This is a genomic window from Streptomyces pluripotens (assembly GCF_000802245.2).
GTDB lineage: Bacteria > Actinomycetota > Actinomycetes > Streptomycetales > Streptomycetaceae > Streptomyces > Streptomyces pluripotens.
In genome coordinates this window covers 3,334,157-3,564,175 of the sequence record NZ_CP021080.1, presented here as the reverse complement: position 1 = coordinate 3,564,175, position 230,019 = coordinate 3,334,157, and the positions used below count along the sequence as shown (strand labels likewise).

The 230,019-nt window shown below is 69.6% G+C and carries 205 protein-coding genes, 4 tRNA genes and 2 pseudogenes (2 of these 211 only partly in view); 114 read left to right on the top strand and 97 right to left on the bottom strand.

What is annotated here, in order from left to right:
- Together LK06_RS15995 and rpsF are read right to left on the bottom strand one after the other, a co-directional pair.
- Nucleotides 1–524 carry the 5' portion of a single-stranded DNA-binding protein gene (locus tag LK06_RS15995; protein WP_039655607.1) on the bottom strand. It extends 49 nt beyond the left edge of the window, so only the first 524 of its 573 coding nucleotides appear in the window; its start codon is at nt 522–524; its stop codon lies beyond the left edge, outside the window.
- A 75-nt stretch (nt 525–599) separates the two neighbouring features.
- Nucleotides 600–890, bottom strand: coding sequence for a 30S ribosomal protein S6 (rpsF, locus tag LK06_RS15990; protein WP_004985983.1), 291 nt, complete (start codon nt 888–890; stop codon nt 600–602).
- Nucleotides 891–1,173: 283 nt separating this feature from the next.
- Here rpsF and LK06_RS15985 point away from each other — a divergent pair, with 283 nt between their 5' ends.
- From LK06_RS15985 to LK06_RS15975, 3 genes are all read left to right on the top strand, one after another.
- Nucleotides 1,174–1,485 carry a hypothetical protein gene (locus LK06_RS15985; protein WP_039655604.1) on the top strand — a complete coding sequence of 104 codons (312 nt, stop codon included), beginning with the start codon at nt 1,174–1,176 and terminating at the stop codon, nt 1,483–1,485.
- Nucleotides 1,486–1,666: 181 nt separating this feature from the next.
- Nucleotides 1,667–2,788, top strand: a complete 1,122-nt coding sequence (femX, locus tag LK06_RS15980; protein WP_039655602.1) for a peptidoglycan bridge formation glycyltransferase FemX — start codon at nt 1,667–1,669, stop codon at nt 2,786–2,788.
- Nucleotides 2,789–2,871: 83 nt separating this feature from the next.
- Nucleotides 2,872–3,903, top strand: a complete 1,032-nt coding sequence (locus LK06_RS15975) for an alanine racemase (protein ID WP_039655601.1) — start codon at nt 2,872–2,874, stop codon at nt 3,901–3,903.
- Between the two features lie 115 nt (nt 3,904–4,018).
- Here the strand turns inward: LK06_RS15975 and LK06_RS15970 are convergent, their stop codons facing one another.
- Together LK06_RS15970 and LK06_RS15965 are read right to left on the bottom strand one after the other, a co-directional pair.
- On the bottom strand, nt 4,019–5,554 hold the full coding sequence (locus tag LK06_RS15970) for a glycosyltransferase family 87 protein (RefSeq protein WP_174673882.1): 1,536 nt from the start codon (nt 5,552–5,554) through the stop codon (nt 4,019–4,021).
- Between the two features lie 124 nt (nt 5,555–5,678).
- Nucleotides 5,679–8,357: a transglycosylase domain-containing protein gene (locus LK06_RS15965; protein ID WP_078858774.1), complete on the bottom strand. Its 2,679-nt coding sequence runs from the start codon at nt 8,355–8,357 to the stop codon at nt 5,679–5,681.
- A gap of 393 nt (nt 8,358–8,750) precedes the next feature.
- Here LK06_RS15965 and LK06_RS15960 point away from each other — a divergent pair, with 393 nt between their 5' ends.
- The 3 genes from LK06_RS15960 to LK06_RS15950 all read left to right on the top strand — a co-directional run bounded on the left by LK06_RS15960 (nt 8,751) and on the right by LK06_RS15950 (nt 11,925).
- Complete coding sequence (locus LK06_RS15960) at nt 8,751–9,434, top strand: PadR family transcriptional regulator (protein ID WP_039655599.1); 684 nt, start codon at nt 8,751–8,753, stop codon at nt 9,432–9,434.
- Between the two features lie 43 nt (nt 9,435–9,477).
- A complete protein-coding gene (locus tag LK06_RS15955) occupies nt 9,478–10,560 on the top strand; it encodes an inositol-3-phosphate synthase (RefSeq protein ID WP_039655597.1) in 1,083 nt (360 codons plus the stop codon).
- A gap of 102 nt (nt 10,561–10,662) precedes the next feature.
- Nucleotides 10,663–11,925 (top strand): MFS transporter, encoded by a 1,263-nt coding sequence (locus LK06_RS15950; RefSeq protein WP_039655595.1) that lies wholly within the window; start codon nt 10,663–10,665, stop codon nt 11,923–11,925.
- Between the two features lie 110 nt (nt 11,926–12,035).
- On the opposite strand, the gene LK06_RS15945 is transcribed toward LK06_RS15950, so the two are convergent.
- On the bottom strand, nt 12,036–13,478 hold the full coding sequence (locus tag LK06_RS15945) for a CCA tRNA nucleotidyltransferase (RefSeq protein WP_039655593.1): 1,443 nt from the start codon (nt 13,476–13,478) through the stop codon (nt 12,036–12,038).
- Between the two features lie 274 nt (nt 13,479–13,752).
- Between LK06_RS15945 and LK06_RS15940 the strand changes: the two genes are divergently transcribed.
- The 7 genes from LK06_RS15940 (at nt 13,753) to trxA (ending at nt 23,546) form a co-directional block, all read left to right on the top strand.
- Entirely contained in the window at nt 13,753–16,125 is a 2,373-nt protein-coding gene (locus LK06_RS15940; protein WP_039655592.1) for a DUF6049 family protein, read from the top strand.
- 45 nt (nt 16,126–16,170) lie between these two features.
- On the top strand, nt 16,171–18,528 hold the full coding sequence (gene murJ, locus LK06_RS15935; protein ID WP_039655590.1) for a murein biosynthesis integral membrane protein MurJ: 2,358 nt from the start codon (nt 16,171–16,173) through the stop codon (nt 18,526–18,528).
- 118 nt (nt 18,529–18,646) lie between these two features.
- Nucleotides 18,647–20,368 carry a protein kinase family protein gene (locus LK06_RS15930; protein ID WP_039655588.1) on the top strand — a complete coding sequence of 574 codons (1,722 nt, stop codon included), beginning with the start codon at nt 18,647–18,649 and terminating at the stop codon, nt 20,366–20,368.
- Nucleotides 20,369–20,394: 26 nt separating this feature from the next.
- Nucleotides 20,395–21,120: an RNA polymerase sigma factor SigM gene (gene sigM, locus LK06_RS15925; RefSeq protein WP_078858723.1), complete on the top strand. Its 726-nt coding sequence runs from the start codon at nt 20,395–20,397 to the stop codon at nt 21,118–21,120.
- A complete protein-coding gene (locus LK06_RS15920; RefSeq protein WP_078858724.1) occupies nt 21,117–22,040 on the top strand; it encodes an anti-sigma factor family protein in 924 nt (307 codons plus the stop codon). The genes sigM and LK06_RS15920 overlap by 4 nt, the downstream gene beginning before the upstream one ends.
- Nucleotides 22,041–22,193: 153 nt before the next feature.
- Entirely contained in the window at nt 22,194–23,165 is a 972-nt protein-coding gene (trxB, locus tag LK06_RS15915) for a thioredoxin-disulfide reductase (RefSeq protein ID WP_039655586.1), read from the top strand.
- Nucleotides 23,166–23,213: 48 nt separating this feature from the next.
- On the top strand, nt 23,214–23,546 hold the full coding sequence (gene trxA / locus LK06_RS15910) for a thioredoxin (RefSeq protein ID WP_039655585.1): 333 nt from the start codon (nt 23,214–23,216) through the stop codon (nt 23,544–23,546).
- Nucleotides 23,547–23,654: 108 nt separating this feature from the next.
- Here the strand turns inward: trxA and LK06_RS15905 are convergent, their stop codons facing one another.
- The 9 genes from LK06_RS15905 to rpmH all read right to left on the bottom strand — a co-directional run bounded on the left by LK06_RS15905 (nt 23,655) and on the right by rpmH (nt 30,630).
- The gene (locus LK06_RS15905; RefSeq protein WP_039655583.1) at nt 23,655–24,272 is read right to left on the bottom strand and encodes a GNAT family N-acetyltransferase; all 618 of its coding nucleotides are present in this window, start codon (nt 24,270–24,272) and stop codon (nt 23,655–23,657) included.
- A 323-nt stretch (nt 24,273–24,595) separates the two neighbouring features.
- Nucleotides 24,596–25,693, bottom strand: a complete 1,098-nt coding sequence (locus tag LK06_RS15900; RefSeq protein WP_043408663.1) for a ParB/RepB/Spo0J family partition protein — start codon at nt 25,691–25,693, stop codon at nt 24,596–24,598.
- Complete coding sequence (locus LK06_RS15895; protein WP_078858726.1) at nt 25,690–26,763, bottom strand: ParA family protein; 1,074 nt, start codon at nt 26,761–26,763, stop codon at nt 25,690–25,692. The genes LK06_RS15900 and LK06_RS15895 overlap by 4 nt, the downstream gene beginning before the upstream one ends.
- Nucleotides 26,764–27,105: 342 nt before the next feature.
- Nucleotides 27,106–27,822 (bottom strand): 16S rRNA (guanine(527)-N(7))-methyltransferase RsmG, encoded by a 717-nt coding sequence (gene rsmG / locus LK06_RS15890; protein ID WP_039655578.1) that lies wholly within the window; start codon nt 27,820–27,822, stop codon nt 27,106–27,108.
- A 118-nt stretch (nt 27,823–27,940) separates the two neighbouring features.
- A complete protein-coding gene (locus LK06_RS15885) occupies nt 27,941–28,453 on the bottom strand; it encodes a Jag family protein (RefSeq protein ID WP_039655577.1) in 513 nt (170 codons plus the stop codon).
- 15 nt (nt 28,454–28,468) lie between these two features.
- Nucleotides 28,469–29,734 (bottom strand): membrane protein insertase YidC, encoded by a 1,266-nt coding sequence (gene yidC, locus LK06_RS15880; RefSeq protein WP_043408658.1) that lies wholly within the window; start codon nt 29,732–29,734, stop codon nt 28,469–28,471.
- 3 nt (nt 29,735–29,737) lie between these two features.
- A complete protein-coding gene (yidD, locus tag LK06_RS15875; RefSeq protein ID WP_039655574.1) occupies nt 29,738–30,103 on the bottom strand; it encodes a membrane protein insertion efficiency factor YidD in 366 nt (121 codons plus the stop codon).
- Nucleotides 30,100–30,471 (bottom strand): ribonuclease P protein component, encoded by a 372-nt coding sequence (gene rnpA, locus LK06_RS15870; protein ID WP_071659201.1) that lies wholly within the window; start codon nt 30,469–30,471, stop codon nt 30,100–30,102. Before rnpA ends, yidD begins: the two co-directional genes overlap by 4 nt.
- 21 nt (nt 30,472–30,492) lie before the next feature.
- Complete coding sequence (gene rpmH, locus LK06_RS15865) at nt 30,493–30,630, bottom strand: 50S ribosomal protein L34 (RefSeq protein WP_003956500.1); 138 nt, start codon at nt 30,628–30,630, stop codon at nt 30,493–30,495.
- Between the two features lie 418 nt (nt 30,631–31,048).
- Here rpmH and dnaA point away from each other — a divergent pair, with 418 nt between their 5' ends.
- The 9 genes from dnaA to LK06_RS15815 all read left to right on the top strand — a co-directional run bounded on the left by dnaA (nt 31,049) and on the right by LK06_RS15815 (nt 44,087).
- Nucleotides 31,049–32,956 carry a chromosomal replication initiator protein DnaA gene (gene dnaA, locus LK06_RS15860; protein ID WP_078858725.1) on the top strand — a complete coding sequence of 636 codons (1,908 nt, stop codon included), beginning with the start codon at nt 31,049–31,051 and terminating at the stop codon, nt 32,954–32,956.
- Between the two features lie 1,067 nt (nt 32,957–34,023).
- Nucleotides 34,024–35,154, top strand: coding sequence for a DNA polymerase III subunit beta (gene dnaN / locus LK06_RS15850; RefSeq protein ID WP_039655567.1), 1,131 nt, complete (start codon nt 34,024–34,026; stop codon nt 35,152–35,154).
- A gap of 223 nt (nt 35,155–35,377) precedes the next feature.
- Nucleotides 35,378–36,256, top strand: coding sequence for a phosphogluconate dehydrogenase (NAD(+)-dependent, decarboxylating) (gene gnd / locus LK06_RS15845; RefSeq protein ID WP_071659204.1), 879 nt, complete (start codon nt 35,378–35,380; stop codon nt 36,254–36,256).
- A gap of 113 nt (nt 36,257–36,369) precedes the next feature.
- Nucleotides 36,370–37,491, top strand: coding sequence for a DNA replication/repair protein RecF (gene recF / locus LK06_RS15840; RefSeq protein WP_039653694.1), 1,122 nt, complete (start codon nt 36,370–36,372; stop codon nt 37,489–37,491).
- A gap of 47 nt (nt 37,492–37,538) precedes the next feature.
- Complete coding sequence (locus tag LK06_RS15835) at nt 37,539–38,069, top strand: DciA family protein (RefSeq protein WP_174673990.1); 531 nt, start codon at nt 37,539–37,541, stop codon at nt 38,067–38,069.
- 374 nt (nt 38,070–38,443) lie between these two features.
- Complete coding sequence (gene gyrB, locus LK06_RS15830) at nt 38,444–40,513, top strand: DNA topoisomerase (ATP-hydrolyzing) subunit B (protein ID WP_039653690.1); 2,070 nt, start codon at nt 38,444–38,446, stop codon at nt 40,511–40,513.
- 42 nt (nt 40,514–40,555) lie between these two features.
- The gene (gene gyrA, locus LK06_RS15825) at nt 40,556–43,150 is read left to right on the top strand and encodes a DNA gyrase subunit A (protein ID WP_039653689.1); all 2,595 of its coding nucleotides are present in this window, start codon (nt 40,556–40,558) and stop codon (nt 43,148–43,150) included.
- 18 nt (nt 43,151–43,168) lie between these two features.
- The gene (locus LK06_RS15820; protein ID WP_039653688.1) at nt 43,169–43,897 is read left to right on the top strand and encodes a DUF3566 domain-containing protein; all 729 of its coding nucleotides are present in this window, start codon (nt 43,169–43,171) and stop codon (nt 43,895–43,897) included.
- A gap of 113 nt (nt 43,898–44,010) precedes the next feature.
- Nucleotides 44,011–44,087 (top strand) — tRNA-Ile (locus LK06_RS15815).
- 68 nt (nt 44,088–44,155) lie between these two features.
- Here LK06_RS15815 and LK06_RS15810 read toward each other — a convergent pair.
- The 13 genes from LK06_RS15810 to LK06_RS15755 all read right to left on the bottom strand — a co-directional run bounded on the left by LK06_RS15810 (nt 44,156) and on the right by LK06_RS15755 (nt 50,984).
- Entirely contained in the window at nt 44,156–45,313 is a 1,158-nt protein-coding gene (locus tag LK06_RS15810) for a tyrosine-type recombinase/integrase (protein WP_043432296.1), read from the bottom strand.
- Nucleotides 45,313–45,501 carry a helix-turn-helix domain-containing protein gene (locus LK06_RS15805; protein ID WP_043432299.1) on the bottom strand — a complete coding sequence of 63 codons (189 nt, stop codon included), beginning with the start codon at nt 45,499–45,501 and terminating at the stop codon, nt 45,313–45,315. The genes LK06_RS15810 and LK06_RS15805 overlap by 1 nt, the downstream gene beginning before the upstream one ends.
- Nucleotides 45,498–46,889 (bottom strand): replication initiator protein RepSA, encoded by a 1,392-nt coding sequence (gene repSA, locus LK06_RS15800; RefSeq protein ID WP_043432302.1) that lies wholly within the window; start codon nt 46,887–46,889, stop codon nt 45,498–45,500. The genes LK06_RS15805 and repSA overlap by 4 nt, the downstream gene beginning before the upstream one ends.
- A complete protein-coding gene (locus LK06_RS33750; RefSeq protein WP_167747943.1) occupies nt 46,886–47,056 on the bottom strand; it encodes a hypothetical protein in 171 nt (56 codons plus the stop codon). Before LK06_RS33750 ends, repSA begins: the two co-directional genes overlap by 4 nt.
- A gap of 5 nt (nt 47,057–47,061) precedes the next feature.
- Complete coding sequence (locus LK06_RS15795; RefSeq protein ID WP_043433429.1) at nt 47,062–47,244, bottom strand: hypothetical protein; 183 nt, start codon at nt 47,242–47,244, stop codon at nt 47,062–47,064.
- A gap of 91 nt (nt 47,245–47,335) precedes the next feature.
- Nucleotides 47,336–47,647, bottom strand: coding sequence for a hypothetical protein (locus tag LK06_RS15790; protein ID WP_043433430.1), 312 nt, complete (start codon nt 47,645–47,647; stop codon nt 47,336–47,338).
- Nucleotides 47,648–47,661: 14 nt separating this feature from the next.
- Nucleotides 47,662–47,817, bottom strand: a complete 156-nt coding sequence (locus tag LK06_RS15785; protein ID WP_086083352.1) for a hypothetical protein — start codon at nt 47,815–47,817, stop codon at nt 47,662–47,664.
- 14 nt (nt 47,818–47,831) lie between these two features.
- Complete coding sequence (locus tag LK06_RS15780) at nt 47,832–48,020, bottom strand: mobile element transfer protein (RefSeq protein ID WP_030067617.1); 189 nt, start codon at nt 48,018–48,020, stop codon at nt 47,832–47,834.
- Nucleotides 48,021–48,040: 20 nt separating this feature from the next.
- Complete coding sequence (locus LK06_RS15775; protein ID WP_043433432.1) at nt 48,041–48,706, bottom strand: DUF2637 domain-containing protein; 666 nt, start codon at nt 48,704–48,706, stop codon at nt 48,041–48,043.
- A gap of 77 nt (nt 48,707–48,783) precedes the next feature.
- Nucleotides 48,784–48,975 carry a hypothetical protein gene (locus LK06_RS15770; RefSeq protein ID WP_043433434.1) on the bottom strand — a complete coding sequence of 64 codons (192 nt, stop codon included), beginning with the start codon at nt 48,973–48,975 and terminating at the stop codon, nt 48,784–48,786.
- Complete coding sequence (locus LK06_RS15765) at nt 48,972–49,229, bottom strand: hypothetical protein (RefSeq protein ID WP_043433435.1); 258 nt, start codon at nt 49,227–49,229, stop codon at nt 48,972–48,974. The genes LK06_RS15770 and LK06_RS15765 overlap by 4 nt, the downstream gene beginning before the upstream one ends.
- An 82-nt stretch (nt 49,230–49,311) precedes the next feature.
- Nucleotides 49,312–50,652 (bottom strand): FtsK/SpoIIIE domain-containing protein, encoded by a 1,341-nt coding sequence (locus LK06_RS15760; protein WP_043433438.1) that lies wholly within the window; start codon nt 50,650–50,652, stop codon nt 49,312–49,314.
- Between the two features lie 2 nt (nt 50,653–50,654).
- The gene (locus tag LK06_RS15755) at nt 50,655–50,984 is read right to left on the bottom strand and encodes an SCO3933 family regulatory protein (protein WP_043433451.1); all 330 of its coding nucleotides are present in this window, start codon (nt 50,982–50,984) and stop codon (nt 50,655–50,657) included.
- A 189-nt stretch (nt 50,985–51,173) separates the two neighbouring features.
- Here LK06_RS15755 and LK06_RS15750 point away from each other — a divergent pair, with 189 nt between their 5' ends.
- Nucleotides 51,174–51,932 (top strand): GntR family transcriptional regulator, encoded by a 759-nt coding sequence (locus tag LK06_RS15750; protein ID WP_043433439.1) that lies wholly within the window; start codon nt 51,174–51,176, stop codon nt 51,930–51,932.
- Here the strand turns inward: LK06_RS15750 and LK06_RS15745 are convergent, their stop codons facing one another.
- Nucleotides 51,933–52,541 (bottom strand): nuclease-related domain-containing protein, encoded by a 609-nt coding sequence (locus tag LK06_RS15745; protein WP_043433441.1) that lies wholly within the window; start codon nt 52,539–52,541, stop codon nt 51,933–51,935.
- Nucleotides 52,542–53,142: 601 nt separating this feature from the next.
- Between LK06_RS15745 and LK06_RS15740 the strand changes: the two genes are divergently transcribed.
- The 3 genes from LK06_RS15740 (at nt 53,143) to LK06_RS34880 (ending at nt 54,737) form a co-directional block, all read left to right on the top strand.
- Nucleotides 53,143–53,213: transfer RNA gene (locus LK06_RS15740), tRNA-Ala, on the top strand.
- A gap of 60 nt (nt 53,214–53,273) precedes the next feature.
- Nucleotides 53,274–53,651 (top strand): NrdR family transcriptional regulator, encoded by a 378-nt coding sequence (locus tag LK06_RS35265; RefSeq protein WP_411572774.1) that lies wholly within the window; start codon nt 53,274–53,276, stop codon nt 53,649–53,651.
- A gap of 378 nt (nt 53,652–54,029) precedes the next feature.
- Nucleotides 54,030–54,737, top strand: coding sequence for a group II intron maturase-specific domain-containing protein (locus tag LK06_RS34880; protein ID WP_324618355.1), 708 nt, complete (start codon nt 54,030–54,032; stop codon nt 54,735–54,737).
- A 370-nt stretch (nt 54,738–55,107) separates the two neighbouring features.
- Here the strand turns inward: LK06_RS34880 and LK06_RS15730 are convergent, their stop codons facing one another.
- Both LK06_RS15730 and LK06_RS15725 read right to left on the bottom strand, forming a co-directional pair.
- Complete coding sequence (locus tag LK06_RS15730; RefSeq protein ID WP_043433443.1) at nt 55,108–59,358, bottom strand: WD40 repeat domain-containing protein; 4,251 nt, start codon at nt 59,356–59,358, stop codon at nt 55,108–55,110.
- A 509-nt stretch (nt 59,359–59,867) separates the two neighbouring features.
- Nucleotides 59,868–60,377 carry a hypothetical protein gene (locus LK06_RS15725; RefSeq protein ID WP_159025132.1) on the bottom strand — a complete coding sequence of 170 codons (510 nt, stop codon included), beginning with the start codon at nt 60,375–60,377 and terminating at the stop codon, nt 59,868–59,870.
- 204 nt (nt 60,378–60,581) lie between these two features.
- On the opposite strand from LK06_RS15725, the gene LK06_RS15720 reads away from it, so the two are divergent.
- Both LK06_RS15720 and LK06_RS15715 read left to right on the top strand, forming a co-directional pair.
- A complete protein-coding gene (locus LK06_RS15720) occupies nt 60,582–61,091 on the top strand; it encodes a hypothetical protein (protein ID WP_039653684.1) in 510 nt (169 codons plus the stop codon).
- A 135-nt stretch (nt 61,092–61,226) separates the two neighbouring features.
- Entirely contained in the window at nt 61,227–61,415 is a 189-nt protein-coding gene (locus LK06_RS15715) for a ferredoxin (protein WP_039653682.1), read from the top strand.
- Nucleotides 61,416–61,477: 62 nt separating this feature from the next.
- On the opposite strand, the gene LK06_RS15710 is transcribed toward LK06_RS15715, so the two are convergent.
- Entirely contained in the window at nt 61,478–62,272 is a 795-nt protein-coding gene (locus tag LK06_RS15710) for a glycosyltransferase family 2 protein (protein ID WP_174673881.1), read from the bottom strand.
- Nucleotides 62,273–62,702: 430 nt separating this feature from the next.
- Entirely contained in the window at nt 62,703–63,047 is a 345-nt protein-coding gene (locus LK06_RS15705) for a DUF6344 domain-containing protein (protein ID WP_039653681.1), read from the bottom strand.
- Between the two features lie 347 nt (nt 63,048–63,394).
- Here LK06_RS15705 and LK06_RS34060 point away from each other — a divergent pair, with 347 nt between their 5' ends.
- Nucleotides 63,395–63,523: a DLW-39 family protein gene (locus LK06_RS34060; RefSeq protein ID WP_003999697.1), complete on the top strand. Its 129-nt coding sequence runs from the start codon at nt 63,395–63,397 to the stop codon at nt 63,521–63,523.
- 346 nt (nt 63,524–63,869) lie between these two features.
- On the top strand, nt 63,870–65,156 hold the full coding sequence (locus tag LK06_RS15695) for a hypothetical protein (protein ID WP_086083336.1): 1,287 nt from the start codon (nt 63,870–63,872) through the stop codon (nt 65,154–65,156).
- On the opposite strand, the gene LK06_RS15690 is transcribed toward LK06_RS15695, so the two are convergent.
- Complete coding sequence (locus tag LK06_RS15690) at nt 65,120–66,742, bottom strand: serine/threonine-protein kinase (RefSeq protein WP_043404737.1); 1,623 nt, start codon at nt 66,740–66,742, stop codon at nt 65,120–65,122. The genes LK06_RS15695 and LK06_RS15690 overlap by 37 nt on opposite strands.
- Nucleotides 66,743–66,972: 230 nt before the next feature.
- Nucleotides 66,973–67,521, bottom strand: a complete 549-nt coding sequence (locus LK06_RS15685) for a helix-turn-helix domain-containing protein (protein ID WP_039653674.1) — start codon at nt 67,519–67,521, stop codon at nt 66,973–66,975.
- Between the two features lie 184 nt (nt 67,522–67,705).
- On the opposite strand from LK06_RS15685, the gene LK06_RS15680 reads away from it, so the two are divergent.
- The 7 genes from LK06_RS15680 (at nt 67,706) to pssA (ending at nt 73,642) form a co-directional block, all read left to right on the top strand.
- A tRNA-Ala gene (locus LK06_RS15680) sits at nt 67,706–67,778 on the top strand.
- Nucleotides 67,779–68,031: 253 nt separating this feature from the next.
- Nucleotides 68,032–69,531 (top strand): AAA family ATPase, encoded by a 1,500-nt coding sequence (locus LK06_RS15675; protein ID WP_411572785.1) that lies wholly within the window; start codon nt 68,032–68,034, stop codon nt 69,529–69,531.
- A 414-nt stretch (nt 69,532–69,945) separates the two neighbouring features.
- Nucleotides 69,946–70,230, top strand: a complete 285-nt coding sequence (locus tag LK06_RS15670; protein WP_039653670.1) for a hypothetical protein — start codon at nt 69,946–69,948, stop codon at nt 70,228–70,230.
- Nucleotides 70,212–70,625 carry a DNA-binding protein gene (locus LK06_RS15665; RefSeq protein ID WP_043433446.1) on the top strand — a complete coding sequence of 138 codons (414 nt, stop codon included), beginning with the start codon at nt 70,212–70,214 and terminating at the stop codon, nt 70,623–70,625. The genes LK06_RS15670 and LK06_RS15665 overlap by 19 nt, the downstream gene beginning before the upstream one ends.
- Nucleotides 70,626–71,248: 623 nt before the next feature.
- A complete protein-coding gene (locus LK06_RS15655) occupies nt 71,249–71,788 on the top strand; it encodes an MFS transporter (RefSeq protein WP_063891034.1) in 540 nt (179 codons plus the stop codon).
- An 89-nt stretch (nt 71,789–71,877) separates the two neighbouring features.
- On the top strand, nt 71,878–72,738 hold the full coding sequence (locus LK06_RS35260; RefSeq protein WP_086083694.1) for an MFS transporter: 861 nt from the start codon (nt 71,878–71,880) through the stop codon (nt 72,736–72,738).
- A 79-nt stretch (nt 72,739–72,817) separates the two neighbouring features.
- A complete protein-coding gene (gene pssA, locus LK06_RS15645) occupies nt 72,818–73,642 on the top strand; it encodes a CDP-diacylglycerol--serine O-phosphatidyltransferase (protein ID WP_039653666.1) in 825 nt (274 codons plus the stop codon).
- Between the two features lie 461 nt (nt 73,643–74,103).
- Here the strand turns inward: pssA and LK06_RS15640 are convergent, their stop codons facing one another.
- The gene (locus LK06_RS15640; protein ID WP_039653664.1) at nt 74,104–74,805 is read right to left on the bottom strand and encodes a DUF5324 family protein; all 702 of its coding nucleotides are present in this window, start codon (nt 74,803–74,805) and stop codon (nt 74,104–74,106) included.
- Nucleotides 74,806–75,075: 270 nt separating this feature from the next.
- Here LK06_RS15640 and LK06_RS15635 point away from each other — a divergent pair, with 270 nt between their 5' ends.
- A complete protein-coding gene (locus tag LK06_RS15635; RefSeq protein ID WP_039653662.1) occupies nt 75,076–75,606 on the top strand; it encodes a peptidylprolyl isomerase in 531 nt (176 codons plus the stop codon).
- 141 nt (nt 75,607–75,747) lie between these two features.
- Nucleotides 75,748–76,638 (top strand): rhomboid family intramembrane serine protease, encoded by an 891-nt coding sequence (locus LK06_RS15630; RefSeq protein WP_039653660.1) that lies wholly within the window; start codon nt 75,748–75,750, stop codon nt 76,636–76,638.
- A gap of 283 nt (nt 76,639–76,921) precedes the next feature.
- On the opposite strand, the gene crgA is transcribed toward LK06_RS15630, so the two are convergent.
- Nucleotides 76,922–77,176 carry a cell division protein CrgA gene (crgA, locus tag LK06_RS15625; RefSeq protein ID WP_039653658.1) on the bottom strand — a complete coding sequence of 85 codons (255 nt, stop codon included), beginning with the start codon at nt 77,174–77,176 and terminating at the stop codon, nt 76,922–76,924.
- A 163-nt stretch (nt 77,177–77,339) separates the two neighbouring features.
- Here crgA and LK06_RS15620 point away from each other — a divergent pair, with 163 nt between their 5' ends.
- The 6 genes from LK06_RS15620 to LK06_RS15595 all read left to right on the top strand — a co-directional run bounded on the left by LK06_RS15620 (nt 77,340) and on the right by LK06_RS15595 (nt 81,747).
- Nucleotides 77,340–78,125, top strand: a complete 786-nt coding sequence (locus tag LK06_RS15620; protein WP_063891047.1) for a DUF881 domain-containing protein — start codon at nt 77,340–77,342, stop codon at nt 78,123–78,125.
- Nucleotides 78,126–78,155: 30 nt separating this feature from the next.
- Nucleotides 78,156–78,845 (top strand): class E sortase, encoded by a 690-nt coding sequence (locus tag LK06_RS15615; protein WP_039653656.1) that lies wholly within the window; start codon nt 78,156–78,158, stop codon nt 78,843–78,845.
- A gap of 63 nt (nt 78,846–78,908) precedes the next feature.
- Nucleotides 78,909–79,070 carry a hypothetical protein gene (locus tag LK06_RS15610; protein ID WP_039653655.1) on the top strand — a complete coding sequence of 54 codons (162 nt, stop codon included), beginning with the start codon at nt 78,909–78,911 and terminating at the stop codon, nt 79,068–79,070.
- Nucleotides 79,067–79,705, top strand: a complete 639-nt coding sequence (locus LK06_RS15605; RefSeq protein WP_039653653.1) for an aminodeoxychorismate/anthranilate synthase component II — start codon at nt 79,067–79,069, stop codon at nt 79,703–79,705. The genes LK06_RS15610 and LK06_RS15605 overlap by 4 nt, the downstream gene beginning before the upstream one ends.
- On the top strand, nt 79,702–80,931 hold the full coding sequence (locus LK06_RS15600) for a class E sortase (protein WP_071659206.1): 1,230 nt from the start codon (nt 79,702–79,704) through the stop codon (nt 80,929–80,931). Before LK06_RS15605 ends, LK06_RS15600 begins: the two co-directional genes overlap by 4 nt.
- Before the next feature lie 63 nt (nt 80,932–80,994).
- Nucleotides 80,995–81,747 (top strand): class E sortase, encoded by a 753-nt coding sequence (locus LK06_RS15595; protein WP_039653649.1) that lies wholly within the window; start codon nt 80,995–80,997, stop codon nt 81,745–81,747.
- 60 nt (nt 81,748–81,807) lie between these two features.
- Here LK06_RS15595 and pknB read toward each other — a convergent pair whose 3' ends face one another.
- From pknB to LK06_RS15560, 6 genes are all read right to left on the bottom strand, one after another.
- The gene (pknB, locus tag LK06_RS15590; protein WP_039653648.1) at nt 81,808–83,808 is read right to left on the bottom strand and encodes a Stk1 family PASTA domain-containing Ser/Thr kinase; all 2,001 of its coding nucleotides are present in this window, start codon (nt 83,806–83,808) and stop codon (nt 81,808–81,810) included.
- A gap of 215 nt (nt 83,809–84,023) precedes the next feature.
- Complete coding sequence (locus LK06_RS15580) at nt 84,024–85,499, bottom strand: peptidoglycan D,D-transpeptidase FtsI family protein (protein ID WP_039653645.1); 1,476 nt, start codon at nt 85,497–85,499, stop codon at nt 84,024–84,026.
- Nucleotides 85,496–86,944 carry an FtsW/RodA/SpoVE family cell cycle protein gene (locus LK06_RS15575; protein ID WP_039653643.1) on the bottom strand — a complete coding sequence of 483 codons (1,449 nt, stop codon included), beginning with the start codon at nt 86,942–86,944 and terminating at the stop codon, nt 85,496–85,498. Before LK06_RS15575 ends, LK06_RS15580 begins: the two co-directional genes overlap by 4 nt.
- Before the next feature lie 27 nt (nt 86,945–86,971).
- Nucleotides 86,972–88,522 carry a Stp1/IreP family PP2C-type Ser/Thr phosphatase gene (locus LK06_RS15570; RefSeq protein ID WP_174673989.1) on the bottom strand — a complete coding sequence of 517 codons (1,551 nt, stop codon included), beginning with the start codon at nt 88,520–88,522 and terminating at the stop codon, nt 86,972–86,974.
- A gap of 132 nt (nt 88,523–88,654) precedes the next feature.
- The gene (locus LK06_RS15565) at nt 88,655–89,185 is read right to left on the bottom strand and encodes an FHA domain-containing protein FhaB/FipA (protein ID WP_043434420.1); all 531 of its coding nucleotides are present in this window, start codon (nt 89,183–89,185) and stop codon (nt 88,655–88,657) included.
- 10 nt (nt 89,186–89,195) lie between these two features.
- Complete coding sequence (locus LK06_RS15560) at nt 89,196–90,035, bottom strand: FHA domain-containing protein (RefSeq protein WP_039653640.1); 840 nt, start codon at nt 90,033–90,035, stop codon at nt 89,196–89,198.
- A 488-nt stretch (nt 90,036–90,523) separates the two neighbouring features.
- Between LK06_RS15560 and LK06_RS15555 the strand changes: the two genes are divergently transcribed.
- A tRNA-Leu gene (locus LK06_RS15555) sits at nt 90,524–90,610 on the top strand.
- A gap of 1,152 nt (nt 90,611–91,762) precedes the next feature.
- Nucleotides 91,763–92,095: a helix-turn-helix domain-containing protein gene (locus LK06_RS15550; RefSeq protein ID WP_071659207.1), complete on the top strand. Its 333-nt coding sequence runs from the start codon at nt 91,763–91,765 to the stop codon at nt 92,093–92,095.
- A gap of 66 nt (nt 92,096–92,161) precedes the next feature.
- On the opposite strand, the gene LK06_RS15545 is transcribed toward LK06_RS15550, so the two are convergent.
- From LK06_RS15545 to LK06_RS15535, 3 genes are all read right to left on the bottom strand, one after another.
- On the bottom strand, nt 92,162–92,959 hold the full coding sequence (locus LK06_RS15545) for a hypothetical protein (protein ID WP_052318982.1): 798 nt from the start codon (nt 92,957–92,959) through the stop codon (nt 92,162–92,164).
- 437 nt (nt 92,960–93,396) lie between these two features.
- Nucleotides 93,397–94,134 (bottom strand): flavodoxin family protein, encoded by a 738-nt coding sequence (locus LK06_RS15540; RefSeq protein ID WP_043434423.1) that lies wholly within the window; start codon nt 94,132–94,134, stop codon nt 93,397–93,399.
- 541 nt (nt 94,135–94,675) lie between these two features.
- The gene (locus LK06_RS15535) at nt 94,676–96,577 is read right to left on the bottom strand and encodes a potassium channel family protein (RefSeq protein WP_043434426.1); all 1,902 of its coding nucleotides are present in this window, start codon (nt 96,575–96,577) and stop codon (nt 94,676–94,678) included.
- 635 nt (nt 96,578–97,212) lie between these two features.
- On the opposite strand from LK06_RS15535, the gene LK06_RS15530 reads away from it, so the two are divergent.
- The 3 genes from LK06_RS15530 to LK06_RS15520 all read left to right on the top strand — a co-directional run bounded on the left by LK06_RS15530 (nt 97,213) and on the right by LK06_RS15520 (nt 99,903).
- Nucleotides 97,213–98,580, top strand: a complete 1,368-nt coding sequence (locus LK06_RS15530; RefSeq protein ID WP_078858971.1) for a DUF2252 domain-containing protein — start codon at nt 97,213–97,215, stop codon at nt 98,578–98,580.
- Nucleotides 98,581–98,711: 131 nt separating this feature from the next.
- A complete protein-coding gene (locus LK06_RS15525) occupies nt 98,712–99,524 on the top strand; it encodes a hypothetical protein (protein ID WP_043404757.1) in 813 nt (270 codons plus the stop codon).
- A gap of 49 nt (nt 99,525–99,573) precedes the next feature.
- On the top strand, nt 99,574–99,903 hold the full coding sequence (locus tag LK06_RS15520) for a rhodanese-like domain-containing protein (RefSeq protein WP_039653629.1): 330 nt from the start codon (nt 99,574–99,576) through the stop codon (nt 99,901–99,903).
- A gap of 154 nt (nt 99,904–100,057) precedes the next feature.
- On the opposite strand, the gene LK06_RS15515 is transcribed toward LK06_RS15520, so the two are convergent.
- From LK06_RS15515 to paaA, 6 genes are all read right to left on the bottom strand, one after another.
- Nucleotides 100,058–101,200 (bottom strand): acyl-CoA dehydrogenase family protein, encoded by a 1,143-nt coding sequence (locus tag LK06_RS15515; protein WP_043434432.1) that lies wholly within the window; start codon nt 101,198–101,200, stop codon nt 100,058–100,060.
- Between the two features lie 98 nt (nt 101,201–101,298).
- Nucleotides 101,299–102,363 carry a 1,2-phenylacetyl-CoA epoxidase subunit PaaE gene (paaE, locus tag LK06_RS15510; protein WP_039653626.1) on the bottom strand — a complete coding sequence of 355 codons (1,065 nt, stop codon included), beginning with the start codon at nt 102,361–102,363 and terminating at the stop codon, nt 101,299–101,301.
- Entirely contained in the window at nt 102,363–102,899 is a 537-nt protein-coding gene (paaD, locus tag LK06_RS15505; protein ID WP_039653625.1) for a 1,2-phenylacetyl-CoA epoxidase subunit PaaD, read from the bottom strand. Before paaD ends, paaE begins: the two co-directional genes overlap by 1 nt.
- Nucleotides 102,893–103,612: a 1,2-phenylacetyl-CoA epoxidase subunit PaaC gene (gene paaC / locus LK06_RS15500; RefSeq protein ID WP_039653624.1), complete on the bottom strand. Its 720-nt coding sequence runs from the start codon at nt 103,610–103,612 to the stop codon at nt 102,893–102,895. The genes paaD and paaC overlap by 7 nt, the downstream gene beginning before the upstream one ends.
- Entirely contained in the window at nt 103,609–103,896 is a 288-nt protein-coding gene (paaB, locus tag LK06_RS15495; protein ID WP_039653623.1) for a 1,2-phenylacetyl-CoA epoxidase subunit PaaB, read from the bottom strand. The genes paaC and paaB overlap by 4 nt, the downstream gene beginning before the upstream one ends.
- Entirely contained in the window at nt 103,893–104,909 is a 1,017-nt protein-coding gene (gene paaA / locus LK06_RS15490; RefSeq protein ID WP_039653622.1) for a 1,2-phenylacetyl-CoA epoxidase subunit PaaA, read from the bottom strand. The genes paaB and paaA overlap by 4 nt, the downstream gene beginning before the upstream one ends.
- A gap of 400 nt (nt 104,910–105,309) precedes the next feature.
- Between paaA and LK06_RS15485 the strand changes: the two genes are divergently transcribed.
- The 3 genes from LK06_RS15485 to LK06_RS15475 are packed head-to-tail and all read left to right on the top strand — an operon-like array spanning nt 105,310 to nt 108,220.
- Nucleotides 105,310–106,266 carry a DUF5819 family protein gene (locus LK06_RS15485; RefSeq protein WP_039653621.1) on the top strand — a complete coding sequence of 319 codons (957 nt, stop codon included), beginning with the start codon at nt 105,310–105,312 and terminating at the stop codon, nt 106,264–106,266.
- Complete coding sequence (locus LK06_RS15480) at nt 106,263–107,471, top strand: HTTM domain-containing protein (RefSeq protein WP_043434435.1); 1,209 nt, start codon at nt 106,263–106,265, stop codon at nt 107,469–107,471. The genes LK06_RS15485 and LK06_RS15480 overlap by 4 nt, the downstream gene beginning before the upstream one ends.
- On the top strand, nt 107,468–108,220 hold the full coding sequence (locus LK06_RS15475; RefSeq protein WP_039653618.1) for a TrmH family RNA methyltransferase: 753 nt from the start codon (nt 107,468–107,470) through the stop codon (nt 108,218–108,220). Before LK06_RS15480 ends, LK06_RS15475 begins: the two co-directional genes overlap by 4 nt.
- 63 nt (nt 108,221–108,283) lie before the next feature.
- Here the strand turns inward: LK06_RS15475 and paaN are convergent, their stop codons facing one another.
- Nucleotides 108,284–109,975: a phenylacetic acid degradation protein PaaN gene (gene paaN / locus LK06_RS15470; RefSeq protein ID WP_039653616.1), complete on the bottom strand. Its 1,692-nt coding sequence runs from the start codon at nt 109,973–109,975 to the stop codon at nt 108,284–108,286.
- 160 nt (nt 109,976–110,135) lie between these two features.
- Between paaN and LK06_RS15465 the strand changes: the two genes are divergently transcribed.
- Together LK06_RS15465 and LK06_RS15460 are read left to right on the top strand one after the other, a co-directional pair.
- A complete protein-coding gene (locus LK06_RS15465) occupies nt 110,136–111,650 on the top strand; it encodes a 3-hydroxyacyl-CoA dehydrogenase (RefSeq protein WP_039653614.1) in 1,515 nt (504 codons plus the stop codon).
- A complete protein-coding gene (locus LK06_RS15460) occupies nt 111,647–112,234 on the top strand; it encodes a TetR/AcrR family transcriptional regulator (protein ID WP_039653613.1) in 588 nt (195 codons plus the stop codon). Before LK06_RS15465 ends, LK06_RS15460 begins: the two co-directional genes overlap by 4 nt.
- A 70-nt stretch (nt 112,235–112,304) precedes the next feature.
- Here LK06_RS15460 and LK06_RS15455 read toward each other — a convergent pair whose 3' ends face one another.
- Nucleotides 112,305–112,802 (bottom strand): Lrp/AsnC family transcriptional regulator, encoded by a 498-nt coding sequence (locus LK06_RS15455; RefSeq protein WP_234367416.1) that lies wholly within the window; start codon nt 112,800–112,802, stop codon nt 112,305–112,307.
- Between the two features lie 175 nt (nt 112,803–112,977).
- On the opposite strand from LK06_RS15455, the gene pdhA (LK06_RS15450) reads away from it, so the two are divergent.
- The 7 genes from pdhA (LK06_RS15450) to LK06_RS15420 all read left to right on the top strand — a co-directional run bounded on the left by pdhA (LK06_RS15450) (nt 112,978) and on the right by LK06_RS15420 (nt 121,110).
- Entirely contained in the window at nt 112,978–114,141 is a 1,164-nt protein-coding gene (gene pdhA, locus LK06_RS15450; protein ID WP_039653610.1) for a pyruvate dehydrogenase (acetyl-transferring) E1 component subunit alpha, read from the top strand.
- Nucleotides 114,138–115,142, top strand: coding sequence for an alpha-ketoacid dehydrogenase subunit beta (locus LK06_RS15445; RefSeq protein ID WP_039653608.1), 1,005 nt, complete (start codon nt 114,138–114,140; stop codon nt 115,140–115,142). Before pdhA (LK06_RS15450) ends, LK06_RS15445 begins: the two co-directional genes overlap by 4 nt.
- Nucleotides 115,142–116,488 (top strand): dihydrolipoamide acetyltransferase family protein, encoded by a 1,347-nt coding sequence (locus LK06_RS15440; RefSeq protein WP_043434437.1) that lies wholly within the window; start codon nt 115,142–115,144, stop codon nt 116,486–116,488. Before LK06_RS15445 ends, LK06_RS15440 begins: the two co-directional genes overlap by 1 nt.
- Before the next feature lie 148 nt (nt 116,489–116,636).
- Nucleotides 116,637–117,557 carry an NTP transferase domain-containing protein gene (locus tag LK06_RS15435; RefSeq protein ID WP_039653606.1) on the top strand — a complete coding sequence of 307 codons (921 nt, stop codon included), beginning with the start codon at nt 116,637–116,639 and terminating at the stop codon, nt 117,555–117,557.
- Nucleotides 117,554–118,945 carry a molybdopterin molybdotransferase MoeA gene (locus tag LK06_RS15430; RefSeq protein WP_039653605.1) on the top strand — a complete coding sequence of 464 codons (1,392 nt, stop codon included), beginning with the start codon at nt 117,554–117,556 and terminating at the stop codon, nt 118,943–118,945. The genes LK06_RS15435 and LK06_RS15430 overlap by 4 nt, the downstream gene beginning before the upstream one ends.
- On the top strand, nt 118,942–120,039 hold the full coding sequence (locus tag LK06_RS15425) for a potassium channel family protein (RefSeq protein WP_039653604.1): 1,098 nt from the start codon (nt 118,942–118,944) through the stop codon (nt 120,037–120,039). Before LK06_RS15430 ends, LK06_RS15425 begins: the two co-directional genes overlap by 4 nt.
- A gap of 90 nt (nt 120,040–120,129) precedes the next feature.
- Nucleotides 120,130–121,110, top strand: a complete 981-nt coding sequence (locus LK06_RS15420; protein ID WP_039653603.1) for an NAD(P)H-quinone oxidoreductase — start codon at nt 120,130–120,132, stop codon at nt 121,108–121,110.
- Between the two features lie 14 nt (nt 121,111–121,124).
- Here LK06_RS15420 and LK06_RS15415 read toward each other — a convergent pair whose 3' ends face one another.
- Complete coding sequence (locus LK06_RS15415; protein WP_043434441.1) at nt 121,125–121,973, bottom strand: hypothetical protein; 849 nt, start codon at nt 121,971–121,973, stop codon at nt 121,125–121,127.
- Nucleotides 121,974–122,145: 172 nt separating this feature from the next.
- Here LK06_RS15415 and LK06_RS15410 point away from each other — a divergent pair, with 172 nt between their 5' ends.
- A complete protein-coding gene (locus LK06_RS15410) occupies nt 122,146–122,688 on the top strand; it encodes a bacterial proteasome activator family protein (protein ID WP_039653601.1) in 543 nt (180 codons plus the stop codon).
- Nucleotides 122,689–122,891: 203 nt separating this feature from the next.
- Here the strand turns inward: LK06_RS15410 and LK06_RS15405 are convergent, their stop codons facing one another.
- Nucleotides 122,892–124,538, bottom strand: a complete 1,647-nt coding sequence (locus LK06_RS15405) for a Stk1 family PASTA domain-containing Ser/Thr kinase (RefSeq protein WP_043434443.1) — start codon at nt 124,536–124,538, stop codon at nt 122,892–122,894.
- Between the two features lie 342 nt (nt 124,539–124,880).
- Here LK06_RS15405 and LK06_RS15400 point away from each other — a divergent pair, with 342 nt between their 5' ends.
- A complete protein-coding gene (locus tag LK06_RS15400; protein WP_039653598.1) occupies nt 124,881–126,491 on the top strand; it encodes a protein kinase domain-containing protein in 1,611 nt (536 codons plus the stop codon).
- Between the two features lie 46 nt (nt 126,492–126,537).
- Here the strand turns inward: LK06_RS15400 and LK06_RS15395 are convergent, their stop codons facing one another.
- Together LK06_RS15395 and LK06_RS15390 are read right to left on the bottom strand one after the other, a co-directional pair.
- The gene (locus LK06_RS15395; protein ID WP_411572773.1) at nt 126,538–127,581 is read right to left on the bottom strand and encodes a phosphotransferase; all 1,044 of its coding nucleotides are present in this window, start codon (nt 127,579–127,581) and stop codon (nt 126,538–126,540) included.
- Nucleotides 127,582–127,742: 161 nt separating this feature from the next.
- Nucleotides 127,743–127,961 carry a response regulator transcription factor gene (locus LK06_RS15390; protein WP_052269972.1) on the bottom strand — a complete coding sequence of 73 codons (219 nt, stop codon included), beginning with the start codon at nt 127,959–127,961 and terminating at the stop codon, nt 127,743–127,745.
- Between the two features lie 604 nt (nt 127,962–128,565).
- Between LK06_RS15390 and pdhA (LK06_RS15385) the strand changes: the two genes are divergently transcribed.
- From pdhA (LK06_RS15385) to LK06_RS15375, 3 genes are read left to right on the top strand one after another with little or no spacing between them, the layout of a single operon-like run.
- Nucleotides 128,566–129,807 carry a pyruvate dehydrogenase (acetyl-transferring) E1 component subunit alpha gene (pdhA, locus tag LK06_RS15385; RefSeq protein ID WP_039653596.1) on the top strand — a complete coding sequence of 414 codons (1,242 nt, stop codon included), beginning with the start codon at nt 128,566–128,568 and terminating at the stop codon, nt 129,805–129,807.
- Nucleotide 129,808: 1 nt separating this feature from the next.
- Nucleotides 129,809–130,786 carry an alpha-ketoacid dehydrogenase subunit beta gene (locus tag LK06_RS15380; protein ID WP_039653595.1) on the top strand — a complete coding sequence of 326 codons (978 nt, stop codon included), beginning with the start codon at nt 129,809–129,811 and terminating at the stop codon, nt 130,784–130,786.
- A 10-nt stretch (nt 130,787–130,796) separates the two neighbouring features.
- Nucleotides 130,797–132,185: a dihydrolipoamide acetyltransferase family protein gene (locus LK06_RS15375; protein ID WP_043434445.1), complete on the top strand. Its 1,389-nt coding sequence runs from the start codon at nt 130,797–130,799 to the stop codon at nt 132,183–132,185.
- Between the two features lie 163 nt (nt 132,186–132,348).
- On the opposite strand, the pseudogene LK06_RS15370 reads toward LK06_RS15375, so the two are convergent.
- Together LK06_RS15370 and LK06_RS15365 are read right to left on the bottom strand one after the other, a co-directional pair.
- Nucleotides 132,349–132,870 (bottom strand): annotated as a pseudogene (locus LK06_RS15370) (hypothetical protein); the annotation flags it as partial.
- A gap of 325 nt (nt 132,871–133,195) precedes the next feature.
- Complete coding sequence (locus tag LK06_RS15365; protein WP_039653590.1) at nt 133,196–134,098, bottom strand: D-alanyl-D-alanine carboxypeptidase family protein; 903 nt, start codon at nt 134,096–134,098, stop codon at nt 133,196–133,198.
- Between the two features lie 189 nt (nt 134,099–134,287).
- Between LK06_RS15365 and LK06_RS15360 the strand changes: the two genes are divergently transcribed.
- Entirely contained in the window at nt 134,288–134,962 is a 675-nt protein-coding gene (locus tag LK06_RS15360) for a GntR family transcriptional regulator (RefSeq protein ID WP_039653589.1), read from the top strand.
- Nucleotides 134,959–136,299 carry an MFS transporter gene (locus LK06_RS15355; protein ID WP_039653588.1) on the top strand — a complete coding sequence of 447 codons (1,341 nt, stop codon included), beginning with the start codon at nt 134,959–134,961 and terminating at the stop codon, nt 136,297–136,299. Before LK06_RS15360 ends, LK06_RS15355 begins: the two co-directional genes overlap by 4 nt.
- Before the next feature lie 673 nt (nt 136,300–136,972).
- On the opposite strand, the gene LK06_RS15345 is transcribed toward LK06_RS15355, so the two are convergent.
- A complete protein-coding gene (locus LK06_RS15345; RefSeq protein ID WP_039653738.1) occupies nt 136,973–137,797 on the bottom strand; it encodes a maleylpyruvate isomerase family mycothiol-dependent enzyme in 825 nt (274 codons plus the stop codon).
- 219 nt (nt 137,798–138,016) lie between these two features.
- On the opposite strand from LK06_RS15345, the gene LK06_RS15340 reads away from it, so the two are divergent.
- Nucleotides 138,017–138,832, top strand: a complete 816-nt coding sequence (locus tag LK06_RS15340; protein ID WP_039653586.1) for a carbon-nitrogen family hydrolase — start codon at nt 138,017–138,019, stop codon at nt 138,830–138,832.
- Between the two features lie 121 nt (nt 138,833–138,953).
- On the opposite strand, the gene LK06_RS15335 is transcribed toward LK06_RS15340, so the two are convergent.
- The 3 genes from LK06_RS15335 to LK06_RS15325 form a co-directional block, all read right to left on the bottom strand.
- Nucleotides 138,954–139,448 (bottom strand): LURP-one-related/scramblase family protein, encoded by a 495-nt coding sequence (locus LK06_RS15335; RefSeq protein WP_039653585.1) that lies wholly within the window; start codon nt 139,446–139,448, stop codon nt 138,954–138,956.
- A gap of 290 nt (nt 139,449–139,738) precedes the next feature.
- Complete coding sequence (locus LK06_RS15330) at nt 139,739–141,058, bottom strand: M18 family aminopeptidase (protein WP_043434450.1); 1,320 nt, start codon at nt 141,056–141,058, stop codon at nt 139,739–139,741.
- An 81-nt stretch (nt 141,059–141,139) separates the two neighbouring features.
- A complete protein-coding gene (locus LK06_RS15325; protein ID WP_039653582.1) occupies nt 141,140–142,966 on the bottom strand; it encodes an acyl-CoA dehydrogenase in 1,827 nt (608 codons plus the stop codon).
- A gap of 534 nt (nt 142,967–143,500) precedes the next feature.
- On the opposite strand from LK06_RS15325, the gene LK06_RS15320 reads away from it, so the two are divergent.
- From LK06_RS15320 to LK06_RS15310, 3 genes are all read left to right on the top strand, one after another.
- Nucleotides 143,501–143,986 (top strand): SseB family protein, encoded by a 486-nt coding sequence (locus tag LK06_RS15320; protein WP_039653581.1) that lies wholly within the window; start codon nt 143,501–143,503, stop codon nt 143,984–143,986.
- Nucleotides 143,987–144,103: 117 nt separating this feature from the next.
- On the top strand, nt 144,104–145,081 hold the full coding sequence (locus tag LK06_RS15315; RefSeq protein ID WP_039653580.1) for a pirin family protein: 978 nt from the start codon (nt 144,104–144,106) through the stop codon (nt 145,079–145,081).
- A gap of 179 nt (nt 145,082–145,260) precedes the next feature.
- Nucleotides 145,261–146,400, top strand: coding sequence for an AI-2E family transporter (locus tag LK06_RS15310; RefSeq protein WP_043434453.1), 1,140 nt, complete (start codon nt 145,261–145,263; stop codon nt 146,398–146,400).
- Here the strand turns inward: LK06_RS15310 and LK06_RS15305 are convergent.
- Nucleotides 146,361–148,493, bottom strand: a pseudogene (locus tag LK06_RS15305) (ATP-binding SpoIIE family protein phosphatase); the annotation flags it as partial. The gene LK06_RS15310 and the pseudogene LK06_RS15305 sit on opposite strands and share 40 nt — an antisense overlap.
- A 175-nt stretch (nt 148,494–148,668) precedes the next feature.
- Here LK06_RS15305 and aspS point away from each other — a divergent pair.
- Complete coding sequence (gene aspS / locus LK06_RS15300; RefSeq protein WP_039653578.1) at nt 148,669–150,432, top strand: aspartate--tRNA ligase; 1,764 nt, start codon at nt 148,669–148,671, stop codon at nt 150,430–150,432.
- Nucleotides 150,433–150,535: 103 nt separating this feature from the next.
- Here the strand turns inward: aspS and LK06_RS15295 are convergent, their stop codons facing one another.
- The 6 genes from LK06_RS15295 to LK06_RS15270 all read right to left on the bottom strand — a co-directional run bounded on the left by LK06_RS15295 (nt 150,536) and on the right by LK06_RS15270 (nt 158,925).
- Complete coding sequence (locus tag LK06_RS15295) at nt 150,536–151,255, bottom strand: nucleotidyl transferase AbiEii/AbiGii toxin family protein (RefSeq protein ID WP_039653577.1); 720 nt, start codon at nt 151,253–151,255, stop codon at nt 150,536–150,538.
- 338 nt (nt 151,256–151,593) lie between these two features.
- On the bottom strand, nt 151,594–153,210 hold the full coding sequence (gene metG, locus LK06_RS15290; RefSeq protein ID WP_043404694.1) for a methionine--tRNA ligase: 1,617 nt from the start codon (nt 153,208–153,210) through the stop codon (nt 151,594–151,596).
- 88 nt (nt 153,211–153,298) lie between these two features.
- Entirely contained in the window at nt 153,299–155,002 is a 1,704-nt protein-coding gene (locus tag LK06_RS15285) for a VWA domain-containing protein (protein ID WP_043434457.1), read from the bottom strand.
- A 101-nt stretch (nt 155,003–155,103) separates the two neighbouring features.
- Complete coding sequence (locus LK06_RS15280; RefSeq protein ID WP_039653574.1) at nt 155,104–157,044, bottom strand: FUSC family protein; 1,941 nt, start codon at nt 157,042–157,044, stop codon at nt 155,104–155,106.
- 104 nt (nt 157,045–157,148) lie between these two features.
- Nucleotides 157,149–158,057: an endonuclease/exonuclease/phosphatase family protein gene (locus tag LK06_RS15275; protein WP_078858973.1), complete on the bottom strand. Its 909-nt coding sequence runs from the start codon at nt 158,055–158,057 to the stop codon at nt 157,149–157,151.
- Between the two features lie 64 nt (nt 158,058–158,121).
- On the bottom strand, nt 158,122–158,925 hold the full coding sequence (locus tag LK06_RS15270; protein ID WP_039653571.1) for an alpha/beta fold hydrolase: 804 nt from the start codon (nt 158,923–158,925) through the stop codon (nt 158,122–158,124).
- 108 nt (nt 158,926–159,033) lie between these two features.
- Between LK06_RS15270 and LK06_RS15265 the strand changes: the two genes are divergently transcribed.
- Nucleotides 159,034–160,383: an aminotransferase-like domain-containing protein gene (locus LK06_RS15265; RefSeq protein ID WP_039653570.1), complete on the top strand. Its 1,350-nt coding sequence runs from the start codon at nt 159,034–159,036 to the stop codon at nt 160,381–160,383.
- Here LK06_RS15265 and LK06_RS15260 read toward each other — a convergent pair.
- Both LK06_RS15260 and LK06_RS15255 read right to left on the bottom strand, forming a co-directional pair.
- Nucleotides 160,283–161,212: a hypothetical protein gene (locus tag LK06_RS15260; RefSeq protein ID WP_039653568.1), complete on the bottom strand. Its 930-nt coding sequence runs from the start codon at nt 161,210–161,212 to the stop codon at nt 160,283–160,285. The genes LK06_RS15265 and LK06_RS15260 overlap by 101 nt on opposite strands.
- Nucleotides 161,213–161,583: 371 nt before the next feature.
- On the bottom strand, nt 161,584–162,024 hold the full coding sequence (locus tag LK06_RS15255) for a hypothetical protein (RefSeq protein ID WP_039653567.1): 441 nt from the start codon (nt 162,022–162,024) through the stop codon (nt 161,584–161,586).
- A 158-nt stretch (nt 162,025–162,182) separates the two neighbouring features.
- Between LK06_RS15255 and LK06_RS15250 the strand changes: the two genes are divergently transcribed.
- Together LK06_RS15250 and LK06_RS15245 are read left to right on the top strand one after the other, a co-directional pair.
- Entirely contained in the window at nt 162,183–163,337 is a 1,155-nt protein-coding gene (locus LK06_RS15250; RefSeq protein ID WP_052318984.1) for a PP2C family protein-serine/threonine phosphatase, read from the top strand.
- A gap of 143 nt (nt 163,338–163,480) precedes the next feature.
- Nucleotides 163,481–164,563, top strand: a complete 1,083-nt coding sequence (locus LK06_RS15245; RefSeq protein ID WP_039653564.1) for a hypothetical protein — start codon at nt 163,481–163,483, stop codon at nt 164,561–164,563.
- Between the two features lie 3 nt (nt 164,564–164,566).
- On the opposite strand, the gene LK06_RS33200 is transcribed toward LK06_RS15245, so the two are convergent.
- From LK06_RS33200 to LK06_RS15235, 3 genes are all read right to left on the bottom strand, one after another.
- Complete coding sequence (locus LK06_RS33200) at nt 164,567–164,704, bottom strand: hypothetical protein (protein WP_159025131.1); 138 nt, start codon at nt 164,702–164,704, stop codon at nt 164,567–164,569.
- Between the two features lie 132 nt (nt 164,705–164,836).
- Nucleotides 164,837–166,078, bottom strand: a complete 1,242-nt coding sequence (locus tag LK06_RS15240; protein WP_039653732.1) for an amidohydrolase — start codon at nt 166,076–166,078, stop codon at nt 164,837–164,839.
- 116 nt (nt 166,079–166,194) lie between these two features.
- Nucleotides 166,195–166,410 carry a hypothetical protein gene (locus LK06_RS15235; protein WP_052269970.1) on the bottom strand — a complete coding sequence of 72 codons (216 nt, stop codon included), beginning with the start codon at nt 166,408–166,410 and terminating at the stop codon, nt 166,195–166,197.
- 112 nt (nt 166,411–166,522) lie between these two features.
- Between LK06_RS15235 and LK06_RS15230 the strand changes: the two genes are divergently transcribed.
- The gene (locus LK06_RS15230) at nt 166,523–167,866 is read left to right on the top strand and encodes a helix-turn-helix domain-containing protein (RefSeq protein ID WP_039653562.1); all 1,344 of its coding nucleotides are present in this window, start codon (nt 166,523–166,525) and stop codon (nt 167,864–167,866) included.
- A 307-nt stretch (nt 167,867–168,173) separates the two neighbouring features.
- Nucleotides 168,174–168,749 (top strand): carboxymuconolactone decarboxylase family protein, encoded by a 576-nt coding sequence (locus tag LK06_RS15225; RefSeq protein ID WP_043434465.1) that lies wholly within the window; start codon nt 168,174–168,176, stop codon nt 168,747–168,749.
- Between the two features lie 323 nt (nt 168,750–169,072).
- On the opposite strand, the gene LK06_RS15220 is transcribed toward LK06_RS15225, so the two are convergent.
- Entirely contained in the window at nt 169,073–169,855 is a 783-nt protein-coding gene (locus LK06_RS15220; protein ID WP_039653559.1) for a hypothetical protein, read from the bottom strand.
- Nucleotides 169,856–170,283: 428 nt separating this feature from the next.
- On the opposite strand from LK06_RS15220, the gene thrS reads away from it, so the two are divergent.
- The 7 genes from thrS to LK06_RS15185 all read left to right on the top strand — a co-directional run bounded on the left by thrS (nt 170,284) and on the right by LK06_RS15185 (nt 178,097).
- Nucleotides 170,284–171,546 carry a threonine--tRNA ligase gene (gene thrS, locus LK06_RS15215; RefSeq protein WP_043434468.1) on the top strand — a complete coding sequence of 421 codons (1,263 nt, stop codon included), beginning with the start codon at nt 170,284–170,286 and terminating at the stop codon, nt 171,544–171,546.
- Nucleotides 171,547–171,626: 80 nt separating this feature from the next.
- Nucleotides 171,627–172,595: a nucleoside hydrolase gene (locus LK06_RS15210; RefSeq protein ID WP_039653556.1), complete on the top strand. Its 969-nt coding sequence runs from the start codon at nt 171,627–171,629 to the stop codon at nt 172,593–172,595.
- A gap of 197 nt (nt 172,596–172,792) precedes the next feature.
- Nucleotides 172,793–174,439: a glycoside hydrolase family 13 protein gene (locus tag LK06_RS15205; RefSeq protein WP_043404682.1), complete on the top strand. Its 1,647-nt coding sequence runs from the start codon at nt 172,793–172,795 to the stop codon at nt 174,437–174,439.
- A 207-nt stretch (nt 174,440–174,646) separates the two neighbouring features.
- Complete coding sequence (locus LK06_RS15200; RefSeq protein WP_039653552.1) at nt 174,647–175,327, top strand: DUF6445 family protein; 681 nt, start codon at nt 174,647–174,649, stop codon at nt 175,325–175,327.
- A gap of 217 nt (nt 175,328–175,544) precedes the next feature.
- Entirely contained in the window at nt 175,545–176,267 is a 723-nt protein-coding gene (locus LK06_RS15195) for a DUF4328 domain-containing protein (RefSeq protein WP_411572772.1), read from the top strand.
- A 127-nt stretch (nt 176,268–176,394) separates the two neighbouring features.
- Nucleotides 176,395–177,060, top strand: coding sequence for an SDR family NAD(P)-dependent oxidoreductase (locus LK06_RS15190; protein ID WP_174673880.1), 666 nt, complete (start codon nt 176,395–176,397; stop codon nt 177,058–177,060).
- Nucleotides 177,061–177,143: 83 nt separating this feature from the next.
- Nucleotides 177,144–178,097, top strand: a complete 954-nt coding sequence (locus tag LK06_RS15185; RefSeq protein WP_039653549.1) for an MIP/aquaporin family protein — start codon at nt 177,144–177,146, stop codon at nt 178,095–178,097.
- Nucleotides 178,098–178,191: 94 nt separating this feature from the next.
- Here LK06_RS15185 and LK06_RS15180 read toward each other — a convergent pair whose 3' ends face one another.
- From LK06_RS15180 to LK06_RS15175, 3 genes are all read right to left on the bottom strand, one after another.
- Nucleotides 178,192–178,539, bottom strand: coding sequence for a transcriptional regulator (locus LK06_RS15180; protein ID WP_043404679.1), 348 nt, complete (start codon nt 178,537–178,539; stop codon nt 178,192–178,194).
- The gene (locus LK06_RS33195) at nt 178,536–178,673 is read right to left on the bottom strand and encodes a hypothetical protein (RefSeq protein ID WP_159025130.1); all 138 of its coding nucleotides are present in this window, start codon (nt 178,671–178,673) and stop codon (nt 178,536–178,538) included. Before LK06_RS33195 ends, LK06_RS15180 begins: the two co-directional genes overlap by 4 nt.
- 167 nt (nt 178,674–178,840) lie before the next feature.
- A complete protein-coding gene (locus LK06_RS15175; protein WP_039653546.1) occupies nt 178,841–179,902 on the bottom strand; it encodes a PucR family transcriptional regulator in 1,062 nt (353 codons plus the stop codon).
- A gap of 234 nt (nt 179,903–180,136) precedes the next feature.
- Between LK06_RS15175 and LK06_RS15170 the strand changes: the two genes are divergently transcribed.
- From LK06_RS15170 to LK06_RS15145, 5 genes are all read left to right on the top strand, one after another.
- Nucleotides 180,137–182,173, top strand: a complete 2,037-nt coding sequence (locus LK06_RS15170; protein WP_039653544.1) for an SPFH domain-containing protein — start codon at nt 180,137–180,139, stop codon at nt 182,171–182,173.
- Between the two features lie 279 nt (nt 182,174–182,452).
- A complete protein-coding gene (locus LK06_RS15165) occupies nt 182,453–187,363 on the top strand; it encodes a DNA repair ATPase (protein ID WP_052318983.1) in 4,911 nt (1,636 codons plus the stop codon).
- Nucleotides 187,364–187,672: 309 nt separating this feature from the next.
- Complete coding sequence (locus LK06_RS15155; RefSeq protein ID WP_039653541.1) at nt 187,673–188,176, top strand: CBS domain-containing protein; 504 nt, start codon at nt 187,673–187,675, stop codon at nt 188,174–188,176.
- A 325-nt stretch (nt 188,177–188,501) separates the two neighbouring features.
- Complete coding sequence (locus LK06_RS15150) at nt 188,502–189,764, top strand: cation:proton antiporter (RefSeq protein ID WP_043434471.1); 1,263 nt, start codon at nt 188,502–188,504, stop codon at nt 189,762–189,764.
- On the top strand, nt 189,761–191,059 hold the full coding sequence (locus LK06_RS15145; RefSeq protein ID WP_039653537.1) for an ArsB/NhaD family transporter: 1,299 nt from the start codon (nt 189,761–189,763) through the stop codon (nt 191,057–191,059). Before LK06_RS15150 ends, LK06_RS15145 begins: the two co-directional genes overlap by 4 nt.
- 42 nt (nt 191,060–191,101) lie before the next feature.
- On the opposite strand, the gene LK06_RS15140 is transcribed toward LK06_RS15145, so the two are convergent.
- A complete protein-coding gene (locus tag LK06_RS15140; RefSeq protein WP_043434474.1) occupies nt 191,102–191,584 on the bottom strand; it encodes a hypothetical protein in 483 nt (160 codons plus the stop codon).
- A gap of 405 nt (nt 191,585–191,989) precedes the next feature.
- Between LK06_RS15140 and LK06_RS15135 the strand changes: the two genes are divergently transcribed.
- The 3 genes from LK06_RS15135 to LK06_RS15125 all read left to right on the top strand — a co-directional run bounded on the left by LK06_RS15135 (nt 191,990) and on the right by LK06_RS15125 (nt 194,594).
- Nucleotides 191,990–193,078, top strand: a complete 1,089-nt coding sequence (locus tag LK06_RS15135) for a PP2C family protein-serine/threonine phosphatase (RefSeq protein WP_039653533.1) — start codon at nt 191,990–191,992, stop codon at nt 193,076–193,078.
- Nucleotides 193,079–193,112: 34 nt separating this feature from the next.
- Nucleotides 193,113–193,649, top strand: coding sequence for a MarR family winged helix-turn-helix transcriptional regulator (locus LK06_RS15130; protein WP_043434477.1), 537 nt, complete (start codon nt 193,113–193,115; stop codon nt 193,647–193,649).
- A 249-nt stretch (nt 193,650–193,898) separates the two neighbouring features.
- Nucleotides 193,899–194,594, top strand: a complete 696-nt coding sequence (locus tag LK06_RS15125) for a hypothetical protein (protein WP_052269982.1) — start codon at nt 193,899–193,901, stop codon at nt 194,592–194,594.
- Nucleotides 194,595–194,717: 123 nt separating this feature from the next.
- Here LK06_RS15125 and LK06_RS15120 read toward each other — a convergent pair whose 3' ends face one another.
- Both LK06_RS15120 and LK06_RS15115 read right to left on the bottom strand, forming a co-directional pair.
- Complete coding sequence (locus LK06_RS15120) at nt 194,718–195,398, bottom strand: hypothetical protein (protein WP_043432683.1); 681 nt, start codon at nt 195,396–195,398, stop codon at nt 194,718–194,720.
- The gene (locus tag LK06_RS15115) at nt 195,388–195,906 is read right to left on the bottom strand and encodes a SigE family RNA polymerase sigma factor (protein ID WP_039653529.1); all 519 of its coding nucleotides are present in this window, start codon (nt 195,904–195,906) and stop codon (nt 195,388–195,390) included. The genes LK06_RS15120 and LK06_RS15115 overlap by 11 nt, the downstream gene beginning before the upstream one ends.
- 227 nt (nt 195,907–196,133) lie before the next feature.
- Between LK06_RS15115 and LK06_RS15110 the strand changes: the two genes are divergently transcribed.
- A complete protein-coding gene (locus tag LK06_RS15110; RefSeq protein WP_063837882.1) occupies nt 196,134–197,144 on the top strand; it encodes a L,D-transpeptidase in 1,011 nt (336 codons plus the stop codon).
- Between the two features lie 27 nt (nt 197,145–197,171).
- On the opposite strand, the gene LK06_RS15105 is transcribed toward LK06_RS15110, so the two are convergent.
- The 8 genes from LK06_RS15105 to LK06_RS15075 form a co-directional block, all read right to left on the bottom strand.
- The gene (locus tag LK06_RS15105) at nt 197,172–198,569 is read right to left on the bottom strand and encodes an FAD-binding oxidoreductase (protein WP_039653527.1); all 1,398 of its coding nucleotides are present in this window, start codon (nt 198,567–198,569) and stop codon (nt 197,172–197,174) included.
- Between the two features lie 276 nt (nt 198,570–198,845).
- The gene (locus LK06_RS15100) at nt 198,846–199,703 is read right to left on the bottom strand and encodes a hypothetical protein (RefSeq protein WP_052269968.1); all 858 of its coding nucleotides are present in this window, start codon (nt 199,701–199,703) and stop codon (nt 198,846–198,848) included.
- Nucleotides 199,690–200,349, bottom strand: a complete 660-nt coding sequence (locus tag LK06_RS15095; protein WP_039653525.1) for an ABC transporter ATP-binding protein — start codon at nt 200,347–200,349, stop codon at nt 199,690–199,692. The genes LK06_RS15100 and LK06_RS15095 overlap by 14 nt, the downstream gene beginning before the upstream one ends.
- An 11-nt stretch (nt 200,350–200,360) precedes the next feature.
- Nucleotides 200,361–201,005, bottom strand: a complete 645-nt coding sequence (locus LK06_RS15090; protein WP_039653723.1) for a TetR/AcrR family transcriptional regulator — start codon at nt 201,003–201,005, stop codon at nt 200,361–200,363.
- Between the two features lie 22 nt (nt 201,006–201,027).
- The gene (locus LK06_RS33190) at nt 201,028–201,198 is read right to left on the bottom strand and encodes a hypothetical protein (protein ID WP_159025303.1); all 171 of its coding nucleotides are present in this window, start codon (nt 201,196–201,198) and stop codon (nt 201,028–201,030) included.
- Nucleotides 201,199–201,543: 345 nt separating this feature from the next.
- Entirely contained in the window at nt 201,544–202,185 is a 642-nt protein-coding gene (locus LK06_RS15085) for a hypothetical protein (RefSeq protein ID WP_039653523.1), read from the bottom strand.
- A gap of 159 nt (nt 202,186–202,344) precedes the next feature.
- Nucleotides 202,345–202,950: a hypothetical protein gene (locus LK06_RS15080; protein ID WP_039653521.1), complete on the bottom strand. Its 606-nt coding sequence runs from the start codon at nt 202,948–202,950 to the stop codon at nt 202,345–202,347.
- Nucleotides 202,943–203,494 carry a SigE family RNA polymerase sigma factor gene (locus LK06_RS15075; protein WP_039653520.1) on the bottom strand — a complete coding sequence of 184 codons (552 nt, stop codon included), beginning with the start codon at nt 203,492–203,494 and terminating at the stop codon, nt 202,943–202,945. Before LK06_RS15075 ends, LK06_RS15080 begins: the two co-directional genes overlap by 8 nt.
- A gap of 237 nt (nt 203,495–203,731) precedes the next feature.
- On the opposite strand from LK06_RS15075, the gene LK06_RS33185 reads away from it, so the two are divergent.
- The 4 genes from LK06_RS33185 (at nt 203,732) to putP (ending at nt 210,473) form a co-directional block, all read left to right on the top strand.
- Nucleotides 203,732–204,397 (top strand): hypothetical protein, encoded by a 666-nt coding sequence (locus LK06_RS33185; RefSeq protein WP_159025302.1) that lies wholly within the window; start codon nt 203,732–203,734, stop codon nt 204,395–204,397.
- 203 nt (nt 204,398–204,600) lie between these two features.
- Nucleotides 204,601–205,770 (top strand): ThiF family adenylyltransferase, encoded by a 1,170-nt coding sequence (locus tag LK06_RS15060; protein ID WP_234367415.1) that lies wholly within the window; start codon nt 204,601–204,603, stop codon nt 205,768–205,770.
- Nucleotides 205,767–206,369 carry a GNAT family N-acetyltransferase gene (locus tag LK06_RS15055; protein WP_039653515.1) on the top strand — a complete coding sequence of 201 codons (603 nt, stop codon included), beginning with the start codon at nt 205,767–205,769 and terminating at the stop codon, nt 206,367–206,369. Before LK06_RS15060 ends, LK06_RS15055 begins: the two co-directional genes overlap by 4 nt.
- A 525-nt stretch (nt 206,370–206,894) precedes the next feature.
- Complete coding sequence (putP, locus tag LK06_RS15050; protein ID WP_039653721.1) at nt 206,895–210,473, top strand: sodium/proline symporter PutP; 3,579 nt, start codon at nt 206,895–206,897, stop codon at nt 210,471–210,473.
- A gap of 34 nt (nt 210,474–210,507) precedes the next feature.
- On the opposite strand, the gene LK06_RS15045 is transcribed toward putP, so the two are convergent.
- Nucleotides 210,508–211,128 (bottom strand): TetR/AcrR family transcriptional regulator, encoded by a 621-nt coding sequence (locus LK06_RS15045; RefSeq protein ID WP_039653514.1) that lies wholly within the window; start codon nt 211,126–211,128, stop codon nt 210,508–210,510.
- 548 nt (nt 211,129–211,676) lie between these two features.
- Here LK06_RS15045 and LK06_RS15040 point away from each other — a divergent pair.
- Genes LK06_RS15040 through LK06_RS15015 form a run of 6 tightly spaced genes read left to right on the top strand, consistent with a single transcriptional unit; the run spans nt 211,677 to nt 218,969 of the window.
- Nucleotides 211,677–212,159 carry an NADH-quinone oxidoreductase subunit B family protein gene (locus tag LK06_RS15040; protein WP_039653513.1) on the top strand — a complete coding sequence of 161 codons (483 nt, stop codon included), beginning with the start codon at nt 211,677–211,679 and terminating at the stop codon, nt 212,157–212,159.
- Complete coding sequence (locus tag LK06_RS15035) at nt 212,156–214,225, top strand: proton-conducting transporter transmembrane domain-containing protein (protein WP_039653512.1); 2,070 nt, start codon at nt 212,156–212,158, stop codon at nt 214,223–214,225. Before LK06_RS15040 ends, LK06_RS15035 begins: the two co-directional genes overlap by 4 nt.
- Nucleotides 214,226–214,235: 10 nt before the next feature.
- Nucleotides 214,236–215,192, top strand: a complete 957-nt coding sequence (locus tag LK06_RS15030; protein ID WP_039653510.1) for a respiratory chain complex I subunit 1 family protein — start codon at nt 214,236–214,238, stop codon at nt 215,190–215,192.
- Entirely contained in the window at nt 215,189–215,869 is a 681-nt protein-coding gene (locus LK06_RS15025) for a hypothetical protein (protein WP_039653508.1), read from the top strand. Before LK06_RS15030 ends, LK06_RS15025 begins: the two co-directional genes overlap by 4 nt.
- Entirely contained in the window at nt 215,869–217,443 is a 1,575-nt protein-coding gene (locus LK06_RS15020) for a proton-conducting transporter transmembrane domain-containing protein (RefSeq protein ID WP_039653506.1), read from the top strand. The genes LK06_RS15025 and LK06_RS15020 overlap by 1 nt, the downstream gene beginning before the upstream one ends.
- Nucleotides 217,443–218,969 (top strand): hydrogenase large subunit, encoded by a 1,527-nt coding sequence (locus LK06_RS15015; protein WP_039653505.1) that lies wholly within the window; start codon nt 217,443–217,445, stop codon nt 218,967–218,969. The genes LK06_RS15020 and LK06_RS15015 overlap by 1 nt, the downstream gene beginning before the upstream one ends.
- A 223-nt stretch (nt 218,970–219,192) precedes the next feature.
- Here LK06_RS15015 and LK06_RS15010 read toward each other — a convergent pair whose 3' ends face one another.
- From LK06_RS15010 to LK06_RS14990, 5 genes are all read right to left on the bottom strand, one after another.
- Complete coding sequence (locus LK06_RS15010; RefSeq protein WP_043432680.1) at nt 219,193–219,627, bottom strand: pyridoxamine 5'-phosphate oxidase family protein; 435 nt, start codon at nt 219,625–219,627, stop codon at nt 219,193–219,195.
- Nucleotides 219,617–220,120, bottom strand: coding sequence for a hypothetical protein (locus tag LK06_RS15005; RefSeq protein ID WP_039653501.1), 504 nt, complete (start codon nt 220,118–220,120; stop codon nt 219,617–219,619). Before LK06_RS15005 ends, LK06_RS15010 begins: the two co-directional genes overlap by 11 nt.
- A 382-nt stretch (nt 220,121–220,502) precedes the next feature.
- Nucleotides 220,503–220,979 carry an ATP-binding protein gene (locus LK06_RS15000; protein ID WP_078858742.1) on the bottom strand — a complete coding sequence of 159 codons (477 nt, stop codon included), beginning with the start codon at nt 220,977–220,979 and terminating at the stop codon, nt 220,503–220,505.
- Nucleotides 220,979–221,317, bottom strand: a complete 339-nt coding sequence (locus LK06_RS14995) for an ArsR/SmtB family transcription factor (protein WP_039653718.1) — start codon at nt 221,315–221,317, stop codon at nt 220,979–220,981. The genes LK06_RS15000 and LK06_RS14995 overlap by 1 nt, the downstream gene beginning before the upstream one ends.
- A gap of 5 nt (nt 221,318–221,322) precedes the next feature.
- A complete protein-coding gene (locus LK06_RS14990) occupies nt 221,323–221,514 on the bottom strand; it encodes a hypothetical protein (RefSeq protein ID WP_039653500.1) in 192 nt (63 codons plus the stop codon).
- Nucleotides 221,515–221,926: 412 nt separating this feature from the next.
- Here LK06_RS14990 and LK06_RS14985 point away from each other — a divergent pair, with 412 nt between their 5' ends.
- Entirely contained in the window at nt 221,927–222,214 is a 288-nt protein-coding gene (locus LK06_RS14985; protein ID WP_043432678.1) for a DUF427 domain-containing protein, read from the top strand.
- Here LK06_RS14985 and LK06_RS14980 read toward each other — a convergent pair.
- Nucleotides 222,165–222,902 carry a CDP-alcohol phosphatidyltransferase family protein gene (locus LK06_RS14980; protein WP_234367414.1) on the bottom strand — a complete coding sequence of 246 codons (738 nt, stop codon included), beginning with the start codon at nt 222,900–222,902 and terminating at the stop codon, nt 222,165–222,167. The genes LK06_RS14985 and LK06_RS14980 overlap by 50 nt on opposite strands.
- 170 nt (nt 222,903–223,072) lie before the next feature.
- On the opposite strand from LK06_RS14980, the gene LK06_RS14975 reads away from it, so the two are divergent.
- The 8 genes from LK06_RS14975 to LK06_RS14940 all read left to right on the top strand — a co-directional run.
- Nucleotides 223,073–223,648, top strand: a complete 576-nt coding sequence (locus LK06_RS14975) for a hypothetical protein (protein ID WP_039653497.1) — start codon at nt 223,073–223,075, stop codon at nt 223,646–223,648.
- A 109-nt stretch (nt 223,649–223,757) separates the two neighbouring features.
- A complete protein-coding gene (locus LK06_RS14970; protein ID WP_043434265.1) occupies nt 223,758–224,243 on the top strand; it encodes a MauE/DoxX family redox-associated membrane protein in 486 nt (161 codons plus the stop codon).
- Complete coding sequence (locus LK06_RS14965) at nt 224,240–225,838, top strand: radical SAM protein (RefSeq protein ID WP_078858949.1); 1,599 nt, start codon at nt 224,240–224,242, stop codon at nt 225,836–225,838. Before LK06_RS14970 ends, LK06_RS14965 begins: the two co-directional genes overlap by 4 nt.
- The gene (locus tag LK06_RS14960) at nt 225,835–226,647 is read left to right on the top strand and encodes a class I SAM-dependent methyltransferase (RefSeq protein ID WP_039653495.1); all 813 of its coding nucleotides are present in this window, start codon (nt 225,835–225,837) and stop codon (nt 226,645–226,647) included. Before LK06_RS14965 ends, LK06_RS14960 begins: the two co-directional genes overlap by 4 nt.
- 90 nt (nt 226,648–226,737) lie before the next feature.
- Entirely contained in the window at nt 226,738–227,220 is a 483-nt protein-coding gene (locus LK06_RS14955) for a hypothetical protein (RefSeq protein WP_039653712.1), read from the top strand.
- Nucleotides 227,217–228,131 carry a Crp/Fnr family transcriptional regulator gene (locus LK06_RS14950; protein WP_174673879.1) on the top strand — a complete coding sequence of 305 codons (915 nt, stop codon included), beginning with the start codon at nt 227,217–227,219 and terminating at the stop codon, nt 228,129–228,131. The genes LK06_RS14955 and LK06_RS14950 overlap by 4 nt, the downstream gene beginning before the upstream one ends.
- Before the next feature lie 160 nt (nt 228,132–228,291).
- On the top strand, nt 228,292–229,236 hold the full coding sequence (sigJ, locus tag LK06_RS14945; protein ID WP_039653493.1) for an RNA polymerase sigma factor SigJ: 945 nt from the start codon (nt 228,292–228,294) through the stop codon (nt 229,234–229,236).
- Nucleotides 229,237–229,329: 93 nt separating this feature from the next.
- Nucleotides 229,330–230,019 carry the 5' portion of an NAD(P)/FAD-dependent oxidoreductase gene (locus LK06_RS14940; protein ID WP_043434251.1) on the top strand. The gene runs 519 nt beyond the window's last position, so the window shows 690 of its 1,209 coding nt (coding positions 1–690); its start codon is at nt 229,330–229,332; the stop codon falls past the right edge of the window.

The window sequence follows — 230,019 nt, the reverse complement described above, 5'->3', positions numbered from 1 at the left end:
CCCCAGCCACCGCCCTGGTTGCCGCCGGCAGGGGTGCCGGAAGCCCACGGATCGTCAGCGGGAGCACCGCCTTGGCCACCGCCCTGAGGGCCGCTGGGGCCTCCGCCCCAGCCGCCGCCCTGGCCGCCGCCGTAACCACCCTGGCCACCGCGAGCGCCACCGGAGGTCTTGGTGACCTTGGCCGTGGCGTTGCGCAGGCTGGCGCCGACTTCCTCGACGTCCAGTTCGTAGACCGTGCGCTTGACGCCCTCACGGTCCTCGTAGGACCGCTGCTTCAGTCGGCCCTGCACGATGACGCGCATGCCTCGCTGGAGCGATTCAGCGACGTTCTCCGCCGCCTGACGCCAGACCGAGCAGGTCAGGAAGAGGCTCTCGCCGTCCTTCCACTCGTTCGTCTGGCGGTCGAAGGTGCGAGGAGTGGACGCGACGCGGAACTTCGCGACCGCCGCACCGGACGGGGTGAAGCGCAGCTCGGGGTCGTCGACAAGATTGCCGATGACCGTGATGACGGTCTCGCCTGCCATGGGGGAACCTCTCGGCGGGTTTGCTGCTGGCTGCTTGCTGCTACTCGAATCCCGAGATCAGCTGAGCGGGAAGGCTCAGTGGGTCTCGGGGCGGAGGACCTTGGTCCGAAGGACCGACTCGTTCAGGTTCATCTGGCGGTCGAGCTCCTTCACGACCGCAGGCTCGGCCTGCAGGTCGATGACCGAGTAGATGCCCTCGGGCTTCTTCTTGATCTCGTACGAGAGACGACGACGGCCCCAGGTGTCGACCTTCTCAACCTTGCCGCCGCCATCGCGAACGACGGACAGGAAGTTCTCGATCAGCGGGGAGACAGCACGCTCTTCGAGATCGGGGTCGAGGATGACCATCACCTCGTAGTGACGCATGTGGAACCCACCTCCTTTGGACTCAGCGGCCACGGTCGTTCCGTGGCAGGAGGGTTGTGATGCGTACGCAACGGTATCGGCCGCCACTGACAATCTCGGGGTTCCGCCGGGGACCCCGCAGTGTGACCGCAGCCCTGTCGGGCAGGTCTGAACAGACACCGGTGCAGACGGTACAGAGTACCCGCACACCGCTTGCGGTTGAAATCCGGCGGTGGGAGCCGTCAATCTGTACACATCGGGTGTGTACGGCGCTACGATGCGCCGCCTTCCGCAGGAGGTGCCCATGGCACAGGCATTGCGACCCAACACCGCCGGTTCTCTCTTCGCCACGGATGGCAAGCCCCATCCGCTTCAGGACACCCTGGTGGTGGTCACGCTCGTACTCGGCGTGACGGCCTTCATCACCGGCTTTTTCGACGGCCTTCACCTGCTGGCGTCCTGGGCCGGCCTGGTGGGGATCCTGACCGGGGCGTACGGGCAGTGGATCTCGGAGACCACACGTGAGCGCTTCGGCCTGATCCTCGGGCTCGGCGCATCAGGTGTCGGTTTCTTCCTCGGCATGGCGAACGGCGGGCTGTTCGGCGGGCTGTTCTAGCCGCCCGCCTCTCCCCGCTCGTCGGGCACCTCTCGCCGCCCGCTCCTTCGCCCCGGACAGCACGTCGACCGGGGCGAAGGAGCGGCACGCCCGGTCAGCGCGCTCACACGGCGCAGTAGGCTTCGGCGCTAGAGCCGGAGCCCCTGTACCCATGGGGACACACCAGCCCGAGGAGCCCCGAATGAGCCTGACCCTGAGGACTATTAGTCGCGAGCAGCATCTGGCCTACCTCCAGAGCCTGCCGGCGGCGAGCCACATGCAGGTGCCGGCCTGGGCCGACGTGAAGGCAGAGTGGCGCTCAGAGAGCCTCGGCTGGTTCGACGAGCGCACGGGCGAAATGGTCGGCGCGGGTCTGGTCCTCTACCGTCAATTGCCCAAGATCAAGCGCTACCTCGCCTATCTCCCCGAGGGTCCGGTGATCAACTGGTTCGCGCCGAACCTGGACGACTGGATCCAGCCGATGCTGGCTCATCTGAAGCAACAGGGCGCCTTCTCGGTGAAGATGGGCCCGCCGGTGATCATCCGACGCTGGAACGCCGAGACCATCAAGAAGGGCATCCAGGACCCGGACGTCAAGCGTCTACGCGACATGGAGGCCGACTTCATTGAGCCGCGCGCCTTCGAGGTGGCCGACAAGCTGCGCCGCATGGGCTGGCAGCAGGGCGAGGACGGCGGCGCCGGCTTCGGCGACGTGCAGCCCCGGTATGTGTTCCAGGTACCGCTGGCCAACCGCTCCCTCGAAGAAGTGCACAAGAACTTCAACCAACTCTGGCGCCGCAACATCAAGAAGGCCGAGAAGGCCGGCGTCGAGGTTGTCCAGGGTGGTTACCAGGACCTGCCTGAGTGGCAGCGGCTGTACGAGATCACGGCGGTACGCGACCACTTCCGGCCCCGCCCGCTGTCCTATTTCCAGCGCATGTGGACGGCCCTCAACACCGAGGACCCCAACCGCATGCGCCTGTACTTCGCCCGGCACAACGGCGTAAACCTTTCAGCGGCGACGATGCTGATCGTCGGCGGCCACGTGTGGTACTCCTACGGCGCCTCCGACAACATCGGCCGCGAGGTCCGGCCCTCCAACGCGATGCAATGGCGGATGCTGTGCGACGCCTACGCGCTCGGCGCCACGGTCTACGACCTGCGCGGCATCTCCGACTCGCTCGACGAGACGGACCACCTGTTCGGCCTCATTCAGTTCAAGGTCGGCACGGGCGGGCAGGCCGCCGAGTACCTCGGCGAGTGGGACTTCCCGCTGAACAAGCTGCTCCACAAAGCGCTCGACATGTACATGTCGCGCCGCTGAACCGCGGGCGTTTGATTCCATAGCCTTCATAGCTTTCGCACCTCTAGTACACCGCAGCCACGAGAAAGGTTCCGGGTCCGGCCATGGCGCTCACGCTCTACGTCGACACCGCGCGCTGGCGGGCGCACCACAAGCACGTGCAGGAGCAATTCCCGGGTCTAGTCCCGGTCTGCAAGGGCAACGGCTACGGCTTCGGACACGAAAGGCTGGCCGAGGAGGCCACGCGGCTCGGTGCGGACCTACTCGCCGTCGGCACGACCTACGAGGCCGCGCGCATCAAGGACTGGTTCGGCGGGGACCTTCTGGTACTGACGCCGTACCGGCGCGGTGAGGAGCCCGTGCCACTGCCCGACCGGGTGGTGCGTTCGGTGTCGTCGATCGACGGCGTGTACGGTCTCGTCGGCGCCCGTGTCGTCATCGAGGTGATGTCCTCGATGAAACGGCACGGCGTCAGCGAGCAGGACCTGCCGCAGCTGCACCAGGCGATAGAGAACGTCCGGCTGGAGGGCTTCGCCATCCATCTGCCGCTGGACCGCACTGACGGATCGGACGCCGTCGAAGAGGTCATCGGCTGGATGGACCGGCTGCGCGCAGCCAGGCTGCCGCTGCACACGATGTTCGTCAGCCACCTCAAGGCTGACGAACTCGCCCGGCTCCAGCAACAGTTCCCGCAGACCCGGTTCCGCGCTCGTATCGGCACACGGCTATGGCTGGGGGACCACGAGGCCACCGAGTACCGCGGCACGGTCCTGGACGTCACGCGCGTGGCCAGAGGTGACCGGTTCGGCTATCGGCAGCAGAAGGCGGCCTCGGACGGCTACCTGGTGGTGGTGGCAGGCGGCACGTCACACGGGGTGGGTCTGGAGGCCCCGAAGGCTCTGCACGGCGTCATGCCGCGCGCCAAGGGTGTCGCCCGGGCCGGCCTCGCCACGGTCAACCGGAATCTTTCGCCGTTCGTCTGGGGCGGCAAGCAGCGCTGGTTCGCCGAGCCACCGCACATGCAGGTGTCGATCCTTTTCGTCCCTTCGGACGCCCCGGAGCCGAAGGTCGGTGACGAACTGGTGGCCCATCTGCGGCACACGACAACACAGTTTGACCGGCTCGTGGACTACTAGGACAGCCAGCCGTACCGGAAAGAGCCCGGCCGGAATAGCCGTATCGGGCGGGCAACGGGCCGTACACGAATCGCTCGTGTACGGCCTCCCTCATGAGGGCCCGAGAGCCGCTCCCTCAGAGCGAACTCTCCTCGTGGGGCAACGGTGCGGACGTACCCCAGCCCACCTGGGGCCTGTCGGCATGGGCCGCGTGCCGTGGTGGGTGGGCCGCCGCGCCGAGCACGAAGACGTCCTGGGCTCCGTCGAGCACCCCTCCCGAGGGGTCGTCGTCGCCGGATCGCCGCACAACGTCCCGCTCCGGCATGAGGATGTCCCGCACGACGACGGCGCACAGGTAAAGCGTGCCCAGCAGGTGCAGCACGATCGCCAGGTGATAGCCGTGCGTCGGCAGACCTTTGTGAGCGTCTCCACTGGTCGTGTAGGCGAGGTACATCCAGATGCCGAGGAAATACGCCACCTCGCACGCCTGCCAGATCAGGAAGTCCCTCCACTTGGGCCGGGCGAGGACAGCCAGCGGCACCAGCCACAGGACGTACTGCGGGGAATAGACCTTGTTGGTGACAATGAACGCCGCCACCATCAGAAAGGCCAGTTGGGCGAAGCGCGGTCGGCGTGGAGCAGTGAACGTCAGCGCGCCGATACCGAGGAAGCACACCACCATCAGCGCCGAGGCAGCGATGTTCACGAAGTCGGTAGTGGGCGGGTTACTGGAGTTCTGCGCCCAGATCAGCCAGAACGACCCGAAGTCGACACCGCGCTCCTTGCTGAAGGTGTAGAACTTGGCCCACCCCTCGCGGATGTGGAAACCCGTCGCGTCGTGATTGATCATCACTGGCAGGTTGACCACCAGCCAGGCGCCCACTGCCCCGCCCACGGCCTGGAAGAACTGCCGCCATTGAGCGGCCCTCCAGCACAGCACGAGTAGCGGGCCCAGCAGCAGAACGGGATAGAGCTTGGCTGCCGTGGCCAGTCCGAGCAGGACACCGAAGGCGAGGGCCCGGCCCCGTGACCACATGAGCATCGCGGCAGCGGTGAAAGCGACGGCGAAGAGGTCCCAGTTGATGGTCGCCGTCAACGCGAAGGCGGGCGCCAGGGCGACAAGCAGGCCGTCCCAGGGACGGCGTCCATGGGTCCGGGCCACGCATACGGCAATGACAGCCGCGCACACCATCAGCAACCCGGCGTTGACGAACCAGTACCACTGCTCCTGGTGCTGGATGGTGCCGCTGTGCGGGGTCAGCCAGGATGCCACCTCCATGAATACACCGGTCAGTACCGGATATTCGAGGTAGTCCATGTCGCCAGGAAGTTTGTCGAAGTACGGCACGAGGTGGTCGGCGAACCCGCGGCCTTGGTAGAGGTGCGGGATGTCCGAGTAGCAGGCGTGCGTGTACTGGCTACTCGCTCCGAAGAACCAGGCGCTCTGGTAGCACGGCGCCTTCTGGACCAGGCCGAGGGCGAACATAGCGATGGCCACGAGCACAACGACCCGTACAGGAGTCCACCAGGAAGTCCCGAAGAGGGCACGCCGCCCGATGGGACCGCCGATCAGTTCGCTGCCAGCCGCGGCGACCTCGTCCTCTCTGGTGGGCTGCACCGGTTCGGCCTCGGGCTTGGGCATGCTCGCGGGCGTCATCTCTGCACTGGGCATGGGCCACATCCTGCCGTACCTGCCTTGGAAAGAGCCGAGGGCCGCCGCACCTCGTCGGTGCGGCGGCCCATGTTTCACGTGAAACACCCTCAGTGGGCGATATGGATGTCAACCAGTTCGACGGCTAACCGGTCGGTCCGGAGAGGATGCCTCCTCCATTGCCGTTTCCTCGGGTGGTGCTTGCCGTGGTCGTGTCGGTGCCAGTGGGCGTCGGACTGGCATCTCCGGTTGCACCACCAGCGCCCACACCACCAAGGCCACCGCCGCCATTGCCATTGCTGTTTCCGTTGCCGTTGCAGTTGCTGCCCCAGCCCCACTGACAGGTCTGGCTCGGCGTTGGGGAGGGGGTGATGACCGTCTCGCTGGGAGTCGGACTCGGCGTTTCGCTCGGCGTTTCGCTCGGCGTGATGCTTACGGTCGGAGTCGGAGAGGGCGCACCCGGCTCGTCTTGGGCCTCTCCGATGTCGGTGGCCTCGGGGAATCCGGGATCGGACTTGCCCTTCAGCGCGACCTTCATGTAGTCGGTCCACACCAGCGTCGGGATGTCACCACCGTGGATGGAGTCCACGCCGGCTGTGCCGTACATGGAGATCAGCCCGCTCTTCTTGGGGTTCTCCCTGAACATCGTGACCGCGGTGGAAAGCTGCTGGGTGTATCCCACGAACCAGGCCGACTTGTTCTTGTCCGTAGTACCGGTCTTGCCAGCCGCTGTACGGCCAATGGCCTTGGCGTTCTGGGCCGTACCGTTCTGGATGACGTTCTCCAGGACGTCTGTGACGTTGTTCGCCACATTGGCGGGCATCACCCGATTCGGCTTCGGCTTGGCAAAACCGGGCAGATTCTCCCCTCCGTGCGTGACAGAGGTCACCGAGTAAGGGTCGGTGTGCCTGCCTTGCGCAGCGAATGTCGCATAGGCATCGGCCATGCGGATCGCGCTAGGAGTCGAGGTGCCAATGGCGAACGACGGATCAGGGTATTTCGGCATGCTCTGGTCCAGGATGCCGGCGGACTTGGCGACGTTACGCACCTTCGACAGCCCCACATCCACACTGAGCTGGACGAACGGGGAGTTGATCGACTGCTCCATCGCCTTGCGTAGGGTGATGTAACCCCAGGCCTTGGGGCCCTCGTTCTTCTGGCGGAAGACGGTGTTGTCCTTGTTCAGGTAATAGCTGCCGTCCGGTTTCTTGATCTTGATCAGGTCGTCACCGTTGTACTTGCTCATCGGCGACAGACCCACGCCGTCGGACCAGTAGGTGCCGTACTCCATGGCCGCCGCGAGGTCGAACGGCTTCCATGTCGAACCAACCGGGACGCCCGAGGTATTGGCATTGTTGCTGAAGTAGCCGTGCTCGTACCCTGCGCCGCCGTAGATCGCGACGATCGCGCCGTCATTGGGTACCACTGACGCCGCGCCGAACTGGACGTACTTGTCCTTCGGCTTCTTCGGATCGATACGTGCCTTCTCGATCTTCTTTACGGCCGCGTTGAGCGCGTCGACCTTGTCCTTCTGGAAGGTGGTGTAGACCTGGTAGCCACCCTGGTCGAACTGCGCCTCCGTGATGTTGGAGTGGCTCAGGACGTACTTCTTGGCTGTGTCGACCAGGTAACTGATCTGGCCAGTCATCCCCTTCGTCGCCTTGCGGCCCTGTGGCATGGGGTATTTCTTGATGGCCTTCTGGTACTCGGCGTCGGTGAGATGCTTGTCCTTGTGCATCTCACCGAGGATCCAGGCCCAGCGATCATGGGAGCGCTGGTAGTTGGCCTGCCGGGTTGCCGACCTGTCGAGGTCCACGGCTCCTGCAGGGTCATAGTACGTAGGCCCCTTGAGTAGCGCCGCGAGCACGGCGCACTCGCTCGGTTTGAGGTCGACCGCGTTCTTGCCGTAGTAGGTCTGCGCCGCCGCCTGGATACCGTACGCACCGCGGCCGAAGTAAGAGGTGTTCAGGTAACCCTGAAGGATCTGGTCCTTCTTGAGCTTCGTGCCCACCTTTATGGAGATGAACAACTCCTTGAACTTGCGGGTGATGGTCTGGTCCTGACTCAGGTACGTGTTCTTCACGTACTGCTGGGTGATCGTCGACCCACCCTGTGTCTGACCACCTCGTGCCATATTGAGCACCGCTCGCGCAATGCCCATGGGATCAATGCCGGAATCCTGGTAGAAGGACTTGTTCTCAGCAGAGATCACCGCGTACCGCATGGCCGGGGGAATCTGATCGATGTTGACGTTCTGCCGGTTGACGCCCGTGCCCGTCGCCACCATCCGCGTGTGGTCGGCCCAGTAGTAGACGTTGTTCTGGGACTTGGCGGCGAGGTTCTCATCAGGGATCTGCACCATGGCGAAGCCGACACCGACCAGCGCCACCATACTGCCGACGAAGCCGATGAACAGGCCGGTAACGAGCTTCCACGAGGGCGTCCAGCGGCGCCAGCCGTACTTGCCGGACCGGGGATAGTCAATGAACCGCTTCTTGGCCGGCTCCTGCCCCGCCCGGGCCCGGGTGGCCCGCCCGGGCCCGGGTGGCCCGCCCGGGCCTCCACGCCGGCCACCCTGGCCGGCGTTGTCAGCGGCTCGACGCCGGCCACTCCTCTGCGCGGTCCGGCGGGCATCTGCCCGACCGGTGTAAGGACGCTCTTCACCACCCGAGCCACCGGAGTCCGACCCATAGGAGTCGGCAGGAGACCCAGTGGCGCCTCGCGGTGCCGCCCGGCGACCGGAGGACGAGCCGGACTGGCCGCGTCGGGCCGCGGCACGTCCGCCTCCCTGCGGCTGCGGCGGTTTGCGACGGTGCTCGCTCATCGAACGATTACTCCTCGGGCAGGCGCACCCGTGCGCCTGGAACGGCGGCTGGTTTCCGGTCCCCCCGAAGTACGGATGTGGTCGGTTCCGCATTCACCCGTACTGCACCGGGAACAACGACGCCCTCAGACATCGCTTGGTTCCCGGTGATGTGCATGGCGCACAGACTACGCACCGCCGAAACCCGCCGGTCCCCGAAGGTCACCCCAAAACAGGCAAGCTGCCTCCTACAAACCAGTGATGTGATCCCGTTCACCACGCTCCCTCTTGTCGCTTGCGCAAGGCCGTTCTATCGTGCTGATGTATCGAGTCGATACATCAGCACGACATAAGGACGCTGAGAGGCGCTACGAGACCTGCGGGACCAGCCTGCGGGACCGAGAGGAGGCGATCATGAGCCGGCGCTCCGGCATCCTTGAGTTCGCCGTGCTCGGTCTACTGCGTGAGTCCCCCATGCACGGTTACGAACTGCGCAAACGACTCAATACGTCACTGGGGGTGTTCCGCGCCTTCAGCTACGGAACCCTGTACCCCTGCCTCAAGACGCTGGTCGCCAACGGCTGGTTGATCGAGGAACCAGGCAGCACCCAGGAGGAAGCCCTCGCCGCTCCTCTCGCGGGCCGCCGCGCCAAGATCGTCTACCGATTGACGGCGGAAGGTAAGGAGCACTTCGAGGAGCTGCTCTCGCAGACCGGCCCCGACGCATATGAGGACGAGCACTTCGCCGCGCGGTTCGCCTTTTTCGGACAGACGTCGCGCGATGTGCGCATGCGCGTCCTGGAAGGCCGGCGCAGCCGCCTGGAGGAGCGCCTGGAGAAGATGGGCGCCTCCCTGGCACGTACCCGGGAGCGCCTCGACGATTACACGCTTGAGCTCCAGCGCCACGGTATGGAATCCGTGGAGCGCGAAGTGCGCTGGCTGAACGAGCTCATTGAGAGCGAGCGGGCCGGGCGGTACCTGAGGGGTTCCGCGTCCGGGGGGTCCGCTCAGCATGACACCACCACTGGATCGACGGGCGGCCTGCCCCGTGCCGGGGAGCACTCCGGCACGGATACGCCCGGCGACACCGCCACGTGAGACCCGCTCAGGGCCTCACTCGTACACACAGGGAGCAACCGGAATGGGTTCGGTTCGCGTAGCCATCGTCGGCGTGGGCAACTGCGCCGCGTCGCTGGTACAGGGAGTCGAGTACTACAAGGACGCCGACCCGGCGTCGAAGGTCCCCGGCCTGATGCACGTGCAGTTCGGTGACTACCACGTGCGCGACATCGAGTTCGTCGCCGCGTTCGACGTCGACGCCAAGAAGGTCGGCCTGGACCTCGCGGACGCCATCGGCGCCTCCGAGAACAACACCATCAAGATCTGCGACGTGCCCAACACCGGTGTCACCGTCCAGCGCGGCCACACCCTCGACGGCCTCGGCAAGTACTACCGTGCCACCATCGAGGAGTCCGAGGCCGAGCCGGTCGACGTCGTCCAGGTCCTGAAGGACAAGAAGGTCGACGTCCTGGTCTGTTACCTCCCCGTGGGCTCCGAGGACGCGGCGAAGTTCTACGCGCAGTGCGCCATCGAAGCCAAGGTCGCCTTCGTCAACGCCCTTCCGGTGTTCATCGCCGGCACCAAGGAATGGGCGGACAAGTTCACCGAGGCCGGTGTGCCGATCGTCGGTGACGACATCAAGTCCCAGGTCGGCGCCACCATCACGCACCGTGTCATGGCGAAGCTCTTCGAGGACCGGGGTGTCATCCTCGACCGCACGATGCAGCTGAACGTCGGCGGCAACATGGACTTCAAGAACATGCTTGAGCGTGAGCGCCTGGAGTCCAAGAAGATCTCCAAGACGCAGGCCGTCACCTCCCAGATCCCTGACCGGGACCTCGGCGAGAAGAATGTCCACATCGGCCCGTCCGACTACGTGGCCTGGCTGGACGACCGCAAGTGGGCCTATGTCCGCCTTGAGGGCCGTGCCTTCGGTGATGTCCCGCTGAACCTTGAGTACAAGCTTGAGGTCTGGGACTCCCCGAACTCCGCGGGCGTCATCATCGACGCGGTGCGCGCCGCGAAGATCGCCAAGGACCGCGGTATCGGCGGCCCGATCCTCTCCGCATCCTCGTACTTCATGAAGTCCCCGCCGGTCCAGTACTTCGACGACGAGGCCCGCGAGAACGTGGAGAAGTTCATCCGCGGCGAGGTCGAGCGCTGAGCTGCTGAGCCGCGCCGCCCGCACGAGACGCTCCTGCCAGGGCTGTGAAGGTCCCCGGGTTTCTTGGCCCGGGGACCTTCCGCATGTGTGAGGCTGTGCCACATGCCCGTCGTCCGTGACCTGCGCGTCCTACTGCGCCTGCGGTACTTCCGGCGTCTGCTGTACATCCGTCTCCTGTCTCAGGGTGCCGACGGCGTCTACCAGGTCGCACTCGCCGCTTACGTTGTCTTCTCCCCGGAGAAGCAGACATCGGCCACCGCGATTGCATCCGCTATGGCGGTCTTGCTGCTGCCGTACTCACTGGTCGGCCCCTTTGCAGGCGTCCTGCTGGACCGCTGGCAGCGCAGACAGGTTTTCGTGTACGGCAATCTGCTGCGCGCCCTATTGGCCGCGGTCACCGCCGTCCTGATGATCAGCAACGTCCCGGACTGGCTCTTCTATGTCTCCGCCCTGTGTGTCACAGCCGTGAACCGGTTCGTTCTCGCAGGGCTGTCCGCCGCGCTGCCCCGCGTGGTCGACACCGGACGTCTGGTGATGGCCAACTCTTTGTCCCCGACGGCCGGCACTCTTGCCGCGACTGCCGGCGGCGGCCTCGCCTTCGCCGTACGGCTCGCGACGTCGAGCTCCAATGCCACGGTGGTGCTGCTGGGCGCCCTCCTCTATCTGTGCGCAAGCCTCACGTCGCTGAGCATGGCGCCCACTCTCCTTGGCCCCGACCGGCAACCATTGCGGCCGCATCTGAGGGCTGTGCTCGCCGGCACGACACGTGATCTGGCCGCGGCCATGCGGCACCTGGGGATGCCCACACGCAGAGAAGCGGCTTGGGCGCTCGCCGTGATGACGCTGATGCGCTTCTGCTACGGCGCGCTTCTGGTGCTGCTCCTCATGCTGTGTCGGTACGCCCTCTCCGGCACCCCTGAGGAGGGACTGAGACTGCTGGGGTTGGCCGTGGCGCTGTCGGGCGCGGGATTCTTCACAGCGGCCGTGGTGACGCCCTGGGCAGCGGGACGCCTCGGCCCCGGCCGCTGGATCATGGTGTGCTCCGGTACCGCAGCGGTACTGGTCCCCGCCCTTGGCCTCCCATTCGCCACTGAGCCGCTCCTGATCGCAGCCTTCATCCTTGGCCTGACCACTCAGGGAGCCAAGATCGCCACTGACTCGATCGTGCAGGCATCCGTCGATGACAGCTACCGCGGCCGGATCTTCTCCGTGTACGACGTGCTCTTCAATATGGCATTCGTCGGCGCGGCAGGAGTGGCAGCCCTGATGCTTCCAGCGGACGGTCGCTCGTCGGTCCTGGTGGGGCTGGTCGCCCTGGTCTACGGCGGGGCTGCTGTGGCCCTGGCTGACTTCGAACGACGATGAGACCAGCGGTGCGACAAAGCTAGGGGTGGTGTTTCACGTGAAACACCACCCCTGCACACCGACGGCCAACGTGGGTGTTTCACGTGAAACGCCGCTCACCCAGGCTCAGCTCAAACCTGCCCGGCCCACCATTCCTTCAGGGCCGCCACCGCAACGTCGTGCCCCATCGGTCCGTTCTCCAGACGCAACTCCAGCATGTGCTTGTACGCCTTGCCGACGACCGGCCCGGGGCCGACACCAAGGATTTCCATGATCTGGTTGCCGTCGAGGTCAGGGCGGATCGCATCCAGCTCCTCCTGTTCCTGGAGCTGGGCGATGCGCTCCTCCAGACCGTCGTAGGCCCGGGACAGTGCGGCCGCCTTGCGCTTGTTCCGGGTCGTGCAGTCAGAACGCGTCAACTTATGCAGGCGATCCAGCAACGGGCCCGCGTCACGGACATAGCGGCGGACAGCCGAGTCCGTCCACTCACCGGTGCCGTATCCATGGAAACGCAGATGGAGTTCAACGAGCCGCGAGACGTCCTTCACGAGTTCGTTGGAGTACTTCAGGGCGATCATGCGCTTCTTGGTCATCTTGGCGCCGACCACCTCATGGTGGTGAAAGGAAACCCGGCCGTCCTTCTCGAAGCGGCGCGTGCGCGGCTTGCCAATGTCATGCAGCAGCGCTGCCAACCGGAGGGCGAGGTCGGGACCCCCCTGCTCCAGAGCAATCGCTTGTTCGAGGACGATCAGCGTGTGCTCGTACACATCCTTGTGCCGGTGGTGCTCGTCGCTCTCCAGACGCAGCGCCGGCAACTCCGGCAGTACGTGGTCGGCAAGCCCGGTATCGACGAGCAGAGTCAGTCCCTTACGCGGGCGTGCAGAGAGGACCAACTTGTTCAGCTCTTCCCGGACCCGCTCCGCCGAGACGATCTCGATGCGCGCCGCCATCTCCGTCATAGCGGCGACGACCTCGGTAGCAACGACGAAATCCAGCTGGGCTGCGAACCGTGCGGCCCGCATCATCCGGAGAGGGTCGTCCGAGAACGACTCCTCAGGCGTGCCCGGCGTACGCAGCAGACACGCCGTGAGGTCTTCCAGACCCCCGTGGGGATCGATGAACTCCTTCTCTGGGAGCGCCACGGCCATCGCATTGACCGTGAAGTCTCGACGTACCAAGTCCTCCTCGATGGAATCGCCGTAGGCCACCTCGGGCTTACGGGAGGTCCGGTCGTACGCCTCCGACCGGTAGGTGGTGATCTCGATCTGGTAACCGTCCTTCTGTGCGCCGACGGTACCGAAGGCGATTCCCACTTCCCAGACGGCGTCCGCCCATGGCCGAACAATCTTCAGCACGTCATCGGGACGAGCGTCCGTAGTGAAGTCCAGGTCATTGCCGAGCCGGCCAAGCAGCGCGTCACGCACCGACCCGCCAACCAGGGCGAGTGAGAACCCGGCCTCCTGGAATCGGCGAGCGAGATCGTCGGCAACGGGGGCCACCCGCAGCAGCTCGGTGACCGCGCGCTGCTGCGCCTGGCTGAGGGCAGAGGGAGTGTCTTCGTTGGGGTTCGGCACAACAGAAGAGGGTACGTGCCCCAGGCTCCGTGGAGCGCTCCAGCCCGGAACCCCGTCCCCCTCGCTGAAGCGCCACAGGCAGTTCCCGGCGTACAGCGGCCACCGCTGCCCTTGTGGCACTCGGCTACTCTCCGCTCGATAGCTGGATATAGACGAGATCACCGCTGTGCTTCGATCTTGTGGAGGAGACCACGGCACTTCCCCTCAGCGCGCATCGTTACCATGCGTGGACGCACATTCCGACGACCACTGACGACGAGGGACGGGCGAGCGCGTGGCCGAGGCGGCTGACTTCCAGGGGACCAGTGCCTCACTTGCCCGCCGCTGGCTGCGGCGCACCGGCGCATTGCTCGCTGGTGCACCCCTGCTGGCCGCTCTGCTCCAGCTGCCCCTCGCAGCGCCGGCGCAGGCCGTCTCCTCGGGTACCGTATCCGTCTCCCTGGACTCGTTCAGCCCCAGCGTCCCCACGGACGGCGACACACTCACGGTCTCCGGGACGGTGACCAACAATGGCAAGCGTGCCGTCACCAGTGCCCACGTAGGCCTGAGGGTAGGACCCCTGCTGAACACCCGCGCGGCCATCAGCGCCACCGCCCGCCACTCCACCGATCTTCAGTATGCTGCTGGCTCCGAGGTCGGCGGCAAGTACGAGCAGAAGTTCGCCACGCTGTCTCCGGGCGTCGCTGAGCACTTCAGTATCTCCGTCCCCGTGGACAAGCTCGACCTCGGCAATGACGGCGTCTACGAGTTCGACGTCACGCTGTCCGGTCAGACCTCCGCAGAGCACTGGCAGCAGCTACTCGGCGTCCGGCGGACCTTTCTGCCGTGGCAGCCGTCCGAGGCGGACACCAGGACGAAGACAACGTTCCTGTGGCCCCTGCTGTCCACTGTCCACATGACCGCCAAGACGGGCGCCGGTGAGCTGCAGACACCGGTGTTCCTCAACGACGACCTCGCCAAGGAGCTCGCGCCCGGCGGACGGCTGGCCGAGATGGTGGACCTGGGTAAGAGCCTGGACATCACTTGGGTGATCGATCCGGACCTGCTGGCCTCGGTGGATGCGATGGCGGCCGGTAACTACCGGATCCAGGGCGAGGGAAGTGGCACCACTGCCGGCTCCCGTGCTCATCAGGCGATCGCCAAGCAGTGGCTGGCGAACCTGCAGGCGGCGGTGACCGGCAAGGAGGTCGTCGCGTTGCCCTTTGCTGATCCGGACCTGGCCTCTCTCGCCCACAACGGCACCAACGTCACCGGCTCGCTGAGCCACCTCAAGGACGCCACTGACGTCGCCGCCACCACCGTCAAGACCGTGCTCCACGTCACACCGAGCACAGACTTCGCCTGGCCTGTCGACGGCGCAGTAGATCCATCGATCATGAAGGTCGCCACCTCGGCCGGGGCCGACCGGGTGATCGCCCGCAGCGACAGCCTGCGGGAGAGCTCCAGGCTTCCCTATACGCCTTCCGCGGCCCGCCCGGTCGGCGCTGGCACCACGGCGGTGGTCTCCGACGCCGAGCTGTCCACCGCCTTCGAGGGCGACCTGACGAGGGCGAACTCGACCACGCTCGCCATTCAGCAGTTCCTGGCCCAGAGCCTTGAACTGAACGCTCAGACGGACAAGCAGCGCAGCATCGTAGTGGCCCCGCAGCGCATGCCCACCGCGAGCCAGGCACAGGCCATGGCAGCCGCGCTCAGGGCGCTCCAGGGCAACACCTGGTCCCAGCCCCAGGACCTCACGGCAGCGGCCAAGGACAAGCCCGATCCCAACGCCACCACGCGCATCCCGTCGAGGTCTGTCTATCCGTCCTCGCTAGGCCGGCAAGAGCTACCGAAGGCGGGTTTCGAGCAGATCGCACGCACCCAGGACAAGCTGGGCAACTTCCAGGTGATCCTCTCCGACCCGTCTCGCGTGGTCACACCGTTCGGGCGGGCCATAAACCGTGAGATGTCCACATCGTGGCGCGGGCGGAGCGACAAGGCGGATGGCTACCGGGACGGTGTGGAGGCTTGGCTCGACGACCTCGCCGACCAGGTGAAGCTGATCGACAAGTCGGAGACCAAACTCTCCGGCCGCAGCGCCACCATCCCCGTGACCGTCCAGAACAATCTCGTCCAGCCCGTCGGCCACCTGGTCCTCCGTCTCACATCGACCATGCCGACCCGTCTGAAGATCGGTGGCAAGGCCTATTACGGACAGCCTGTGGAGGTCGCTGGCGGGCACAGCCAGTCAGTAAAGTTCACCACCTCGGCCAACGCCAATGGCCGCGTCACGGTGATCGCACAGCTGTATACGGAGGACGGCCAGATGTACGGCTCCCCGGTCAGTTTCGATGTGAAGGTCACCGAGGTCACACCCACGGTCATGCTGGTCATCGGCGGCGGCGTACTCCTGCTGGTCCTCGCCGGCTTCCGGATGTACACCCAGCGCAAGCGGGCGGCCGCCCGCCAAGCCGAGGAGGGCGGCGCCGGCACCATGACGGAGGACACCGAGGAACCCGGGAACCCTGGCAGCTCCGCAGACCGTCTCACCGGCAAGTCCGGCTCTGCCTCCGAGGCAGACGACCCGGAGCAGCCGAGTGACCCTGCGCCGGACACCGCACCGGAAAGCGCCGACCCGTCCGAATCGGGTGAGAGAGTGGACCGTTGAGCGATGTCGTGGCCGGTGGGCCCGGGACGATGAGGTGGGGTAAGCATGAACGCGCCGTACGACGGTGATCGCGGCCAGGGCGCGGCCGGCTCGGGCTACCCCGAGACGCCGCCCGAGCCCGGCCAGGTGCCGCCGCAGCACGCGGGGGACATGTACCTCCAGGACGCCTACGAACAGGATCCCTACCGGGCGCACGACCTGGCGGCCCAGGACCCGGTCGCCGAGGCGCTCTACGACCGCGCCGCGCACCCGCCGCCCCTCGGCGGCCACGACCAGCAGCCGCTGTACGCGCAGCCGGCCCAGTCGCCGTACGCTCCCGACCCGCGTGTGTGGGCACAGACTCCGGCACCGGAGCCGGAGGGCGGGAACCGGTACCTGCCCTACGGCGACGATCCGCGAACGACCCAGTTCGTGGGGGTGGACGACCTGATGGCGCACTCCGGCGAGGAGTACCACGAGCCGGACGCGTTCGCACACCTCTTCAAGGACCAGCAGCAGAGCGGCGGGCCCGTGTCCATGGAGCCCAGGGCCGTCCCGGGACCGACCGCTGCACCGGGCACCGGGCCAGGAGGGGCGACACAGGCAAGCGCGGAACAGTATCCGCCGCAGTTCGGGCAGGGGCCGCAGCAGGGCAACCCGTATGCCGCGGCGGCCTACCCGGCCGCTCCCTCTACTGCCGGTAACCCGGTGCCTGCCCCGACCGGTGCCGCGGAGTCGGCCGGACCGGCCGGCTCCGCCGATCCCGCGGCCCCTGCCGCGCCCGCGAAGAAGCCCGGCAAGGCTGCGGGCCTGCTCAAATCCAGTGCCGTCATGGCGGCGGGCACGATGATCTCCCGCCTCACCGGGTTCGTCCGCTCCGCGCTGATCGCGGCGTCCCTGGGCCTCTACGTCCTCGCCGACTCCTTCCAGGTGGCCTATCAGCTGCCGACGATGATCTACATCCTGACCGTAGGTGGCGGACTCAACTCCGTCTTCGTGCCGCAACTGGTGCGGTCCATGAAGGAGGACGAAGACGGCGGGGAGGCCTTCGCCAACCGTCTCCTCACCCTCGTCATGGTGGCACTGGCCGCGCTCACCGGCCTCGCCATGTTCGCGGCGCCCCTCCTGGTGCGACTGCTGTCCACCCCCATCGCCAACAATCCGGCGGCGAACGAGGTGGCGGTTACTTTCACCCGCTACTTCCTGCCCTCGATCTTCTTCATGGGCATCCATGTGGTGATGGGCCAGATCCTCAACGCCCGCGGGAAGTTCGGCCCGATGATGTGGACTCCGGTCCTGAACAACATCGTCATCATCGTGACGCTCAGCATGTTCATCTGGGTCTACGGCACCGCCGCCCACTCACACATGTCCGTCACCAGCATCCCGCCGGAGGGTCAGCGGCTGCTCGGTATCGGTGTACTGCTCGGCCTGGTCGTCCAGGCGCTGGCGATGATCCCCTACCTGAAGGAGACGGGCTTCCGGATCCGGCTGCGCTTCGACTGGAGGGGGCACGGCCTGGGCAAGGCCGCGATGCTCGCCAAGTGGACGGTCCTGTTCGTCCTCGCCAACCAGGCCGGCGCCATGGTCGTGACCCAGCTGTCGACCGCCGCCGGCAAGGACTCCGGCATCAAGGGCACCGGTTTCGCCGCCTATGCGAACGCCCAGCTGATCTGGGGCCTGCCCCAGGCCATCATCACGGTGTCCCTGATGGCGGCGCTGCTGCCGCGCATCTCGCGCTCGGCCGCCGAGGGCGACGGCGGTGCCGTCCGCGACGACATCTCCCAGGGCCTGCGCACCACGGCGGTCGCCATCGTGCCCATTGCCTTCGGCTTCCTCGCCCTCGGCATCCCGATGTGCACGCTGATCTTCGGCTCCGCCGGCACCAGCGCGGCCACCAACATGGGCTTCATGCTGATGGCCTTCGGCCTCGGCCTGATCCCCTACTCCGTGCAGTACGTCGTCCTGCGTGCCTTCTACGCCTACGAGGACACCCGCACCCCCTTCTACAACACCGTCATCGTGGCTGCGGTCAACGCAGGCGCCTCCGCACTCTGCTACTTCCTGTTGCCACCCCGGTGGGCCGTTGCCGGTATGGCCACCGCTTACGGACTCGCCTACGCCATCGGTGTGGGCGTCGCCTGGAAGCGGCTGCGCAAGCGGTTGGGCGGCGACCTGGACGGAGCCAGGGTGCTGCGGACCTACGCTCGTCTGGGCATCGCCTCGGTACCGGCGGTTCTGCTCAGCGGCGCGGCCTGTTACGGCATCGGGCACACCCTCGGCCAGGGCGCCATCGGCTCCTTCGCCGCGCTCCTAGCCGGCGGAGCCGTGCTGCTCGGCGTCTTCTACATCGCCGCCCGCCGTATGCGCATCGAGGAACTCAACTCCCTCGTGGGAATGGTTCGCGGGCGACTGGGACGCTGAGGCGGGGGTAAGCGCACAACCATCGTCCGCTGCTGTGTGTCGTGCATAGCGGCGGACTGTGGGCACAATTGGTTTCGGCGTCGAACAGCGTGCAACGGATGGGGAGGCAGGGACGACGGTGGCGGAACGAAGCACAGCTGCCGTCGACGTGGCAGACAACAGCGGTGAGCAGCCGCTGACCGCCAAGGCGGACCAGTCCACGGCCGACGGGGTGGCCAAGAACCCAGAGCGGGACACGGACAGCGATGAGACGCAGGGGAGCGGCGCAATCGAAGGTCCCGGAAAGCAGGCCTCGCCTCCCGAACTGCACAGCGGTCACAAGCTCGCCAGACGCTACCGGCTGGAGGAGTGCGTCACCCGTCTGGACGGATTCAGTAGTTGGCGTGCGGTCGACGAGAAACTCCGGCGTGCCGTCGGCGTCCATGTACTGCCCGCGGACCACGCACGAGCTCGTTCCGTACTGGCCGCCGCCCGCTCCTCCGCGCTGCTCGGCGATCCGCGCTTCGTGCAGGTCCTCGATGCGGTCGAGGAGAACGACCTCGTCTACGTCGTGCACGAGTGGCTGCCCGATGCCACAGAGCTGACCACGCTTCTCACGGCCGGCCCGCTGGAACCGCACGAAACCTACCAGATGGTCAGTCACATCGCCTCCGCCATGGCCGCCGCGCACCGCGAAGGCCTCGCCCATCTGCGACTCAACCCGAACGCCGTCCTGCGCACCTCCACCGGCCAGTGGCGCATCCGCGGCCTCGCCGTGAACGCCGCGCTGCGCGGCATCGGCTGCGCCGCCCCGCAGCGCACCGACACCGAGGCCATCGGCGCTCTGCTGTACGCGGCACTGACCCAACGCTGGCCGTACGAGAACGACGCCTATGGCCTGTCCGGCCTCCCCAAACACATCGGCCTCATCCCCCCGGACCAGGTGCGTGCCGGAGTCCACCGCGGCCTGTCCGAGCTGACCATGCGCGCTCTCGCCAACGACGGGGCCACCGCATCGCGCCATGAGGCTGCGTGCACCACGCCGGAGGAACTGGTGGAGGCCATCGGCGAGATGCCGCGCATCCGCCCGCCCGAGCCGGCGTTCACGGCCCCGCCGGAATACCAGCGCACGACCTACCAGCAGGGCACCTACGGCCGCCCGGCACCGCACCCCGGCGCCGCCCAGCCGATCGCAGCCCCGCCGCCCCCGCTGCAGAGCCGCACCGGAAAGGCCCTGAAGTGGGCGGTGTCAGCGCTCCTCATCGCCGCCCTCGGCCTGGGCAGCTGGCAATTGGCGGACGCGTTGATGGATCAGGGAGGCAAGCCCGAGGACACCAACAAGAGTCAGCAGACGGGCGCCAACGACAAGAATCCCGCGAAGCCGAAGCCGACTCCGATAAAGATCCAGAACAGTCAGGAATTCGTCGCCAAGGGGGACCCCCAGCACCCCAACGACGTACGGAAAACCTACGACGGTGACGCATCCACGTACTGGAGGACCAAGAGCTTCAACGACGGCCCTTCGATCGCCCCGCTCAAGCCGGGTGTCGGCATCGTCTACGATCTCGGCTCAGCCAGGAAGCTCAGCACTGCCACCATCGATCTCCGGTACCCGGGCGACCACACGACCGTCGAGCTGTACGCGGCCGATTCGCTGACCCCGCCGTCGCTGGGCTCAATGCATCAGATCGGCAAGGTCACGACGACGGGCACCACCGCTACCGTGAATGTCACCAAGTCGGTCAAGACCCAGTACGTATTGGTCTGGCTGACAGCGGTGCCGAAGTCAGGGTATGACGCCGCCCTGTACGCCGGGGCCGGATACAAGCAGGCCATCAGCGAAGTGAAGTTCACGGGCTGACATCTCACCCGGAGCGGAGGGGGCAGATGGCGAAGGGCGCCGGATACGACGGGGTGAGCGACAAGGATCTACTCGCCCGCCATGTAGAAGGCCATCCCGATGCCTTCGGCGAGATCGTGCGACGGCATCGGGATCGGCTCTGGGCGGTCGCGCTGCGGACCCTGGGGGACCGTGAGGAAGCCGCCGACGCGGTGCAGGACGCTCTGGTATCGGCTTATCGGGCGGCTCACACCTTCCGTGGACAATCAGCCGTCACGACGTGGCTGCACCGGATCACGGTGAACGCCTGTCTGGACCGTGCCCGTAAGACGGCCTCACGGAAGACCGCGCCCGTCGACGACACCGAACGACTCGAGCAGTTGCTTGAACCGCACGAGTCTGCGTCGGCGCCGGCCGAGCGGAACGATGTGCACCGGCAGCTCCTCGAAGCGCTCGCCACGCTTCCGCATGATCAGCGTGCGGCACTGATCCTGGTGGACATGCAGGGATACCCGGTCGCGGAAGCCGCTCGCATCCTGGATGCACCAGCGGGAACGGTGAAGAGCCGCTGCTCCCGGGGCAGAGCCAGGCTTCTGCCCCTACTCACCCATCTACGGCCCCATGGAGTCGGGGGCGGAAAAGAGTCCGCCCCCGGACGGAACCAGGTACACGGGACATCCGTCCCACCGGCAACGAGGCCTCCCAGCAGAAGTTCCGAGGACACCGGACCAAGCGATTCAGCCGTAGTGAAGGGCGGAGGTGGGCGAGCGTGACTTCCTTGACAGACACGGCCGGGCACCCGGACGTCGCGGAGATCTCTGACCTCACCGAAGGCCTCCTCCCTCCCGAACGCAGCTCGGATGTGCGGCGCCACCTGGACACGTGCGAGCTGTGTGCGGATGTACATGCCTCGCTGGAGGAGATCCGAGGGCTGCTGGGGTCAGTACCGGGCGCGGAGCGCATGCCAGCCGATGTGGCCGGTCGCATCGACGCTGCCCTCGCCGCGGAGGCACTGCTCAACGCTGCCGCGGCAGATATGCAGATCTCCGGTTCGCCCGAATCACGCCATGAAGACGACAAGCGGCATGTTTCACGTGAAACAGCGGCACCGTCCGTCCGCCCAGCCGGACGGACGCAAGTGGCGACGGGGCCGGGACGCAAGGGCCGCGAGCGAGGCCGGCGCCGACGGCGTGTCATTCTCGGGGCCATCCTCACGGTAGCCGTCCTCGGGACAGGCTCAGTGATACTGCAGTCACTTGCTGGCCAGTCCTCCCGCACCACCGCCCATGAACAGCCAAGCTCCTCGGTCGGTCCTTTCTCCGGAGACAGCCTTCAGAGCCAGGTGGAGGGGCTACTCACCACCCAGAAGAGCCCCCAGCGAGGAACGGACAGCGGGCGATCGCACATGGGTGTCCAGTCGGAGCAGAGCGATCCAGGTCCGACCGAGAAGGCGAACACTCTGATCCAGACCGCCGCCGTTCCCGACTGTGTTCGGCAGGCCGTCCATCGAAGTGACACCGTCTTGGGTGCCAAGACGGGGACCTACAACGGGAAGGCCGCCTATCTGGTCGTGGTGCCCGACACCAAGGACAGCGCCCGGGTCACGGCCTACGTGGTCGATGCGACCTGCGTCCGCCAGCAGCCCGGCTCGACCGGCAAGGTGCTCCTGCAGCAGTCCTTCGCTCGCCCCTGAGCCTGCCGAAGCACTCCGAGGGTTCCGCTGCAGCATGCGTGTGCCCGGACACACCGGGAATGTGCGCCCCGTAGGATCCGTTGGGTGGGGTGAGAGTTCCGGAAGGTGCTCTCACCGGTCGAATGACGCAGACCAGAGACGAGGAATCTAGCCGTGAGCGACGTCCGTAACGTGATCATCATCGGCTCCGGGCCCGCAGGGTACACGGCGGCGCTCTACACCGCGCGCGCGTCGCTGAAGCCCCTGGTGTTCGAGGGTGCAGTCACTGCTGGTGGCGCGCTGATGAACACCACCGAGGTGGAGAACTTCCCGGGCTTCCGCGACGGCATCATGGGACCTGACCTCATGGACAACATGCGCGCCCAGGCCGAACGCTTCGGCGCCGAACTGGTTCCGGACGACATCGTCTCCGTCGACCTGGGCGGCGAGATCAAGACCGTTACCGACAGCGCGGGCACGATCCACCGTGCGAAGGCCGTCATCGTCACCACCGGGTCCCAGCACCGCAAGCTCGGCCTGCCGAACGAGGACGCGCTCTCTGGCCGCGGGGTTTCCTGGTGCGCCACCTGTGACGGGTTCTTCTTCAAGGACCAGGACATCGCCGTGATCGGCGGCGGGGACACCGCAATGGAGGAGGCCACCTTCCTCTCGCGGTTCGCCAAGTCGGTGACGATCGTCCACCGCCGGGATACTCTGCGCGCCTCCAAGGCCATGCAGGAGCGTGCCTTCAACGACCCGAAGATCAAGTTCGTCTGGGACAGCGAGGTTGCTGAGGTTCAGGGCGATCAGAAGCTCTCTGGCCTGAAACTCCGCAACGTCAAGACCAGTGAGCTGTCCGATCTGCCCGTGACCGGCCTGTTCATCGCAATCGGCCACGACCCGCGCACCGAACTGTTCAAGGGGCAGCTGGACCTGGACGAGGAGGGCTACCTCAAGGTCGCCTCTCCGTCCACCCGCACCAATGTGAACGGTGTCTTTGCGGCCGGAGATGTGGTCGACCACACCTACCGCCAGGCGATCACTGCGGCTGGTACCGGATGCTCCGCTGCTCTGGACGCCGAGCGCTTCCTCGCCGCCCGTGCTGACGAGGGCAAGGCGGAGCCCGAGAAGTCCGCCGCCCTCTGACCTACCTCTTCCCTCGCCTCACCACCCGATCTAGGTAAGGAGCCCGCCGTGGCTGGCCCCCTGAAAAGTGTGACCGATGATTCCTTCGAACAGGACGTTCTCAAGAACGACAAGCCCGTCCTGGTGGACTTCTGGGCTGCCTGGTGCGGTCCCTGCCGCCAAATCGCCCCGTCCCTGGAGGCGATCGCCGCTGAGCACGGCGACAAGCTTGAGATCGTCAAGCTCAACATTGACGAAAATCCGGGTACGGCAGCCAAGTACGGCGTCATGTCCATCCCAACCCTGAACGTGTACCAGGGTGGTGAAGTCGCCAAGACCATCGTCGGAGCCAAGCCGAAGGCCGCGCTCATCCGCGAACTCGAAGAGTTCATCGCCGGGTGACGTTTCACGTGAAACACGAATGGGCCAATCCCTCAAGGTTGGCCCATTCACTTATACCGCTTCATTGATCGCCGCTTCGCCGGCCGGGCCGCCGTCACTGACCAAGCTCTACAGCGGTCGCAGTGCCGGCTCCTTGTGAACCGCCCCGAGGAGCCGATCGAGCGCCATTTCCACGTCTTCCCTCCAGGAAACCGTGGATCGCAGCTCAAGCCTCAGTCGGGGATGTGACGGATGCTGCCGGACCGTCTTGAAACCCACTGCCAGAAGATGGTCGGCTGGCAGCAGACAGGCTGATGCCCTCCAATGAACATCGCCGAAAGCCTCCATCGCCCTGAAGCCCCGGCGCAGCAGATCCTTGGCAACCGTTTGGACGAGAACTCGCCCCAGCCCTCGTCCCTGGTACCCGGGCATGATGAAGGCCGTCATGAGTTGCACGGCGTCGGGAGAAACCGGGCTGGTAGGAAAGGCCGTCGAGCGCGGGACATAGGCGGGCGGAGCGTAGAGCGCAAACCCCACCGGCACGTCGTCGACATACACCACGCGTCCGCACGACCCCCAGTCCAGCAGGACAGCGGAGATCCAGGCCTCTTTCTCCACCGCGGAGGTGCCCGCCTTTACCGCCGCTTCGCCGCTGACGGGATCCAGCTCCCAGAAGACGCACGAGCGGCAGCGCTCGGGAAGGTCCTGAAGGTTGTCCAGCGTGAGCGGCACGAGCCGACGCCCCATGAAGGCTGTTCCTCGCTTCCTTCACCCGCCGCATCGCGAGCGGCTGTCAGTGCGCTCCATTCCCTGAGTAGGCTGCCGACGAATCCGCCGACCGCTCCCAGGCCCAGGCCCGCCTTCACCAGTCCCGTGCGGCTCATCGATCGCATGGCCCCCGTCTCCCCACTCAGAAACGCAAATGCTGTCCGGTGGATGCGCCATACCCGTTCCGCATCGTATCCACGATGCGATGTGCTCGATAGCGCCTCAACGCAAAGAGCGGGCCGTGTCCGCTGTACACCAGGCACGGCCCGCTCCTGCGCGAAGTCATAGGGAACGGAAAGGGATCAGTCGTCCTTCTCCTCGGTGTCTTCGTCCCGCAGGCTCTTCACCAGAGCCAGCCTCTCGCCAGGAGCAAGCGCGTTCAGGATGCGCTCAAGGTCCTCCGGAGAGGCGAACTCAACGGTAATCTTCCCCTTCTTCTGTCCCAGCTCGACCTTCACTCGCGTCTCGAAGCGGTCTGAGAGCCGGGTGGCTAGCTCACTCAGTGCTGGGGAGGGAACCGAACCGGCCCGGGGGCCCTTGGACCGCGAGGCCCTCTGGGGCCGTGAGCCCATCAGTGTCACGATCTCTTCCACGGTCCGCACCGACAGCCCCTCCGCCACGATGCGATGTGCCAGCTTGTCCTGCTCTTCCGAGTCTTCTACGGACAGCAGCGCTCGGGCATGGCCGGCTGAGAGAACCCCAGCGGCCACCCGCTTCTGAACGCCCGGCGAAAGCTTGAGCAGGCGCAAGGTGTTGGAAACCTGCGGACGAGAACGCCCGATCCTGTCGGCCAGCTGGTCGTGCGTACAGTCGAAGTCCTTCAGCAGCTGGTCGTACGCAGCGGCTTCTTCGATCGGGTTCAGTTGCGCGCGATGCAGGTTCTCCAGCAGCGCGTCCAGGAGGAGCTTCTCGTCGTCGGTCGCCCGGACGATGGCCGGAATGACCTCCAGGCCTGCCTCGCGACAGGCTCGCCAGCGCCGCTCACCCATGATCAACTCGTAGTGGGCGGATCCCAGCTGCCGCACAACAACGGGCTGTAGAAGACCGACTTCCTTGATGGAGGTCACCAGCTCGTGAAGCGCGTCCTCGTCGAAGACCTCGCGGGGCTGTCGCGGATTCGGCGTGATGGCTTCGAGGGGAATCTCGGCGAAGTGGGCACCCACCGGGGGCGTGGGCACCCCCACGACCGGGCTTGCCACACTGCCGTCTGTTTCACGTGAAACAGACGGCAGTGTGGCAACTTTCGCCGCGGCCACCCCTCGGTCGGTCGTCAGCACCGGAGCGGCTGCGGAGGAGCTGGCTCCCCCGCCCAGTGCCGCTGGAGCCGGAGTCTTCTCGGCCGGGGCAGCGGGGATCAGTGCACCAAGGCCTCGGCCCAGCCCCCTTCGTCGCTCGCTCATTGGATCCCCTCCACCATCCTCGCGTCGTTCTCGGTGCCCAGGTGGGCTTGGCTCGCGTCGTAGTTGACGCCGATGCCCTTCAGCGCGATTTCTCGTGCTGCCTCAAGATACGAGAGAGCGCCGCTCGATCCAGGATCGTACGTCAGCACCGTCTGCCCGTAACTCGGTGCCTCGGAGATGCGTACCGAGCGGGGAATGCTCGTCCGCAACACCTCATCACCGAAGTGGGTGCGCACCTCTTCCGCGACTTGGGACGCAAGACGTGTCCGGCCGTCGTACATGGTGAGCAAGATGGTCGACACATGCAGCGTGGGGTTGAGGTGTCCCCGCACCAGGTCGACGTTACGCAACAGCTGGCCCAAGCCCTCCAGCGCGTAGTACTCACACTGGATCGGGATGAGAACCTCTTGCCCCGCGACCAATGCGTTGACCGTCAGCAGGCCGAGTGAGGGCGGGCAGTCGATGAGGATGTAATCCAACGGCTGCTCATACGCCTGGATCGCACGCTGCAGCCGGCTTTCCCGGGCCACCAGGGACACCAGCTCGATCTCTGCACCGGCGAGATCAATGGTGGCGGGAGCACAGAAGAGACCCTCAACATCGGGTACGGGCTGAACAACATCGGCGAGAGGCTTGCTCTCCACCAGCACGTCATAGATCGAGGGAACTTCGGCATGATGGTCGATCCCCAGGGCTGTGGAGGCATTGCCCTGAGGGTCGAGGTCGATCACCAGAACGCGGCCACCGTGCAGAGCTAGCGAAGCGGCAAGGTTGACGGTCGTCGTCGTCTTGCCCACACCGCCCTTCTGATTGGCGACCACGATGACTCGGGTCTGTTCCGGCCGTGGCAAAACTTCGCCGGCGCGACCGACGGCCCCCACCGCCAGTTGGGCCGCACGACCGATGGAGGTGTCGTCCATTGGGGGCGGTGTTTCACGTGAAACATCCACCCCCATCGACTCGGTACGGGGACCGGGGACCGGATCGGTCATCGGTCCCGCGATGTTAGCGTCGGACCGCAAGGATTCACTCTCCTCGACTTCAGGCTCACGATGAACAGAGCCTCCCATGTCTTCGGGGTTGTGAACCAGTGAGGCCTGGCCTTCTGTGGAGAAATCCACCTCTGTGGACAACTCCGTACCTCTGGGGGGAGACGGAGTGTCCGGATATACGGAACCCTCCCCGAGCGAACCGAGAGGCTTACGGTCGCGAGGTTCGGCCGCAGCGCGCCCGCGACTGATGATGCCGTGCAACAGTGAGCGACGTTTCACGTGAAACACGATGCACAGCGGTGGCGACCGACTCTTCGCGACACTCCGTCTTAGGGGGGTTTAGCACCTAGTGTGGAGTATGTCTCGCTGTCAGGACGGATCAGTACGGAGCTGGGTACGCCAGAGGAGCTCCGGAGCCATTCAACGACGCCTGCGCGCACGACCTGTCCGGGCTGCCTTCGCCCGCTTCGCGGCGAACCGCACACCGCCCGGGCTCTCCCCGACCTCAACCCGAACGACGGTGGACAACGGATCCACCACTCCCTCGCCCACATGCAGGATGGAGGTCTCCACCGCGCCGAGCCTACTGAGCGCGGTGGCCGCGGCCTTTAGTTCCTCCTCCGCGGTGTCACCCTTGAGAGCGAGCATCTCGCCGTACGGACGCAGCAGCGGAATCCCCCACGTGGCCAACCGGTCCAACGGGGCCACCGCACGAGCGGTCACCACATGGACCGGCGGCAATTTGCCCAGAACCTCCTCCGCCCGGCCACGCACCACGGTGACATGGTCCAGGCCCAGCAGCTCGACGACCTCCGTGAGGAAGTTAGTGCGTCGCAGCAGGGGCTCCAACAAGGTGATGTTCAGGTCTTCCCGGACCAGGGCCAGAGGAATGCCCGGCAGTCCGGCCCCGGAGCCGACGTCGCAGACCGTCACTCCCTCGGGGACCGCCTCAGAGAGCACCGCACAGTTCAGCAGATGCCGCTCCCACAGGCGGGGGACCTCGCGCGGGCCGATCAGACCACGCTGCACGCCCGCCTCAGCGAGCAGTTCCGCGTAGCGGACCGCATCGGCGAAGCGATCGCCAAACACTACCCGCGCCTGTTCGGGCGCAGGGGGAAGCTCCGCTGCCTCCGTCACGGGGACCGTCCTTCCGTACAGCGCCGGCGTTTCACACGCCGACCACCAGAACTACCAGGCTGACAAAGTTCGGCCCCGCCTGCTCAACAGACGGGGCCGGTGGAACGTGTGAAGCCGATCAGGCGGGAAGCACAACGACGAAACGCTGCGGCTCTTCGCCCTCGGACTCACTGCGCAGTCCCGCGGTCTTGACCGCATCGTGCACGACCTTGCGCTCGAACGGCGTCATCGGCTTGAGCTTCACGGGCTCCCCGCTGCTCTTCGCCTCGGCTGCGGCCTTGGCCCCCAGTTCGGACAACTCCGACCGCTTCTTGGCCCGGTACCCCGCGATGTCCAGCATCAGCCGGCTACGATCCCCGGTCTCCCGGTGCACAGCCAGGCGCGTCAGTTCCTGCAGCGCCTCCAGCACCTCGCCGTCCCGGCCGACCAGCTTCTGCAGGTCACGGCCACCGGTATCGCTGATGATGGACACAGAAGCACGGTCAGCCTCGACATCCATGTCGATGTCGCCGTCGAGGTCGGCGATGTCCAGCAGACCCTCCAGATAGTCCGCCGCGATCTCGCCCTCCTGCTCCAGGCGGGTGAGGGTGTCTGCGCCCTCGGCAGCAGCGGAGGTGGTGCCTTCCGTCACGGGATGGGCTCCTTCTTACTTCTTGGACGGGGACTTGGGCCTCTGCGGTCCACCCTTGCGCTGGCCGGACTGGGCCTTGCTGCGGGTGCCGGAGCCCGGCTTCTGGGGCTGCTTGGCGGCAGCGGGCTTGGCGGCATGCGGTGCGTCGGACTTCTCCAGCGAAGGGGAGTCGTCGGCCTGCCGGGGCGCACCGGACTGGCGCTGGGCCTTGCTCTGACGCTTGGGCTGCTGGCGCCGGACGGCGGTGGCTTCCGTGGTCACGCCGTCCTCGGTCTGCACCGCGGCCGGTGCAGTGCTCTTCACCACACTGCCGTCGGCCTGGGCAGCGAGGCCCACCTTGTTCAGGGAGTTGACGAACTTGCGCTCGAACTCATTGCGGTCGCGGCCCTTGGCGACGATCGCCTTGATGATGGTCTTCTCACTCCGCCGACGCACCTTGCCGTGGTGCTCCACGTGCTTGGTCAGACGCTCAAGGTAGGCGGCCTGGGCCTTGGAGCCCGGGGTCGGGTTGTTGTGGATGACGTACATCTGCTGGCCCATGGTCCATACGTTGGTGGTCAGCCAGTAGATGAGGACACCGACGGGGAAGCGGATGCCGAAGAAGGCGAACATGATCGGGAAGACGTACATCAGCATCTTCTGCTGCTGCATGAACGGGGTCTTCACCGAGGTGTCGACGTTCTTCGTCATCAGCTGGCGCTGGGTGTAGAACTGCGACGCCGACATCAGAACGATCATGATGGCGGTGACGACCCGGACGTCGGTCAGCGAAGCGCCGAGCTTCTCGACCGTGCTGGCGCTGTCCAGGAACTTCGCGGCCAGTGGAGCACCGAAGATGTGCGCCTTCTGCGCACTCTGCAGCAGGCTCTCGTTGATGACGCCGATGGTCTGGCCCGAGGCGATGCCGTTGAGCACGTGGTACAGGGCGAAGAAGAACGGGGACTGCGCCAGGATGGGAAGGCACGAGGAGAGCGGGTTGGTACCCGACTCCTTGTACAGCTTCATCATCTCTTCGGACTGACGCTGCTTGTCGTTCTTGTAGCGCTCCTGGATCTTCTTCATCTCGGGCTGGAGCGTCTGCATAGCCCGGGTCGCCTTGATCTGCTTCACGAAGAGCGGGATCAGGCAGATGCGGATCAGGATCACCAGGGACACGATGGACAGGCCCCAGGCCCACCCGGTGTCGGGGCCGAAGATGGCGCCGTACACGGTGTGGAACTGGACGATGACCCATGAAACGGGTGTCGTGATGAAGCTGAAGAGGCTGGCAATCGTGTCCACTAATCATGCTCCTTGGACATGGGACGAGGTCTCTGCGGCCGGGCTCGGAGGAAGCTCGGAAGGAGGCTTCGCTTCGGTGGCCGGTTCGGCGGCGGAGGGCCCGCCCTTGCGTGCGCGCCAAGCGTTGCGCAGCATTTCGTGCCACCGCGGACGCTTGCGCGGCGGAACATGATCCACACCACCGAGCGACCACGGATTGCACCGGAGGATGCGCCAGGCGGTGAGTGCCGTTCCCTTGATCGCACCGTGCCGGTCAATGGCCGTGTAGCCGTAGTGGGAACACGACGGGTAGTACTTGCACACCGGCCCGAGCAGTGGACTGATCGTCCACTGATACAGCTTGATCAGAGCCAGCAGTGGGTACTTCATCGCGCGCCCCCTCCCAGTAGCCGCTTGAGAGCGGCGTCCAGGTCTTGGGCCAGCTGTGCGTGGTCCGCGTCGCCCGATCCGGGCAGCGCTCGTACGACTACCAGGCTACCGGGAGGAAACAGGGCGACTCGGTCACGCATCAGATGACGCAGTCTGCGCTTCACTTTGTTGCGTACCACCGCACCACCCACGGCCTTGCTCACGACGAAACCCGCACGCGTCGGGGGAGCGCTCTCCCCAGGCGCGTGCGGGTCCGTGGAACCGCTGCGAAGGTGGACGACGAGAGTCGGACGGCCTGCCCGACGACCTCGTCGTACCGCGGTCGCGAAGTCCTCGCGCCGCCTCAGCCGGTGCTCGGTGGGCAGCACGACGTCATGACCTGATCGGGATCAGGCGGACAGACGGGCGCGACCCTTGCTACGGCGGGACGCGAGAATCGCGCGGCCGGCACGGGTGCGCATACGCAGCCGGAAGCCGTGGGTCTTCGCGCGACGACGGTTGTTCGGCTGGAAGGTGCGCTTGCTCACTCGGGGGCTCCAGAAGAAATCGGTAGTGGCGGGGTGCCGTCCTGGCTGTCACCGTGCGCCCACGAGTAGCTCTCGTCACGCCCGAGTGCACCGCTTCCCGATCACCTGAAGTGACCTGTGCCCATCGGAGGCAGGCGGCAGCAGCCATCGACAACTCGACCTGGTCACGGTACGCGGGGCTACGCCATCCGGTCAAACCGGAGGTCATGGAGAGACACTATCCACAGGCTGGGGACAACAACTTGAACCGTACCCGCCGCGCTGACTACCGTGGCTGAACTCCCATTCGTTCTTTTGTCCCCCGCCCCGGCGGGTTTGCCCCGCCGGGGACCCGATGTGCCCCCGGCGCATCCCCTGACGTACCCCCCGACCCGTTCCGCGATCACGCGTTCGTGGGACCTGTGAGAGAGCGTGCCCTGTGGCTGACGTACCTGCCGATCTTGCCGCAGTGTGGCCACGCGTGCTGGAGCAGCTACTCGGGGAAGGCCGTGGACAGGGTGTGGAGGCCAAGGACGAGCACTGGATCCGGCGCTGCCAGCCGCTCGCACTGGTGGCGGACACCGCCCTGCTCGCCGTGCCGAACGAGTTCGCGAAGGGTGTGCTGGAGGGCCGTCTCGCCCCGGTTGTCAGCGAGACCCTGAGCCGTGAGTGCGGCCGCCCCATCCGCATCGCGATCACCGTGGACGACTCGGCGGGCGAGCCGTCCACGCCCACCACCCAGCAGTCGGCCACGCCCCGCTACGAGGAGCCGGAGCTGCCCTCCGGGCCGTACGAGGGCTACGGCCGGCACCGAGGCGCGGACCAGCTCCCCACCGCCCGGCCCGCGTACCCGGCCGAGTACCAGCGCCCCGAACCCGGTGCCTGGCCACGCCCCCAGCGGGACGAGTACGGCTGGCAGCAGCCGCGGCTGGGCTTCCCGGAGCGGGACCCCTACGCCTCACCGTCCTCCCAGGCCCCCTACGGTTCGGGACCGGACTCCTACGGCTCGCCGTCCCCTGACTACCGCCCGCAGGGCATGGACCGGCCCTCGTACGAACCGCAGCGGGGCGAGTACGACGGCCCGCGCGCGGACTACGAGCCGTCCCGCCCGGACTACGACGCCGGGCGCCCCGAGTACGACCCCTCCCGTACCGACTACGACCAGCGCGACGCCGTCCGCCGTGAGCTGCCCGAACAGCCGGCAGGCGGCGGCTCGGCGCGCCGTGGAGGGCCCGGTCGCCCAGACGCATCCGTGTCGGGTGCCCCGGCTTCGGTTGCCGCGCAGCCGTCCCCGTCGAGCGGTCCCGGTGAGCCGACGGCGCGGCTGAACCCGAAGTACCTGTTCGACACGTTCGTCATCGGCGCCTCCAACCGCTTCGCGCACGCGGCTGCGGTCGCCGTCGCCGAGGCACCTGCGAAGGCGTACAACCCCCTCTTCATCTACGGCGAATCAGGACTCGGCAAGACGCATCTGCTGCACGCCATCGGGCACTACGCACGCAGCCTCTACCCGGGTACGCGGGTGCGCTATGTCAGCTCGGAGGAGTTCACCAACGAGTTCATCAACTCCATCCGCGACGGCAAGGGCGACAGCTTCCGCAAGCGCTACCGGGAGATGGACATCCTGCTCGTCGACGACATCCAGTTCCTCGCGGACAAGGAGTCGACGCAGGAAGAGTTCTTCCACACCTTCAACACGCTCCACAACGCCAACAAGCAGATCGTGCTGTCCAGTGACCGGCCGCCCAAGCAACTGGTCACGCTCGAGGACCGGCTGCGGAACCGCTTCGAGTGGGGGCTGATCACCGATGTCCAGCCGCCCGAGCTGGAGACCCGCATCGCGATCCTCCGCAAGAAGGCTGTCCAGGAGCAGCTGAACGCGCCCCCGGAGGTACTGGAGTTCATCGCCTCACGCATCTCGCGGAACATTCGTGAGTTGGAGGGCGCGCTGATCCGGGTCACGGCGTTCGCCTCGCTCAACCGGCAGCCGGTGGACCTGGGCCTGACCGAGATCGTCCTCAAGGACCTGATCCCCGGCGGGGAGGACGCCGCGCCGGAGATCACGGCCACGGCAATCATGGCGGCCACCGCGGACTACTTCGGGCTGACGGTGGAAGACCTCTGCGGCACCTCACGCGGGCGCGCACTGGTCACCGCCCGGCAGATCGCCATGTACCTGTGCCGTGAGCTGACCGATCTATCCCTGCCGAAGATCGGCGCACAGTTCGGCGGACGGGACCACACGACCGTCATGCACGCCGACCGGAAGATCCGCGCGCTGATGGCCGAGCGGCGCTCCATCTACAACCAGGTCACCGAGCTGACGAACCGCATCAAGAACGGCTGAGCAAGCCGCACGACAGCGCAGGGGGCGCCCCGGGGACCACATCCCGAGGCGCCCTCCGTCGGTTCCTGCGGGCTTCATGTCCCCCAGCGGCCCGCACAGGCCTCAAGCGACCCTCAGGGCGGGTCCCGGGACTGGTCCTACAGGTGTTGCACCTGGTCCGCGCACGTCCAGGGTGCCGACGGGTGCCAGGTGCATAGCAGGCGTCGACGGGCTTCACCGGTCCCCGGAAACGCGCCCGGACGACGCCCACAGTCCGGTGGAAGAGGGCCGGCACGCGTTCTGGGACGTTCCTCACCCGCCATCGGGTGTTCGATTACCTGTCTGGTTACGGCCACTCTCCACAGATTCGGTGACTTTCTTCCGTCCACATCCTGGGGACTACCAAGTTGTCCCGAACTGCGTCCACAAGGAGTCGGGTCGTACTACGTTCATGCAGGTCAGCTGCCTGTGGAAACGTGGACAAAGGATCTCCACAGCCTGTGGACAAAGAAGAGATCCACAGGCTGTGTACAAAGTTGTCCACTGGCTACCCACAGGTTCAAGGCGGTTGTCCCCAGCGATCGCCAGCTTCTCCACACGACTGTCCACTGTTCGGCAACGCGACGCCCCCGCTCACTGCGTCGAGTGAAAGGCGTCACACAAAGATGCCAGGTTGGGGTGTGGGAAACCTGGGTAAACCTGGGGACGCAGCTGGGGAGAACTGCCCTCAGCCTGTGGGCGAGGTGTGCAGAACTTTCTGTTCTCCACAGAGAGCCCCGGTTGTCCACTGCTTCCACCCACAGGGCCAGTGGACAAAATATCTGCGCTGAGCTGGGAAAACGTAGTTATCCACGGTATCCACAGGCCCTACTACTACTCCCAACTAGAGAAGGCTCGGCAATCGTTTTGAAGCGGGGCCTGTGCACAACTCGCGGTCTCGCCCTCGACTGCCCCTCGGAGCGACTTGACCCCGACCGGCATCTACTGTCAGTGCCGTGCGTCAGACTGGTCCCCGGTGTCCTTCCCCTCGCAACGGGCGGTGACACCGAGTCGGAGGACTCAGTAGCAACAGCAGGAGGCGGCTTACGGTGAAGATCCGGGTGGAACGCGACGTACTCGCGGAGGCAGTGGCCTGGGCGGCACGCAGCCTCCCGGCCCGTCCGCCGGCGCCTGTCCTCGCCGGCCTGCTGCTGAAGGCCGAGGACGGCCAGCTGAGTCTGTCGAGCTTCGACTACGAGGTCTCCGCACGCGTGAGCCTCGAGGCGGAGGTCGAGGAAGAGGGCACCGTCCTCGTCTCCGGTCGCCTGCTCGCCGACATCTCCCGCGCTCTCCCCAACCGCCCGGTGGAGATTTCCACAGACGGTGTACGGGCGACTGTGGTCTGCGGCTCCTCCCGGTTCACCCTCCACACCCTGCCCGTGGAGGAGTACCCCGCGCTGCCGCAGATGCCGAATGCGACCGGTACCGTCCCCGGCGAGGTCTTCGCCGCCGCCGCGTCCCAGGTGGCCATCGCCGCCGGCCGCGACGACACGCTTCCGGTGCTCACTGGTGTGCGCATCGAGATCGAGGGCGACACGGTCACCCTGGCGTCCACCGACCGCTACCGGTTCGCGGTCCGCGAGTTCCTGTGGAAGCCGGAGAACCCGGAGGCCTCCGCGGTCGCCCTGGTCCCGGCCAAGACGCTGCTGGACACGGCCAAGGCCCTCGGCGCCGGGGACAGCGTCACACTGGCACTGTCCGGTTCCGGTGCGGGGGAGGGCCTCATCGGTTTCGAGGGCGCGGGCCGTCGTACGACCACGCGTCTGCTCGAAGGCGACCTGCCCAAGTACCGCACCCTGTTCCCGACCGAGTTCAACTCCATCGCGGTGATCGAGACCGCGCCCTTCGTGGAGGCCGTCAAGCGTGTGGCGCTGGTGGCCGAACGGAACACGCCGGTGCGACTGAGCTTCGAACAGGGTGTGCTGATCCTGGAGGCCGGTTCCAGCGATGATGCACAGGCTGTGGAAAGAGTTGACGCGCAGCTGGAGGGCGACGACATCTCGATCGCCTTCAACCCCACCTTCCTGCTGGACGGGCTGAGTGCGATCGACTCCCCGGTCGCTCAGCTGTCGTTCACGACGTCCACGAAGCCGGCATTGCTCAGCGGCAAGCCCGCGGTGGACGCGGAGGCCGATGAGGCATACAAGTACCTGATCATGCCGGTGCGGTTGAGCGGCTGACCATCGTCCGCTCCACCGGGCACCCGCAAGGGCACCCGGTGAAGCGGAGGGTACTGCGGTCGGGCGAGGTGGGCGCAGTTGTGTGGGCGCGGGTGAAAGCCGCAGGTAGGCCCCCGTACGGATGAGCGCATGTGCCCACAGCTGTGCGTGAGCGTCCGGGTTTAGGCTCGGCTCGGCACGAAGGTGCCTCTCACGCCACACAGCGACCTAAGGAACACAACTGATGGAGCTCGGTCTCGTCGGCCTCGGCAAGATGGGCGGCAACATGCGCGAGCGGATCCGCCGCGCAGGCCACACCGTCATCGGATACGACCGCAACGCGGACCTCGCGGATGCCCACAGCCTGGAAGAACTTGTGGGCAAGCTCAGCGGCCCGCGTGTGGTCTGGGTGATGGTCCCGGCCGGCGAGCCCACTCAGTCGACCATCGATCAGCTGGCCGAACTGCTGGAGCCAGGCGATGTGGTCGTGGACGGTGGGAACTCCCGCTGGACCGACGACGAGAAGCACGCCGGGCAGTTGGCGGCCAAGGGCATAGGTTTCGTCGACTGCGGTGTCTCCGGGGGCGTGTGGGGCCTGGAGAACGGGTACGCGCTGATGTACGGCGGCCACACGGAGCACGTGGCCCGGGTGCAGCCGGTCTTCGACGCGCTCAAGCCGGAGGGCGACTTCGGCTCGGTGCACGCCGGCAAGGTCGGCGCCGGCCACTTCGCCAAGATGGTCCACAACGGCATCGAGTACGCGATGATGCAGGCCTACGCCGAGGGCTGGGAGCTGCTGGAGAAGGTCGACTCGGTGGAGAACGTCCGGGAGGTGTTCCGTTCCTGGCAGGAGGGCACCGTCATCCGTTCCTGGCTGCTGGACCTGGCGGTCAACGCCCTGGACGAGGACCAGCACCTGGAAGGCCTGCGCGGTTACGCCGAGGACTCCGGTGAGGGACGCTGGACCGTGGAGGCCGCGATCGACAACGCGGTGCCGCTGCCCGCGATCACCGCGTCCCTGTTCGCCCGGTTCGCCTCCCGGCAGGAGGACTCGCCGCAGATGAAGATGATCGCCGCGCTGCGCAACCAGTTCGGCGGCCACGCCGTCGAGAAGAAGGCTTAGCCGCATGGCCGGGAGGAAGGCCCGGCCATGCGGGCCTTCCTCCCGGAACGTCCACCGGATCGCCTCCGTGATCCACCATCCGTCACCACTCTGAGGGAAGTCGGCGAACGACCATGCACGTCACGCATCTTTCGCTGGCCGACTTCCGTTCGTACCCGCGGGCCGAGGTTCCGCTCGACCCGGGCGTCACCGCATTCGTCGGCCCCAACGGCCAGGGCAAGACGAACCTGGTCGAGGCGGTCGGCTACCTGGCGACCCTCGGCAGCCACCGGGTCGCCTCCGACGCCCCGCTGGTCCGCACGGGCGCCGAACGCGCGGTCATCCGGGCGCAGGTCCGCCAGGGCGAGCGGCAGCAGTTGGTCGAGCTGGAGGTGAACCCAGGCAAGGCCAACCGCGCCCGTATCAACCGTTCCTCGCAGGTCAGGCCGAGGGACGTGCTGGGGATCGTGCGGACCGTGCTGTTCGCGCCGGAGGATCTCGCCCTGGTGAAGGGCGATCCCGGGGAGCGGCGGCGCTTCCTGGACGAGTTGATCACCGCGCGCTCCCCGCGGATGGCCGGAGTGCGCTCCGACTACGAGCGGGTGCTCAAGCAGCGCAACACCCTCCTCAAGACGGCCGCGCTTGCGCGCAGGCACGGTGGCCGGTCCATGGATCTGTCCACCCTCGATGTGTGGGACCAGCACCTCGCGCGCGCGGGTGCCGAGCTGCTCGCCCAGCGGCTCGATCTCATCGCCGTGCTGCGGCCACTGGCCGACAAGGCGTACGAGCAGCTGGCCCCCGGAGGCGGACCGGTCGCGCTGGAGTACAAGCCGTCCGCGCCCGGAGAGGCGCATGCGCGCGAGGAGCTCTACACCCAGCTGATGACGGCGTTGACCGAGGTGCGCAAGCAGGAGATCGAGCGGGGAGTGACCCTCGTGGGTCCCCATCGGGACGATCTTCTGCTCAAGCTCGGGCAACTGCCCGCCAAGGGGTACGCCTCGCACGGTGAGTCCTGGTCCTATGCGCTCTCCCTGCGGCTGGCTTCCTACGATCTGCTGCGCGCCGAGGGCAACGAGCCGGTGCTGATCCTGGACGACGTCTTCGCCGAGTTGGACGCCCGTCGTCGTGAACGGCTGGCCGAGCTGGTCGCGCCCGGTGAGCAGGTGTTGGTCACCGCTGCGGTGGACGACGACGTCCCGCAGGTGCTGGCCGGTGCCCGCTACGCAGTGGCCGACGGGACGGTGGAGCGCGTATGAGCACCGAGAAGCCAGCCCCCAGGAGCCCCGACAACCCCAACAGCACCATGAATCCCAGAAACCCGGAGCGGCGGAACGAGCCCTCTGGTGTGGACCTCGCGCGCGTGGCGTTGCGCGCCGCCAAGGAGCAGGCACGTGCGCGCGGTGATGTGGCGCGGCAGAAGAAGCAGGCCCGGCGGGGCGGCGGCCTGCGCTCCGGCGCACGCGCCGACGGCCGTGACCCGATGGCGCTGGGATCGGCGATCAACCGGCTGATCACCGAGCGGGGCTGGGAGACGCCTGCGGCGGTGGGCGGAGTGATGGGCCGCTGGCCGCAGATCGTCGGCGAGGACCTGGCGAAGCACTGCGTGCCGCAGCGGTACGACGAGGACGAGCGCGTGCTGACCGTGCAGTGCGATTCGACGGCCTGGGCGACGCAGTTGCGCGTGCTGGCCCCCGCGTTGGTGGCCCGGCTCAACGAGGATCTGGGGCACGGCAGCGTGCGGGTGATCAAGGTGCTCAACCCGGGCGGTCCGGCCCGCCGCTACGGGCCGCTGCGGGCGCCGGGGAGCTCCGGCCCGGGTGATACGTACGGGTGACGTACCTCACGCCGCGGGGGGCGTTCCGCGGTGCCGTCGCGCCTTCGTACACGAGTGCGGGCCGCTGTTGAGTCGACGCCGGGTCGTGATCTGACCCGTCAGTAGCGAAGGGTTGACGGCTGGAAGCGCTGAGTGCCTCCGTGAGCCGCTTGGAGCCCCCATCCGTATATCGGGACCCGGCCAAGACCGGTTGAGGGCGGCACATGGGGACTCAGGGACCGGCAAACCCCCATCGATGTCAGTGCTACCGGTAGACTGGAAGACAATCCCGCCCCACTGTGGGGACCGCCCGGGAAAAGCTGAGCAACGCTGATCAAGGCTTACCAACGCAACATGCCGCAGCCGCTCCGGCAACCCGCCGACGAGCCCGGCTCGTGCTGTGCCAGAAAGGGCGCTTCGTGGCCGATTCCGGCAACCCCAACGAGAACATCCCGTCCACCGATGCCGGCGTGACCGGCGAGGCCACCGCCTCCGCCTCGTACGACGCCAGCGCCATCACTGTGCTCGAAGGGCTGGACGCGGTCCGCAAGCGGCCGGGTATGTACATCGGCTCGACCGGTGAGCGCGGTCTGCACCACCTGGTGTACGAGGTCGTCGACAACTCGGTTGACGAGGCGCTGGCCGGTTACGCGGACACCATCGACGTGACGATCCTTGGCGACGGCGGTGTGCGTGTCGTCGACAACGGTCGTGGCATCCCGGTGGGCATCGTGCCCTCCGAGGGCAAGCCGGCCGTCGAGGTCGTGCTGACCGTACTGCACGCGGGCGGCAAGTTCGGTGGTGGCGGTTACGCCGTTTCCGGCGGTCTGCACGGCGTCGGCGTGTCGGTCGTGAACGCCCTGTCCATGAAGGTCGCCGTCGAGGTGAGGACTGACGGCCACCGGTGGACGCAGGACTACAAGATGGGCGTCCCGACGGCGCCGCTGGCACAGCACGAGGCGATCGAGGAGACCGGCACGTCGGTCACCTTCTGGGCCGACCCGGAGATCTTCGAGACCACCGAGTACTCCTTCGAGACGCTGTCCCGGCGCTTCCAGGAGATGGCGTTCCTCAACAAGGGCCTGACGATCCGGCTCACCGACGAGCGCGAGTCGGCGAAGGCCACCAGCGGCGCGGACGAGGCGGGCGCGGACGAGAAGGCCGAAGTCAAGTCGGTCACGTACCACTACGAGGGCGGCATCGTCGACTTCGTCAAGTACCTCAACTCCCGCAAGGGAGAGGCGGTACACCCCACGGTGGTCGCGCTGGAGGCCGAGGACAAGGACAAGAGCCTGTCCCTCGAAGTCGCGATGCAGTGGAACAGCGGCTACAGCGAGGGCGTGTACTCCTTCGCGAACATCATCCACACCCATGAGGGCGGTACCCACGAAGAGGGCTTCCGGGCCGCGCTGACTTCGCTGATCAACAAGTACGCGCGGGACAAGAAGCTGCTGCGCGAGAAGGACGACAACCTCACCGGCGACGACATCCGTGAGGGCTTGACCGCGATCATCTCGGTCAAGCTGAGTGAGCCGCAGTTCGAGGGCCAGACCAAGACCAAGCTGGGCAACACCGAGGCCAAGACCTTCGTGCAGAAGGCGGTCTACGAGCACCTCAACGACTGGCTGGACCGCAACCCGGTCGAGGCCGCGGACATCGTCCGCAAGGGCATCCAGGCGGCCACCGCGCGCGTGGCGGCGCGCAAGGCGCGCGACCTGACCCGCCGCAAGGGCCTGCTGGAATCCGCGTCCCTGCCGGGCAAGCTGTCCGACTGCCAGTCCAATGACCCCACCAAGTGCGAGATCTTCATCGTCGAGGGTGATTCCGCCGGCGGCTCGGCCAAGTCCGGTCGGAACCCGCAGTACCAGGCGATCCTCCCGATCCGCGGCAAGATCCTCAATGTCGAGAAGGCCAGGATCGACAAGATCCTGCAGAACCAGGAGATCCAGGCGCTGATCTCGGCCTTCGGCACGGGGGTGCACGAGGACTTCGACATCGAGCGGCTCCGGTACCACAAGATCATCTTGATGGCGGACGCCGACGTCGACGGTCAGCACATCAACACCCTGCTGCTGACCTTCCTGTTCCGCTTCATGCGGCCGCTGGTGGAAGCCGGGCACGTGTTCCTGTCCCGCCCGCCGCTGTACAAGATCAAATGGGGGCGGGACGACATTGAGTACGCCTACTCGGACCGTGAGCGCGACGCGCTGCTGGAGATGGGCCGCCAGCGAGGCAAGCGCATCAGGGAGGACTCGATCCAGCGCTTCAAGGGTCTCGGCGAGATGAACGCCGAGGAACTGCGCGTGACCACGATGGACCAGGAGCATCGGGTCCTCGGCCAGGTCACCCTGGACGACGCCGCCCAGGCCGACGACCTTTTCTCGGTCCTGATGGGTGAGGACGTCGAAGCCCGTCGCCAGTTCATCCAGCGCAACGCCAAGGACGTCCGCTTCCTCGATATCTGAGTCGGTCTCAGCTGACCGCCGTAGAAAGGAACTTCATCAGCAATGGCCGACGAGAACACTCCAGTCACCCCACCAGAGGGCGGCGAACTCGTGATGCGGATCGAGCCTGTCGGGCTCGAGACGGAGATGCAGCGGTCGTACCTCGACTACGCGATGTCCGTCATCGTCTCCCGTGCGCTGCCGGACGTCCGGGACGGCCTCAAGCCGGTACACCGCCGCGTGCTGTACGCGATGTACGACGGCGGCTACCGCCCCGAACGCGGCTTCTACAAGTGTGCCCGTGTGGTCGGCGACGTCATGGGCAACTACCACCCGCACGGTGACTCATCGATCTACGACGCCCTGGTGCGTCTGGCCCAGCCGTGGTCGATGCGGATGCCGCTGGTGGACTCCAACGGCAACTTCGGCTCTCCGGGCAACGACCCGGCGGCGGCGATGCGCTACACCGAGTGCAAGATGGCGCCGCTGTCGATGGAGATGGTCCGCGACATCGACGAGGAGACCGTCGACTTCACGGACAACTACGACGGCCGTTCTCAGGAGCCGACCGTCCTGCCGTCCCGCTTCCCGAACCTGCTGATCAACGGCTCGGCCGGTATCGCGGTCGGCATGGCGACCAACATCCCGCCGCACAACCTGCGCGAGGTCGCGGCCGGCGCCCAGTGGTACCTGGACAACCCGGATGCCAGCCACGAGGAGCTGCTGGACGCGCTCATCGAGCGCATCAAGGGCCCTGACTTCCCGACCGGCGCCCTGGTGGTGGGCCGCAAGGGCATCGAGGAGGCGTACCGCACCGGCCGCGGTTCCATCACGATGCGCGCGGTGGTCGAGGTCGAGGAGATCCAGAACCGCCAGTGCTTGGTGGTCACCGAGCTGCCGTATCAGGTCAACCCGGACAACCTGGCGCAGAAGATTGCCGACCTGGTGAAGGACGGGAAGATCGGCGGCATCGCCGACGTCCGAGACGAGACGTCGTCCCGGACCGGCCAGCGCCTGGTGATCGTGTTGAAGCGGGACGCCGTCGCCAAGGTCGTCCTCAACAACCTGTACAAGCACACGGATCTGCAGACGAACTTCGGCGCCAACATGCTGGCGCTGGTCGACGGTGTGCCTCGCACGCTGTCCCTGGACGCGTTTATCCGCCACTGGGTGACGCACCAGATCGAGGTCATCGTCCGCCGGACCCGTTTCCGGCTACGCAAGGCCGAGGAGCGCGCGCACATCCTGCGGGGTCTGCTGAAGGCGCTGGACGCCATCGATGAGGTCATCGCGCTGATCCGACGCAGTGCGACGGTCGAGGTCGCGCGCGGCGGCCTGATGGATCTTCTGGAGATCGACGAGATCCAGGCCAACGCGATCCTCGAAATGCAGCTGCGGCGGCTGGCCGCCCTGGAACGGCAGAAGATCGTCCAGGAGCACGACGAGCTTCAGGCGAAGATCAACGAGTACAACGCGATCCTCGCCTCCCCGGTCCGCCAGCGTGGGATCGTCAGTGAGGAACTGGCGGCGATCGTCGAGAAGTACGGCGACGACCGACAGACCAAACTGATCCCGTACGAGGGCGACATGTCCATCGAGGACCTGATCGCCGAAGAGGACATCGTCGTCACCGTTTCACGGGGCGGCTACGTCAAGCGGACGAAGACCGACGACTACCGGGCGCAGAAGCGCGGTGGCAAGGGAGTGCGCGGTACGAAGCTGAAGGAAGACGACATCGTCGACCACTTCTTCGTCTCCACCACCCACCACTGGCTGCTGTTCTTCACCAACAAGGGACGGGTGTACCGGGCGAAGGCGTACGAGCTGCCCGACGCGGGGCGGGACGCGCGGGGCCAGCACGTGGCGAACCTGCTGGCCTTCCAGCCGGACGAGTCGATCGCCGAGATCCTCGCGATCCGCGATTACGAGGCGGCGCCCTACCTGGTGCTGGCCACCAAGGCCGGCTTGGTCAAGAAGACGCCTCTGAAGGATTACGATTCGCCTCGCTCCGGCGGCGTCATCGCGATCAACCTGCGGGAGCGGGAAGACGGTTCGGACGACGAGCTGATCGGGGCCGAACTCGTCTCGGCGGACGACGATCTCCTCCTGATCAGCAGGAAGGCCCAGTCGATCCGGTTCACCGCCTCGGACGGCACCCTGCGCCCGATGGGCCGTGCCACGTCCGGTGTGAAGGGCATGAGCTTCCGTGAGGGCGACGAGTTGCTCTCGATGAATGTGGTGCGACCCGGTACGTTCGTGTTCACTGCCACCGACGGTGGGTACGCGAAGCGGACCGCTGTCGACGAGTACCGCGTCCAGGGCCGCGGCGGCCTCGGCATCAAGGCCGCCAAGATCGTGGAGGACCGCGGTTCGCTCGTCGGCGCGCTGGTCGTCGAGGAGAACGACGAGATCCTCGCGATCACCTTGTCCGGTGGTGTGATTCGTACGCGAGTCAACGAGGTCAGGGAGACAGGCCGTGACACCATGGGTGTCCAGCTGATCAACCTGGGCAAGCGCGATGCCGTGGTCGGTATCGCACGTAACGCCGAGGCGGGGCGCGAGGCGGAGGAAGTCGACGGCGACGTGGCCGTGGACGAGTCCGCCGAGGGGGCCACGACCACCGGCACGGACGAGGGTGAGGCGCCCTCGTCCGAGTAGCACGAGGAGTGAGTCATCGTGAGCGGAGCCACGGGCGCCGGGTCGGCCGGTACCTCCACGGGTACGGAGACGGACGGCGGCGGCCGTGGCTCCGCCGCGAGTGCGGGGGCCGCGAACGACCCGCACACGACCAACCTGAAGCCGGTGAAGGCTTCCGTGACGGACTCTTCCGGCACGAAGGAACCTCAGGGGGGAACCGTGACGGACACCGGAGGTCCGGCCGCGGCCGGCGAGGCGCAGTCGGCGTCTCCGCTTCCACGGGAACGGAGCGCGGATCAGCCGTCCGGGCCCTATCACCCGCCACAGGCGTATCCGGCGGGTCAGGCTCCTGCCGGTGCGGTACGCCGGCCGCGTACCGGTGTGCGGACGGCGCCGCGCACCCGCAAGGCCCGGCTGCGCGTGGCCAAGGCCGATCCGTGGTCGGTGATGAAGGTCAGCTTCCTGCTTTCGATCGCGCTCGGTATCTGCACGGTCGTCGCCTCGGCGGTGCTGTGGATGGTCATGGACGCGATGGGCGTCTTCTCCACGGTCGGCGGCCAGATCTTGGAGGCGACCGGCTCGAACGAGTCGAACGGTTTCGACCTTCAGGCCTTCCTCTCCCTCCCCCACGTCCTGATGTTCACGTCGATCATCGCGGTGATTGACGTGGTCCTGGCCACGGCGCTCGCGACGCTCGGCGCGTTCATCTACAACCTGTCCGCGGGCTTCGTGGGCGGTGTCGAGCTGACCCTCGCGGAGGACGAATGACCGCCCGCGGCAGCCTGGCCTGACGGTCCTCCGACAGCCGATTTTGGGACTGCCACGGTCGTGCGCTAATCTTCAGGAGTCAGCGCGCGGGGCACCACACCGCAGAGCGCGGCGGGGCTATAGCTCAGTTGGTTAGAGCGCATCCCTGATAAGGATGAGGCCACAGGTTCAAATCCTGTTAGCCCCACCAGCGAAAAGACCCCCGGATCATCGGTCCGGGGGTCTTTTGACACCATCAGTTGACACCAACAGCGGCGGTCAGCCGATGAGCGGATCTTCCAGGAGTTCGGCGAGCATGCCGACCGCTTCACGCTCACTGTCGCCGACCACGTGCGTGTAGACGTCCATGGTCATGCTGATCTGGCTGTGCCGAAGGATCGCCTGAGCCACCTTGGGGTGCACCTTCAGGAAGGCGAGCAGGGTCCCGCAGGTGTGCCGGGCGAGCCGGACCGTGATGCGGCGGACGCTGGCGCGCTTGACGAGCCGATCGAAGGTCCGCGAGAAGCCCACCGGGTCGATCATGCCGCCATGCTCGGACGAGAAGATCAGGTCATGGTCCGGCTCCTGCGACCAGTGCTCACCGGCGATCTTCCGTTCCAGCTCTTGCAGCTCTCGGCGCTCTTCCAGGGCACGGGCGCAGAACTCCGGCAGGGGGAGCACGGCCTGTGACGACTCGGTCTTGAGGTCCTTGAGAACCAGGCCGGTGCCCTTGACCCGCTGCACCTGCTTGACCGGGGTGAACTGCCGCGCCTCGAAGTCGATGTCTTGCCAGCGCAGGCCCAGCAACTCGCTGCGCCGCAGACCGAGCACCAGGACGAGGACACAGGCCGCGTAGAGGCGGTGAGCACGGGCCGCGCGGAGGAACGTGATCGCCTCACGTGCGTTCCATGCCGTGCCCTTGTCCTTGCTGACCTTGGGCATGTCGACCAGGAGAGCGACGTTGCGCGTCAGGATCTCCTCTCGGATGGCTCGGTTGAGCGCGTTGCGGAGGACGCGGAGCACCTCGAAGCGGGTGGACGCGCCGACCTTTTCGCGCTTCAGGCCGGCCATGAACGTACGGATCTGGGCGGGGGTGAGCTTGACCAGCGGCTTCTTACCGAGGTGCGGCAGCAGGTACAGCCTCACCTTGGACTCGTACTTGACGTACGTGTTGTGCTCGGAGTCCGGCTCAACGATGTGCTCAAGCCAGTACGCCAGCCACTCGCCGAGCGTCCAGGAGCGGGAGGGCACCGGTACGCCGTTGCGTTCCTGGTCTTGAAGCTTGCCGAGCTTCTCGTTGGCGTCGTCCCATGTGGCGCCGTACACGGTCTTGCGAACGCGGTTGCCGTCCGTGTCGGTGACGTACGCGCGGCCCATGTATCGGCCGTCCGCTCGCTTTGAGATCGTGCCGCCGCCGTTGGGGCGCCTCTTGGTCATCAGGCACCCCGCTCGATCTGCCTGCGGATGAAGTCCCCGACCGAGTCAGCCGGGATGCGACGGCAGCCGTCGACTTTGATCGAGACCAGGCGGTGAGTGCGGATCAGGTCGTAGACCTTGGTCCGGCCGACCTTGAGACTCGCCATGACCTCCGGCACGGTCAGCAACTCGGGGGCGGCGGTGGTCATGCGGCAGCTCCTTCCAGGTCGAGCAGGGCGGGAAGTTCCTCGCGGGCGGTTTCGCGGTTGTGCTGGATATCCCGGCGGATGTTGGCGGCGAGCCAGGATTCGCCGGGGGTGTGGCCGTGGCCTGCGTAGGTCCAGTGGGCGAGGGTGAGCGTCGTTGCCTCCGTCTCGTCGTCGGGGTCGGGCAGGCCGAGGGCTTCGCGTTGCTGTACGGCGCGGTAGTCGGCGCGGACCTGGCGCAGGGCGCCGAGGGTGGTGGAGTAGCGGCGGGACTTGGTCGAGAAGTGGCCCCGGAAGCCGAGCATGTGAGCCCAGTCCCGAAGCTTCCGGTCCGGGTAGAGCGGGTGCAGGTCGAGGCACGCGGCGATGAGCCGGGCGGGGTGGTCGGGTACGCCGAGCAGGGCGAGGGCCTCTTTGTTGCCGATGCGGCGGTCTACGGTGCCGGTGGTCTCGGCGGCCTTGGTGGCGTACTTGGCGACGTAGGAGGCCACGGCCTGTTCGGTGATCTCTTCGCCATGGCCGAAGGCGCCGATCGGCTGTACGTCGAGCTGGGTGCCCCAGCGGAGTGTGCGGGCGGGGTGGTCTCCCGCGGGCGGTACGTCGACAGCGACGCGGACAGCGGCGGCGCGGATCGAGTCGGTGAGCAGGTCGAGGGTTGCCCAGGCCGGCGGCGGGCTGTCGGGCCCGTCGGGGCCGTCGAAGCGGATCACGGCATGGAAGTGGACGGCTCCGCGCTTTTGGTACTCGGCGACCTTGCCGAAGGCGACGCGGGACTGTTCGCGGGCGGCTTTCTGGGTGAGGCCGGCGCGGCGGGCGATCTCGCGGCGGAGGTAGATCGTGAAGTAGCGCCACAGGTCGGAGGCGTGGTTGTTCCACAGCACGGCGCCCGCGTAGTCGTACGTGTCCGGGGCGAGGGGGGTGCCGAGTTCGGGCGCGTCCTCTCCGTGGCGGGTGCCGCAGGCGCACGGGCGGTTGCCGGGGCGGTTGTGGACGCGGCCGAATGAGGGCGCGGTGAGCGTGGCGAAGACGCGGGGGTGATCCCGGATGGTGTGCGGGGTGCCTTTGTCGGGGTCGCCGACGAGTCCGGCGCGGATCAGGTGGTAGGTGTCGCCGGCGTAGGTCCAGGCGCAGGACGGGCAGCGCGAGGCACGGCGGTTGCCACAGGCGATACGGAGTCGGCCGCCGGGTTCGGTGTCGGTCGAGTAGGAGTGCAGCACGTAGCCGGTGGCCGCGTCGCGGGTGACGGTGGAGCCTTGCAGGTGGATCGGGTCGGAGCAGCCGCCGGTGCGGCGGATCTGGTCTTGGATGCGGTCGAAGTCGCCGGACCCAGCCAGCCTCAGCACGTCAGCGAGGGTGGCCGGGTCCAGGCCCGCCGTGGTGGCGGTGGTCACGCGTTGTCCTCCTCGGGCGTGTGGCGGTCGATCCAGTCCTCTGCGCAGACCTTGTGGACGGGCTTGCCCCGGTCGGAGCGGAGCGGGGTGGGCTTGGTGCAGATCACGCACGGCTTGTCGCCGGTGGGGTCGTAGTGGTCGGCGGAGCGCCAGTTCAGGAGGGCCACGGCGGTCACCTCCCGGCGCGGGCGAGCACGGAGGCGGGGGCGGTGTGGCCGGTGCCCTTGCAGGTCGGGCAGGTGACGCGGAGGGTGGCGCGGGTGCCGTCGGCGTGGCGGGTGCCGGTGGTGATGGCGACGGTGGGGAAGCCGTCGCAGTCGCGGCAGACGCGGGTGTTCTGGGCGTGCTGGGGCATGATGGGGCTCCCTTTTCGGGTCCGTTGGGTCTGGAAGGGGTGCAGGCGCCGGGGCGGCGGATCTTTGGCGAGAGAGCCGCCCCGGGGCCGTTCAGTGCTTGTGCAGGTCCTTGATGAGCAGGCGCAGGACGACTGCGACCACGGCGACGGAGACGCCGGTGATGGCGACCGCGAGCAGCAGCGAGACCAGGACCGCGCCGACGACGAGGACCACGGCGCCGCCGCCAGCGGCGAGGGCGAGCGCGCTGCCGGGGGTGAGCTGGACGGTGGGCCGGTTCGAGGCCGGGGCGACCGGGACCGGCGCGGGGGCCGACGACTGGACGGGCGCCGGGGTGTAGGCGGTCGGGGCGGTGGCCGTGGCGGGCGGTGCGGTGTCCTGGGGCGGGTACTTCGGCGTGAACACGAGGCGGTTCCCTTCTACTTGAGGACGGTGCCGAGGGCGGGGGCGAGGAAGCTTCCGGCGACGAGGTAGCCGCCGACCAGGAGCACGGCGACCAGCCACCACGGCGGGCGGGCGAGCTTGACGCCGAGCCATCCGACGACGAGCAGGGCGAGCCAGAGCGGTACGTCCATGGCGTGGTCTCCTGTCAGGCCTTGCAGCGGTGGGTGCGGGCGGCGAGTTCGGCGCCGGCGCGGGTGTCGTAGTCGGCGGCGAAGCCGCAGCCGGGCGCGGTGCAGGCGGCGGTGTGCTTGTCGCGGCCACGGCCGTCGTAGGACGTGGCGACCTGCACGGGGCCGATGCGGATCACGTTGCGGAAGCGGCGGTAGGCGGTCACGGGCGGTATCTCCTTCCTGGTCAGGTGAGTTGGAGTTCAGCGGCGATGGCGCCGGCCATCGGGGCGGGCAGTTGGAGCCGGGCGGACAGGGCGTCGGCGGGCATAGGGGACCCGGTGAAGGCCCGGTGGGCATCGGCGATCTTCCGGGCGTGGTCGAGCAGCGCGACCGGAACAGCGGGGGCGCCGGGCGCGGGCTTGGGCGGTGCGGGGGTCAACTCCGGCACGGTCGCGGCGGGGGCCGGGTCGGCGGCGGGTTCGTCGGTGCGGTGCATCTCGACTTCCGGCGCCGCCGGTTCGTCCACAGGCTGTGCAGGAACGGCCGATGCGTCGGGCGAGTGGACCAGGAGGGTTCCGCCGAGGAAGGCCAGCGCGGGCCAGCCCGCGACGAGGATGCACAGCCAGGCAGGCACGTGGGCCAGGTCGAGGAGTCCGGCGGTGGCGATGTTCGCGCCGAGCGAGGCGAACAGGGCGATCACGAACCAGGTCCAGGCGGACCGGTCGCGGCGGGCCGTGCGCAGCCGTCGCCAGGCGGCGACCAACAGCAGGTCGACCGAGACCGGGTAGGCCCATGCCTTCCAGCCGGATTGTCCGGCCGCTTCGGCCAAGTCGTGCAGATGGGCGAAGGACAGCGCGCCGGCGATGACGGCCTGTACGAGTACGGCATCCGGGCGGATAGAGCGGGACATGCGGGGCACCTCCCTTCAGGGAGTCGGGCCAGGGGCGGGCGGGGAACGGTGTCCGGCCGCCCAGCCCCGGCGGGGTTTCAGTCGGTGGGGGCTTCGCCGGACCCGAGGCAGGCCAGGCACAAGCCGGTCTGTTGGCCGACGGTGCGGCGCTTGCGGCCGACGCGGACGGTGCGGGAGACCTCCCCGGAGCCGTGGCACGTCGGGCACTTCGCGGGCTCCGGGTCGGCGGTCAACGGGTCGGGGATCTTCCGTGCGGCCACGGCGATCACGCGTCCTGCGTGGTCGCGGTGTCGGCCATCTGCGCGGCGGCCCAGCGGTCCACGGCCGCGAGGTAGCCGGTCACCGTCTTTGCGAGGCTCTCGGCGAACGCCTTGTGGTCGGCGGGTGAGCGGCTCTCGAAGACCGAGATGGTCAGGTGGTAGCCGTCTCCGTCGAGGGCCAGGATGGGCGGGTGGACGGTGCCGTAGTCGTGAACGTGGACCCAGGTGGAGGGCTCCCCGTGGAAGGACATAGAGGCGGACATCGTGCGTACCTCCCTGCGTTCGGGCATGGCTCGGGTAGGGACCTGGCGCGATGCGGTCGCGCCGACCGGGGTGGAGCGGGTGTTACTCGGTGACGGGTCGGGGCTTGAGCAGCGACGGACCAGCCGCCGGCACAGGGGCGGGAACGTAGGGGCGGAACGGGTCGAGGAACGGCAGATCCGGGACCAGGTGGGCGAACTCCCGGCAGACCGCAACGACTTCATCGCGGGATGTGTTCGGGGTGCGGATCTTCGACCAGCCGCCCGAGGAGTCCGCCGCGACAGCGGTTCCGGGACGGTTCATCGGGATCAGGCTCGCCGCCGGGACCGCATCCGGGGCCACATCGGCCAGGCCCATTTCGGCGGTCTGCTTGTCGTTGACGCGGTGCACCACACGGCCGGTGAGCTGAGCGCGGAGCATGGTGGCGCCCTTGCCCAGGTCGGAGCCGAAGCGCTGCCCGCAGATCTCCAGATAGATGCCGATCGCGCGGGCCATCTGCGCGAGCCGGATCAGCGCGGTGACGATCCGCTCCCGGCGCTCCTCATCCTTCTTGGAGGAGATCAGGAACAGTTCCGCCACCTCATCGACCAGGACGACCACCGGCACCGGCTGCAGCTCTGCGGGGAGTTCCCACAGGTCCGAGACGCCGTGACGGCTCAGCAGGTCGAAGCGGTCTTCCATCTCCGCGACCAGCACGCCGAGCAGTGAGGCGGCATCGTCGGGGTTGGTGACCAGCGCCGACAGGCGGTGCGCGAAGGCGGACTGTTCCACCCCGCGCTTGCAGTCGACGCCGACCAGGGCCACCGGCAGTTGCGCGAGCCCCTTGATCAGGTTGCGCTGATACATGGACTTGCCGGAGTGGTTGGCGCCCAGGGTGAGCGCCATCGGTGCCTTGCGGTAGTCCCGCTCGAACGCGGTCCCGTCCTCACGCACCGCGACCGGAACGGCCATGCCGTGCGGGCGAGCCTTGCGGGGCATCCGCACCCGGCGCAGCACGTCATAGCCGGTCATCCGCAGTTCCACGAAGCCGGGCTTCGTCTCGGCCACGGTCACGGAGTGGACGCCCCAGGCGTGCCGGAGTCGTTCCGAGGAGGCGATCACGTCGGCGGGCTCCAGGCCGGCGGGAAGCCGCAGGGTCACCCGCAGCCCGGTCGACGTACCGCGTACCCGGCGGATCTTCGGCGGGACCGGCTGAACCTCACGACGGGCGACGCTGCGAGTCATGAACGCCCGCAGACCCGACGGCTGCACCGTCAAGCCGCACACGTCCATGGTCGACCGGTACGAGAGGGTGAAGCGACCCCACGTGACCGGCATCCCGACCAGCGGCCAGTACACACGCGGCGCGCGGACCTTCGCGTAGCCGAGACCGCCGGCACCGGCCAGGGCTCCCGTGGCCTCCAGCCACATCGTCAGGTCGGTCATCGTCAGGCCGCCGGGGTGATCGCGACCGCGCGGAACGAGATCCCGTGCCGCTTCTGGCCGTTGAACTCGTTCTCCCAGTCACGCGCCTTCAGGCCGATGACCTTCACCGGCATACCCGGCGCCAGACCCTCGGGGAGACCGGTCTCCGGCACGGTCACCTGGTAGAGGTTCCCCTCCCCCTCGTCCGAGACCAGCAGACCCACGGTCGAGAGGCTCGCGTTGGTCTCCCGGTCCACGGCCCGCTCACCGGTCTTCTTGTTGACCATCTTCGGTTCCGGCGCGGTCGCGACGAACACCACAGCGGTCGACGTGTCGATCTTGAAAGACGGCATCAGCACATCCCTCGTTCTGTGAGGCCACCTTGCGCGACCTCTCTAGACATCCCCATGGGAGCACATCTCTAGAGACGTAGTCAAGAGAGATGTCTAGAGATGTTGTCGTCGAAGGATTGCGGATACACGCACAGAGCGAGCGACCTACCCATGGCCTAGGCTGTCTAGAGAAGAGAGGAGGGCTCCCGAATGGCCACCACCGACGACGACCGTCGGCCGAAGTACCAGCGGATTGCGGACTCTCTACGAGAAGCGATCCAGTCGGGCGAGTACGGTCCTGGTGATCGGCTTCCGGGGGAGAACGATCTGATGGCCGCGCATGGCGTGGCCCGCATGACAGCGCGTCAGGCGTTGAGCGTGCTCAAGGACGAGGGCGTTGCCGAATCCCGCAAGGGCGCCGGCGTCTTCGTCCGATCCTTCCGTCCGTTGAGGCGCCGAGGCATCCAGCGGCTTGCGCAGGAGCAGTGGGGCAGTGGCCGGTCCATCTGGTCTGCCGACATCGAGAACCGCACCCTTGTGGTGGATCAGGTGACGGTGTCGGAGGAAGCCGCACCGGAGCAGATCGGGCAGGTGTTGGACCTGAGCGAAGGGGACACCGTCTGCGTCCGACGCCGGCGGTTTGTCTTGGACGGGAAGCCCGTTCTCCTCGCGACGAGCTATCTCCCCACGGCGGTGGTCGCAGGGTCGGCGATCACTCAGGAGGACACGGGGCCCGGCGGAACGTACGCCCGCCTTGCTGAACTCGGCTACAAGCCAGTGCACTTCCGCGAAGAGATCCGCTCACGGATGCCCACGAAGGACGAGGCAGCGCAGTTGAGAATCTCCGCAGGTACGCCGGTCATACTCATCTGCCGAACCGCGTTCGCAGACGAGGGGCGCCCCGTGGAGATCAACGAAATGACGCTTGACGCAGCCTCTTACGTCCTTGAGTACGACTTCGACGCCTGATCAGCCAGACCAGATTTGAGCCCGTCGTGCGACTCCGTAGATGTGGGACACCTGGTCGGCTGACAGCGTCGGCGTCAGCCCGGACAGAACTCGGTCGAGTTGATCGACAGCGAGGACGAGCACCGGCGGATTGGCGCTCTTGACGGTGAGCTTCCCTGCGTGCACGACAGAGATCACGGGGCGGACTGGCACATCGAATCCGCAGTGTTCGGACAGGGTGCGGGACACCCGACGCGCTTCGGACTGGCTGGCCGCGATGTGGCGGGTAGGAGTGCCGTTCACAGTGATAGCCCTGTCTCCGTACCAGACCGTCTTTCCCCGGTGCCGCTTGGAGTTGATGGAGAAGACGCCGGCTGGTCCGATGGTGAGGTGATCGATGTCCGTGCCGGTCACCCACTGGACAGCGTGAAGGGTGAACCATCCATGGCCACGGAGCCTGCTCAGTCGCCGGGCGGTGAGCAGTTCACCACGGAGGCCGACAGCCCAGTTGTAGATGTCCGTATCGGGTCGCCACCGGTCGATCAGTCTCAGCAGAGGGTTCGGCTGTAACTCGCGGATCTTGCGGCGCACCGCGTCGCCCGGCCGATTCCGCGCCAAGTCATCTGCCAACGACTGCACACCTGCCCCCTCGCGTGTGACTGAACTGCCAGATCACCACGGAGACGGCATCTCTGCCCAGGCCCGGACAGGCCATGAGCTGTTACAGGTTTCTCTACCTCATCAAGCCCCGGCTGCGCTCCGCTCCGCCGGGCGCGCTTCCCGGCTCTGGCTGCGCCCGCGCTCCTGCCTTCGGCCCGCTCGGCGCTGCCGCCGCCGACGCGCGCCCACATGTGGATAGGGCCGGAAGCCATGAGTCGATCACCGCATAGCGCGGCACGGTCAAGACGATGCCTCCGGCGGGGGATCGGCCGGCACCGGGATGGAGGGGGCGCCGTTCCCGGACGCGGGTCCGTAGTGGCGTGCGCGGGGTGCTCCCATCCCGTCCACCGTCGACCCAGGCAGAGCCGAGCAGACGCGGCCCATGGCGTCCAGGTCGTTCGTACAGTGGCGCGCTCCACCTGGACGCCATGAACCACGCCCGCTCCACGGTGTGTGGGTCGACGGCGGACGGGATGGGAGCTGGGGAAGGTGGTGGGTTGCGGGAGTCTGTGTCGTGATCGTTTAGATTCCCGATTTGCCTCAAATCCCCTTCGTGGGCTACAACTTGAATGCTTGTAGCTCAGTGGATAGAGCAGCCCTTTCGCGAAGGGCAGGTCGCGGGTTCGAGTCCCGCCAGGCCCACAGGAGGCGGGGATCACGCGTACCCCGCCTCCGTCAACGTCTAGGGAAGGGGTGTCGCTCATGCGCTGCCCCTCTTGTGCCGCTCCAACGCGTGTCGTCGTTGCCGAAGTGAGTAATCACGGATCGACGATCAGGCGTCGCCGCAGGTGTTCCGCGTGTGACTTGCTGTTCACCACTTTGGAGTGCGCGAACCTGGTCACGGTCCCGCAGTGCGGCGTGCGTGTCCCGTTTTCCCGTTGGTCTGTGATCACGAAGGTGCGCACCGCAGCGCAACGGCATCGCCAGGTGATCGACTCAGCCGCCCATCGCGAGCGAACCAGAAGCCAATCACTAGGCGTCTCGCTTCACCATCACCTTGCACAGCGCCGGACCCCGGAATCCAGCGAGCTAGGCGCAACGTCGCCTTTCTCGCTGGCGTCTGCTTCGGGCCGGGGCTGAGCCAGCGTTCTGCCAATCTTCGTTTGGACTGTGCATGTGAGGAGTGCGATGCGCGGCCGGCCCCATGGCGCATCTACGCCCACGTGTGGTCACTCGTTCGCGATCTCTCTATCAACATCCTCAGTGGAGCCTTCATCAGTCTGGTTGGCGCAGCGGCCCAGCGAATGCGACGTCGGCGCGCGGAGACTGATCCTGGGGCCGTCTCCGACGAAGCCGAATGACACGGCGGCGGTGGCCGTAGTCTCTGTCAGGCAATACGTCAAGAAGCTCGTTGATGTCTGACACCAGCGGCTGACACCAACAGGCACGGACAACCGCGATCGGTGCCGAACGTCGGCGACCGATCAGCCGAGGGTTCCAGCCGGTTGACCGACGTCGATGGCCCCCCGTGATCGACCTGATAAGGATGAGGCCACAGGTTCAAATCCTGTTAGCCCCACATGCGAAAAGACCCCCGGTCCACAGGGCCGGGGGTCTTCGGCGTGTGCGCCCAGCATGGGCGATTGCTTGGGAGCGGGCTGCCAGAAGGGTGCTTGCCTCGGTCACGGCCGTGGTGGAGCAGCGGTTGAAGCTGAAGGTCAACCGGGAGAAGTCGAAGGTGGTCCACGCCCGCTCGGCGGTGCTGCTGGGCTTCGCTTCTACTTCACCCGGAGCGGGGTCAGAATCCGGGTCGATCCGAAGGCGCTCGCGCGCTGGAAGACGAAGATGCGGGAGCTGACCTCGCGGCGGTGGAGCATCGCGATGGACGAACGTATCGCGAAGATCAACCGCTTCATGACCGGATGGATGGGCTACTTCCAGCTCTCGGACGCCTCCAGTCCGTTCCGGGACCTAGAAGAGTGGTTCCGCCGCAGGATGCGGCAGATCCGCTGGAAGGAATGGAAGATCCCCCGCGCACGCCGGGCGAACCTGCGCAGACTCGGGATCACCGAGTCCCTCTCCCACCAGTGGGGGAACAGCAGCAAGGGCTACTGGCGGATCGCGGGCTCGGCCGTTCTCCAGCGGGCATTGCCCAACTCCTACTGGGACGACCTTGGCCTGTTGACCTTCAAGACGATCTCGCAACGGTTGAGATCAGCTCGGTGAACCGCCGGATGCGTGACCCGCATGTCCGGTGGTGTGAGAGGAGGGACGGGCGACCCGTCCCTCCTACTCGATTGACGACGGGCAGCGGCAGCGGTGGATCGCAGTGACTGCGCTGCTGGACCCCGGTGGAGGGGCGTTTTGGGTAGAAGGCTGATCGGGGGGCGACGTGTGCGGTCGCGGGTCCTCTCCGGACGCGGGTTCTCATCTGGATTCGCGGCGAAACCAGGTCGGTTGGGCGGGTTCCTCGGCGCACGGAAAAGACCCGACCGCAGGCGACGGGGGATGCACCTGCGATCGGGCCATGGCCAAGGGTAACAAGGATGGAGGCCGTGTGGGGCCAAGTTGGTGAAGAATAAGTCAGGTTGGGAGATCATCTGCCGCAGGGCGGGTCGTAGGACAGACGGGGCAGGTACTCATGCCACTTCTGCGGGGTCAGTACTCCCCTGGTGACCGAACAGATGTGTCGGATCGCCGCGTCAGCGTCCAGGCTCCACAGCCGGACCGTGTCGGTGCCGCTGGACACGCCGAGGACGCGGCTGCCGGGGCTGAAGGACAGGAAATTGCCGGTCTTGGCGTCGGGACTCATGGACTGGCCGATGGGTGTCGCTGAGGCGGGGTCGGAGATGTTCCAGAGGCGGACCGTGTTGTCGTTGCCGCCACTGGCCAGGGTGTGTCCGGACGTGCTGAACGTCAGTGAGGTGACCGCCTCGGTGTGGCCGGTGAGCGGGGCGCCCAGCGGAGTTGCTGAGGCGGGGTCGGTGACGTTCCAGAGGCGCACCGTGTCGTCGTCGCTGCCGCTGGCCAGGGTCTGTCCGTCGGGGCTGAAAGCGAGCGTGTTGACGGGACCGGAGTGCCGGTCGAGCGGTGCGCCGAGCGGGGTTGGGCGGGCCGGATCGGTGGTGTTCCACAGCCGGATCGTGCTGTCCGCGCTGCCGCTGGCCAGAGTGTGGCCGTCCGGGCTGAAGGCGAGGGCGTTGATGTACCCCCGGTGGCCGGTGAGCGGATCGCCGAGCGGCACGGGGCGGGAGGGGTCGCTGACGTTCCAGAGTCGGATGGTGCGGTCGTCGTAGGCGGTGGCCAGGATGTGGCCGTCCGGGCTGTATGCCAGCGCGTTTGGGCCCATGAAGCGGGTCCACAGGCGGAGCGGGGGCCCGGCGGAGACGGGGTGGGACGGGTCGGAGACGTCCCACAGGTAGACCGCCCGCGCGCTGGTGAGGACCGCGAGGGTGCGACCGTCCGGCGAGAACACCAGGGAGCGCTGCCCGTCGTCCGCGCGCATGAACGGCTCGCTCAGTGGCAGGGGGCGGCCCGGCTGGGCCACGTTCCACAGCCGGAGCCGGCCATCCCGCGCGGCCGTCGCCAGCACCCGCCCATCCGGCCGGAACGCCGCGTTCCGGCCGATCACGTCCGAGGTCGGAACCGACCACAGGCGCACCTTGCTGTCGCCGCTCCCGGTGGCGAGGGTCCGCCCGTCGGGGCTGAATCCCAGCGCGTACATCTCCCCGCTGCTGCCGGCGAGTGGCTCCCCGACCCGGGACGGGGACTGCGGATCGCGCACGTTCCACAGGCTCGCCGTGCTGTCCGCGCTCGCCGCGGCCAAGCTGCCGCCATCGGGACTGAACGCCACCGACCAGACGGGGCCGGTATGGCCGGTCAGTGGTGAGCCGAGCGATTTCGGATGGTTCGGGTCGCGCATGTCCCATAGCCGGACGGTGTCGTCCGCGCTGCCGCTGGCCAAGGTCTGCCCGTCGGGACTGAAGGCCACCGAGTGCACGATGCTCGTGTGCCCCCTGAGTACCGTGTGGATCGGCTCGGGATGGTGCGGGTCGGTCGTGTTCCACAGCCGGATCGTGGCGTCATCGCCGCCCGCGGCGAGTGTCCGTCCGTCCGGGCTGAACGCCACGCTGCGCACCGCGGCGGTAGGACCGCGCAGTGCACCCAACTGCTTCGGCCGGTGCGGGTCGGTCACGTCCCACAGGCGTACGGTGTGGTCCTCGCTGGCCGAGGCCAGGGTGTGGCCGTCGGGGCTGAAGGCGACCAGGTAGATCGTGCCGGTGCGACTGGTCAGAGGCCGGCCGATGAGGGCGGGGTGGGCCAGGTCGGTGACGTCCCACAGTCGGATCGTGCCGTCGTCGCCGGCACTGGCCAGGGTGTGGCCGTCGGGGCTGAAGACCGCGCTGCTCACCCAGCTGGTGTGGCCGGTGAGGGGGGTGCCGATCGGTTTCGGGTGGCTCGGGTCGGTGACGTTCCACAGCCGGACCGTGTGGTCGTAGCTGGCTGTGGCCAGCGTTTTGCCGTCGGGGCTGAAGGAAGTGAGGTACACGGCGCCGGTGTGGCCGGACAGCGGGGTGGCCAGCGGCGCGTTCACGATCGAGATCAGGCGGCTGTACGTGCCCTCGTCGTTGGGGCGCAGGTGATGGGCGACCAGGTCGAGCTGGGCGGCCAGAGACGGGTCCGTGCGCTGGACCCGGTCGGCTTCGGCGAGCACCTGTTCGAACACGGCGTCGTCCCGCTGCTGCCAGGCGATCACGGCCGAACCACCGGCGAGCAGGGCCAGCACGACCAGGGCCGCCACGGCGGCGCGGCTGATCCAGACAGTGCGCTTGCGTAGCCTGACCGAGGCGGCCAGGAACTCCACCGCGCTCCGGGTCAGAAAGGTGTTGCCGGCCGACTTCGCCCAGCTACGGGCCTGCTCCAGCCGGGACCCCCGGTACAGCAGTGAGCTGTCCCGGCCCGAGTCCTCCCAGGCACGGCCGTCCTCGTCCAGCCGCTGCCGCAGCAGGTGGTCGTTGCGGTTGTCGTCGATCCAGTGCCGTAGTCTCGGCCACGCGTGCAGCAGCGCCTCATGGGTGATCTCGACGGCGTCCGCGTCCAGCGTCACCAGCCGGGCCTGCACCAGTGCTTCCAGGGACTCCTCCGTCTTGCCGGGATCCGCCGACTCCTCCGCCAACTGCCGACGGGTGCCCCGACGGCGTGTGGCCTGGGTGTCCTCCCCCAGCCGGACCAGCCGTAGCAGGAGCAGTCGGGCGGCCGTACGGGCAGCGGGGTCGAGGCCGGTCCAGGCGCGTTCGGCGGTGGCCGCCACGGCCCCCTGGATCCCGCCCGCCGCTCGGTAGCCGGACAGCGTCAGCTTGCCGGCCTTCCGACGTTGCCAGGTGGCTAGGAGGGCGTGCGACAGCAGCGGCAGTACGCCCGCGTCGTGCGCCCCGCGCGGGCCGTCGGCACTCACCTCGCGCACGATCAGCTCGGCGAGTCCCCGCTCCAGCTCCAGACCAACCGCCTTGGCCGGTCCGGTCACCGCCTCGCGCAGCTCGCCGCTGGTCAGCGGGCCGAGCACCATGTGCCGGTGCTGCAGGGCGTCGGCCAGTTCTCGGTAGCGCAGGCACTGCTCGTAGAAGTCGGCACGGATACCGAGGACGACCAGTGCGGGGGCGGGCCCGTCCGAACTGGCGGTCGGGGTGCAGGCGGCGTGCAGGAGCTTGATGAAGGTACGCCGGTCCGCTTCGTCGGAGCAGAGGGTGAACGCCTCCTCGAACTGGTCCACGATGAGCACCGGCCGGCTGCCCGGCCCCGCCTCGCGGCATGCCCACGCGGAGACGGCCGTACGCACGGCACGGGCGAACCGCGGGGTGTCGGATCCGGATGCCGCCGGGTTCTTCGCCGCTTTTTCCTCGGTCCTGCGCACGTCGGCGGCGACGGGAGCGAGGTCCGGGATGCCACGGACCAGCTCGCCCAAGGGGTCGGAGCCGGGGACCAGCTGCAGGAGCGGGGCCGTGGCGGCTGCGGTGGTGGTCGTGGTCCCGGTCGTGGTGGTGGGGGACGTTGCGTTGCCGGGTGGGGCGGTCGGGCGTGTGGTGTCGGTGGGTGCGGGCGCCGGGGGCGTGGGCGTCTGTGCGGAACCTTCGGTGCGAGTGCCCGTGGGCACCCCTGGGGGGAGCCCGGGAGTCCGGCTGCCCGGGGAGACGGTTGTCCCGTCGCCTGTCGGTGTGAGGGACCGGATGTCCCCCAGGGCGCCCTCGCGCAGTGCGGGGACCAGACCGGCGTTGAGCAGGGACGACTTGCCCGCCCCGGATGCGCCCACCAGCATGACCAGGCCACCCGTTCGCGCTGCCGCGCGGAGCTGGCCGACGAGCGCGTTCGTGCTCCGCTCGCGACCGAAGAACCACCGTGCGTCCTGCTGCCGGTACGAGGCCAGCCCACGGTAGGGACACACGCCTCCGGTGACGGGTGGGGCCTGCTCCGGGTCCCGCCGCTTCTCCTCCATGGGGGCTGTGGACCGGTCGCCCGGCGGGTTGGCCAGCGCGTGTTCCCACAGACGCTGCCAGTGGCCGATGTCGTACAGACCGCTGGACACCGGTTCCGGACGGAGGCGGCGGGCCTCTGGGATCAGGATCTGCAGAACCGCCGCGAGGGCAGCGAACTGGGCCGGTACGTTTCTGGCCCGGCGCCAGTCGCTGATCCGCTGCGCGGACACCCGTACGGCCCGGCCGCGCTCGTCGACCCGCTGCAGTCGTACGACCGCCTCGGCGACGCTCTTGAGGGGAGGGTTTCCGGCCTCCTTGTACAGCAGTGCGAGGCGCTCGGCGAAAGCTGTACGTGCTGTCCCTGAGTCGGAACCCAAGGCCCCACCCCTTTACTTCCCCCCGCATCTGGACGTCCGGACCGGAAAACCCACTCTATACGCCTGACCTGCGGATAAGCGTCGAACTGGAGACCGGAACCTCCTCGTGGGCGGTGCCAGATGGCAGGATCCGAACCCGATGGGGGACGCGTCACACGCCGGCCGGACAGGCCACTGGCTGAGTGCTCGGAGAGACGGCCCATGGCAGCTGAGGTTCTCGGTCAACTTGTGTCGCAGCGTTGCCAGTGGATTCCACCGAAAGCAGGGAGCGGCGACGGCGCCTGCGGCTGAGCCCGTGGGCCCCGAAGACCACTCCCTTCTCCGGCCCGTGCCGATACGCCGACACGGCGCGGGTCGACACCCCCGCACCGTCCGGCACCGGTCCCCACGAGGGGAGGGACCGGTGCCGACGGGCAGGGCAGCGGACGGCGTGTGCCCGGCGCACGCGTGGCACGCACACGAGACGTGCCGGACGGGTTCCACAGGGGCTCCGGTTGTTGTGCTCGTACTCAGGAAGACACCGTGTCCGCTTCGGCCCAGCCCGCCTCGCGGGCCGCGGCGACGGCGCGGAGTTCGGCCTGCTCGGCGGTGGCGTTCAGGGCCGCGTCCCGCCCCCGCGCGCTGCCGCCCGCCGCGGACGCGGCGGCCTGGGACGCCGTCAGTGCCGCTCGCAGGGCCCTTGCGGCGGTTCCGTCCCTGCCGGAGGCTCTCTGCGCGGCGGCCAGCTGTGCTGCCAGGGCGGCGGTGGCGGCGGCATTGCGGGCGCAGCGGGCGTCCGCTGCCGGATCCGGCGCGTTCGCGGCCAGCGTGGCGAGTGACCGGGCCGATAGCCGCAGAGCGTTGGCGGCCCGGCCGGCGGGGTCCGTCGGCACGATCTCGGCCGCGTCCGGTCCCACGCCGGCGTACCGGCACGCGGCGACCGCACGGTCGTGGGCGCTACGGGCGCGGGCGCTGTGCGCGGCGCGCAGCATCTCCTCCGGTGGTGTGGTTCCGGCAGCCGCCTCTTTCCGTCCTTTCACCCCTGGCCTCCCTCACCGTTGCTGACGACGGACCGCACGATCGCGGGCAGGGTGCCACGCCCGCCGCGAAGAGACCAGCAGCGCGCGGAAGGGAGCCCACGTGGCCGGCGTGAGTGGTGGCGGGAGTACCACGTACCGCCTGGCAATCTGACGGTACGTCAGCTACGGTCCGTCTCGCCTGCCGTTCCCGAAGGGGTGAGTGCCATGGAGAAGCGTTCCCGCTGCCCGCGACCACCCGGTGTTCCGCGCTGGGTCGCGATGTTCCATCAGCCGTCCCAGGACGCCTGGACGGTGGCTGCGGAGTCGCCCCACAGGGATCCCGTGCTGTACGCGGTCGGGGACATGACGCAGACCGTGCGGGCGCGCGGAGACGAGGCGGCGGTCGCCCTGTGGGGTCCGGAAGGCGGTGCCTGGCGTCAATTCGACGCACCCACCACCAGGACATCCGTCCCCCCATCCGCCCCTGCCGCCACTTCCGCAGCCGCGTCCGAAACCTCAGCCGGGCGGCCCGCGGACGCCCCCGCGGGACCGGCCAGACTCGCCGAACGCATGACGGACCGCCGACACCAGGTGCTCCTGGCCGGACTGAGCAAGGCGGGCCTGTACGACCTGGCTCCCGAGGACGGCGAGACGGTCCGGACGATGGCCGACCGGCTCGACGAACCCACGGTTCGCCGGGTGGCCCACTGGCTGTCGGTTGCGGGCCGGCGGTAGCGGCACCACGGGCGGGACGGCTGCGGACACGGCCGGTTCAACGGGGGCTCCGCCGGGCAGTGACGTCCTGGAAGTCACTGATTCGGCTCCCGGCGGACTTCGTCGGCAGGGAGCCGTCGACGGCTGGGAGGACGCATGAAGGTCTCCGTCGACCGCACCTTGTGCTACGGCTCCGCCGAGTGCGCACACCGGGCGCCGACCGTCTTCGCGTTCGAGGGTGGGTACGGCGTGGTGCGGCCCGGTCGCGAGGACGCTTCGGATGACCCGCAGGTCCGAGAGGCGGCCGAGAAGTGCCCTGCCCAGGCGATCGCGTTCGTGGAGTGACAGGAGGTCGTCTCGGTGCGGGCTGGTCAGCCGCTGTCGGGTGACGAGCCGCTGTCGGGCGATCAGCCGTCGGCCGGATAGGACCACTGGAAATCCGTCAGCACGCGGGCCCGGTTCTCCGCGACCGCCATACGGGCCTCATGTTCGGCCGGGTCCACATGGGACGGCTGGCCCGTGGCCTGCCCGTCCCACTTGCGGTACAGCAGGCCGACCTCCGACGAGAACCAGCCGCGGCTCACCGCGTTCAGCGCCAACAGCAGTCCGGTGTCCTCCGAGGCGGGCAGGGCCATCCAGCCGCCCAGACCGGCCAACAGGTTCCGCCGGACGCACAAGGTCGCCGGATGGACCGGCGCGCGGAAACCGTTCCGCTTCCAGTGGTCGAGCACGACACCGCGTTCGACCGGACCGACCTCCGGATCTCCGGGGAAGCCGGCCGTGGAGCCGTCGGGCAGGAGGTCGAGAACCCGTGATGTCGTCCAACCGATGGTGCGATCCGCCTCCAGCACGGCCAGATCGCGGGCCAGTGCGCCCGGCGTGAGCTGGTCGTCGGCGTCCAGCACCTTCACGTACGCCCCGTCCGCGCGTGCCAATGCGATCGTCCGGGCGACTCCGGGACCGCCGGGCCGGCCCTGGCGGAAGGACACCCGTGCCTCGTCCGGAACGTAGGGGCGGACCTCCTCCGTCCTGCCGTCCTCCTGGACCACCCACTCCCACTCCCAGCCATCGGGGAGCCGTTGTGCGCACAGTGAAGCGTAGGCATCCGGCAGGAAACGGGCGGACGGGCCGTGCACAGCAGTGACAACGGTGATGCGCCGGCTCACGACTGCACTCACCACCTTTCCGGGGATCACGAGCATGTCGTACGAGGATCATGTACGAAGATCATGTGCGAGGGGCGCGCGCAGGTGAGGATGGGGACCACGGACAAGGGGCTCCTGCCCCGATGCGCGAGGTCCTTCGTGACAGGTCGTAACGGCGCGAGACCCCCGGCCGAGCCTGGCCGGGGGTCTTTCCGTGTCGACTGGTGCGTACGCAAGTCGCCTGGTGCCGAAACGTCCGCGCTTCTTCGTACCGTCCCTGAGTGCCGTGTCTACGGTGTCTGCCGTATCTGCCGTGCCGTATCTGCCGTGCCGTGCTTGTGGAGCCGTGCTTGTGGTGCCGTGTCTACAGCGCCGTGCAGAGGGTGGGCGGTGCGGGGCTGTGCCGCACGCGCTCTGCGGGTGCTGTGGGTGGCGCCGTGGGTGCTTCGGGTGGTGTGGCCGGCGAGACGGTGGTTCGAGGGTGGGATCAGCAGTCGAGCGCTGCCGGGTCCTGTCCGGTGGCGGAGGTTTCCGTCTGTGCCTCGGTGTCGGTGAGCGGGTGGTGCCGGCAGTTCGGGGACTTGCCGTGGGCCTCGGCCCGGATGCGCTGCTTCATCGTGGGGGGCAGGGCCCTGGTGTGGGACCAGGCCCAGTGGTGCATCGCCAGGATCGTCGGCGCCATGGGGTGGGGCTCGCCGACTTCGGGGCTCTCGGCCTTGGGGGCGGCCGTTGCGGTGGCGGTGGTGGCGGTGACGAGTCCGAGTGCCGTGCACAGCGCGAGGAAGGCGGTGACGATGGCGGTCCACAGCTTCATGACCTTGTTCTGGGCCATGACCCCTCACTTTCAGGTTGGGCGATTTGCGTACTTTCCTCATGATGTGTATGGGGGTCGCGAAGTGGTGGACCGACGCTCATGGCGCGTCGATGTTCAGATGAACACCACTCGGATGGGTGCAAGAGGAGTGGAAACTGTCAAAGCGTCGCGAGTACATGTGAAGCGGGAGCAAAGTAACCGTCCGTACGGGTGTGATCACCCTCCGGCCGAGGCGGTGCCCGGCATGGCTATCGGGCTGCAGGAGGCGGGAGTTGGGCCTCTGCACAGGTCACCGATCGATATCGGTCGGTGTGTATAGTCGGGCGCCAGAGGTCCCCTACGTCAAGGAAAGACGAGGTCGCGCGGTGAAGAAGCTGCTCCTGGTCGCACTGGCCGCCATCGGCGGGCTCCTCGTGTACCGCCAGATCCAGGCGGATCGCGCCGAGCAGGATCTGTGGACGGAGGCGACTGACTCCGTGCCCACGGGTTCCTGAGTAACGACACCAGAATCTGAACAGACCCCGGCCGCCTTAGCGGCCGGGGTTTCGCGTTGTCAGACGTTGCGGCGGCGCGGTGCGTGAGGTAGGTGGTTCCGGTCCCGTTCGGCGGGACGCCAGGTGTGGCCGGGCGCCGCCGGGTGTTGCCGGGATTTTCGGACGGCCACCCGCATGGCCCGGATGGCGCAGGGACGCTCGGTGCAGGATGGACCACGGCCCTGCTCCGGTGCCGCAGAACAACGGCAGGGGGTATGGCAGGGGACGGCAGGGGGTGTGGCACGTGTGGTGGCGTCGAGGACATGCGGTGCGGCGGCGGGGCGGCCGGATCCCAGGCCGCTCCTCCATGACCCTGCTGCTGGGGCTGTGTCTGTGCGCCCTGGCAGCGGTGCCCGGCGGAACCGTGGTTGTCGCCGACGCCAGGCCGGGCGCGTACGCCTTCGCGCCTGGCGCCCGTACGATCGCGGGTGCCGCGGGCAGCGTGGACGCCGAGCGACTGGACCCCGGCCGCGTCTACCGCAGTTCCCTGCCCGGGCACGGCAGGCTCTACTACCGACTCCGTCTCCCCGCCACGGCCTCGGCCTACGTCCCCGTCACCGCCGTACCACCAGCGAGCGCCACCGTTTCCGCCACCGACGGCATTCGCGTGTCCGTCCAGGACGCGAACGGAACAGCCTGCTCCTACGCCTCCGCCCGCTTCGGCGCCGGACTGAGCCCGCGTCCGGTCACGGCCCTGGCGCAGCGCGAGGCCGGCAACGCGCTGTGCCAGGGGGCGGGGACCTACTACCTGCTCGTCGAACGGCTCGAAGCGGAGGGCTCCGGTGCAGTCGCCTCGGCGGAGGGGTGGGACCTGGAGATCGCACCCGTCACCGAACCCCGCACGGCGCACGCCTTGCCCACCACCGCGCCGGACGCCTGGGACTCCACCACCCCGGAGCCGGTCACCGCCGAACCCCGCGACCGGTCCGGAGGCGCTGGCTTCGCCTCGGCACGTCCGGTGGGCCAGGGGGTCTGGCGGACCGCGCTCGTGCCCGGCCAGACCCAGTTCTACAAGGTGCCGCTCGACTGGGGCCGGCAACTTCACGCCTCCGTCGAACTGGGTAGTTCCACCGGCCACGGCTATGTCGGCGGAGCCCTGAACCTCTCCCTGTACAACCCCGTCCGCGGATACGTCGACGACGCCTCCCTCGGGTACACCGGCACCCAGAAATCCGCTGCTCTCGGCTCGCTGCCGCCGGTGGCGTACGCCAACCGCTACGCCGTTCCCACCGCCGTGACCTCCGTCCGCTTCGCCGGCGAGTACTACCTGGTCCTGCACCTCAGCGACCACATGACCGGCACGTTCGGGCGCGGGCCGTTCGGGGTGACGCTGCGGATCCGGGTGGACGGGCGGGCGCACGCCGGGCCCAGGTATGCCGGGACACCCGAGCCGGCGGACGTCTTCACCATCACCAAAGGGGACCGGGAGGAGGCGTTGACCGGAACCACCGCAGGCGGGGACGGTCTCGTGAGCAAGCTGGTCGCGGTCGCCGGGATCGGCCTGGGGACCCTGCTGCTGCTGGTGCTCGGCGGGTGGACGGTAACGGCGCGGCGGGCTCAGACGCGGGCCAGCGCCCAGAAGCCCACCGCGTAGCAGACCACCGCGAGAAGCAGGATCAGGATCGTGGCCCTGGCCGGAGGTCCGGCACGACGGCGGTGCGCGTGGCGCTTCCGGTGCCCTTGCCCGGACGGTGCTGGAACCATCCAGGGCTGGAGCGGAAGCTCCCGGTCCTGAGCGGTGTACAAAGCGGTGGTGGTGTCAGCAGGATGCTCGGGCACCGGGGCCGGGGACGGCACGGCACTCCAAGCCGCGTACGGCGAGGAATCCGGGAAGTGCGGGGAACGGGAGGGCGGCTGAGCGGAAGGTGGCTCTGTGACCGCAGGTGCCGAAATGAAGCGGTTCGCGCTTTCCTCCTCGGCACGTAGGAGTACGGGCCGAGGAGTCGGAACGGGTTCCGGGTTCGCCCGGGGCGGTGGGAGCCGGAAGCTCCCGGTGTCCGACATGGAGCCGGCACGCACGTCGGCCGCGGCGTTCGCCGCGTTCGCGTCAGGGGAGGGGACCGATCCCGTGGACGGGGAGGCTTCCTCGTCCGTGTCCGTACCCACACGCACACGCGTACCGGCATGTGCGCCCATGCCCGGAGCCGCTCGGGAGGAACTGTTCAGGGCCGCTGTCGAGTCGACTGCCGGGGGTGTCGGGGGTGCCGGGGGTGCGTCCGGGCCGGCAGCCGGGGTAGCACCCGAGGGCGGGAGGGAAGCACCTCCGGAGGGCAGTTCAGGGGGAACTCCTCCGGACTCTCCGCGGGGCCCCTCGGCACCGAACCCCGGTGGCAGCGGGCCGATCTGGTCGAAGATCTCGATCAGCTCGTCCTCGGGTCCGGGCTCCGGCAGGAGCTCTGCTGCGGAGATGAGGGCCTTGCGTGCACCCGTGGCCGTGCGGAAGCGGTCCGCTGGATCGGGCTGGAGCAGTGTGGCCACGACCTGCCACAGCGGTTCGGGGATGCCTTGAGGCGGCCCCGGGGTGCCGTGCTCCATGAAGTACTGCATCAGCGCCTTGGCGTCGGGCTTCGCCCCTTCGAGCAGAAAGAGGGCGACCAGGCCGACGGCGAACAGGTCGGCCGGGAAGTCTGGTTCGGAACCGAGCATCTGCTCGGGCGCGAGATAGCCAGGCGTACCCACCACGAGGTTGGTCTCGGTCAGCCGGGGGTCACCGAGTTGCATGGCGATGCCGAAGTCCGACAGCCGCAGCCGCGGCCGACCGGTTCCGGTGGCTTCGAGGAGCACGTTGGCGGGCTTGATGTCCCGGTGTACGACGCCCTCCGCGTGGACGGCGGCGAGCCCTGACAGAAGCTGGTCGAGGAGGGTGCACACGAACACCGGCGGCAGGGGGCCGTAGTCGCCGACGAGATGGACCAGGGAGCCGCCGGCGACCAGGTCCATGGTGAACAGGACCTTGTCGTCGTCGGCGGCCCAGCTGGCCGGAGCGAGGACGTGGGGGTGGTCGATCCGCAGGGCCTGCTCCCGTACGAACCGCAGCAGGGAGTGGGCGTCGCGCTGCTGGAGCACCTTGGCGGCCACATAGCGCCTTCGGCGATGGTCCCAGGCACGCCACACGGCTCCCACACCACCGCGTCCGATTGGGTCGACCAGTTCGTACCGGCCGGCGAAGACCTCACCCATGACAGTCCGCTGCTCCCCCCTGGCCCCGGGATTCCTGCGCCCCCGCTGTCCCAGCTGCTCCTCCTACCCCTCTACCCCTCTACCCCTCTACCCCTTTCCGCACCGGATCCCCCTCTCGGCCCGTGTGCCGTCTCTTCCGGTCCGTTCGTGGGCTCTTGCGCCCCGCGCGCACGGCCCGCCGCGTCCAGGCCGGAACCAGCCGCGGCCCCCGTCGAGGGCCTGGCCCCGGGTCAGTTCTGGTGGGACTGGTAGTGCGCAACCGCGTCGGAGGTGCGGCCGGCGCCGTAGACGCGTAGGAACTCTGCCAGTTCCGGGTGGGTGGGGGCGAGGGCATTCGCGGCGTCGATGATGTCGCCCGCGGCGGCCACCGAGCGCAGCAGCGACTGGATCTCGCGGACCACCCGCTTGACCGTGGGCGCCCCGGCGCCGCTCGTGGTCTGGGTGGTGTTGCTGAGCACGGAGCCCCCCTGCGACTTCTTGACCTCGTCCATGCGCTCGGTCGCCTCGGCGGCGCTGACGCTGCCGTCTACGACCTGTGCTGCCAGCTCCTGCAGCAGTTGCACCCGCTGGACCACAGCGGGGTTGCCGATCTTCGCCCGCTGGCCGCTCATCAGCTGCGAGAGCATCGGAGCAGACAGCCCCAGGACCGCTGCGAGGCGGGCCTGGTTGAGCCCGAGATCGTCGATGAGCCTACGGAAGAGAGCCCCCAACGGTTCTCCGTACCAGTTCCGCTGCAGCTCCCGCGCTCTGGCGGTGGCTTCCTGCTGTGCGGCGTCCATTGCGTCTCCCCATCGCTTCCGCGGAAAATCCACGGTTCGCTGCAGCGAACCATGTCGAGCATCTTACGGAGAGTGGTCATCCGCGGGGACCCCCAATCTTTTTGCGAGATACGGGGGGTGACCCGGTACTCTGGTCTGCGGCGCCGCCGGGGAACATGCATCCTCCGGTCGGTCATGCCTTCCTGGGGCCTTAGCTCAGTTGGTAGAGCGCCGTCTTTGCATGGCGGATGTCAGGGGTTCGACTCCCCTAGGCTCCACCCCGTAAGTGCCCTCTGAACTGCGGAAACGCGGCTTCAGAGGGTATTTTTCGTGCCCACCAGTGGGCGCATCGGTGCCCACTGGGAGTGGCGGAGGTCCATGATGCCGGGGGTTTGCTCGGCTGTCTTCTGCCCCGGCGATCCCTTGGGCCCTGCCGTTGCGGTGGTCATGATGAATCCCAGTGGCCCGGAATCTGTCGAAGTAGACTTAGACGAAATCTGTCACAGTCGATTTGTGGGAGGTCCAGTGGAGATGGGACTGCTGGCCAAGCCGGCCGACGTGGTGGACCGGGACCGCGAGTGGGGCCTGCTCGCGGAATTTCTTACTGATCCGGATCCGGCGATGCGGCTGGGCATGGTGTCGGGGCGGCGGCGGCATGGGAAGTCGTACCTTCTGCAGGCGCTGTCCGAGCAGGTCGGCGGTCTGTATGTCACGGCGGTCCGGGAGGAGGGGAGGCTGCCTGCGATCCAGCGGTTCAGTGACGCGGTCGCGGCCCACGCAGGTCTACGGCCAGGGAGTCTGCGGCTGACCGACTGGCGGGATGTGCTGTCCAACGCTCTTGATGTGATGGCTCGTTCACGACATCCGCTGTTGGTGATCGACGAGCTGCCGTATCTCCTTGCGCACTCGCCCGAGATCCCGGGACTGCTTCAGCAGCTCTACGACGAGCGCCAGCGCGGTGCCCGCCCGGGTGCTGGGCCGGGCCCGCGGCTCATCCTGTGCGGCTCTGCGATGAGTGTCATGCACGAACTGCTCTCCGGGACGCAGCCGCTGCGGGGGAGGGCCGTGGTCGATCTGCGGCTGGGGGCTTTCGACTACCGGGACAGCCGGGCCTTCTGGCAGATCGCCGACCCGTTGACCGCGCTGAAGGTGCACGCGGTACTGGGAGGGGCCCCCGGCTACCGCCCGGTGGCCGCCCGTCCGCACCCGGACGATGGCTTCGGCACCTGGCTCACCCGGACGCTCCTCGACCCGGGGAGGGCGGTGTACTCGCGTACCGAGACCGAGTACCTGCTGCGCGAGGACCCGCGGATCACGCAGCACACGCTGTACTACGACATCCTCACCGCGATCGCCCAGGGCGCCACCACCCCCAGCAAGATCGGTGCAGCCCTTGAGCGCCCCCGCAACGCCGTCGCCCACCCGCTCGGCGTGCTGGAGTCCACCGGCTACATCAGGCGTGAGCAGGACATTCTGCGTACCCGGCATCCGGTCATCACGCTCGCCGACCCGGTCATCCGCTTCAACCAGCTCATCACCCTCCCGCAGGCCGCCGCCGTGGAGCAGGGCTTTGCCGAGCAGGTGTGGCAGCAGGCCGCCCCGACTTTCAACTCTAAGATCCTCGGCCCGCACTTCGAGGACCTGGCCCGCGACTTCACCCGCCGCTACGCGCACACCTTCCTGCCCGGCGGACTGCCCGGTCCCGTCGGCACCACCGAGGTCGCCGACCAAGCAGTCCGGACCAAACACGAGGTCGACGTCATCGCCCTGGCCGCCGGCGAACGCCCACAGGCCCCGCGCGGGAGAATCGCGCTCCTGGGTGAGGCCAAGGCGACCGCCGCCCGCCGGGGAACCGGCGACCTGCAACGACTGGAGCGCATCCGGGCCTTGCTCACCGACCAGGGGTACGACACCACTGGCACCACGCTGGCCCTGTACTCCCTGCACGGCTTCTACCCCGACCTGATCGAACTGGCGGATCGCCGTGACGACCTTCTGCTGGTCGACCTGCCCACCCTTTACGGGATGTGATTCCACAGCTTCGGCGTTCTGCCGCCGGTGCCCGTGCCCCTGCTCAGAGCAGGAACGCGGCGATGGTGGCGGAGGAGCAAGCCAGTGCAGCAGGCGGGTGCGGTGGGGGAGGTGACCTCGACGACGTTGACTGCGGCCAGGGCGAGGACGACGCAGAGACAGAAGTACTCGGCGTGGACAACCAGACCAGCCGCTCTCTGGCCGCGCCGTCCGCCATGTTGAACGGCCACGGCCAGTATCTGGGCGCCGCAGAAGGGGCAGAACCCGACATTCGGGCGGCTCTTTCTCCCCCGCTGGATCCCCCAGGCTCACGCAACTCTCGTGGCGCTGGTCCCGTGGCCCCGGCGGACCTCTGGGGGTGAGTCGGGCCGTGCGCGGCTTTCTGGTTTCCTACTTGTTTGACACAATGGGGCCATGTCCGAGACGACGTACAGCATTGGTGAGGGGCCGGCGACGCGGGTCAGCCTGTCTCTGCCTGAGGGGACCGCGGAGGCGATCCGGGCGCGGGTCGGTAAGCGGGAATTCTCCGCGTTCATCGCCGCGGCCGTTGAGCGGGAACTGCGGGGGCAGGTGCTGGACGAGTACCTGGCCGACTACGAGAGCCGCAACGGACAGGTCTCCGAGCAGGCGCGGCAGCGGGCGCGGCAGGTGTTCGACGAGGTGTTCGCCGAGGAAGACCAGTGGCCCGCCGCAAGCTGAGCCACGAGGGGACGCTGGTCCTGGACAGCGAGGGACTCTCCAAGCTTCTCGCCGATGACGAAACGGTCGTGGCCCTGGTCGCGGAGGCGCGCTCTCGTGGCATGGAGGTGGTGATCTGTGCGCTCACCATCATTGAGGCCGTCCACGCTCGCACGAACAAGGCTAGGCTGAGCTGGCTGCTGTCCGGCCTGCGAGTGATCCCGGTGGGGGACGACGAGGCGAAGGCGGCCTCGGCACTGTTGATGGGGGCCGGGCTGCACGGTCACAAGTACGCCATCGACGCGGCCGTGGCCGAGGCTGCCCTGCGGCAACAGCGGCCTGTGGTCATGCTGACCTCTGACATCGACGACATGACTAAGCTCTGCGTCGACCGGGTCAGGCTCGTGGCCGTGTGAGGCGGCCATCGTGTGTACTTCGCTATGGAGCTCAGGACGTCCTTGTGCCCATTACTCCTTCCCACCGGTGCTGGTCACCGCTCTGATACTCCCCGACTACTCCCCGACGGGCTGGCAGATCGGACGCATCGCTCCGAAGCCGCAGACGGTGACCGCGAGCTGGCCGGGATTCTCGCAGGTCGGAACACCCACCACTCGATCAACGACGACTCCTGGTCTCTCGACCCCGTATGAGCGCTGTCCGTCGTCGATGCCTAGCCCGGCTGTCTTACCGGTGACGGGCCCGTGGAAAGTGCTGCCCCGGAAGTCGACGTGGTCGCCGCCGTAGGTGACTTCGGTTGTGCGGCTGCGGGGGAACCGTCCTCCTGGGCACGGTGCGATGGCCCGGGAGTGGGCCGGCGGTGCAGTGAGGAGTGGGGGCGGCGTGAACGGCAGCGAAGCCGGCGGCCCGCGCCACGAACCGGGCGCGTTTCTGCGCTCCCGCCGCGAGCGGCTGGCGCCCGCTGACGTAGGGCTGCCCGGCTCACGGCGTCGCCGTACCCCAGGGCTGCGGCGCGAGGAAGTCGCCGGCCTGGCCGGGGCCAGCGGCTCCGGCCGCCATCGTCGGACCGGCCGCCCCGCCGATGCCCGTTGCCTCGCTGCGTCTGCTGCGCGCAGCCGGTTTCGTCAGCAACTTCGACCGCTTCTGCATCACCCCGATGCTGCTGCTCATCGGCGTCCAATTCGGCGTGCCGCTGACCACGGTGATGCTCGCCGCCAGCGGCTGTTTCCTCGCCTACGGACTGATGCAGCCGGTCTGGGGCTTGGCGAGCGACCGGCGGGGCCGGGTGCGGGTCATGCGGATCTCGCTGACCGGGGCCGCCGTCGCCGCACTCTGTTCGGTGCTCGCGCCTGGCGCGTCGGTGCTGATCGCGGCACGCGTCGCGGCCGGCGCGTGCTTCGCCGCGTCCATCGCTGCATCGATCACGTACGTCGGGGACACCGTGCCCGCCGCGGTCCGCCAGCGCCCGCTCAGCGAGCTGATGACCGCGTTCGCGCTGGGCACCGCCGTGGCCACCGTCGTCGCCGGGATGCTGGCGCACCACATCAGTTGGCGGCTGGTCTTCGCCCTGCCCGGTTTGATCGCCGTCTACCTGGCCTTCGCCCTGCGCCGGCTTCCGTAGCCGCCGCGTGCAGCGCCCGGCGCGCTGCTTGCCCCGTTCAAGGTCGCCCTGGGTTCCCGCTGGCAGTGGTACGTCATGGCCGTCGCGCGATGCTCGAAGGTGCCGTCCTGCTGGGCTTCTTGACCTACATCGCGCCGGCGCTGGAGGACCGGGGCGCCTCGGCGACGCTGGCCGGTGCGGTGTCCGCGCTGTACGGCGTGGGCTCGATGGCTGCGGCGCAGATGGTCAAGCAGTTGGTCGGGCGCTGGACACCGGTGCGGCTGATCGTGGTCGGCGGGGCGCAGATGGCCGTGGCGTTCGGTTTCGCTGCGGCCAGCCGGTCCGTGCCCGCGCTGGTGGGGTGCGCTCTGCTGCTCGGTGGCGGCTGGTCATTCATGCACTCCACGATCCAGTCCTGGGCCACCACCCTGTCTCCGGCCGCCCGAGCCACCAGCGTCGCGATGCTCGGCGGGGCTCTCTACGTCGGCCCCGCCCTGGCCAGTGCCTTCACCGCCGGGTCTGCGGAACACCACGCCTACCAGGGCATGTTCCTGACGGCCGCGGTCCTCACCGTCCCACTTGACGGTGGCCGCAGCCGTGGGTCGCGCCCGTCACCGGAGCCGATCCGTCCGCGTCGGCGCAAGTCCGAGGCTGGATCACATCCCACCGGGCCAAACGGAGTTCGGGATCCGCGGTTCGCTGCAGAGCGGAGCGGAAAGGTACAGATTTCGGGTTCGCTTCTCCTGGGCTCCACCTATGAAATCCTCTTTGAACTGCGGAAACGTAGTCCAAAGAGGATTTTGATGACACCCGACCCCAGGCGCTGGTTCGTTCGGGACCGTGCACATGGGGCGGAGCCGGGGCGGAGGAGGAGAGCGGACGGGGAGTGCGGGGCTTCGACCCCCTCGGTGGCATCCTGCTCGACGCCCTCGGCCCCGCCTCGCTTCCTACGGACCGTTCCCGCATCGTGATCCGAAGCAGGTCCCGCAACTGCGATGATGCATGCCGACGTTGCCGAAACGACGCACGCGACAGGGGTGGGAGAGCACGGTGACCACTGGCGATCTGGAGTTGTCGGAGTCCTGGACGCCGGAAGCGGAGGCACCCACCACGTCCAGCGGATCGCCGATCAGGCTTTCCATGGCGGACGTGGTGACACTAGGCAACGCCGTCTGCGGTTTCACCTCGGTCTACTTCACGACGACTGCGGTGCTGATTCCCTATCTGACCGGCGACGCACCGATCGGCACTGTGAGGCAGGGAGCGGCTGCCGCTGTGATGCTCGTCCTGCTTGCCTCGCTCTTCGACCTGTGCGACGGGCTGGTCGCCCGCCGGTTCCGCAGCTCGGGTATGGGCGCCGAGTTGGACAACCTCTCCGACCTGATCAGCTTCGGTCTCTCACCTGCCTACTTCGTGGTGGTGTGGGGAATCGTCAGCGGCTCCTCCGAGCCGGTGCTGGTGGTGGTGGCCGCGGTGGCCGTCCTGCTCGCCGGGGTGCTGAGGCTGGCCCGGTTCTCCTGCACGACGATGCGGGACGGGAGGTTCCAGGGCATGCCCATCCCGTTCGCGGCGCTCACCGTGCTCAGCCTGGTCCTCCTCGAACTGCCCTTCGTGCTCACGCTGCTGGCCATCACGACGGTCGCCTGGCTGATGGTGAGTAGCGTCGAGTACCCCAAACCCAGTGGTCAGTGGGCGGTGTTCACGGTCTGCTGGATCGTGGTGAACGTCGGCTGTCTCGTGGCCTGGGCGGCAGGTGTGCCGGGGGCCGAGTCGCTCCTGGTGGTCGGCTGCACTCTCCAAGTGGCGCTCGCGGCCCTGCTGCCCGTCGTGGCACTCGCGGGTCATGTCATGAGCAGGCGCCCGTCACGGGCGTAGCGTCCTGTTGACCCCCGCGCTCGCCCCTCCCGCCGCTGTCGGAAGAGTCCACCCCGGCCGCCGCGAGTGCACGGGCCGCCCGCAGGCCGGAGAGCCCGGCACCCACGACCACCACGTCACAGGAGCGTTCCGCGTGTGACACAACCCCCAGCACGAGCCTCACTCGGGTCCGCCACCACCAGGTGCCGGCGGCCCGGGTCCTCGCCGGCCCCCGGGCCGCCGGCACCCCACCCCGCGCGGTCGGGGCCACCGCGCTCGTGCGCTGAGCGGTGGACCCGGGGCCGCTCGGCGCGGCGGCGGGTGCATGTCAGCCCGGTCCTGCGCCGGAGCCTTGGGCCCGCACCCGCGCCGAACGGCACTCGCACGACTTGTGCAACCGACCCGCCCCGTACAACCCGACCCGGTCCGCATGACCCGACTCGACGGCCGGCATCCCGTCGGCCGGCAGCAGGTCTGTCGGGCTACTCCTGCTCGTCGCGGTCCGGGCTCTCCTCATCGGCCTGCTTCGCCCGCGCGTCGGGATCGAGCCCCGACGCGCCGCTGCCGTCCACGGAACTCAGCCGGTCCGACTCGGGCGCCTCCGTCGCGGCGGGTGGCTCCACCAGCCAGTCGGGATTGGCCTGCTTGTCCCACCACTTCCAGGCCGCGCACGCACCGCCCGCCAGGACGGTCAGCAGCGCCAGCACCTTCACCGTCCGTCCGGCCTTGGCCCGTCGCTCGTTCCGCCGGGCCAGCTTGCGGATCTCCTCCGCCGAGACATGACCGCGCAGCGCGGCCAGAGCGGCGGCGCTCCGCGCGGCGGCCTCGTCACGCATCGGGCCGGCCGCGGCCACGGCCTGCTCGATCTTCGGACGTGAGTACTCGGCGGCCTGCAGGGCGGTCCTGCGGGTGAGCTCAGCGGCCTCCTGTGCGGCCAGGTCCACCTTCGGTGGTACGTGTGTGCGAGCCTGCTCCAGACGCGGGGCGAGTCGGGCGTCGTACTGCAGGCGGGCCTGTTCGGCGGCCTGTGACACCACCGGCGCCAGCCGTACGCGTGCCTCCTGCGCGTAGTGCGCGGCACGTTCCTTGGCCGTGTCGGCGTAGGGCGCCACCACTTCCGCGGCGTGCAGCACGCTGTCCTTCGCCGAGCCGGTCGCGGCGCGCACGCTTTCGATGCGGGTCACGGGTTCCTCCTCCTCGGTGGCGTACGGTGATTCGGCTTTCCACCCATTTACGGATCATGCCCGTCAACCGCCCGTGCGGCATGCGAGGGCGGGCATATGGGTGCCGGTCGCCCTCCTGGGCCGGAATCCGGGCAACACGAGCTCCTGCCGACCCTGCCACGAATCGCCGACGTGCGCTGCCTCACCGGCGCAACTCGTGGCCGTCGGGCGACGCATGGCCGTGACCGTGCGAGGATCGGGGGATCACACGAAGACAACGGAAGGCAGATCGTGGCTGAGCAGCTTTACGCCACCCTGAAGACCAACCACGGCGACATCGAGGTCCGGCTGTTCCCGAACCACGCGCCCGTGACGGTCAAGAACTTTGTCGAACTGGCCCAGGGCGAGCGCGAGTGGACGCACCCGGGTACGGGCGCGAAGGGCAAGAACCGGCTCTACGACGGCACGATCTTCCACCGTGTCATCAGCGGCTTCATGATCCAGGGCGGTGACCCGCTGGGCACCGGCATCGGTGGGCCGGGCTACGAGTTCGAGGACGAGTTCCACCCGGACCTGTCCTTCAACAAGCCGTACCTGCTGGCCATGGCCAATGCCGGCCCGGGCACCAACGGCTCGCAGTTCTTCATCACCGTGGCCCCGACCACGTGGTTGAACCGCAAGCACACCATCTTCGGCGAGGTCACCGACCCGGCCAGCCAGAAGGTCATCGACGCCATCGCGGCCGTGCCCACCGGCCGCAACGACCGTCCGGCCAAGGACGTCGTCATCGAGTCGGTCGTCATCGAGAAGCGCGAGGGCTGAGCCCACCGCTCTCCGGAACGTCCCGTGCCGGAGTCGCACCGGAGAACACCCCGCGAGGGAACCAAACGCCCCGCTCGTCCGTAAGGAAGAGCGGGGCGGGGTATGTGCCGGGGACAGTCCCACGATGAACAAGGGGAAGCGATGGAGGACCAGGCGGCAGGCAGCGCGCAGGACGCCCGCAGCGTGCCCGGGTGCTACCGGCACCCGGACCGCGAGACCGGTGTGCGCTGCACCCGCTGTGACCGCCCCATCTGCCCGGAGTGCATGGTCAGCGCCTCGGTCGGCTTCCAGTGCCCGGACTGCGTCCGGGCGGGTGGTCCCGGCACGGGGCACGGCCCCCGGGCCTCCCGGCCGCGCACGGTCTCCGGCGGCACGGTGACGGCCGACCCGCGGCTGTTCACCAAGATCCTCATTGGGATCAACATCGCGGTGTTCATCGCCATCCACGCGGACCCGGCGCTCGTGGAGCACCTGGTCCTCATCGGGGAATGGCCCCCCAGGCCGTTCACCCCGACCCTGGGAGTCGCCGAGGGTGAGTGGTACCGCTTCGTGACGTCGATGTTCGCCCACCAGGAGTACTGGCACATCGGCTTCAACATGCTGAGCCTGTGGTGGATCGGTGGCCCTCTGGAAGCGGCTCTGGGCCGCGCCCGCTACCTGACGGTTTACTTCGTCTCCGGGCTGGCCGGCGGCGCGCTGACCTACTTGCTCGCCTCCCCGAACTCCGCCTCGCTCGGCGCCTCCGGCGCGATCTTCGGGCTCTTCGGTGCCACCGCCGTACTGATGCGCCGGCTGAACTACGACATGCGGCCGGTCATCGCGCTGCTCGTCATCAACCTGATCTTCACCTTCGGCTACGGCAACATCGCGTGGCAAGCCCACATCGGCGGCTTGGTCGCCGGTGTCGTGACGGGGTACGCCATGGTCCACGCCCCGCGCGACAAGCGGACGCTGGTGCAGTACGGCACCAGCGCACTGGTGCTGCTGGCCGCGCTGGCCCTCGTGGTCGTCAGGACCGCTCAGCTCACCTGATACCGAACCGTTGTCCACAGCGCGTGGCGGATCCTGTGCACACTGTGGGGGCACAGCTGTGCCCCCTGTCACTCGGATGTGTTTCCGCAGATCAGACAGGGGGCGAATGGGTGTACGACGATGGGTGGGGCAGTCACACCGGCGTCAACCGCCGATGAGTTATCCACAGATCGTAGTCTTTTCCCCAGGCTCTTTGTGGATACCTCTGCCAACCTGTGGATAACTCAGTGGACAGGCCCTGGGCAGAGCTGTGTGACGCTGCTGGAGGACGGTCGGCGCGGTGTTACTTCCACTGTGTGGACACGCCGAAGCCGGCGGCAATGAAGCCGAATCCGATCACGATGTTCCAGTTGTCCAGCGCGTCGATGGGCAGTGAGCCGTCGGTCACATAGAAGACGACGATCCAGGCCAGACCGATGACGAACATGGCCAGCATGACCGGCGCGACCCAGGCACTGCTGCTCAGCTTGATCGCCGCCGTCTGCTTCGCCGGCGGCGGCGTGTAGTCGGCCTTCTTGCGGATACGTGACTTCGGCACGAGGGTCTCTCCTGTCGATGCGCTGCGTGGCCGCGCAGGTAACTGGGTCGGGCTCGGGGCAGCGTACAGGCAGCGTACAAGGGGTCGGCATGACGACTCTGCGCGCTCCCCCGGGCGTCCGTTAGCGTAGTGCTTCCGTGGCGCTGAAGGAGATAAGGGTACGTTGAGCAATTCTGCCGACTCTCCAGGGACGGAATCAATGGGTCCCGTCCCTGGCCGCACGCGCTTCCGCCCGGTGCGGATGCTCACGGCGGCCGTCTTCGCCCTCGCCGGGCTCATCTTCTTCACCAGCTTCGACACGGCCAAGGGTACGGACATCCGCCAGGACGACTCCCTGCTCAAGTTGTCCGACCTGATCCAGCAGCGCAGCCGCAAGAACAAGGACCTGGACGAGTCCAATGCGGTCCTGCGTGACGACGTGGAGTCGTTCGCCGAGCGCGACGGCGGCAGCACCGAAGCCCAGGATCAGCGGCTCGCCGGTCTGGAGAAGCGTGCCGGCACCCAGAAGCTGACCGGCAAGGCCGTCACGGTCACCCTCAACGACGCCCCGCCCAACGCCACCGCCAAGCTTCCCGGCTATCCCGAGCCCCAGCCCGATTACCTGGTCATCCACCAGCAGGATCTGCAGGCCGTGGTGAACGCCCTGTGGCTGGGCGGAGCCAAGGGCATCAAGGTCATGGACCAGCGGTTGATCTCCACCAGCGCCGTGCGCTGTGTGGGCAACACCCTGATCCTCCAGGGCCGCGTCTACTCGCCGCCGTACAAGATCACGGCGGTCGGGGACCCGGGCAAGCTGCGGCAGGCACTCGCGGCGAGCAAGGCGATCCAGACCTACATGGTGTACGTCAACGTCTACGGCCTCGGCTGGAAGGTCACCGAGGACGGGCCGGTGACTCTTCCCGGCTACTCGGGCACAGTGGACCTGCACTACGCGAAGCCAGTGGAGTAGGCAGATCCCGGTCCCCGTCAGGAGCCGCCGGTGCGCGCGATCGTCCGGACCGCCAGCGAACTGTGCATCACCGTCGGCACCTTGATCGTGCTGTTCGTCGCCTATGTACTGTTCTGGACGGGGGTACGGGCCGACGGTGCCATGCATGACCAGATCGACCAGTTGCACCGGCAGTGGGCGCAGGGTGGCGTGCGGTCGTCCGACGCCCCTGAAAGGCAGACCGTGGTCGTGAAGAAGCCGGCGCCGTACCACTACGGCAGGGCCTTCGCGATCATGTACATCCCGCGGCTCGGTTCCAGGTGGAACAAACCGGTGCTGGAGGGGACCGGGCGGGACGTGTTGGCGAAGGGTCTCGCCCACTACCGGGGAACCGCACGGCTCGGCGGGAAGGGCAACTTCGCGGTGGCCGGGCACCGGCGGACGTACGGGGACCCGCTCAAGGACTTTCCCGAGCTCCGGCCCGGGGACGCCGTGGTCCTCACGGACGGGACGACCTGGTTCACGTACCGGATCGACAAAGGGCCCTACCGAACCGTTCCGACGGACATCGGGGTGATCGACCCCGTGCCACGTGAGTCCGGGTACACGCGTTCGGGCCGGTACCTCACGCTGACCACGTGCGACCCGGAGTGGGGTCACAGCCACCGACTGATCGTCTGGGCGCATCTGGACTCCACACAGCCTGTGGAGGCAGGCGAACCGAAGGCTCTGCGCCGTTAGTCTGGTGACGTACGGCGTGCGGCTGGTGCCGTAGAGGATACGGAAGGGACGGCAAGGGACGGCATGTACGGCTGGATCTGGCGGCATCTGCCGGGGAACACCTGGGTGAAGGCGCTCATCTCACTCGTCCTGGTCCTGGCTGTGGTCTACACCCTCTTCCAGTACGTCTTCCCTTGGGCCGAACCGCTGCTGCCCTTCAACGATGTGACGGTGGACAACCAGTGAGTGCGCGGATTCTCGTCGTCGACAACTACGACAGCTTCGTCTTCAACCTCGTTCAGTACCTGTACCAGCTGGGCGCCGAGTGCGAGGTGCTGCGCAACGACGAGGTGTCGACCGCCCACGCCCAGGACGGCTTCGACGGCGTGCTTCTCTCCCCCGGACCCGGGGCTCCGGAGCAGGCGGGCGTGTGCGTGGACATGGTCCGTCACTGCGCCGCCACCGAGGTGCCGGTCTTCGGGGTCTGCCTCGGCATGCAGTCGATGCAGGTGGCGTACGGCGGCGTGGTCGACCGTGCGCCCGAACTGCTGCACGGGAAGACCTCGCTGGTCGAGCACGAGGGCAAGGGCGTCTTCGCGGGTCTGCCCTCCCCCTTCACCGCGACCCGCTACCACTCCCTGGCCGCCGAGCCGGCGACGGTCCCCTCCGAGCTGGAAGTGACCGCCCGCACGCACGACGGCATCATCATGGGTCTGCGCCACCGCGAACTGCCCGTCGAAGGAGTTCAGTTCCATCCCGAGTCGGTGTTGACCGAGCACGGTCACCGAATGCTGGCCAACTGGCTGGCGGAGTGCGGTGACCCGGGTGCCGTGGCGAGGTCGGCGGGGCTCGCCCCGGTGGTGGGCAGGGCCACGGCGTGACCGCCCTGCGCCCCGAGCGCGAGGACTTGTCCGGCGGTGGGGGGCCGCCGTACGAGTCCCACGGCGGTGCGCCGGACGACGATGGCGGTGCCGGACGCCGTTCCGGGCGGCATGCCGGGCGCCGGGAGGACCCGCCGACGGCCCCGATGCCGGTCATCACGGAGGAGCCGGGAGGCCCGAGGGGCCCGCAGGAGCCGGCCGGCCGGAGGAGTCCAGGAAGCCCGGTACCCCCCGTCCCCGGCGGCCCGGGCGCGCTGTTGCCCTCCGCCGACGAGGAGACGATGGCGCTGCGGATCCCCGGCCCGCCGCCCGCCGGCTGGCAGAGCCCGCCCATACGCGCCTCTGCGACTCCTTCTGCCCCTCCTGTCACAGGAACCTCACCCGGTGGCCGTGCGGCCCGCAGAAGGGCCGCCAAGCGGCGCGGCGGACGCCATGGTGGGGCCAGGGAGACCGCTGAGGCGGCTGAGAGGCCTGAGCGCGCGCGCCCTTCGTCGCCGGTGGCCGGGCGGCCGTTGTCCCGGGTGGAAGCCCGTCGGCAGGCGCGGCTGCGCAAGCCGGGCCCGGCCGTCATCGCGAGTCGGGTGATCGGCGAGGCGTTCATCACCACCGGCGTGCTGATGCTGCTGTTCGTGACCTACCAGCTGTGGTGGACGAACGTTCGCGCGCATGCGCAGGCCGGTAACGAGACCCACCAGCTCCAGGACGACTGGGCCAGCGGCAAGCGCAGTCCGGGGGTCTTCACGCCGGGCCAGGGCTTCGCCATCCTGCACATTCCCGAGCTGGACGTGGTGGCGCCCATCGCCGAGGGCGTCAGCACCAGCAGGGTGCTCGACAAGGGCATGGTCGGGCACTACGGCGAAGCCCCGCTGAAGACCGCGATGCCCGGGGCGAAGACCGGCAACTTCGGGCTGGCGGCCCACCGCAATACCCACGGTGAGCCGTTTCGCTACATCAACAAGCTCAAGCCCGGCGACCCCGTGGTGGTCGAGACACAGGACACCTACTTCGTCTACAAGGTGACCTCGACCCTTCCGGTGACGCCGCCGTCCAATACCAGTGTGCTGGACCCCGTCCCCAGGGGTTCCGGCTTCACCAAGCCCGGCCGCTACATCACCCTCACCACCTGTACGCCGGAGTTCACCAGCAAGTACCGGCTGATCGTCTGGGGCAAGATGGTCGAGGAGCGCCCGCGCAGCGAGGGCAAGCCGGACGCGCTCATCGAATAGGTCGGAGCGGCCCGGTCGGCCTGGGCAGGGCCGAGCCGGGCATCGAGTAAGGGCAGAGGAACTGTGGCAGCCACCGCCGACGAGACCGAAGAACACGCGGACGCCTCCGACCGGGAGCCCGGCCCGCGCCGCCGGCGGCCCGGCCGGATCGCCATGGCAGTCAGTGTCTTCGGTGAACTCCTCATCACCATGGGCTTGCTGCTTGCCCTCTTCGTCGTCTACTCCCTCTGGTGGACGAACGTCATAGCGGACCGCACGGCGGACAGGCAGGCGGACAAGGTCCGCGATCACTGGGCCCGCGCGACGGATTCCGCTCCCGGTGCGCTGGACACCAAGGACGGCATCGGCTTCCTGCACGTGCCGGCGATGGAGAACGGCGAGGTCCTGGTCGAGAAGGGCACCGGCACGGACGTCCTCAACGACGGTGTGGCTGGCTATTACACGGAACCGGTCAAGGCGACCCTCCCGATGTCCGGCAAGGACGGCAACTTCACCCTGGCCGCCCACCGGGACGGTCACGGCGCGAAGTTCCACAACATCGACAAGCTGAAGAAGGGCGACCCGATCGTCTTCGAGACGAAGGACGACTGGTACGTCTACAAGGTCTACTCGATCCTCCCCGAGACCTCGAAGTACAACGTCAAGGTCCTGTCGTCGGTCCCCAAGGAGTCGGGCAGGAAGAAGCCCGGCCACTACATCACCCTGACGACGTGCACGCCCGTGTACACCTCCCGCTACCGGTACGTGGTCTGGGGCGAGCTGGTCCGGGTGGTGAAGGCGGACAGCAAGCGGACCCTGCCGGCGGAGCTGCGCTGAAGCGGCGAGTGGGCCCCTGCCTTTTCCTCCCGGCAGGGGCCCACTCGGGCGGGCGGGGCGTCAGCCGCTGATGCCGCCGAAGAAGTTGGCTCCCCCGTTACCGCCGCCGTTGTTCCCGCCGCCCAGGTCCACCGTGGTCAGGACGATCTGGGTGTTGGCCGGATCGACCTGGCTGCCCGGGGCCGGGGTCTGCTTGAACACCCGCGCGTTGTCGTCGTTCGGGCCGTTGACCTGAATGTTCGTGAAGCCCCGCTGCTGCAGCTGCTGCGTGGCGTTCTTCAGGGACCGCCCTTGGAGGTTCGGCACCTGCACCTGCTGTTGCTGCTGGAGCTGGCCCACATTGACCGCGATGGGCGTGTTCTTGTGGACCTGCTGGCCCGCCTGCGGGTTGGTCCCGAGGACCTTGCCGTCGTCGTCGGGGTTGTCCGTGGGGGTGTTGTTGCAGGTCGGCGACAGGCCCAGTTGCTGTAGTTCGGCCTTGGCCTGGTCGCAGGACTTGCCGATCAGGTCGTCGGGGACGGTGACCTTCTCCTCCGGCTTGGCGACCGTGAGGGTGATCGTGGTGCCCTTCTCCTTGCTCGTGCCGCCCGCGGGGTCCTGGGAGATGACCACGTTCGGCGTCTGGGCCGACACCTGCGTCTTCTTGTCGACCTCGAATCCCTTGGCCGTCAGCTGGGCCTCGGCTTGGTCGAACTGCTGGCCGCGGACGTCCGGCACCTGGACCTTGGGCGCGCCCGTCGAGACCACCAGGTTGACGGTGGTGCCCTTGGCCACCTCGGTCTTGGCGTTCGGATCCTGTGAGCAGATCTGGCCCTTGGGCTGGTCGGCGCAGGGCTTCTTGGCGATCGACACCTTCAGCTCGACGTTGTCGGCCATCTTCCGGGCCGTGTTCTCCTGCTGGCCGATGAAGCTGGGCACCGGCACCTTGCCGTCCCCGGTCTTGCCGCTGAAGGCCCATTTCCCGATCAGGATCGCGCCGATCAGCACCAGGACGCCCGCGACCACGAGAAGGATCGTGGAGGTGTTGTTGCCGCCCTTCTTCGGCTGGCGACGGCGGTCGGGACGGTCGTCGTAGCCGTAGCCGTAGCCGTCGTCGGGGTTCATGGGCGGGAGCATCGTCGTCGCCGCGGCGCCCGGGTCGGAACGGAGGGCCGTTGCGGGCTGCTCGTCGGGGTAACCGCCGTAGGCCACGGCGCCCATCGCGGCCGTGGCCGCGACCGGCTGGCCGTCGAGGCAGGCCTCGATGTCCGCGCGCATCTCGTCGGCCGACTGGTAGCGGTAGTTCGGATCCTTGACCAGTGCCTTCAGGACGATCGCGTCCATCTCGGGGGTGATCTCGGGATCGAAGACGGAAGGCGGCTGGGGCTCCTCGCGCACGTGCTGGTAGGCCACCGCGACCGGGGAGTCACCGACGAAGGGCGGGCGGACCGTCAACAGCTCGTAGAGGAGACAACCCGTCGAGTACAGGTCCGAGCGGGCGTCGACCTGCTCGCCCTTGGCCTGCTCGGGCGAGAGGTACTGCGCGGTGCCGATGACCGCCGCGGTCTGCGTCATCGTCATACCGGCGTCGCCCATGGCGCGGGCGATGCCGAAGTCCATCACCTTGACTTGGCCGTTGCGGGTCAGCATGACGTTGGCCGGCTTGATGTCGCGGTGGACGATGCCGTTGCGGTGGGCGTACTCCAGGCCCTGGAGGATGCCGATGGTCATCTCCATCGCGCGCTCGGGCAGCAGCTTGCGGCCGGAGTGCAGCAACTCGCGGAGCGTGGAGCCGTCGACGTACTCCATCACGATGTACGGGATGGACACCCCGTCGATGTAGTCCTCGCCCGTGTCGTAGACCGCCACGATCGCGGGATGGTTGAGCGAGGCGGCCGACTGGGCCTCCCGGCGGAACCGGGCCTGGAAGGAAGGGTCACGCGCGAGGTCCGCGCGCAGCGTCTTCACCGCCACGGTGCGGCCGAGGCGGGTGTCATGGGCGAGGTAGACCTCCGCCATGCCACCACGGCCGAGCACCTGGCCCAGCTCGTACCGGCCGCCGAGGCGACGCGGCTCTTCCATAGCTACTTACCAGCCCTCTCCGTCGGTCTCGGCCGTCACGCCCGTGAGCGGTCCGAGGCTGCCGTCCGGGCCTACGGTACCCGGCTCGCTTTGTATGACCTGGCCAAGCCCGGAACCCGATACAGGACCGGTATCGCAACGTGCATCGATGTGAAGGGGGTGTGAGCGGGCTCACTTCCGTGAGCGGGGCGTCTCACCTCCGAGGGCCGGCGGTCTCACTTCTTACCGTTGATGACCGCCTCCATCACACTCTTCGCGATCGGCGCGGCCAGGCCGCCACCGGAGATGTCGCCGCGGTTGGCCTGCTCGTCCTCGATGACCACGGCCACGGCGACCGGTGAGCTGCCGTCGCTGAGCTTGGCGTAGGAGATGAACCACGCGTACGGGTTCGCACTGTTCGCCACGCCGTGCTGGGCGGTACCGGTCTTGCCGCCGACGGTGACCCCGTTGATCTGCGCGTTCTTTCCGGTGCCGTCCTTGACGACCGTCTCCATCATCGACTGCAGGATCTGTGCGTTCTTCGACGACAGGGGCTGGCTCATCTCCTGAGGCTCGGTCTGCGCGACCGTGTCGAGGGTGGAGGACTGCAGCTTGTCGACCATGTACGGCTTCATCAGCTTGCCGTCGTTGGCGACCGCAGAGGCGACCATGGCCATCTGCAGCGGGGTCGCGGCGGTGTTGTACTGCCCGATGGAGGACAGAGCGGTGTTCGCCGCGTTCATCTTGTCGGAGAACACCGAGGCGCTGGAGCGGACCGGGGTGAACTGCTCGGAGTCGAAGCCGAACTTCTTCGCCTCGGCGAGCATCTTGTCGTTGCCCAGGTCGGCGCCGATCTTGCCGAAGACCGTGTTGCAGGACCACTGGAGCGCGACCCGCATGGTCGCGTTCTTGCAGGGGATGTTGCCCTCGTTCTTCAGCGGGACGTTGGTGCCCGGCATGATCCACGGCAGTGGCGACTTGGTGTGCTGGTTCGCGTCTGTGTACAGGCCGTTCTCCAGTGCGGCGGCCGCCGTGACCACCTTGAAGGTGGAGCCCGGCGGATAGGTCTCGCGCAGCGCCCGGTTCAGCATCGGATCGGCGGGGTTGTTCTTCTTCTGGAGCTTGTTCCAGGCCTTGGCGTCGTCGTTGGAATAGCCCGCGAAGGACGAGGGGTCGTACGACGGGTAGGAGGCCAGCGCGAGGATCTTGCCCGTGGACGGCTCCAGGGCGACCACGGCGCCCTTGCCGCCCTGCCGCTTCAGACCGTCGTACGCGGCCTTCTGCGCGGCCGCGTTGAGGGTGGTGACCACATTGCCGCCCTGCTTCGGCTTGCCCGTGATCATGTCCAGGGTGTTGCGGAAGAAGAGCCGGTCGTCGTTGCCGGTGAGGATGCCGTCATCGATCTTCTCCAGCTGATTGCCGTCGAAGGCCTGCGAGGAGTAGCCCGTGACCGGCGCCCACATGGGCCCGTTCTTGTAGGTGCGCTTGTACTTGAAGTCGCCGCTCTTCGACTGGGTCGAGCCGGTGATCGGGTTGCCGTCGACGATGATGTCGCCCCGGGGGTACGCGTACCGCTCGATCGCAACCCGGCGGTTGTTGGTGTTGGTGCGCAGTTCGTCGGCCCTGACGTACTGGAGGTAGTTGTCCCGGATCAGCAGGGCGAGGACGAGGATTCCGCAGAAGACCGCGATCCGGCGCAGGGGCTTGTTCATGACGGGCGGACCACCTGGGTCATCTCGGCGTCGGGATTGCTGGCAGGGGTGGGTGCCGGGCGGCGGGCGGTGTCACTGATGCGGATCAGGATGCCGATGAGCGCCCAGTTGGCGATCACCGAGGAGCCGCCGTACGCGAGGAACGGCATGGTCATACCGGTCAGCGGGATGAGCCCCATCACACCGCCCGCCACGACGAAGACCTGCAGTGCGAAGGCGCCGGACAGGCCGACGGCCAGCAGTTTGCCGAACGGGTCGCGGGCGGCGAGGGCGGTGCGGATGCCGCGTTCCGCGATCAGGCCGTAGATCAGCAGGATCGCCATGATGCCCGCCAGCCCCAGCTCCTCGCCGAAGGTGGCGAGGATGAAGTCGGAGTTGGCGGCGAACTTGATCTGCTCGGAGTGGCCCTGGCCCCAGCCGGTGCCCAGGGTGCCGCCCGAGCCGAACGCCCACAGGGCCTGCTGGAGCTGGTCGGAGTGGGCGATGCCGTCGTGGGTGACCATGCGGCTGAGCTTGTACTCGCGCATCGGGTCGAGCCAGGCGTGCACACGGGTCTGGATGTGCGACTCGAAGCTCGCCACGCCGACGGCGCCGACCGCGGACATCAGTAGACCGAAAACGATCCAGCTGGTTCGCTCGGTCGCCACGTACAGCATGATCACGAACATGCCGAAGAACAGCAGCGAGGTGCCGAGGTCGGTCTCGAAGACCAGGATCAGGATCGACATCGCCCAGACCACGACGATCGGGCCGAGGTCGCGTCCTCGGGGCAGGTAGAGGCCCATGAAGCGGCGGCTGGCCAGGGCGAGCGCGTCGCGCTTCACCATCAGGTAGCCCGCGAAGAAGATCGCCAGCACGATCTTGGCGAACTCACCCGGCTGGATGGTGAAGCTGCCGATCCGGATCCAGATCTTGGCGCCCAGGACGTTCGCGCCGAGGCCCGGGATCAGCGGGAGCAGCAGCAGGACCAGCGCCGTCGCCATGGAGATGTAGGTGTAGCGCTGCAGGGTGCGGTGGTCCTTGAGGAAGATCAACGTCGCGATGAACAGCGCGATGCCCATCGCCGTGTAGATCAGCTGGTTGGTCGCCTTGCCGCCGGCCACGTTGATCGCCTGCAACAGTTTCGACTGGTCCAGACGCCAGATCGCAACCAGTCCGAGCCCGTTGAGTAGGGTGGCCAGCGGCAGCAGCAGCGGGTCGGCGTACGGCGCAAACTTCCGTACGACGAGATGGGCGACACCGGCCAGCAGGCCGAGGCCCAGACCGTAACTCAGCAGCCCGGCGGGCACCTTGCCGTCGAGGGCCAGGCCCACGTTGGCGTAGGCGAACACCGGGATGACCACGGCGAAGACCAGCAGGGCCAGCTCGGTGTTGCGGCGGCTCGGCGCGCCGATCGCGCCGATCGTGGACGTGTGGTGCGTCGGCGAGTTTGTCGTACTGCTCATCGTGTGACGGGGCCTCTCACGGCTTGCCTACTGCTTGCCGCACTGATCGACGACCTTCTGCTCATCCTCGGAGAGGCTCGGGCCGGGGTGGGGCGTGGCGGTCGCGGACGGGGTCGGAGACTTCGAGGGCGAGGCGGAGGACGGCGCGGACGCCGAGGGGTTCGGCGTTTGTGATGCCTTGGACGTCCGTGAGGCCAGGGTGGTTCCCGTGGCGGCTTTGGTCTTGCCGTCGTCCGTCTCGGCGTTCTTCGCGCTCGCGGTGGCCGCGCGTTCGGCCTGCTTCCGGCAGGCGGAGGCCTGCACGGCCAGCTCCTGGACCTTCGCCCGGGCGTCCGTCAGGCCGCCTTCCGCGATCGTGGCCCTGACCTGCTTCTGCTGGTAGGGCGGCAGGTACTTGAGTTCGATCTCGGGATGGTCCTTCTCCACCTTCGACAGCGACACCCAGGCCAGGTCCTGGCTGATCCCCCGGTAGAGCGCGACGTGCTCGCCCTTGGCGCCGACGTAGTACTGCGTCTGCGTCCAGCGGTAACCGCCGTACAGGCCGCCGCCGATGACGGCGAGGGCGAGGGCGCTGTAGAGGGACCTCTTCAGCCACTTGCGCTGCCTGCGCGGCTTGGTGAAGTCGCCGTCGGCGTAGTCGCCGAAGCCGTCGGTGGGGATGTAGCCGGTGGTGTCGCCGGAGCCGGGTGGACCGAACTCCCCACCGCCGTGGCCCTTGCTGTGTCGGCCCAGGTGGGAGGCGCGGCCGGCCGGGGTCTGCATGATGCCGTTGTCGTGCAGGTGGTGCTGGTTCTCGGCGACGGCACCGACCACGATCGGCTGGTCGGACAGCTGGCCGGCGAGGGTGTCACCGGTGTCCAGGTCGAGGACGTCGGCGACGATGACGGTGATGTTGTCGGGCCCGCCGCCGCGCAGAGCGAGCTGAATCAGTTCCTGCACGGTCTCCTGCGGGCCCTGGTAGCTGGCGAGGGTCTCCTCCATCGTCTGGTGGGAGACCACGCCGGACAGGCCGTCGGAGCAGATCAGATAGCGGTCGCCGGCCCGCACCTCGCGGATCGACAGGTCGGGCTCGACGTGGTCGCCGCTGCCCAGGGCGCGCATCAGCAGGGAGCGCTGCGGGTGGGTGGTGGCCTCTTCCTCGGTGATCCGGCCCTCGTCCACGAGCCGCTGCACCCAGGTGTGGTCCTGGGTGATCTGGGTCAGTACGCCGTCCCGCAGCAGGTACGCGCGGGAGTCGCCGACGTGCACCAGACCGAGTCGCTGTCCGGTCCACAGCAGCGCGGTCAGAGTGGTCCCCATCCCCTCCAGCTGCGGGTCCTCCTCGACCATGGCGCGCAGCTGGTCGTTGGCGCGCTGCACGGCTGTGCCGAGGGAGGTGAGGATGTCGGAGCCGGGGACGTCGTCATCGAGGGTGACCAGGGTGGAGATCACCTCGGAGGAGGCCACCTCGCCGGCCGCCTGGCCGCCCATGCCGTCAGCGATCGCGAGCAGGCGGGGACCGGCGTAACCGGAGTCCTCGTTGCCCTCCCGGATCATGCCTTTGTGCGATCCGGCGGCGAAGCGCAGTGACAGACTCATGCCCACCTCGCCCGTCGGCTCCGGGTACAGCCGGTCGTGTCGAGCCACACTGCCCACCCTCCGGTCGGGAGCGCGCCGGAGACCAGGTGGCGGCCTGCCGCTGCGTGCTCGCTCCGCTCGCTCATTGTCGTACTACTTCCGCAGCTCGATGACGGTCTTGCCGATGCGGATCGGTGCGCCCAGCGGGATCGGTGTGGCGGCCGTCAGCCGGGACCGGTCCAGGTAGGTGCCGTTGGTGGAGCCGAGATCCTCGACGATCCACTGGCCGCCCTGGTCCGGGTAGATCCTGGCATGGCGGCTGGAAGCGTAGTCGTCGTCCAGCACGATCGTGGAGTCGTGGGCCCGGCCCAGGGTGATGGTCTGGCCCTGCAGCGCCACGGTGGTGCCGGTCAGGATGCCCTCGGTCACGACCAGCTTGGTGGGGGCGTTGCGTCGCTGCCGACCACCGCCCTGCTGCCCGCGTTGCTGGGGAGGCGCGGCCTGCTGTCTGGCCGGCTGTTGCCGGGCCGACTGCTGCGAGCGCCCGGCCTCCCTGCGCGATCCGCGCTGGGTGACGCGCGTACCGAATAGGTCGCTTCGGATGACCTGCACGGCCACGATCACGAACAGCCACAGTACGGCCAGGAAACCCAGCCGCATGACCGTGAGGGTCAGCTCTGACATTGCCCCCGCTTCACCCTTCGGCTTGCCTATAGATAACGGTGGTGCTGCCCACGACGATCCGCGAGCCGTCGCGGAGCGTAGCGCGGGTGGTGTGCTGCCCGTCCACCACGATGCCGTTGGTGGAGCCGAGATCCTGGATCGTCGAGGGCGTTCCGGTTCGGATCTCGCAGTGTCGGCGGGAGACGCCGGGGTCGTCGATCCGTACGTCGGCGTCGGTGCTGCGGCCCATGACCAGCGTGGGGCGGGAGATCTGGTGGCGGGTGCCGTTGATCTCGATCCAGTAGCGGGTGCGGGTGCCGCCCTGGGTGGGCTGCGGGTAGCCGTATCCCCCGGACCGGGCGCCGGGCGGCGGCGCAGCGGGCATCGGGGGCGCGCCAGCAGGAGCGGCCGGCGGGTAGCCATAGCCGCCCTGGCTGCCCTGCTCGCTCTGCCCGGGGCGACCGGCCTGGGGGGCGGCGGGGGCCTGCTGGCTGCTGGAGGAGGCGAGGGTGCGCGAACGCACCCGGTACAGGCCGGTGTCGAGGTCGTCCGCCTTCTCCAGGTTGACCTTGATCGGTCCCATGAAGGTGTAGCGCTGCTGCTTGGCGTAGTCCCGCACCATCCCCGCCAGCTCGTCGCCGAGCTGCCCGGAGTAGGGGCTGAGGCGCTCGTAGTCCGGTGCGCTCAGCTCCACGATGAAGTCGTTGGGTACGACGGTGCGGTCACGGTTCCAGATGGTGGCGTTGTTGTCACACTCCCGCTGGAGCGCGCCGGCGATCTCCACGGGCTGGACCTCGGACTTGAAGACCTTGGCGAAGGTGCCGTTCACCAGACCTTCGAGACGCTGCTCGAACTTCTTCAGGACTCCCATGGGGCACCTCCTCCGTCCCTGCCGTTGTCTTGCCTTGCTGTGTGCTGATGCCTTGCCTGGTGCTGTCGGTACTGCTGCTGCTTACGGGTACTGCTTTACTGATCGTATCTACGCGCTCGGCGATCAGCCGGTTCCCCCAGCGGCTCTTCTCGAACTGTTCCCGGAACCGACGTCCGGGAGGTCTTGCATGATGCCTCTGGGGCCTCCTCCCGGCATGGATCGTAGAGGCGGCTGAAGACCAGTGTCCCGCACCTGTCTGTGCACACCGCCCCCCTCCTGGGGAGATGGCCGGGACCGGTACGAGGTTGATACGTGAACCGGCACTCCTTGATACGTGTGCGCCCGGGGCCGCGGGTGCGGGCGCACTGCCTGCCGGTGGGTCGGCGGGCGCGGATAAGGGATGTGAACCCACCCCGTCCGACGTGCTAATGTTCTGGATGTCGGAAGGGGCCAGCCCAGCGGGGTCGGAGCCGGAAGACGCACCCAATGCGCGGGTGGCGGAATAGGCAGACGCGCTGGATTCAGGTTCCAGTGCCCGCAAGGGCGTGGGGGTTCAACTCCCCCCTCGCGCACCATAGGAGAAACCGTTAAAACGGGTCTCTGTCTGTGATGAGAGTCACGACGGGGCCCGTTTTTCGTTGTTCCAGGGCTGTCTGGTTGCCGTGAGGCTGAGCACAGTCTGGCCAGGCCGTGCGAAGGGCCCCGCCCGTGAGTTGTCTCACGGGCGAGTCTCGTCTTCGTCGTGGTGCAGCGCTTGGGATCGCCTGCGCCGCGATGCTGTTGATGCAGCGGCAGCGTGCGGAGCCGGGTTCCGGGGTGACGAGGGGCGGATGCCGTGGCCCGTGGTGTGACGGGGCCGGGCCTTGCCCGTTTCGGCGGGGCAGACCATCCGCTGGCAGCTGTCGGTGCCGGCCTGCTGCTTCGGCCTGAGTCGGTGTCCGCGGCGGACGGCGATCAGCCGGAACCCAAGTCTCGCGGTCGATGCGCTCGGCGCGCGGGTTCGTGGTGGCGTTGATGAGTGGCTCGGGCATGGACAGGCAGGGGGACCGGCGGCCCTCGACGAGGACGACGCTCCGCGTGCCTCCTGCCTGCCGAGGGCGCCGCCGGCTGCGGGGGAGCGCTAGCTTTGGGCTGTTGGACGAGCGAATCGCGCGGTCACAGGGATGGCGCCGACAAACGATCGCGAGATCCGGTCCGAGTGGCCAGCGCTTGGGTGTCGGCGATGTCGTTCACTAGGCGCGAGTGGGCCAGTCCTCGCACCGTCTGCGGGGGCGAGCCGGTCCGCTCTGGTCACGGACGCCCGTCCCTCGTCCCGGCTCCTGTCCGCACTCGGGTCCACGGGCGGGGTGGCCCGAGTGGGCAGTCCGGCGGTTGCGCCCCGGGCCCGGAACGGTCGGTGGATAAGCCGGCTCACATGGTCAGGCAAGCCTGACCGGGGGGAGGAGGGGGGAGAGAGAACCTGTGACGGCTCGGTCTTCTGGTGTGTGAGGAGGAGGAAGGCCCGGGCCGTGGCCGCGTGGGAGTGGTCGCCCCATTGGAGTGACGTCCCATCAGCCGCCTCGATCGCTCAAGGAGGTCATAGTCGCAGGTCACGGGCGCTCCTTCGGGATGTTTCGCGCGCCGCGGTCGAAGATTCCGCTGGAATCAAGTGTTTAGTTAGACCTAAAAGTGGCATCCTTGAAGCGGCGGCAACATCCGTTGCAGCAGCTTGAGTTGGGGGTCATGTCATGAGCTTCTTCGCTCGTAGTGAGAGTGAGGTCGAGTTAGCTGGCGCACGATTGGCGCGACAAGCGTCCGCCTCTCTCGCGGGCCTGTTGTCAGGACTCGGAAAGTCACGTTCCGACCTTGCCAAAGCCATGGGTGTCAGCCCCGGCCGGGTCAGTCAGATCATGTCAGGTGACGCAAACCTGACGATGCGCACATTGGCGGCTGCGGCGGAAGCGCTGGGAGCGGATGTTGAGATCAAGTTCTCTCCCCGTCGGCCGCAGGCTGCGCAGTGCTTGCCCGTGAGTGACGAAGAGCCGTTGCCTTCGTACAAGAGCAACGTCTCTCTGCGTTGATGAGCGTGTCTCGCCGCCACCAAGGTCGGCGAACCGACAGGCATGCAGTGCTGCTGACTGCTGCCGCTAGGGGCGGTTGCGGTGGAAGCTGAGCCGTCTTCGTTGCACGGGCAGCGGTGAGCTGCGGAAGGCATCGTTGGGAAGCGCTTTGGCGCGCAGTGTCCCAAGCTCGGACTGTTCCGTCCGACGGCCGTGTACGTAGGCGCAGAGCAACAGGTCCCCACAGCGGCTGAAGGCTTCGCCGAAGGCGCTGCGGCACTGGTAGACCTCTTCGTCAGTGGGCTCTCTCATCCAGCCGGTGTGCGTGTCCCTGCGGGCCTCGTCAGTCTTCGTCTGCACCTCCAGTGCGTGGATCATGGCCTTGTCCGCCGCATCGAAGAGGTTGTTGATCGTCTTGTTGAGCGTGGGATGACGATTCACCAGATGGTGCTTGAGTTCGTGCACGAACACGCGAAGGTGTGTTGACTTCTCGAAGCCGTCGAGGAACTCGGCGCACCAGCTGTGAGCGTCGAGGCACATGCGGTAGTCGAGTCGTTCCCTGAGCCAGGCGATGCCGAGTGTCATGAACTTGACGTAGGGCTGGGGCGTGTCCTCCTGCCTCTTGCGCGGCATGGTCGTGACACCGGTCGCTAGGCCTGCGGCTGCCGGAGGCAGCTTCGCCAGGTGCGGAAGCGCCAGACCGGCGGCGATCCCGACCGCACCTGCCAGAACGAGAACCAGAAGTGCCAGGCCGGCAGATCTCCAGCTGCCCAGCAGCCAGCCCTTGCCGACGGAATGGCGGACTAAGCCGATCCACGCGAGGCCGGCGCTCAGCACCGCCGGTAATACGTAGCCGGCGAGCCAGCCGTGGTGATCCCAGATCATGAACGGTCCCAAGTCATGCGTGGACAGGTAGGACCGTCGCAGGCGAGCAGAAGGTGAGCCGGGCTCCCCCTCGGCGTGTGCGCCCAGCCCTCTCACGGCAGGCCCCAACGAGTCGGCCGCAGCGAGTACCGGTGATGATGTCACCCGTTGCGTCCCCGTGGCATTGCTTTGTGCAACAAGCGGCCACTGACTGCGGTGTTCCAGCCACTCTGGGTCTCGTGCGACCGAGTGACTCCGTGCGCCGCGGAAGGACGGCGGTCACTCGTGTGTGTCCGTTGCCCCCTGGAGGTCACCGAGCACGTCCTCGGCCTGTGGCTGCTTCCCGCGGAGGCTGCGCCCCGTGCCGCAGGTGCGCTACGGCACCTCCTGCCGCAGCGAGGAGGGGGCTTCCCTCACCGTGCGTCCGCGCGCACCGTGGTGGTGCCGCGGCGCGGTGCCTACCGGTGCTCGGGGTTCTCGTAGGCGCGGCGGCAGCCCGCGTCCCAGGCGGTGCGCTGGTTGCCGTAGGCGGGGATGCCGCCGAGGTCCTTCAGCGCCCGGGCCAGGTGCAGCAGGTTCCAGGTCATGAAGGTGGTGTTGCGGTTGGTGAAGTCGTTCTCCGGGCCGCCCGAGCCGGGGTCGAGGTAGGAGGGGCCGGGGCCTGCCTCGCCGATCCACCCGGCGTCCGCCTGGGGAGGGATGGTGTATCCCAGGTGTTGGAGGCTGTAGAGGACGTTCATGGCACAGTGCTTGACCCCGTCCTCGTTGCCGGTGATCAGACAGCCGCCGACACGGCCGTAGTAGGCGTACTGGCCGGCTTCGTTGAGCAGGCTGGAACAGGCGTAGAGGCGTTCGATCACCCGCTTCATCACGGAGCTGTTGTCGCCCAGCCAGATGGGGCCGGCCAGCACGAGGACGCCGGCCGCCATGACCTGCTGGTAGAGGTCCGGCCAGGCGTCCGTCTGCCAGCCGTGCTCCCCCATGCCGGGCCACACACCGGTGGCGATGTCGTGGTCCACCGCCCGCACGACATCAACGTGCGCCCCCTGTGCCTCCATGATGGCGGTGCTGCGGTCGATCAGTCCTCGGGTGTTGCTCGTCTCCGGTGAACGCTTCAAGGTGCAGTTGATCACCAGCGCATGCAGGTCGTCGTACCGGGCCGGCGGCGCGTCGGTGGCGGTCGACGAATCGGGCAAGGGGCCTCTCAGGGTCCTGTCGCCGCACGGTGCGCGGCGACGCGCCAGCCTCCGGATCCAGCCTGCGGGCCGATGGCGCCGGGCGCCACTTACCGGATAGACGCGGGCCATGCCCTTGCGACGAGTCTGCCGCCTCAGTGACGGCCCTCGACGAGTCGCGCCGCGTCGGCCCCCGCTGGGTGGGCGCGTGGTGCTTCCCGTACCCGGGGCGTGGGCCTCGACCCCTTCTGGGCCGCCGTACGCCCCGGGCTCCCCGGGGCCCAGGGCCGGTCCCGGGGGTGATCCGTAGGGTGGCGGGAGGGAGCGGGGAAGGACGGGGGGCCACCCCCAGGGCACGAACAACACAGCCGTCAGGGCGATGAGGTACCACCAGATCGCTTCTTCCTGCTCCTCCCCCTCGCCTCCACGTCGGGAGCGAGCCCAGAGCCGGAGCCTACGGACCCGCGCTTGGGCGCCCGGCAGCCCGTGAACGGCCGGACTGCGTGGTCTGATCGTCGTGTCGCATGGCTCCGGTTGTGGTCCGTCAGCCCGCGCCGTGGGCTCAGCCAGAACGGGTCCGTGAGCGTGGCTGCCGGCCCAGGAGTTCGGCCAGCCCTTGCCGGGTCGCCGCGAGCACCACACGGTCCTCGCGGCGCAGGACGTAGCCGGAGTGGAGTTCCCAGACCAGGCCGCTGGTGCGGCCGGCGGCGTCGGGCACGGGGGTGGCCGCGAGGTCGGGCCGGCGCTCCTCGGGAGAGGCCGTGTCGAGCGCCAGGACCCGCCAGGCCCCGGGCCGGAACGACTCGGCGACGGTCCGCCCCTCCAGTTGGGGGTGCCCGGCGACGTTCAGCGCGGCAAAGACGAGGACGCGGCGCTCCACCGGAACGGCACCGAGGATCTGACGGCCCATCATGGCTCCTGCGAAGGCGGGGGCGGCGAGGCTGGAGACGCTACGGCTGCGGGTGAGGGCCCGCGGGTGGGCGGAGCGCAGCGTGCGGTGGACGGCCGCGGCGAACTCGTCGTCGTACAGACGCAGTACCACCCTCAGGTCGGGCCGGAGGGCGCGTGCGTACAGGGATGCTTCCAGGTTCGTCGTATCACTGCTGGTGAGCGCGAGCAGGGCGTGTGCGCGTCGGATGTTGGCCGCTTCCAGGACACCCTCCTGGGTGACGTCTCCGACGACGGTGGGTACGCGCAGCCGGCGGGCCAGCGGAACGCCCCGTGCCTCGGGGTCCTCCTCCACGCACACCACGGGAATGCCGAGTTCCCTCAGTCGGGCCAGTACCCGGGTGCCCACCTTGCCCAGACCGAGCAGGACGACGTGGCCAGACAGGCCGCGGGGCGGGCGGCGCAGCGAGGAGGCCGTGCGGAAGGTGCCGAGGGCCTCCAGGACCGCGGCCAGCAGGACCGGTAGGAACAGCAGACCGGCCACGCCGGTCAGGAGTTGGAGGATCTGACGTGACAGGGGCTCGCCGATCGCCGGGTCGTCGATGGCGAAGAGGTCGAGCACGGTGAGGTAGGCGGCGTGCAGCGGATGGCTGCCGGTGGTCAGCCAGGTCGCCACGGCCATCGCCAGCACACAACCCACGAGCCCGGCCAGGGACCAGCGCAGCCGACGTGAGAACAGGGAACCCACCGGAACGGCGCGCCGTCCGGCCAGACGTCGGGAGGGCGTGGCGGAACTGGCGTGAGCGACCGCCTCAAGGACGACCGTGCCGCGACCCGTGGCGGCGGCGACCGTGTCGTCGTCGGGCAGCAGTAGGGGGGCCTCCCGACCGCTGGTGTCCGAACCCTCCGCTCCTGCAGGGTCGTTGGTGGTGGAGGACAGCAGGGCCAGGGTGCACAGCCCGGGGGCGGCGATGCTGCCGGGGCCCGGCGGGGTGCGTTCCACCGCCCGCAGTAGTAGTCCGTCGGCCTGCACGATCTTGCTCGTGCCCGCGACTGCGGTGGCCGCGAGCGCGGGTGCTGCCGTGTCGGCGTCGGACAGGACCGTGGTGGAGGTGTCCAGGGCTTCCGGGTCCAGGCCGGGGACGGCGAGTGCGGCGGCTTGGTCGAGGAGTTCCTCCAGGTGCTGGCCCAGCCTGCGGTTGTAGAGGCGGATGACCAGACGGAGGCGCGGGTTGAGACGGCGGGCGGCCAGGGCGGCGTGGACGTTGATCTCGTCGTCGTCGTGGACCAGGGCCACCGCGGCGGCGTCCTGCACACCGGCCGCGGCCAGGGCGGCTGTGTCCGGTTCGGCGGCCTCGACCACATGGGGGGCTGCGGGTGCCGCGTCCGCTCCCGTGCCCTCCCCGCGGTTGACGACGGCCTGCACCCGTCCCAGCAGTGACGCGGCGCGCACCCGCCGGGTGGTGGTGCCGTTGCGCCGAGCGGGCGGTACGACAAGGGTGACCTGTTCCCCGTACACCGTGGTGAGTTCGGTGGCCAGCCGCTCGGCCAGTGTGTCGTCGCCGCATACGATCATGTGCCCCGACCGTGGGGCGCCGTGGGCGGGCTGGGGGATCAATGCCATGCCGTACGGCACCTCCGGGGCGGACTGAGGGTGGGGGGCCCAAGTGGGCCAGTGGTTGGCGGGGCCGGCCCACCGGGCGAACGCTGTCTCGGACCCCGTCTGGCGGGCTTTCGGCCGCACCGCCGGGAACGGTACCTGCTGCCGGCTCGACGCCGGCAGGTGCGATGGCACACATCAACTACGCCGAATATTGCCGGATTTCGGCAGGCGGCGTGGGGGCGCGGGCACTTCGGCGGCCCGCACCCCCGGGCATGCCAGGGGGTGCCTGGGTTTCCACAGGTGCCCGGTTGTCCACAGGGGCCTGGTTGTGCGCGGGCACCCAGTTGTCCACACGGGCCCTGTTGTCCACAGGGTCTGACGGCTTCCGGCCACCGGCTGTACGGTCGGCACGAGTTGATGTCTGGTCTGAAGCGCGCGCACGTACGCGTTCGGGGGAGGCGGTTGAGGTGACCGAAGTCGGTGTGGAAGCGGGAGCGGCGGGAGAGGGCGCGTCGTTCGGTGAAGTGGGGCAAGGAGCGGTGTTGACTACGGCGGTCGTGGCAGCTGGGTCAGGGACGGAGCCGAGGGCGGGGCGCAGGCTGCCCCGGATGAGTGGCTTCGCCGCATGGCCGCGGCAGGGCTCGCCCAAGGCGGAGGGTAAGGGAATCAGGTCGAGTGTGCCGCGCAGCGCGCACCGGACCCTCGACCTGGACGCCTTGCGCCCCGATGCGGTGAGCGCGGTCGAGGAGTCCAACGCCGGCCGCATCCCCGAGCTGACACCGATTCGGGTGGGCCGGATGGCGGCGACCCCCTTCGCTTTTCTGCGCGGCTCCGCCGGGCTGATGGCGTACGACCTGGCGCGCACCCCCACGACCAGGATCGGCGCCCAGATATGCGGTGACGCGCATGCGGCCAATTTCGGCCTGTACGGCGACGCCCGCGGGGGCTTGGTCATCGACCTCAACGACTTCGACGAGACCGTGCACGGCCCCTGGGAGTGGGACCTCAAACGACTCGCGGCATCGCTGGTGCTGGCCGGGCGGGAGGCGGGAGCCGACGAGGACACCTGCCGCACGGCGGCGCGGGACGCGGTCGGCGCCTATCGACACACCATGAGGCTACTCGCCAGACTGCCCGTGCTGGACGCGTGGAACGCCATCGCCGACGAGGAGTTGGTCTCCCACGCCGACGCTCACGACCTGCTCGGTACCCTGCAGCGCGTCTCGGAGAAGGCACGGGCCAACACCAGTGGTCGGTTCGCTGCGAAGTCGACCGAGGCGGTGCAGGACGGCGGACGGCGCTTCGTCGACGCCGCGCCGGTGTTGCGCAGAATCCCGGATGCCGAGGCCGCTGCGGTCGCCGCGTCCCTGGAGCTGTACCGAGACACCGTCAGCGAGGACCGGCATCCCCTGCTCGCCCGCCATGCGGTGCACGACGTGGCCTTTCGGGTGGTCGGTACCGGTAGCGTCGGCACCCGGTCCTACGTTGTGCTGCTCCTCGACCACCGCGAGCATCCGCTGGTGCTGCAGGTGAAGGAGGCCCGCCCCTCCGTTTTGGTCCCGCACCTGACCGCGGCCGGATTCGACGCACCGCCAGTGGAGCACGAGGGCCGCAGGGTGGTCCTCGGGCAGAAGAGCATGCAGGTGGTCAGCGACATCCTGCTGGGCTGGACCACGGTCGACGGGCGCCCATTCCAGGTGCGCCAGTTCCGTAACCGAAAGGGCAGCGTCGACCCAGCCGCGCTCGCCGCCGACCAGATCGACGACTACGGCCGCATGACCGGCGCCTTGCTCGCCCGCGCCCACTCCCACAGCGCTGACCCAAGGCTGATCGCCGGATACTGCGGCAAGAACGAGGAGCTGGACGAGGCGATGGCCGATTTCGCCGTCGCCTACGCCGATCGCACCGAGGCGGATCACGCGCAGCTGGTCGCGGCGGTGCGGGCGGGGCGGATTCGGGCGGAGACGGGGGTGTGAGAAGGGGGGTGAGAAGAGGGGGGTGAGAAGCGGGCGTAGCAGGCTCTCGGCCGACCGTCAGAATGCCGCGACTGGCCGCTGAGTCCGGTCACCGTGGACAGCGGGTTCCGGCCGTGGCCTACGCTGGTCGGGTGACGACCCCGGAAGCCGACCAGTCCCAGGCGCCGCGGCCCGAGGAACGGCTCGAACGGGCCGTACGGGCCGCCGAGCAAGCCTTGATCGAATACGAGATCGCCGTGGAGACCTTCCGCGTCGAAGTCGAGAACTTCTCCAGGCTGCACGAGCAGAGACTCGGCCCCCTCTACGCCCGCATCGAGGAGCTTGACGCCGAGATCGCCGAGGCGAAGGCTGCCCGCACCGGCGACCCCGAGGACATCCGCCGCGCCGAGGAAGCCCGCGCCCGGGTGGTGCCGATACCCGGCGTCGAGGAACTGCTGAACGGCTGGATGGACGGGCAGGGCTTGTTCCCGGAAGCCACTGCCATGCTCACCGACCAGGCGGTACGGCCTCCGCAGCGGGTGCGCCCCAGCGAAGAGGCCCGTCGGCTGTTCCGCGAACTGGCCCGGAAGGCTCACCCCGACCTGGCGCAGGAGGAGGGGGAGCGGCAGCGGCGTGAGGAGTTCATCACGCGCGTCAATGCCGCTTACGCCTGCGGCGACGAGACACTGCTCAAGGAACTGGCCGAGGAGTGGGCGGCGGGTCCGGTTCCGGCCGAGCGCCGCCCGAGTCCCGCCGAAGAGCTCTACGCCCGGCTCGAATGGCTCTCCCAGCGCAAGGAACTACTCACCCTCGTCGCCCGTGAACTGGAGGAAAGCGCCATCGCCGGCATGCTCCGTCTCGCCCCTGACGACCCCGACGGGTTGCTCGACGACATCGCCGGCAGGCTGCGCGCCGACATCGGCCAGCGCGAAGCGCAATTGGCGGACCTGCTGGAAGAGGGCTGAGCAGCATCTGCCTTCCGGTAGCGTCGGGGACATGAATTTCGGAGCTGGTGTGCCCACGGTCGAGATCGCGGACCTCAAGGACGACGACTTCCTGCTGGACGTCCGTGAGGACGATGAGTGGAAGGCCGGCCACGCCGAGAGAGCGCTGCACATCCCCGTCAGCGAGTTCATGGCCCGCTTCGGTGAACTGACCGAGGCCGCCCCGCAGGGCGGTCATGTCTACGTCATCTGCCGATCCGGCAATCGCTCGGCCCGGGTCACCCTGTACCTGGTCCAGCAGGGCGTCGACGCGGTGAATGTCGACGGCGGCATGCAGGTCTGGCAGGCAATGGGGCGCCCGGTGGTCACCGACGACGGCCAGCCTGGTCTCGTGCTCTAGAGACCGTCGCGGATCGCAGCCTGTCCGGCCGCATCCAGGGCGGAAGCCGGCTCATTACGGGTCGGGAGTTTGAGGCTGAGTCTCTTGTGGGTGCTGGAGCGTCCGGCGCCCGGGGCGGGGTGATCGGGAGTCGGAGTTTTGCGGGGCCTCGCGGTCAGCCGAGCGGGTGTGCTGCCAGCAGGTCACCAAGCCTCTCCTCGTAGGCCGCCGCCGGGCCGAGTGCCAGCTCCAGGTGCTTGGCCCAGGCGTGGTACCGGTGCAGTGGGTAGCTGGTGTCCGCGCCGAATCCGCCGTGCAGATGCTGCGCGGTCTGTACCACTCGGCGTACGCCCTCCGCCGCCCAGATCTTCGCCACCGCCACGTCTCCGGTGGCGGGCAGCACACCCGATGCCCCCGAGGTGATCCGCCAGGCGGCCTGCCACAGGGTGGCCTCCATGGCACGCAGGTCGATGTACCGGTCCGCCGCCTGCACCGCCACGGCCTGGAAGGTCGCGATCGGATACCCGAACTGCTCTCGCTTCCCCGTGTACTCACTCGTCATGTTCAGTACGTGTTCGCCCAGTCCGAGCGCCAGCGCGCAGGTGCCGGTCACGAGCAGCGCGTGCAGCCATTCCCATGCGCCGTCGGACTCGATGACGTCCGCCGCGTCGATCCGCGTGGACGCCAGCCGCAGTTCGGCCAGCCGCTCCCCGTTCGTGGACACCTGCTCGGTAAGGGTCACCCCGTCCTGCTCACGTGGTACCAGGGCGAGCACCGTCCGGTCGGCTACGGAGCCCTCGACACGCGCCGGTACGACCACGAGGTCCGCGTCGTACACCCACGGCACCGCCGTCTGTACCCCGTCCAGTACCCAGGCCGCCGCCTCCCGCTGAGCGGTGACGGCCTGTTCGGCCGGGTCGTGGCCGGTACGCCCGTTGGCCGCGACGGTCAGCACCAACTGCCCGCGGCCCGCTCGCGCCAGCAGTCCTGCCGCCGACTTCGGCTCCCCGTAGGCCTGGACCGTAGCCGCGGCGGCGCTGTGCTCCAGCAGTGGCACCCGGGCCAGAACCCCGGCGGACTCGCGGAGAACCAGGCACAACGCAATCGCGTTGAGGCCCGCCCCGCCGTGTGCCTCGTCGAGGAGCAGACTCAGCAGGTCCGCATCGGCGAGCCGGGACCACAACTCCCGGTCGAACCCCTCCGCCACGGCTCCGGTGGTGAGCGCCGGACTGGGTACCGAGTCCGGCGCCACCCCGGCGAACACACCTCGTGCCGCCTCGGCCGCTGCCAGCTGTTCCTCGGTGAAGGTGAAGTCCACGGCCTGTCCTCCCGGGGGTCCGGTCATCCGACGGTTGGTCGGCAATTCGCCTGACGGGTCGTCAAGATAGAACAGGTTCTAGCAGAAGGGAACGGCCCTCAGCGGTCGAAGTCCAGCTCCACCGCCTCCGTCAGCGGATGCGATTGGCAGGCCAGCACATATCCGGCCTCCGTCTCCTCCGTCTCCAGGGCGAAGTTGCGGTCCATACGGACCTCGCCTGAGACCAGGAAGGCTCGGCAGGTCCCGCACACGCCGCCCTTGCAGGCGTAGGGCGCGTCAGAGCGGTTGCGCAGGACGGTCTCCAGCAGTGACTCGCCCTCCCGGACCGGCCAGGTACCGCCGCGTCCGTCGAGCCGGGCGGTGACGGTGCTGTGGGCGGGCGCCTGGACAGCGGATGCCGGGGACGACCCCGCGTCCACGTGGAAGATCTCCTGGTGGATCCGGGCCCGGTTCACGTCCAGCTCCCGCAGCGCCTTCTCCGCATCCTGTACCAGTCCGTACGGGCCGCACAGGAACCACCCTGCCACCTGCTCCAGCGGCAGCAGTGCGGGCAGCAGTGCCACGAGCCGCTCCCGGTCGAGACGGCCGGAGGGAAGTCCCGCCTGTTGTTCCTCGCGGGAGAGCACGGTCACCAGCTGAAGCCGCTCCGGGTAGCGGTCCTTCAGATCGGCGACCTCCTCCAGGAACATCGTGGAGGCAGCTGTGCGATCGCTCCGTATCAGGCAGAACCGGGACTTCGGCTCGCGCGCCAGCAGCGTGGAAACGATGGACAGCACCGGGGTGATGCCGCTGCCGCCGACGATTGCCACGTAGTGGCCCGGCGCCGGCTCCAGAGTGAAGCGGCCGGCCGGGGTCATCACCTCCAGCTCGTCGCCGACGTTGATCTCCTTCAGCGCATAGGTGGAGAACGCCCCTCCCTCGACCAGTCGGATCCCCACCCGCAGGGTCTGCGGGCCGTCGCCAGCCGGGACTGGGGCGGGGGAGCAGATGGAGTACGTGCGCCGGATCTCCGCGCCGTCGACCCGGCGGCGCAGCGCGAGGTGCTGACCGGGTGCGTGGCGGTACTCCTCACGCAGCTCGGGCGGGACGGCGAAGGTGAGGGCCACGGAGTCGTCGGTGAGTCGGTCGACCGCGGCCACGGGGAGCGGGTGGAAACGCGCCATCACAACTCCTTGAAGTGGTCGAACGGTTCGCGGCAGGCCAGGCAGCGGCGCAGCGCCTTGCAGGCGGTGGAAGAGAACCGGCTGAGCAACTCGGTCTCGCTGGAGCCGCAGTGCGGGCAGCGGACGGGTTCGGCTTCCGTATCCGCCGTGCCCTTGGTCCTGGTCGGACCGAGAGGCAGCGCGACCGGACCCGAGTCATGGCGCACACGAGGGGGAGCGATGCCGAACTCCCTGAGTTTGCGCCGTCCCTCGGGGGTGATGTCGTCGGTCGACCAGGCAGGCGTGAGCACGGTGCGTACGGTGATCCGGCGCATGCCGTGGGCGCGCAGCACCCGCTCGATGTCGAGGCTCATCGCTTCTATGGCTGGGCACCCGGTGTAGGTGGGGGTCAGGTCGACCTCAACCGTGTCCGGTCCGTCCAGGCGTGCCGCGCGCACCACGCCCAGTTCCTGGAGGGTGAGCACGGGCAGTTCGGGGTCGGGCACCGACCCGGCCAGTTCCAGTAGTTCCGCCTCCAGGGCGGTGGCCGTCACCATGATGCTCCCGGGTGGCTGCGGTGCAGGTGCTGCATTTCGGCGAGCATCCGCCCGAACGGCTCTGTGTGCAGGCCCTGCCGACCGGCGCCCGCGGACCAGGCGCCGGTGCGTGGTCCCTCGGGAAGGGCCAGGGTGGCGCGGCTCAGCACGTCCCTGACGGACTCCAGCCAACGCTCCTCCAAGCCTGTCCAGTCGGCGTCCAGGCCCGGAACGGGCTGGAACATCTCTCCGGTGAACCGCCACAGGGCGTCGCAGGCGCGCTGCATCTTCTCGTGGCTGGTGTCCGTGCCGTCGCCGAGTCGAAGCGTCCACTGCTCGGCGTGGTCGCGGTGGTAGGCGACCTCTTTGACGGCCTTGGCGGCGAGCGGGGCGAACGGACCCTCTGTGGCGGCCAGTTCGGTGTAGAGGAGCTGCTGATAGGTGGAGAAGTACAACTGGCGGGCGATGGTGTGGGCGAAGTCGCCGTTCGGCTGCTCGACCAGTTGGAGGTTGCGGAAAGCACGCTCTTCGCGCAGATAGGTCAGTTCGTCTTCGTCTCCGGCCATCGAGAGCAGGACCCGGGCTTGGCCGAGCAGGTCGAGGGCGATGTTGGCGAGGGCCACCTCCTCTTCCAGGACGGGGGCGTGCCCGGCCCACTCCCCGAGGCGGTGGGAGAGCACCAGGGCGTCGTCGCCGAGGGCGAGCGCGGCGGTCGTAGGGACGGTGGCGGTCACAGGTGCTTCACCCCTTCCGGGATCTCGTAGAAAGTCGGGTGCCGGTAGGGCTTGTCGGCGGCGGGCTCGAAGAACGGGTCCTTCTCGTCCGGCGAAGAGGCGGTGATCGCGGAGGCGGGAACGACCCAGATCGAGACACCTTCGCTGCGCCGGGTGTACAGATCGCGGGCGTTGCGCAGGGCCAGCTCAGCGTCGGGGGCGTGCAGGCTGCCGGCGTGGGTGTGGGAGAGCCCGCGCCGGGAGCGGACGAAGACCTCCCACAGGGGCCAGTCGGTGGTGCTCATGCTCGGTTCGCTCCCGTCTCACCGGTGTTTGCGGTGTGCTTGGCTGCGTGGGCCGCGGCGGCTTCCCGTACCCAGGCGCCCTCGTCGTGCGCCCGCCTGCGCTGCGTGATCCGTTGTTCGTTGCACGGGCCGTTGCCCTTGACGACCTCCCAGAACTCCGTCCAGTCGATCGGGCCGAAGTCGTAGTGTCCTCGCTCCTCGTTCCACCTCAGCTCCGGGTCGGGGAGGGTGAGGCCGAGGGACTCGGCCTGGGGAACGCAGATGTCCACGAAGCGCTGGCGCAGCTCGTCGTTGGAGTGGCGCTTGATCTTCCACTCCATCGACTGAGCGGAGTGCTGGGATTCGTCGTCGGGTGGGCCGAACATCATCAGCGAGGGCCACCACCAGCGATTCACGGCGTCCTGCGCCATCGCGTGTTGTTCCGGCGTGCCATTGCTGAGGGCCAGAAGCAGTTCGTACCCCTGGCGCTGGTGGAAGGACTCCTCTTTGCAGATCCGCACCATGGCGCGCGCGTACGGGCCGTAGGAGCAGCGGCACAGCGGAACCTGGTTGGTGATGGCGGCACCGTCCACCAGCCAGCCGATCGCCCCTACGTCGGCCCAGGTCAAGGTCGGGTAGTTGAAGATGGAGGAATACTTCTGGCGGCCGCTGTGCAGCTTGTCGAGCAGCTCATCCCGGCCAGTGCCGAGTGTCTCGACGGCGCTGTACAGGTACAGGCCGTGTCCGGCTTCGTCCTGGACCTTGGCCATCAGGATGGCCTTGCGACGCAGACTGGGGGCGCGGCTGATCCAATTGGCTTCCGGCTGCATGCCGATGATCTCGGAGTGCGCGTGTTGCGCGATCTGCCGGACCAGTGTCGCGCGGTAGGCGTCGGGCATCCAGTCACGTGGTTCGATGCGTTCGTCGGCGGCCACGGCCGCGTCGAAGGCGCGCTGGTAGTCCGCCGTGTCGGCGGTGTCCGGTGCGCCGTCCGGTGTCGTGCCGGCAGTGCGCTGCGCGGCTGCTGTGGCCATGTGCGGTCCCCCTGACCTTGGGCTCTGGGGTGAACTCTGTCCCGACCGATCGTTCGGTCCGTGCGATATCAATGGTGTGCCGGGCTGCCGGAAGGTGTCAACCGCTGTGGAAAACTGCGGCGGCCACCTGCGGACCACGTTCCGCCGGAGGGTCCGGGGCGGATGGCGACGCGAGCTGGGTCGGTGAGGGCGGTGCCGTGACACGGCGTGGTCGGGACCAGGCCCTGTCACGGCACCCGGGGCTGTGCCCGGTGGCCCGGGCTGAGTACCGTTCGCTGCGGGCGTCGAGGCGTGGCGCTCGTGAAGCGTGCGGCGCCCGTGGCCGGTGCCGCACCTGAGGTGACCCACCCGGCCGAAGCGATCAGTCGAACGAATCGGCCGAAACGGGGGACGGGACGGAATGGACGCGTACGACGAGGACTCGGGGGCCCCGCAGGGCCCGGACGGGCCGGCCGGGGCGCGTCTCCTGGAGGGTCCCCCGGCGGAAGCCCCGGACGGCGAGGAGGGCGGCGGCGGTAGCCATGGTGTTCTGGAGGCGGACCGGCCGGCCGAGGCGGACGTCGGTGCCCCAGGGACGCCTGCTGTGGGCGTGCCGGACGCGGGCGCTGTTGGACTTCCGTCGCAGGGGCGCCCCGGCACAGGAGTTTCCGGAACGTCTGCGGTTCCTTCTTCGCTCCCACCGGAGGTCTCGGACCCGTCGGCCTCCTCCCGTGGCGGAGTCGCCGCCCTCTCCCTCCGTTATCGGGTCGGCGCGGCGATGGCGCTTGCCGTGGTCGCCGTCATCGCCTGTGTGCACCTGCTGATGGTGTTCCTCAGCCTCGCGCCCGCGAACACCGTGACCAAGCAGCACGGCAAGGCGATCGACGAGTGGGTGTACCCGGAGTTCGAGCAGAACTGGAAGCTGTTCGCCCCGAACCCGCTGCAGCAGAACATCGCCGTCCAGGTACGCGCGGAGGTGCGGACGAAGGACGGTGGCCTGCGCAGCACCGGCTGGATCGACCTCTCCGCCCAGGACGGCGCGGCCATCGACGGCAACCCGGTGCCGAGCCACACCCAGCAGAACGAGCTGCGCCGGGCCTGGGACTTCTTCGTTGCCACGCACAGCGCGGACAACCGCCCCGTGGGCATGCGCGGCAGCCTCTCCGAACAGTACGTGCGCCGGATCGTGGTAATGCGCCTGTACCGAAACGATCCGACCAGCAAGGAGGGCGTCATCCAGCGGGTGCAGGTCCGCTCCAGGACCACCAATGTGCAGCCACCGAAATGGAGCGGTGAGCAGGTGTCCGACAAGCCCGTCTACCGTCTGTTGCCCTGGTGGTCCGTGACGGCCGACGACGCGGCGGGAGACGTGCGGTGAACCGTCTCTCCCTGGTCTTTTCGCGCGGGATCGCCCGTGCCACCGAGGCGGCCCTCGGGCCGTACCAGAGCGCCGTGATCCGCATCGGGTTCGCCGGGACCTGGCTGCTGTTCCTGCTGCGTGAGTATCCGCACCGCCGGGAACTGTACGGTCCCTCCGGTCCGTGGGGCTGGCGTCTTGCCCAACAGCTGGTCGCCGACAACCACGCCTTCTCGGCGCTGCTGTGGTCGGACGCAACAGCCTGGTTCGAGTGTTTCTACCTGCTGGCGATCCTGGCCAGCGCGGCGCTACTGCTCGGCTGGCGCACCCGGACCGCCTCAGTGCTCTTCATGGTGGGCGTGCTGTCGCTGCAGAACCGCAGTGTCTTCGTCGGCGACGGCGGTGACAACGTCCTGCATCTGATGTCCTTCTATCTGGTGTTCACACGGTGCGGTCAGGTGTGGTCCCTCGACGCGCGTCGGGCGGCCCGTGCCGAAGCGGCGCGCATGCGTGGAGAGAATGTTGCCGACCGGGCGGGACCGGTGCTGTGGGCGGTGCTCGGTCTGGCGCTCGTCACGGCGACGCTGACCGGCCGGCTCGACAACGGCTGGCTGATCCCGGCACTGCTGTGGACGGTATGGGTGGTGCTCGGCCTGTGGTGGCTGGTCGGGCGGCGGGCGAAATCTCCGGAGCCGCGGATCCTGCTGGACGTGATCGCCAACGTCCTGCACAACGGCGCCCTGCTCGTGATCATGGCGGAGGCCTGCCTGATCTATGCCACGGCGGGCTGGTACAAGATCCAGGGCTCCCGCTGGCAGGACGGCACAGCCGTCTACTACCCGCTCCACCTGGACTATTTCACGCCCTGGCCGGGCCTCGCCGACCTGATGTCCGCCAGCGGAACGATCATGCTGGTCGTGGCCTACGGTACGGTCATGGTGCAGGTCGCCTTCCCGTTCACCTTGTTCAACAGGCGGGCGAAGAACGTCCTGCTGGTGCTGATGATGACCGAGCACGCGGTGATCGCTGTCGTCCTCGGCCTGCCGTTCTTCTCCCTGGCCATGATCACAGCGGACGCGGTGTTCCTGCCGACGTCCTTTCTGCGGAGACTGGGCGATCTGGCCGCCCGCGCACGCGGGCGGATCGTCCGGTCCGGCGACCCGTTGGTGCCTCCGCCACGCTCCCCCGAGGAGAGCACTGCGGGCCGCGTAGGGTTCACGGCATGACCGACCCGCTGATCCGCTGGCGCGAGTACGCCGGTACCGCCGTGCTGCTCGACGGCTTCCACGCTCTCAAGCACGCACTGCGTTTCGGCGCCGCGGTGCCCGTGGCGGTCACCACCGACCGGCGGGCCGTGCTCGCCCTCGCCGAGGAATTGGCCTCAGACGTACGGGGGGTGCTGGACACACTGCTTGCCGAGGTGTCCGAGGAGGCCTACGTCTCCCTGGTCCCGCGCCCCCATCCAACGGGGGTGGCCGCGCTCGCTGTACGGCCGTCCCGTGAGGCCAACCTGCGCTCGCTCGCCCGTACGCCCCGCACGGCCCCCGTCCTGGTCCTGGACAACCCGCGCAACCTCGGCAACACCGGTGCCGTGATCCGGCTGGCCGCTGGTTTCGGGGCGACCGGGGTGGTCACCACGGGCACGCTCGACCCCTGGCATCCCACGGTGGTGCGCGGTGGCGCAGGACTGCACTTTGCGACCGCTGTGGAGCGGCTGGCCGTCGACGAGTTGCCGGTCGGGCCGCTGTTCGCCCTTGATCCGGAGGGTGAGGACATCCGGGGCACGAAGCTGCCCGACAACGCCGTGCTGGCGTTCGGGTCGGAGCGCAGCGGGCTGTCGGCCGAGCTGCGCGCGCGTGCCGGCCGTCTGCTCCGGCTGCCGATGCGCCCCCAGGTCTCCAGCTACAACCTGGCCACCAGCGTGGCGATGACGTTGTACCACTGGAGTGCCAGCGGGGGCGCACCCGCTTCCTAGTGCCGCGGCGGGCGACGTTCACCTCGTTGGGCAAACGTCGCCCGCCGCGGCACCAGCTGTTGGCTAGGCTTCCCGCCGCACCTCTACCACCCGGAAGCGACTGGCCACGAACGCTCCGTCGCACAGGGCCGCATTCGCCGCGGGGTTGCCGCCCGAGCCGTGGAAGTCGGAGAAGGCAGCGGTCTGGTTCACATACACCCCGCCGGTCAGGTTGAGCGAGAGCTGGGCAGCCTCCTCCAGGCACACCTCCTCGATGGCCCGCTCGACCTCAGGGTCGGTGGTGTAGGCGCCGACGGTCATCGCGCCCTTCTCGTGGACCGTGTGGCGCAGCAGCTCCACCGCGTCGGTCGCTGAGTCGAGGGCTACGGCGAAGGAGACGGGGCCGAAGCACTCGCTCATGTAGGCGGCCTCGTCATCCGGCTTGGCGCCGTCCAGCTTGACGATGACGGGGGTGCGGACGACTGCGCCCGGGAACTCCGGGTTGCTGATCTCGCGGGAGGCCAGGGCGACCTCGCCGAGACCGGCTGCTGCCTCCAGGCGGGCCTTGACGTCCGGGTTGACGATCGCGCCCAGCAGGGCGTTGGCGCGCGCGTCGTCACCGAGGAGACCGTCGACCGCACGGGCGAGGTCGGCAGTGACCTCGTCGAAGCTCTTGTGGCCCTGGTCGGTACGGATACCGTCCCGCGGGATGAGCAGGTTCTGCGGGGTGGTGCACATCTGGCCGCTGTACAGGGACAGCGAGAAGGCCAGGTTGGACAGCATGCCCCGGTAGTCATCCGTGGAGTGCACGATCACCGTGTTGACGCCGGCCTTTTCCGTGTAGACCTGGGCCTGGCGTGCGTGGGCCTCCAACCAGTCGCCGAAGGACGTCGACCCTGTGTAGTCGACGATCCTGATCTCGGGGTGGGTGGCGAGGGTCTTGGCGGTGCCCTCGTCGGGGCGCTCGGCGGCCAGCGCCACCAGATTCGGGTCGAAGCCGGCCTCGGTGAGCACGCCCCGGGCGACCTGCACGGTGAGCGCGAGCGGCAGCACAGCGCGCGGGTGCGGCTTGACCAGGACCGCGTTGCCTGTCGCCAGGGAGGCGAACAGTCCCGGATAGCCGTTCCACGTCGGGAAGGTGTTGCAGCCGATGACCAGGCCGATACCGCGCGGGACCGGTGTGAACCGCTTGGTGAGGGCCAGCGGTTCACGCTTGCCCTGCGGCTTGGTCCACTCCGCCGTGCCGGGCGTGCGGACCTGTTCCGCGTAGGCGTACGCCACCGCTTCCAGGCCGCGGTCCTGAGCGTGCGGGCCGCCGGCCTGGAACGCCATCATGAACGCCTGGCCGCTGGTGTGCATGACCGCGTGAGCGAATTCGTGCGTCCGGTCGCTGATCCGCTTCAGGATCTCCACGCAGACGACGGCGCGAACCTCCGGGCCCGCGTCCCGCCAGGCTCGCTGCCCGGCCTTCATCGCGGGCAGCAACACCTCGATGTCGGCGTGCGGGTAGGTGACTTCGAGCTCGATGCCGTACGGCGAGACCTCGTCGCCCACCCAGTCGTCCGTGCCGGGCTGGCCGAGGTCGAGGCGCGTGCCCAGCAGGGCGTCGAAGGCGGCCTTGCCCGCTGCCGCGTCCAGGCTGCCGTGCTCGCCGTACGCCTTGGGGTGTTCGGGGTGCGGCGACCAGTACGCGCGTGTGCGGATCGCTTCCAGGGCCTGGTCAAGAGTGGGCCGATGCTTCGCGATCAGCTCGTGCGCGGTCAGTTCGGCGGCCATGCTGGACCAACTCCTCGTCTGGAGAACTCTTCGCTGAGTTCATGACCTGGGCGAAAACAGAGGCGGGATCGGGCGGTCACAGTTAGAGTAACCGAACGATCGGTCGGGACAAGGGGGACCGCCTCGTCTGTGGAAAACCCCGTGCGGGAGGATCACGCACATGACAGCACTCGACCTCAGCAGCCAGGTGGCAGTCGTCGGCACCGGCACCATGGGCCAGGGCATCGCCCAGGTCGCTCTCATCGCCGGACACCCCGTGCTGCTCTACGACGCCGTCGCCGGGCGGGCTCGGGAAGCGGCCGAGGCGATCGGCGCCCGTCTCGACCGGCTTGTGGAGAAGGGGCGGCTCACCGGTGTCGCCCGGGACGCTGCCCGGGCCCGCCTGAAGTCGGCGGACACCCTCGCGGACCTTGCGGACTGCGCTCTGGTCATCGAGGCGGTCCTGGAGCGTCTGGACGTCAAGCAGCAGCTTTTCGGCGAACTGGAGGAGATCGTCGCCGAGGACTGCCTGCTCGCCACCAACACCTCCTCCCTGTCGGTCACGGCCATCGGGGGTGCCCTGCGCCATCCCGGCCGCTTCGTCGGCCTGCACTTCTTCAACCCGGCCCCGCTGCTGCCGCTGGTCGAGGTCGTCTCCGGGTTCGCGACCGACGTCCCATCGGCCACCCGCGCCTACGAGACCGCTCGAGCCTGGGGCAAGACACCGGTGGCCTGCGCGGACACCCCCGGCTTCATCGTCAACCGCATCGCCCGGCCCTTCTACGCCGAGGCCTTCGCCGTTTATGAGGCACAAGCCGCCGACCCGTCCACCATCGACGTCGTCCTGCGTGAGTGCGGCGGCTTCCGGATGGGCGCCTTCGAATTGACCGACCTGATCGGGCAGGACGTCAACGAGTCCGTCACCCACTCGGTGTGGGAGTCCTTCTTCCAGGACGTGCGCTTCACGCCCTCCCTCGTCCAGCGGCGGCTGGTGGAGTCCGGTCGGCTCGGCCGCAAGTCCGGGCACGGCTGGTACGACTACGCCCAAGGCGCGGAGCGGCCCGAGCCGCACACCGCCGACAGGCAGCAGCCGCCCGCCTACATCGTCGCCGAGGGTGACCTCGGCCCGGCCGCCGAAGTGCTCACGCTCATCCGCGAGGCGGGCGTCCAGCTCCGTGAGGAGGCCGAGGACAACGGCACCCGCCTGGTGCTCCCCAGCGGTGGCCAGCTGGTGCTCGCGGACGGTCAGACCTCCGTGGAGTTCGGCGACGTCGTCTACTTCGACCTCGCCCTGGACTACCGCACGGCCACCCGTATCGCCCTGTCCGCCGGCCAAGGCACCTCACCGCAGACGCTCGCCGAGGCCACCGGCCTGTTCCAGGCACTCGGCAAGGACGTCAGCGTCATCGGTGACGTACCCGGCATGATCGTCGCCCGCACGGTCGCCCGGCTCATCGACCTCGCCTACGACGCCGTCGCCAAGGGCGTGGCCACCGAGGAGGACATCGACACCGCGATGCGTCTGGGCGTCAACTACCCGCTCGGCCCGTTCGAGTGGAACCGCAGGCTCGGCCGTGACTTCGCCTGGGACATTCTGGACGAGATGCACGAGCGCGATCCTTCCGGACGGTACGCGCCCTCCCTCGCGCTCTACCGCCACGCGTACGCCTCTGACAAGCGGGAGAGCACCCCATGACCACTGCCAGGCGCGATACGTACACCCCGGAGACACTGCTCTCGGTCGCCGTCCAGGTCTTCAATGAACGCGGCTACGACGGCACCTCCATGGAGCACCTGTCCAAGGCGGCAGGCATCTCCAAGTCATCGATCTACCACCACGTCAGTGGCAAGGAGGAGCTGCTGCGCCGCGCCGTCAGCCGGGCCCTGGACGGGCTGTTCGCCATCCTGGACGAGGAGCACGCGCTTGCCGGGCGGCCCGTCGAGCGGCTGGAACACGTGGTGCGGCGCATGGTCGAGGTGCTCATAACCGAGCTGCCCTACGTGACGCTGCTGCTGCGGGTGCGCGGCAACACCGCCACTGAGCGGTGGGCGCTGGAGCGGCGCCGCGACTTCGACCATCAGGTCGCCGAACTGCTGAAGGCAGCCGCCGCTGACGGGGACGTGCGCGGTGACGTGGAGGTCCGCCTGGCCACCCGGCTGGTCTTCGGAATGATCAACTCGATCGTGGAGTGGTACCGGCCGGACGCGCGGGGTGTCAGCGGCCGAGAGGTGGCCGACGCGGTGGTCCGGCTGGTCTTCACGGGCCTGCGGCAGGCCTGACCCCGGGGCGGACGGGGCCGGCACTCGTCGGTTGCGGGTCGGGAGCGTGGGGTTGGGCCGCTGTTCGGAGTCAGGTTTCCGGTTCCAGATCCTCCTCCTCGAACACCAGCAGTGTGCGCGTGCTGAGCACCTCGGGGATTGCCTGGAGGCGGGTCAGCACCAGTTCGCGCAACGTCCGGTTGTCCGGCGTGTGCACCAGCAGGAGCACATCGAAGTCGCCGCCCACCAGGGCGATGTGGGAGGCACCGGGCAGTTGCCGCAGCTGCTCGCGGACCGTGCGCCAGGTGTTCTGCACGATCTTCAACGTGATGTACGCCGACGTGCCGTGCCCCGCTCTCTCGTGGTCCACGCGCGCGCTGAAGCCCCGGATCACCCCGTCCTCGACGAGCCGGTTGATGCGTGCATAGGCATTGGCCCGGGACACGTGGACACGTTCGGCGACGGACCGTATCGATGCACGGCCGTCCGCCTGCAGGATCTTCAGGATGTCCTGATCGACGGCGTCCAAAGGGCGAGGCAGTGGAACGGTGCTGTCCTGCTGCCCGTCGGCCATTTGTTCAGATGCCATGTCCCCCCGCTCTCCCGATGTGGACGTCCTGCGTTCATTCCAGGCTGTGGATAACCGTTTGTCCACAGCCTGGAGGGGGCTGTAGCCAAAATGTGCCGACGACCGAACAATCGGTAGGTGAGGCGAGTCACAGGCGACCCGCCTCCCGTAGTCGCTCCCACGAGGAGGTGCCGTCATGACGGTCATGGAGCAGCGGGGCGCGTACCGGCCTTCGCCGCCGCCCGCCTGGCAGCCCCGTATGGACCCCGCGCCGCTGCTGCCCGACGCCGAGCCCCACCGCGTCCTTGGCACCGAAGCGGCTGCCAAGACCGACCCGGAACTGCTGCGTCGGCTGTATGCCCAGCTGGTGCGCGGTCGTCGCTACAACGCGCAGGCCACCGCGCTCACCAAGCAGGGCCGCCTGGCCGTCTATCCGTCCAGCACCGGCCAGGAGGCCTGCGAGGTCGCCGCCGCCCTGGCCCTCGAAGAGCGCGACTGGCTCTTCCCCAGCTACCGCGACACCCTCGCCGTCGTCGCACGCGGCGTGGACCCCGTCGACGCGCTCACCCTGCTGCGCGGCGACTGGCACAGCGGGTACGACCCCTACGCACACCGGGTGGCGCCCCTGAGCACCCCCCTCGCCACCCAGCTGCCGCACGCGGTCGGTCTCGCGCACGCCGCCCGCCTCAAGGGCGACGATGTGGTCGCTCTCGCCATGGTCGGTGACGGCGGCACCAGCGAGGGCGACTTCCACGAAGCCCTGAACTTCGCCGCCGTCTGGCAGGCACCGGTCGTCTTCCTGGTGCAGAACAACGGCTTCGCCATCTCCGTCCCGCTCGCCAAGCAGACCGCCGCGCCTTCCCTGGCCCACAAGGCCGTCGGCTACGGCATGCCGGGCCGGCTGGTGGACGGCAACGACGCCCCGGCCATGCACGAGGTCCTCAGCGACGCCGTACAACGGGCACGCGCGGGCGGCGGGCCGACCCTGGTGGAGGCGGTGACGTACCGCATCGACGCGCACACCAACGCCGACGACGCCACCCGCTACCGCAGCGACGCCGAGATCGAAGCCTGGCGGGCGCACGATCCGATAGCGCTGTTGGAACGGGAGCTGACCGCGCGCGGACTGCTCGACGAGGCCGCCATCGAGGCCGCCCGGCAGGACGCCGAGACGATGGCCGCCGATCTGCGTGAGCGCATGAACCAGGACCCCGAACTCAACCCCATGGACCTCTTCGACCACGTCTACGCCGAGAACACCGCCCAACTGCGCGAACAGCGTGCCCTGCTGCGGGCCGAGCTGGAAGCCGAGCAGGAACAGCACGGCGAACACGGCGAGCAGAAGGGCGGCACCCGATGACCACCGTCGCCGTCAAGCCCGCCACCATGGCGCAGGCCCTCACCCGCGCGATGCGTGACGCGATGGCTGCTGACCCCACCGTGCACGTCATGGGCGAGGATGTCGGCGCCCTCGGTGGTGTCTTCCGCGTCACGGACGGCCTTGCCAAGGAGTTCGGTGAGGACCGTTGCACCGACACCCCCCTGGCCGAGGCCGGGATCCTCGGCACCGCGGTCGGCATGGCCATGTACGGCCTGCGCCCCGTGGTGGAGATGCAGTTCGACGCTTTCGCCTACCCGGCGTTCGAACAGCTGATCAGCCACGTCTCCCGGATGCGCAACCGCACGCGGGGGCGGATGCCCCTGCCGATCACCGTCCGCGTTCCCTACGGCGGCGGCATCGGCGGCGTCGAACACCACAGCGACTCTTCCGAGGCCTACTACATGGCCACCCCGGGCCTGCACGTCGTCACACCGGCGACCGTGGCCGACGCCTACGGTTTGCTGCGCCAGGCCATCGCCTCCGACGACCCCGTCGTCTTGCTGGAGCCCAAGCGGCTGTACTGGTCGAAGGACTCCTGGAACCCCGAGCACCCGACGGACGTGGAACCCATCGGGCGGGCGGTCGTCCGGCGCCCCGGCCGCAGTGCCACGCTCGTCACCTACGGCCCGTCCGTACCGGTCTGCCTGGAGGCCGCCGAGGCGGCGCAGGCCGAGGGCTGGGACCTGGAGGTCGTGGACCTGCGTTCCCTGGTGCCGTTCGACGACGAGACGGTCTGCGCGGCTGTCCGGCGCACCGGACGCGCGGTCGTGGTCCACGAGTCCACCGGGTTCGGCGGACCCGGCGGCGAGATCGCGGCCCGCATCACCGAGCGGTGCTTCCACCACTTGGAGGCCCCGGTGCTGCGCGTGGCTGGGTTCGACATCCCCTATCCGCCGCCCATGCTGGAGCGGCACCACCTGCCCGGCGTGGACCGCATCCTGGACGCCGTGGCACGGTTGCAGTGGGAGGCCGAGGGCTGATGGCACAGGTGCTGGAATTCAAGCTCCCCGACCTCGGCGAGGGACTCACCGAGGCGGAGATCGTGCGCTGGCTGGTCCAAGTCGGTGACGTCGTCGCCGTTGACCAGCCGGTCGTCGAGGTCGAGACGGCCAAGGCGATGGTCGAGGTGCCCTGCCCCTACGGCGGTGTCGTCACCGCCCGCTTCGGCGAGGAGGGTACCGAACTGCCCGTCGGGGCACCGCTGCTGACGGTGGCCGTGGGCGAAACTGCTGCCGAGCCCGAGGGCTCCGGCAACGTGCTGGTCGGGTACGGCACACAAGCGCCCGCGGCGAGGCGCCGCCGGGTGCGGGGCCCGGCGGCGGGGACGGCCGCCCAGAACGGACAGGCGAAGCAGCCCGGGCACGCCCCGGCCACCCGCATGCCCGAGCCCGCTGCGGCATCCCCGGCGCGCGCGGGGGCTCCGGTGACCACCCCGGCCCAGGGGCCCGTCCCGGTGATTTCGCCGCTGGTGCGCAGGCTTGCTCGGGACAACGGCCTGGATCTGCGGCAACTGGTCGGTTCGGGACCCGAGGGGCTGATCCTGCGAGCCGATGTCGAGGGCGCGCTGCGAGCCAGGGAAACCCCGACGACCGCACCGCAACCGACCGGCCGGGCCCCGGTGGCATCACCTTCCGGCAGCGGGGCCCGGGTCCCGCTCAAGGGCATCCGCGGTGCCGTCGCCGACAAACTGTCCCGTAGCCGCCGTGAGATCCCGGACGCGACCTGCTGGGTCGACGCCGACGCGACCGACCTCATGCGGGCGCGAACGGCAATGAACGCCGTCGGTGGCCCGAAGATCTCCCTTCTCGCGTTGCTCGCCCGTATCTGTACTGCTGCGCTCGCCCGGTTCCCCGAGCTGAACTCCTTCGTCGACACCGAGGCCCGCGAGATCGTCCGGCTCGATCAGGTCCATCTCGGATTCGCCGCGCAGACCGACCGCGGACTGGTCGTGCCGGTCGTGCGGGACGCCCACGTGCGCGATGCCGAGTCGCTGACCGCGGAGTTCGCCCGGCTCACCGAGGCTGCCCGAGCTGGGACGCTCACCCCAGGGGAGCTCACTGGGGGAACGTTCACGTTGAACAACTACGGAGTCTTCGGGGTCGACGGCTCCACGCCGATCATCAACCATCCCGAGGCGGCCATGCTGGGTGTCGGCCGCATCGTCCCCAAGCCGTGGGTCCACGAGGGCGAGCTGGCGGCGCGCCAGGTCGTGCAGCTGTCCCTCACCTTCGACCACCGGGTGTGCGACGGCGGTACGGCGGGAGGCTTCCTCAGATATGTGGCCGACTGCGTGGAACATCCGACGGTGCTCCTGCGTACCTTGTGACGCCGGTGGCACTCTTCGCAGCCCGTGATGCCGGTGCTCCTGGGCACCGGTGGCGGACGAACCGCGCACACCCGGTGGCAGCTGGGGCAACGCACGGCATCACCTACGCGAGGTACGGAAGGAGGCACCCGCAGTACATACTCGGGGGGTGACCGACAACGTCCTCGCCGCCCACTCCGCCCCCGGAGCCCCCGTGCCGTACGACGCCGTCGTGCTGGCCGGCGGTGCTGCGCGGCGGCTTGGCGGAGCGGACAAACCCGGCCTTCGGGTCGGGGGCCGGGCACTGCTCGACCGGGTACTCACGGCCTGCGCCGGGGCATGTACGACCGTCGTGGTGGCAGTACCCCGTGCTACCGTCCGGCCGGTGCGTTGGGTGCGTGAAGAGCCACCTGGCGCCGGACCGGTCGCCGCGCTGGAGGCGGGACTGCGGCTCATCACGGCCGAGCGCGCCGTCGTCCTCTCAGCTGACCTTCCCTTCCTCGGACAGGCCGCCCTCGAACGCCTGCTGGCCGCCCTCCGGGACACCGACGCCGACGGCGCGCTGCTCACCGATTCGACCGGACGCGAGCAGCCGCTCGTCGCTGCCTACCGCACCGGCGCGTTGCGCCGCGAGCTGGCTGCTCTCACCGTCGCGCACGGCGGCCTGACCGGGCTGCCACTGCGCCGGCTGACCGGCGCCCTCCGCCTCATCCGTGTCCCCGACCCGCTCGCGTCCTTCGACTGCGACACCTGGGACGACATCGCCAACGCCAGGGCACGCATCAGGGAGCATGGGCACGTGTTGGATGAATGGATCTCCGCAGTCAAGGACGAGCTGGGCATCACCCTGGACGTCGACACCGGCATGCTGCTCGACCTGGCCCGGGACGCCGCGCACGGTGTGGCCCGGCCCGCCGCCCCACTGACCACCTTCCTCGTCGGCTACGCAGCTGCCCGGGGCGGGCAAGGCCCCGAGGCGGTCGCCGAGGCCGCCCGCAAGGCTGCCGCCCTGGCCTTGCGGTGGGAAGAAGAGAGCAACGGGGGTGAGGACGGGAGTAGCGGAGGCCCAGGTGCCCCGGACGCCGGATGACGGCCCCCGGAACCCGGAGCGGGGCACAGGCCGAGGACTGCGACGACCTCGACGTCGAGGAGGCCCTTGCCCTCGTGAGGGAACCCAAGGACGACAACACCGCTCCCGCTCCCCGGTCTAAACCACCGGCCGAGCGGGTCGAACGGCATCGTGCCACTCAGTGGCGGCAGGCCCGCGAGAGCGCTGCCCGCACGGCCCGTTCCGGCGCGCGCCGGACCCCCGTCTCGGTGCCACTGTCCGACGCCTTGGGGCTGGTCCTGGCCACACCCCTCGACGCGCTCACCGACCTGCCCTCCTTCGACACCTCCGCGATGGACGGCTGGGCGGTGGCCGGACCCGGCCCCTGGCAGGTACGGGGCGCGGGCCTGCTCGCCGGGCACGCCCAGCCCGGGCCGCTCGCCGACGGCGAGGCAGTCCGGATCGCGACTGGCGCCCGCATTCCCGCCGACACCACCGCCGTCCTGCGTACCGAACACGGCCGCACCGACAGTCAGGGCCGGCTCCACGCAGCCCTGCCTCACCCTCCCGACCCCGCAGGAGCAGGGGCGACTCCCCTGCTGGGGCACGGGCAGGACATCCGCCCGCGCGGTCAGGAGTGCCGCAGAGGTGACCAGTTGCTTCCCGTGGGCACCCTGGTCACCCCAGCCGTCCTGGGCCTGGCCGCCGCGGCCGGGTACGACGCGGTCACCGCCGTACCCCGCCCCCGAGCCGAAGTGCTCATTCTCGGTGACGAACTACTGACCGAGGGGCTGCCGCATGACGGGCTGATCCGCGACGCGCTCGGCCCCATGGTGCCGCCGTGGCTGCGCGCGCTCGGTGCCGAGGTCGTTGCAGCGCGACGGATCGGTGACGATGCGCAAGCCCTATACAAGGCCATCACCACCTCTGACGCGGACCTGATCGTCACCACCGGCGGTACCGCCGCCGGACCGGTCGACCACGTCCACCCGACCCTGGACCGTATCGGCGCCCAACTCCTCGTCGACGGTGTCAAGGTCCGCCCCGGGCACCCGATGCTGCTCGCCCGTACCAAGGACGACCAGCATCTCGTCGGGTTGCCCGGCAACCCCCTCGCGGCGGTCTCCGGGCTTCTCACGCTCGCCGAGCCACTGCTGCGCACGCTGGCCGCACGCCCGGCTCCGGAGCCGTACACGCTGCCGCTCCGGGACACGGTCCAGGGGCACCCGTACGACACCCGGCTCATCCCCGTGGTCCTGCGCGGTGACCGGGCCGTACCGCTGCATTACAACGGCCCGGCCATGCTGCGCGGCATCGCCGCCGCCGACGCACTGGCCGTCGTACCGCCGGGCGGGGCCGCGCAGGGTGCGGAGGCCGAACTACTGGACCTGCCGTGGGCGACCGGCGGAATCGGGGTGTGTTTCACGTGAAACTTCCGGGCCATGACGCCATCGCCCGAGACGCGGACGAGCATCTGGTGCCCCATCGGGTCAAGCTCCCGCGGAAAGCGGTGGAGCGTCCGATCCGTCAGGTCACCAAACGGCTGATCATGGCTCTGATGGTACTGGTCGTCACCGCGCTGGTCGTCTACGTAGACCGCGACGGCTACCACGACAACGCCGACGGCTCTGTCAGCCTGCTTGACGCTTTCTACTATGCGACGGTCACCCTTTCCACCACCGGCTACGGCGACATCACCCCGGTCAGCGACAGTGCCAGACTCATCAACATCTTCGTCATCACGCCGCTGCGCGTGCTGTTCCTGATCATCCTGGTCGGCACCACGCTGGAGGTCCTCACCGAACGCACCCGGGAGGAATGGCGCCTGAACCGCTGGAGGTCCACCTTGCGTGACCACACCGTCGTCATCGGCTTCGGTACGAAAGGGCGGTCGGCCGTCCAGACCGTCTGTGCGACCGGACTGAAGAAGGAGAAGGTGGTCGTCGTCGACCCGAGCAGCAGGGTGATCGATGCGGCGACCGCCGAGGGTTACGTGGGCGTCATAGGCGACGCCACTCGCAGCGACGTGCTCAAGGCAGCCGAGGTCCACAGAGCCCGGCAGATCATCGTCGCCCCACAACGCGACGACACCGCTGTCCTCGTCACGCTGACCGCCCGGCAGCTCAACCGCGGTGCGAAGATTGTTGCCGCAGTGCGCGAAGAGGAGAACGCCCCGCTACTCAAACAGTCGGGTGCCGACGCGGTCATCACCAGCGCCAGTGCGGCTGGTCGGCTGCTCGGGCTGTCGGTGCTCAGCCCAGCTGCCGGCATGGTGATGGAGAACCTGATCCAGCAGGGCAGCGGACTGGACATCATCGAACGTCCTGTCGTTCGCGGCGAGGTGGGAAAGAAGCCGCGCGAGACCCAGGACCTCGTGGTCAGCATCGTCCGCGGACACCGGGTGCTGGGCTACGACGACCCGTCCGTCGGCACCCTCCAGCTGACGGACCGGCTCATCACCATCGTTCGCATGACCCCCGACACCCACGTCACCCCGGACACCCGGCCGTTGCCCGGCACATGACCGGGACTGCACATGACCGGGACTGCACGGACATCCTGAGCGAGCAGGGCTGTCCCGGTGCTGGACCCCGGGGGGAGTAGCGTCACCGGTATGCATGCGATCACGATTCCCGAACCTGGTGGACCCGAGGCGCTGGTGTGGGACGAGGTCCCCGACCCGGTACCCGGCGAGGGCGAGGTACTGGTCGAGGTGGTGGCCAGCGCCGTCAACCGTGCCGACATCCTGCAGCGGCAGGGCTTCTACCCCCCTCCGCCCGGCGCCTCCCCCTATCCCGGCCTGGAGTGCTCCGGCAGGATCGCCGCGCTCGGCCCCGGAGTGTCCGGCTGGGCCGTCGGCGATGAGGTGTGCGCGCTCCTTGCGGGCGGTGGCTACGCGGAGAAGGTCGCCGTACCGGCCGGACAGCTGCTGCCCGTGCCCGGGGACATCGACGTCAAGCACGCGGCCGCGTTGCCCGAGGTGGCCTGCACCGTGTGGTCCAACGTGTTCATGGTCGCCCATCTGCGCCCTGGTGAGACCTTGCTGGTGCACGGCGGTTCCAGTGGCATCGGCACCATGGCCATCCAGCTCGCCAAGGCCGTTGGCGCCAGGGTCGCGGTGACCGCCGGTACGAAGGAGAAACTGGACCAGTGCGCCGAGCTGGGCGCGGATGTGCTGGTCAACTACCGCGAGCAGGACTTTGTCGCAGAGATCAAGCAGGCCACGGACGGGGCGGGCGCCGATGTCATCCTCGACAACATGGGCGCCAAGTACCTGGACCGCAATCTCCAGGCCCTTGCCGTCAACGGACGTCTCGCGATCATCGGCATGCAGGGCGGTGCCAAGGGCGAGCTGAACATCGGAATGCTGCTGAACAAGCGGGCCGCCATCAGCGCGACCTCGCTGCGGGCCCGGCCGCTCGGCGAGAAGGCCGCCATCGTGGCCGCCGTGCGCGAGCACGTGTGGCCACTGCTGGCCGGCGGGCATGTCCGCCCGGTCGTGGACCGGGAGCTGTCGATGGCTGAGGCGGCGCAGGCGCACGCGGTGGTGGAGGCCGGCGGGCACATCGGCAAGGTGCTGCTGATCACGCCGTAGCGGGGCCGGGCGGATCAGGTCTTGCGGAGTCTGATCCCCAGGAGCGCCAGCCCCAGGCCCAGGCCGATGAGGACGAGCCCGCTGCCCAGAGGGAGGGTCTGCAGGACTGGCTCGGTGGGGCCCCCACCCTCCTGGACCGCTTGCCGGGCGGCGGGCTGCGGTGCAGGGTCCGCGGGATCGAGACCGGCTCCCTCAATTGCCTCGGAGGCCTCCGGCGTCCCGCCCGGGGCGTCCGCCGTTTCCGGCTCCCCGGATGGGGCGCCGTCGGTGCCCTGGGCCCGGGTGGGAACGCTGTCCTCGGCGCCCTCCACCTCGCCCGCAGTCGCGTCCGCCCGGCCCGGCCGCATCCGCCCCTCACCTGCCAGGCTCCCGGCCCGTGACGGTTTGGTGGAAGGGGAGGTCGAGGCAGAGACGGACAGGGCGGGCGCGTGAGCAGCCCAGGTCCCGGCGGCAGGGGAGCCGCGGTGAGCGCGGTCGGGCGTGTGGTCCTGCACCCCGACGGGCGTGCGGGCAGGTATCTCGCCGTGTCCCTGGCCCTGCGTCCGGCCATGATTCCCGGCGCTTTCGCTGTCCTGTCCGCCGACGGGTTCACCGATGGGTGCGTCGCTCCTGCGGGCGTCTTCGGTCCCGTGCCCGGTGACGGCGGGGTTCGGGTGTCCGCGACCCGGACGGTTCGCGGACTGGTGCTCCGGGTGACTTTGGCGGTTCGGGTGTCCGGCGGCCGAGGAGCGGGCGGAGTCGGGCTCGGCGGCGTAGGCGCTCGCCGTGCCGCACAGGGTGACCGCAGAACAGGCTGGCAGAGCCGTGGTGAGCACGAACAGCAGCCGTACGCAGCGGAGTGTGAGTCGCAGCCATGGAGTCACGTCGGTGACCTCCCGGAACCCAGGTGCCGTGACCGATGGAACGGACGGAATCAAGCGTCACATCCGATGGCGAAGGGGGCATTCCGGGTTGCGCCGTCAGGTCTAAACGGTGGATCAGCTCCACAAGGGGGCACCACGGTGATGAGGTGTACGGGTGCGAGAGAATGGCGGCATGGAGATGCCGAGGAACGAAGGGTCGCCGGAGAATCCCCAGATCCTTGTGGTGGGTCAGGACGGGATGGCGCTTGGCGGCGGCGGGGACGAGGACTCCCGCGAGACCCCGGTGACGGAGCAGGTGGAACAGCCGGCCAAGGTCATGCGGATTGGCAGCATGATCAAGCAACTGCTGGAGGAGGTGCGCGCGGCTCCTCTGGACGAGGCAAGCCGGGTGCGGCTGAAGGACATCCACGCCAGCTCGGTGAAGGAGCTGGAGGACGGCCTGGCCCCCGAGCTGGTCCAAGAGCTGGAGCGGCTGTCCCTTCCGTTCACCGACGACGGGGCCCCCAGCGACGCGGAACTGCGCATCGCGCAGGCGCAGTTGGTGGGCTGGTTGGAGGGCCTCTTCCACGGGATCCAGACGACGCTGTTCGCCCAGCAGATGGCCGCGCGGGCCCAGCTGGAGCAGATGCGTCGCGCACTTCCGCCGGGAGTGGCCGGGCCCGAGGGCGGCGACGATCACCACGCGGGCGGCCGTGCGGGCGGGCCGTACCTGTAAGCGGCGCCTGCATCGTGCGCACCATCCACACGACAAACGAGGACCCGGCGGAGGACCGCCGGGTCCTTCGCGCGCCGGATGGGTGGACCTGTGCCAGCGCGGGGCAGTGCGAGCCGTGCACCTGATGAGGACCGCGGTCACGTCCGATCGACGGGGTCTGCCTTCCCACCAGCAGTGCTGCCTCCGGGATCCGGAAATCAGGATCACTGAGGAGGGTTGCCCGTCGAGACTCCCAGCTCGACGGTCTGTATGTTCTTCGGATCCACATCGGTGTCCTGGGCGGGGAACTGGTCCAAGACGGTGCCGTCGCCCCAGGTGTTGTTGTCCTCGGGCTTGATCTTCCAGGCCCAGCCCGCGGCCTGGAAGCACTGCTTCACGGAGTCGATGTTCTTGTAGCGGAAGTCGGGCAGCCGGATCTTGGTTGGGTCGTCGTACGACTGCCGGGGGTCCGTGCACTCGGTCTTGTCGATCCGCCGGGAAGTGTCCGGGCCGCGGTAGCCCGCCTTGTGGGAGGTGGACGCCGAGGCACTCGCACCGCCACCGCCAGCGGTGCCACCGCCGTCCTTGTTGTTCAGTGCCAGTGCGACGGCCAGGCCGACGGCCACGATGAGCGACACCGTGACCGATCCAATGATCACTAGCTTGTTGCCTTTGCCGTCGTTGCCGGAGGGCTGACCGCCCGGCTGGAGCGGAACCCCGTACGGCGGCGGGGCCGGGGTGGGCTGCGGCCCGTAGCCCACTGGTGGCGTCTGGTAACCGCTGTGCTGCGGGTAGCCGTAGGCCGGGGCGGGTGCCTGGGGAGCGTACGGGGTCGGCTGGTACGGCATCTGCACCGGCCCGCTCGGCCCTGGCATCGCGGGGCTGCTCGGTCCCGGGGCCGCCGGGCCCACCGGCGGGAACACCGCGGATCCCACACCGGCACCGCTCTGTACCGGCCCGGCGCCCGGCACGATGTTCGGCGGGGTCGCCTGGACCGAGGCGGCGACGCGTAGACACTCCTCGCGCATGGAGGCGGCGGTCGGGAAACGCTCGTTCGGGTTCTTCTTCAGGGCGCGGGCGACCAGCGCGTCCACCGCGGGCGGCAGCACACGGTTGATCGTGGAGGGAGCTACCGGCTCCTCCTGCACATGCGCATAGGCGATCGCCAGCGGCGAATCGGCGTCGAACGGCAGCCGCCCGGTGATCAGCTGGAACAGCATGATGCCGACCGAGTACAGGTCGGACCGGGCGTCCACAGCACGGCCGAGGGCCTGCTCCGGCGAAAGGTACTGCGGGGTGCCCACGACCATGCCCGTCTGGGTCATCGAGGAGACGCCGGACTGCATGGCGCGGGCGATGCCGAAGTCCATGACCTTGACCACGCCACGCTTGGTCACCATCACGTTGCCCGGCTTGATGTCGCGGTGGACCAGCCCCGTCTCGTGGCTGATCTCCAGCGCCGCGAGTACGTCAGCGGCGGTCTTCAGCGCCTTGTCGACGGACATCGCGCCGAACTGCCGGACGTCCTCTTCCAGGACCGAGCCCAGCGGGCGGCCCTCGACGTACTCCATGACGATGTACGGCGTCGCCGTGCCGTTCAGCTCGTCCTCGCCCGTGTCGAAGACGGAGACGATGTTGGTGTGGGTGAGCTTGGCCACGGCCTGGGCCTCACGGCGGAAGCGCTCGCGGAAGGCATGCTCCCGGCCGAGCTCGGTGTGCAGCGTCTTGATCGCGACCTGCCGGTCGAGCACGGCGTCGTACGCCAGGTGCACCGAGGCCATGCCGCCCTCGCCGAGCACGTCGCGCAGCTGGTACCGGCCGCCGGCCAGCGCCTGCCCCGTGTACCGGCCGTGTGCGCCGCCCTGGCTCATCTCTCCGTGTCCCTCACTGGCCGTCCGGCGTCGTGAACTCGTGAACCGGCCTTGATCGAATGTGCTATTCCCGGCCAAGTCTGCCCCAGGGCACCGACACGTCAAGCGCGCTGCCCGTTCCGTGACCGTACGCGCAAGAAGCGTCGCGCGGGCGTGACCGGGGCGCACTGCGGATGCACAGGATTTGCAGGACAGCGCGTGCTAGAGGTTTCATGACCGGTCCGTCTCGGGGCGGTCCCGGTTCCGGTTCCGAACCGGTGGCCCCGGAGGAGGCTGTAGCGTGGCCGACGGAGACCGTAACAACACCGCGCGCACCGCGGGCAGAAACGACGGCGAGGACTGATGGCACAGACGCAGCGCGCCCAGGGCCCGTCCGACCCCGAAGCGACTGGCGGCGGCATGTCAGAGACGCCGGAGACATGGGGCAACGGCGGGCTCGTCGGCGACGGCCGGTACCGGCTCACACATCGGCTGGGTCGGGGCGGCATGGCCGAGGTGTTCGCGGCTGAGGACGTGCGTCTGGGCCGTACGGTTGCCGTCAAGCTGCTCCGCGCGGACCTGGCCGAGGACCCGGTCTCCAAGGCCCGCTTCACCCGCGAGGCCCAGTCGGTCGCCGGCCTCAACCACCACGCGATCGTCGCCGTGTACGACTCCGGCGAGGACGTCGTCGGCGGTCAGTCCGTTCCGTACATCGTGATGGAACTGGTCGAAGGTCGCACCATTCGTGACCTGCTGATGAACGCCGAGGCGCCCGGCCCCGAGCAGGCGCTGATCATCGTCTCCGGGGTGCTGGAGGCACTCGCCTACTCGCACCAGCACGGCATTGTGCACCGTGACATCAAGCCAGCCAATGTGATCATCACCGACAGCGGCGCCGTCAAGGTGATGGACTTCGGTATCGCCCGCGCCCTACACGGTGCGTCCACGACGATGACCCAGACCGGCATGGTCATGGGCACCCCGCAGTACCTCTCCCCGGAGCAGGCGCTCGGCAAGGCCGTCGACCACCGCTCCGACCTGTACGCGACCGGCTGCCTGCTCTACGAACTTCTCGCGCTGCGCCCGCCGTTCACCGGCGAGACCCCGCTGTCGGTGGTCTACCAGCACGTCCAGGACATCCCGGTCCCGCCCTCGGAGGTCTACGACGGTTGCCCGCCCGAACTTGACGGCCTGGTCATGCGTTCTCTGGCCAAGGAGCCGGACGACCGGTTCCAGACGGCCGAGGAGATGCGTGGGCTGGTCCAGTACAGCCTGCAGATGCTGTATGACCAGGGTGGCCACACCGGCACCTGGAACACCGGTCCGGTACAGATGCAGGACGGTCGGCACACCCCGGCAAGCGGCTTCGCCGGAACTGCCGTGATGTCGCACCCGGCCGACTTCGGCCCCGGCTCCGGCACCACGCAGATCCCCCAGCCGATCCTGCCCTCCGGTTACGGCCACGGCGACGACGGCGGCTTCGAGGGGCGCGGCAACCAGGGCGGCGGGCGCGGCAAACTGTGGATCCTCGCCGTCTTCGCGGTCATCGCCATCACGGCGGGCGTCGCGCTGGCCCTCAACAAGGGGGCGGGCCACGGCACCGGCACCGGCACCGACACCAAGCCGCCGGCGACGCACTCCAAGAGCCCCAAGGACGAGCAGGCCCCGTCCACCCCCTCCGACGTCAGCACCGACCAGCCCACGGACACCTCCACGGACACCGGTTCGGACACGGGCACCGGCTCCAACTGGCCGCCGTCGTACACGCCGTCCTCTCCCCCGTCGCAGTCGGCCACCACCGACCCGACCTATGAGCCGACTGATCCACCGACCTCGCAGGAGCCGACGGATCCGCAGTCCTCGCTGTCGCCGCCTACGGACCCGGCGACCGGCGGCGGTACGGACCAGGGCGCCACGGACGGCAGCACGGCTGGGAGCGCGACGGACGGTGCCACGGGAGCTGTCGGTCCTTGAAGGACGCCCCCGACGACCGGAACGGCGGCGCTCTGATCCGGTCCGCTCATGGCACGAACGCGTCGCACACCGCGTCGTACTCGCGTGTCCACCACACCGCGAGGGCGGAGGCGGCCGGGAACTGGCAGTCCGCGCGCGTGTCGCCGCGCTCGTAGTGCCAGCGCAGCATCCAGAAGTCGTTCAGCCGTTCCCACCACACCCGGTGCACGGCCGCCGCCAGTTCCGCAGTCGTGGCCCCGGCCGCACACCGGTAGGCGCGTGCGTACGCCCGCACCTTCGGTAGGTCCAGGGCGCCCGCGGGCCGTACGAAGAAGATCGCGGCGGCACGCACGGCCTCTTCGACGCGAGGCTGTACACCGAGCCGGTCCCAGTCGACGATGGCGGCCGGGGCGTCGTCCTTGTAGAGCACGTTGAACGGGTGGAAATCGCCGTGCACCCAGCCCACCGCGGCGCCGCGTGGCGGGCGCCGGTCCGCGTGCTGTTCCAGGAGCGTGCGGCGCTCCAGGAGCCGGTGCCGGGCCAGTTCGTCGAAGGCGTCGGCCGGGCGATGCCGGTGGGCCCGGGCGAGCAGGTCGTCGATGAGGGCGAAGGTGTCGGCCGGGTCGGCGCTCTCCACGGGGTGGGGGCTTCGGGCCGGGCGGGTGCGCCCCTTGGGCGGCATCACACGCTCCAGACAGGCGTGCACGGCGCCCAGTAACGCCCCCAGTCGTGCGCTCTCCCCCCGGGTGAGCTGTCCGCCGTGCCGGTGCCGGCCGTCGATCCAGGGGTACAGGGCATAGGCGTGGCCACCGACGACGGCGACCGTGCGACCGTCACGGTGCGCGAGCGGTGGGGGGACTGGGACGCCGAGGTCGGCCAGGCGCTGGGTGGCCCGGTGTCGACGTTCGATGGCGGCCGGGTCGGCGGTGTCGGGGTCGAAGTGGTGCTTGAGGAAGTAGCGGCCATGTGTGGTGCGGAGCCGGTAACCGCGATTGAGTAGGCCCTGGTCGACCGGATCACAGGCGACGGCGTTACCGGCGGCATAGAGGCGCAGCAGGGCGCTCAGAGGGGGCGCGTGGGGCACGAGCGGTGGTACACAAGAGCGCGGCACGCGGCAGATGCTAGGGCACGAAAAGTTACTGTGAGCTGGGAGTTATCACAGGTAGTCGTCGTCGGTCGCATTCGGTCACACGGCGCAAGTCGGTGGACGCCGAGGGCCTTTTCGGGAAAACCGGGCGCGAGGCTTTCGAGGCCTTTCGGAGCCCCGTGATGTCACCTGCTTCCGTGCTTTTCCGCCCTCCTGCGGGCCGGATAAGTGGCTGCCCGGGAACGGCGCTGCATACCGGGTTCCGTGAGCAAGTCGGAGACGTAGCGACCGTAGTTCTTGATCGTTTTCTTGGTCGGCTGCAGCCACGCGCCGATCTGGTGATGGGCGAGCCCCTTGTCGATCAGTTCCAGGACGCGGCGCTCCTCGCTGCAGAGTCGACTCACCCCGCCGTTGGTCCGCGCCAACGACGTCGCGCAGTCACTTCGGCACGCCCGGGCCCGCGGTAGCGGCCGGGGCCGGCGGGGACCTGCCAGCGGTGACGTCCCGAACTGCCCGGAGCGGCTCGTCGTCGTGGATGCCCCTAGAAGGCGTACCGCGGTACCGGCTCGATGTCCGGCTCCGTGCAGAACGTGCGGAGTCCGTGCGCAGAGTGTTCGCGCACGCCCCGACGGACGACTTCGTGGTCATCGAGCACGCATACCCGGAATCGCCCGTCTGCGCGCACGCGGCCAGTCTCACACGCAAACTCTTCCCGTGACCTGGGTGCGCGGGATAACGTGCGGTTGCTCCGGCCTTGCCGCAAGGCTGTGACCAGCATGCTTCCCCATTGCCTCGATTTACTTGGAAATCCAAGCAAAAACGCAGGTCAAGAGGGGTTTCACAGAAATGTGGACCACTGGGTAACGTGTTGGTTGCAGGGCGCTCGCCGGGGCACCTGTCACGCCTGTTCCCGGCCGAGTGGCACCCACCCCGTGCCCGGTGGCCGAGACAGGTGAGCCGCACTGGCCAGCCGGCAACCCCGGGGGCCGGAACGACGGAGGAGCACACGTGACCGTGGAGAGCAGTGCCGCGCGCAGCCCGCGACGCAGCGCCGCAGGCAAGGCCGGCACCACCGGCAGCAAGTCCGGTACCGCCGGAAAGAAGTCCGGAGACACCGGCGCCAAGCGCACCAGCCGCGCGCCGCGCGCCGCCGCGAAGAGGAGCACCGACCCCGAACTCGTGCAGCTTCTGACCCCTGAGGGCAAGCGGGTCAAGAACGCCGAGTACGACGCCTACGTCGCCGGCATCACCCCGGACGAGCTGCGCGGCCTGTACCGCGACATGGTGCTCACCCGCCGCTTCGACGCCGAGGCCACCGCCCTGCAGCGCCAGGGCGAGCTGGGTCTGTGGGCCTCCCTGCTGGGCCAGGAGGCCGCTCAGATCGGCTCCGGCCGGGCCCTGCGCGACGACGACTACGTCTTCCCGACCTACCGCGAGCACGGTGTCGCCTGGTGCCGTGGGGTCGACCCGACCAACCTGCTCGGCATGTTCCGCGGCGTGAACAACGGCGGCTGGGACCCGAACAGCAACAACTTCCACCTCTACACGATCGTCATCGGCTCCCAGACGCTGCACGCCACCGGCTACGCGATGGGTGTCGCCAAGGACGGCGCGGACTCGGCGGTCATCGCCTACTTCGGTGACGGCGCATCCAGCCAGGGCGACGTCGCCGAGGCGTTCACGTTCTCCGCCGTCTACAACGCCCCCGTGGTGTTCTTCTGCCAGAACAACCAGTGGGCGATCTCCGAGCCGACCGAGAAGCAGAGCCGGGTGCCGCTGTACCAGCGCGCGCAGGGCTTCGGCTTCCCGGGCGTGCGCGTGGACGGTAACGACGTCCTGGCCTGCCTGGCGGTCACCAAGTGGGCGCTGGAGCGCGCCCGCAGAGGTGAGGGCCCCACCTTGGTCGAGGCGTACACCTACCGGATGGGCGCCCACACCACCTCCGACGACCCCACCCGCTACCGTCACGACGACGAGCGCGTCGCCTGGGAGGCGAAGGACCCGATCCTGCGTCTTCGCCGGTACCTGGAGGCTTCAAACCACGCGGACGAGGGATTCTTCGCGGAACTGGAGACGGAGTCCGAGACGTTGGGCAAACGAGTGCGCGAAGCGGTCCGTGCCATGCCCGACCCGGACCACTTCGCCATCTTCGAGAACGTGTACGCGGACGGGCATGCGCTCGTCGACGAGGAGCGAGCCCAGTTCGCCGCCTACCAGGCGTCGTTCGCGGACGCAGAAGGGGGTCAGTGACATGGCAGAGAAGATGGCGATGGCCAAGGCCATCAACGAGTCGCTGCGACGTGCCCTGGAGGCCGACCCCAAGGTCCTGGTCATGGGTGAGGACGTCGGCAAGCTCGGCGGCGTCTTCCGGGTGACGGACGGCCTGCAGAAGGACTTCGGGGAGAGCCGGGTCATCGACACCCCGCTCGCCGAGTCCGGCATCGTCGGCACCGCGATCGGCCTCGCCCTGCGCGGCTACCGCCCAGTGGTGGAGATTCAGTTCGACGGGTTCGTCTTCCCGGCCTACGACCAGATCGTCACGCAGCTCGCGAAGATGCACGCGCGTGCGCTGGGCAAGGTGAAGATGCCGGTCGTCATCCGCATCCCCTACGGCGGCGGCATCGGCGCGGTCGAGCACCACTCGGAGTCGCCGGAGGCGCTCTTCGCGCACGTGGCGGGCCTGAAGGTGGTCTCCCCGTCGAACTCCTCGGACGCCTACTGGATGATGCAGCAGGCCATCCAGAGCGACGATCCGGTGATCTACTTCGAGCCCAAGCGGCGCTACTGGGACAAGGCCGAGGTGGACGCGGCAGCGATCCCCGCCCCGCTGCACAGGGCACAGGTCGTCCGAGAGGGCGCCGACCTGACCCTGGCGGCCTATGGCCCGATGGTGAAGCTGTGCCAGGAAGTCGCGGCGGCGGCGGCCGAGGAGGGCAAGTCCCTGGAGGTCCTGGACCTGCGCTCGGTGTCTCCGCTGGACTTCGACTCGATCCAGGCCTCGGTGGAGAAGACCCGCCGTCTCGTCGTCGTTCACGAGGCGCCGGTGTTCTTCGGTTCCGGCGCGGAGATCGCCGCGCGGATCACCGAGCGGTGCTTCTACCACCTAGAGGCTCCGGTGCTCCGGGTGGGCGGCTACCACGCCCCCTACCCGCCGGCCCGGCTGGAGGAGGAGTACCTGCCGGACCTGGACCGCGTGCTCGACGCCGTCGACCGCTCGCTGGCGTACTGAGGAGAGGGTCGTGACGACGATGACGGATGCGTCCGTACGCGAGTTCAAGATGCCGGACGTGGGCGAGGGGCTCACCGAGGCCGAGATCCTCAAATGGTACGTCCAGCCCGGTGACGCGGTCACCGACGGCCAGGTGGTGTGCGAGGTCGAGACGGCCAAGGCGGCCGTCGAACTGCCCATCCCCTACGACGGCGTGGTCCGCGAGCTGCACTTCCCCGAAGGAACCACGGTCGACGTGGGCACGGCCATCATCGCGGTGGACGTGTCGGGCGGCGCCGCGGCGCCGGCGCTGCCCGAGGCGCCGAAGGCGGAGCCCGAGGAGGCCACGGAGGAACCGAAGGCGGAGGGCCGCAAGCCGGTTCTGGTCGGCTACGGCGTGGCTGCCTCCGCCACCAAGCGCCGCCCCCGGAAGGGCTCCCAGGTCACCGTTCCGGCGCCGGCCCAGGCGGTCCAGCCGGAGCTGAACGGCCACACCCCCGCGGTGGACAGAGCCCGCCCGCTGGCCAAGCCGCCGGTGCGCAAGCTGGCCAAGGACCTCGGGGTGGACCTGGCAACGGTCACTCCTTCCGGCCCGGACGGGATCATCACCCGGGAGGACGTCCATGCGGCGGCCACACCGAAGGCCGCTCCCGAGCCGCCGGTGCAGTTCCCTGCCACCGCTCCCGTGGCCCCGGCGGCGGTGACGCCGTACGACAGCACGCGTGAGACCCGTGTCCCGGTCAAGGGCGTGCGCAAGGCGACGGCGGCGGCGATGATCGGCTCTGCGTTCACGGCTCCGCACGTCACGGAGTTCGTGACGGTGGACGTGACCCGCACGATCAAGCTGGTCGAGGAACTGAAGCAGGACAAGGAGATGCAGGGCAAGCGGGTGAACCCGCTGCTGCTGATCGCCAAGGCCCTGCTGGTCGCGATCAAGCGCAACCCGGAGGTCAATGCTTCCTGGGACGAGGCCAACCAGGAGATCGTCCTCAAGCACTATGTGAACCTGGGCATCGCGGCGGCCACTCCGCGTGGTCTGATCGTGCCGAACATCAAGGACGCGCACGACAAGACGCTCCCGCAACTGGCGGACTCCCTCAGTGACCTGGTGTCGACAGCGAGAGAGGGCAAGACGTCGCCGGCCGCCATGCAGGGGGGCACGGTCACCATCACCAACGTCGGCGTCTTCGGCGTCGACACCGGAACGCCCATCCTCAACCCAGGCGAGTCGGCGATCCTCGCAGTCGGTGCGATCAAGCTCCAGCCGTGGGTCCACAAGGGCAAGGTGAAGCCCCGCCAGGTCACCACGCTGGCGCTGAGCTTCGACCACCGCCTGGTCGACGGCGAGCTGGGCTCCAAGGTGCTGGCGGACGTGGCGGCGATCCTGGAACAGCCGAAACGGCTGATCACCTGGGCCTGAGCGGCCGTGTGCGAGTCGTGGGCCGCGCACCAGTTTTCCTGGTGCGCGGCCCACGACCTGCCCGAGCGGCTGTGCACCGACGGTCGGCGGGCCGGTTTCCTCATCTGCGGCGACTCGGTGCCGTCGGGGAAGGTCCGTTCCTCCTCATTACTCCACACGCTCATTACTCCACACGCGGCCCGGCCGGTACCGGGTCCGGCCGCAGCCAGTGGCTGCCGGTGCTCCAGCCCAGCAGGCGGCGACCCGTACCCGAGTCGGGTGGGGCGCCGTCCATGACCCGGCGCAGCCTGGTGAGAGCGGGGTCTAGTCGGCCAACGACGTGCCAGGGCTGCCGTGCGGACTCTTCGGAGAGCGCTGTGGTGAGGAACTTCGGGGTGAACGTGCCCATGAAGATGTCGGCGGCGAGCTCCTCCACAAACGGGGCACCCAGTTCGGCCTGGCGGGCCAGCACGGACAGTTCGTGGATCAGCGGGTTGGGCAGGATCGTACCGGGGAACGCCCGTACGGCCAGCCCGCCCAAACGCGGCAGCGCAGTGGCGGCCACGTCCGTCCCGTCGTCGACGCGCTGGGCGGCGACGGCCCGCACCCACGGCAGTTCCTCCGCCCGGAGCTGCCGTTGCAGGTCGAGCAGCAGCAGGGAGCGGCGATTGCGGAACGCGCGGTAGTTCGCGGCGTCGAGCAGGCGGCCGTAGGGCCATGGGGCGGGGCGCAGCGTGTGAGACGGGGCGCCGAGGACCGCGAAGCGAGTGGTGCCGAGTCGTGGTGCCGCTCTTGGTGCGACTGCTGTTGCGTCCACGACCACACGGGACTGCACCAGGCACCGTTTTGGGGCGGGTCGTACCTCGAAGGACTCGGTCACGTCCGCACGACCCACCACCCAGGGCAGGGGTGCGTTCCGCGTCGCCCGATGGGAGGCGGAAGTCCTGTGGGAACGGTGTCAGACGGGCCCGTCACAGGGGTGCGACGGGCCCGGTGATCGGCGCGTGGGCGTCAGCCGTACCGTACGGGCGTCAGCGGAGCCTGGCGAAACCGTGGTTGAGGAGCTTCGAGGCGTCCTTCGTGCGCTGTGCGTACGTGGTGGAGGCCAGGACCGTGCCGATGACGGTCTTGCCGTTGCGGGTGGCAGCGAAGACCAGGCAGGCGCCGGCCTCCGGGCCGGAGCCGGTCTTCACCCCGATGGCGCCACGGTAACTGGACAGCAGGGAGTTGGTGTTGCGCCACGTCTGCATGGTGCGCGTGCTGCCCGTCCTGGTGATCGTCTTGGCCGTGTAGCGCTTCGTTTTGACGATCTCGCGGAACATCGTGTTCTTCATCGCGCTGCTGGCGAGCTTCGTCAAGTCGCGCGGCGTCGAGTAGTTGTGGCCGTTGCCGATGCCGTCGAAGGAGTCGAAGTGCGTGTGCTTCAGGTGCAGCTTCTTGGCAGCGGAGTTCATCTTGCCGATGAAGTTCGCGACCCGCTTGGTGCGCGTGGAGCCGGTTCCGTACTTGTCGGCGAGTGCGTAGGCGGCGTCGCAACCGGACGGGAGCATCAGGCCGTACAGCAACTGGCGGACGGTGACCTTGTCGCCGACGATCAGGTGCGCCTGGGAGGCGTTCTTCCTGACGACGTAGTCGCTGTACGCCTTCTTGATCGTCACCTTGGTGTTGAGGTTGAGGTGCGGCTGCGCGAGCACGACCTTAGCGGTCATGATCTTGGTCGTGGAGCCGGTGGAGCGCCGGGTGTCGGCGGCCTTGGCGTACAGCGTCTTACCGTTCGCGTTGTCCATCACGTAGCCGCCCTTGGCCACGATCTTGGGCGCGGAGGCGGCCTGTGCGGGCGCCGCGGTGAGGGCGCCGGTGACCAACAGTGCGCCGGAGGTGATGGCGACGGCGGCGGACTTGCGAAGGTGAGTTCCCTTGGTGCCGGTAGTCAAAGTGAAATACCCCGATTGTCTTGAATTCCCCTGGAATGCGGCCGAGTTGCTGGTGCGAGGGAGTGGGACCGCATCCGTGTAACACGTAAGTAGCACAAAACGTCGTGTGGTTGCTGGGGATCCCTTCGGGCCGGTCCGCATGACGGACGCAGCCCGCGCATGCGTACGTGTTGTATCTATCCTGTCGGCATGAGTACGACCGTTCAGCAGTCCGCCCAGCAGTCACTCAAACCACCGCCCGCCGCCGACCGTGTCTACTCCCACATCAAGCAGGGTGTTCTCGACCGCCGGTACGAGGGCGGAACCCTCCTCACCGAGGGTGAACTGGCCGAGGCCGTCGGGGTCTCGCGCACCCCCGTCCGGGAGGCGCTGCTGCGGTTGGAAGTCGAGGGGCTGATCCGGCTCTACCCGAAGAAGGGCGCCCTGGTGCTGCCCGTCTCCGCGCAGGAGATCGCCGATGTGGTCGAGACCAGGCTGCTGGTGGAGGAGCACGCGGCACGCAAGGTGGTACCCGCCCCTTCGGCTCTGGTGGAGCGGCTGGCGGAACTGCTGGAACGGCAGAAGTCGCAGGTGGCGGCAGGCGATCTGGCCGCCGCCGCGGTGACTGACCGCTGCTTCCACGCCGCGATCGTGCGCAGCGGTGGCAACGAGATCCTCTCCCGTCTCTACGACCAACTGCGCGATCGTCAGCTGCGCATGGGTGTCGCCATCATGCACTCGCATCCCGACCGGATGACCAAGACACTCGCCGAGCACGAGGAGATCCTCAACGCACTGCGTGCCGGGGATGCGGACGCGGCCGTCAGGGTCGTGCACCGGCACGTGAGCTGGTTCTCGCACCTCGCGCGGGGCGGAGTCCGATGAGCAGCGCCGAGAACAACGCCACCCTTCCGGGTGATTCCCGCCCGGAGCCCGAACGGCCCCGAGCACCCCTGGGCGGCCGGCGCGCTGTCGCCGTGTGGTCCATAGGCGTCGCCGTCTATTTCGTCGCGGTCATCTTCCGTACGTCGCTCGGGGTGGCGGGGCTCGACGCGGCCGATCGCTTCCACGTCAACGCCTCCGCACTGTCCGCCTTCTCCATCCTCCAGTTGCTGGTCTACGCGGGCATGCAGATACCGGTGGGCCTGCTGGTCGACCGGCTCGGTACCAAGAGGGTGTTGAGCATCGGTGCCGTGCTGTTCACGGCCGGGCAGTTGGGCTTCGCCTTCTCTCCCTCGTACGGCACCGCACTCGCCTCCCGTGCGCTGCTGGGGTGTGGCGACGCGATGACCTTCATCAGCGTCCTGCGGCTCGGCACCCGCTGGTTCCCACCCAGGCGCGGTCCGCTGGTCGCGCAGTTCGCGGGCCTGGTCGGCATGGCGGGCAATTTGGTCTCCACCCTTGTTCTCGCCCGGCTGCTGCATGGCATGGGCTGGACTCCGGCGTTCGCGGGCAGTGCGCTGGCTGGTGCCGTCGTCCTCGTGCTGACGCTGCTGTTTTTGCGGGACCACCCCGAGGGGCACGAGCCGGAACCGTCCCCGCACCAGGGCGCGGCCTTCGTCCGTCGGCAGATCGCCGCGGCCTGGCGGGAGCCGGGCACGAGGCTCGGTCTGTGGGTGCACTTCACTACTCAGTTCCCGGCGATGGTGTTCCTGTTGCTGTGGGGGCTGCCGTTCCTGGTCCAGGCGCAGGGGCTCAGTCGGGCCACGGCCGGTGAGCTGCTCACCCTGGTCGTCGTGTCCAACATGGTGATCGGGCTCGTCTACGGCCAGATCATCGCCCGGCACCATGCGGCGCGGCTGCCACTGGCGTTGGGCACGGTGGGGACGACTGCGCTGTTGTGGGCGGTGACGCTGGCGTACCCCGGAGCGCACGCACCGATGTGGCTGCTGGCGATGCTGTGCGTGGTGCTCGGCGCCTGTGGTCCGGCGTCGATGATCGGTTTCGACTTCTCCCGCCCCGCAAATCCAGCCGAGCGGCAGGGGACCGCGTCCGGTATCACCAACATGGGTGGTTTTGTCGCCTCCATGACGACGCTGTTCGCGATCGGTGTGCTGCTGGACGCGACCGGGGACGACTACACCGTGGCGTTCAGTGCCGTGTTCGTGCTCCAGGCGCTCGGTGTCGGTCAGATCCTGCGGTTGCGGGGGCGGGCGGCTCGACGGGAGCGGGAGCGGCTGGTGGCGAGCCGAGTGGAGACGGTGCACGTCCCGGCGACGTGAGCGATAGGCGGCCGGACGTGTCCGGCGGCAGATGTCACCGCCAGTCGGTACCAGGGTGAGACAGCTGGTGCCGAGGACACTCCGGCAGCTCATCCACCCGGCCCGGTATGGGGCGAGGCGTTCACGAATTTCGGCCGCCCGGGTGTTCCGGACGCGCTACCAGACGGACCTCCGCATCTGCCGGGTAGCCCGACCTGAACTCCTCCGCCCTCCTCGCCGCTGGCGGACGAGTCCGCGCGCCTCGGCGTTGTGTCGGGCCCTTGCCAGGTCCTCACTGCTCATGTCCCCGTCGGTCCCGCCGGCTTCGGGTACGGCTTCCAGCACCCGGAACTGCAACTCGGCCCCCATCGCAGTCGATGTCCAGCACAGTGCGGGGCGCGTTGCCGCGAGGGGGCGGACCGTCTCGGCTGCACGGCTCTCGGAGGGGACCGTGGAAGACGAGGCGGGGGAGGCGCGGCAGGGCGTCGTCGTCGGTCTCGGACATACCCGGCGGGCTGGCAGGGCCATCCTCGCTCACCACCTGTTTGCGGCAGGCCGGCAGACAGACAGACAGACAGACAGGCAGGCAGGCAGACAGGAGGCCGATCCGTGAGGGCCGGTCACCCTTCCCCGGGGCGTACGCAGTCTGCCTCGTCGAGTCGGACAGCCCGGAGCCCCGCCCGCCCGGGGCCACCTACGGCGTCACGGTGAAGTGGCGCAGTATTGCGGCCGTGAGTTCCGGATCGCCTTCCGTCTTCACCCGGTCCGCCGCTGCCTCGGGGGTGATGCGTCCGCAGGCCAGGCGGACGTAGGTTTCCCAGTCGAGGGTGAGGGTTGCGGCGGGGCCGAGGGCGGGGGCGGTTTCCAAGCTACCGCGGCCCTGGATGTCCACCCGGACGGTGCGTAGGAACTCCACCGGGCCATGCACGTCGAAGACGACGGCCGAGCTGCGGGGGGCGCTCGCGTCCTTGGCGACCACCTTGGGCAGCCCGGACAGCAGGATGTCCCGGACGACGTGCGCGCCCGGCGAGTCCAGGTTGCCGGGGCAGCCGAGCGCGGTACGAAGATCCTGCTCGTGTACCCACACGTCGAAGGCCCGGGTTCGGTATGCCTGTTCCAGCGTGATCTCGGTGCCCAGCGGGCCGCGCACCTTGGTACTGGGGTCGCGGGACTCGTTGCGTAGCTGGCGGTTTCGGCGGATGACGGTGTATTCCAGCTCGGCCGTCATCTCCGGCGCGGTGTGGTGACGGCGGACATCGACCTGCATCTCCATGTACCGCTGGTGTTCGGTGGTGACGTGGAAGAGGTCCCGGGGCAGCGCGTGGATGGGGCGCGGGTCGCCGAGCATCTCACACTCCAGGCCGATCACATGGGACACGATGTCCCGCACGGACCAGCCGGGGCACGGGGTCCGCCGGTTCCACTCCCCCTCGACAAGTGACTGCGCCATGTCGGATATCGCATCGATGGAGTGGGTCCAGGCGTCGGCGTAGGGCTGGAGGGTGGGATGCAGACTCACGGAACGGGACCCCTCGACGGTTTGGTACACGGGCAGGTTGTGGCGGCGTTGCCAGTGGCAGCGGTTGCACTCGGCGGGTGTCTCGGACTCCCCCAGGTTCTCGGCTGGGCTCGAACAGGGAGGACCCCCAAGTTACGCTGCTGTGAGGCACCCCGGCAGTGCTTTCGTGTGACGATCGTAGGCCTGTGTGGACGACTCGAATGCCAGGACGGTGGTAGTGTGCGCGCCTCGCTGATCCAGATCGCCGTGGATGAGGGGGAATCGATCGAATCCAGGCGGCAGCGCGCTGCCGCGCTGGTACGGGAGCAGGCCGGCGCCGACCTCGTGGTGCTGCCCGAACTGTGGACCACTGGTGCCTTCGCCTACGAACGCTTCGACCGGGAGGCCGAGCCGCTCGACGGGCCGACGTACGAGACGATGGCCAAGGCGGCGAGCGATGCGGGCGTCTGGCTGCACGCGGGGTCCATTCCTGAGCGTGCGGCGTCCGAGGGCGGCTCGGCGGCGGACGGCACCCTCTACAACACCTCTCTCCTCTTCTCCCCTTCCGGCGAGCTGGTCGCGGTCTACCGCAAGATCCACCGCTTCGGATTCGACAAGGGTGAGGCCGTGTTGATGGGCCGCGGGCGGGAACTGGTGACGGTCCGGCTGCCCGGAACCACGCTCGGCGTGGCCACCTGCTACGACCTCCGTTTCCCCGAACTCTTCCGCGGACTCGTCGATGCCGGTGCCGAAGTGCTGGTGATCCCGGCGGGCTGGCCCGCACGGCGACGCAAACACTGGACGCTGCTGGCTCAGGCACGGGCGGTGGAGAACCAGGCGTTCGTGCTCGCCTGTGGAACGGCCGGCACCCATGCCGGAGTTCCCCAGGCGGGTCACTCGATCGTGGTGGATCCGTGGGGTGAGGTGCTTGCCGAGGCGGGTCCGGGCGAGGAGGTCCTCACGGTCGATGTCGACCCGGCGAAGGTGGCGGACACCCGTGAGCAGTTCCCGGCCCTGAAGGACCGGGTGCTCGGCCTGGAACCGCCGCGCCGCTGAGAGCCGTGTTGCTCCCGCGCCGCTGAGGGGCGTCGGTCTCCCTACCGCCCGAACCCCTCAGCCGCCCAGAACCGTTCAGCCACGCGGGCCGCCCCGTGGGCCCATGGCCGTCCGGGCCGGTTCAGTCGTCCTCCCGCTCCTTCTCCGCCAGGTGGATCACGCACACCGCCACCGCGATCAGCAGGGCCGGGTCGGCGTCCTCCCGCACGATGTCGACTCCGTAGGTCTCCCGGATGTGCAGCCAGCGGCGCGAGATCACCGCGAGGAGTTCGCCGTCGTACTCGACGGCGAACTCCCGGTCCAGGATTTTGCCGCTGACGTCCAGTTCGGTCCCGTCCGCCAGGGCGACCCGGTAGTGGTTGCGCAGCAGGGACAGCCGTTTGCGCTTGATCGTGGCCAGGCCCTCGCCGTCCCGCTCGATCACCATGGTGTCGCGCAGGGCGAACATCTTCTGGTGGATGTCGATCAGGATCCGTCCCTGGGCGTCCTTGAGCTCGAAGGTGTCCCGCAGTCGCATCGCCTTGCCGTCGACGAGGAACACCTTCCGACCGTGCTCGTCCTCGATCCAGTAGTCGTCACCGATACCGAGGAGCCGGTCGCGTACGAGAAGTCTCATACCCTCAGCGTTTCCCCGAAACGGCGCGATTGTCACAGGGTATGAAGCTGGCGGCTTCGGGATGAATCGGGCACATGGCCTTCCCGTAGGGGTTCTCGGAGGTCGCCGTGGCGGAACAGCCGCTCTGAACGTCCCGGTCGCCGGTGCGCACGTGATCCGGAGGAAGCTCGTTTACGCTGGCCGCCGCGTGAGTGAGGCGAGGACACCATGCCGCGCACCAGCCTGACGAAGACTCCGGTGCCCCGTGTGGCATCCGGTGGGCACCGGAGATCCCGACAGGGAGTGACGGGCTAGCCCGCCAGGAAGGCCGTCAGGGCGTTCGCGAGCAGGAACGGGTCATCGGCACCGCAGAGTTCGCGGGCACTGTGCATCGAGAGGATCGCGGTACCGATGTCGACGGTCCGGATGCCATGGCGGGCCGCGGTGATCGGGCCGATGGTGGTGCCGCACGGCATCGAGTTGTTGGAGACGAAGGTCTGGAACGGGACGTTCGCCTGCTCGCAGGCGGCTGCGAACACCGCGCGGCCCGAACCGTCCGTGGCGTAGCGGTTGTTGACGTTGACCTTGAGGATCGGACCGCCGTTGACCCGCGGGTGGTGCGTCGGGTCGTGCCGCTCGGCGTAGTTGGGGTGGACGGCGTGGCCGGTGTCGGAGGACAGGCAAACCGTTCCTGCGAAGGCGCGGGCGCGGTCCTCGTACGACCCTCCCCGAGCGAACACGGAGCGCTCCAGGACGGATCCGAGCAGCGGACCGTCAGCACCGGTGTCCGACTGGGAGCCGTTCTCCTCGTGGTCGAACGCGGCCAGCACAGGGATGCGGGTGAGCGGGCCACCGGAGGCGGCGGTGGCTGCCAGGGCGGCGGCACCCGCGTGCACCGACAGCAGGTTGTCCATACGCGGACCGGCCACCAGTTCGCGCTCCCGGCCCAGGTACGCCGGCGGTTCCACCGGGTGCACCATCAGGTCCCAGCCGGCCACCGAGCCCGCCGCGAGTCCCGCCTCCTGCTCCAGGAAGGCGATCAGGTCACCCTCCGGCACATCGTCGCCGAGCCCCCAGACCGGCTGCAGATGCCGCTGCTTGTCGAGCTTCAGTCCCTCGCTGGTGACCGTGCGGTCCAGGTGGATGGCGAGCTGGGGCACCCGCAGCAGCGGCCGGTCCACGTTCACCAGGACCGCTGAGCCGTCGTGCAGGACGAGCCGGCCCGCCAGGCCCAGGTCCCGGTCCAGCCAGGAGTTCAGCAGCGGGCCACCGTAGACCTCCACGGCGACCTGGCGCCAGCCGTGCGCCCCACTGTCCGGGCGCGGCTTGACCCGCAGGTTGGGGGAGTCGGTGTGTGCACCGATGATGTGGAACGGTGTGTGCGCGGGGGCGCCCTCGGGGACGTACCAGGCCACGATCGCGCCGCCGCGCAGTACGTACTTGCCACCGCTCCCCGCGGCGGAGCCCGCTGCCTCTGTGTCCCACGCATCGGTCTCGGCAACCTGCCTGAAGCCCGCCTTCTCCAGCCGTTCGGCGGCGTTCGTCACGGCGTGGTACGGCGACGGGCTCGCCGCCAGGAAGGACATCAGGTCGTCGGTGTGGCCGCGGTCGAAGCGGGAGGGTTCGCTCATGGGGTTCACCTTAACGACGGCCGAGGGCCCGCTCCCCGTCCAGTGGGGTGCGGGCCCTCGCGGGAGCGGAGGGTGCGGGTGTTAGAACGCTGTCTCGTCCAGGTCCATCAGATCCAGCTCGACGTGCGCGGCGATCTTGCGGGCGAGCGTGACGCCCGGCAGGACGTTGGCCGCGAAGAACTTCGCCGCGGCGATCTTTCCGGAGTAGAACGCCGTGTCCTTCGCGGAGGCCGTGGCCAGCTTCTCGGCGGCGACCGCGGCGCCCTTGAGGAGCAGGTACCCCACGATCACGTCACCGGAGGCCTGCAACAGGCGGGTGGTGTTCAGGCCCACCTTGTAGATGTTCTTGGTGTCCTGCTCGGTGGCTGCGAGATCGGTCAGCATCAGGCCGACGATCGCCTCCAGCTCCACCGCCGCCTTGGCCAGGTGCTCGCGTGCGCCTGCCAGCTCCTCGCCACCGGTGCCGAGCGCGAGGAACTTCTTGATGTCCTCGGCGAGCGAGTTCAGCGCGGCGCCCTGGTTGCGGACGATCTTCCGGAAGAAGAAGTCCTGACCTTGGATCGCCGTGGTGCCCTCGTACAGGGTGTCGATCTTGGAGTCCCGGATGTACTGCTCGATCGGGTACTCCTGCAGGAAGCCGGAGCCGCCGAAGGTCTGCAGCGACTGGGCGAGCTGCTCGTAGGCCTTCTCGGATCCGTAGCCCTTGACGACGGGGAGGAGCAGGTCGTTCAGGGCGTGCTCGGCGGAGGCGTCCTCGGCGTTGGCCTCCTTGGCCTGGATGGCGTCCTGGACCGAGGCGGTGTACAGCACCAGGGCGCGCATGCCCTCGGCGTAGGCCTTCTGCGTCATCAGCGAGCGGCGCACGTCGGGGTGGTGGGTGATGGTGACCTTCGGTGCGGCCTTGTCCATGAAGTTCGCCAGGTCAGGACCCTGGACGCGCTCCTTGGCGTACTCCAGTGCGTTGAGGTAACCGGTGGACAGCGTGGAGATCGCCTTCGTGCCGACCATCATCCGGGCGAACTCGATGATGCGGAACATCTGGCGGATGCCGTCGTGCTTGTCGCCGATCAGCCAGCCCTTGGCCGGGTGCTTGTCGCCGAAGGTCATCTCGCACGTGTTGGAGGCCTTCAGGCCCATCTTGTGCTCGACGTTCGTGGCGTAGACGCCGTTGCGCTCGCCCAGCTCGCCGGTCTCGAAGTCGAAGAGGTACTTCGGCACGAGGAAGAGGGACAGGCCCTTGGTGCCGGGGCCGGCGCCCTCGGGGCGGGCGAGGACGTAGTGGAGGATGTTCTCCGACATGTCGTGCTCACCGGAGGTGATGAAACGCTTCACACCCTCGATGTGCCAGGAGCCGTCCTCCTGCTGGACTGCCTTGGTACGGCCGGCGCCCACGTCCGAGCCCGCGTCGGGCTCGGTGAGCACCATGGTGGAGCCCCACTGCTTCTCGACGGCGATCTGGGCGATGTGCTTCTGGACCTCGTTGCCCTCCTCGAAGAGGATGCCGGCGAACGCCGGGCCCGAGGAGTACATCCACACGGCCGGGTTGGCGCCCAGGATCAGCTCGGCGTAGGCCCATATCAGGGAGCGGGGCGAGGTGGTGCCACCGATCTCCTCGGGCAGGCCGAGCCGCCAGTACTCGGAGTCCATGAAGGCCTGGTAGCTCTTCCGGAAGGACTCGGGGACCGGTGCGGTGTTGGTCTCCGGGTCGAAGACGGGCGGGTTGCGGTCGGCGTCGGCGAAGGACTCGGCCAGCTCGTTCTCGGAGAGGCGGGTCAGCTCCTCCAGGACGCTCTTGGCGGTCTCGACGTCCATCTCCGCGAAGGGGCCGGTGCCGTACACCTTGTCGCGCCCCAGTACTTCGAAGAGATTGAACTCGATGTCGCGGAGATTCGACTTGTAGTGCCCCATGGCGATGGCTCCGTAGAGAGATCGGCGAGGCACTGACTCCTCGCACCTAGTTCACGTACCAACAAGTAGCTACGAATGATGCTACCCGTCGGTAATAAGAAGCAACCCCTATCGCCCCAAGTGTGAGCAGGGTCTACTCGCCCGCATCCGTGAGCAGGGCGGCCCGCCGGTCCGGGGGTCGATGAAAGGCAGGTGACCGCCCGGTATGGGTGGCGGGTGGATCTGCGGAGTCCGGGGGTGCCTCCGGTCGGTGTGTGGCGAGGATGGTCAATTCGGCCATGGTCGGGTCGCGGCTGACCGGGGCCGAGCTGCCCGCGCCGGCTGTCGGGGGACGTGCGGAGCGGGTGGGTCGGCGCTGGGTCGATCCGGTGCGGATGTCGGAAACCCGCAGGGTGTCGGTGGCGCACCTAATGTGTAGCGGTCGGTATAGAAGTGGATGCGGAAATGCGGAAACCGTTTCTCCGGTTTATTCGTGCTCAGCGCAGAAAATTCCCCGTCGCCCGGACCGCGGTCGCCCCTCGGTAGGCTTGCGCCATGTACGGATACGGCCAGCCGATGGACGGGGGAGCTGCTCAGCAGCAGTACGCCTCGGCGCAGCAGCAGATGCCGGGTGGTGTCGGCGGGTACGGCCAACAGGCCCCGCTCTACCCGGAGCCGTCCTCACCCTCCCTCGCGGACGCGGTGCGCGCCTTCACCACGGGACAGATGCCCGCCGAGGACTTCCAGCAGATCTTCGCGACGTCGAAGGTGTACTGCCCGCGCGGTGACACCCCGGGCTTCCTGGCCCTGCACAACACCCAGCAGCCGGTGATCCCCATGTTCACCTCGCTGAAGGAGTTGCGCCGGTACGCGGGCAAGGAGTCCAAGTACTTCGTCATCACCGGTGCCGAGGTGATCGACCTGCTGCCGACGGGATACGGCTTCGTGCTCGACATGGAGGGCGAGCACAGGATGGTGTTCGACGCCAAGGCGGTCGAGCAGATGGTCGACTTCGCGATGCGCCGGATGTACGGCGGCTGACCGCCGCTTTGGCCGTGAGGGCGAAGCCCGGAGGGAATGCCCTCCGGGCTTCCCCTGTTGTGGGTGGCAAGAAGTTCAATGCTCAACTAAACTGGGCGTACCAAGGAGGTACACACCATGCCCGCAGTGACCGTTGAGAACCCGCTGACGCTGCCCCGTGTGACCGCTCCCGCCGACGCCGCGGCACGTCCCGTGTTGGCTGTCACGACCGCCCCGAGCGGTTTCGAGGGCGAGGGTTTCCCCGTGCGCCGTGCGTTCGCCGGGATCAACTACCGCTTCCTCGACCCGTTCATCATGATGGACCAGATGGGTGAGGTGGAGTATCAGCCCGGGGAGCCGAAAGGAACCCCGTGGCATCCGCACCGCGGCTTCGAGACCGTCACCTACATCATCGACGGGATCTTCGACCACCAGGACTCCAACGGTGGCGGTGGCACCATCACCAACGGCGACACCCAGTGGATGACGGCGGGCTCGGGCATCCTCCACATCGAGGCGCCGCCGGAGCACTTGGTGGTGTCCGGCGGTCTCTTCCACGGCCTGCAACTGTGGGTGAACCTCCCGGCCCAGGACAAAATGATGGCGCCGCGTTACCAGGACATCCGCGGCGGCCAGGTACGACTCCTGGCCTCGCCGGACGGCGGCGCGCTGCTCCGGGTCATCGCCGGTGAGCTGGGCGACCACGCCGGTCCCGGCATCACGCACACGCCGATCACGATGGTCCACGCCACGCTGGCGCCGGGCGCGGAGATCACCGTGCCGTGGCGGGAGGACTTCAACGGACTGGCCTACGTCCTCGCAGGCCGCGGGGCGGTCGGTGCCGAGCGTCGACCGATCCACCTCGGTCAGGCGGCCGTCTTCGGTGCCGGGTCTTCGCTGATCGTCCGCGCGGACGAGAAGCAGGACTCGCACACACCGGACCTGGAGGTCGTCCTCCTCGGCGGGCAGCCCATCCGTGAACCGATGGTCCACTACGGCCCGTTCGTCATGAACACCCGCGAGGAGCTGGAGCAGGCGTTCGAGGACTTCCGGAAGGGACGGCTGGGCGAGATCCCGGCCGTACACGGGATGACGGGGAGCGGTCCTCAGAGCTGAACCTCCCGGTGCGGCCCCGTCGTCCGGCCCGCTTCGTCCGGCCCGCTTCGGCGGGCCGGACGACGGGGCCGGCCAGGGGGACGGCGCGGAGCCTCCCGGCACGGGGCGGTGGCGCGAACCTCACCCACCCGGTCGCGTGCGGCAGGACAGTGCGTCGAAGGGCATGATCCGCTGGGCTCGTGCACCTGTTGCCCGACCCCGTCCGCCGGCTCGCCGCCTGGTGTGTCGTGCTGCTCCTCGCCGCCGGGGTGGGATGGGTCGGGGTGCAGCTGTGCGCGGAGTTCCGTACGGCCGTCACACCGGTCCTGCTGGCCCTGCTCGGCACCGCGCTACTCGGGCCGCTCTACCGGCGGCTCGTGCGGTCCGGGGTGCAGCGGTCGGTGGCGGCCGGGCTCACCTGCGTCGTCGTCGTGGTCGTGGTCGGCGGTGCCGTGTATATCGTCGCCGCCGCGCTCATCGACACCGGCGACCAGATCGTCAACTCGCTCCGGGAGGCCGCCAAGGCCGTCTCCCGGCACTTCGGGGCCGCCGGGACCGGTCTCGACGATCTCGCCGCCAACTCGCGCGAGCTGTTGAGCAGGTTCGGCCAAACCGCCGCCTCCAACGTCATCAGCGGAGTCAGCGTCGTCGGCGAGGGCATCGCCATGTCCGTGCTCGCCCTCCTGCTCGTCTTCTTCTTCCTGCGCGACTCCCACCGTGCCATGGAGGCCCTGCGGGCCGTTGCCCCCGGCGGCACCGCAGACACCCTGGAGACCGTCGCCCGGCGTGCCTTCGCGGCGGTCGAGGGATTCATGCGCGGGACCACCGTCATCGCCTTCATCGACGCCGTGTGCATCACGGCCGGCCTGTTGATCCTGCAGGTCCCCGGTGCGATCGGGCTCGGCGCGCTCGTCTTCGTCGGCGCCTACATCCCCTACCTGGGTGCCTTCATCTCCGGCGCGGTGTCCGTGCTGGTCGCTCTCGCGGACCGCGGCTTCGTCGTCGCGCTGTGGGCCCTCGGGGTGGTGTTGGCGGTACAGGTGCTGGAGGGGCATGTGCTGCAGCCCGTGATCCAGAGCCGGACCGTGCAGATGCATCCGGCCGTGGTGATGCTGGCCATCACCGCGGGTGCCTCCGTCGCGGGCATCCTCGGCATGCTGCTCGCGGTCCCGCTCACCGCGGCCGCCTTCGGAGTCCTGCAGGAGCTGCGGGGGCGTTACGGGGACCCCGGACCGGCAGGTAGGGCCCCCGGACCGTCGGATGAGCCGACCGGACCGTCGGGGCCGGCTTCTGAGGCCCCGGGGCCGGACACCGGTCCCGGGGCTCCGACCGACTCGTAGAGCTCGAACCAGATGCTCTTGCTCTCGCCCCGTGGGTCCACTCCCCACCCGTCGGCCAGCAGCTCGATCAGCATCAGGCCACGCCCGGAGGAGGCCAGTTCGCCGGGGCGGCGCACGTGTGGCAGGTCGTCGCCCGCGTCGGTGACCTCTACGCGCAGTCGTCGCACGCCCCCGTTCCCGGCCACTTCGGCCAGCAGCAGGGCATCAGCGTCGGTGTGGACGAGGACGTTGGTGACCATCTCGGACACCAGCAGCACCGCCGAGTCCACCTGGTCGGCCGATGCCCAGTCGTGCAGCAGCTCGCGCAGGTACTGGCGGGCCTCGGCGATCCGCTCGGGCTCGTCCTGGGCCACCGACAGCAGCGTGCGCCGCACCGTGGGCCGTACCGTCACCGTGTCGCCGCAGCCGCAGCCCTCCCCCGGCCGGCACAGCAGCACCAGCGCGATGTCGTCCTCGCGGCGGTCGGCCAGTGGGCCGGTGGTGTGGTGCGAGGACGGTCCGTGTACGCCCCGCAGCAGTTCGTCGGCCAGCGCATCCACGTCGCCCCGGTGGTCTTCGAGGATCGCGCGCAGCCGCCGCCAGCCGCTGTCCATGTCGTGCCCACCGGTCTCGATCAGGCCGTCGGTGCAGAGCATCATCGTCTCGCCCGGTTCGAGGGCGAACCGGGTCGTCGGGTAGTCCGCGTCCGGGTCCACGCCCAGCGGTAGCCCGCCCGCTGTCGGCCGCATCATCACCGTGCCGTCGGCCATCCGGATCGCTGGGTCCGGGTGCCCGGCGCGGGCGATCTCCAGTATCCCGGTCGCCGGGTCGGCCTCCACGTACAGGCAGGTCGCGAAGCGCAGGTCGGCCAGCTGATCGTCGTGCGTGATGCCGTGCAGGAAGCGGGAGGCACGGGAGAGGACGGCGTCCGGGCGGTGCCCCTCGGCGGCGTATGCGCGCAGTGCGATCCGCAGCTGGCCCATCAGCCCGGCCGCGCGGACGTCATGGCCCTGCACGTCCCCGATGACCAGCGCGAACCGGCCGGAGGGCAGCGGGATCATGTCGTACCAGTCGCCGCCTACCTGCAGTCCGCCACCGGTGGGGACGTACCGGGCGGTCACCCGTATCCCGGGGATCTCCGGTCCCAGCGACGGCAGCATGGAGCGCTGCAGCCCCTCCGTCAGTTCCCGCTCGGACTCGGCGGCCCCGGCCCGGGACAGAGCCTGGGCGAGCATGCGGGCGACCGTCGTCAGGACCGCCCGCTCGTCCGGGGTGAACGTCACCGGATGGGTGAAGCCCGCCATCCAGGCGCCCATCGTCCGCCCGCCCACCGTCAGCGGCAGGAACGCCCACGACTGGCGGCCGAAGTGCTGGGCGAGTGGCCAGGTGACCGGATAGCGAGCCTTGTACTCCTGAGGGCAGGAGAGGTAGACGGCCTGGCCGGTGCGCACCACCTCGGCGGCCGGGTAGTCCGTGGCCAGCGACATGTGTGAGAAGGGGCCGTCGGTGCCGGGCTGGTGTCCGTGGTGGCCGATGATCGTCAGCCGGTCGCCCTCCACCCCGAACACCGCGAGCCCGTCCGGGGAGAACCCGGGCATGGACAGCCCGGCCGCGACCCGCAGCACTTCCTCCGTCGACCGCGCCTCCGCCAGCGCCCGGCCCGCGTCCAGCAGGAAAGCCTCCCGTGAACGCCGCCAGTCGCCGGTCACCGCGCTGCGGCCGGCCGGCGTGCCCGGGGTCGGCTCGGTCACCTCTTGGAGCGTGCCGATTAGCTCGTAGGCCCGCCGCTCGGGATTGAAGGACGGCTTCGAGCGGCTGCGCACGACCCGCAGCACATCCCCCTGTTCGTCCATGATCCGCACGCGCACCTCGGCGAGCGTGCCCTCGGCAACCGCCAGCTGCACCACCCCGGTGATCTCGTTCCAGTCGACGGGATGCAGCCGGGCCCGGGTCTGGGACTCGGTGAGCGTGGTCGGCTGCGCGGGCAGCCCCAGCAGTCGTGCCGCTTCCGCGTCCACCGTGACCAGTCCGGAGGCGGTGTCCCACTGCCACAGCCCGGTTGCGAGGGCGGTGAGGACGTCCTCGACGGATGGCAGCGGCTCGACCATGCGCATTGCCCTACTTTATGGAGATGTGGCTGGTGCCTGCCACCCTGGACGGGCAGGCGTAACGGTGGGGAGCCGATCTTGGGGTGCCCGGTACCCTTGGTGGGTCCGGGCCCCGTGCCCGTTCCCGTCGGCCCGCAGAGCCGGCAGGAGAGAACCCCACCACGAAGGACGATGAACGACGATGCACCGGTACAGGTCCCACACCTGCGGCCAGCTCCGCGCCTCTGACGTCGGCACCGACGTTCGGCTGAGTGGCTGGCTGCACAATCGGCGCGACCTGGGCGGCATCCTCTTCATCGATCTGCGCGACCACCACGGCATCACGCAGCTGGTCGCCCGCCCCGGTACCCCTGCGTACGAGGCTCTGGACACGATTTCCAAGGAGTCCACGGTCCGCGTCGACGGCACGGTTGTTTCACGTGGAACCGAGAACGTGAACCCCGACCTTCCGACCGGCGAGATCGAGGTCGAGGTCGCCGACGTCGAGCTGCTGGGCGCTGCTGCGCCGCTGCCCTTCACCATCAACACCGAGGACGGGGTCAACGAGGAGCGGCGCCTGGAGTACCGCTTCCTGGACCTGCGCCGCGAGCGCATGCACCGCAACATCATGCTGCGTACGGCCGTGATCTCGGCGATGCGGCACAAGATGGCGGCGATGGGCTTCAACGAGATGGCGACGCCGATCCTGTCCGCCACGTCCCCCGAGGGTGCTCGCGACTACGTGGTCCCCTCCCGTGTGCACCCGGGCAGGTTCTATGCGCTGCCGCAGGCACCGCAGCAGTTCAAGCAACTGCTGATGATCTCCGGCTTCGACCGGTACTTCCAGATCGCGCCCTGCTTCCGTGACGAGGACGCCCGTGCGGACCGTTCGCCGGGCGAGTTCTACCAGCTCGACGTGGAGATGTCCTTCGTCGAGCAGGAGGACATCTTCCAGCCGATCGAGCAGCTGATGACGGAACTCTTCGAGGAGTTCGGCGGTGGCCGCCACGTCACCTCCCCCTTCCCGCGCATCCCGTTCCGGGAGGCGATGCTGAAGTACGGCTCCGACAAGCCGGACCTGCGCGCCAAGCTGGAGCTGGTGGACATCACCGATGTCTTCGAGGGCTCGGAGTTCAAGGCGTTCGCGGGCAAGCACGTGCGTGCGCTGGCGGTGCCGGACGTCGCCTCCCAGCCCCGTAAGTTCTTCGATCAGCTCGGTGAGTACGCCGTCGAGCAGGGCGCCAAGGGCCTGGCCTGGGTACGGGTGGCCGAGGACGGCTCGCTCTCCGGTCCGATCGCGAAGTTCCTCACCGAGGAGAACGTCGCGGAACTGACCAAGCGGCTCTCCCTGGCCTCCGGCCACGCCGTCTTCTTCGGCGCGGGCGAGTACGACGAGGTCTCGAAGGTCATGGGAGCCGTCCGGGTGGAGGCCGCCAAGCGGGCCGGCCAGTTCGAGGAGGACGTCTTCCGCTTCTGCTGGATCGTGGACTTCCCGATGTACGAGAAGGACGAGGACACCGGAGCGATCGACTTCTCCCACAACCCCTTCTCGATGCCGCAGGGCGGCCTGGAGGCCCTGGAGACCCAGGACCCGCTGGACATCCTGGGCTGGCAGTACGACATCGTCTGCAACGGTGTCGAGCTGTCTTCCGGCGCCATCCGGAACCACGAGCCGGACATCATGCTGAAGGCCTTCGAGATCGCGGGCTATGACCGTGACACCGTCGAGGAGAAGTTCGCGGGCATGCTCCGCGCGTTCCGCTTCGGGGCCCCGCCGCACGGTGGCATCGCGCCCGGCGTGGACCGTATCGTCATGCTCCTCGCGGACGAACCCAACATCCGCGAGACGATCGCCTTCCCGCTCAACGGCAACGCCCAGGACCTGATGATGGGTGCCCCGACCGAGCTGGACGAGTCCCGCCTGCGTGAGCTGCACCTGAACATCCGCAGGCCGCAGCCGAAGTAAACCGAACCGGTACTACGGCCCCGCTGTGCGCGCCGATCCCTCGGAGTCGATCCGATGGATCGGCGCGCACAGTCGTCTATGAAGGCCGGCGACGGCTTCGACGCTATGGTCCCGCCCACTCCTCCTGTTCACCTTCCTCGTCTCCTTCGCCCTGCGTGTCCGGGGACGCACCGTCCTCCAGCAACCGCTCGGCGATGTCGTCGGACCAGTGCTGTGCCCAGGCACGCAGGGCTGTGACCTGTGGTTCCGTCAAGCCGTACCGGAGGAAATCGGCGTCCGCGTAGAAGTCCGTGCCGGTCAGCCGGGACTGGAGAGTGGGCAGGTCGAAAGGGTCGTGGGCATGCCGGCGGCCCAGTTCCTCCAGGTCCGGGAGGGAGAACCGGGAGGCGGCGGCCCGCGCGTCGATGAGATCGACGGCCGCGCCCCGGTCGTACAACGCGCGGATCTTGGTGCCGACGGCGTCCTCAAGGGAGAGGGCCGGGCCGTACTCGGTGAGTTCCGGCGGCTGCCAGAAGGCCTCCTTGTGCAGCGCGAGGGCACAGGTTTCGCCGCTGGGCGGGTCCGTGACGGTCAGTCGGACGGTGAGCACGTTGACGGGTCCGGTACGTACCTGCCGCCCCCGCGCTTCCAGCGTCGAGCCGACGGCACCGGCGATCCGGTCCATCGCCTCGGCGCTCTCCGTGGCGAAGTCCAGGTCGGTGTGCGGGCGGCGGAGCAGACCGTGCGCCTGCAGGGCGTATCCGCCGGCGAGGACCAGCCCGTACGGGCTGCCTGCGGTGACCACGTCCGCGAGGAGCCGTCGGTGGGGTTCGGGGATGTTCACGGCATCAGTACTTTGCCAGAACCGGGGGGAGTCGCGCGGGTGCCCCGCCCCGGCGCTCACTTCAGGCTGATGGCGGCGCGGCGTCGGAGTCCTGGGCGAGCAGGTCCTCGCACCCACTGCGCTGTGGCCTGGCCCCGGCCCACGGGGAGCCTCTTTGCGCCGGTTCCCGTCCAACCGGCCCGCCATGGCGGCCAGCCCCGCCGGCCCCGCCGCACAGGTGGGCGCCGGACCGCTGACCGCTCGGGGCAGGGGCAGCAGGCGGGGGGTGGGGAACAGCGTGGGCCCGAGAGCCCCCACGGGGTTCCCGGGCCCACGCCGAACGTCCGCGGATGCGCTTGCTACGCGCTCGGCTTCTCCTCCAGACGCGGGAAGAGCACCGCGCCCTTGGTGACCGTGGAACCCGCCGGCAGCCGGCCCCACTCGCCGGCCGACTGGACCTTCTGGTCTGCGAGGGAGCCCAGGGTCGCCCCGGCCCCGAGGGAGTCCCACAGCTTCTGGGAGGTCTCTGGCATGACGGGGTTCAGCAGGACGGCGATCGCGCGAAGGGACTCCGCCGCCGTGTAGAGGATCGTGGCCAGGCGGGCCCTGCCCTCCGGTGACTCGTCCTTGGCCACCTTCCACGGCTCCTGCTCCGTGATGTAGCCGTTCACCTGCTTGACGAAGTCGAAGACGGCGAGAATGCCGCCCTGGAAGTCCAGTTCCTCACCGATCTTCCGGTCGGCTTCCGTGACGACCTTGGCGAGGCCCTGGCGGACCGCCTCCTCCGCCTCGCCGTCGGCCGCAGCCCCGGGCAGGGAGCCGCCGAAGTACTTGCCGACCATGGCGGCCACCCGGGACGCGAGGTTGCCGTAGTCGTTCGCCAGCTCGCTCGTGTAGCGGGCCGAGAAGTCCTCCCAGGAGAACGAGCCGTCCTGACCGAAGGCGATCGCCCGCAGGAAGTACCAGCGGTACGCGTCCACGCCGAAGTGCGAGGTCAGGTCCTGCGGCTTGATGCCGGTCAGGTTGGACTTGGACATCTTCTCGCCGCCGACCATCAGCCAGCCGTTCGCGGCGATCCTGCCCGGCAGCGGCAGGCCCTGTGCCATCAGCATCGCCGGCCAGATCACCGCGTGGAAGCGGAGGATGTCCTTGCCGACCAGGTGGACGTCGGCCGGGAAGGTGGCCTCGAACTTCTCCTGGTTCTCGTTGTAGCCGACTGCCGTCGCGTAGTTCAGGAGCGCGTCGACCCACACGTAGATCACGTGCTTGTCGTCCCAGGGGATCGGGATGCCCCAGTCGAAGGTCGAGCGGGAGATGGAGAGGTCCTGCAGGCCCTGGCGGACGAAGTTCACGACCTCGTTGCGCGCCGACTCCGGCTGGATGAAGCCGGGGTTCGCCTCGTAGTGGGCGAGGAGCTTGTCGCCGTACTCGCTCAGACGGAAGAAGTAATTCTCCTCGCTGAGGATCTCCACGGGCTTCTTGTGGATGGGACATAGCTTCTGGCCTGCGAATTCACCGTCGCCGTCGACCAGCTCGCCCTGCAGCTTGTACTCCTCGCAGCCCACGCAGTACGGCCCCTCGTAGCCGCCCTTGTAGATCTCGCCCTTGTCGTACAGGTCCTGCACGAATTCCTGGACGCGGTCGGTGTGGCGCTGCTGCGTGGTGCGGATGAAGTCGTCGTTCGCGATCTCCAGGTGTTCCCAGAGGGGCTTCCATGCTTCGTTGACGAGTTTGTCCGCCCACTCCTGGGGGGTGATCCCGTTCGCGTCGGCCGTGCGCATGATCTTCTGACCGTGCTCGTCCGTGCCGGTGAGGTACCACACCTTCTCGCCGCGCTGACGGTGCCAGCGGGTGAGCACGTCGCCTGCGACGGTCGTATAGGCGTGGCCCAGGTGAGGAGCGTCGTTGACGTAATAAATGGGGGTGGTGACGTAGTACGCCTTTTCACCCTGCTTCTCGGATCCAGTGGCCGCCATAGGTCGAGATCCTACTGGCCTCGTGAAGATCGACTCACCTGCGTTTCGGGGGGTGGACCGATGGCGGCGGCCCACCCCCGGCCGGGTCTCAGGGGCGCCAGGAGGCCAGGAGGCCGTCGTACAGCTCCGTGTCGGTGAGTTCGCGGGGGGTGGGTCCCGCGTGGAAGAACGACGTGTTGCTGCTCTTCAGCTTGCGGAGGTAGTCGAAGGCCTTGTTGTCGTGCTCGCCGAAGGCCACGAAGGAGAAGAACACGGAGGGGTGGTTCCCGGCCGCTTCGGTGAGGGACCGGGTGGCGGGGGTCTTGGCGTCGGGGGCACCGTCGGTCTGGAAGATCACCAAGGCGGGGGTGGCGGGGTCAGCGTTCTTCTCGTAGTGGGTGAGCACGGCCTCCACAGCGGCGTGGTAGCTGGTACGGCCCATGCGGCCGAGGCCCGCGTGCACATCGTCGATCTTCGTCTCGTGGTCCGGCGTGAGGGCGAGGTCGGTGGTGCCGTCGACGTCCGTGGAGAAGAAGACGACGTGGACCGTGGCCTGCGGGTCCAGGTGGGCGGCGAGGGCGAGGGCCTGGTCGGCGAGAGCCTGGACCGAACCGTCCTTGTAGTACGCGCGCATGCTCGCGGAGCGGTCGAGGACGAGGTAGAGCTTGGCGCGGGTGCCGGTCAGGCGGGTCTTCCTGAGGGCGGCGGTGGCGGCCTTGTAGGCGGTGGTGAGGGAGGGGGCGCGGGTCCTGACCTTGGGGAGGGAGACGGCGGACTTGGGCTTGGTCTCCGTGCCTGCCTCTTCCGTGCCTGCCTCTTCCTCGGCAACGGTGTTGGTGTCCCCCGTACCGCTGGTGCGGCTCTCGTCGGCGGGCACGGGGGTCCCCTGCGGGATGTGCTCCGCGGGGGCGGTCTGCGGGACCGTCGTCGGTTCGGTGGGTGCGGCGGACACAGCGGCCGTGGTCGGCACGGGCTCCTCGGCTGCCCTGGGCTCTGGTGTGACGTCCGGTTCCGGTTCCGCGTCCGGTTCAGTGGGTTCGGGTTCGATCACCTTGGGTTCGGCTGCGGCTTCTGGTGCGGCCACCTCGGGCTCGGCCGGTGCTTCCGGTTCGGTTGCCGTCGCGGCGATCGGTTCCGGTGCCGCTCCACTCTCGGGCGCCGTCGGCTCCGGAGAGGTCACGGCCGGTGCATGCGGTGTCTGCAGCGCTCCGGCCGGTGCCTCCGACTCCTGCGCAGCCTCGGGCCGCTCCGCTGCCGGGGTGCCGTCCCCGGTCTTCTGCCCGGTCTTCTCGGGGCTCACCTCGGCCTCGGCCGCGGTTTGCTCCCCCGACCGCGATTCCTCCGGCCCCGTTTCCCTCGGCCCGGCTTCCCGCTGGTCCGCCTCCACCTGGCGGGGGACCTGGACGTTGCCGAAGGCCGCAGCCACCAGTTCGTGCTCGTCGGAGTCCGCCTGGCGGGGTTCGGGGACGGACGGGCTTGCCTCCGCGTCCCTGGTGGGTTCGGGGACGGACGGGCTTGCCTCCGCGTCCCTGGTGGGTTCGGGGACGGACGGGCTTGCCTCCGCGTCCCTGGTGGGTTCGAGGTCGGACGGGCTTGCCTCCGCGTCCCTGGTGGGTTCGGGAAGGGAAGGGATCGTCTCGGGGGTCCCGGCGGGCTGGGGGATGGAGGCACTCGCCTCTGCATCCCCGGTGGGCTGGGAGGCCGGTGCCACCGGTTCCGAGGTCGGCGCGGGGAGTTCCGCACCCTCTGCCTCGGCGGTGCGCGCCTTGCGCCCTCGGCCGAATGCGTTCCGCAGGAGAGTGAGAATGCCCATGTGCGCAACCCTTCGCGTGAGTTGGTGCCCGTCAATCCCTGGCCAGGACGGACACGTAAGGTTAGCGGCCCAGAGTCGGGTCGCGGCCGGTGGTGGAGCTGTCAATGCGGTGTCGTGATCGCTCTCGCCGCCGCCACCTCCTGCCGTAGAGATTCCAGCACGCTGTCCGAGGGGCCCGTCAGGTGCGTCCGGACCGCCACGAGGGTTTCCGACCGGCGGACCCCCTCCGACAGCGCGCGGAGCTCTTGGGACACCTGGTGGATCTCGGCGGCAGACGGGGCCGGGGCGCCGTGGCGGACGCGGACCCGGGCCGCCGTCGTCGCGTCGACGATACGTTCCACGGCGACGACCAGTGGCCACCAGGCGGCGGCGCGCCGACCGGTGGGTGGGGGTTCGGTCAGGGCCCGCTGGAATTCCGTACGGATGGAGGACAGGTCGCGGTAGAGGCGGCGGCGCATCCGGGCGCGGGCCGCCGTGTCGATGCCCGCGCCGAAAGCCGCCTCCACGTACACCGCCGTGTCCGCCACCGCGTCCGCCAGGCGGTCGCCGACCCGGGTGTGCCAGCTCTCCGGCCAGAGCAGATAGCCGGCGATCAGAGCGATCGCACAGCCCATGAGGGAGTCCAGCAGACGGGGGAGCAGCAGGGCGGTGCCCTGGTGGCTCAGCAGGTCGGAGAGGAGCAGGATCACCGGGGTGATGGCCGCCGTCTGGTAGCCGTAGCCGCGTGGGGTCAGGACCGGGATCAGTGGGGCCAGGACCAGCATGACGGGAACGTCCGCCCAACCGGGGGGCACCTCGGCCAGGACCGCCGCTGCGATCACCAGACCGGCCACCGTGCCCAGTGCGCGCAGCAGGGCGCGGGAGAACACCGAGCCGAAATCGGGTTTGAGGACGAAGGTGACGGTCAGAGCCACCCAGTAGGAGCGGGGGACGGGAATCAGCGAGACGAGGGCCTGCGCACACCCGATGCAGACGGCCAGGCGCAGACCGTAGCGCCAGGAGTGGGCGGACAGGACGACGTTGCGGGCCGCGCGGGCGGCGCGGACGCCGAGCGCGGCCGGTCGGCCGATGCGCTCGTCGACGCCGCCCGGATCGATGTCCGGGGCGGTGACCACGGCGGCGGCGTGCCGGAGGGCGTGCTCGACGGCGCGGGCCGTCTCGGTGGTGGGGGCGGGGAGGCTCGGCACCCCCGGTGGACCCGTGCGGCCGGTCTGGACGGTGTGGGCCAGTCGTCGCACTGCCTCGGGGACCTCTGGTGGGAGCGGCCGGCCGGTGAGGTGGACGGCGGGAGCCGCCTCCACGACGGGGGTGACAGCGTTCAACTGGGCGAGCAGCCGTGTGAGTTCACGGCTCCGGCCGTGGTGGCGGGCGCGGTGGGCGAGGATCAGGTCGTACGCCTGGTTCAAGGACTGGGTGACGCCGAACCGGACGGACGGGTAGCGGTCCGGATCACCGCAGGCGGCGAGCAGGTCGGCGACCCTCCGGTAGGTGGTGGCGACCGACACCCGCTCCGGCACTCCCGCTCGCAGCGGCCAGGCGAGCAGGGCGAGCGCCAGGACCAGCAGTCCGCCGCCGGTCAACAGGGCGGGGGCCAGCCACCAGGCGCCGGGGAGCGGGAGCCCGGCGCCGATCACGGCGTTCAGTAGCAGTAGCAGGCCCGATACGGAGGCCACCGCGCCGATCGTGGAGATCATCCCGGACAGCAGTGCGACACCGGTGACCACGGCGACCGCGTACCAGCCCCGGCCGTACACCAGGGAGCCGAGGATGATGCCGATCGCACCGACGAGTTGGGGCACGGCGAGCTGGATGACGCGCATGCGGTAGGCGTCGGCGGTGTCGCCGATGACGCCGTTCAAGGCGCCGATGGAGGCGAGCGCTCCGTATGCGGGACGTTCGGCCGCGAATCCGATCACCAGGGGCAGCGTCATGGCGAGCGAGGCCCGGACAGCCGCGGCCCGGTTGATGGGTGCCTTCGTGGTGCGGAGGTTCCGGACCAGCCAGTCGGGAGGGGTGAGGCCGATGGGGAACTCGCGGGACATGTGCCCATTATGGCGGCCTTGTCCTGGCTGGCTCGGAGCCGTTTGGGGCCTGTCCCCGGTTGCCTCCGCGCGGTCACCGGGCCGGACCGCTTCGCAGGGCGAGGTCAAGCGCGCTGGTGGAGGGCGAGGTCCACGACGAGTGCGCGGTGGTCGCTGCCGGCCACCCGGAGGAAGCGGGCGCTGGTTGCGGTGAAGTCCGGGGAGAGCAGGACGTGGTCGATCTGCGTGCCGATCACGGAGGCGGTGCGTGAGGGCCAGCTGGGCGTGCGGTCATGGTCGGCGAGACGGGCCGCGTCGGTCAGGCCGGTGTCCAGGATGCGGCGGAAGGCAGCGTGGTCCTGGGAGGCGTTGAAGTCGCCCGCGAGGATGGTGGGAGTACGGGTGTCCGCTGCGGCGAAGTCGTGGAGCCTGCCGAGTTCACTGCTCCACAGACCGAGTTGGTGCGGCAGCGGGGGCATGGGATGGGCGAGCTGGAGGCGTACGGTGTGGCCGTGTACATCGGCCACCGCGCCGGGCATGCCCATGGTGCCCCGGACGCCGGCGCTCGGCTTGAGCGGGAAGCGGCTCAGGATCAGGGAGCCGCGGGAGCCGGCCGCGCGCACCGCCTGCCGGTAGGGGTGACTGGTCGCGAACTCGCGGTTCAGGGTGGCCTGACAGGTGTACTCGCACTCCTCAACGAACACCACGTCCGGGTGCTGGTCGCGGACGATGGGCACCAGGGCCGGGGTGCCGCGACCGAACTCGACGTTCGAGGTGAGCACGCGGAGGGAGGCGAGGGGCAGTCCGTTGGAATCGGCGACCCTGCCGTACGGTTCCAGGTACCAGGCGAGCAGTCCGAGGACGGCGACTCCCCAGACCAGGCCGGTCCACCAGCGGGCGAGCAGCGCGCAGAGCAGGGCGACGCCGGTGGGCAGGAGCAGCCAGGGCAGGAAGGCGAGCAATTGGGGTATCGGGGTGATGCCGTCGGTGTCGGCCGCACGGCAGCCGGCGACCGCGCTCACGCCGGCTAGCATCAGCCCGGCACACCAGGCGCCGAGCCTGCGTGCGGGGCGTCGGGTCACGGGAGCGAGCCTATGGTCACCCGTCGAGCCGCGCCAGGAAGTCCCCGAGTACTCGGTTGAACTCCGCTGGCCGTTCCAGGTTCGGCAGATGGGCCGCGCCCTCGATGACGTGCAGTTCTGAGTCAGGCAGGGCCGCGTGCATCACCTCGGCGTCGGAGACGGGGGTGTAGGTGTCGTCGGCGCCGGTGATGACGAGCCCGGGTACGCCGACCGCGGTCAGCAGGGCCCGGTAGTCGGGGCGTTCGGCCCGGCCGCGCAGAGCCGCGGCGGCGCCTTGCGGGGAGGTGGCCGTCATCATGCGGTGCACATGGGCCTTGACGTCGGGATGCGCGTACGGGGCGACCATCCTCTCCAGTACCTCGTCGGCATAGCCCCGCATGCCCTCGGCGAGCAGTCGGTCGGCCATCGCGTAACGGCTCCGCCTGCCCTCGGGTGTCTCGGCGGCGGGGAAGGTGTCGGCGAGGACCAGGCCCCGTATCCGGTCGCCGTAGCGGGCGTAGCACTCCATGGCGATCTGGCCGCCCATGGACAGGCCGGCGAGGACGCAGGTGTCCACCTGAAGGGAGTCCAGTAGGTCACCGATGTCCTGGGCGTGGCGGGAGAGTGGGACGGTGCCGGGGGTTACCGGGGACGCGCCGTAGCCGCGCAGGTCGGGGGCGATCACCCGGCGGTCCGCTGAGAACCGCGTCAGCTGCGGCTGCCACATCGTGCGGTCGAAGGGATGGCCGTGGACGAGGAGGAGGGGAGTGCGCGTCAGGGCTTCGGGCTCTTCGCGCTCACCGGAGGCGCAGCGGACGTCGTGTACAAGGAGGGGGCGCATGAGGGCGACCCTAGGTTCCCCAACTTCTCGGTGCAATAAGATCTTTGCCCTCGGTGCAATCAGGGGCGCCGGGCCGGCCAGGCGGGCAGGACGACAGGGGGACGACGGGTGGACGACTACCGGCGCATTGCCGACCGGATCGCGCAGGACATCACTGGCGGACGGCTCCGGCCGGGGCAACGGCTCCCTCCACAGCGGGTGTTCGCCCGGCGGCATGGGATGGCACCCTCGACCGCGGGGCGGGTCTATGCCGAACTCGTGCGCCGCGGACTGGTGGTGGGGGAGGTCGGGCGCGGTACGTTCGTGCGCGCTACCGATCCGGACGGGCAACCCGGGCATACCCTGGCCGAGGCAGCGGCCAATGCCGTGCCCGTGAACCTGGAACTCAACTACCCGAGCGCCGAAGGCCAGTCGGAGCTGTTGGCCCCGGCCCTGGCGTCTCTGCTGCGGCCGGAGGAACTCGGCCGGGCGTTGCAGCCCGCCGCGGCGGCGGGTTCCCCGGCCGCCCGGGAGGCGGTGGCCGCGCTGCTGGCCCAGGTGGGTTTGAGACCGGCCCCGGGACGTGTTCTGTTCGCCGGCAACGCACGGCAGGCGATTGCTGCGACCCTCGCCTCGCTGGTGCGCCCGGGTGGCCGGGTGGGTGTGGAGCCGTTGACGTATCCGCTGGTCAAGGAGATCGCGGTCCGCCTCGGCATCACCCTGGTGCCACTCGCCGTGGACGATGAGGGGCCGTTGCCCGACTCCGTCGCCGCCGTTCACCTCGGCGCGCCCCTGTCCGCCCTCTACCTGCAACCGACGCTACACAATCCGACCTCGCGGACGGTGAGCGCCGGCCGACTGGAGCAGCTTGCAGGCGTCGTCCACAGGCTGGGGATACCGGTGGTCGAGGACCGGATCTGGTCCTTCCTGGACCCGGGCGGCACGCCTCCCCTAGCCGCGCTCGCACCGGGCCACGTCCACCTCGTCGACGGGTTGTCCAAGCGGGTCGCGCCCGGGCTGACCGTCGGGTTCACCGTCGTACCACAGGAACGTACGGAGGCGGTGGGGAGGGCCATACGGTCGGGCGGGTGGAGCGCGGCCGGGTTCGCGTTGGAGGCTGCCACGCGGTGGATCGGGGACGGAACGGTGGACCGGCTGGTGGCGGCCAAGCGGCGGGACGCGCGGCGACGGCAGCGGCTGGCCGCCAGAGAACTGGCCGGTTTCGTCGTACGGTCCGATCCGGCCGCCTACTTCGCCTGGTGGGAACTGCCCGCTCCGTGGCGGGCGGACACCTTCACGGCCGCCGCGCGGGCGCACGGGATCGCGGTGACGCCGGGTACGGCCTTCTCGGTCGATCCGAGCCGTACGCCGGACGCGGTCAGGCTCGGGCTCGGGTCGGTCCCTGAACGGGAGCTGGGGCGGGCCCTGCGGGTCCTTGCGCGCGTCGCCCGTGGCGGGCCGGGCGCAGGTACCGGGTGAGCCAGGCGGTGCAGGCCACCGCGAGACCCAGGCCGAGCAGCAGCCAGGCGACCGTGCGCAGGGTGCCGGTCAGGGCGTCGTAGATGGCACCCGCGGCCGGGTGGGGCACATCGGCGGGTAGGCCGGCGAGGGTCAGGCCGCGACCGACGGTGAGGGCGAGGCCGAGTAGTGCGCCGCCGAGGGCCGTGCCCAGCGCGGTCGCGGCGATGGCCCGGCGACGGCGGACGGCGAGGGCGATACCGATGACGGCGAAGGCGACGGCCGCCACCGGCAGCCAGAAGGCGGCGACTTCGAGCACGTGGAATCCCTTTCGGAGCGTTGCCAATTCGCCTGCCGGGAGCACCGCGATCGCGGTGTGCTGCACCGGGATGCGCTGGGCGAGCGGTACATGGTCCTGCTGGAGCTGGCGTTTGACCTGGGCGGTGACGGGGGCGAGGTCGACGGTGACCGGACGGTCGTGCCCGTCTTCCTCACGCAGGGCGCGCAGAATCGCGTCGTGGGTGACCCGGTTGCCGGTGTCCCAGGCCAACCGGAAGGCCTGGGTCCGGGTGAAGGAGCGCACCGCGTCGTGTACGAACGGGCGGACGGAGGCGCGCGCCGGGCGGACGTCCAGGTGTTGGTCCACCGCGTGCCAGATGTCGTCGCCGACCGTGTCCGCGACCGCTTCCCGGACGTCCGGGTCGGCGGCGAGCGGGGCCATCGTGGTGACGTACCGGCCCGTGTCGGTGAGCCCGTACGCAGCCCAGGCCGCCAGCGCGCCGAACGGCACGAGGAAGCAGGACAGGGCGATGAGTACGGCCGACAGGGCGCTCCTGAGGCGTGGGGGCACGTTTCCAGAGAACGGTCCCGGAGGGTGGTGCGCGAGCGGGAGGACTGCGTTCGGGGGACAACAGCGGCGCATCAGGGGGGTATGGGGCGGCCATCAGGGTCACGGGGAGGCCACCAGGGGGCAAGGGGAGGGACGTGGAAAAGGCGGGGGAAAAGCGGGGGAAAGTTGGGGGAGGGTGGGGAGGGAGGGGAAAGGCCATGGCCCTCCCTCCCCACCCCTACCTCGCTCGCTACTTCTCCTTTGACGTCCTTGGCGCCTGCAGACCGGAGCGCGTCCGGAGGGTACGGGGGAGAACAGGGGAGTGCGTGGGCCCCGGCCTTCTGGCCGGGGCCCACGCATGCACCCGCACACCTCATCGGACACGGCCGCGCTCAGCGGATGCGTCGTCCGAACGCGTCCTCGTGCGTGTAGTAGCGGTAGAAGAACGGCACGAAGGTGGCTGCGGAGATCAGCAGGGACAGCAACACCGTCCGCCAGATGCTTTCGTTGGACTGGGCGTAGAGGAATCCGAACGCGCAGCCGACGAACGCCGTCCACAGCAGTGCATGCAGTTCCCGCGGCATCCGCGGGGCCAGTTCCAGCAGCGCGAAGCACACCACCGCGAACACCAGCGTGCTGACGAAGCCGAGCAGCAGGTTCCAGCCGGTGATGGGGCCGCCGGCACGGTTGTCCGCCGCCACCCAGTAGCCGTAGATCAGACCGAGCACGATCGGGAAGGTGATCCGGGCGATCGTGTGCGTGCGCTCGCTGAAAACGTCGGGTGGGCGGCCGGGGCGGGACATTCTGCCGGGTGCGGGTGCCGCATGAGCCATGAGAGCGCTCCTCTCTCGTCCCCCGCCTTCCAGACCACACCTGGGGACACGGCCTGGCAAGTCGGCCGACAGGGTGACGGACGCCCGGATGCGCCGCCTACGCTCCCGTGTTTCGCTGAAGACGCCGAAGAACCTGGAGGCCGCCCGCCGTGATCGAAATGGAGTACGGGCGGCGGCATCAGCTGCTGCGCGTACGCGGCCGGAGCATCACCTGGGTGCCGCCGCTGCTGCTGCTCGCAGGGGTCGTACTGCTGGATTTCAACACCCCGGAGCAGTTCCGGATCGTCTCGTGGATCGTCCTGGTCCCCGGTATCGCCGCCGCGATCTGCGGGGTGTGGACGACGGCCGTCTTCAGCCTGCTGTCGGTGCTGACCTACGTCGCCGTCGACAATGCCTGGCCCGACCAGTACCGGGCCGGGACGGCCGATTTCGTGCTGGTGGCCGCCGGCGGTCTGCTGGCCACGCTGGCCGCGGGCGTACGGGTACGCAGGGAACAGCAGATGCTCCATATCCGGGACATCGCCGAGACCACCCGCCGTACGGTGCTGCGCCCGCTCCCGCGCCGCTGGGCCGGCCTGGAACAGGCCGGGGCGTACCTGGCCGCTGACGTCGACGCCCGGGTCGGCGGCGATTTCTACGACATCCAGCCGGGCCCGCACGGCACCCGGGTGCTCGTCGGCGATGTGCAGGGCAAGGGCCTGGGCGCGGTGGAGACCGCTGCCGCCCTGCTCGGCACCTTCCGTGAGGCCGGATATCACGAGAGGGACCTCGCCGATGTCGCCGGACGCTTGGAGGTGCGGATGCTCCGGCACCGCTTCCACACCACCGCACTCGGCCGGGACGACGGCGACCGCTTCGCCACCGCGGTGCTGATCGGCTTCCCCGAGGACGTCGCCGGCACCATCGAGATCGTGAACTTCGGCCACGAACCCCCCCTCTCCGTCGGTCCGAATGGCGTCCGCGAGCTGCCCTGCGGCGGCGGGCTGCCGCTTGGTCTCGGCGACCTTGCGGACGGTCTTCCACCGGTGCGCCGGGTGCCGCTCGCCGTCGACGAGACCCTGCTGCTGGTCACCGACGGGGTGACCGAGGCCCGCGACCGCTCCGGCAGGTTCTATCCGCTGGCCGACGAGGTCGCCCGCGCGGTCACCGCCGATCCGCGTCGCGTCGAACCCCAGCGCCTGGTACTCCTGGTCCGCGACGGGGTGCTGCACCACAGCGGCGGCCGGCTGGCGGACGACACCACGGTCTTCGCCGTGCGGCGGACGCGGGTGGCGCCGGGCGAAGCCCCCGAACGCGGACGTTTGCAGGTCTGAGGCGCGGATTTGCAGCCGCAGCGGCTACGGTGCTGGCTGAAGAGCCGATCCACAGGGTCTGCCGGTCCCAGGGGCCCGCAGTTCGGCAGGACCACAGGGTCTGCGCGTCTACCGGGCCCGCAGAGTCGACAGGGGGAGGACCGATGCCAGGAACCGTGCTGCTGCTCGCAGCCGCGCCGCTGGGCCGGGGACGCCTGGTGGACGCGGCCGGTGTACTGCCGGTGCTGGCCGCCGTCGCCCCCGGCGTGCTGTCCGGCAGCGACACCGCCAACGTGATCGAACTCGCCGACCCGCTGGAACCGCAGGCCGTCCTCACCCGGCTGCGGGCCGCCGCGGCGGCTCCCGGCCCGCTCACCGTGTATGTCACCGGCCAGCTCCACCTGGACCGCCGCCAGCGCCTACCGCATCTGGCACTGGCCCGCACCACCGCGGCCACCGTGCGCTACACCGCCCTGCCCTGGCACTGGATCCGGGAGGAATTGAGGCTGCGCTCCGCTGCGCAGACCGCGCTCGTGGCCGACCTGCACGCGGATGCGGAGGCCTGGCAGTACGTCGTCGCACGAGGGCTCGACTGCGGCCCCAACACCACCGTGCACGGCCGTGTCGTGCCGGCGCCGCGCACGTCGGCCCGGCGGGGGCCCGTCGCGCCGGCGTACATGAAGGCGGTGGCCACGTTGCTGCGCAGTGGGCACCGGCCACCGCTGGAGGTTCTGCACGAGCGGGCGCTGGCGCGGATCGCGGACGCGAGCGGCCCGGGGGACCTGGTACTGGCCCACCGCGGGGGCGTCGCCGCGGGCTCTTCGGCCGCCGATCCGCACGCGGCCATCAGCGCAGCGGTCCAGGCCGGGCGGCACGCCGAGGCCGACGCGCTGGCCGCCGGGTATGAGCGGGCTGCCGTACAGGCGCACGGACCGGCCTCCGAAGACGCCTTGCACTGGTCGGAGGTGCGTGCCGACCTCGCGATGTTCGCGGGGGACCCGGCGCGCAGCTGCCGGGCGTGGCTGGGGGTCGCCGGGGTGCGGCTGGCCGCGGGACAGGCCGCGGACACGCCTGCCGTGGAGGCGGCCGTGGACCGTGCGCACCACCAGTGGGGCCGTATCACCAACGCGGTGCGGGCCCGTGAACTGGGGCCCGCACTCGCGGAGGTGAGGATCAGGGTGCCGGGGCGCCGCAACGGCGCACTGGAGAACGTCCAGCGGCACCTGCGGCAGCTCCAGACCCAGTAGGCCTCACTTGGTGAAGGTGACGTACTTCCAGGGGCCGTGCGTCGTGGAGTTCATGTGGTCACCGGAGGACCAATCGATGTACGACGAGCGGACCCGGAAGTGCCAGCCGACGTCCTGGCTGTGCGTACCGGTGATCTGCACCGCGGAGATGCCGGGGGCGCCCAGCTTGAAGTACGCGGAAGCGCCCGAGTGCCGGGCGCTTCCGGTACCGGACCTGGATGTGTCGGGCCCGGTATCCGGTGTGCCTGGTGCGGCGAGGCTCCAAAGACTAGGTCATGCCACTGACAACAGGGCCAGGGCCCCCGAGGCCAGGGTGCGGACGCCCGGGGCGATGGTGGACAGATCGGGTGCGAAGCGCGGACTGTGATTGCTCGGCACGGCCGCCAGCTTCTCCGGAAGGGTGTCGCCGGGAGCCTGCTCCCACACCTCGGCGGGCGTGGTGGTCACGAACCAGTACGAGTACGGGATCGTACCGAGCGCGAGCTCGGGGAAGTCCTCGCTGCCCATGGCCGGGCCGGGGTCGAACACCGTGTCCGCGCCGAACACCTCGCCGTGCACGGCGGCCACCGCAGCGTCGGTGACGGCGTCGTTGACGGTCATCGGGAAGGTGTCACCGACGGTCACCTCGGGCTCGCGCGGGCAGCCGGCTGCCAGGCACTCGCCGTGCGTGATGCGCCGGACCGCGGCCACCATCCGCTGCCGGACCTGCTCGGACTGGGTGCGCAGGTTCAGCGCGATGCGCGCCTCGGCGGGGATGATGTTGTGTCGGGTGCCCGCCTCGATCCGGCCCACGGTCAGCACGGCGGACTCACCCGCGGCGACCTCCCGGGACACCACTGTCTGCAGCCGGGTGACCAGGTAGGCGGCGGTCACCACCGGGTCCACGGTCGCCTCCGGGCGCGAGCCGTGTCCGCCCCGGCCGTGCACCATGATGTCGATGTCCGTCGAGGCCGACACGATCAGGCCGGGCACGTGCGGGTACAGGCCCGCCGGACCGGGGGTCGCGTGCTGCCCGAGCAGCACGTCCGGGCGGCCGAAGCGCTGGTACAGCCCGTCGGCGACCATCCGGGCCGCGCCCCGCCCGGTCTCCTCGGCGGGCTGGCCCACGACCAGCAGCGTGCCCCGCCAGGTCTCCCGCCCGGCGGCCAGTGCCCGGGCGGCTCCGGCCAGCCAGGTGACGTGCAGATCGTGCCCGCAGGCGTGCATCACCCCGTCCGTCGCGGAGGCGTACGGTAGTCCGGTCGTCTCGGTGACCGGCAGTGCGTCCATGTCGGCCCGCAGCAGCACGGTCGGGCCGTCCCCGTTGCGCAGCCGACCCACGACCCCGGTGCCCCCGACGCCCTCGGTGGTCTCGAACCCGGTGTCCCGCAGCCGGTCGGCCAGTTTCCCGGCGGTGCGGTGTTCGCGCAGCGACAGTTCGGGGTGGCGGTGCAGGTCGCGGTAGAAGTCCGCCAGGTCCGGGACCGGCAGGTCGGCCGTCAGATCGAGCGCGGTGCGGGCGGGAGTCGAGGCCACGGGAGCAGCGTAAGCCCCGGTGGGGCCCGAGGGGAGTACCCGGCCCGGGCCAGAACCGGCCTTGCCCGGTCGGGCGACGGCGCGGCACAGGTGCGTCGGCGCTCGGTCGGCGTCGGTCAGGGTCGGGCGTGCTGCACGACCGCCGTCGGCGTGGGCGCGGTGTCCGCTGCGCGGGCCGGGCCCGCGTTCGCCGCGAGGATGAGGGTCGCCGCGGCGATCACGGCCGCGGCGACGCCCCGGGCGGCGGACGCGCCGCCGCCCGCCCCCCGGAGCCGCGGGAAGGCCGGTTCGGGGGTGTGGTGTCCGTAAGGTGCGGATGGACGTCCGGGCACGGTGACCTCGCAACACGACAGCGGCGTATTAAGCAGGCTTAATCCGCCGTTTAACCTAGGGGTAGCTGGAACCGAACGGCAAGGGGTGCCAGGGGAGTTGGGGGGTCTGGGAATGCAGGAACGGGACGATCCGCAGGTCATCGGGCGGCGCGTGCAACGCCTACGCACCCAGCGTGGGCTGACTCAGCGACAACTGGCCGAACCGGCCTACACGCCGGCCTACATCTCCACTCTGGAGGCGGGCCGGGCCCGGGCCTCCGACGAGGCGCTCAGGCACATTGCGGGCCGCCTCGGGGTCGCCTTCGAGGAACTGGCCCTGGGACGGCCTGCCCACCTCGCCACCGACCTCCGGTTGCGCCTGACCGAGGCACAGCGCGTCCTCGCCGACGGCCGGGCCGAGGAGGCGGCGGCGCGGTACACGGCGCTGCTCGCTGAGGCGGAGACGCACGAGCTCGGCCGTGAGCAGGCCACTGCGCTTCTCGGTCTCGGTGAATGCGCCCTGGAGACGGGGGACCTGGAGCGCGCCCGGGAGTGCTTCGAGCGGGCCGAGAGGCAACTGGGCGGTACTCCACTGCCGATGCGGGTGCCAGCCCTGCGCGGACGCGCCGTCTCCCACTATTTGGCCGGCGAACTCCGTTACTCGGTCTACCTTTTGGAGTCGACGCTCGACGAACTCAACCGCGGTGGCCTGCACGACCCCGATGCCTTGCTGTTGCTCTACGCGAGTGTCATCGGCCCGTACATGGACATGGGCGCCCACGCCCGTGCCGCCCAGGCCGCCGAATTCGCCCTCGCGCTCGCCCCGCAGGCCGCCGACCCCGCACTGGTCGCCCGGATGCACCGCTCGGTGGCCCGTACTCTGCTCGCCGAAGGCCGTGTCGCCGAGGCCGACGCCTCCCTGGCCAAGGCAGCTGAGCTCTACCGCCAGCTCCAGCTGCGCACCGAACTGGCCAACTGCCACTGGATGCGGGGGTACATCCATGCACAGAACGGTCAGCTGACGGCCGCCGAAGCGGAGTTGCGCCAGGCGCTCGACATGCTCGCGAAGACCCGGGCCGCCCTCTACCGCAGCCAGGCCGCGGTCGAACTGGCCGACGTGCTGCACCGCCGCGGCAAGTCGGCGGAGGCGGCCGAGCTGCTCGAAGGCGTGCTGGGCGACTTCTCCTCCGAACGCGGCGCCGTCCACGCGGCCGCCGCCCACCGCCTCCTCGGCATCATCGCCGAGGACTCCCGGGACACCGAGGCTGCCGAAGAGCACTACGTCCGCGCGCTCAGCCTTCTGGAACGTGCGGGTGCCGCCGGCGACCTGGCGGACCTGTGCCGTCTCCTGGGCGACCTGCTGCGCCGTACGGGCCGTATCGAGGCGGCCCTGGACGCCTACCGCACCGGCCTCGGCCACCGCACGACTCCGGGCACCACCACCCTGGGTCCGGCGCCGGCCCAGCCGCCGCTGTGAGAACCCCCGGGACCTGTCCGGCCGAGCACGACCGGTCCTCCCGCCGGTCCCGTCGCACGGCGCCGGCGGACGTCCGGTCGGGTCGCGCCGGTGGCCGGGAGCTGGCTTCCTGCCTACGCTCGGTGTCAAGAGCGTGCCAGCAAGCCTTCGGCCGATGCTGAGAACACGCCGTGGCACAGGGTGGTGCACCGTTCCGGCACGGCACTTCCAGCTCGTGGGTCCGGTGCAGGGCTTAGACGTGTCGAGTCGGGCGAACTCCACCGGGTGAGCGTTCCGAGGCGCAGGCTGGCTGACGGAAGGGCCATCCATGTGTTCGCTACGTCCCGAGAACCTGCCGAAGCTCGATCTGCCCGCGGATTCGGAACTCGACGCGGACACAGCGGCGTTCCTCACGTCGTTGCCGCGGCTGAATGTGTGGCGGATGATCGCGAGGACCGGCATGGTCCGGGAATACCAGGCGGCGCTGTCGGTGATGTTCGGCCCCGACTGGATTCCGGGTGCAGACCGTGAGGTCATCGCCCTGCGGACATTCCGGCAGAATGCCTCGGACTACGAGGTCCCGCAGCACTTCGTCCTGGCCGAGGCCGCCGGGCTCTCCCGAGAGCTCAGCCAGGCCGTTCTGGAAGACGAGCTGGACCGGTTGGCCCCCTGGTTTCAGCGGCTCTGCCGCATGGTGGATGACATGAGCACCCAGGCGAAGCTGAACGCAGCGCAGGTGCGGGAACTCGTGTCGCACTACGGCAGCCAGGACAAAGCCGCGCAAGCCATCATGACCATGGCCTGGTTCCACATGCTGACGCGCTTCGTCGATTCGGCCGGCGTTCCGATCGATGCCGGTCCGGACGCGTATTCCGGACTGTCGGCGCCCACCCGGAACGGATAGGGGGAAGCGCCCTCCAAGCCGTGGACGGTCGGCGGTGCGCTGGCGGGCGTCGGCTGCCTGGTGGCGGCCCTTGTGTTCCTCGCCATCGTGGTGAGTGGACTCGCTGCCCTTTCCGACTGACTCAGGGCACCGGGGCCCGTGGGGAGCGCAGCCCAGGCTTCGGTGGGAACGTCCACAACTACCGTGAACGGGGCACCCGGTGACACAGCACCGAGCCTAGGGCGAGGAGCCGCCCGCGCCGCTGCCGGACTCCCGTGCCCCGTGGCGGCGGGCCGGGCTCGTACCGGACGGGACGGCCTGAGCGGCAGCGGAGGACCCGGCCGTCACACCTGCGCCCGTCCCTGCCTGCGCACGTCGGCCAGGCGCAGCGCGCCGATCTGGACGGCGGCCTGGGTGGCGTCGTTCGGCACCTCGCCGAGACCGCCGTTGGTGAGGGCGAAGGCGTCCGTGCCGACCCGGACGGCGGCCACCTCCATGGTGAGCACGGTCTCCTGTTCGTCGGGCGTGGTACCGGCGAGGGTGATCCGCAGCCCCTGCCGCACGTCCCCGACCTCTGGCAGCGGGGCGTCGACGACCTGCACGTCCTCGACGATCCCGAGGTCCGTGGTGGCCGTGAAACGGGCGCACTGCACCGGCATCGTCCGCAGCCAGGCCAGTGTGGAGTCGACCTCGGCCGGGCTGCGTGCCCCGATCTGGTAGCGCAGCTGGGCGTCGGTGTCGGAGTCGTCCAAGCCGATGGCGACCCGGGCTGGGGCGCCCAGGAGCTCGTCGCTGTAGAGGGCGTCCAACAGCCCCTGGCACTGCCCGGCCCCGGTGGTCGCCTTCAGTAGTCCGTCCCGCCAGGTGGCTGCGCCGTGTGTCGCGGTCCAGGGGGCGCCGAGGTCGGCTTGGGTGATGAGCGCTGCCCGCGCCTGTTCGTCGCTGAGCGAGGAGCCGTCCGCGCGTGCGGACGCCTTGGGCGTCGGGGTCGGTCGGTCGATCGTCGGGAGGGGCTGTGGCGCGGTCGCCGGATGGTTCAGGCCGAGGGCGGCGCAGCTACCGACGGCGAGCAGGCCTGCGGCGATCAGGGAGAGCGGGAGGGCACGGGAGCGTATCGCGGGCGTCATCGGGGTGCCTCCTGGGCTGCGTGCCGGCGGAATCCGGTGGGGGGTGCCTGCTCCCACGGCAACACCACCGGGACCGCCCCACCAGCGCTCCGGGCCGTCCGGGTGAGGGCCCGCGGCACACGCGGGCTGACGGGTGACGGGAGCCTCGTGTGACGAGGGCCTGCGCGCGACGGGCGGGGTCGCGACGGGCGACGAGTGGTACGGGCGAGGTGGGCTGCCAAAATGCGTGGCCAGCCTCCGTACCCCTCGCTACGCTCACGCCCATGCAGCCCGCCCAGCAGTGCCCGTCGCGCACGACGACGCCGGAGACCGTCCCGGCGCGCTGACACCTGACCAGCATCGAAGCCCCGGGGCGAGTGCCCCGGGGCTTCGGCGTATCTGCTTGCGCTTCCCGGTTCCTCGTCCCGTCACCGTACGGAGGAGCCCTGATGAACGACCGACCGCATGACCACCGCCAGCTCGGCCGCGAACTCGGCCTGTTCGGCACCGACCCGCTGATCGGTGCCGGCCTGCCGTACTGGCTGCCTGACGGGGCGGTCGTACGGCACACCGTGGAGGAGTACATCCGGGAGGCGGAACGCGCAGCCGGATACCGGCACGTGTACTCGCCCGCGCTCGGCAAACGGGAACTGTATGAGATCTCCGGGCACTGGGAGCACTACCGGGAGGACATGTACCCGCCCATGAAACTGGGCGCCGACGAAGCCGACGAAGCCGGGGAGGCAGGGGAGGCCGGGGAGGTGGTCCTGCGCCCCAGCCTCTGTCCCCACCACGCCCTGATCTACCGTTCCCGCTCCCACAGCTACCGCGAGCTACCGTTGCGCCTCGCCGAGCTGGGCAGCATGCACCGGGCCGAACCGTCCGGGGCGCTGGGCGGCCTGACCCGAGTGCGGGCCATCCACCTCAACGACGCACATGTCTTCTGCACCCTCGGCCAGGCGGTGCAGGAGGCCGGTGATGCCCTGGAGCTGATCGCCCGTGCCTACGCCGACCTCGGCATCGAGGCGGTGCGCCACCGCCTCTCGCTGCCGGGCGAGGACGGGAAGTACGTCGCCGACCCCGAGCTGTGGCGCCGGTCGATCGCGCTGCTGCGGGAAGTTCTCGCCAAGGCCGGGGTGGCGTATGAGGAGGCGGAGGGTGAGGCCGCCTTCTACGGTCCCAAGATCGACGTGCAGATCGCGGACCCGGCCGGCCGCCAGTCCACCCTGTCCACCGTGCAGATCGACTTCCACCAGCCCGCCCGCTTCAATCTGCACTACACCGGCGCCGACGGCGCGAAGCACCGCCCGGTGATGGTGCACCGCAGCATCGTCGGCAGTGTCGAGCGGGTCGTCGCCCACCTGATCGAGGTGCACGGCGGAGCCTTCCCGGCTTGGCTGGCCCCGGTCCAACTGGTCGTGCTGCCGGTAGCCGGGGAGCAGGTGGAGCAGGCGTCCGCGCTGGTCCGGCAGGCCCTGGCACGGGGCCTGCGCGCCGAACTCGCCGGCCCTGAGCGGGGCACCCTGGGCGCCCGTGTCCGGGCGGCGCGCCTGGTGCCGTACCAGGCAGTGATCGGCGCCCGCGAGGCTGGGGCGGGCCTGGCCGCGGTGCGCCTTCGCGACGGTCGGCGCCCAGGGGAACTCCCCGTCTCCGAGTTGCTGCGCCGGATCGCCGCCCGGGTAGCCGCGCGCGGCACCGTCCTGTGGGAGTGACCGCTGCTCTCGATGGACGATCGGTACCGGTCGCAGCGCTACGGCTCGGCTTAGGGTCGGACCAACGGAAGGAGTCCGCCGTGGCCGGTCACCCCATCCCCGTGATCATCGACTGCGACACCGGTGTCGACGACGCCCTGGCCCTGCTGTTCGCCGTACGCCACCCGGGTCTGGACCTGCGGGCGGTGACCTGCGTGGCCGGGAACACGGACGTCGACGGGGTGGTCCGCAACACCCTGACCGTGCTGGAGCAAGCGGGTGCCCCCGACATCCCGGTGGGGCGGGGTGCCGAACGCCCGCTGCTCGAACCGGCCCGTTCGGCCCGCCATGTGCACGGTGCCGACGGCATGGGCGACCTGGGCCTGCCCCCGCCCAACCGGGCCGCCGCCGCGCTGGACGCCGTCACGCTCCTGCGCCGCGAGATCCTTGCCGCGCCCCGCCCGGTCACCCTGGTCCCGACCGCGCCCCTGACGAACATCGCCCTGCTGCTGCGCACCCACCCCGAGGTGACCCGCAACATCGAGCGGATCGTGTTCATGGGTGGTGCGGTGGCCACCGGCAACGCCACCCCGGTAGCCGAGTTCAACGTCTGGCACGACCCGGAGGCGGCGGCGATCCTGCTGACGGCAGGGGTGCCGATCACGATGTACGGCCTCGACGTCTTCCAGCAGGTCGTCGTTCCCAGCCCCGAGGTGCATCGCCTGCGCGCGAGCGCCGAGTCCGGTACCCGGCTGGCCGGTGAACTCCTGGCCCACCGCCCTACCACGCCGGGCGGTGACCCCGAGGCAGAGGAGGCGGGCGGTCTCGGCGACGCGGGCGCGGTGTGCGCGGTCGCCGACCCGCAGGGCATCACCACCCGTCTGCTGCCGGTCGAGGTCTGCCTCACCCAGGGCCCGGCCCGCGGCCAGACGGTCGTGGACCGCCGTCCCCGTCCCGGCGAATCCGAGATCCACGAGGGCGAGCGCGAACAGTCCCTGGTGGACGTGGCTCTGGAAGTGGACGTGGAGCGGTACGTGCGGCTGTACCTGGCGACGGTGACCCGCTCCTAGGACGGGACGGCCCGGTGGTCCGGCGGTGGGCCGCCGGGCGGCGGTGCCAGGTGGTGCCGGGCCGTATGTCCGTCGGGTCCAGGCCGGCCTCTACGACGTGTGCGCATGGGGGTTGTTCACTCTTCAACGCCCGAAGGTTCCCTTTGCGGGCGGTGTGGACAGATTCCGTACAGTCGTCCGTACCGGAGGGAGCCCGCATGGCAGACCACTCGTCCAAGGACCCCGACTGGTGGCGCCAGGCCGTCGTCTACCAGGTGTATCCGCGCAGTTTCGCCGACGCCGACGGTGACGGGCTCGGCGACCTGAAGGGCATCACCCGGCGCCTGGACCACCTTGCCGCGCTCGGCGTCGACGCCCTGTGGCTGAGTCCCTTCTATCCCTCCGAGCTCGCTGACGGCGGTTACGACGTCGCCGACCACCGGGACGTCGACCCACGCCTCGGCACCCTGGACGACTTCGACGCCCTGGTCGCCCAGGCCCACCGGCTCGGCCTGAAGGTCCTCGTCGACATCGTCCCCAACCACACCTCGCACCTCCATTCGTGGTTCCAGGAGGCCCTGCGATCCGCTCCCGGCTCCCCGGCCCGGGACCGCTACGTCTTCCGGCCCGGCCGTGGCGAACACGGTGAAGAGCCGCCCACCGACTGGCAGTCGGTCTTCGGCGGCAGCGCCTGGAAGAGGGCGCCCGACGGCGAGTGGTACCTCCACCTCTTCGCCCCCGAACAGCCCGACCTGAACTGGGACAACGAGGACGTCCGCACCGGCTTCCGCGCCACCTTGCGCTTCTGGGCCGACCGGGGCGTCGACGGTTTCCGCATCGACGTCGCCCACGGCCTGGCCAAGGACCTCACCGAGCCGCTGCGGGACGTCGGCGGCATCGGTTCCACCGGGGAGGAGGCCCTGCTGCGCGTCCCGCCGGGCAGCCACCCGTACTGGGACCGCGACGAGGTCCACGAGATCTACCGCGACTGGCGCAAGGTCTTCGACGCCTACCGCCCGCGGCGTACCGCAGTCGCCGAGGCCTGGGTGCCCGGCACCCGGCGCGCCTTGTACGCCCGCCCCGACGAACTCGATCAGGCCTTCAACTTCGAGCATCTGCAGGCCGGATGGGACGCGGACGAACTTCGCCGGGTCATCACCGACTCGCTGGCCACGGCCCGTGCCGTTGGCGCTTCCGCGACCTGGGTGCTCTCCAACCACGACGTCGTCCGGCACGCCTCCCGCCTCATGCTCCCGCCCGGCACCGACCCGGGAGCGTGGCTGCTGTCCGGTGGCAGCGCCCCCGCGGTCGACGGGCCGGCGGGGCTGTGCCGGGCCCGTGCCGCGACCCTGCTGATGCTTGCGCTGCCCGGTTCCTCGTACCTCTACCAGGGCGAGGAACTCGGCTTGCCGGAGGTCGCCGACCTGCCCGTCGAGGTCCTCCAGGACCCGGTCTGGGAGCAGACCGGTCGTGTCCGCAAGGGGCGCGACGGCTGCCGGGTGCCGTTGCCGTGGACGACGACGGGACCGTCGTACGGCTTTGGTCCCGGCGCCGCCTGGCTGCCGCAGCCGCCCTGGTTCGCGTCGTACTCGGTTGAGGCGCAGACCGGGACGGAGGGCTCCACGCTGGAGCTGTACCGGACCGCCCTGCAGCTGCGCCGGGGGCTGCTGGAAGGCGAGACGCTGACCTGGACGCAGGACGCCCCCGCCGGGGTCCTGGACTTCACCCGCTCGGCGGCCTGGCGCTGCGTCGCCAACCTCACGGCCACACCGGTGCCGCTTCCGCCGGGCGAGATCCTGCTGAGCAGCGCGCCGTTCGACCGGGCCGGGACGCTGCCACCGGACACCACGGTCTGGCTCGCTTGAACGTGCTGCCGCGGTCCGGGGCAGTTCGGGGCCGTCGGCCGCCGCAGAGGACGTGACGGGCCGGGGCGAGGCGGGATCCCGGCGATCCCGCACGGACACCGGTGGCGGCAGGCAATTGCGTTCCGTTGGTGCTCATGACAAACGGTTGGTGAAATGTTGACCCTCCGCCGGGAGAAGCCGGACGAAACGCGGGCCTAGATTCGCCGCATGCCCCCACCCCCCAGAACGCCTGCCGTCCTCCCCGTCCTGCCCTACCGCAAACCGACCAAGGGCCGCGACTACTGGGTGCTGGACGACGTCCTGCCCGACGTCGATGCCGTGCGGGCGCGCTGCCTGGCCAAGGACGACTGGGTCGAGGGGTACCCCTACACCTCCGAGACGTGGCCGGGCCTGCGTGCCATGCCCGGCCTCGAACCGGGTGAACTCGCCCGTGTCGAAAGGCTGGTCAAGAAGGCGACCGGTGCCAAGGAGCTGTGGGTGCAGCAGGCGCCCGGCGGAGGCACCCTCAATCACAACTGCGTCCAGGTCGTCGGCGAGGGCGAGAGCGAGCCCCGCCCGCACACCGATTCCCGCGCATTGTGCCGGTACGCGGCCGTGCTGTACCTCAACCCGCACGTGCCCAAGGACTGCGGCACCAGTTTCTACCGTCAGCACCTGCCCGGCGGCCGGCTCGGCGGCAACGTCGTGCAGGCCCCGCACAACAACCTCGTCGAGGCCCTCGGTACCCGCTTCGTCACCCCGGACGCCTTCGAGGAGGACGTCCGGGTCCCCCACAGGTACAATCGCCTGCTGCTCTACAACGCCAACCTGGTGCACAGCGCGACCGGTTACTCCGGCAGGACGCTGGAGGAGAAACGCATGACGGCGGTCTTCTTCTGGATGGTCTGAGCCGGTCCCCGTCATCGTGGTGCGAAGCGGAACGCGTGCCGCCCGAACTGTCCTGGCCGTCCCGGGCCCGTCGCGGGCCGGGGACCGGACCGGTGGCCGGCGGCACGAGCGCGGTGCCGGCTTCGCGCGCCGGGATGGGCAACCCATTGCCCGGACCGGCGAAGCGCTGGTCACAGGCCCCTGGCGGTCCGTCCAACCGGTACGTCAGGATGCTCCGGTGACAGAACAGATGGACCAACCCATTGCCTACCCCTTCGGGCTTCGGCCGATCCGGTTGTCGGGACAGCTGGCAGCCGGGGCACTGCTGCTCGCCGGATTGGTCTGGGTCGTGCGGGGTGTGTGGGAGATCCGGCTGGCACTGGCCGGGGAGCCGGCGTCAGGGCCGCCCGTTCAGGGGAACGGAGTGCACCGGCCGCTCAATGCACTGGAGGACTCCTACCATTTCGTCAATGCTGCCGGGAGCGTCGGCGGCCTCCTGTGCGCGGTCTTCTTCATCGGGTGGCTGTGGCGGGTGCGGGACAACGCGAAGGCGTTGTCGGGACAGGTGCCCAAGTACGCGGGGTTCTGGGTCTACGCCGGATGGTGCGTGCCCATCGTCAACCTCTGGATTCCGCGGGGGATCGTCGCCGATGTGTTCCACGCCTCGGCTCCGGGTCGGAAGCTGCCCGCCTCCCTCAACGTGTGGTGGGTGCTGTGGCTGATCGGAATGCTGAGCGGAGTGGGATTCGTGTACCGCGACTCCACCGATGAGATCATCGCCCGTACCTACACCGGGGTGGGGCCGTTGCTGGTGTTCGACGCTGCCGTCGTCGGTTCGGCCGTGGCGGGGGCCCTCGTCGTACGGGCCCTGACCCGGGTGCAGCTGGAGCGGATGCGGGGGGTACTGCCGGAGGGTGACAAGGGCGGTCACGTCGTGGCCCCGTCCCCGGGAGTGTCCTGACTCGTGCCGGGACCGGGTCGGCCGTGCCCGGCTGACTGAGCTCCCGTCATGTCCGGCCGTCCTGATGTGGGGCCGGGGCGGGTGAGCGGTGTGTGCGGCCGTGCCGGGCGCGGTACGGATGCCCGGCATGAGCAGTGTCGCGATCGTGGGTGCGGGGCCCGGGCTGGGGGCCGCCGTTGCGCGTAGGTTCGGGCGGGAGGGTTTCGGTGTCGCGCTGATCGCCCGGGACCGGGACCGGCTTGATGAGATCGCCGGCCTTCTGGGAGCCGACGGGGTCACCGCTTGCGGGTTCGGCGCCGATGTGCGCAAGCCGGAGGAGTTGGCCGCGGCTCTGGACAGCGCCGCCGACGCGCTCGGCACCGTCGAGGTGCTGCAGTACAGTCCGGTGCCGCACCGGGACTTCATGCGGCCCGTGCTGGAGACCGGGCACCGCGACCTCGTCGGACCGGTCGAGTTCTCGGTGTACGGGCCTGTCGTCGCGGTGCAGCGGGTGTTGCCGGGGATGCGGGGGCTGGGACGCGGCACCATCCTGTTCGTCAACGGGGGTACCGCCGCCGTGCCCCGCCCGGAGCGGGCGGGGACTTCGATCGCGTTCGCCGCGGAGAGCGCGTACGGGCTTCTGCTGCACGAACGGCTGGCCCGCGAGGGCATCCATGTCGCGCAGCTGGTGATCTCGGGGGCGATCGTGCCGGGGCACCCCCGGAGGGACCCAGTCGTGCTGGCCGAGACCCTGTGGAGCATGCACCGGGAGCGGCACGGGTTCCGGCGGTACGCCGACGACCTCGACGGCTGACGGGGTCCTGTCATCCTGCGTAGTGGGAGTTTGTGGGCCAATATGGGGATGTTGGCCGCATTGCTCTCTTCGAGGGGGCCTCAATGGCTGTCGAAATACCGGCGCTCATCAAGCCGTCCCGGCTCAGAAGCCGCGGAGGACTGCTGGGCGAGTGCCTCGCGGAGTTCCTCGGGACCTTCGTCCTCATCTCCTTCGGCTGCGGCGTGGTGGCGATGGCGGTCGCCGCGCTGCCCGGCTCGGGCCGTGCCGCCACACCCACCACGATCTTCCTCGCGGCCGGAGACTGGCTGCTGATCACCTGGGGCTGGGCACTGGCCGTCGCCTTCGGTGTCTATGTGGCCGGCGGTGTGAGCGGTGCCCACATCAACCCGGCGGTGACGCTGGCCATGGCCGTGCGCCGTGGGTTCGCCTGGGTCAAGGTGGTGCCGTACATCATCTCGCAGGTGGTGGGCGCGTTCGCGGGCGCTGCGCTGGTGTACCTCGTCTACCACAACGCCATCAGCGCCTACGACAGCGCGTCGACGGCGCCGAAGACGAACGGGCACACGCTCGCCTCGTTCTCCATCTTCGCCACCTTCCCGGCGCCCTACTTCCATGGTGGTGTCGCGGGTCCGCTGATCGACCAGATCGTCGGTACGGCCTTCCTGGTCATGTTCGTCGTCGCCATCATTGACCTGCGCAACCAGGCGGTGAAGGCGAACCTCGCCCCCCTCATCGTCGGTTTCATCGTCGCCGCGATCGGCATGTCCTACGGGGCCAACGCGGGCTACGCCATCAACCCGGCGCGTGACTTCGGGCCGCGGCTCTTCACCTGGGTGGCGGGCTGGCAGAGTTTGGCCTTCCCGGGGAGCGAGTCCGGCGCGTTCAGCGCCTATTGGTGGATCCCGATCGTGGGGCCGCTCGTCGGCGGCGTGATCGGGATCCTGATCTACGACCTCTTCATCGGTGACGTACTGCTCGTCCGGGCGGAACTCGCCGAGCCGCGGGAGCCGGGGGAGACGACCCCGGTGCGGACGGTCGACGAGGACGAGGGGTGACGAGGGGGGGACGAGGGGTGACGAGGGGTAGGGCGGCCTGTCGTTTCCTCCGTGGGTGCGGGTGCGGGTGCGGGTGCGCGGTAAGGCGCGCGTGTCAGGCGTCGTTTGCGTCCTGCGCCCCGGCACCCGCCCGGCGGGCCGTGGCCGCGATCTCCTCCAGGGCCGCCAGGTGGCCGGCCAGCGCCCGGTGGCCGCTGATGGTGAGGGAGGCCCAGGTGCGCGGGCGTTTGCCCAGGTGGCCCTTGCGGACCCTGACGTGGCCTGTCTTCTCCAAGGCGGAGAGGGTCTTGCTCAGCGTGGAGTCGGACACCCCGCAGTAGTCGCGCAGCACCCCGAACTCGGCTTCACCGCAGGCGGAGAGGTAGGCGGTGAGGGCCAGCCGGTTGGGGTGGTGCAGTTCCCGGTCCAGAGCTGGGGGCGCGTCGCCCGGGTGGCCGGTCATACAGGGCCTTGGGCGATGCCGTAGCCGCGGGAACGGATCCGGCCCGCTGTGCGGGCCGCGGCCTGGGCTGCCTGCGCGGCGCCGAGTGCCTGCGCCGCCTGCCGTGCGTCGATCGAGTCCCCCGCACTGGTCATGTGTGCGCCTCCGATGCGCTCTGGTGTACTGCGGTGAGGTCACTGCGTTGATGGTCAGTCAACTCTCTGTTCCACACATCGTCATCATGGATAGTACTTTCCAAGAATGCAAGTACTTTCCGGTCCGGCGGCCGGTCGTACCGTTGCCCGGTGCGGCCGGGCGCCGCTCACAGCGGTCTGTTCGGCCAGTCCAGCAATCGTGCCCCGATCACCGCCGTCTGGAGCGTGTATCGGTGGGCGGGGTCGGCTGGATTGGCGCCGGTGAGCTTGTGGATGCGCTCCAGGCGGTAAGTGAGTGCGCGCACGCTCAGCGAGAGGCGGCGGGCGGCCTCGGCGGCCACGCAGCCGGAGTCGAAGTATGCGGTGAGGGTGTCCAGTAGGGGCAGCGCACCGCCCCGGGCCGAGGTGAGCGGGCCGAGGGTGTGCGAGACCAGGTCGGCCATCGCCTGCCGGTCCCGGGTGAGGACGGGGTACACCAGCAGGTCGGCGGCGCGCAGCACCGGCTCCTCCAGGTCGAGGCGGGCGGCCATCTCCAGTGCGGCCAAGGCCTCTTCGTACGACTGCACGACCCCGCCGGGGCCGGGCTGCGGGCGGCCGATCGCGACCCGGCCGCCGTCCGTGGCCGCGTACGCCTGTTTGGCGAAGTGGACGATGACCTCCTCCTCGTCACCGGGGGCCACGCACAGCAGTCGGCCGTTCTTGGTGGTGAGCAGGATGCTGCGGGCGTCGAACCGGGCTAGGACGGCGGCCTCGACCTGACGGGCGACCGGGTCACCCTCCCCGTACGCGGCGGAACCCTCGGCAACAGCTACCGAGTGGGCGCGGGAGAGCCGCAGACCAAAACGTTCGGCGCGTTCGGCGAGCCGGCCCAAGTCGCTGCGGCCGTAGAGCAGGTCGTCGATGAACTCCCGGCGCGCGGCTTCCTCCCGGCGCACGGCGCTGCGCTGGGCACGTTCGTACCCTTCGGCGAACGCGTCGACCGCCTGCTGCACGGCGCCCAGCGCGCTGTCGGCCGAGCCGGGAGCCTGGGGCCAGGAGGCCCGGGCGGCGGCGAGGTGGGCGACGACCAGGGCACGCAGCCCCTGCCCGGACTCCGCGGCCTGTTCGCCCAGTGTCCGATGGGCTTTGAGCTCGTCTCTGGTCAGGCGTCGACCGGTGGCCGCGACGTCGGCCAGCGTGCGGACGAAACCGTTCAGATAGCGCTCGGGTATGTCCTGCTGCTCGGTCACGCTGCCCCGTTCCCCCTGGTGATCTTTACGGGCCGACGGCGTTCACTGAGTGCCGGTCCGGCATGCAGACCCTAGTGAACTCTGCCGGAAACCGGCAATGCGGGAGCATGCCCCCCTCACGCACCATCCTCCGTGGGGAGCGCTATGGAGGGTTCCGGTGCCGGACATCGGCAGATGTCCGGCACCGGAACCACGGGGGCTCCGACCTCGTTGCCTGATGCAAGGACGTATGCTATGGAAGCCCTCGGCGTGCTCATCGCCGTATGCCTGTTCGCCGCGCTGTTCGTGCTGTTCCTGCTGTCCCGGCTCTATCGCAAGGTGGAGCAGGGGCGTGCCCTGATCGTGTCGAAGATCCGCAAGGTGGAGGTGAGCTTCACCGGGCAGGTCGTGCTGCCGGTGCTGCACAAGGCCGAGGTCATGGACATCTCGGTGAAGACGATCGAGATCACCCGCTCCGGTCGGGACGGGCTGATCTGCCGGGACAACATCCGGGCGGACATCCGCATCTCGTTCTTCGTCAAGGTCAACAAGACGGCCGAGGACGTCATCAAGGTCGCCCAGGCCGTCGGTACCGCGCGTGCCAGTGACCAGGCCACGCTGCAGGAGCTGTTCCACGCGAAGTTCTCCGAGGCGCTGAAGACCGTCGGCAAGCAGATGGACTTCACCGACCTCTACACCAAGCGGGAGGAACTGCGCTTCCAGATCATTGAGTTGATCGGTGTCGACCTCAACGGTTACCACCTGGAGGACGCGGCGATCGACTATCTGGAGCAGACGCCGCTGACTCAGCTGGACCCGGCCAACGTCCTCGATGCCCAGGGCATTCGCAAGATCACCGAGCTGACGGCGGTCGAGCACGTGCGCACCAACGAGGCCAAGCGCACGGAGGAGAAGGAGATCACCCGGCAGGACGTCGACGCCCGCGAGGCCATTCTGGAGCTGGAGCGCCGGCAGACGGACGCCGAGATCAAGCAGAAGAGGGAGATCGAGACGTCCCGCGCCCGAGAGGAGGCCGAGACCGCACGGGTCGTGGAGGAGGAGCGGCTGCGTGCCCAGACCGCCTTCCTGCGCACCGAGGAACAGCTCGGCGTGCAGCGCGAGAACCAGTCCCGGGAGATCGCCGTCGCCGCGAAGAACCGCGAGCGGGTCATCGCCGTGGAGAACGAGCGGATCGAGAAGGACCGGCTGCTGGAGGTCATCGCCCGAGAGCGGGAGACCCAGCTGACGCAGATCGCCGCGGAGAAGGAAGTCGAGGCGGAGAAGCGGGAGATCGCCGAGGTCATCCGCGAGCGGGTCGCGGTGGACCGTACGGTCGCCGAACAAGAGGAGTCCATCAAGAAGCTGCGCGCCGTGGAGCAGGCCGAGCGCGAGCGGCAGGCCATCGTCATCGCCGCCGAGGCGGAGGCGCAGGAGAAGCTGGTCAAGGACATCAAGGCCGCCGAGGCCGCAGAGCAGGCCGCCACCCACCGCGCTGCCGAGGAACTCACTCTCGCCGAGGCCCGGTTGAAGACCGCGGACTTCGACGCGCAGGCCAAGCTGCGGCTTGCCGAGGCTGTCCAGGCGGAGGCCGCCGCTGAGGGTCTGGCCGCGGTGCAGGTCCGTGACAAGGAGGCCGAGGTCATCGAGAAGGCCGGTCGGGCGGAGGCGGAGGCCACCCAGGCGCGGCTGCGTGCGGAGGCCGACGGCACTCAGGCCAAGGCGCTTGCGGAGGCCGCCGGCATCGGCGAGAAGCTGAAGGCCGAAGCGGCGGGCCTGACCGAGAAGGCGGCGGCGATGGCCGCCCTGGACGAGGCTTCGCGCGGACACGAGGAGTACCGGCTGCGGCTGGAGGCGGAGAAGGAGATCCGGCTGGCCGGGCTGGACACCCAACGGCAGGTCGCCGAGGCCCAGGCCACGGTGCTGGCGACCGGTCTGGAGAACGCCGACATCGACATCGTCGGCGGGGAGTCCGTCTTCTTCGACCGGCTCGTCTCGGCGGTCTCGCTCGGCAAGTCGGTCGACGGCTTCGTCGCCAACTCCAGCACCGCTCAGTCGCTGGCCGGGCCCTGGCTGGACGGTTCGTCGAGCTTCACCGACGACCTGACCCGCATCCTCGGCTCGTTCGGCACGGCCGATGTGCAGAACCTGACGGTGTCGGCGCTGCTGATGGGATTGATGAAGGGCGGTGGCCCGCAGGCCGGCCGGTTCCAGGAACTGCTGGACCGGGCGGGCGAACTGGGCCTGTCCGACACCCCGCTCGCCGCGCTGAACGGCTCCATGGTCCGGGGCTGAACGGCTCCTTGGTCCGGCTGGACGGCTCCGGCCGCACCGGACCGAGAGCCGCGGCAGAACGGCCGCCGCACGGGGGCGGCGCCGCAAGGGGGGCATCGCCGTACGGGGGCGGCGATGCATGGGAGGCCACCGGCCGGGGCCGCCGCCGAACGGGGGTTGGCGGCGGCCCCGGCCGGTACGCACACCCCGGCGGCTCTTCGCCGTTCCCCCTGAGCTGCTCCTTGTAGCTCCTCATGGCTTCCTCACAGCTCACCGCAGTTCTCGAAGGGAACATCCTCCATGGCAACCGTCGTCCCGGAGACGGGCTCGAACGACGACACGGTGGACGCCGGCACCCACGGCACGGTCGACACCGGCACCTACGAGGTGCTCCGCGACCGGCTCGCCGCTCAGGCCGCTGACCTCACCCGGCGTGCCGAGGCGTTGAACGACCGCCGCGCCGAGGAGTTCGGCTCGGCCCGGCTGGAGCTCACGGCCACCGAGCGCCTCGGCACCGCACACGGCTGCGTGCCGTGCGACATCGTGGCCGTCGGGGACGTCCTGTTGTTCGGCGGAACGGGGCGCGGCGACGACGGGACCGGGATCGCCGTCGGCGACGTGCTCGCCCTGTACGACCGGGACGGCAACCGGCTGCCCGAAGACGCCGTACCGGGCCTTCTCGACGACCCGGCGTTCGTACAGGAGTTCACCGCGCTGCACCGCTACTACCGGCAGGCGCGCCTGCTGCGGCTGCGCCGGGTCGGCGGACGGCTGCTGGCGGTGTTCCGCACGGGCGAGAAGGCCGACGACGTCCGCGCCCTGCGGTGGGCCCTGACGGACGGTGGCCGGGCGGAGTTCCTGGACGCCCGGGGCGACCGCGACGACGCCTTCCCACCCGCGCACGACGTGGCCTGGACGCAGACCACCCGGGAGGACCACGTCCTCGGCCGGGATGCGCGTGACGGTCGTGACCTGCGGGATCCGTACGTCGCGGTGCCCGGTGGGTTGGGCGTGGCCACCGTCGGGGGTTTCCTCACCGTGCGTACCCGGGACGGTGAGGAGTTGTTCGCCGAACCGGTGCAGGAGCCGCTGCAGTCGCTCGCCGATGCCGGTGTCGCCCACGCCCGCGTGGGAGCACTGGTGCTGCTGCGAGTGCGGCCGTACAAGGAGGATGCCGACCGGTACCTGGTGTTCGACACCCTGAACCGGACGGTGGTCCGGCTGGACGGCATCGGGCAGGCCTGCCGCCGGCTGCCCGAGGAGCAGGGCATCGTGTTCCCCGGCGGGTACTGTCTGGCCGGCGGCGCACACAAGGCGTACGAACTCGATGTGCAGGCACTGGAGTTCGAGTGCGAGGTGCGTGCCCCGAACGGGGAGGACGTGCTGTACGCGTTCCGCTCCCGGGCCGAGGGCCGCGCCCTGCTGCTGTCGTACAACACCCTGCGCAAGGAGGTCGCGACCCCGCTGCCGTGCCGTGGCTGGGCGCTGTTCGACGACGGCGGCCTCGCCGTGCTGCGCACCAAGGACGGCGAACCCGCGCGCACCCACCCGCTCCAGTGGTGGACCTCGCCGTACGTCTCCGACACCCATGCCGCCGCCCTGCGCACTGGCACCGGCGAGCTGGCCCGGGTCGGCAACGCGGACCTCGTGCGCGGGCTCGCCGACTGCCTGTCCGTCGCCCGGCTGGTGGCCGACGGCATCGGGACGGGCGAGGGTTACCGGGCACTGGCAGCCGCCTGTGTGCGCGCCGCCGACAGCCACCACTGGCTCGCCGAGCCCGGACTGGGTGGCCTGCACGAGCCGCTGGAGGCGGTCCGGGAGACCGCCGAGCAGGTGCTGGCGGAGTTCGAGACCGTACGGGACCTGACCCGGCAGGCAGCGGACGCCCTGGACGAGGCCGCCGAACGGATCGCCTCCGTGGTGCGCCGGCTGCGCGGCGAAGCCCCGCGCGAGGCCGCGGCCTGGGTGCGCGGATTGACCGAACTCCGGCAGGCACACGGCCACGTGCTCACCCTGAAGGAGCTGCGGTACGTCGACGCCGCCCGGGTGGATGCGCTGGCCGCCGAAACGGAGGCGGACCTCGGCGCGTTCGGGCGGCGCGCGGTGACCTTCCTGGCCCGCGAGGACGCCTTCGCCACTCACCAGGAGGACGTCGCACGGCTCGTCGCCGAGGCGGAGTCGATCGAGACGGTCGCCGCCGCGGCACCCGTCACCGCCCGGTTGGACGACCTCGCCGACGGGCTGCGCACGGTCACCGAGGTCGTCGCCGGCCTCGACATCGCCGACGCCACGGTCCGTACCGCCGTGCTGGAGCGCATCGCCGACGTGCTGGGCGGGGTGAACCGAGCTCGTGCCACCCTCGACGCCCGCCGCCGCGGCCTCCAGGACCACGAGGGGCGAGCGGAGTTCGCCGCCGAGACGGCCTTGCTCGCCCAGGCCGTCACCGCCGCGCTCGCCGCGTCCGGCACCCCGCAGGAGTGCGACGACCAGCTCACCGGCGTGCTCTCCCGGGTGGAGGACCTGGACGGCCGTTTCGCCGAGTTCGATGACTTCCTCACCGAACTCGCGGACAAGCGCACCGAGATCTACGAGGCGTTCGCCGCCCGCAAGCAGTCCCTCGCCGACGCCCTCGCCCGACGCGCCGAACAGCTCGCCGTGTCGGCGGGGCGGGTGCTGGAGACGATCGGCAGGCGCGTGGCGACGCTCGCCGACACCGACGCCGTCACCACCTACTTCGCCTCCGACCCGTTGGTCGCCAAGGTCCGCCGTACCGCCGCGGAACTGCGTTTTCTCGGCGACAGCGTGCGGGCCGAGGAACTCGACGGCCGGCTCAAGACGGCCCGTCAGGAGGCTGCCCGCGCGCTGCGCGACCGCACCGACCTGTACGTCGACGACGGCCGCACCCTGCTGCTCGGCGGTCACCGGTTCGCCGTCAACACCCAGCCGCTCGACCTGTCCCTCGTGCCGCACGGTGACGGCCTGGCCTACGCCGTCACCGGAACCGACTACCGCGCCCTCGTCACCGACCCGGACTTCGCCGCGACCCGCCCCTTCTGGGACCGCCACCTCCCGTCCGAGTCACCCGAGGTCTACCGTGCCGAACACCTCGCCGCCCGGTTGCTGGCCGGGCACGGTCCGGCCGTCCTCGCCGCCGCTGACCTGCCCGCCCTGGTGCGCCGGGCGGCGCAGGAGTCGTACGACGAGGGCTACGAGCGTGGCGTCCACGACCACGACACCACCGTGATCCTCACTGCCCTGCTGCCCCTGTACGACGGTGCGGGAACCCTGCGGCACGAGCCCGCCGCCCGGGCCGCCGCCCAGCTGTTCTGGGCGCATGCCGCCACCGAGGCGGACCGGACCGACTGGGTGCGGCGGGCGGTGTCCCTGGCCCGGGCCAGGGACACCTTCGGCGATGTGCCGGCGATCGGCGAGCTGCAGCGGGAGCTGGCCGGGGTCATCGAGGCCTGGGACCCGCAGCTGGCGGGTGCTCCGGCTGCCGCGTACCTTTTCGAGGAACTGACCTGTGGTCCCGAGGGCTTCGTGCTGGGCGCTGCCGCCCGCACCCTGCTGGAGAAGTTCCGGCACACGGTGGGGAGTTCGGACTACGGCCGGGACTTGGAGGGGCTGACCGAGCTGTCCGCGCGCCGGCAGGTCGCCGAGGCCTGGCTCGGCTCGTACGCCGCTGCGACCGGCACCGACGCCGCTCCCGGTGAACTGGCCGAGGCGGTCGCCGCCGAGCTGTGTCGAGACCTGCCCCGCTACGAAGGCGACGCCCCGCTGACCGCGACCGCCGAGGGCCTGTTGGGCACCCATCCGCGGATCGCCGGCGGCCGGCTGCCGGTGCGGCTGGACGAGTTCCTGGCCCGGACGGCCCGGTTCGCGGCGCACGACGTGCCCGCGTTCCGCGCCTACCAGGGCCGCCGCAGTTCCCTGCTGGCTGCCGAACGCGACCGGCTGCGGCTGGCCGACCACCGGCCCCGCGTCATGTCGGCCTTCGTCCGCAACCGGCTGGTGGACGAGGTGTACCTGCCGCTGGTCGGCGACAGCCTGGCCCGCCAACTCGGCACCACTGGCGCGGGCAAGCGCACCGACACCGGTGGGCTGCTCTTGTTGGTCTCCCCGCCCGGCTACGGCAAGACGACCCTGATGGAGTACGTCGCCGACCGGCTCGGCCTGATGCTGGTCAAGGTCAGCGGCCCGGCGCTCGGGAACTCCGTCACCTCGCTGGACCCGGCAGACGCCCCGAACGCCACCGCCCGCCGCGAGATCGAGAAGATCAACTTCGCGCTGGCAGCCGGCAACAACACCCTGCTCTACCTAGACGACATCCAGCACACCTCGCCCGAGCTGCTGCAGAAGTTCATCCCGTTGTGCGACGCCACCCGCCGTATCGACGGGGTGTGGGACGGCGGGCCGCGCACCTACGACCTGCGCGGCAAGCGGTTCGCGGTGTGCATGGCCGGCAATCCCTACACCGAGTCCGGTGAGCGGTTCCGCATCCCCGACATGCTCGCCAACCGGGCCGACGTCTGGAACCTCGGCGACGTACTCACCGGCAAGGAGGACGCCTTCGCGCTCAGCTTCGTCGAGAACGCCCTGACGGCCAACCCGGCGCTGGCCCCGCTCGCCGCCCGCGAGCGCGCCGATCTGGAGTTGCTGGTCAGGCTGGCTGCGGCTGACCCCACGGCCCGTGCCGACCGCCTCGCCCACCCGATACCGCAGGCCGATCTGGACCGTGTCCTGGCCGTGCTGCGCCATCTGCTGGCGGTGCGCGACACGGTGCTCACCGTCAACGCGGCCTACATCGCATCGGCCGCCCAGGCCGAGGAGGCCCGTACCGAGCCGCCGTTCCGGCTGCAGGGCTCCTACCGGGACATGAACCGGATTGCCCAGCGGCTGCGGCCGGTCATGAACGGCGCCGAACGCGATGCCGTCGTCCACGACCACTACACGGCCGAGGCCCAGACCCTCACCACGGGCGCCGAGGCCAACCTGCTGAAGCTGGCCGAACTGTGTGGCACGCTCACCGCCGAACAGGCCGCCCGCTGGGCCGAGGTGAAGACCGCCCACGTCCGGGCCCGCACGCTCGGTGGCCCGGAGGAGGACCCGCTGGCCCGGGCGGTGGCCGCCCTGGGCCTGCTGGCAGACCGGGTGGCGGCCGTGGAGTCGGCCATCACCCGGGCCCGCGTCGTCCGGGGAGGGGAACACTGATGGTGTACTTCCTCGCTCCCGTGTCGGCCGCGTTCGCGGTCGTCACCCTGAGCACGGCGTTACTGGTCCGCCGGGACCGCCGGCGTGCGGGCGCCTACCGCGTTCTGGGCAGTCCCGGCGCGAACGGTGGGCTGGTCTGGCGCACGGACAGCGAGACCGAAACGATCCGGGCGTTCACGGCACCGGCCGCGCAGCGGGCCTCCGGTCCCCGGTCGCCGGGCGGAGCGGACCGGGGACCGGGAGGATGTCCGTTCGCCGCCCGCCGGTTGTATCGTGATCGTACGAGCGAGCCTGAGACAGGAGCCGAGCGTGCGCGCGCGTGACCTGGCGGTGGAGTACGAGACGATCGGCCTTGACAGCGACGCCCTGGACGCGGCCCGGCTGATGGCCGAACACCGGCTGCCCGCCCTGCTGGTGGTCGACGACCAAGGCGCCCCACGGGCGATTCTGCCCGCCTCCCAGATGATCAAGATCCTGGTGCCGGCCTATGTGGTCGAGGACCCCACCCTCGCGGCGGTGGTCGACGAGCGTCACGCCGACCGGCTGTGCGAGGCACTGGCCGGCCGCAAGGTGAGCGAGTGCCTGTCGCAGAGCGTGCCCCCGCCGCCCGTCGCCGCGGCGGACGACACCGCGCTGGAGGTCGCCGCGCAGATGGCGCAGGCACGCAGCCCGCTGGTGGCCGTTGTCGAGGAGGACGAGGTGGTCGGCGCGGAGAAGGACAAGTCGGGTGGGCGCCTGCTCGGTGTGATAACCGCCTCTCATCTTCTCGAACGCCTGCTTGCCGCGACATCGCACGGTCCGGCACCGGCCTAGCCGGTCCGCCGTGCCCCGGCCCGGTTCGGCAGGTATGTCGTGCTCCGGTCCGGTTGGTAGGTATGGCCCGCTCCAGCCTGTTTCAGCAGGTATGTCGTATCCCGGTCCGACCCGGCCTGGCAGGTCATGCCGGCGGGGGGTGAAGCGGGCGCCGGTCGTCCGCTTGCTCTGAATTGCCGGGAACCGGCAACGCAGGGGCCCGAGCAGTGCCCGGCAGCGGCCTGTCAAAGAAGCGTCAAGGAAAGGTAAGGTTCCCGGTGGTGTGCCGGGAAGCCTGGTCGGCGAGTTTGAGGATACGTCTCTCTTCCGATCGGGGATCTTGGACATGGTGCTGGTGGTGGTGTTCGGCGTCGCCCTGCTCGTGGCGGTGCTGCTGTCGGGCCTCGCGGCTCGGACGGTGCTCTCCACGTCCTTGCTCTTCCTGGCTGGTGGCGCACTCGTCAGCGACGGCTTTCTCGGCCTGATCCACATCACGCCGGACAGCGAGATCGTCTCGGTGACGGCGGACCTCGCGCTGTTCGCGGTGCTCTTCACCGACGGCATGCACGTCTCGCTGCCGAAACTGCGCTCCAACTGGCGCAACCCGGCGCGCGCCCTCGGCTTGGGCATGCCGCTCGCGTTCGTCTTCATGGGGCTGGTCACCCACTACCTGGTGGGACTGGACTGGACGACATCGCTCCTGGTGGGGGCGGTCCTGGCGCCCACCGACCCCGTGTTCGCCTCGGCGATCGTCGGGCGTGCCGAGGTCCCGGTCAAGCTGCGTCAGCTGCTGAACGTGGAGAGTGGCATCAACGACGGGCTCGCCCTACCGGTCGTTCTCGTCCTGATCGCCGCTGCCGGCCCGACGGCGGGCGGTGCCGATGCGGAACCGGGGAAGATCGCGGCCGAGTTGCTGCTCGGTCTGGCCCTCGGTGTCGTCCTGCCCCTGCTGGTCAACGGGCTGGTACGGTTCCGCCTGCTGGGCGCGGAGCCGAAGCTGCAGCCGTTGCTGCCGCTGGCGACCGGGGTCATCCTGTACGCCACCTGCCACCTGACGCACGCCAACCCGTACCTGGCGGCATTCTCGGCGGGTGCGGTCCTCGCGCACGTCTCGCCGGAGGCCAAGAAGTCCTTCGAACCGCTGGGTGAGGCCCTCGCCGAGCTGGCGAAGTTCGCCGCACTGCTGGTCTTCGGCGCGTTGCTCACCCCGCAGCTGTTCGGTGACCTCTCGTTCGGCGGTTATGTGGCGGTGCTGCTGGCGATCCTGCTGATCCGCCCGGCGTCGCTGCTGCTGTCGCTGCTCGGCACCCGTATCTCCCGGCAGGAGAAGCTGGTGGCTGCCTGGTTCGGCCCGAAGGGCTTCGCCTCGGTGGTGTACGGGCTGCTGGTGCTGCAGTCCGGCATTCCGCAGGCACGGGAGGCGTTCACGCTGATCGCCGTGTGCATCGCCTTCTCGATCGTCGCCCACAGCTCCACCGACGTGCCGATCGCCCGCGCGTTCGACGTCGACGACCTCGCGGGCATCCCGGACGGCGGTGCCGACGCGGACGCCCCCGCGAGTGCGCCCTCGCAAGCCCCCTCAGCAATCTCGGCAACCGGAGGATCGTGAACGACTGGCACAGCTGGGCGGCGATCGTCGTTTTCGTCGGCGCGTACGCCCTGATCATCAGCGAGAAGATCCACCGGGTCGCCGTGGCCCTCGGCGGTGCCGGCCTGATGCTGGCGATCGGGGCGACCGACGACGTCTCGGCGTTCTACTCCGAGAACTCCGGTGTCGACTGGAACGTCATCTTCCTGCTCATGGGCATGATGATGATCGTCGGTGTACTCAAGAAGACCGGCATGTTCGAGTATCTGGCGATCTGGGCGGTCAAGCGGGCCCAGGCCAAGCCCTTCCGGGTCATGGTCATGCTTGTCGTCATCACCGCCCTGGCCTCCGCCCTGCTCGACAACGTCACCACGGTCCTGCTGATCGCCCCGGTGACCCTGCTGGTGTGCGAGCGCATGGCGCTGCCCGCGGCGCCGTTCCTGATCGCCGAGGTGATGGCCTCGAACATCGGCGGCACCGCGACCCTGGTCGGCGACCCGCCGAACATCATCATCGCGAGCCGGGCCGGCCTGACCTTCAATGACTTCCTGGTCAACCTGGCCCCGCTCGTCGTGGTGCTGGTGGTCGTGTTGATCGCCCTGTGCCGGGTGCTCTTCCGCAGCGCGTTCGTCTACGACGGCGACCGTGCCGCCGAGATCATGGCGCTGGAGGAGCGGGAGGCCATCAAGGATCCGCGGCTGCTGGTGCAGGGGCTGATCGTCCTGACCCTGGTCGTGGCCGGCTTCGTGCTGCATCCGGTGCTGCACTACGAGCCCAGCATCGTCGCCCTGCTGGGAGCCGGGCTGCTGGTGGCCGTGTCCTCCGTCGAGACGAGCGACGTGCTGTCCGAGGTGGAGTGGCCCACGCTCGCCTTTTTCGCCGGCCTGTTCATCATGATCGGCGGACTCATCGACACCGGTGTCGTCGGCGAGGTCTCCCACCGGCTGGCCGACCTCATCGGTGGCAACGAACTCGGCGGCGCCATGACCCTGCTCGGCGGGTCGGCGGTGCTGTCCGGCATCGTGGACAACATCCCGTACGTCGCGACCATGGCGCCCATCACCAGCGAACTGGTCCGTGACATGGGCGGTGCAGGCGGTCACGTCCTGTGGTGGGCCCTCGCGCTCGGAGCCGACCTGGGGGGCAACGCCACCGCCATCGGCGCCTCGGCGAACGTCGTCGTCCTCGGCATCGCCGAACGCAACCGCCAGCCCATCGGCTTCTGGCAGTTCACCAAGTACGGGCTGGTCGTGACCGCGGTGACCGTGGCCATATCGCTCGGCTACGTGTGGCTCCGCTATTTTGCGTTGGCCTGACGGGGCGCTGGCCGGCCGGGGGCCTTCAGGGCCGTCCTGGCCTCACCCGGTACGGGGCGCCGGCTGCGCGGTGCCCGTGCGGATCGGCCCGGTCGAAAGGCCGGTCACCGCGGGCACTCGGTCCGGCGGCACGTCCTCGGACCGTTGTGCCGTACCGTCCGCGGGGCCTTCCCCGGGCAGGCCCGGGCCTGCGGGCACACAGGACAGGGCACTCACGGCCAGGGCGATCACGGCCACCGAACCGAGGACGTGGCCCACGCGTCGGCGCCGGGCCCGGCCGTCCACGTCCCGCCACGCCGGGCCGGCCCACGGGCCCCTTCGCTCCCACAGCTCGCCGACCGCGTCCACCGACCTCTCGTGGAGCGCGGTGGCCTGCTCCCGTGTGGACGGCTTCCTGGGCGCGGAAGCGCGGATGGCATGGTCGGTGTCGGTGAGGAAGCGCCGCCATACGGCATCGGGGACGGCCGGAGGACGCTCGTCCCGATCGCCCGGCATCCTGCCCTGGCTCGGCACCTCAGCGGCCACTGCCCCTCTTCTCCCCGGCTGATGGGTTCCGCCCTTGATAGGTTCTGCCCTTGATGGTTCTGCCCTCCCCCTTGTGGACGGGCGGGGGCAAGGGGCGGTTCCGCGTTCCCGACATCCGGTGGCGGGAGGCCTGCCGTCGGCCGGTGCGCCGCCCCTGCCCGCGATACCGTGCCGGTCCACTCCTGGGCGCCGGGCGGCCCTCGGCCGACGGCGCGGCCCCCCGGGCGCAATCTTTGCACAGGGCAAAATCTGATCGCCAGTGTCGACCGGGAGGGTTCGGCTCCGCACGCGGCCGTCAGCGCACTCTCGGCCTCTCTTCGGTAAAGGGCCGGAGCGAGAGGCACTTCTGGACGGGAAGCCTTGCATAGCCTGAAGAGGGAGGGTGACTGTGCCGGAGGAGGACGCATGACCGCGGACAAAGCGGCGCCGGGCTCTGCGCTGCTGTCCTGGACGCCCGCGGCGGCCATGGCCGTGGTGGCAGCTGCGGACATCATCGCCGGGCCAGGGGTGGGGTTCCTGCCGCTGGTTTCACTCGGGCCGGCGTTCGCCGGACTGATCGGCGGATGGCGACGCACCGTGCTGATCGGCGCCGTTGCGCTGCTGCTCTGCGTGGCGCTCGGGCTGTACGACGGCCTGTTCGAGGAACGCCGGGGTTTCACGGCGATGGCTTCGGTCGCCGGTGTCACCGGTGTGGGCATCGTCGCAGCGGTGATGCGTTCACGCAGGGAGGCGGAGCTGGCCAGCGTGCGGTCGATCGCGGAGGTGGCCCAGCGAGTGCTGCTGCGGCCGGTGCCGCGGACCGCGGGCCCGCTGCAGGCCGCGGTGTCGTACACCTCTGCGGTCGCGGAGGCGCGCATCGGCGGTGACCTGTACGAGGTGGTCGCCTCGCCGCACGGTGTGCGGGTGATCGTGGGGGATGTGCAGGGCAAGGGGCTGGCCGCGGTGGAGACCGCCGCCGTGGTGCTCGGCGCCTTCCGGGAGGCCGCGTACGACGAATCCGACCTGGCCGGGTTGGGCGAGCGTCTGGAACGCAGTACGGCCCGGGAGCTCGGGGGAGAGAAATTCGTCACAGCGGTCCTCGCCGAGATCGGCGCCGCCCACGAGGTCGTCTTCCTCAACTACGGGCATCCGGCACCGATGGTGGTGCACCAGGACGGCACCGCCGACTTCCCGCAGCCGCCCGCCTACGCCCTCCCCCTGGGTCTGGGCGCCCACGGGGTCGAGGGTCCGAAGCCGTTCCGGGTGCCCTTCACCCCGGGTGAGCAGCTGCTGCTCTACACGGACGGCGTCACCGAGACCCGGGACGAGAACGGTTTCTTCTACCCGCTCGGCGACCGGGCCCACCTGCTCAAGGACCCCGATGCCGAGCACGCACTGGGGGCTCTGCGCGAGGACCTGGTGCGGCATGCCGCCGGGCCGCTCCACGACGACGCGGCCATGCTGCTGCTCCGTTACCACCGGCATGTGCAAGGAAAGTCTGTTCCCCTCGCATGAGGGTTCAGCGGCTCCGGCACGGTAGAAAGGAAACATGCCGGAGCGCGAGAACCCTGCTGGGCCTTTGGACGACGTCGACGCGGTCACCCGGGCGGTACTGACCGCGTCCCGCCTGCTGGTGGCGGTTTCCGCCCGTTCGCTTGCCGAGGTCGAGGAACGGGTGACCCTGCCGCAGTTCCGCATGTTGGTGGTGCTGTCCATCCGGGGCACCACGAAGCTGGTCGCCCTCGCCGAGCTGCTCCAGGTGGCGCCGTCGACGGCCATGCGGATGGTCGACCGGCTCATTGCCGCTGGTCTCGCCGACCGGCGTACCAATCCGGACAACCGCCGCGAGACCCTGTTGCAGCTGACCGAGGAAGGACGGCGCACCGTCGAGGACGTCACCGCCCGGCGTCGGGCGGAGATCGCCGAGATCGTCGAAGGCCTCGGACCGACACAGCGGCTGGCGCTCATCGAGGCGCTCAACGCCTTCAACAAGGCCGTCGGGGAGCTTCCGGCTCCCGCCCTGGACGACCCGGAGCCGCACCCACTGGGCTGGATCGGTGAAGTCGTGCCGGCGCACAACGTCTGAGTCCCGCGGCGTCCGTGCTCCGCGGCAGCCAAGTTTCTCGGCGTGTGAACGCTTCCGTGGCCCCGGCCGTTTTGGACCGTGCACAGGGCGTGCCCCATTGGCCCACCCTCCGCCTGCCGCCTGCCGCTGTTGCATCATGCAGGACCATGGTGAGCGGGCCTCCCCGCGGACGGACGGGGGGGAAGGAAGCGGGGGGTGATGCGTGTGCGCGGACGGCACCGGTCCTCGGCTTCCCCCCAGCCGAGTCTCATGACGCATCTGCGCACCACGGTGTGGGGCCCCGCGGAATTCGTCGGTACGCCGCCCTGGTGGCTGGTCGGGGAGGGGATCCTCGCGGGCACCCTGGGCACCGGCGCGATCGTCGGTGCCGCGGTCCTGGGCGCCTGGACCGGGAGGCCCTCGTTCGCCGACGGTGAGGCGGGCCTGGCGTGTGCGGTGGCTCTGGCCCTGTACCTGTCGTTGGTGGGAGCCGGACGCGCGCTGGTCGGCATCGCCGCGGTGCTCGGTGTGTTCCTCGCGCTCCAGGCGCCGCAGGCTGCTGCCGGGATGGTGCTGGCGGAACGCGGCCAGGTGCAGTCCGTGGTGGTGACGTCGGTCGAGGACGCCCGGGTGACGGGCTCCGCGCGCGCCCGATATCTCTGCTCGGTGACGGACTCCGGCGGAGCGCTGCTCAAGGTCCGCATCTGGCGCGGCTGCGGGCAGACGACCCAGCCCGGTGACGCGCTCGCCGTCGTCTACGACCCCAAGGGCCGGGTTCCTCCGCGCGGTGCGGAGACGGACACCGGCATCCCGGGGCTGCTGCGTGATCTGGCCCCGTGGGCCGCCGCACTCGTCACCGGGAGCACGGTCGCCGTCGTACGCTCCTACCGGCTCGCCGGCCCTTCCCCGGCTCCCGGTTCCTCGGGGACGGCCGGTGCCGCCCGGGCCGCGGCCCGGGCGGAGTGAACGGGGCCGGTCCCGAAGGTCGGCTCCCGCGAATTTCCAGGGCGACCGAGGGGCAGGGTCGCACTCCCGTGAGCCCTGCCGGGGACTGGAACCTACGGCGGGGAGGGCGGCGCCGAGGAGCCGTCAGCCGCCGGTGCCGGTGCCGGTGATGGTGACCTTCGCGCCGACCACGGTGTGCTCGTACAACCAGCGGGCGTCGGCGGTGCGCAGGCCTATTGGCCCCAGCGCACGGCGCCCGGGCACCTTCACCGAGCCGACGGTTGCGTAGATGAAGTGCGGGAGTTTCCGGGACCCCTGGAACCTCAGCACCCAATCGTGCTCCTCGACCTCACCGCCCGGCTGGGCAACGAACTTCAGGCGCCGGTTGAGTTCGGTGACCCGGGCGACCGAGTCGCCCGCGCGAAAGGCCTTGTCCGCGCTGGGCGCGGAGATGGGGAACGTGCGTCCGGCGGCGTGGAGTTCCAGGTGGGTGAGGTCGATCCGGATGTCGTGGACCGGCGTCGCATCGGGCGACGGGTGCGGTGCCGGCGTGGTCGTGGAGGTGGTCCCCGCGGGCGGGGTCGCCGACCGGTCGGCACGGTCCAGCAGTGCGGTGCCGGTGACGACGGCCGTGCTCGCCAGGACGAGCCCTGCCGAGACCAGCCCGGCTCGGCGGGCGCGGCGGCGCAGCACGGCCCGTCGCCGCACGAAGGCGCCGGTCGTGGGCGCGGAGCGCCGACCGTGGCCGGCCACCTCGCGCAAGGCGCGGGTGAGCCGGTCGGTGGTCTCCTCGGAGGCGGCCGGGTCCGAAGGGTCATGAGGCATGTGTGGCCTCCTCCCTCCCGGTCATGGACTCAGCCTCCTGGGACGACAGATGGCGGGCAAGGGCGGCACGGCCACGGGCCAGCCGCGCCTTGACCGTCCCGGCGGGGGAACCGGTCTCGGCCGCGATCTGGTCCACGCTCAGATCGCACACGTGGTACAGGACCATCGCCAGCCGCTGTGGCCGGGGCAGCTCGCGCAGAGCGGTGACCAGGGCGACGTGCTCGGGACCAGGCCCCGGAGTCTGCTCCGGTGGGGCGTCCTTGCGGACGAGTTCCAGCCAGCGCCGGGCCCGCCGGAAGCGGCTGACCGCCAAGCGGGTGGCGACGGTGCGGATCCACGCCTCCGGAGCCGAGGCGGCATCGAACGACGCACGACGGTCCCAGGCTTTGACGAAGGCCTCCTGCACCACGTCCTGGGCCTCGGCGTGGTCGCCGGTGAAGGCGTACAACTGCCCCACCAGGCGGGGAAACGCAGCTGCGTAGAAGTCGTCGAACTCCTCCTCGGTCATCGGCCCCCCGCATCCCGTCCCCGGGGTGCGATCATACGGCGTGCTGCCCGTCGTTCCTCCCCCGTTCGCAACCGCGGCGACGCCGTCACCGCGGCGGTCTTGCCGTTCGGTGCGTGCCGTGCCAGGGGCCGCGGCGGGCTGCTGGAAATTTCCCGAGGTGAGGATGCAACCCGACCTGCGGTGGTGTGCGTATACACGACGTCAGCACACAACGCAGGGGGAACTCCTTGTCCACGCATCGCCCGACGGCCACGCACTGCCCGACGCCCACGCACCGTTCGGCCGGCCGCCGTCCGCGCCGCATTCGCACCCTCGCCGGGGCCCTGGCGGCGGCCGGAGCACTCGTCCTCTCGGCGACCGGATGCGCGGCCACCGCCTCGTCGGCGGCGACCGAGCCCACCCGGTCCGCCACCGCAGGCGGGGACGCGGCCACCGCCTCACCCGGCCGGAGCGCGCCCGCCGTCCACGAGCCGACCGTGCTCGCCCAGGCCAAGGTCAACATCGCCGAGGGAGCCACCGTCGGCGTCGGCATGCCGATATCCGTCACCTTTCCCCGCCCCGTCCCAGCGTCCCAGCGGGCCGAGGTCGAGCACTTGCTCACGGTCCGCACCACGCCCTCGGTCACCGGCGCATGGAGCTGGGTCAAGGACCGCAACCTCCTCGGCGGACAGCGCGTCGACTACCGTCCGCCCGCCTACTGGAAGCCCGGCACCCACGTCACGCTGCACGTCGGCACCAACTCCGTGCGGCACTTCACCATCGGCCGTGCCCTCACTGCGACGGTGGACGTGCGCAGCCACACCATGACCGTCACCGAGGACGGCAAGCCGGCCACCCGAATACCCGTCACCGCCGGCCGGCCCGGCCTGGACACCTGGAACGGGACCATGGTGGTGATGGACAAGGCACCCAAGGTCTACATGGACTCCCGAACCGTAGGCCTCGGCGACGCCTACCACGGCTACTACGCCTGGGCCGTACACATCACCACGTCCGGCACCTACGTCCATCAGAATCCCGGCGCGAACACCTACGCGGGCCGGGCCAACACCACTCACGGCTGTGTCGGACTCGCCACCGACGGCACCGCCGAACGCTTCTACCGCAGGGTCATCCCCGGTGACGTCATCCGGGTCGAGGGCTCCCGCCAGACGGTCGCCGAGGGCAACGGCTACGGTGACTGGAACCTCACCTGGTCCCAGTGGCTCGCCAACTCGGCAACGGCCCGCCGTTCCTAGCGTGTCCGACCCGATCCCCGCACTGGCTCATCCGGCCGCGGGCGGGATGTTCTGGTTGGCGTGGAAGAAGTTGTCCGGGTCGTAGGTGTGTTTGACCGCGGCCAGCCGGTCGTAGTTGTCACGGTAGGTGGTCCGGACCCGGTCCGGGCCCTCTCCCTCTCCCAGGAAGTTGATGTAGGAGCCGCCCATGGAGTGGGGGTGCAGGTCGGTCCAGTAGTCCACGCACCACTGGCGGATCAGCCCGGCGTTGGCGGGATCGGGGTCGATGCCGCCGATCACGCTGGACCACACGGCGTCCCGGTAGGACCAGGCCGTGTCGCCGGCGCCGGCGCGGTGCGCCGCGCCGTTGACCGGGTACATGTGCATGGTCGACAGGCCGGTGGGGATGGACTGGCCGTACCTCTCGTGGACTGCGATGGCTTCGTCGGGGATGGCGTCGAAGAAGTCGCCGCGCCAGTACCACTGGAGCCCCTTGGGGATCAGCGGGTCGAACATGGCCTGCAGGGCGGGGTACGGCATGGGGGCGGTGAAGTGGAAGGCCGTCGGTGCCGGATCGTTCACCGCGGACAGCCGCTGTTCCAGACGGTCGCCGCCGAGGTCGCCCGTGTAGCACCAGACCACGGCACACATCTTCTGTCCGTGGATCGGCTCGGGGAAGGGCGGCCCGGGCGGGATGACCAGGAGCGCGAAGAAGCCGCTGAGGTCGTCCGGCGCGCCGGGCAGGAAGTCGCGGTACCACTGGAGCACCTCGCGGGTGTGGTCCAGCGGCCACACCGTCACGGCCACCCCGACCGTGTCCACCGGGTGCAGACGGTAGGTGAAGGAGGTGACGACGCCGAAGTTGCCGCCGCCGCCGCGCAGCGCCCAGAACAGGTCGGCGTTCTCCTCCGCGGAGGCGCTGGCGAAACTGCCGTCGGCGAGGACGACGTCGGCCGACAGCAGATTGTCGACCGTGAGCCCGTACCTGCGGGTCAGGTGCCCGTGCCCGCCGCCGAGGGTCAGACCGCCCACTCCGGTGGTCGACATGATGCCGGCCGGTACACCGAGGCCGAAGGCGTGTGCCGCGTGGTCCAGATCGCCCAACTGACTGCCGCCACCCACGCGCGCGATCCCGGCCGCCGGATCCACGTGGACCCAGCGCATGGGGGACAGGTCGAGCGTGAGCCCGTCCTCGACCAGGCACAGGCCCGGGCCGCTGTGCCCGCCGCCGCGCACGGCCAGCTCCACCCCAGCCTCGCGGGCGGCCGTGACAGTTGCCCGTACGTCCCCGACGTCAACGCATTGCGCGATGGCGGCAGGCCGCCGGTCGATCATCGCGTTGTAGATGCTGCGGGCCTCGTCGTAGCCCGGATCCCGGGGCGAGAGGAGGGGCCCGCGCAGCGTTTCGCGCAGGTTCTGCAGCGCGGTGTCGTCGAAGCCGCTCATGGTGGACCACCCCTGGGACGAGGACAGTGGCCGCGTACGGAGTGCGGGGCGTGGCGTCCGAGCGGGTGGCGGGGGCGTGACGCGCTGCTCCGTTCGGGTCTGGAACGGAACCCGGCAGGGAACCGGGTGAGGGAGTACGTCGACGATAAGAGGCTGCAGTCCCTCTTCAGTGTGCGGCGGCCGGACCCCGTCCGCATCTCGATCGTGCCCCTGGACGGCCGGTACGTCTGCTCGGCCCGGCCGTCCAGGGGCACCGGTGTCGCTGGAGCGGAACCGCTACGCCGTGGGCAAGACCGTGTGGTTGTCGTCCCCGTGTCCCTGGGGGGTCCGGTCATGGCTCCGGCCGTGGGTCCGGTTGCGGGTCCGCACCCGGAAGATGGCCAGTCCCACCACGACGAACCCGGCTGCCCACCCGAGCCCCAGGGCGAGATGCCCCCACAGGGCGGTGTCACCGAAGGCTCCACCGGCGGCGAACTGCATCGGGCCGAAGGACGGGAACCACTCCAGGATGGGCTTGTTGGCGAGCGGGTTGCCCAGCGGGTTCTGCAGGAAAGTGTCCATCATCGCGCCCATGATGATCAGGAAGAAGCCCTCCAGGTCCCGCTTGACCAGGACGCCGAGGAGCAGGCCGAGCGCGCCGTAGGTGAGCGCGATGACCGTGAATCCTGCGAGGACGGCGAACCAGCCGCCCGCCGTCGGCCGCCAGAAGAAGAGGATGGCGAGTGCGGTGTAGAGGGCGATCGCCGTGGCGACCGCGGTGATGGCGAGGGTCTTGGCGCCGATGAGGGTGGATTGCCGGTATCCGGCGAAGACCAACCGCCGGTCGAAGGCGAGCGCCTTGCGTACGGCGTCGAAGACGACGAACCCGGCGATCATCGTGACGGAGTTGAGGCCCGCCGTGATCAGGGTGAGGTGTCCGCCGTCGACGTGCAGGACCTTGCCGGTCGCGTACAGCTTGAAGTCCAGCGTCTCACCCGAGGCCATGGCGTCCATCAGGAGGTACCAGGCCGGTACGAAGAGGATCAGCAGCAGTCCGGCGAGCCGGTTGCGGGTCTCATCGCGTACGGAGAATCGCAGCGCGGTGGGGAACTGCTCGTACGGTACGTGTGGTTCGGCCGCTTCAGACGCTGACATGACGGTCCTCTCTGGAGTCGGTGCGCGGCGTGAGCCGGCCGGCCGCGAGGTCGACCAGCAGGTCGAAGCGGTCCTGTTCGAAGACGAGGTGGGTGATGATCACGACGGCTTTGCCGCGGCCCCGCAGGTCGTCGACCAGGTCCCAGAACCGCAGGTACGTTTCCCAGTCGAAGCCCTGGTACGGCTCGTCGAGGAGCAGCACGTCCGGGTCGTGGAGCAGGGCCACGGTGAGGTTGAGCTTCTGCCGGGTCCCGCCGGACAGTTCGCCGACGGGGGTGTGCGCGTACCGCTCGAATCCGAGGAGCCGCAGGAGTTCGTGTCCACGGTCCAGGTCGGGCAGACGGTGTGCGGCGGCGAAGTAGTGCAGGTGCTGTTCGACGGTGAGGCCCGCGTTCAGCACCGGGGCCTGCGGGCAGTAGCCGAGATCGCCGGACAGGGTGACCTCGCCGCGGTCGGCGGACAGGGTGCCGGCCAGGATCTTCAGCAGCGTCGACTTGCCGGCTCCGTTCTCTCCGACGACCGCGACGAGCTGGCCGGGGGCGACGGTGAGGTCGGCGCCGCGCAGCACGGAACGCTTGCCGTAGGACTTGTGGATGTCGTGAGCCTGAAGTACGGGTTCGAGCAGGGGGGTTGAGCCGGGCGCCATGCGCAGTCTCCCTAGGAAACGTCTCCTTGTGGTTCCGGTGGTACTGCGTTCAGCCCGCCCGCGTAGATGCTGAGCATCTCCGGGGCCCAGCGGGTCATGCCGTCGGCCGAGAGCGGGTCCATGTCGAGGACCTCGGCCAGGCGGTCGCGCAGCAGGAACAGGGCCAGGTCGTTGGCGAGCAGCAGGGCCGCCCGCACCGCCGGATCGCGCCCGGGTGAGGCCAGCCCGATCGCCGCCAGCCCTTCGAGTGCGGCCGTGCTCAACTCGTAGAGCCGTCTGAACAGGCGGCGTCCGGCCTCGGTGTCGGACACCAGGAGCCTTCGCAGGTACGCCGGCAGCGGTGAGCCTTCGGGAAGGTGCCGCGCCAGGGCCTCGCTCAGCGAGCCGGCCCCGGTCCCGGGGTCGAGCAGCTCCGCCCCGTTCTCGCCGGTCAGTGCGCCGAGCATCGCCTCGAAGCCGTCCAGGACGTACTGGTCGATTTCCTGGCGCAGTCCTTCCTTGGACCCGAAGTGGTGCACGACCAGGGCGGGTGACACGCCCGCGGCGGCGGCGATCTGCCGCACGGTGACCGACTCCGGCCCCTGCGCGGCGAACAAGCTGAGCGCCTCGTCACGGATGATCGCCCGGGTGGTCCGGTCGTCACGGGTTGAACGCATGTGCAGCATATTAAACACTCATTCAGTCTGGGAGCAAGGGCGGGCGGGAACGCTCTCCCCACAGCGTCTTCGCGCCCCGGCCCACGCCCGCTCCGGCGGTCACGTGTCCGGTCTCGCTGTAGGTGAGCCAGTCCCGCTCGACCCGAGCCATCTGCCCTTGATGGCCCAGGTTGAGCGAGACGCTGCAGGTCACGACATCGGGCCGATCCCGCGATCTCGGCGCAGTGCCTCAACTTGAGCGAGACGCGCGATCCGGGAGCGTCTCGCTCAACCTGAACCATCGCAGGTCACAGCCCTGTTGTGGTCCAACTCGACCGAGACCGGACACCCCGGCCCACGCCCGCTCCGGCGGTCACGGCTGTTTCGGCGGTGCGCGGTCGCTTGCCTGCCCTTGGCCCCTTGCTGTCTCGGCCCGCGGCGAAGCAGGCTGCCCAGCTCCCGGGCAGATCCGCGCGCCCCGCGCGCCCCGGCCGGCCGGGGCGCGCGGAGGCCGGCGAGGGCGGACGGCGGACTGGCACGTGACTGCCGGCCGGGCCGTTCAGGGGGTGTACAGCGACTGCACCCTGGACACCCGGCCCGTTCCGTCGAAACTCAGGTCATATCCCAGTGCCGGACGGATCAAGGACGATTCGGCCGTCAGCCGCCGGACGAACTCGGCCTGGGAGTAGGACACGGGTTGGGAGTCGTCGCCCAGTGGTGCCGACAGCAGCACCCGGCCGTCCGCGGCCATGGACACCGTGGCGTATGGACCCTGGCCGGGCATGATGTGCCATGCCTCGTACGGGCCGGTGACGGCCACCTTCTGGGCGGTCCGTACGGACAGGTAGGTCCGCCCGCCGCTGATCCATGCCTTGCTGATCTGTACGAACTGCTTGGTGCCGGCCCAGCGCGCCGCGCCGGCAGGCGTCGTCGCACCGGTCGGGGCGGATGTGTCGGCCGGCGCCGACGCCTGCCCCCGGCCCGTGCCACCACCGGGCGCGGCGCCCGAAGCCGTCGTGCCGGGCGGTGTCGACGCGGAGGCCCGCGCGGACACCGGTGCGGAAGCGGTCACCGACGTCGACGGGGCGCCGGAGCCCGCCTGCCCGCTTTCGCCCCTTGCGGTGCACGCGGTCAGGGCTGCCGAGGCGAGAACGAGGGCCGAGACGGGGACGATGACGATCCTGCGGCGGGAGCTGAGCATGAGCGGATTCCCTTCCGGGTGGGTGTGGTGATGTGTTCTGGACACACGGGGTCTACGCGCCACTCCGCCGTCGGGTTGCACCTCGATGCCATGGCCGTCACGAACCCGGCGGGCATCCTCGGCGCACGCGCGCTTCCGCACGGTCCGGTCCGGGTGACCTCACCCGGTGAGCCAGACCGCCTCCCGAAGGGACTCCACCCGGCCCTGGGCGTCGTAGTCGATCGCGAACATCCACCGGGGACCGGCGGCCAGTTGTCCCACCAGCCCGCCGAGCGACACGTCCGCAGGATGTCCACCGGAGAGTTGCCGCGCCTCCACCAGCGTCTCCCGCGGCAGGGTGAGCGTGTGCACCACCCCCGTGGGCGCCACCGTCCCGTGGACGGTACGGAGCTGCTCGACGGTCACCCGCACCGCGTCGCCCCGCGTCACCGCGTCGTACACGTAGCCGAGTTCGCTGGCGTACTCCTCGCCCGGTGCGGGCGACGGCGGTACGAAGGACGAGGGGCCCGGCGTCGGTGTGCCGGCGGTCGGCGTCGGGCTGACCGCGGCCGGTTCCGGTACCAGGGTGGCGCGGGCCAGTGACAGACCACCCACCGCCAGGGCGGCCACCAGCAGTGCGCCACCGGACGTCACGGCCGCCCGCTTGCGGCGCAGGCGCTGTTCACCGCGGGCCCGCACCCGGTCCGCGGTGAGCGGTACCGTCCGCCGTCGCCCCGACTCGGCGAGTTCGGCCAGATGCTGCTCCAGCTCGGTCTCGTCAGCCATGCCGCACCTCCGGCAGTCCGGTCGTCCGCGGATCCAGTTCCGTGTCGGCCAGCAGGCGTGCCAACGCCGCTCGCCCGCGGCTCAGTTGCGCTTTGACCGTGCCGACGGGGCGACCGGTCTCGGCGGCCACCTGCTCCACCGGTAGGTCACACAGATGATGCAGCACTACGGCGTGCCGTTGGGCCTCGGGGATCTGCCGCAGTGCCTGGACCAGCAGTACGTGGTGCGGTTCCGGCGGGGGCACCGGAGCAGGCGGCCCCTGCCGCCGGGCGAAGGCCAGCGCGGTGCGCACCCGCCGCCACCGGCTCACTGCCATGCGCCAGGCCACCGTGCGCACCCATGCCTCGGGTGCGCCGTTCAGATCCAGCTCGGACCGGCGTTCCCAGGCCCGGGCGAAGGCCTCTTGCACCACGTCCTGGGCCTCGGCCAGATCACCTGTCATCGCGTACAGCTGACCGATGAGACGGCCGACGCTCGCGGTGTAGAAGGCGTCGAACTCGCGCTCGTCCATACCGCGGCCCGGTGGGTTTTCTCGGGGTCGCATACCCCTTCTCACGCAGAATGGCCACCCCGCGGATCCACGCCGGGCCGGGGGAATCCAACCGCAGGGTTCCAGCCAACGCCGCTATGGAATCGAGACCGTTCCGCAAGCCTCCGTCCGCAACCTCCGGGCCGTCCAGCGCTGTCCTAAAGGCGAGTCGGCAGCCGGTGAACCGCCGGTTGCACCACCGCGGCCACCCGCTCGTGGCCGTGGCTTCAGCGGCCGAGGAGAGGACTCGTCATGCCCGGTACCAGAGGTACGTCGGTGATAGTGCTGATAGGGGGCATCCTGCTGGTGGCAGGCTGTCAGAAATCGTCCAGTGCCCACTCCCGATCCGACGCCCCCCTTCCTTCCGCCTCTTCGGGCGCCTCCGTCACGGCAGGCACCCCCTCCGACGCTCCCGCCCCCAGCACACCCCCGGGTTCCGTCACCACGCCCGCGGCCACGCCCACGCCCGCGGCCACGTCTTCGCACGCCTCGGCCGCCCCGGCCCATACCCCGGCCCCCACCCGCGCTGGAACCAGCCACCCGCCGCAGAACCTCCCGGGCTGCCGCAATCTGGTCGTCGTCGGCGGCGTGAAGGACGCCGTGACGACGGCTTATGAGCGCAGGTTCCCCCACTTCCGCCACATCCGACCGGCGTCGCACCAGTTCTTCTACGGCCAGTGCGACGGCGTCGGCTACGCCGCCACCCGTTTTCAACTCACCCCCGGTGCCACCTACGAGGAGCGCGTGGGGATGCAGGACGAGGGCAGCGCCACCAAGTACTTCCGGGCCACCTCCACGGGCCACTGGGTGTACATCGCCAGCGACGGCTTCCCCAGTGGCCCGCACGGCTGCGCCGACGTACCGCAGATTCCCAGCGCCCTGGCCGCGGCCTGGGGGGACTGCTCGGTGGCGGGCTGAGCCCCTGGCGGGCGGCTTCGGCGGCCGGCGGAGGGGCCGGGCGGGGGCGTACCTCGCGCGGCGGAGGGCCCTGGTCTGAGTGGGGGCGTACGCCGGGGCGGAAAGACAGGGAGAGGGCGCGAAGGAGTCGCGCATTAATTCGAGTGTGCGCTCCGGTGTGACAAGGGCTTTCCAAGATCGTTCCACTGCTACCTTCGCGCCTCGTGATCCCTTCAGATACCGCTGCCTGCGGGCAGCCCCGGTCATGCTCCGAACCGGCCCGGTCGCGGGAGGGCGCCTGGCAGCCCGTTCTGTTGCGTCCCGCCGAGGCCGACGGGGAAGCAGCCCTGACGGCACTGCTGGAGTCGGGTGCCGTACGAGAGGTGCACGACCGCATCGACGACCAGCTGACGGAACTGGTGCGCTGTCTGCGGCCGGGGTGGCCGCTGGACGCACGGCACCTGGAAGCCGCCATCGCCGAGGTGTGCGCCGGTGTTCCGCGCCACCGCTACGGCACCTGGGCCTGGTACCCGTGGTCGGGGAGGCTGGTGCACGTCCTGCCGCCCGAGGAGTTCCGCCTGGTCCGTACCGACCGCAACCGGGACAAGATCACCCGGGTGGAACAGCAGGCGCTGCTCGGCCGTCGCATCGGTGTCATCGGCCTGTCCGTGGGGAACAGCGCGGCGTTCACCTGTGCGATGGAAGGCGTAGGAGGATCGTTCCGGCTGGCGGATTCCGACCGGCTTGGCCTGTCCAACCTCAACCGGTTGCGGGCCGGTGTCCACGACCTCGGCTTGGAGAAGACCGTGCTGTGCGCACGCCAGATGTACGAGGTCGACCCCTATCTCGACATCGAGATCCACCGCGCGGGGCTGACGGAGGAGACCATTGGGGAGTTCTTCGGCGGCGCCCCGGGATCCGGGCTCGACCTGCTCGTGGAGGAGTGCGACACGCCTTGGGCGAAGGTGGCCGCCCGCGAGTACGCCCGTGCCCGTCGTGTCCCGGTCCTGATGGATGCCAACGACCGTGGCCTGCTGGACGTGGAACGCTTCGACGAGGAACCGGACCGGCCGCTCTTCCACGGCCGGGCCGGTGCGGCCACCGCACACGACGTCCGTGGCCTCGACGCCACGGGGACGATCGACTTCCTGCTCCGGATCGTGGACGAGAGCCGTCTCAGTACCGCCATGACCGACGCACTCGGCCGGATCGGCCGCACGCTGTCCAGCTGGCCGCAGCTGGCGAGCGGCGTCATGCTCGGCGGAGCCCTGGTCGCCGACACCGCCCGCCGCATCCTGCTGGGCGCTTCGGTGCCGTCGGGGCGCTACTACGTGGACCTCGAAGCCCTGGTCGCCGGCGAGCAGGCCGCCTCCCCCGCCGGAGCCGCGTCATGACACACATCCCCGAACTGCACGGCGACCACCTGTGGCTGCGGGAGCTGAGAGCTACCGACCTCGCACCCTTCGAACGCATCCACACCCACCGCGTCCTGACCCGCTACCTCGGCATCGACCGCATGGACGCGCGCCAGGCGCAGGACACCTTCGCGCAGTGCCTCGCCCAGCCCTACACCCACCCGCGCCGCAGGCACACCCTCGCCGTGTGCGCGCCGGGCGACGACACCATGGTCGGCACCATGGGCCTGCTCGTCGAGGACTACGGCAGCAACGCCATGCTCACCTCGCTCGTGCTGCTGCCCGACGCGTCCGTCCGGGGTTGTGGCCACGAAGCCGGACGCCTGCTGATGGCCTACGGCTTCGGCCCGCTCGGTCTGCACCGCATCTGGGCCGGACACCGCACCGACCACAGCCGTATGCGGGACGTCATGCTCGCCGCAGGTCTGCATCCCGAGGCCACCCTGCGTGAGCTGTTCTGCACCCAGGGCAGCTGGCACGATGTCACCACCTACGCCGCACTCGCACCGGAGTGGCGGCGCACGGCCACCCCCGCCGAGCAGGCCATCCTGGCCAGTGACCGCCTCCTGCCCGCCTGAACGGGGGCGCCCCGATCCCGGCCCGGGACGGCCGTCGAAACGCCGTCGAAACGCTGTCGGAAGGCCGTCGGGGGACCGCCGAACGCGAAGGGGCTGGGTGGGAGCGGCCTTCCGGGCAGGCGGATGTGGAGCACGGGCGGGCCTTCCGAGGGGGCCGGGCCCGGCTGTCCGGTTCCCGGGCCGTCCGGCGTTGCGGTCGCCCGGCCGCGGTGCGGTGGGGTCGGTCCGGTTCCCGGCGTTGCGGTCGCCTCGCCGTCAGATTCAGATTCCGGTTCCGGTTCCGGTTGCCGGGTGCGGTGGTGTCCGGTTGCCTGGTCCTCTGGTGCGACGGGGCTGGCCGGACCAGGCGGTACGGGCGCCGCGTTCGCCCTCCGCACGGTGCGTGTCCGGGGCCGGCCGGAACGGTCCCGAGCGTCGCTGTCGACCGGTGGTGGCCAAAATCTGTACATTTGTGCGGTAGGACCTAGAGTTGTGGGGCGTGCGACGGTCGCGCCCGTGCTCATGAACCTCGCAAGCGAGGACGATATGTTCGGCTTGAGTGAGCCGATCGCGGCCACATTCCTCGTGTATGTGGCCGCCATGGTCGGAACGGGTGTCTGGGCCTACGGCCGCACTCACACCTTCGCCGACTTCGCCCTGGGCGGCCGCAGGCTCCGTGCCTTCGTCGCCGCCCTGTCCGCGGGTGCCAGCGACATGTCCGGCTGGTTGTTCCTCGCGCTCCCCGGAGCTGTGTACGCGGCCGGTCTGGGCGCCAGCTGGATCGCGGTCGGCCTGGTGATCGGCACCTACCTCAACTGGTTGTTCGTCGCGCCGAGGCTGCGCACCTACACCGAGCGGGCCGGTAACGCCGTGAGTCTGTCGGCTTACCTGGAGGAGCGGTTCGAGGACCGTACCCGGATGCTCCGGATGGTCTCGGCCGCGGTCACACTCGTGTTCTTCACCGTCTACGTCGCCAGTGGCCTGGTGGCCGGCGGACTCCTCTTCGAACACGTCTTCGACGTCAGGTTCGGGCTGGGTGTGTCCCTGACCGCCCTGGTGATCGTGGTCTACTCCTGCCTGGGCGGCTTCCTCGCCGTGAGCCTGACGCACGTGTTGCAGGGCACGCTGATGTTCCTCGCCCTCCTCGTGCTCCCCATCGTCGGCATCGAGGTGCTGGGCGGTTTCGGGAACCTGCGTGACAGCCTCGACAACAAGACGCCCGACCTGCTGAACATGGGTGCCAAGGTCGACTACCTGAACGGGCAGTGGTCCGCAGGCGGATCGCTGGGCGCCATTGCGATCATTTCGCTGCTCGCCTGGGGCCTGGGCTACTTCGGCCAGCCGCACATCCTGGCCCGTTTCATGGGCATCCGCAGCACCCGCGCCGTCCCCGCGGCCCGCCGCCTCGGAACGGGCTGGGTCATCGTCGTCCTCGCCGGTGCCACGCTCGTCGGACTGGTGGGCATCGCACAACCCAGCACGCCCCTGCACGACCCGCAGACGGTCTACATCGTCCTGAGCCGGACCCTGCTCAATCCCTGGGTCGCCGGGGGAATGCTGATCGCCGTCCTGTCCGCGATCATGTCGACCGCGGACAGCCAGCTCCTCGTGTCCTCCGTCGCTCTCACGGAGGACTTCTACCGCGCGTTCCTCAACCGGCGCGCCTCGGACCGGGCGCTGGTGTGGTTCGGCCGCGGTGCCGTCGTCGTCGTGACCCTGGTGGCCTTCGTGATCGCCCTGAGAGGCGGTGGGCTCCTGGGCATCGTCGGCTACGCCTGGGCCGGTTTCGGTGCCGCCTTCGGCCCTGTCGTCCTGCTCTCGCTGTACTGGCCGCGCATGACCTGGGCGGGGGCCATGGCCGGGATCGTGTCGGGAGCGGCCACGGTATTGCTGTGGAAGAAGATCAACCCACTCCTCGGACCGTTCGAGTCGAACATCTACGAGATGGTCCCCGGCGTGCTGGTCGCCACCGCTGCCGCACTGCTCTTCGGCAGGTTCGTCGGTCGGCCGCCGAAACGTGCCTTCTGGCGGATGCCGGGTGGCGGGGTCAGCCAGCTGATGCTCACGCCGTTCCTCACCCACGCACCGGTCGGCATCGCCGTCCTCGACACCGACCTGCGCTACGTATGGGTGAACGAGCCCCTGGACCGCCAGATCCCCCTCGGACGACGGTTGGGGCGGCGGATGACGGAAGTGCTGCCCAAGGCGGAGGCGGAGGCCTTCGAGGAGAGGATGCTGAAGGTTCTGGACAGCGGGGTCCCGGTGATGGACTACGAGCACCGCGGTGTCGGTGACATCCACTCCGACCGCGGCCGCGCGATCTCCGCCTCCTTCTTCGCCATGAAGGACCGCCACGGCCGGATCGTGGGTGTCTGGTACATGGTCATCGACATCACCCAGCGCTGGCGGGCCCAGGAACGCCTGGCCCTGCTCAACGACGCGGCCAGCCGCATCGGGAGCACGCTGGATGTCACGAGGACCGCGCAGGAACTGGCCGACGAGGCCGTGCCCTCCCTCGCCGATTTCGTCGCCGTCGACCTACTGGACTCGGTCATGAGGGGCGAGGAGCCGGCTCCCGGACCGGTCGGCATGTCGCCCGTCATCCGCCGGGCAGGACAGCAGTCGGTGCGCGAGGGCTGCCCCGAGGCGACCCTGGCCGTCGGGGAGACCGTCCGGCGTGCCCCGGCGTCGCCCGTGACCCGCTGCCTGCTGGAGAGCAGGACCCTGGTGGAACGGAATCTGGACTACTCCACCAGCCCGTGGGTGACCGAGGACGAGACGTTGGGCGCCTCCCTTCGCGACTACGGTTTCCGCTCGGTGATGGTGGTCCCGGTGCGGGCGCGCGGTGTCACCCTGGGCGTGGCGACGTTCGCCCGGTCCCGGCGGCTGGGCCCGTTCGAGGACGACGACGTCCGTCTGGCCGAGGAACTCGTCTCCCGCGCGGCGCTGAGCGTCGACAACGCGCGCCGTTTCACCCGCGAGCGCACCGCGGCCCGGTCCATGCAGCGCTACCTGCTGCCGCAGGACCTGTCCGGCGGGTCCGCCTTGGAGGTGGCGTCGTGGTACCTCCCGGCGGACGCCCCCAGCGGCGTGGGCGGCGACTGGTTCGACGCGATCCCGCTCTCCGGAGCCCGGGTCGCCCTGGTCGTCGGGGACGTGGTCGGACACGGCATCAACGCGGCGGCGACCATGGGGCGCCTGCGCACCGCAGTGCGCACCCTGGCCAACCTGGACCTCCCCCCGGACGAACTGCTGGCACACCTGGACGACCTGGTCATCGGCCTCATGGGGGAGTACGGCGATGAGGAGCCGGCCGCGTTCGAGGGTGCCGCCGCGGGCACTGCGTTCATGGGAGCCACCTGCCTGTACGCCATTTACGATCCGGTCAGCAGAAAGTGCACGCTGGCCCGGGCCGGTCACCTGCTGCCGGTGGTCGTGGGCCCCCACGGCGGTGCCGACATCCTGGACCTGCCCGCCGGACCGCCACTCGGACTCGGGTACCTCCCCTTCGAGTGCGTCGAACTGGAGCTGGCCGAGGGAAGCCTCATCGCGCTCTACACCGACGGCCTCATCGAGTCCTTCGACCGGGACATCGACGTCGGCCTCGCCCGGCTCAGCGAAGTCCTCGCAACGCCCCGGGCCGCGCTGGAGGAGACCGGCCGCAAGGTGATCGACACCCTGTTGACCGGTCCGCCGGCCGACGACGCGGCCCTGCTGCTCGCCCGGACCCGCGTCCTGGATCCGAACCGGGTCGTCTCCTGGAAGCTGCCCAGCGATCCGGCCGCCGTCGCGCACGCCCGCTCGCTCGCCGCCCAGCAGCTGACGGAGTGGGACATGCCCGATCTGACGTTCACCACCGAGCTCATCGTCAGCGAACTCGTCACCAATGCCATCCGTCACGCGGTCGGACCGGTCGAGCTCCGCCTGATCCGGGACCGCGACCTGATCTGCGAGGTCTCCGACGCCAGCAGCACCTCGCCCCGCCTGCGTCACGCCCGGACCACCGACGAGGGAGGACGGGGCCTGCTGATCGTGGCCCAGCTCACCCGGCGATGGGGCACCCGCTACACGGAGACCGGCAAGATCATCTGGGCGGAGCAGTCCCTGTCCACCGGCACGGTCTAGAAGGCCCATGAAGACCTCGGCGAGCTTTCTCTGACTAGCCGTCTGCTCCTCGCGCTTCCTGAGCACCCACCGGGGGACGCAGTCCCGCGACGAGGACTCCGGCCAGCCGGCGCGGGTTGTAGCGGGGATCGTCCTCCGCGCCGATGCACAGGTTCCCGACGCCGCGCATGAGCTCGTAGGCCACCACGTCGGACCGGATCTCGCCGGAACCGGCCGCGGCGTCGAGCAGCTGGGCGCACACGGGCACGAGCCGGTCGAGGAAAGAGGCGTGCAGGGACTCGAAACCGGGACTGTCGGGCTGCAGTACGGCGGCGAGACCGTGCTTGGTGACCAGGAAGTCGACGAAGAGGTCGATCCACTGCCGCAGCGCGGCGTATGGGGTCGGCCCGGCCGCTAGCAGCGCCGGACCGGCCTCGGCACACGCTTCGACCTGGTGCCGGTAGACGGCGACGATGAGGTCCGCCCGTGTCGGGAAGTGGCGGTAGATCGTGGCCGTTCCGACGCCCGCCTCGGCCGCGATGTCGCGTACCGCCGCCTCGACGCCCGACGTCACGAAGACCGTGGCCGCCGCGTCGAGCAGGGTCTTCTGGTTGCGCCGGGCGTCCGCTCGTTTGGGTCGGGCCGCCTGCTCCCCACCCTTGTCACGGCCGCTCATCCCACCGCTCCCTCCGCCGCCGGACCTGCTGACCAGGACAGTGTTCCGCATCACCGAACGGGACGCGGCCCCGGTACGTCGTCGCGCCGCAGCGGGGGCAGCGCCGACACCGCACTGCCGTCACGTTCCGCCCCCGTTCCGCCCCCGTTCTGCGGCCGGCGCGTCAGGCGGCTGGATCATTCTCGTCAAGTCCTCCCCCATGCAGGGATGTAATTGCTAATCTTGGCAATTACTGAGGTCGTCATGTGTGGGATGCGGCGGCCCGGCGTCCAGGTGCGGGGCCCGGCCGTCGCGGAGCCGGTCAGACCGGACCGCAGGTCGGACCCGAGGGCCGCACGGCAGACGGTGGAGCCGCCGGCGTACCGGCGGCCCTCGTTGCGGCTGCCTCCCGGTCGGTGGACAGCATGCGGAAGCGGGAGGTGGCCGCCCTCACCGGCGGCAAGATTGAGCAAACCAAGGCAAAACGCAGCAAAAACGCCGTAACTTCGGCCGTGGGTCGGCCCGTTGGCCGTCTGCTGACACGTCCTCGCCGTCTCAGGGAGAGGTTCATGGGCCTGTTGCGCAAGATCCGCCGGACCGGACGGGTGGCCGAGCCCGCCCCACCGCCCCCCGAGGGCAAGCCGCCCGGGAAGGCAGCGGAATTCGGCGGTTCCGTGCAGGTGCGGTGCGTCGATGCCGGGTCGTGCAACGGATGCGAGATCGAGATCGCCGCCGCCTTCAACCCGGTCTACGACGCCGATCGGTACGGGGCGCGCCTGGTGGCCTCGCCCCGGCACGCGGACGTGGCGCTGGTCACCGGGCCGGTGACACGGAACATGGCGGAGCCACTGCGGCGCACGGTCGCCGCGATGGGCGAGCCGCGACTGGTGGTCGCGGTGGGGGACTGCGCGCTCGACTGCGGTGAGTTCGCCGGGGGATACGGCGTCGAGGGCGCCGTATCCGACGTCGTGCCGGTGGACCTCGCGGTGCCCGGCTGTCCGCCGGAGCCGGCCGAGATCGTGGCCGCGCTCAGGAAGGTGACCGGGCGGTGAACGTCGTACCGGCCGCCCTCACGACGGCCGCCGCACTGGGCGGCGCGGGCGTACTGGCCGGACTGGTGCTGCCGTACCGCACCCGCATCCCCGTCGTCGGCGCACTGACCGCCGGGGCAGGGGTGAGCGGCGGCGCGGCGGGCGTGGCCGCACTGGGCGGCGACCGCTGGACCGCCGCCTTCCCCACGGTGCTGCCGCTGGCCGGCACACACCTGGCGGTGGATGCGCTGGCAGGTCTCTTCATGGCCGTGGCGGGAGGCGTCGTGGCCGCAGTCGCGGTGTACGGCATCGGCTACGCCGCCGGTCACGGACCGCACGGCCTCGGCTCGCGCGGCGCGCAGACGGTACTGCCGCTGTTCGCGCTCACGTTGATCCTGGTGCCAGTGGCCGCCTCGGTGTCGACGTTCCTGGTGCTGTGGGAACTCATGGCCCTCGCCTCACTGTTGCTGGTGCTCGCTGAGCACCGGGGCGAGTACCTCCCCGGTGAACCGGGCCGGAGCGGCGGCAACCCCTCGGTACGGCAGGCCGGGGTCTGGTACGCGGTGATGACACATCTGGGGTTCCTGCTGCTCCTCACGGGGTTCGCGGTCTTCGCCGGTCAGGCCGGCGGAGAGTCCTTCGGGGCCCTGCGGGCGGGCGCGGACGGCATCCCCCCGACGGTGCGCGGGCTGGTCTTCGTACTGGTCGCAGCCGGATTCACATCCAAGGCAGGCGCCGTACCGCTGCACGCTTGGCTGCCCCGCGCCCACCCCGAGGCACCCAGCCCGGTCTCGGCACTGATGAGCGCCGCCATGGTCAACCTCGGGATCTACGGGGTCGTGCGGGTCGGGTTCGACCTCCTCGGCGGAGGGCCCGCCTGGTGGTGGCTGGCCCTCCTCGCCGTGGGCGTACTGTCGGCGGTATACGGGATCCTGCAGGCGGCGATGGCCGCGGACCTCAAGCGCCTGCTGGCCTACTCGACCTCCGAGAACATGGGTGTCGTCCTCACCGGGGTCGGCGCGTCCGGCCTCTTCGCCGCCTACGGCGACGGGACACTGGCCGCAGTGGCGCTCGCGGCCTCTCTGCTGCACACCATCAACCACTCCGCCTTCAAAGCCCTGTTGTTCTGCGCGGCCGGCTCGGTGCTGCGGGCCACGGGCGAACGGAACCTGGATCTGCTGGGTGGACTTCGGTCCCGGATGCCGGTCACCGCAGGCCTGTTCGCGCTCGCCGCACTGGGGGCCGTGGCGCTACCGCCGGGCAACGGCTTCATCAGCGAATGGCTGCTGCTCCAGTCCCTGATCAACGGCTTGCAGGTCCCGGGCGTGGCTCCGGCGATCGTCCTGCCCGTGGCGGTGGCGCTGATCGCGCTGTCCGCGGGGCTCGCTGCAGCCGTGTTCGTCAAGGCCCTGGGGGTCGGGTTCTTTGCGCGACCCCGCAGTGATAGAGCTGCCGCGGCCCGGGAGTCGCCGCCGCTGATGCTCGCCGGGATGGGCCTGCTCGCAGCGGCCTGCGCGGGCCTGGCCCTGGTGCCAGGTCTGCTGGGCCAGGGCCTCGGCCGGGCAGCGACCGCGGCCGGGCTGCCGGGAACGGGCGCGGTGACGGGCGGTGGGCTGCAGGTGCGGCTCGCCCACATCCCGGCCTCGCTGTCACCGCTGTGGGTGGTGGCTGCCCTGACCGCCGCGCTGGCCCTCGCCGCCGCACTGCCTCGGGCCTACCGGCGCCGGCAACGGCGGAACGACGCACGGCTGTGGGACTGCGGTGGCGGGGCCCCGACCCCGCGGATGGCGTACACCGCGACGTCGTTCGCGGAGCCGCTGCAACGCGTCTTCGACGACGTCCTCGCACCCGAGCAGGACGTGAACATCACGCCGGTGCGCGAGTCGGCGTACTTGGTGGAACGGGTGCGCTTCTCGCGCGCCGTACCCGACCGGATCGAACACCGCCTCTACACACCGGTACTGACCGCGATGGCGGGCGCGGGACGGGCGGCCCGGCGACTGGCGGGCGGCAGCGTCCACCTCTACCTCGGTTACGGCTTCGCCGGCCTGGTCATTCTGCTCGTGGTCCTGACGGTGGGCTGGTGAGGAACGGGACATGAACGCAGCCGGATACGCGGCCGTGGCCGGCCAGATCCTCGTGGTCGGTGCGGGGGCGCCACTGCTCACCGGATGGATGCGCCAGGTGCGGGCCCGGCTGGAGGGCCGGGCCGGAGCCGGCGTGCTGCAACCCTGGCGCGACACGAGGAAGCTGCTGCGCAAGGAGCCGGTCACCCCCGTGGGCACCGGGCCCGCGTTTCGGATCGCCCCCGCGCTGCTGGTCGCCACCACCGTCGTCGCCACCGCTCTGGTGCCGCTGCTGTCCACGGACACGCCGGTCAGCGGCCATGCGGATCTCATCCTGGTGGTCGCCCTGATCGCGCTCGGTACGCTCACGCTCGCGCTGGCCGGACTGGACACCGGCACGGCGTTCGGCGGGATGGGCGCCTCCCGGGAGATGACGGTGGCGGCGCTGGTGGAACCGACCATCCTGCTGGCGGTGTTCGCACTGTCACTGCCGGCCGGAACCACCAACCTGCCCGCCATCGTCTCCGGCGCCATCGACGACCCGGCCCGGCTCGCCTCCCCGGCAGGCTTCCTCGCCACCGCCGCACTCGCGGTCGCCGTCCTCGCGGAGACCGGACGGATTCCGGTGGACAACCCCTCCACACACCTCGAACTGACGATGATCCACGAGGCGATGGTGCTGGAGTACGCGGGTCCGGACCTGGCACTGGTGGAACTCGGCGCGCAGATGCGGCTCACCCTGCTGCTGGGGCTGCTGTCCTCGCTGTTCGCGCCCTGGGGCATCGCCACCAGCGCCTCCTGGACCGCGTTGTTGCTGGCCCTGCTGCTGTTCGCCGTCAAAGTGGCCGCGCTCGGTGCTGCGCTGGCAGCCGCGGAGGTGTTCTGGGCCAAGGTACGGCTGTTCCGGGTTCCCGAACTGCTCGCCGGTTCCTTCCTGTTGGCATTGCTCGCGGTGGCCGCCTCGTACTTCCTGAGCGGAGAATCATGAGCGAGGACCTCTACACCCAACTCCTCGACCTGTCCTGCGGTGCCTTCCTGCTGGCGGCCGTGGTCGTGCTGTGGCGCCGCGAACTGGTCGCCGTCGTCCGGGTCTTCGCCCTCCAGGGAGTGGCGCTCGCCGCGATCGTCGTGCTCCTCGGGATCCACGAGGAGCGCTGGGACCTGGTCGGCATCGGGATCGGAGTCGGCATCCTGCGTGCCGGGGTGCTGCCGTATCTCGTGCGGCGCGCGCTGGCCGCGCTCCTGGCCGGTCGTGCGCACAGCGAGGAGGTCCGGGAGACCCAGCCTTTGGTGAACGTCGCCGCCTCGCTGCTGACCGCCGCCGCACTCACCCTGCTCGCCTACGCCGTGTCCCGCCCCTTGGTCGAGCTCGACCCGATCCCCGCCACCAGGGCCCTGCCGGTCGGCCTCGCCGTCGTCTTGATCGGCTTCTTCGTACTGGTCACCCGGCGTCGGGCGCTCGCCCAGGTCGTCGGCTTCCTGCTGCTGGACAACGGCATCACCGCAACCGCCTTCCTGGCCGCCTCCGGAGTGCCGCTCATCGTCGAACTCGGCGTCTCCTTCGACGTGCTGCTGGCCGTACTGGTGCTGCAGATCCTCACCACCCGGGTACGCGAGGCCTTCGGCACCACCGACATCGACGACCTGCGGGAGCTGCACGACTGATGACCGCCACCGCATCCGCGTTCCTGCTCACCGCACCCGCTGCCGTGCCGCTCGCCGTCGCGGGAACCTTCGCAACGGTCCGGCTGGACACCCGCAGGCCCACCCCCGCCACCTCCCCGGTACCCAACCGTGCCGGTGCCGTCCTCGTGGCCGAGGCACCCGCCCCCGAGCCGGCCCGGAGCCGCCCCCACCCAGCGCACTGGGCCGGGCTCGTGTCAGCCGCCGTGATCCTGCTGTGCGGGAGTCTGCTGGCGGGAGACGTCCTCGACGGCGGCCCGGTCTCGGCGTACTCCGGGCTGCTCCGCGCCGACCCGCTGACCGTCTGGATGCTGCTGGTCATCGGCGCCGTGGCGCTGATCGCCTGTGGGGCGACGCCCGCCTACCTGGCGGGCGCACGGGCCACCGACCGGGCGGCACGGCGGTACCAGGCCCTCGTGCACGCCTTCCTCGCCGCCATGTGCCTGGCCGTGGTGACCGCGAACCTCGGCGTGCTGTGGGTGGCGGTCGAGGCGACCACCATCGTCACCGCCTTCCTCGTCGGCCACCGTCGCACCCGCAAGTCGGTGGAGGCCGCATGGAAGTACGTCGTCATCTGCTCCGCCGGGATCGCGCTCGCCTTCCTCGGCACAACGCTGATCTACTACGCCGCCCGCCAGGCCGGCATCGCCGAGGCCTGGGCGCTGGACTGGCCCACGCTCGTCGCCCGGGCCGGTCGGCTCGACCCGGCGGTCACCCGGCTCGGCATCACCCTCGTCGTCCTCGGGTTCGGCGCCAAAGCGGGCCTGGTTCCCCTGCACGCCTGGCTGCCGGACGCCCACAGCCAGGCTCCGGCACCGGTCTCCGCGCTGATGTCCGGAGTGCTGCTGTCCGTCGCCTTCGCCGCCGTCCTGCGCTACCGGGTGATCGCCGATGCCGCCCTCGGCCCCGGCTTCACCCAGGCGCTGCTCATCGGGATCGCCCTGCTGACGATGGCCCTCGCAGCCGCGCTGCTGCTGGCCCAGCGGGACTACAAGCGGATGCTGGCCTACTCCAGCATGGAACACATGAGCCTGATCGCCCTCGGAACGGCGATCGGCAGCCCGCTCGCCCTGTCCGCCGTCCTGCTGCACATCGCCGGACACGGACTCGTCAAGTCCGTCGCCTTCTGCGCGTCAGGCCGGATCCTGCACCTCGAAGGGACCACGCTCGTGGGCAGGGTACGCGGCCTGCTGGCCCGGGCACCATGGTCGGCCGGTCTGTTCGGGCTGGCCGTCGTGGCGCTGCTGGGGTTCCCGCCGTTCAGCCTGTTCGCCTCCGAACTCGGCATCGCCCGCGCGGGCCTTGCGGCCGAACCGGGACCGGCCTGGGCGACCGCGGTCGCCTTCACCCTGGCGCTGCTCGCCTTCACCGCGCTGACGGCGCGCACGGGCCGGATGCTGCTGGGACCCGCACCCGACCGCCGCACGACCGAGGACGACCCGGCCGCCCTGTGGCCCCTGCTCCTCGGCCTGCTGGCCTGCGCGGCCCTGGGTGTGACCCTCGGACCGCTGGACAGTCTGCTGCACACCGCCGCGGAAACGATCGGAGGACCCTGATGCACTACGTCGTCCGAAGCACGGAACTCGTCCCGCGCGCCGAGGAACTGCTGACCGCAGGGCACCGCCTGGCGCTGATCGCCGCCCACTACGACGAGGACGGTCCGCGGGTGGTGTACCTGTTCGTCTCCGGCCCGCCCGACACCCGCGTCGAACTGCACGTCCGCCTTCGACCCGACCGGCCCGAGGTGCCCTCGCTCGCCCACCTCTCCTTCCCCGCCGGACGGTTCGAGCGCGAGATGCGCGACCTGTTCGGCATCGTCCCCCTCGACCACCCGCTTCCGCGCCGCCTGGTCCGGCACTTCCACTGGCCCCGCGGCTGGTACCCGATGCGGCCGACGGTCCCTCGCCACCCCGCTCCCGGCCAGGCTCCGGGCGCCACCCCTGCTGCTTCCGGCACCGTCCCGCCCTTCGGCGAGCAGGAGGGCCCGTACCCCTTCCTGGAGGTCGAGGGCGAGGGGGTCTACGAGATCCCGGTCGGTCCGGTGCACGCCGGCCTGATCGAACCAGGACACTTCCGTTTCTCCGTCGTGGGCGAGACCATCCTCAAGCTCAAGGCCCGCCTCTGGTTCGTCCACAAGGGTGTGGAGAAGCTCTTCCAGGGACGCTCGGTCCCCGCCGGGTTGCCACTGGCCGAACGCATCAGCGGGGACACGGCCGTCGGCCACGCACTCGCCTACTGCCTCGCGATCGAGGAGGCCACCGGCACTGAAGTTCCCACCGAGGCCCGGCACGCCCGCGCGATGCTCCTGGAAATGGAACGCGTCCACAACCACGTCGCCGACCTCGGCATGCTCTGCAACGACGTCGGCCACGGCATCCTCAACGCCCACACCCAGCGCCTCCGTGAGCAACTCCTCCGCCTCAACCGGGAGATCACCGGGCACCGGCTGCTGCGCGGTGGTGTCGTCCCCGGCGGTGCTGCACTGCGCACGCTCCCGGACCCCGCCCGGCTCAAGGCGATCGGCGAGGACATCCGTGAGATCACCGCGCTGGCCCTCGGCCACTCCACCGTCCGTGACCGCTTCACCGGCACCGCGACCCTCGGCGCCCACGCCGCTCGTGAGATCGGCTGCCTCGGTTACGTCGCCCGCGCCAGCGGCCTGGCCGCCGACGCCCGGATCGCGCACCCCTTCACCGACTACGACGGACACCTCAACGTCCCCGTCCACGACGGCGGTGACGTCCTGGCTCGCTTCCTGGTGCGCGCCGAAGAGATCGACACGTCACTTGCCCTGATCGAGCACTTCACCCGGCTGCTCTTCGCCCCCGGCACCTTCCTGGCTGCCCCGCCGGGCGCGGACGCGGGGTCCGGGACCGGAGTGGGACTCGTCGAAGGCTGGCGCGGCACCATCGCCACCCGCGTCGAGCTCGCCAGCGACGGCACCCTGGCCCGGGTCAAGCCGGTCGACCCTTCATTCTTCAACTGGCCCGCTCTGCCAGTGGCGTTGGCCGACACGATCGTTCCGGACTTCCCCCTGACCAACAAGAGCTTCAATCTCTCGTATGCGGGCAACGACCTGTGACAGAAGGCCCACCGCACCACGTACCGTCTACGACGCACACGCACGGCGTGCGGTCCACGGCGTACGGCCTTGCGCATACCGGATATTCCGCACGGTCCACGGTCCACGCCATACCGGATAGTGCAGACGATCTGCGGTGTACGGCCCGTTGGATACCGTCTACCGCATACTGCTCGCCGTCACCCGTCACCCGTCACCCGCTCCGCGCCCATCGGTCGGCGGTTCAGCGTACGAGGCGGTAGCCGGTGACGAGTTCACCACGGATCAGGACGACGTGCTCCATCTCCTTGTGCACCCAAGGCCTGAGTTCGGCGTGGTAGCGAGAGAGCGCCTGTGGTTCGGTCACTCGGCTCGCGGTGCCGGTGACCATCACGCTCCAGCCGGTGCGAGTGCCGGGGTCGATCTCATCGGCCTCGTACACCACCACCTCCGACACTGACGCGGAGGTGAGCAGCGCGGCTCTCGCGTGGGTGCGGATGACGATGTCGCCGTCATCGGTGACGAGGTGGTTGACCGGCCTGATCACCGGCAACGCCCGCTGGGTGAAGCCCACCCTCCCCATGGGGAGGGTGGCCAGAAGACTGAGGCACTCCTCCCGGTCCAGTTCGACCATACGGGCGCCGGACCCGGAAGGAGCGGACGGCCGATCAGCAGTCATGACGGAGTCTCACGGGTGCCTCGTGTGCGGCGCCTCGCGGCCAGAGCACCTCGACGTCGACGCCGTGACTGCGGGCGTAGGCCACCAGGTGCGCCGTCGCGTCCCGGCCGTTGGACGGGGAGCCGTCCCACACCGCCAGGACGTGGGCGCAGGAACGCAGCAGACGCTCGTCCGCGCCGACGCAGGCGCTGCGGATGGCCGGGTCGTAATCCATCAGCCGCACCATCTGCGACAGCATCAGCAGTTCACCGGCCGCTCCCCGATCGGGTTCGGCCAGTTGGGCGGGCATGCCGCCCCGCGACGGCAGTACCGTCACCAGTGCCAGCCCCGCTGTTCGGGCCGCCCGTCCGAACGCCACCGGGATCCCTTTCCCAGCTCGGACCAGCCCCGCCATGCCCGCCTGCGCGAACTCAGCCAAGCGGCAACGCAGTTCCTCTTCGAGTAGGGCGAGTGTGGGCACGGTCAGATCGGAATGCCCCACGACAGCGATCACTCCGGACCGTCCCTTTCCGCCAACACACGGTGGCCGTGGCAACTGCATGCCTGAAGAAGTCTTCAATCGAGGTGCTCACGGGCGGCTGCCGTCGGCACCCAAGGTGGCTGTGGCCCATGCCCAGGAGCGGGTTCAGCCAGCACCCGAGGGTGACGGCGGTCAATGTCCGAGGGGCTGCGGCTCCGCCCCTGCGTGTCGCGGACGGCCGCCCGGGGGAGCGGAGACCGTCCGCGAGCACCTGATCATGTCCCGGTGCGTGTAGGGCACACCAGGGCTGTCGGGGCCGGCTCCGAGGTCCGGTCGGCCCTTGCGGGGTGTCGACCGGTTCTGTTGTCGGACGGTACAGCGGGCGGAGAACAGGGGAGCATCCGCTGCCGGCGGCTCACGAAGGGATCCGGAACCGGACGAGTACGACCTTGCCGTCGTGGTCGATGGCTGGTTCGGCACGGAGGTCCCCGTCGTAGTCGGCCGCGAGTTCGGCGACCAACCGCAGGCCGGCCCCCATGCCGTCGTCGGTGAGTTCCGGAAGGCGGGGCTCGGCGTCCGCCACGCTGACGACCAGCCGCCCTGCCATGGCGGTCATCCCCACGTCCGTCAACGGCGAGCAGGCGGCATGTCGCAGCACATTGGTCACCAGCTCGCTCACCACCAGCAGTACCGCGTCCGCCAGGGCGGACCCGGGCGCGACGCCGACCTCGGCGAAGTGTCCCGCCACTGCCTCCCGGGCCTCCCGCACCGCCCCCGGCCCCAGCCGCACCGAGACGACGTGCCGTCGTACCAGCGGCTGGAGGCGCTCGACGTCGGCGTCGGCGGGTCTGCCCTGGTGCCAAGGGAGCCGGAACCGGCGGGTGCCGCCCACTACCGTCCGGCCTGCGTTCGGCGCAACTCGTCGAGCAGGTCCCGCTGCCCGGACAGCAGGACGGAGAGGATCCGGCGGGCCGCGGCCAACAGCTCGGCGACGTCGCCGCCGGCCAGCTCGTACACCACCGTCGACCCCGTGCGGGTGGCGGTCACGATTCCGGAGCGGCGCAACACCGCCAGCTGCTGTGACAGGTTCGAGGGCTCGACCTCGATCTCCGCCAGCAGATCACGGACCGGCTTCGGTCCGTCCTGGAGCAGTTCCAGCACCCGGATACGTACCGGATGCCCCAGCATCCGGAAGAATTCCGCCTTCGCCTCGTACAGCGGAACCGGCATTCCGATCACCCTTCGTCCGCCTCGGCCGCCGTGTCGTCGCCGACGTCGACACCATGCCGACGGGCCACGCGCAGCGCATCGTCCAGCTCGTCCTGGGCCACGGCCGCCTCGTAGGCGTCCCCGGCCTCGCGGGCCGCGGCTACCGCGGCACGTGCGTCGTGCACTCGCTTCCGTGCGGCTTCGGTGAATCCGCCCACCGTGGAACCACCTCCTCTGTGACCTCTCCAGCACGGCATCTAGCGAATTGAAGAATTCTTCAAGCGTAGTGGACGGGCGGTCCGAAGCGCTTCCGCCGGCGCCGGGAATGCCCGAGCCCCCGGAGGGCGGAAGCGGGATGCCCTTCATACCGCGGAGTGGTGCGGAGTGGTGCGGAGTGGTGCGGCCATGTGGTTCGGGCTGCGAGCAGAGGGTGGCCTTCGGCGTTCCGCGCGGCGTTCCGCGCGGCGCCCCGGGACGCCGCGCACGCGTGCCGGCCATCGGGGCTGCCGACGACTGGGCGGCCGACGACTGGGAGGGCACGGTCTTTGTAAGCGCGGTCACCGTCGGAACCACTTTCGGGGCCTAGCGTCATGGCGTGGACCGAACAGTCCGGCCCGGAGGTAGACGATCATGATGCGCGCTGTCTGGAACGGCTCTGTGCTCGCGCAGTCCGAGCACACGGTGGTGGTGGAGGGCCATCACTACTTCCCGCCCGAGTCGCTGAACGGCGAGTACTTCGCCGAGAGCCGGATGCGGTCGCTGTGCTTCTGGAAGGGGCTCGCGCGTTACCGCACGGTCGTCGTCGACGGGCAGGTCAATCCGAACGCAGCCTGGTACTACCCCCACCCCAGCCCGTTCGCCCGGAGGATCAAGAACCATGTCGCCTTCTGGCGTGGAGTCCGGGTCGAGGTGGCGTAGGAGGGCCGGCGGTGCGGGACCGGGGGGCGCGCCGGAGGTGACGTAGGGCGACGACGACCTGCAGTGTGGCCGCTGGACGCAGCAGGGTGGGACGAGGGCGGTGGGGCATGGCGCCGCGGCCGAAGCCGGCCGCGGTCATCGCGGCGACCGGCGCCACCCACGCGGCCACGGCTGCCGCCCGCAGCGCTCGACCGGGCTCGTGGCGGATCGCCAGCCAGGTCCAGAACGCGGCGTCAGCGAGGGAGTCGGCGTAGTCGCCGAACGGGGACACCGTGGCACCGCGGCGGGCCAGGTGGCCGTCGGCCAGGTCGAGGGCGACGGCCAGTACGCCCGAGGCGCGCCCCGCCCCGAGGGCCGTGGCCGGGAGGTTCCCCCGGACGAGGGTGAGGGCGTCTGCCGCCGCGAACCGGTCGCGGTGTTCTAGCAGCCCCAGGTGCAGCACCACCAGAGTCCAGCTGGTCAGGACCCAACGCCGACCTGCCCGGTCTCGGGCGAGGACGAGGAGGACACCGTGTGCGGCGGTGGCCTGGGCGAGTGCTCGGGGGCGGAGGGCTGCCTGCCGTACCGACCGGCGGGCGGCCGTCGACAGGAACCGGGCGAGGGCACGGGGGCTCCAACGGCCTTCGCGCACCATCTCCAGCAGTGCGTTTGTCGCGGCACGGCTGTCGGCCAGGTCTGACACGGACACGGTGGTCTGCCCCTTCTGCCGGGAACCGGGACGAGCGGGGTCCACCCTAGGGAGACGGGCCGTGAGGAAACGTGAGCGTGCTCACCGATGGGCCGGCCGGTCGGCCTTAGCGTCGTGACCGGATGGTCCCGACGGCGGGTCGGGCGAGATGAGGGAAGGGAGCGCTGCTCGTGGGGTGGTTTCGGCGGCTGACCGTGGTGGCGTCGGCGGGCGGTGGGCTGGCCGCCGGCTACCTGGGGCTGGTGACGGGGGCGCTGCCCGTCGACCTGGGAGTGGGCAGGCGGCTGCGGCCACTGGGTCCGCAGAGCCTGGACATCGCCGCACCCCGGGAGGTGGTCTTCGATGTCGTGGCGGCGCCGTACCTGGGACGTACCCCGCGGGCGATGCGGGAGAAGCTCAACGTCCTGGAACGCGGCACTGATCTGGTGCTGGCCGAGCACTTCACCCCCCTTGCGGGAGGGCGGTTGAAGGCGGTCACGGTGGAGACGGTGGGCTTCACCCGACCCGAGCGGGTCGACTTCCGGCTGGTGCGCGGTCCGGTGCCGCAGGTGACCGAGTCCTTCGTGCTGAGTGAGCAGGCGGCGGGGACGCGGCTGGTGTACGAGGGGCGGCTGGGTACGGACCTGTGGCGGGTGGGCCAGTGGTGGGGGGCGGCGGTGGCCACGCGGTGGGAGGCCGCCGTGGCCGCGTCGCTCGCCTCCGTCAAGGTCGAGGCCGAACGACGGGCCGCCGCACCGGGCCGGTGAGCGCGCGGTCGTTCGGTGAGCGGCCGTGCCGTGCGCGCCGTGCAGTGAGTGGCCGTTCGGTGAGCGCGCTTACAGTTCCGGCTGTCCGGGTGGCCGTAGCGTCGTGGTCATGGTGTTGCGACTGGTGCTCGGCGCGGTTTATACGGCGATGGCCCTGGGCCAGCTGGCCTCGCTTGGCCGGATGCCGGTCGTGCTCGGCGGGTACGGCCTGGTGCACGGCGCGAGCGCGGGCGTCCTGGCCGTACTGCTGATCGTGGGCGAGCTGGTGTGCGGGCTGTGGTTCCTGACCCGCCCCCGGTCCACGGTGATCGCTCCGGTGTGGGTGTACTCAGCTGTGTCGCTGACCTGGAGCGTGCTTGCCGTGCAGGCGTACGCGCGTGGGCTGGCCGTGGACAACTGCGGTTGCTTCGGCGTGTATCTCACACAGCGGCTCGGCTGGTTCGTCCTGGTGCAGGACGCGCTCACCCTGCTCTACGCCGCTGTGTTGCTGCGCGGGGCCCGGCGTGTCGGGGCGGCCCCCGCCCCGGCACAGGGGCGTGGCAGCCCGGTGCACCGGGTACGTGACGACAGCGAAGCGAGGACGAGGGCGCGATGACCACCAACCGTCACCACACCGCCGAACCGGGCCAGCCGGCAGCGGCGGGCGGCACCCGGACCAAGCAGGACCGGCAGGAGGTGTTCATCGAGTTCACCAAGTCGGTCTGCCCGTTGTGCAAGACGCCTGTCGATGCCCAGGTCAGTACGCGTGCCGGTAAGGTCTATCTGCGCAAACGCTGTCGCGAGCACGGTGAGTTCGAAGCCCTCGTCTACGGGGACGCGGAGGAGTATCTGGCCTCGGCTCGATTCAACAAGCCCGGTACCCTCCCGTTGGTCTTCCAGACGGAGGTCCGTGATGGTTGTCCAAGTGACTGCGGGCTGTGCCCCGAGCACAAGCAGCATGCCTGCCTGGGGATCATCGAGGTCAACACCGGCTGCAACCTGGACTGCCCGATCTGCTTCGCCGACTCGGGGCACCAGCCCGACGGCTACTCGATCACCCACGAGCAGTGCGAGACGATGCTCGACGCCTTCGTGGCCTCGGAGGGCGAGGCGGAGGTGGTGATGTTCTCCGGCGGGGAGCCCACCATTCACAAGCACATCCTGGACTTCGTCGATCTCGCCCAGGCCCGCCCGATCCAGAACGTCACCCTCAACACCAACGGCGTCCGTCTGGCGAGCGATCGGGGCTTTGTCGCCGAACTCGCCAGGCGCAATCGGGTAGCCGGTCGGTCGGTGAACATCTACTTGCAGTTCGACGGTTTCGACGAGCGCACCCACCGGGAGATCCGGGGCCGTGACCTGCGGGCGGTCAAACAGCGGGCGTTGGACAACTGTGCGGCGGCAGGTTTGACCGTCACCCTGGTCGCGGCGGTCGAACGCGGATTGAACGAGCACGAGCTGGGTGCGATCGTCGAGTTCGGCGTCGACCATCCGGCGGTGCGGTCGGTGGCGTTCCAGCCGGTCACCCACTCCGGTCGGCACGTGCCGTTCGATCCGCTGGAGCGGCTGACGAACCCCGACGTGATCCGCCTCCTCCAGGAACAGTTGCCCGGCTGGTTCCAGAAGGGCGACTTCTTCCCCGTCCCGTGTTGCTTCCCGACCTGCCGCTCGGTCACCTACCTGCTGGTGGACGGTGGTCCGGGCGAGCGGACGGTGGTGCCCATCCCCCGACTGCTCCAGGTGGAGGATCACCTCGACTACGTCACCAACCGCGTCCTGCCTGACGCGGGCGTCCGCGAGGCGCTGGAGAAGCTGTGGTCGGCCTCGGCATTCATGGGCACGGCGACCACGGAGGAGAAGCTGCGCACCACCGTCGAGGCTCTGGACTGTGCGGACTCGTGCGGTATCGATCTGCCGACGTCGGTGAAGGACCTCACCGACAAGGCGTTCATGATCGTCGTCCAGGACTTCCAGGACCCCTACACCCTCAACGTCAAGCAACTGATGAAGTGTTGCGTGGAGGAGATCACACCGGACGGCAGGCTGATCCCGTTCTGCGCGTACAACTCCGTCGGCTATCGCGAACAGGTCCGCGCGGCCATGTCCGGTGTTCCGGTCGCGCAGGTGGCGCCGAACGCGCTGCCGCTCGCCGACCGGCTCGCCGACACGCGGTACGGCTCCAAGACCGTCGCCGGGGAGGAAGGGCGATGAACGACGAGGAGATGAAGGCCTGTTGTGCCGCCGCCTACTCCTCCGACGTCGTGGACCTGCTGCTGGGCGGCGCCTACCATCCGGGTGGCTCGGCGCTGACCCGCCGCCTTGCCGGCGGCCTGGCCCTCACCGCGGACTCCCGGGTCCTGGACGTTGCCTCCGGTCGCGGTGCGACGGCCCTGCTTCTCGCCGACGGTTACGGCTGCCGTGTGGACGGCGTGGACTACGCGGCGGCCAACACATCCCTCGCACAAGGGGCCGCCGCCGCGGCGGGCTTGACCGGACGGGTCGAGTTCACCACCGCCGATGCGGAGCAACTCCCCTTTGTGGACGGCACGTTCGATGTGGTGGTGTGTGAGTGCGCGCTGTGCACGTTCCCCGGTAAGGCTCGGGCGGCGGCTGAGTTCGCCCGTGTGCTGCGGCCCGGAGGCCGGGTCGGCATCACCGACGTCACTGCCGCCCCCGACCGGCTGCCGCCCGAACTGACCGGTCTGGCCGCCCGGATCGCCTGCATCGCCGACGCCCGCCCGCTCGACGAGTACGCCGAGATCCTGGCTGCCGCCGGGTTGCGCACGCTCCGCACCGAGCGCCACGACCAGGCCATGACCCGCATGATCGATCAGATCGAGGCCCGGCTGAACCTGCTGCGTCTGACGGCCGCGACCGAACTCGCCGCCACCGGCGTCGCCTGGGACGAGGCTCCGGCAGCCCTGGCCGCGGCTCGCCGGGCGGTCGCCGACGGCGTACTCGGCTACGGCCTCCTCATCGTGGAGAAGCCACGCGGTGCACAGCCGTCCTTCGCCGCGTAAGCGCCGTCACATACCCGTGAGGGCCGGTAGGCCTAGCGTCGCGGTAGAGACAGAACCTGCTGGAGGCGGGAGGCGAACACCATGATGACGATGACGACCGCACACGTCTCACCCAGGACGGCCGTCGTCCCGGTCCACGCGGTGTGGGGTGCCGCGGCCGGGCTGGTCGGCGGCATGGGCATGGGTGTCTGGATGTCGGTGTCCCGCCCTGTGATGGACACCGCGATGATCACTATGGTGGCCGGGCTGCTCGGTTCCACGAACGCCGTCGTCGGCTGGCTCGTCCATCTGGCCATCGCCCTCTTCGCCGGTACCGGCTTCGGCGTGCTGCTCGGCCGGTACGTCCGTGGGCCCGTGCCCGCTGCGCTGCTTGGCCTGGCCTACGGCGTGGTGTGGTGGGTTCTCGGCGCGCTGTGGATCCTACCGGCGAACATGGGTAGGCCGGTCTTCGCGTGGAACGCCGTCACCCGCTCCAGTCTCGGCGTGCACCTGGTGTTCGGGCTGCTGACGGGTCTGGCCTTCTTCGCCGTCGCCCGGGCTGCGGCCCGCCGGACCACCACGGCCGGCCGATGACCCCGGCGCCGTCCACCCCGGCGGATGACGCCGGCGGCACGCCGCGGGGTGCGGCCCAGTGCGGCGGCGCCCCCGGCACCGGCCCGTTGCCGTACTGTCTGACCGAGGATGCCGACGCCCTGGCGGCCCCCGCCTGGGGAGCCGCGCCCCCACCCTGGGCCCCGGGGCGACGCGAGGAGACCGACCGCATGACCGACCGCGAGGACGACACCGGCACCCCGGGCCGCACCTGGTGCATCTCCGAGGTCGACATCTTCCGCGACCTGTCGGAAGCGGAGATGGACGCCATCGCTGCCGCGGCCCCGATGAAGACGTATGCCGCCGGGGAGATGCTGCACAGCCCGCAGCAGCCCGGCGAGGTGCTCTTCATCCTCAAGCGCGGCCGGGTCCGCATCTTCCGGGTCGCTGCTGACGGTCGTGCCCTGACCACGGCGATCATCAGCCCCGGCACGATCTTCGGTGAGATGGCGCTGCTGGGCCAGCGCATGTACGACAACTTCGCCGAAGCCCTCGACGGTGTCACGGTCTGTGTGATGAGCCGCGCCGATGTCCAGAGGTTCCTGCTCTCGGACGCCCGGATCGCGGCCCGGATCACCGAGATCCTGGGCCGTCGCCTGGCCGATCTCGAACAGCGCCTGTCGGACAGCGTCTTCAAGTCCGTGCCCCAGCGGATCGCCACGACCCTGGCCACCCTCGCCACCCGCAACGACACCCCTGCCGCCCGACTCCGCCCCGGCGTCCGTCACCCCCAGATCAGCCTCACCCACGAGCAACTCGCCGCCCTGGCCGGCACTTCCCGGGAGACCTGCACCAAGGTCCTGCGTGACTTCGCCGACCGGGGTCTGCTCCGCCTGGCCAGGGGCCGCATCACGGTCCTGGACCTGCCCCGTCTGACCGACGCGGCAGGCTGACGCTGGCCGGTGGACCGCCCGCGCACCCGGTGTCCGGGCGGTCCGTGAGGCATCCACGGCGTCCGGGAAGCGGGCCGGCGCAGGTCGGGCGGCCCAAGGCCGTGCGCGGCGGCCGTCGCGCGCCGTGAACGTTGCCCGTTGCGGCACTAAGATCCGGGCCATGGCCTTGACCGTTGACGACGTGGACCGGTTCGAGGCCTCCAGGTCCCGCCTGGAGGCCATCGCCTACCGTCTTCTCGGCTCGGCGAGCGAGGCCGAGGACGCCGTGCAGGAGACGTTCCTGCGCTGGCAGGCCGCCGACGTCAACAAGGTCGAGGTGCCCGAGGCCTGGCTGACGAAGGTCCTCACCAACCTGTGCCTCAACCAGCTCACCTCGGCTCGTGCGCGCCGCGAGACCTACGTGGGGCAGTGGCTGCCCGAGCCGCTGATCGCCGGGGACCCGATGCTCGGCCCGGCCGACACCGCCGAACAACGCGAATCGGTCTCGTACGCGGTTCTCGTCCTGCTGGAGCGCCTCTCTCCCCGCGAGCGGGCCGTGTACGTGCTGCGGGAGGCCTTCGACTATCCGCACCGGGAGATCGCCGAGACCCTCGACATCACCGAGGCCGCCAGCCAGCAGATCTTGCACCGCGCCAAGAAGCGCGTCGCCGCCGGCAAGGCGCGCACCGAGATCGACGAGGCCGCCGCTCGGCGGATCGTCGACGAGTTCCTCACGGCTGCCACCAGTGGCCGGACCGAGCCGCTCGTGCGACTGCTCACCCAGGACGCCACCGCGATCGGCGACGGCGGCGGGAAGGTCCCGGCCCGCAGCAAGGCGTTCCAGGGTGCCGTTGCGGTCGCCACGTTCATGCGGGGTCTGTTCAAACCCAGCAAGGCCAAGCGCGCCCTGGCCGGCGGTTCACCCGGGATCTACGCCATGACCGCCAACGGTGACCCCGCCGTCGTGGCGGTCCTCGACGGGCGGGTCATCGGCGTCGTGTGCCTGGAGGTCACGGCCGAGGGCATCGCCGCGGTCCGCAGCCAGATCAACCCCGACAAGCTGGAACGCGCGACCCGGCAATGGGCTGCCGCTGACCACGGCGAACCCCTGTTCCACGCCTTCTGACTCTGGTGTGAGGTGCTTCACACCGCATTCCTGTCAGGAAACGGTGGGCCGCCCGGTTCAAGTGGCGAATCCGCCCAAGACAGGAGCCAGCCCATGCAGCACCGCATCATCGTCCTCGGAGCCGGATACGCCGGAGCCAGCACCGCCGGGCGCCTCGCCAGGCGGCTGCGCCGCGATGACGTCGCCGTCACCCTGGTCAACGCCGAGCCCGACTTCGTCGAGCGCATCCGGATGCACCAGCTCGCGGTCGGCCACGTGTTGAAGGCCCGGCCCTTTGACGAGATGTTCGCGGGCACCGGCGTCGAACTGAAGCTCGCCCAGGTCACCGGCGTCGACGTCGACCGCAAGACCGTCGCCGTCACCGCGGTGAACGGTGCCGGACAGCCGGAGGAGGAGCTGGCGTACGACACCCTCGTGTACGCCCTCGGCAGTGGCTGGGACGACCAGGGCGTCCCCGGCACCGCCGAGCACGCCCATGAGATCGCCAGCCGCCCCGGGGCGCTCCGGCTGCGCGAGAGCCTCGCCCGCCAGGACGCCGGGAGGTCCGTGGTCGTGGTCGGTGGCGGCCTCACCGGCCTGGAGGCCGTGGCCGAGATCGCCGAGGCCCGCCCGGACCTGGAGGTCGCCCTCGCCGCCCGCGGCGGCCTCGGTGACTGGCTCTCGCCCAAGGGCCGCCGGCACGTGCGGAAGGTCTTCGGCGCGCTCGGCATCACCGTGCACGAGCACGCCCTCGTCACCGAAGTGCGGGCCGACCGTGTGGTCACCGCCGACGGTACGTCCATC

Bases quoted from the DNA above. Each gene is read 5' to 3' on its own strand.
- rpsF (WP_004985983.1), bottom strand. From the start codon at position 890: ATGCGTCACTACGAGGTGATGGTCATCCTCGACCCCGATCTCGAAGAG.
- LK06_RS15985 (WP_039655604.1), top strand. From the start codon at position 1,174: ATGGCACAGGCATTGCGACCCAACACCGCCGGTTCTCTCTTCGCCACG.
- femX (WP_039655602.1), top strand. From the start codon at position 1,667: ATGAGCCTGACCCTGAGGACTATTAGTCGCGAGCAGCATCTGGCCTAC.
- LK06_RS15975 (WP_039655601.1), top strand. From the start codon at position 2,872: ATGGCGCTCACGCTCTACGTCGACACCGCGCGCTGGCGGGCGCACCAC.
- LK06_RS15970 (WP_174673882.1), bottom strand. From the start codon at position 5,554: ATGCCCAGTGCAGAGATGACGCCCGCGAGCATGCCCAAGCCCGAGGCC.
- LK06_RS15965 (WP_078858774.1), bottom strand. From the start codon at position 8,357: ATGAGCGAGCACCGTCGCAAACCGCCGCAGCCGCAGGGAGGCGGACGT.
- LK06_RS15960 (WP_039655599.1), top strand. From the start codon at position 8,751: ATGAGCCGGCGCTCCGGCATCCTTGAGTTCGCCGTGCTCGGTCTACTG.
- LK06_RS15955 (WP_039655597.1), top strand. From the start codon at position 9,478: ATGGGTTCGGTTCGCGTAGCCATCGTCGGCGTGGGCAACTGCGCCGCG.
- LK06_RS15950 (WP_039655595.1), top strand. From the start codon at position 10,663: ATGCCCGTCGTCCGTGACCTGCGCGTCCTACTGCGCCTGCGGTACTTC.
- murJ (WP_039655590.1), top strand. From the start codon at position 16,171: ATGAACGCGCCGTACGACGGTGATCGCGGCCAGGGCGCGGCCGGCTCG.
- sigM (WP_078858723.1), top strand. From the start codon at position 20,395: ATGGCGAAGGGCGCCGGATACGACGGGGTGAGCGACAAGGATCTACTC.
- LK06_RS15905 (WP_039655583.1), bottom strand. From the start codon at position 24,272: ATGGGGCGTCGGCTCGTGCCGCTCACGCTGGACAACCTTCAGGACCTT.
- LK06_RS15900 (WP_043408663.1), bottom strand. From the start codon at position 25,693: ATGAGCGAGCGACGAAGGGGGCTGGGCCGAGGCCTTGGTGCACTGATC.
- LK06_RS15895 (WP_078858726.1), bottom strand. From the start codon at position 26,763: ATGGGAGGCTCTGTTCATCGTGAGCCTGAAGTCGAGGAGAGTGAATCC.
- yidD (WP_039655574.1), bottom strand. From the start codon at position 30,103: ATGAAGTACCCACTGCTGGCTCTGATCAAGCTGTATCAGTGGACGATC.
- gnd (WP_071659204.1), top strand. From the start codon at position 35,378: ATGGAGCTCGGTCTCGTCGGCCTCGGCAAGATGGGCGGCAACATGCGC.
- recF (WP_039653694.1), top strand. From the start codon at position 36,370: ATGCACGTCACGCATCTTTCGCTGGCCGACTTCCGTTCGTACCCGCGG.
- LK06_RS15835 (WP_174673990.1), top strand. From the start codon at position 37,539: ATGAATCCCAGAAACCCGGAGCGGCGGAACGAGCCCTCTGGTGTGGAC.
- gyrA (WP_039653689.1), top strand. From the start codon at position 40,556: ATGGCCGACGAGAACACTCCAGTCACCCCACCAGAGGGCGGCGAACTC.
- LK06_RS15810 (WP_043432296.1), bottom strand. From the start codon at position 45,313: ATGACCAAGAGGCGCCCCAACGGCGGCGGCACGATCTCAAAGCGAGCG.
- LK06_RS15805 (WP_043432299.1), bottom strand. From the start codon at position 45,501: ATGACCACCGCCGCCCCCGAGTTGCTGACCGTGCCGGAGGTCATGGCG.
- LK06_RS15795 (WP_043433429.1), bottom strand. From the start codon at position 47,244: ATGCCCCAGCACGCCCAGAACACCCGCGTCTGCCGCGACTGCGACGGC.
- LK06_RS15785 (WP_086083352.1), bottom strand. From the start codon at position 47,817: ATGGACGTACCGCTCTGGCTCGCCCTGCTCGTCGTCGGATGGCTCGGC.
- LK06_RS15775 (WP_043433432.1), bottom strand. From the start codon at position 48,706: ATGTCCCGCTCTATCCGCCCGGATGCCGTACTCGTACAGGCCGTCATC.
- LK06_RS15765 (WP_043433435.1), bottom strand. From the start codon at position 49,229: ATGTCCGCCTCTATGTCCTTCCACGGGGAGCCCTCCACCTGGGTCCAC.
- LK06_RS15760 (WP_043433438.1), bottom strand. From the start codon at position 50,652: ATGACCGACCTGACGATGTGGCTGGAGGCCACGGGAGCCCTGGCCGGT.
- LK06_RS15755 (WP_043433451.1), bottom strand. From the start codon at position 50,984: ATGCCGTCTTTCAAGATCGACACGTCGACCGCTGTGGTGTTCGTCGCG.
- LK06_RS15750 (WP_043433439.1), top strand. From the start codon at position 51,174: ATGGCCACCACCGACGACGACCGTCGGCCGAAGTACCAGCGGATTGCG.
- LK06_RS35265 (WP_411572774.1), top strand. From the start codon at position 53,274: ATGCGCTGCCCCTCTTGTGCCGCTCCAACGCGTGTCGTCGTTGCCGAA.
- LK06_RS34880 (WP_324618355.1), top strand. From the start codon at position 54,030: ATGGCCCCCCGTGATCGACCTGATAAGGATGAGGCCACAGGTTCAAAT.
- LK06_RS15720 (WP_039653684.1), top strand. From the start codon at position 60,582: ATGGAGAAGCGTTCCCGCTGCCCGCGACCACCCGGTGTTCCGCGCTGG.
- LK06_RS15715 (WP_039653682.1), top strand. From the start codon at position 61,227: ATGAAGGTCTCCGTCGACCGCACCTTGTGCTACGGCTCCGCCGAGTGC.
- LK06_RS15710 (WP_174673881.1), bottom strand. From the start codon at position 62,272: ATGCTCGTGATCCCCGGAAAGGTGGTGAGTGCAGTCGTGAGCCGGCGC.
- LK06_RS15705 (WP_039653681.1), bottom strand. From the start codon at position 63,047: ATGGCCCAGAACAAGGTCATGAAGCTGTGGACCGCCATCGTCACCGCC.
- LK06_RS15695 (WP_086083336.1), top strand. From the start codon at position 63,870: ATGACCCTGCTGCTGGGGCTGTGTCTGTGCGCCCTGGCAGCGGTGCCC.
- LK06_RS15690 (WP_043404737.1), bottom strand. From the start codon at position 66,742: ATGGGTGAGGTCTTCGCCGGCCGGTACGAACTGGTCGACCCAATCGGA.
- LK06_RS15685 (WP_039653674.1), bottom strand. From the start codon at position 67,521: ATGGACGCCGCACAGCAGGAAGCCACCGCCAGAGCGCGGGAGCTGCAG.
- LK06_RS15675 (WP_411572785.1), top strand. From the start codon at position 68,032: ATGGGACTGCTGGCCAAGCCGGCCGACGTGGTGGACCGGGACCGCGAG.
- LK06_RS15670 (WP_039653670.1), top strand. From the start codon at position 69,946: ATGTCCGAGACGACGTACAGCATTGGTGAGGGGCCGGCGACGCGGGTC.
- LK06_RS15655 (WP_063891034.1), top strand. From the start codon at position 71,249: ATGCCCGTTGCCTCGCTGCGTCTGCTGCGCGCAGCCGGTTTCGTCAGC.
- LK06_RS35260 (WP_086083694.1), top strand. From the start codon at position 71,878: ATGCTCGAAGGTGCCGTCCTGCTGGGCTTCTTGACCTACATCGCGCCG.
- LK06_RS15630 (WP_039653660.1), top strand. From the start codon at position 75,748: ATGGAGGACCAGGCGGCAGGCAGCGCGCAGGACGCCCGCAGCGTGCCC.
- LK06_RS15610 (WP_039653655.1), top strand. From the start codon at position 78,909: ATGTACGGCTGGATCTGGCGGCATCTGCCGGGGAACACCTGGGTGAAG.
- pknB (WP_039653648.1), bottom strand. From the start codon at position 83,808: ATGGAAGAGCCGCGTCGCCTCGGCGGCCGGTACGAGCTGGGCCAGGTG.
- LK06_RS15580 (WP_039653645.1), bottom strand. From the start codon at position 85,499: ATGAACAAGCCCCTGCGCCGGATCGCGGTCTTCTGCGGAATCCTCGTC.
- LK06_RS15575 (WP_039653643.1), bottom strand. From the start codon at position 86,944: ATGAGCAGTACGACAAACTCGCCGACGCACCACACGTCCACGATCGGC.
- LK06_RS15570 (WP_174673989.1), bottom strand. From the start codon at position 88,522: ATGAGTCTGTCACTGCGCTTCGCCGCCGGATCGCACAAAGGCATGATC.
- LK06_RS15565 (WP_043434420.1), bottom strand. From the start codon at position 89,185: ATGTCAGAGCTGACCCTCACGGTCATGCGGCTGGGTTTCCTGGCCGTA.
- LK06_RS15560 (WP_039653640.1), bottom strand. From the start codon at position 90,035: ATGGGAGTCCTGAAGAAGTTCGAGCAGCGTCTCGAAGGTCTGGTGAAC.
- LK06_RS15550 (WP_071659207.1), top strand. From the start codon at position 91,763: ATGAGCTTCTTCGCTCGTAGTGAGAGTGAGGTCGAGTTAGCTGGCGCA.
- LK06_RS15545 (WP_052318982.1), bottom strand. From the start codon at position 92,959: ATGATCTGGGATCACCACGGCTGGCTCGCCGGCTACGTATTACCGGCG.
- LK06_RS15535 (WP_043434426.1), bottom strand. From the start codon at position 96,577: ATGATCGTATGCGGCGACGACACACTGGCCGAGCGGCTGGCCACCGAA.
- LK06_RS15530 (WP_078858971.1), top strand. From the start codon at position 97,213: ATGAGTGGCTTCGCCGCATGGCCGCGGCAGGGCTCGCCCAAGGCGGAG.
- paaE (WP_039653626.1), bottom strand. From the start codon at position 102,363: ATGGCGCGTTTCCACCCGCTCCCCGTGGCCGCGGTCGACCGACTCACC.
- paaD (WP_039653625.1), bottom strand. From the start codon at position 102,899: ATGGTGACGGCCACCGCCCTGGAGGCGGAACTACTGGAACTGGCCGGG.
- paaB (WP_039653623.1), bottom strand. From the start codon at position 103,896: ATGAGCACCACCGACTGGCCCCTGTGGGAGGTCTTCGTCCGCTCCCGG.
- paaA (WP_039653622.1), bottom strand. From the start codon at position 104,909: ATGGCCACAGCAGCCGCGCAGCGCACTGCCGGCACGACACCGGACGGC.
- LK06_RS15485 (WP_039653621.1), top strand. From the start codon at position 105,310: ATGGACGCGTACGACGAGGACTCGGGGGCCCCGCAGGGCCCGGACGGG.
- LK06_RS15475 (WP_039653618.1), top strand. From the start codon at position 107,468: ATGACCGACCCGCTGATCCGCTGGCGCGAGTACGCCGGTACCGCCGTG.
- paaN (WP_039653616.1), bottom strand. From the start codon at position 109,975: ATGGCCGCCGAACTGACCGCGCACGAGCTGATCGCGAAGCATCGGCCC.
- LK06_RS15465 (WP_039653614.1), top strand. From the start codon at position 110,136: ATGACAGCACTCGACCTCAGCAGCCAGGTGGCAGTCGTCGGCACCGGC.
- LK06_RS15460 (WP_039653613.1), top strand. From the start codon at position 111,647: ATGACCACTGCCAGGCGCGATACGTACACCCCGGAGACACTGCTCTCG.
- LK06_RS15455 (WP_234367416.1), bottom strand. From the start codon at position 112,802: ATGGCATCTGAACAAATGGCCGACGGGCAGCAGGACAGCACCGTTCCA.
- pdhA (WP_039653610.1), top strand. From the start codon at position 112,978: ATGACGGTCATGGAGCAGCGGGGCGCGTACCGGCCTTCGCCGCCGCCC.
- LK06_RS15445 (WP_039653608.1), top strand. From the start codon at position 114,138: ATGACCACCGTCGCCGTCAAGCCCGCCACCATGGCGCAGGCCCTCACC.
- LK06_RS15440 (WP_043434437.1), top strand. From the start codon at position 115,142: ATGGCACAGGTGCTGGAATTCAAGCTCCCCGACCTCGGCGAGGGACTC.
- LK06_RS15430 (WP_039653605.1), top strand. From the start codon at position 117,554: ATGACGGCCCCCGGAACCCGGAGCGGGGCACAGGCCGAGGACTGCGAC.
- LK06_RS15420 (WP_039653603.1), top strand. From the start codon at position 120,130: ATGCATGCGATCACGATTCCCGAACCTGGTGGACCCGAGGCGCTGGTG.
- LK06_RS15410 (WP_039653601.1), top strand. From the start codon at position 122,146: ATGGAGATGCCGAGGAACGAAGGGTCGCCGGAGAATCCCCAGATCCTT.
- LK06_RS15405 (WP_043434443.1), bottom strand. From the start codon at position 124,538: ATGAGCCAGGGCGGCGCACACGGCCGGTACACGGGGCAGGCGCTGGCC.
- LK06_RS15400 (WP_039653598.1), top strand. From the start codon at position 124,881: ATGGCACAGACGCAGCGCGCCCAGGGCCCGTCCGACCCCGAAGCGACT.
- LK06_RS15380 (WP_039653595.1), top strand. From the start codon at position 129,809: ATGGCAGAGAAGATGGCGATGGCCAAGGCCATCAACGAGTCGCTGCGA.
- LK06_RS15360 (WP_039653589.1), top strand. From the start codon at position 134,288: ATGAGTACGACCGTTCAGCAGTCCGCCCAGCAGTCACTCAAACCACCG.
- LK06_RS15355 (WP_039653588.1), top strand. From the start codon at position 134,959: ATGAGCAGCGCCGAGAACAACGCCACCCTTCCGGGTGATTCCCGCCCG.
- LK06_RS15335 (WP_039653585.1), bottom strand. From the start codon at position 139,448: ATGAGACTTCTCGTACGCGACCGGCTCCTCGGTATCGGTGACGACTAC.
- LK06_RS15330 (WP_043434450.1), bottom strand. From the start codon at position 141,058: ATGAGCGAACCCTCCCGCTTCGACCGCGGCCACACCGACGACCTGATG.
- LK06_RS15325 (WP_039653582.1), bottom strand. From the start codon at position 142,966: ATGGGGCACTACAAGTCGAATCTCCGCGACATCGAGTTCAATCTCTTC.
- LK06_RS15320 (WP_039653581.1), top strand. From the start codon at position 143,501: ATGTACGGATACGGCCAGCCGATGGACGGGGGAGCTGCTCAGCAGCAG.
- LK06_RS15315 (WP_039653580.1), top strand. From the start codon at position 144,104: ATGCCCGCAGTGACCGTTGAGAACCCGCTGACGCTGCCCCGTGTGACC.
- aspS (WP_039653578.1), top strand. From the start codon at position 148,669: ATGCACCGGTACAGGTCCCACACCTGCGGCCAGCTCCGCGCCTCTGAC.
- metG (WP_043404694.1), bottom strand. From the start codon at position 153,210: ATGGCGGCCACTGGATCCGAGAAGCAGGGTGAAAAGGCGTACTACGTC.
- LK06_RS15285 (WP_043434457.1), bottom strand. From the start codon at position 155,002: ATGGGCATTCTCACTCTCCTGCGGAACGCATTCGGCCGAGGGCGCAAG.
- LK06_RS15280 (WP_039653574.1), bottom strand. From the start codon at position 157,044: ATGTCCCGCGAGTTCCCCATCGGCCTCACCCCTCCCGACTGGCTGGTC.
- LK06_RS15275 (WP_078858973.1), bottom strand. From the start codon at position 158,057: ATGCTAGCCGGCGTGAGCGCGGTCGCCGGCTGCCGTGCGGCCGACACC.
- LK06_RS15270 (WP_039653571.1), bottom strand. From the start codon at position 158,925: ATGCGCCCCCTCCTTGTACACGACGTCCGCTGCGCCTCCGGTGAGCGC.
- LK06_RS15255 (WP_039653567.1), bottom strand. From the start codon at position 162,024: ATGGCTCATGCGGCACCCGCACCCGGCAGAATGTCCCGCCCCGGCCGC.
- LK06_RS15250 (WP_052318984.1), top strand. From the start codon at position 162,183: ATGGAGTACGGGCGGCGGCATCAGCTGCTGCGCGTACGCGGCCGGAGC.
- LK06_RS15245 (WP_039653564.1), top strand. From the start codon at position 163,481: ATGCCAGGAACCGTGCTGCTGCTCGCAGCCGCGCCGCTGGGCCGGGGA.
- LK06_RS15230 (WP_039653562.1), top strand. From the start codon at position 166,523: ATGCAGGAACGGGACGATCCGCAGGTCATCGGGCGGCGCGTGCAACGC.
- LK06_RS15225 (WP_043434465.1), top strand. From the start codon at position 168,174: ATGTGTTCGCTACGTCCCGAGAACCTGCCGAAGCTCGATCTGCCCGCG.
- LK06_RS15220 (WP_039653559.1), bottom strand. From the start codon at position 169,855: ATGACGCCCGCGATACGCTCCCGTGCCCTCCCGCTCTCCCTGATCGCC.
- thrS (WP_043434468.1), top strand. From the start codon at position 170,284: ATGAACGACCGACCGCATGACCACCGCCAGCTCGGCCGCGAACTCGGC.
- LK06_RS15205 (WP_043404682.1), top strand. From the start codon at position 172,793: ATGGCAGACCACTCGTCCAAGGACCCCGACTGGTGGCGCCAGGCCGTC.
- LK06_RS15200 (WP_039653552.1), top strand. From the start codon at position 174,647: ATGCCCCCACCCCCCAGAACGCCTGCCGTCCTCCCCGTCCTGCCCTAC.
- LK06_RS15190 (WP_174673880.1), top strand. From the start codon at position 176,395: ATGAGCAGTGTCGCGATCGTGGGTGCGGGGCCCGGGCTGGGGGCCGCC.
- LK06_RS15185 (WP_039653549.1), top strand. From the start codon at position 177,144: ATGGCTGTCGAAATACCGGCGCTCATCAAGCCGTCCCGGCTCAGAAGC.
- LK06_RS15180 (WP_043404679.1), bottom strand. From the start codon at position 178,539: ATGACCGGCCACCCGGGCGACGCGCCCCCAGCTCTGGACCGGGAACTG.
- LK06_RS33195 (WP_159025130.1), bottom strand. From the start codon at position 178,673: ATGACCAGTGCGGGGGACTCGATCGACGCACGGCAGGCGGCGCAGGCA.
- LK06_RS15170 (WP_039653544.1), top strand. From the start codon at position 180,137: ATGGAAGCCCTCGGCGTGCTCATCGCCGTATGCCTGTTCGCCGCGCTG.
- LK06_RS15165 (WP_052318983.1), top strand. From the start codon at position 182,453: ATGGCAACCGTCGTCCCGGAGACGGGCTCGAACGACGACACGGTGGAC.
- LK06_RS15150 (WP_043434471.1), top strand. From the start codon at position 188,502: ATGGTGCTGGTGGTGGTGTTCGGCGTCGCCCTGCTCGTGGCGGTGCTG.
- LK06_RS15135 (WP_039653533.1), top strand. From the start codon at position 191,990: ATGACCGCGGACAAAGCGGCGCCGGGCTCTGCGCTGCTGTCCTGGACG.
- LK06_RS15130 (WP_043434477.1), top strand. From the start codon at position 193,113: ATGCCGGAGCGCGAGAACCCTGCTGGGCCTTTGGACGACGTCGACGCG.
- LK06_RS15125 (WP_052269982.1), top strand. From the start codon at position 193,899: ATGACGCATCTGCGCACCACGGTGTGGGGCCCCGCGGAATTCGTCGGT.
- LK06_RS15120 (WP_043432683.1), bottom strand. From the start codon at position 195,398: ATGCCTCATGACCCTTCGGACCCGGCCGCCTCCGAGGAGACCACCGAC.
- LK06_RS15115 (WP_039653529.1), bottom strand. From the start codon at position 195,906: ATGACCGAGGAGGAGTTCGACGACTTCTACGCAGCTGCGTTTCCCCGC.
- LK06_RS15105 (WP_039653527.1), bottom strand. From the start codon at position 198,569: ATGAGCGGCTTCGACGACACCGCGCTGCAGAACCTGCGCGAAACGCTG.
- LK06_RS15100 (WP_052269968.1), bottom strand. From the start codon at position 199,703: ATGTCAGCGTCTGAAGCGGCCGAACCACACGTACCGTACGAGCAGTTC.
- LK06_RS15095 (WP_039653525.1), bottom strand. From the start codon at position 200,349: ATGGCGCCCGGCTCAACCCCCCTGCTCGAACCCGTACTTCAGGCTCAC.
- LK06_RS15090 (WP_039653723.1), bottom strand. From the start codon at position 201,005: ATGCGTTCAACCCGTGACGACCGGACCACCCGGGCGATCATCCGTGAC.
- LK06_RS15085 (WP_039653523.1), bottom strand. From the start codon at position 202,185: ATGCTCAGCTCCCGCCGCAGGATCGTCATCGTCCCCGTCTCGGCCCTC.
- LK06_RS15080 (WP_039653521.1), bottom strand. From the start codon at position 202,950: ATGGCTGACGAGACCGAGCTGGAGCAGCATCTGGCCGAACTCGCCGAG.
- LK06_RS15075 (WP_039653520.1), bottom strand. From the start codon at position 203,494: ATGCGACCCCGAGAAAACCCACCGGGCCGCGGTATGGACGAGCGCGAG.
- LK06_RS33185 (WP_159025302.1), top strand. From the start codon at position 203,732: ATGCCCGGTACCAGAGGTACGTCGGTGATAGTGCTGATAGGGGGCATC.
- LK06_RS15055 (WP_039653515.1), top strand. From the start codon at position 205,767: ATGACACACATCCCCGAACTGCACGGCGACCACCTGTGGCTGCGGGAG.
- putP (WP_039653721.1), top strand. From the start codon at position 206,895: ATGTTCGGCTTGAGTGAGCCGATCGCGGCCACATTCCTCGTGTATGTG.
- LK06_RS15045 (WP_039653514.1), bottom strand. From the start codon at position 211,128: ATGAGCGGCCGTGACAAGGGTGGGGAGCAGGCGGCCCGACCCAAACGA.
- LK06_RS15040 (WP_039653513.1), top strand. From the start codon at position 211,677: ATGGGCCTGTTGCGCAAGATCCGCCGGACCGGACGGGTGGCCGAGCCC.
- LK06_RS15030 (WP_039653510.1), top strand. From the start codon at position 214,236: ATGAACGCAGCCGGATACGCGGCCGTGGCCGGCCAGATCCTCGTGGTC.
- LK06_RS15025 (WP_039653508.1), top strand. From the start codon at position 215,189: ATGAGCGAGGACCTCTACACCCAACTCCTCGACCTGTCCTGCGGTGCC.
- LK06_RS15020 (WP_039653506.1), top strand. From the start codon at position 215,869: ATGACCGCCACCGCATCCGCGTTCCTGCTCACCGCACCCGCTGCCGTG.
- LK06_RS15015 (WP_039653505.1), top strand. From the start codon at position 217,443: ATGCACTACGTCGTCCGAAGCACGGAACTCGTCCCGCGCGCCGAGGAA.
- LK06_RS15010 (WP_043432680.1), bottom strand. From the start codon at position 219,627: ATGACTGCTGATCGGCCGTCCGCTCCTTCCGGGTCCGGCGCCCGTATG.
- LK06_RS14995 (WP_039653718.1), bottom strand. From the start codon at position 221,317: ATGCCGGTTCCGCTGTACGAGGCGAAGGCGGAATTCTTCCGGATGCTG.
- LK06_RS14985 (WP_043432678.1), top strand. From the start codon at position 221,927: ATGATGCGCGCTGTCTGGAACGGCTCTGTGCTCGCGCAGTCCGAGCAC.
- LK06_RS14970 (WP_043434265.1), top strand. From the start codon at position 223,758: ATGGTGTTGCGACTGGTGCTCGGCGCGGTTTATACGGCGATGGCCCTG.
- LK06_RS14965 (WP_078858949.1), top strand. From the start codon at position 224,240: ATGACCACCAACCGTCACCACACCGCCGAACCGGGCCAGCCGGCAGCG.
- LK06_RS14960 (WP_039653495.1), top strand. From the start codon at position 225,835: ATGAACGACGAGGAGATGAAGGCCTGTTGTGCCGCCGCCTACTCCTCC.
- LK06_RS14955 (WP_039653712.1), top strand. From the start codon at position 226,738: ATGACGACCGCACACGTCTCACCCAGGACGGCCGTCGTCCCGGTCCAC.
- LK06_RS14950 (WP_174673879.1), top strand. From the start codon at position 227,217: ATGACCCCGGCGCCGTCCACCCCGGCGGATGACGCCGGCGGCACGCCG.
- sigJ (WP_039653493.1), top strand. From the start codon at position 228,292: ATGGCCTTGACCGTTGACGACGTGGACCGGTTCGAGGCCTCCAGGTCC.